This is a genomic window from Salmonella sp. 32020114201800008SM (assembly GCF_017572025.1).
GTDB lineage: Bacteria > Pseudomonadota > Gammaproteobacteria > Enterobacterales > Enterobacteriaceae > Salmonella > Salmonella enterica.
This window is the reverse complement of the sequence record NZ_JAGEQM010000005.1, coordinates 172,202-402,887: the sequence shown is the minus strand read 5'-3', so window position 1 is coordinate 402,887 and position 230,686 is coordinate 172,202. Positions and strand designations below refer to the sequence as shown.

The window sequence follows — 230,686 nt, the reverse complement described above, 5'->3', positions numbered from 1 at the left end:
GCCGCCAGCGGCAGCGGTTTGCGGAAACGCTTTCGCCAGATACGGCGCAAAGCGCGCCAGACGGTCATGGGCGGCGTTTACGTCCTGCTCCGTCAGGCCGACATACGGTAGACCTTGTGCAAGAGAGGTGGCGCCCGGGTTAAACCAGGTGGTTTCTTTGAGGGCGACCAGATCCTCGACCAAAGGATACCGGGCGATGAGCTTTTGTATGTTTTCCATAGTACGTCTCTTTACGATCAGATGATAAAGGAAAGCAGGAATGTGCCAGCCAGTGCAACGACAGATGCGATAAACGTGGCCGTCGTATAGTATTTAAACGTTTCATTCAGCGTAGCGCCGCAATACTGCTTGACCAGCCAGAACAGGGAGTCTGTCACGATCGTGCAGCCAATGGCGCCGGAACCGATGGCAATAGCGATAATCTCCGGGCTGACGTCAGGATAGAGCGGCAGCATTGGCGCAACAATCGCGGTGGCGCCCATCATCGCCACCGTCGCAGAGCCGACCGCCGCGTGCAGAATCAGCGCTACCAGCCATGCCAGCAGAATCGGGTGCATATGCATATTTGAGAGGATCACCGCCAGCGTGTCCGCCAGCCCGCTACTTTTGAGAATGGCGTTGAACGCGCCGCCCGCGCCGATAATCAGCAGGATGTTCGCAATGGCGCCAAAGCCGTTTTCGGTGTGGGTAAGTAGTGTGCCCATACCCATATGCTGGCGCAGACCGAGTATGTAATACGCCACAAAGACAGCGATAAACATTGCGGTGATCGGATTACCGATAAACTCCAGCAGCGTATACAACGTGCCGTCTTTCGCCATATTCAGTTCAGCGACGGTTTTCACCAGCATCAGGCCAATCGGCAGCAGAACGGTAAACAGCGTTGCGCCCAGCGACGGCAGGGTGTTTTCGGCGCGCACTTCAAGATCCGCAAACTCTGTCGGTACGGGCTTGAACGGCAGACGATTACCCAGAAACTTTAAGAACAGCGGGCCGCCGACCAATGAGGCCATCAGTCCGACCAGCAGACCGTAGACAATCACCGAGCCGATATCCGCCCCCAGTTTATTTGCGACAAACAGCGCAGCCGGATGCGGCGGTACCACGCAATGGACGGCCATCAGCGCGGTACACAGCGGAATGGCCAGCTTCAGCAGCGAGGTATGGGTCTTTTTAGCGATAGAAAACGCCAGTGGGATGAGCAACACGACGCCCACTTCCACGAACAACGTGATACCGCAAATCAGCCCCACCAGTACCATGATCACGTCAGCAGAGAGCCAGCGGCAGCGCTGGAGCGTAAGCCCGATGCGTTCCGCCGCGCCGGAAACCTCCATCATTTTGCCGAGGATGGTGCCAAGACCGATAACGGCGGCCAGAAAACCGAGCGTACCGCCTATTCCGTTTTCTATCGCCGTGACCATCTCCAGCGGCCCCATGCCCATCATCGCGCCGACAAAGAAACTGGCGAGCAGTAACGCCAGGAAGGGGTGGAATTTAAACTTCACGATGGTCAATACGATTAACACGATGCTGATCAGCAGCGTGCTCACTACCCAGATTTGAGCGTGCATATCTCACCTACCCTGTGATTAATCTGTTCTTATTGGACAGAAAAACAGCACACCCTGACAAACGATATAATTTGCCATTCACATGATGTAAATTGAATCAACTATGTGATTTCCATCTAATATTGCCTTTATTTTGCGATATGGTTCATTTTGCTTCATCTATGTGCGGATTTTTTCAGCGTGTTTTTTTACACTTCGGGAAATTAAAAGATGACTGAGGTTGCCATGGAACCCCTTCGCGATACCCGAAACCGCTTACTCAACGGTTGGCAGTTATCCAAACTCTATACTTTTGAAGTCGCGGCCAGACACCAGTCCTTTGCTCTGGCGGCAGATGAGCTGTCGTTAAGCCCAAGTGCGGTAAGCCATCGTATCAATCAACTGGAAGCCGAGTTGGGAATCCAGCTATTTGTCCGCTCTCACCGTAAAGTGGAGCTTACCCATGAAGGCAAACGGGTATTCTGGGCGCTGAAATCGTCGCTGGATACGTTGAATCAGGAAATCCTCGATATCAAAAATCAGGAACTGTCCGGCACGCTGACCGTGTATTCACGTCCCTCTATCGCCCAGTGCTGGCTGGTGCCTGCGCTGGGGGACTTTACCCGTCGCTATCCGTCAATTTCTCTCACTATGCTGACCGGCAACGATAACGTTAACCTACAGCGTGCCGGCATTGACCTGGCTATCTATTTTGACGATGCGCCGTCGGCGCAGCTCACGCACCATTTTTTAATGGATGAGGCAATTTTGCCCGTTTGCAGCCCGGATTATGCCCGTCGTTTCGCCTTGCAGGATAACCTGAATAACCTACGGCACTGTACGCTCTTACACGACAGACAGGCGTGGAGTAACGATTCGGGCACCGATGAGTGGCACAGTTGGGCGCAGCATTTTGCGGTAAATTTGCCGGATTCATCCGGCATTGGCTTCGATCGTTCTGATTTAGCGGTGATTGCCGCGATGAACCATATTGGCGTGGCGATGGGACGTAAACGGCTGGTGCAAAAGCGTCTCGACAGCGGTGAACTGATTGCGCCTTTTGGTGACATGAGGCTGAAATGTCATCAGCATTATTATGTCACCACTCTGCCTGGCAGGCAGTGGCCGAAAATCGAGGCATTTATTCGCTGGTTGCAGGAACAGGTGTGAAGATTTATTACGCTTTGCCGCTACACCTGCCGGGAGAGAATATGCTAAATACGTGCTATCACCGTGGTAAAAATTTTAGGGGGCGTCGTGTTTAAACCGCTTATTGCCTCTCTCATGCTGACCAGCGCGGTCGTCTATGCGAAACCGATGCCTTTGACGGCGGCGCGCTATGCGCAGCAGCTTGGCGTTGGGATGGATGTTGACTGGGCGCGAACGGAACGGGGTATCCGCGAGTTTGATCCGCTGGTCGTGCGGGATTTTAAGGCAAAAGGGTTAACGCATGTCCGTATCCGTGTGGCAGGCGCGCCGACGGAAGCGCGCCTCATCCATTTGCGTAAGCTGGTAGAGGCCTGCGAATACTATGGCGTCATACCCATTATTGCCTATCAGGCGGATGCGTATAAAACCGATCCCAGCGCCAGCCATGAAAAGGAGCTGATCAACTGGTGGAGCGTGGTCGCGCGCTATTTTGGTCAGACATCCCCGCTTCTGGGGTTCGATCTCATTTATGAGCCTGCCGACAAACTTAATCATAATATGGCGTCGCTGAATCGCGTATATGACAAAACCATCCGCCTGATTCACGCCATTGACCCACAGCGGATGATTTTCGTTGCCCCCCGCATGCGCGCCGCGCCGGAGGATTTGTCGGCGCTTAAACTGCCGGCGCAAAGCCAGAACTATGTACTGGCGGAGTGGCACATCTTCCCGTGGGGACCCCTGAAAAGCGGCGGTAAATATCCGTGGACGTCAGGCACGGCGGCGGAAAAAGCGGCGATTCGGGCACGGATTAACGCTGCGGTTCGCTGGCAGCATAAGACCGGCCATGCAAGCTGGGTGGGCGGATGGGCGCCGGGAGAGTCGATAAAAATGACGCCGATCGCTTCACAGTTCGCGTTTGCCCGTTTTATGGCCTGCGAGCTGAAAAAAGCGCATATTCCGTATGCGATAAACGCGGACACACAGTTTTATGACGGCGAAGAAGGAGCGTGGCGTCCGGCGCAGGAGCCCCTGCTCAATGCGATGATCGCGCCGGAGTGTGAAACGCCCGGCAAAAAGCCGGGCGAGGGGAATGTTAAACCGTCTGTCCCTGATGCGATATCCGTGACGCCAGCGGCAGCCAGCACGCCAGAATCAGCAATCCCATAAGGGTCATCAGCAATCCCAGACTGCCCTGACCGGTTTGCGGCAGCATTGCCGAAAGCCACGCCAGTACGCCGGAACCAATATTTTGCAGCCCGCCGACCAGCGCGCCAGCGGTGCCTGCGAGGAACGGAAACGGCTCCATCGCGCCGCTGGTGGCCAGTGGAAATAACATCCCGGCGCCGAAGAAAAACAGCGCAGCGGGGATGAGTAGCGTCCAGACGTTCATCACGCCAAACCAGCCGGGAATCCACATCATAAGGCCTGCCAGCAGACAGCAAATAACTGACTGCCACATCAGAGTTGAGAAGCGTTTATTCGGGCGTCCGGCAAACCAGGCGCCGAAGAACGCCGCCGGAATCGGCAGAATAAACAGAATGCTTACCACCATACTGCTGAGACCTAATACTGCCCCCATCAGCACGCCGGAACAGGCTTCAAAGACCGCAATGCCAGCCAGCCCGCCGATTAGCATCAGCAGATAACAGTTAAATGCGCCGTTGCCAAACAGCGTTTTATAGCTGGCGATCAGCCGCGTACGCGGCGCGCCGGCGGGGCGGGTTTCCGGCATCCAGCGCGCCATGCTGAAGGTGACGCCAGCGCAAAGCACCAGCAGGAAAGCGTAACACGCGCGCCAGTTCCACAGGGTGTCCAGCAGACCGCCAATCAGCGGCGCTAACAGCGGGCTGACCAGAATCCCCATATTTAACAGGCTATTGGCGTGACGAAGTTGCGTTCCTTCATACAGATCGCGCGGGAGCGTTCTCGCCATTACTCCGCCAACGCCGGTTCCCATCCCTTGCATGGCGCTGGCGGCAATCAACACCGTCAAACTATGCGTGGTCATGGCGAACAGGGTCGCTACCATAAAAATAGACATGCCGACGAGGATTACGGGGCGGCGCCCAACCCGGTCGGAAAGCGGGCCGTAAAACAGTTGCGAGACGCCGTAGGTCAGGAGGTAAGCAGCCATTACGCTCTGGACGGCGCCTTCCCGGACGTTTAGCGCTTGTGCCATATCGGCGATGGCGGGAATATAAATGGTTTGCGCCATCTGCCCTACGGCCACCAGTAACACCAACATCAACAACAAATTGACGTTTCTCTGCCTTTTCATTTCGCTGATTACTTTTCAAAAAAAGAAAAAATAAGAATAACTTGCTGCGCATTCCCATAAATGCGAGAGGAATCTATCACACCAGAAAAAGAAGGCCAGACAGCAACCAGCAATGGCAGGGGAAGGAACGGCAGGATATGTAAACAAAAGCGGCAACAAATGTTGCCGAGAATGTGTTACGTCTGCAGCTGTTATTGGGCAATCATGACAGACGGAGTAAAATCGCCCCGAGGGCAATCCCGCCCGCCGCCACCAGACGTAGCCCGGCCACTTTCTCTTTAAGCAACAGCCAGGCTATCAGCGCGCCGAATAAAATCGACGTCTCACGCAGCGCGGCGACCACCGCCAGCGGCGCCTGGGTCATGGCCCATAGCGCCAGCCCATAAGATCCCATAGTGCCAATCCCGCCAAAAATGCCTTTTTTCCACTGTTGCGCCAGATAACGCGACGCTTCCCGCCGCCGCGCAATCATCGCCCAGGTTAACAGGCAGGCGCCGTTGAGAAAAAATGACCATAGCGTATAGCCCAGCGCCGTTTCGGAGAGTCTTACGCCGGTCCCGTCCACCAGCGTATATCCGGCAATAAAACAGGCGTTAGTTAATGCCAGCACGACACCACGTTGAGAACTGGCGCGGCCATTACAGGCCATCCCAAGTATCGCCATGCAGATCACTGCGATGCCGACCCAGGCCAGCGACGACAGGCTGTCGCCAAGAAACAGAACGCTAATGAGCGCCACCAGCAGCGGCGCGGTGCCGCGCATAAGAGGATAGGTCTGGCTCATGTCCGAGACCTGATAGGTTTTCGCCACCAGGACGGTATACACCACCTGGAGCGCGGTAGAGGCCGCTAAAAAAGGGATACTGGCGTGAGCTGGCTGCGGCGAGAAGGGCAAAAGGATCAATGCCATGACCGCCGCGGAACCGCTGACGCCGATCGCGGCGTAGAGCTTATCGTTTCCCGCTTTGACAATGGCGTTCCAGCTGGCATGTAGCAGCGCGGCGAACAGCAAAATGCAGAAAACGGAAAGGGTCATAGCGTCAGGCGTCGTTGAGGGTGTCATAAAAACGTAACATACCCGGGAAGCGAAAGACCAGCGGATAAGGTGAAAGGGGAGCGGTTGCCCGCTCCCCTTCGGTGCGGCTTGAATCTGAATTACTTAAGGTATTTCAGAACAGCATCAAGCAGTTGCAGTGCTGCAACAATGAGTTTCAGGATAAGAATGGTGATATCCACTACGCTCATACGCGTCTCCTGTGGTTAAGGAGCACTGCCAGCCGACGTACCTTTCCGCTGCCTGTTGTCAGCTGTTGCGCACGCGATCCCTTTTGCGAGGAATAGTGTGCGTGTTGACATAACACAGTGTGCTCACGAGGGGGTTAAGGCGCTGACGGCACCACCCGTTTCAGCCAGGACTTCGTTGCGCCGGTTTACGATGCGGCCCCCGCATAACACATTGTGTCAAAGACATTATAGTTAAGTACTGTATAAATGAACAGTAATTTATAGACAGAACGGAGCTTCTGATCCATACTCAAATTCATCAAAATTCGCGCCGAAATTGCGCGTTCTGCACAGAACGCGTATACTTCTGCTGTTGACATAACACAGTGTGCTTCGCGGCTACCACCCGCATTACGCTGTAAGAACCTCGCTTCGGCGAGGTTTTTTGTTTTCCGGCATTGTGAAACGCGTGATCATCAATCCCGGCGATTACCGGAGGGCGCTACGCTTATCACGCCTATACTCAAAGCGTGTAAATTCGTAGAAAAATGTGATCGATGACGCATTTTTGTGCAGATGAAAATTTTTCCGTTGTCATGCTGAAAGCGCTGTGCTTGTATAAAACGTGTTAATAACAAACAGACAAGGCCCCTAATGAACCCTTCCATGCTGAACGCGACCCTACTAACAACTGCGCCATCTCGCGCAGTGGTCGTCGTGCGTGTGGTGGTGGTCGTCGGCAATGCGCCGTAGGGTCCGGAACACACACGATTCCAAAACCCCGCCGGCGCAAACCGGGCGGGGTTTTTTGTTTAAGACACCTTCCCGGAACGTCGGCTCAGAATAAAAGGAATGGAGCATGGCAAGTTCGGGCACAACATCTACACCTCAGCGCTTTACGGGCGCGGAATTTATTGTTCATTTTCTGGAGCGCCAGGGGATTCGTATCGTCACCGGCATTCCCGGCGGTTCGATCCTCCCCGTTTACGACGCGTTAAGCCAAAGCACGCAAATCCGTCATATTCTGGCGCGCCATGAACAAGGCGCGGGGTTTATTGCGCAGGGGATGGCGCGGACGGAGGGTAAACCTGCTGTTTGTATGGCCTGTAGCGGGCCGGGCGCGACCAATCTGGTCACGGCTATTGCCGATGCGCGCCTGGATTCCATTCCGTTAATCTGCATTACCGGGCAGGTTCCGGCGTCCATGATCGGTACTGACGCGTTTCAGGAAGTGGATACCTACGGTATCTCTATCCCCATCACCAAGCACAACTATCTGGTCAGAAATATCAATGAGTTGCCTCAGGTGATGAGCGATGCTTTTCGTCTGGCGCAGTCGGGGCGTCCCGGCCCGGTGTGGATAGACGTTCCTAAAGATGTGCAGACGGCGACAATTGAGCTGGATGCGTTACCGTCGCCGGCGGAAAAATCACCCCCGCCGGAGTTTAGCGCGGAGAGTATCCGCGAGGCCGCCGCAATGATTAACGCGGCGAAGCGTCCGGTGCTGTATCTGGGCGGCGGCGTGATCAATGCGCCGACACGCGTGCGCGAACTGGCGGAAAAAGCGCAACTGCCGACGACAATGACCTTAATGGCGCTGGGAATGCTGCCTAAGGCGCATCCGCTGTCGTTAGGAATGCTGGGAATGCACGGCGCGCGCAGTACCAATTTTATTCTGCAAGAGGCCGATTTACTGATTGTTCTGGGCGCGCGTTTTGATGACCGGGCGATTGGCAAAACGGAGCAGTTTTGTCCGAACGCCAAAATCATCCATGTGGATATCGATCGCGCCGAGTTAGGCAAAATTAAGCAGCCGCATGTGGCTATTCAGGCGGATGTCGATGATGTACTGGCACAGTTAATTCCCCATATCGAGGCACAGCCGCGGGAAGCATGGCATCAGTTGGTGGCGGACTTGCAGCAAGAATTCCCTTGCAGTATTCCCCAGGAAAATAACCCGCTTAGTCACTATGGGCTGATTAACGCGGTCGCCGCCTGTGTGGACGACAACGCGATTATTACCACTGACGTAGGTCAGCATCAGATGTGGACCGCGCAGGCTTATCCGCTCAACCGTCCGCGTCAGTGGCTGACTTCCGGCGGGCTGGGCACCATGGGGTTTGGTCTGCCCGCGGCGATTGGCGCGGCGCTGGCGAATCCGGGCAACAAGGTGCTGTGTTTTTCCGGCGACGGTAGTTTGATGATGAATATTCAGGAGATGGCTACCGCCAGTGAAAACCAGTTGGATGTGAAAATCATCCTGATGAATAACGACGCGCTGGGACTGGTACATCAGCAACAGAGTCTGTTCTATAAACAGGGCGTTTTTGCGGCGACCTATCCGGGAAGCATCAACTTTATGCAGATTGCCGCCGGGTTTGGTCTGGACACCTGTGATTTGAATAACGAAGCCGATCCGCAGGCGGCGTTGCAGGCTATCATTCGTCGTCCTGGACCGGCGTTGATCCATGTGCGCATTGATGCAGAAGAAAAAGTGTATCCGATGGTGCCGCCGGGCGCGGCAAATACAGAGATGGTGGGGGAATAAGCCATGCAGAAACAATCACATGATAACGTTATTCTGGAGCTGACCGTTCGCAACCATCCTGGCGTGATGACCCACGTCTGCGGGCTGTTCGCCCGACGCGCTTTCAACGTTGAGGGTATTCTCTGTTTACCGATTCAGGGTAGCGATCAGAGCCGCATCTGGCTTCTGGTCAATGACGATCAGCGACTTGAACAGATGATCAGTCAGATCGATAAACTGGAAGACGTGGCGAAGGTGGTACGAAACCAGTCCGATCCCACCATGTTCAATAAAATTGCCGTCTTTTTTGAGTAAGTTATTCACTTTCCGAATCAGGCGTGATGACTTTGACGGAACCATTCCGACAGTGAACGGCATAATCTGTCGGTAATGGGCGATCGCTAATCAGGACATCAAAGGCAGAAAGCGGACCAATGCTGGCAGGCGCGACCTCATCAAACAGGGCGTGACGCGCCAGCAAAATTTTGCGCAGACCGCGTTCCATCGCTTTACGTTTGGCGGCAAGATCATCCGGGTTAAACCAGCTCACGCCAAAATGTTCATGTACGCCGCTGGCGGAAATAAACACTTTGCGCGGATTGAGCGAATCCAGCGCCGAAGGATTATTGGCATCATAAAAGGCATCGCTCTTGGCCCGATAGGTGCCGCCGCACAGAATCGCCGTGGCATTAGGCTTTTCATTCAGCGCGATAAATACCCGATGCGAGTAGCAAATCCCGGTAAAGGTAATATCATCCGGTATCATGCTGATAACTAATGGCATTTCCGGACCGTTATCAAAAAAAACCAGATCGTTTTCACGCACCAGGCCGGCGGCCAGGATCGCAACGGGAAGGTCGTCCCGATGATGCGTCTTTTTCGCCGGCAGCGGCATATTGGTTGAAGACGCAGGCTTATTTACCATGACGATATAGCCGCCGAGCAGCGTCAGCGGTAAAGGGTCATCATCCTGGCTGAGATCGCGGCGAATGGTCATCACCGAAACTTCCAGCATCCGCGCGGCGTCTTTCAGATGGATTCGATCGGTCTTTTTCAGTAACTCCATCAAGCGTCGGATACGTTCTTTTTGCTTGGTCTCCATTCACCCTCTCCGCAAATCATGTTGTTATGTTCCATCAGTAACATTTATGTGTTTCTGAGAACATTACAGTGTGGCACTACTATACGTCCGGCTGTCAGGAAATAAAAGTGGGTTTATTCGCGTTTTATAACAATAAATAGTTAATTTTCAGTAAATTGTAACAATAAAAATGATTTGGTGCGCGTATGTTCCGCCAGGGATTGTTCACGAAGTAAATGGCAAAATGATCCTCTAATCGCGATCATAGTCACAAATGATACGGAAGTAACATGATAATGTTATTTTAATATCATTGTCGTGTGACGATTTCTGAGAGGGAGTAAAATGGATATCGCGGTTATTGGCTCTAACATGGTGGACCTTATCACCTACACCAACCAGATGCCCAAAGAAGGGGAAACTCTGGAAGCGCCGGCGTTTAAAATCGGCTGCGGCGGAAAAGGGGCGAACCAGGCCGTGGCGGCCGCTAAGCTCAATTCAAAAGTATTGATGTTGACCAAAGTGGGCGACGATATTTTTGCCGACAACACCATTCGTAATCTCGAATCCTGGGGGATCAATACGACGTATGTAGAAAAAGTACCGTGTACCAGCAGCGGCGTAGCGCCGATTTTCGTCAACGCCAACTCCAGCAACAGCATTCTGATCATCAAAGGCGCCAACAAGTTTCTCTCGCCGGAAGATATCGATCGCGCGGCGGAAGATTTAAAAAAATGCCAGCTTATTGTTCTGCAACTGGAAGTTCAGCTTGAAACGGTTTATCACGCAATAGAATTTGGCAAGAAACATGGGATTGAAGTGTTATTAAACCCTGCGCCAGCATTACGGGAATTAGATATGTCTTATGCCTGTAAATGCGATTTCTTTGTACCCAATGAAACCGAGCTGGAAATATTAACCGGTATGCCAGTGGATACCTATGACCATATTCGCGCAGCGGCACGTTCGCTGGTGGATAAAGGGCTGAACAATATTATCGTCACCATGGGTGAGAAAGGCGCGCTGTGGATGACGCGTGACCAGGAAGTCCATGTCCCGGCGTTTAGAGTGAACGCTGTCGATACCAGCGGCGCGGGCGATGCCTTTATCGGCTGTTTCGCGCATTACTACGTCCAGAGCGGGGATGTGGAAGCCGCCATGAAAAAAGCCGTCCTCTTTGCCGCTTTCAGCGTCACCGGGAAAGGCACCCAATCCTCTTATCCAAGCATTGAACAATTTAATGAGTATCTTTCGTTGAACGAATAACAATCACCCTGCACTGTTAAAGGTAGCACTATGAACGATAAAAACATCGTTCAGATGCCCGACGGGTATCTGAATAAGACACCTCTGTTCCAGTTTATTTTGTTATCCTGTTTATTCCCATTATGGGGATGCGCAGCCGCGTTAAATGATATTCTGATTACGCAATTTAAAAGTGTATTTTCGCTGAGCAACTTTGCTTCGGCATTAGTACAAAGCGCCTTTTATGGCGGTTATTTTTTAATTGCTATTCCGGCCTCGCTGGTCATTAAAAAAACCAGTTATAAAGTGGCGATACTTATCGGCCTGACGCTATACATTGTCGGCTGTACGCTCTTTTTCCCGGCGTCGCATATGGCGACCTACACCATGTTCCTCGCGGCGATTTTCGCCATTGCGATTGGCCTGAGTTTCCTGGAAACGGCGGCGAATACCTACAGTTCGATGATCGGGCCGAAAGCCTACGCCACGCTGCGGCTGAATATCAGCCAGACCTTTTATCCGATCGGCGCGGCGGCAGGCATTTTATTGGGTAAATATCTGGTCTTTTCCGAAGGGGAAAGCCTGGAAAAACAGATGGCGGGCATGAATGCCGAGCAAGTCCACAACTTCAAGGTGCTGATGCTGGAAAACACTCTGGAACCCTATAAGTACATGATTATGGTCCTGGTAGTGGTGATGGTACTGTTCCTGCTGACGCGTTTCCCGACCTGTAAAGTCGCGCAAACCGCGAGTCATAAACGCCCCTCGGCGCTGGATACGCTACGCTATCTCGCCAGCAACGCCCGCTTCCGTCGCGGTATTGTGGCGCAGTTCCTGTATGTGGGAATGCAGGTGGCGGTCTGGTCGTTCACTATCCGTCTGGCGCTGGAGTTAGGCGATATCAATGAGCGCGATGCCTCAACCTTTATGGTCTACAGCTTCGCCTGCTTTTTTATCGGCAAGTTTATCGCCAACATTCTGATGACACGCTTTAACCCGGAAAAAGTCCTGATCCTTTACTCTGTGATCGGCGCGCTGTTCCTGGCCTACGTGGCGCTGGCACCCAGCTTTAGCGCGGTATACGTGGCGGTGCTGGTCAGTGTTCTGTTTGGCCCCTGCTGGGCGACCATTTATGCCGGAACGCTCGATACCGTCGATAACGAGCATACCGAAATGGCGGGGGCGGTGATCGTGATGGCGATTGTCGGCGCGGCGGTGGTTCCCGCGATTCAGGGCTACGTGGCGGACATGTTCCACTCGCTACAGCTCTCATTCCTGGTTTCCATGCTGTGCTTTGTTTACGTTGGCATTTACTTCTGGCGCGAAAGCAAAGTGCGCGGCAACCTGGCTGAAGTCGCAGCGTCCTGAGGAGAGCAACCATGACAACACGTATTACATTATGGCGGGAGCTTTTTAGCGAGCAGCCGCGTATCTTGCTGGAAAATGACGATTTTACGGTTACGGCGTTTCGTTACGCCAGCGGCGTGGAAGGACTGAAAATACAAAACAGCCGCGGTCATCTGGTGATTCTGCCCTGGATGGGGCAGATGATTTGGGACGCGCAGTTTGACGGTCATGACCTGACTATGCGCAACATGTTCCGCCAGCCGAAGCCGGCTGCGGAAGTGGTGGCAACGTATGGTTGCTTTGCTTTCCATTCCGGACTATTGGCGAATGGCTGCCCGTCGCCGGAAGATACACATCCGCTGCACGGCGAGATGCCCTGCGCTGCCATGGACGACGCCTGGCTGGAGTTAGAGGGCGACAGTCTGCGCGTGACCGGGCGCTACGAGTATGTGATGGGGTTCGGTCATCATTATCAGGCGCAACCTGCGGTGGTAATGCGTAAATCAAGCGCGCTGTTTGATATTCAGATGACAGTGACTAACCTGGCTTCAGTCGCCATGCCGCTACAGTACATGTGCCACATGAACTATGCCTATGTGCCGAACGCCACGTTCCGCCAGAATATCCCGGATACCGCGCTGAAGCTACGCGAGTCGGTGCCGGCGCATGTCAAACCCACGGCGCAGTGGCTGGCGTTTAATCAACGGCTTTTGCAGGGTGAAGCCTCGCTGGAAACGCTCAACGAGCCTGGCTTTTATGACCCGGAAATCGTCTTCTTCGCCGATGAACTGGACAGATACACGGATACCCCGGAATTCAGTATGATCGCCCCGGATGGCACCACGTTCGTGACACGTTTCGCCAGCGCGGAGCTCAATTACGTGACCCGCTGGATTCTTTATAACGGCGATCAGCAGGTTGCCGCCTTTGCCCTGCCCGCGACCTGTCGGCCTGAAGGTTTTCTCGCGGCGCAGCGAAATGGAACCTTGCTTCAACTGGAACCGCAGCAAACCCGGACGTTCACCGTCACGACAGGCATTGTCTGACCGCTCAAGGCTTGAACAGCCGCGCGCTTATCGTTAAGGTAAGCGCGTTTTTTTTATCCATCAGGACAGAACCCATGATCACCGTTGCCCTTATCGACGACCACCTTATCGTCCGCTCCGGCTTTGCACAGCTACTGGGGCTGGAACCTGATTTGCAGGTGGTCGCCGAATTTGGTTCCGGGCGCGAAGCGTTGGCAGGCTTACCGGGGCGCGGCGTACAGGTATGTATCTGCGATATCTCGATGCCGGATATTTCCGGACTGGAGCTGCTAAGCCAACTGCCAAAAGGGATGGCGACGATCATGCTCTCGGTTCACGATAGCCCGGCGCTGGTGGAACAGGCGTTGAACGCCGGCGCGCGCGGTTTCCTCTCTAAACGCTGTAGTCCGGATGAACTGATCGCCGCGGTGCATACGGTGGCGACGGGCGGCTGCTATTTGACCCCCGATATTGCCGTGAAACTGGCGGCGGGTCGGCAAGATCCGCTGACCAAACGCGAGCGTCAGGTGGCGGAAAAACTCGCCCAGGGTATGGCGGTAAAAGAGATTGCCGCCGAGCTGGGGCTGTCGCCAAAAACGGTGCATGTCCATCGCGCGAATCTGCTGGAAAAATTAGGCGTCAGCAATGACGTTGAACTGGCGCATCGCATGTTTGATGGTTGGTAATGAACACCTTTTTTTCCCGTTTAATCACCGTTGTTGCCTGCTTTTTTATTTTCTCCGCCGCGTGGTTCTGCCTGTGGAGCATCAGCCTGCATCTGGTAGAGCGCCCGGAGCTGGCGGCGCTACTTTTTCCCTTCGGCCTGCGCCTGGGACTTATGCTGCAATGCCCGCGCGGATACTGGCCAGTATTGCTGGGCGCGGAGTGGCTGCTGGTGTACTGGTTGGCGCAGGAAGTTGCGCTGGCCCATCTGCCGCTTTTGATGATCGGTGGTGTGTTGACGCTACTGCCCGTGGCGCTGACTTCGCGTTACCGCCATCAGCGCGACTGGCGCACGTTATTGCTTCAGGGCGCGGCCCTCACCGCCGCGGCGCTACTGCAATCCCTGCCCTGGCTGGGGCAGGGGGAAGCGGCATGGAACGCGCTACTGCTGACCCTCACGGGTGGTCTGACGCTGGCCCCCATCTGCCTGGTTTTCTGGCACTATCTTACCAGCACTACCTGGCTGCCGCTGGGACCATCGCTGGTATCGCAGCCGGTAAACTGGCGCGGGCGGCATCTGATCTGGTATCTGCTGCTGTTTATCGTCAGTCTGTGGCTGCAACTGGGGTTACCTGCTGAACTTTCGCGCTTTACGCCGTTCTGCCTGGCGTTGCCGATTATCGCGCTCGCCTGGCATTATGGCTGGCAGGGCGCGCTCATTGCCACACTGATGAACGCTATCGCGCTGATTGCCAGCCAGACATGGCACGATCATCCCGTCGATTTATTACTTTCGCTGTTGGCGCAAAGCCTGACCGGGCTACTGCTTGGCGCGGGCATTCAGCGCCTGCGCGAGCTGAACCAGTCGTTGCAAAAGGAGCTGGCGCGCAACCATCGGCTGGCGGAGCGTCTTCTGGAGACCGAAGAGAGCGTGCGGCGCGATGTTGCGCGTGAGCTGCACGATGACATCGGACAGACCATCACCGCGATTCGAACCCAGGCGGGCATTGTGCAACGACTGGCGGCGGATAACGGCGGCGTGAAGCAGAGCGGGAAACTTATCGAGCAGCTTTCGCTGGGCGTGTATGACGCCGTGCGTCGCCTGCTGGGGCGCTTGCGCCCGCGCCAGCTAGACGACTTAACGCTGGCGCAGGCCATCCGTTCGCTGCTGCGCGAAATGGAGCTGGAAAGCCGCGGTATTGTCAGTCACCTCGACTGGCGAATTGACGAAACGGCGCTGAGTGAAAGTCAGCGCGTGACGCTGTTTCGCGTCTGTCAGGAAGGGCTGAATAACATCGTAAAACATGCCAATGCCAGCGCGGTGACGCTCCAGGGCTGGCAGCAGGATGAGCGGCTGATGCTGGTGATTGAGGATGACGGCAGCGGCCTGCCGCCGGGCTCTCACCAGCAGGGCTTCGGCCTGACCGGAATGCGCGAACGCGTGTCGGCGCTCGGCGGGACGCTAACCATCTCTTGTACCCACGGTACGCGGGTGAGCGTCTCGTTGCCCCAGCGTTACGTTTAAGGAAGGATAATGCTTTCGTTTTTAAAAGCCCCGGCCAACGCGCCGCTCATCACCGATAAGCACGAGGTTGACGCCCGCTATCGCTACTGGCGGCGGCATATCCTGATCACCATTTGGTTGGGTTACGCGCTGTTCTATTTCACCCGTAAAAGCTTTAACGCCGCCGCGCCGGAAATCCTTGCCAGCGGCATTCTGTCCCGCAGCGATATCGGCCTGCTGGCGACGCTGTTTTACATCACCTACGGGGTGTCGAAATTTGTCTCCGGCATCGTTAGCGATCGCTCTAACGCTCGCTATTTTATGGGCATCGGGCTGATTGCGACCGGCGTAGTGAATATTCTGTTCGGCTTCTCGACCTCGCTGTGGGCCTTTGCTCTGCTATGGGCGCTGAACGCCTTTTTCCAGGGGTTTGGATCGCCGGTTTGCGCCCGTTTGCTGACTGCCTGGTACTCGCGTACCGAGCGCGGCGGCTGGTGGGCGTTATGGAATACCGCGCACAATGTCGGCGGGGCGCTGATCCCTCTCGTCATGGCCGCTGTCGCCCTGCATTATGGCTGGCGCGTCGGGATGATGGTGGCCGGATTGCTTGCCATCGGGGTGGGCATGGTCCTCTGCTGGCGGCTGCGCGACCGTCCGCAGGCGATTGGTTTACCGCCGGTAGGCGACTGGCGGCACGATGCGCTGGAGGTAGCCCAACAGCAAGAGGGCGCGGGGCTAAGTCGCAAAGAAATCCTCGCTAAATATGTGCTGTTGAATCCCTATATCTGGCTGCTTTCGCTGTGTTATGTCTTAGTGTACGTGGTGCGCGCGGCGATCAACGACTGGGGCAACCTGTATATGTCCGAGACGCTGGGCGTAGATTTGGTCACGGCCAACACGGCAGTATCGATGTTTGAGCTGGGTGGATTTATCGGCGCGCTGGTGGCGGGCTGGGGCTCGGACAAACTCTTCAACGGCAACCGCGGACCGATGAATTTAATCTTCGCCGCCGGGATTTTGCTCTCTGTGGGTTCGCTGTGGCTGATGCCGTTCGCCAGCTACGTGATGCAGGCGGCCTGTTTCTTCACCACCGGTTTCTTTGTCTTCGGCCCGCAGATGCTCATTGGCATGGCGGCGGCGGAGTGCTCACATAAAGAGGCGGCGGGCGCGGCCACCGGCTTTGTCGGCCTGTTCGCCTATCTCGGCGCGTCGCTTTCCGGCTGGCCGTTAGCGAAAGTGCTGGAGATCTGGCACTGGACCGGTTTTTTTGCGGTCATCGCCATCGCGGCGGGGATCTCCGCGCTATTGCTGCTGCCATTTCTGAACGCTCAGGCCCCGCGCGAGACCAGCGAAGCGTGATGCACCTCACCTTTTTGCGCTGAATGGGGCAAAACTAAGAAATTTTCCCGGTTTTGCCTGGACGCTGTCGCAGGCCACTTTTCCTGTGGATTTTTACAATGCCTGCCATTCGCAGGTATAAAAATTAGCTCAGGAGTAATCCATGCTGGCCTTCTTAAACCAGGTGCGCAAGCCGACCCTGGATCTGCCGCTCGATGTGCGGCGTAAAATGTGGTTCAAGCCGTTCATGCAGTCCTATCTGGTGGTTTTTATCGGCTACCTGACCATGTACCTGATCCGCAAAAACTTTAACATCGCGCAGAACGACATGATCTCTACCTACGGGTTGAGCATGACCGAGCTGGGGATGATTGGCCTGGGCTTCTCGATCACCTATGGCGTGGGGAAAACGCTGGTTTCCTACTACGCTGACGGTAAAAATACCAAGCAGTTTCTACCGTTTATGTTGATCCTCTCCGCTATCTGTATGCTCGGCTTCAGCGCCAGCATGGGCGCGGGGTCAACCAGTCTGTTTCTGATGATCGCTTTCTATGCCCTGAGCGGTTTCTTCCAGAGTACCGGCGGATCGTGCAGCTACTCGACCATCACCAAATGGACTCCGCGTCGTAAACGCGGCACCTTTCTCGGCTTCTGGAATATCTCCCACAACCTCGGCGGCGCGGGCGCGGCAGGCGTGGCGCTGTTCGGCGCCAACTACCTGTTCGACGGTCACGTCATCGGCATGTTTATCTTCCCGTCGATTATCGCGCTGATTGTTGGCTTTATCGGTCTGCGTTTTGGCAGCGACTCCCCGGAGTCTTACGGTCTGGGTAAAGCTGAAGAACTGTTCGGCGAAGAGATCAGCGAAGAGGATAAAGAGACTGAAGAAAACGAAATGACCAAGTGGCAGATCTTTGTTGAATATGTGTTGAAAAACAAAGTGATCTGGCTGCTGTGCTTCTCCAATATCTTCCTGTATGTGGTACGTATTGGTATCGACCAGTGGTCAACCGTCTACGCCTTCCAGGAACTGAAACTTTCTAAAGAGGTGGCGATTCAGGGCTTTACCCTGTTCGAAGTGGGCGCGCTGGTCGGCACGTTGCTGTGGGGCTGGCTCTCTGACCTGGCGAACGGTCGTCGTGCGCTGGTAGCCTGTGTGGCGCTGGCGTTAATCATCGCCACCCTCGGCGTCTACCAGCATGCCAGCAACCAGTATGTCTATCTGGCCTCGCTGTTCGCGCTCGGTTTCCTGGTGTTTGGGCCGCAGCTATTAATTGGCGTGGCGGCAGTCGGTTTCGTACCGAAAAAAGCCATCGGCGCTGCGGACGGTATCAAAGGAACCTTCGCTTATCTTATCGGCGATAGCTTTGCCAAGCTGGGTCTGGGCATGATTGCCGACGGCACCCCCGTTTTTGGTCTGACCGGCTGGGCGGGCACCTTCGCCGCGCTGGACGCCGCCGCGATCGGCTGTATCTGCCTGATGGCGATGGTCGCCGTGATGGAAGAGCGCAAAATCCGCCGTGAGAAAAAAATTCAGCAAGTTAATATCGCTTAAATGTGTGCATTTGGTAACGTTTTGCCCGGCTTAACGCCGGGCTTTTTTATGCCTTGCGTTCGTCAGACAGGACATCCGGCGTCTGGCGTAAATGAAGACAGGCGTTAATAAATCACATCCTGACAGGCCAGAACGTCGACAGTTATAAATTTACCGTTATGATGGGCATCCTGTTTGGTGACGGATGTGCGCATGATTTGGTTGATTCTGGCCACGTTTGTGGTGGTGTTTATTGTGGGGTTTCGGGTACTGACATCGGATACCCGCCGGGCGATTCGCCGCCTGAGCGAACGTCTGAATATTGATGTAGTGCCGATAGAATCGATGATTGATCAGATGGGTAAAACGGCGGGCGGTGAATTTTTACAGTATCTGCATCGCCCTGATGAGTCGCATTTGCAAAATGCCGCTCAGGTGTTACTGATCTGGCAAATGGTGATTGTCGATGGCGGCGATCAGAATTTGCAGCGGTGGCATCGCTTGCTGCAAAAAGCGCGTTTAGCCGCGCCGATCACCGACACACAGGTACGGCTGGCGCTGGGCTTTTTGCGCGAAATGGAACCCGATATGCAGGAGATCAACGCGTTTCAACTGCGCTATAACGCCTTTTTTCAGCCGGAAGAGGGTGTCCACTGGCTGCATTGATACTCTTCACTATCTCGTTAACAAAAGACGAGATGAATGAGGCTGGCAAGGGCGGAGAGCCACGATTAACGGCCAGATGGCGCGATTCATCGTTAGCCAAATAAAGCGTAGCCGCCATCGTATTTGCTAAGGGTGAACCACAGAAGTAACGCACCGAATAACCGCTAACGACGCCAAAACGTCAGAGACTTGTAGTTCATCATTTCCGTGACATATATCACGGAAATGTGATCTTGTTTTGAACACTAAAACTGTGACTCCTTGCCATACCTCCTGTCTCAAAATTTCTTATCATAAACTCGAAGTTGTACATGATTGTCTATAGACAACTCTAAATGTTTAGGCGCGCACCATGAAAACATTGAGTAAAAGTTCACACATCCCACTGTATCAACAGGTTGTGGAGTGGATAAGGGAAAGTATTTATAGCGGAGAATTAGTTGAGGATGACCGGATACCTTCAGAGTTTCAAATCATGGATATGCTGGAGGTGAGTCGCGGTACCGTTAAAAAAGCGGTTGACCAACTTGTCCGGGAAGGTGTTCTTGTGCAAGTGCAGGGTAAAGGAACTTTCGTAAAGAAGGAAAATGTTGCTTACCCACTGGGTGAAGGTTTGCTCTCCTTTGCTGAAGCCTTAGCCAGCCAGAAGATAAACTTCACAACCAGTGTTATAACCTCCCGACTGGAGCCCGCTAACCGCTTTGTAGCAGAGAAACTGAGTATCAAACCGGGACAAGATGTTTTATTTCTTAAACGCCTTCGTTGTATTGGCGATGAAAAAGTCATGTTGATTGAAAATCGTATCAACATTGATCTCTGCCCCGGTATTATTGATGTAGATTTTACCAGGGAGAATTTATTTTCAGCAATAGAAAGATTATCTGATAAGAAAATAAGTTTTTCTGAAAGCCGTTACGCAGCTAAATTAATTGGTAATGAGCGAGGCCATTATCTTGATATTGGTGAAGACGCACCTGTTTTGCATTTGGAACAGTTGGTATTTTTCTCTAGAGGATTGGCCATTGATTTTGGTAACGTCTGGTTAAAAGGTAATAAATATTATCTTGGCACTATTTTACAGCGCCTGGATGCCTGACTAGCAAAGAGGAATCTATGCAGGATATTCATTTTCGCCGACATTATGTTCGACACCTTCCTAAAGAGGTGAGTCAGAATGACATAATCAAGGCTCTTGCCAGTCCGTTAATTAACGATGGTATGGTTGTATCTGATTTTGCCGATCACGTCATTACGCGAGAACAGAATTTTCCAACGGGTCTACCGGTTGAGCCTGTAGGTGTCGCTATTCCACATACTGATCACAGGTATGTTCGCCAAAACGCCATTAGCGTTGGAATACTGGCAGAACCCGTCAATTTCGAAGATATGGGCGGGGAACCAGATCCCGTACCTGTCAGGGTGGTGTTTATGCTTGCTTTAGGTGAAAGCAATAAGCAGCTCAACGTACTGGGTTGGATTATGGATGTGATCCAGGATGAGGATTTTATGCAGCAGTTACTGGTCATGAATGATGATGAAATTTATCAGTCAATTTACACACGCATATCTGAAAGAGGTGAAGTATGAGTAAAATGATACTATTTGTTTGCGCAACGGGTGTTGCTACTTCCACGGCTGTGGCAGAAAAAGTAATGGAATATTGTAAAGACAATGGGCTTGATGTTAATTATTCCCAAACTAATGTAGCCTCATTGCCAAACAATACCGATGGTGCAGCTTTGGTTGTATCAACAACGAAAGTTCCTTATGAACTGGATATTCCGGTTGTTAGTGGTCTGCCAATCATTACCGGAGTAGGTGAAGATAAAGTTCTTGAAAAAATAGTTTCAATCCTTAAAGGCCAAGCCTGATTTCATAAATAAAAAACAGATAAATTACCCAGGCGCTAACGCGAGGTCTGGTCACATCTGAATAAGAGGTCGGATATGAATGATATAGCACATACTCTCTATACCGTTGTGCAATATGTCCTGGGATTTGGCCCAACGGTTTTATTGCCGCTGGTCCTTTTTTTCCTGGCATTGTTCTTCAAAGTAAAACCCGCTAAAGCACTTCGCTCATCGTTAATTGTCGGAATAGGGTTTGTCGGAATTTATGCCATCTTTGACATACTTACCAGCAACGTAGGCCCGGCTGCACAGGCAATGGTTGAGCGAACTGGTATTAGCCTTCCTGTTGTCGATTTAGGCTGGCCACCATTGGCCGCAATTACCTGGGGCTCACCAATCGCACCCTTTGTCATTCCGCTGACGATGCTGATTAATGTCGCCATGCTGGCCCTGAATAAGACACGTACTGTTGATGTCGACATGTGGAACTACTGGCACTTTGCCCTGGCTGGAACGCTGGTTTACTACAGTACAGGGAGTTTTGTTTTGGGTCTGTCCGCAGCCGCTATTGCCGCGATCGTGGTTCTCAAACTGGCGGACTGGTCTGCGCCATTAGTGGCAAAGTACTTCGGTCTGGAAGGTATTTCACTTCCGACCCTGTCATCTGTCGTCTTCTTTCCGATTGGATTGCTGTTCGATAAAATTATCGACAAGATCCCAGGTGTTAACCGTATTCATATTGATCCGGAAAACGTTCAGAAAAAAATGGGAATCTTCGGCGAGCCTATGATGGTGGGTACTATTCTGGGGGTCTTGTTGGGCATCATTGCCGGATATGACTTTAAACATATCCTGTTGCTGGGGATCAGCATTGGCGGTGTCATGTTCATTCTTCCGCGTATGGTACGAATTTTGATGGAAGGTTTATTACCTCTGTCTGAAGCCATTAAGAAATATTTGAATGCCAAATATCCTGGCCGTGATGATCTCTTTATCGGACTGGATATCGCGGTAGCAGTAGGTAACCCAGCCATTATATCTACAGCACTGATTCTGACACCTATCTCTGTCTTTATTGCATTCCTTCTTCCTGGCAATAAAGTCCTGCCACTCGGAGACCTTGCGAACCTGGCAGTCATGGCTTCCATGATTGTACTGGCATGTCGTGGCAATATTTTCCGGGCTGTGATAACCGCAATTCCTGTTATTGTCGCCGACTTGTGGATTGCGACCAAAATTGCGCCATTTATTACCAGTATGGCTAAGGATGTCAATTTCAAAATGGCTGAGGGGTCAAGTGGTCAGGTATCAAGCTTCCTTGATGGCGGTAACCCCTTCCGTTTCTGGCTGCTTGAAATATTCAACGGAAATATTATTGCTATCGGGCTGATTCCTGTGCTTGCGCTGATTATTTATGGTGTTTTTCGCCTGACAAAAGGAACGGTCTATGCCTGATTACCACGCAGCGCTTGTCATTGACATTGGCACAACTAACTGCAAAGTCAGCTGTTATTCCTGTCATGACGTGTCAGTTCTGGAAGTCCGCAAGTTTCCGACGCCAATAATATCGTCGGACAAAGGCGAGGTAGATTTCGATATCGAAGCGCTGTGGCAGGCACTGCGACTGGTAATGGCTGAACTGGTGGCTTCAGTACCGTTTCCGGTAAAAAATATCAGTATTGCGAGTTTCGGTGAGTCTGGTGTCTTTGTGGATAAGGAGGGCGTCATTCTTACCCCGATGCTGGCCTGGTATGATCGACGTGGTGAATCTTATCTCTCGTCATTAAGCAAGGCAGAGGCTGAAGAACTGTATTCTATAACGGGATTGCCACCTCACAGTAATTACTCAGCATTTAAAATGAGATGGTTGCTTGATAACTACTCCTTGCATGAAAGAAAAGATATCTGCTGGTTACATGCTCCAGAAGTGTTGTTGTGGCGAATGACAGGTGCGAAAAAGACGGAAATATCCCTGGCCAGTAGAACGTTGTGTCTGGACATTGCTCACCGTACCTGGTCTCGTAATGCTGCCGGGATTCTCGGCATACCGTTCGGTGTACTGGCTCCGTTGATAAAGCCGGGTGAAGTGGCCGGATGGATGACGGCAACGCTTAGAGAGGAATTGGGCTTCTCTCATGAGGTAAAAGTCACACTCGCTGGACACGATCATATGGTCGGTGCCCGCGCATTACAGATGCAACCGGGCGATGTGCTGAATTCTACCGGCACGACAGAGGGTATTTTACTGCTGAATACACAGCCAACGCTTGATGTGCAGGCTCGCAGGAATAAGCTGGCAAATGGTTGTTACTCCGATGGTGAATTTTTCACGCTTTTCGCTTCTCTGCCTGTCGGCGGTTATGCGCTTGAATGGGTGAAAAAAACCTTTCGTTTAACTGATAAGGAAATAAGCACAGGCCTGGAAAAAGTCATGGAGCAATACCTCAAACCTTCCTGGTCTGTCGAGCATGTGCCGGTATTTATTCCTCATTTGCGGGGCTCGGGTTCGCCACATAAAAACCGGCACACTCGTGGCCTGCTTTTTGGTCTGACGGATTCACTTCCTCCGGAGTCTCTGCTTGAGAGTGTCTTTATTGGCCTGGCGATGGAGTTTGCACACTGTCACGGGTGCTTTAATATCCCGGCGGGCAGGACAGTAAAAGTCATTGGCCCTGCGGTGAAAAACCCATACTGGCTCCAGTTGAAGGCTGACATCCTCCAGTGTCCAATTGAGGCCATTGCTTTTGATGAAACCGTCTCCCTTGGAGCATTGTTGATAGCCTGTCCGAATGTTGTCCCCCCGACTGTTCCTGTGGCTGAGCGATATTTTCCTGACGCGGTTCGTTCTGCAAAGTTGAAAATATATCAGCAGCAATGGCTGTCATTTTACCAATTTAAACTGCGGCAAGAAGGGGCGCTTATTGGTGAATAACTGTGATAACTCAATAGTTCGATAATTTACTTACACTGCTCACATAAATATCTGGAGTTAATATGCCTTTAGTCAATGGTAGGATCCTGCTCAATTGTATTCAGGAAAAACATGTCCTTGCGGGGGCATTTAATACAACGAACCTGGAGACAACAATTTCCATTCTTAATGCAATAGAACGTTCCGGATTGCCCAATTTTATTCAAATTGCTCCTACTAATGCACAGCTTTCAGGTTACGATTACATTTATGAAATAGTTAAGCGACATGCCGATAAAATGGATATTCCTGTCAGCCTGCATCTGGATCATGGGAAAACTCTGGAAGATGTTAAGCAGGCTGTCCGGGCCGGATTTACCTCAGTAATGATTGATGGCGCGGCGCTACCGTTCGAAGAAAATATTGCATTTACCCGAGAAGCTGTCGATTTCTGTAAATCATTTGGTGTTCCCGTCGAAGCGGAATTAGGCGCTATTCTGGGTAAGGAAGATGATCATGTCAGCGAGGCTGACTGCAAAACTGAACCTGAGAAGGTTCAGCGCTTTGTTGAGGAGACAGGGTGCGACATGCTGGCAGTGTCAATTGGTAATGTACATGGTCTTGAAGATATCCCACGCATTGATATCCCGCTATTACAACGCATCGCGTCTGTCAGTCCGGTACCTTTGGTTATTCATGGAGGTTCTGGTATTGACGCGGATATTCTTCGCAGCTTTGTTAATTACAAAGTAGCCAAAGTGAATATTGCGAGTGATTTGCGCAAAGCCTTTATTACTACTGTTGGTAAGGCTTGGGTAAATAATAACAACGAGGCTAATCTGGCGCGTGTCATGGCGAACGCAAAACAGGCAGTTGAGGATGATGTTTATTCTAAAATTAAGATGATGAATAAACATCACTCAGCATTCCGCAAAGTCTCTTAAGGAAAATATATGATTAGACAAACAGTACGCGTTATGAACAGTACGGGGCTTCATGCGCGGCCAGCCGCTACACTTGCGAAAATTGTCAAAAAATACCAGTCTTCATTAACGCTAGTTAATAATGACAAAGAAATTCCCATTAAAGGAATGATGAGTATTTTGGGGGCTGGCGTAAAGGGAAACACAATGATTGATTTAATTTGTGATGGACAGGATGAACTGGCTTTTATGGATGAATTAAAATCTGCATTTGCTGATGGCTTTGGTGAGTCAGTATAGTGCAATTCCCGTCAAACGGCGCAGGAAGTTGTAGAGGCTTCCTGCACTCATTATCGTATGAATAGCCTTAACAGACCATCGGTAAAACCCTCATACCAGCACCTTTAGCCCGTGTTTTTGGACAACATTAAGTAGTTTCAGTGACATCCCGCTGGGACGCTTGGCGCCGCTTTCCCACTTTTGAACCGTTGATACGCTGGTATTCAGGTACCGAGCGAAAACCGACTGGCTAACGTTGAGTTCTTCTCGTAACGCTTTTATTTCAAGTGGCTGCAGGTCTTTGATGCTGCTTAAGCAGGCCGTGTCAAAACTGCGCATTGTCTCCTGGGGAATGGCATCCACGCTAAATAATCCAGATGCCGCGCTATGAATCGCTTCAAAGGCAGGGCTTTTGAATTTAGTTTTTGCTGACATGGCGCACCTCTACCAGTTCTTTGTTATTAATGAGTGCCGTTATCTGATCTTCGGTCAGGCAAGCATAGTGTTTTGCTAACTCACGGAAACCCGCGAGTTCGCGATAGCGAATGTTGGCCATATCCTGTTTGGCATACAGGAAGGTGTAAAACCAATGTTCGCCTCCCTTTGCCAACACGATTGCGCGATCGCGGTTTTGATTGAGACGTTTTTTATAAACTCCGCCGCCAAGATTATCTGCTTTTCCTTGCAGTACGGCGTTGATGGCCTCGCTTAACTCGTCGTCTTTTATCGTGTGGGACTTCGCTTCTCTGTTAAACCACCTGGTTTTGAAGATTCGCATCAGGTTGACATCCTGTAATCTAAAGTATAGCACCAGGTGATACACTATGTCTTACCTTTTGGTTTTACACGCAGCGAGAGAAGATAATTCTCAACGCTCGACCAGCCTCGCAAAATGCAGCGCAACAATGTCAGTTGCTAAAACGTTAATCAGATCACATTTTGTAATGTTACACTGCGTGGATTTTCCGCACTAAAACGACGCAGGTGACCACAATGAATGAAAATATCGCAGAAAAATTCCGCGCTGATGGGGTTGCCAGGCCTAACTGGTCAGCCGTTTTTGCCGTGGCGTTTTGTGTCGCCTGCCTGATTACCGTTGAGTTTTTGCCCGTTAGTCTGTTGACGCCGATGGCGCAGGATCTGGGGATCTCCGAGGGCGTCGCCGGTCAGTCGGTCACCGTTACGGCGTTTGTCGCGATGTTTTCCAGCCTGTTCATTACCCAGATTATTCAGGCGACCGACAGGCGTTATATCGTTATTCTGTTCGCCGTTTTGCTGACGGCTTCTTGTCTGATGGTCTCCTTTGCCAACAGCTTTACGCTGCTGTTGCTGGGCCGCGCCTGTCTTGGGTTGGCGCTGGGCGGATTCTGGGCGATGTCGGCGTCGCTGACCATGCGACTGGTTCCCGTGCGTACCGTGCCGAAAGCGCTGTCGGTGATTTTTGGCGCGGTTTCCATCGCGTTAGTGATCGCCGCGCCGCTGGGCAGTTTTTTGGGCGGTATTATTGGCTGGCGTAATGTCTTTAACGCCGCTGCGGTGATGGGCGTACTGTGCGTCATCTGGGTGGTGAAATCACTGCCGTCGCTGCCGGGCGAACCTTCTCACCAAAAACAGAATATGTTTAGCCTGTTGCAACGCCCTGGCGTGATGGCCGGGATGATCGCCATCTTTATGTCTTTTGCCGGGCAGTTCGCTTTCTTTACCTATATTCGCCCGGTCTATATGAATCTGGCGGGCTTTGACGTTGATGGTCTGACGCTGGTGTTGCTCAGTTTTGGTATTGCCAGCTTCGTTGGCACTTCTTTCTCCTCCTACGTACTGAAACGTTCGGTAAAACTGGCGCTGGCCGGTGCGCCGCTGCTACTGGCGCTGAGCGCGCTGACGCTCATTGTGTGGGGAAGCGACAAAACCGTGGCGGCGGCAATAGCGATTATCTGGGGACTGGCGTTTGCGCTGGTGCCGGTGGGATGGTCAACGTGGATCACTCGTTCCCTTGCCGATCAGGCGGAAAAAGCCGGTTCCATCCAGGTCGCGGTGATTCAACTGGCAAATACCTGTGGCGCGGCGGTGGGCGGTTATGCGCTCGACAATTTCGGGCTGCTTTCGCCGCTGGCGCTTTCCGGCGGACTGATGCTGTTGACGGCGTTAGTCGTGGCGGCGAAAGTCCGTATTACGCCAATGAGTTGATATTGCTGCCATTTGTAGGCCGGATACGACGTTAGTCGTTATCCGGCAATAATAAATGCTTAATCAAAACCGTTATGCTCTGCGGTGGCGGCAAACCATTCTCCGCTTTTTTTCACCGTGCGCGTTTGGGTGGCTAAATCCAGTTGTACAAAACCATAGCGATTTTTATAGCCGTTCAGCCATGACCAGTTATCGATAAAGGTCCACATGTGGTAGCCAAGACAGTGACAGCCCTCGCTAATGCCTTTATGCAGCCATTTAAGATGCTCAGAGATAAAGTCAATCCGGTAATCATCGTGAATTTGTCCCGCTTGCACAAAACGCTGCTCGTTCTCAACGCCCATCCCGTTTTCGGAGATAAAACAGCGCGGATTGCCGTAATTATCCCGCAGGTTGGTGATGATGTCGTAAATTCCTGGCGCGTAAATTTCCCAGCCGCGGTAAGGGTTCATCTTGCGCCCCGGCATGTCGTAATAGTCAAATAACCACTCCGGCATAAACGGCGCTTGCGGATTCACCGCCGTATCACGGCATTTCACGCGGCGCGGCTGATAATAGTTAATCCCCAGTAAATCGATTTTGCCGTCGGCAATAAGCTGACGGTCGCCTGGCTGACAGGCAGGCAACTGGTCATAGGTTTTCAGCAGCGCCACCAAGTCCGCCGGGTATTCTCCCTTTAATACCGGGTCAAGAAAACTGCGGTTGAATAACAGATCCGCATGATGCGCGGCTTGCACATCGGCGGGATGCTGCGAGCGTGGGTAGGACGGCGTCAGATTCAGTACTATGCCGATTTCACCGTCGTAGCGCCCGGCGCGCCAGGCGCGCACGGCGGTCGAGTGCGCCAGCACGGTATGGTACGCCACGGTGGCCGCACGTTTAAAATCCACCACATTGGGATAGTGGAAGTCGTACAAATAGCCGCCTTCCACCGGCACAATCGGCTCGTTAAAGGTAAACCAGTGCTTCACGCGGTCGCCAAACAAGGTAAAACACGTTTGCGCGTACCGACCAAACGCCTCTACGACGTCGCGATTTTCCCAGCCGCCTTTCTCCTGCATGACCATCGGCATATCAAAATGGAACAGCGTAATAAACGGCGTGATGCCCTGCGCCAGTAGCTCGTCGATGACGTGATTGTAGAAGCTCACCGCTTGTGGATTCACCTCGCCTACGCCGTCTGGAATGAGCCGCGCCCAGCTTAGCGAGGTGCGAAAACTGTTATGTTTTAACTGTTTCAGTAGCGCGATGTCTTGCTTCCAGTGGCGATAGAACGTTGAGGTTTCCGCTGGACCGATGCCCTGATGAAAACGACCCGGCTGGCGCTCGAACCACACATCCCACGTGGTCTGGCTTTTACCGCCATTCAGACTATCCCCTTCGGTTTGCAACGCTGAGCAGGCGCTGCCCCACCAGAAGTTATCGGGAAAACGGTATCGCATTGTCGTACTCCTTGATCGCGTAAATTCGCTCCAGAATACGCGCTTTTAGCGAACAGAAACCGGTTACAGTCCGCATTTTCGCGACCAAAAAGCGGAAAAGCGGTGCTACATCTCCGGGCATTCCACCTTGCCGAGAGCCTGCCAGTAGTTATGCTGATTGTTGCGCTCTATCGCGATCATCGCCTCCCGAATATGCTGTTGGTTCCCCTCGCTCGCCATGATTTTTTTCTCCCAGGCTTCATCGGTTAGCGCGCCTTTGGGCGTACACATTTTGCGCAAATCCTTTAAAATCGTATTTTTTTCATGCGCCGACTGGAGTGAGCTAAACGGAGAGTCGGCATACGTGACGCCCGGTAGCGCGACAAGTGTGGCAATAAGCAGAAGCGTTTTTCGTTTCATAAACGGTATCCTTATCGGTTTGCACTTTTTCAAGAGTAAGTGTAGACCGTGCGACGTTCACTCATCGGGGCGTGCTATCCGTTGGCGTTGAAGTCAGGCAAAAGTGGGAAGGCGGTTTCTCGCTGCGCCTTCACTTTCTTGCGTGGCAGAATAGTGTATGTTCTGACTACTCTTTTATTTCGTAAGCGGTAGTGTAATGAGACGTATTGAGATCGTACTGGGAGAGCTGGAACGGCTGACGCGCGGGCTATGTCTTGCCGATTTGGCGCAGGAGACGGCGTTTACGGCGGAGGCGATAGGTTTCAATCTTGGGCTGGCGCGTAACTCCGTAAGCAAAGATCTCAATCAGTTATGGAATGACGGCCTGGCAATCAAAAGCCGTGGCCGCCCGGTCTATTTTCTGCATCGCCAGGCGCTGGAAACGTTGCTGGGACGACAGCTGGAAGAGTCTGAACGCGAAGTGCGGTCGGTGGCGGATGTGCTGCCGCATGAAGAGCATTATGCGCCCGACGATCCGTTTACCAGCCTGATTGGTTACGATCGCAGCCTGCGCGATGCGGTAGAAAAAGGCCGTGCGGCGGTGCTCTATCCGCACGGTTTACACGTTCTGCTTACCGGGCCGTCCGGCGTCGGTAAAACCTTTTTTGCGGAACTGATGCACCGTTTCGCCTGTGAACAGGCGAGCGGCGCTATCCCGCCGCTGGTCTACTTTAACTGCGCGGAATACGCCCATAACCCGGAACTGCTCTCCTCGCATCTGTTTGGTCATCGGCAGGGGGCGTTTACCGGCGCGAATGAACATAAAACAGGCCTCGTGGAGCAGGCGGACGGTGGTTATCTGCTGCTGGACGAGGTGCACCGTCTGTCTTATGAAGGGCAGGAAAAGCTGTTCTCTATTCTGGATAAAGGCGAGTACCGTCCGCTCGGCGTGAGCAGCCAGCCGCGATCAATTTCGGTACGCCTGATTTGCGCCACTACCGAACCGGTCGGGTCGGCGCTGTTACGTACTTTCCAGCGGCGTATTCAGGTATGCATTGATTTGCCGGGCATTCGCCAGCGCTCCGTTGAAGAACAGATCGAACTGATCGTGGGGTTCTTACAGCGGGAAAGCCGCAAAATAGAACGCACGGTCAGCATTGATAAACCGTTGTTGCTCTGGTTGCTGAATAAACCCCTTGAAGGCAATATCGGTCAGCTAAAAAGCGATATTCAGTTTCTCTGCGCTCAGGCGTGGGCATCGGGAATGACCGAGCATAACGACACGCTACAGCTGGATAAGCGGCTGGCGGAGATGTCGATTAACCCGACGCCGGAACAGCGTCTATTGGTGGATACTCTGTTTGAGGGTAAAGCGCGGCTAAACATAGACGCGCGCACGCTGCCCGCATTGAAGACGTCGCTGGCGACCGGGGCGGAAATTGAAGAGAGCGACCTCTTTTACAGCTTCCTGACGCGCGAGTATGTTAATTTGCGCAACAGTAACGTCCCCCCGGCGGAGACGCTGGCGATCCTGAAAAATAAACTCAGCTCGATTTTTGAATACGGTCTCTACAGCCGCGACAGCGTGGCGCATCCGCCGCGCTATGGCGACCAGATTGAAGAGCGCGTGACGCTGCTGATAGGCTGCGTAGAGCAGGTGTTGGGTTTTTCGCTGCCGGAAAATCTGGTTAACCCACTGCGTAAACACTTCCTGGCGCTGATAGGCTACGTGCAGCGCGGCCTGATCCCGCAGCTTTACTCTTCCAGTTTGATCCTGGATCGCTGCAAAGACGAATATGACAACGCCACGCTGCTGTGTCGGAAAATCAACGAACTGCTGCATATTCAGTGTCCGGCGACGGAAGTGGTCTGGCTATGCCTGTTCCTGAAAGAGTGCCGCCATTATCGTCAGCGCATCGATGCCAGCCCCGACTGCGGGGTCATTTTGATCGCCCACGGCGCGACCACCGCCACCAGTCAGGCGCAATATGTCAACCGCGTGCTGGAGCGCGAGCTGTTCAGCGCCATCGACATGCCGTTTGAACAGTCGGTGCATGACACGCTGGAAACGCTGACCCAAATGATTCAAACCCGCCAATATCGGCGGCTTATCCTGTTGGTGGACATCGGTTCATTAATCCATTTCGGCAGCACCATCAGTAAGTTATTCCAGATAGATGTTTTGCTCATGCCGAATATCACGCTGACCAGTCTACTGGAAGTCGGGCTGGATTTAAGCTATGAAACCAGCGACTTACCACAGTTGACGGCGCTCCTGCAGAGTAAAAATATCCCCTGCCAGCTTTGTACGCCGCAGCAGGAGAACGGCGGCAAAGTGCTGGTCATCTCCTGTATTACCGGCATGGGAACGGCGGAAAAAATCAAAAAGGTGCTGGAGGAGAGCTTTGGCGAACTGATGTCGCAGGACACCAGGATGGTGATCCTTGATTATAACGAGGTACGAAGTCTGGAGCGCGTTCAGCAGGCATTGAATGCCAGCGAGCGGCTGGCGGGGATTGTCGGCACTTTCCAGCCGGGGCTGCCGGATATTCCGTTTATTTCGCTGGAAGAGCTTTTCTCCGAACAAGGGCCGGAACTGGTGTTGAGCCTGTTAACGCCCGATCTGTCCAATGCTGAACGCCGTCTGGAGATGGAGCGCAGCGCCATGCGCTTTATCAGCGCGCTAACGATGGAGAGTATCATCAACCATATTTCCGTGCTTAACCCGCAGCGTATTCTGAAAGAGATGGAGGGCGTTTTTAACCATCTGACGTCTTCGCTTTCCCTGAAACCAAGCCGCCAGGTGACACTGCGCTTCCTGATCCACTGCTGCTGTATGGTAGAGCGTATTGTGATTAACCGAAAACCGTTACAGATGGCGTTGGAAAGTCAGCCGAATCTGGACGCGCGCGCGTTTAGTGTCATCAAATCCGCTTTTCTGCCGATCGAAGATGCCTACGCCATCCGTTTATCAGATGCGGAATATTTTTATATCTACGAACTGCTCTATAGCTAATCCTTTTACTGGCGGGGCTTCGCGCCTCGCCAGACCTTTCTTCTTCCTCGCGTGACACAAATTCTGGCACAACCTTTGCTCTTCTGATGATGCGTTATGCCGGATAGCGGCGTAAACGCCTTATCCGGCCTACCGGGAGTGTCCTGTAGGCCCGGTAAGCGCAGTGCCACCGGGCAATATATGCCGGTGTCCTCATGTAATTGCGCCAGGAGGCCATTTTGACTACCACACAACCGTTGCCCCACATCCTGCTGCTGACGCATGGCGGCTGGGGACAACCGCTTTGCAACAGCCTGCGTATGGTCACGGGCGAAATTAAAGGCGTGACGGAAATCGCGCTAATGCCTGTCGATACGCTGGGCGAGTTTTATCAACGCGTCGAGGCCGTGGTGAAAACGCTGCCGGAAGGCTCGCTGATCCTGACGGATTTTGTCGGCGGCACGACGTCCAACGTCGCGGCGCGGCTAAGCGCCGATTATCCGGTGGCGGTGATTGCCGGATTGAATGCGTCGCTACTGCTGGAGGCGCTGGACAGGCGCGAACAAGGGATGCTAACCGCCTGCGTGGATGAGTTAGTTGAGGCCGGGCGCAGTAGCTGCCTGGATGTGGTCGCCCATGTACGTCAGCTACAACAATCACTCTAAGGAAAACATCATGGCCAATATCGTTTTATGCCGCATCGACAGCCGTCTCATTCATGGGCAGGTTGTCACGAAGTGGGTCGGACAATCTCAGGCGAACCGGATAGCCGTTGTGAGTGATGAACTGGACGCCGATCCGTTTATGAAAAATATCTACCTGATGGCCGCGCCGCCAAATATCAAAGTGGATTGCTTCGGCAACCAGAGTTTTGCCGCCGCATGGAAAGAAAATCAGCTTGGCGACGGTAACGTGCTGGTGCTTTTTCCCTCACTGGCGGCGGTGCAGGACGCCATACAACTGGGCTTTGACGTTACCCGCATTCAGGTTGGCGGTCTCGGCGGCGGGCCAAACCGCAAGGCGGTTTTTCAGAATATTACGCTGGATGAAAAAGACGTCGGCATTCTTAACGACCTGAAAAACCGTGGCGTTCAGGTATTTTTCCAGACCATTCCGGAAGATAAGCCGCAGCCGCTCGACGATATCCTGAAAAAATTCTAACCCTTTAATAGACACAAAATCATTCTGGATGCATCAAGGCGGCAACTGAGTGAATCCCCTGGAGCTTACTAAAGTAAGTGACTGGGGTGAGCGAAGGCAGCCAACAAAGAGGCAGCCTGAAGGATGAAGTGTATAGGATAACACTATGGATACCTTACTCTTTGCAAGCCTGATGGGGTTGTATTACTGGTTTGCCCGTTTACGCCTCGGCTACACCTTCTCCGCGATGCTGTTACAACCGGTGGTGATCGCGGTATTTGTCGGGCTTTTGCTTGGCAACATGCAGACCGCGATGATCATCGGCGCAGGGATGCAGCTCGTTTATTTGGGCGTGACCTCAACGCCGGGCGGCAACGTGCCGTCGGACCCGGCGCTGGCGGCCTGTATCTCCATTCCTATCGCGGTGAAGGCCGGTATGGACCCAAACCTGGCGATCGCGCTGGCAATCCCGTTTGGCGTGATTGGCGTGTTTCTCGATCAGCTTAGGCGCACGCTGAACGCCGCCTGGGTGCATATGGCGGATAAACACGCGGAAACGGCAAACATGGCGGGCATCATGCGTTGCGCCTTTCTTTACCCGGCATTGCTGGGGCTGGTGCTGCGCTTCCCGGTGGTCTTTGCCGCTAACTACTTTGGCCAGGATGTGGTGGAAAGTTTCCTTAAACTGATGCCGCACTGGTTAACCCACTCCTTTGAAATCATGGGCGGCATTCTGCCGGCGCTGGGCTTTGCCATCACCATTATGGTGATCGGTAAAAAGAGCCTGTTGCCGTGGTTTATCGGCGGGTTCTTCGCGGTGTTATACCTCAAGGTCGACATCATGGCGATGGCCATCTTCGGCACCTGTGTCGCCTTCCTGATTAAAGGCCTGGCGAAAAATGAAGGAGCAGCATGATGAACAGTGACGTAATGCAGCATGAACTGGTTGAGCGCGCGCGGGAAAGCGGGGCGCTGACCAAAGCAGATATCACCAAAGCCTGGTTTATCTACTGGCTGGGCGCCGAGGTTTCCAGCTCCTATGAGCGCTTACAAAGCCTGATTTTCTGCGCCTCGATGACGCCGATCATCAAAAAACTTTACCCGCAAAAAGAGGAGCAGGTAGAAGCGCTAAAACGCCACCTTAACTTCTTTAACTCCGAGCAGACCTTCGGCGCGGTGATTCAGGGCATCTCTATTGCCATGGAAGAACAAAAAACGCGCGGCGAGCCGATTAACGACTCGTCTATCACCGGCATTAAAACTGGCCTGATGGGGCCGCTTGCCGGGATGGGCGACTCGATTATCTGGGCGGCGGTGATGCCGCTGTTGATAGCGATCTTTATTCCGTTCGCGGCAAATGGCAGCGCGATGGGTGGTATTATCCCGCTGATTCTCTACCCGGCGATCACCCTGGCGATCAGCTACGGTATGGTCCACAAGGGATATACGCTGGGGCGTGATTCGATTATCGGCCTGCTGCAAGGGGGGCGAATCAAAGAACTGATCTACGGGGCCAACGTGCTGGGTTTGATCATGATGGGCGCGCTTTCCGCCAGCTACGTCAAAATCACCACGCCGTTAAAAATTAGCGCCTTGAAAGGATCTGAAGTGGTGGTTCAGCAGATCCTCGACTCTATCGCGCCGGGCTTACTGCCACTGGCGGCGGTATTCGCCATCTACTTCTATCTGGTAAAAAAAGGGCCGCGCTACACCACTATTTTGCTGTCGATTGTCGCACTGAGCATAGTCTGTTCGTTGTTGGGAGTGCTGTAAATCATGACGCCGAATATCTATCAACAACTGGGGTTGAAAAAGGTCATTAACGCCTGCGGCAAAATGACCATTCTGGGCGTCTCAAGCGTCGCGCCGGAGGTCATGCAGGCCACCGCGCGCGCGGCTTCCGCTTTCGTCGAGATTGATGCGCTGGTGGAAAAAACCGGCGAACTGGTATCGCGCTATACGGGTGCTGAAGATAGCTATATCACCTCGTGCGCCTCGGCGGGTATTGCCATTGCCGTCGCTGCCGCTATCACCCACGGCGATCGGGCGCGCGTCGCCCTGATGCCGGACAGTACCGGTATGGCCAATGAGGTAGTGATGCTGCGCGGGCATAATGTGGACTACGGCGCGCCAGTCACCAGCGCCATTCGTCTTGGCGGCGGGCGCATAGTGGAAGTGGGGTCGAGCAATCTGGCGGCCCGCTGGCAACTGGAAAGCGCCATTAACGAAAAGACCGCCGCGCTACTGTATGTGAAATCACACCATTGCGTACAGAAAGGCATGTTGAGCATTGACGATTTTGTACAGGTGGCGCAGGCCAACCACCTGCCGTTGATTGTCGATGCCGCGGCGGAAGAGGATTTGCGCGGCTGGGTGGCGAGCGGCGCGGATATGGTTATCTATAGCGGCGCGAAAGCCTTTAATGCGCCAACCTCCGGCTTTATTACTGGCAAGAAAACGTGGATTGCCGCCTGCAAAGCGCAGCACCAGGGGATTGCCAGAGCAATGAAAATCGGCAAGGAAAACATGGTTGGGCTGGTGTATGCGCTGGAGAATTACCACCAGGGCCAGACGACCGTGACCGCAGCACAGTTACAGCCGGTCGCGGAAGCGATTTCCGCCATCCATGGACTTTATGCCGATATCGAACAGGATGAGGCCGGGCGTGCAATCTGGCGTATTCGTGTGCGGGTGAACGCATCTGAATTGGGGCTGAACGCGCAGGACGTCGAAGCGCAGTTGCGCGGCGGCGAGATAGCGATTTACGCCCGCAAATATCAGCTTCATCAGGGGGTTTTTAGCCTCGATCCACGCACGGTAGCCGAAGGGGAAATGGCATTGATTGTGGCGCGACTCAGGGAGATTGCAGAACATGCAGCAGATTAATTTTTATCGTCAGCGGGTAGCGATTAACGTGCTGGCAAAGGATATCGCCAACGCGAAGGCTATCTATGAAGCCGCCGAAGGCCATGCGGTCATCGGCGTACTTTCCGCGCAGTTCGCTACGGTAGAAGAGGGCGTGCCGGAGGTGAAACGCTGGATGGCGGAGGTGCCGTCTATCTCAGTGGGTCTGGGCGCAGGCGACCCGGCGCAGTACTACAAAGCGGCGATGATTGCCGCCCATACTCACCCGGCCCATGTCAACCAGACCTTTACCGGCAGCGGCTTCGCGGCGGGCGCGCTGGCGGCGACGGGCGGCGAGCAAACGCATATCAACGCCCTGGTCAGCCCGACGGGAACGCCTGGCGAGGTGGTGATTTCTACCGGCGTCAGCAGCAGCCAGGGAACGCCAGCCCGCGTTTCCTGTGAAGCGGCGGTACGCATGATGCAGGATATGGGCGCACATGCGGCGAAGTTTTTCCCGATGGGCGGCGAAAAGTCGTTACCGGAACTCTATGCGCTGGCGACAACCGCCGCCCGCCACGGCATGACGCTCATCGAGCCGACCGGTGGTATCTCACTGGATAATTTCGGTATTATCCTGCAAACCTGCCTGGAAGCAGGCGTGCCGCGCGTCATGCCGCATGTTTACAGCTCGATTATCGATCCGCAAACCGGCAATACGCGCCCCGAAGACGTCATTCGGTTGATGGAGATAGTCAAAGCGCTGGTGTGAGATTTATCGCCGAAGAGCGCTACGTTTACCGGGCCTACAGATGACGTGTATTTGTAGGCCCGGTTAGCGTTACGCTATCGGGCGATAATGCGTAGCAGGCTGGGCAAAAATGTACGTATTGCAGCCGTCAGTGATTCCCTTTCGAGCCTCCTCGCAGGGTTAAATTTTCCTGAATGCTGTCTGTATTTTTGGCGAGTACAGTGGCGTCATCTTATTCCTCAGGTGACGGATCGCCATGAAAAAAAGCCCCACGTCCACGCCTCATGATGCGGTATTCAAAACGTTTTTACGCCATCCGGATACCGCGCGGGATTTTCTCAATATTCATCTTCCCCATTCGCTAAGAATACGTTGCGATCTGACGACGTTGAAACTGGCGCCGGACAGTTTTATCGAGAAAAATTTACGCGCGTTTTATTCCGATGTCCTTTGGTCGCTAAAAACGTGTGAAGGCGACGGTTATATCTATGTCGTTATAGAGCATCAGAGTACGCCGGACGCGCATATGGCATTCCGGTTAATGCGTTACGCGACTGCCGCGATGCAGCGCCATCTGGATGCTGGCCATAAAACGTTACCGCTGCTGTTTTACCATGGCGCGAAAAGCCCGTATCCCTTTTCGCTGTGCTGGCTGGATGAGTTTGACGATCCTGCACTGGCGCGTCAGCTTTATGCGACGGCATTTCCACTGGTAGACATTACGGTGGTGCCGGATAACGAGATTATGCAGCATCGACGTATCGCGATGCTGGAGCTGGTACAAAAGCATATACGTCAACGCGACCTGATGGGATTGGTCGAGCGCTTAGCGGTACTTCTGATTACGGGAAACGCTAATGACAGTCAGCTAAAAGCGCTGTTTAATTATTTGCTAATACAGCATGGCAGCACGCCTCGTTTTGGCAAGTTTATCCGCGAGGTGGCGCGTCGTGTTCCCCAACACAAGGAGAGATTAATGACGATCGTAGACAGAATACGTGAATCGGGGCGCAGAAAAGGTAAGCGTGAAGGCGTGCAACAAGGCATACAGCAAGGTATACATCAAGGTAAGCAGGAGGAAGCCTTGCGTATTGCGCATACGATGCTGGAACAGGGGATCGAGCGAGAGATGGTGCTGATGATTACCGGGCTTTCTGACGAAGAGATTAAGGCAAAGCGCCATTAAACTTTTCCCTCTTCCGCCCGGTCATCGTGATTATCAACGGCGTTAAGCGGCCCGCGCGCGTCGACGGGAATCGAGGGAGATCAGAATCACTGACGAGAGAATGAGCAGCGTGCCCAGCCAGTCCGGCAAGGTAAAACTAATCCCCAACAGCAGTAGCGACAGCAGGGCGCTGCTTAACGGTTCCGCGCAGCTTAAAATGCTGGCTTTGGGGCCACCAATCAGTTGCGCGCCTTTCAAATACAGGCTGAATGTCAGCGACGTACCGATCACCACCAGGTAGAAAAAGGCCAGAATCAGGCTGCCGCTCACCGCAAAGTGCGTTCCTTCTTTAGCGTAGAAGGGCAGCAGAATAAGGCCGCCAAAGGACATACTCCAGCCGACCACTGGCAGCGTGCCGTATTGGGCGATTAGCCTGGAAGGCCAGGTCGTATAAAAGGCGGCGGCAAATGCGGAGGCGATACCCCAGAACAGCGCGCCTGAAGAGATCGACAGCGATGTTGGATTGCCGTGAGTCACCAGTAAAAAGGTGCCGATAAGCGATGTAAGAATGGCGGTTAAGACCAGAATGCCTGGTCGTGTTCTTCGCGCTAATGCAAACCACGCGACAATAATGGTCGGCGATAAAAATTGCAGCACTGTCGCGGTGGCGGCATTGGATTTTTCAATCGTGAGCAGGAAGGTTAGCTGAACGGTGAGCGCGCCCACCACGGAGAAAATCAGCAGACTCAGGGCATCTTTGCGGTTTTTAAGAATTGAAAATATCTTATCGCCGTGCATAAAGGAGAAGGTCACCAGTATCAGCCCGGCGAATAACAAACGTATCATCGTCAGGAACTGTGACGACATACGGCTTTGCTCCATGATGTACTGCGCGCAAACGCCTGAACTCCCCCACAATACGGCGGCAATCAGGACGTTTAGCATCCCTTTTCTGGTGGAACCCATTTTTTCCTCGTCATGTTGTTTTATTTTTTTACGTGCAGGCATCATAACAGAGCTATCGCCGGTATTAAGCAGGAATTTATTGTTTAATGATTTCAGACGAGCTTGTTATCGACATAATATTGTCATTTTTTTGTCATAAGAAAAAATATCAAACAAACTTAAACAGAACGTCACTAAACCCGCCTTTGCACTTTACGGAACATATTGGCTGACTATAATAAGCGCAAATTCATGCAGGAGTAATATGTTGGACAGTCACTTTTACGTAAATCATCTGGCAAGTTAACGCACGCTATTCCTGCGCTGCTTGCCGAACCGGTGGGCAGCAATCTCCCCTTGTGACGATTGTCATCCCAATAATGTTACAACACGCGCATTGTCGCGAGGTAATCGTCATGTTCATGTTTAAACACGCTTTATTTCCTCCGCCGTTAACACGACGCTAATTGCCTCAGGGCAGAAATTTGTCGTGTGCTAAATATAGCACGTACTTATTCTTCCAGAAAAAATGGAGGAACGTATGTTAATGTTTCCTTATATTTTAAATTTACTGGCCGCTATGCTGTTGGGCGCGCTGATTGGCGCGGAAAGACAATGGCGTCAACGTATGGCGGGATTACGCACTAATGCGCTGGTGGCGACAGGCGCCGCCGTTTTTATTCTGAGCTCCATGACGACATCGCCAGACAGCCCCGGGCGAATTGCGGCGCAGATTGTCTCTGGGATTGGCTTTCTGGGGGCGGGCGTCATCATGCGCGAAGGGATGAATGTGCGCGGGCTGAACACTGCGGCAACGCTATGGTGTTCGGCGGGCATCGGCGTGTTATGCGGCTTAGGGCAGTTCAAAAATGCGCTGGCGGCGACGATCATTATTCTTTGCGCCAATATTTTACTGCGTGAAGCGGCGCAGCGTATAAATCAACTCCCGGTATCCGCCGAGGGAGAAAAACGTTATATCCTGAAAGTAACCTGTAATAAAGAAGATGAAAGCGAGGTTCGTCAGTGGTTACTGAATATCGTAAAAGAGGCCGCGATCTGTTTACAAGGGTTAGGTTCGGTCCCCGCTCAGGAACAGGGCTATAAAGAAATTCGTGCCGAGCTCGTGGGTCATGCTGATTATCGTAAAACGCGAGAACTGATTATATCCAGAATAGGTGATAACGATAATATCACCGCAATTCACTGGAGCATTGATAGTCAATAATAGTTTTTTATTCAATTGCAACATTACGCCAGACGTATAAGGAGGGAATGATGGATATTCCCGAGTCGATAAAATAAAACCAACTCAAAATAGTGAGTAAGCAATAACCTTTTTTATGCATAGATAATTCTCCCGGGGCATTCACCTTGAAATCGTGAGTTTGCTATTCCCCGGGCGTGATATGCAGGAAACACTACACCTTAATTTTGGGGATTCATCATGACTGACATGAACATTGAAAACCGGAAACTCAATCGCCCGGCGTCAGAAAATGATAAGCAGCATAAAAAAGTATTTCCGATCGAAGCGGAAGCTTTTCATAGCCCGGAGGAGACACTGGCGCGGCTGAACAGCCATCGTCAGGGCCTCACGATAGAAGAGGCCAGCGAACGGTTGAAAGTGTATGGGCGCAATGAAGTGGCGCATGAGCAAGTTCCTCCGGCGCTGATTCAGCTTCTGCAGGCATTCAATAACCCGTTTATTTACGTTCTGATGGCACTGGCAGGGGTTAGTTTCATCACGGATTACTGGCTCCCGTTACGCCGTGGCGAAGAGACCGATCTCACTGGCGTGCTGATTATTCTGACGATGGTCAGTTTGAGCGGGTTATTGCGTTTCTGGCAGGAGTTTCGCACTAACAGAGCAGCACAGGCGCTGAAAAAGATGGTTCGCACCACCGCCACGGTGTTGCGTCGTGGGCCGGGCAATATAGGCGCGGTGCAGGAAGAGATTCCCATTGAAGAACTGGTGCCGGGCGATGTGGTTTTTCTGGCCGCAGGCGATCTGGTGCCCGCCGACGTTCGACTGCTGGCGTCGCGCGATCTCTTTATCAGTCAGTCAATTCTTAGTGGTGAATCATTACCCGTAGAAAAATACGATGTTATGGCTGATGTGGCAGGTAAAGACAGCGAGCAATTGCCTGATAAAGATAAAAGCCTGCTAGATTTGGGCAATATCTGTCTGATGGGAACCAATGTAACCAGCGGCAGAGCGCAAGCGGTCGTGGTCGCGACGGGAAGCCGTACCTGGTTCGGCTCGCTGGCGAAATCCATTGTGGGTACGCGTACCCAGACGGCTTTCGATCGCGGAGTCAACAGCGTGAGCTGGCTGTTGATACGCTTTATGCTGATCATGGTGCCGGTTGTCCTGCTGATCAATGGTTTCAGTAAGGGAGACTGGGTAGAGGCTTCGCTGTTCGCGCTGGCAGTTGCGGTGGGGTTGACGCCGGAAATGTTGCCCATGATTGTCAGTTCCAACCTGGCAAAAGGCGCGATTGCGATGTCGCGGCGCAAAGTGATCGTCAAGCGCCTGAACGCTATTCAAAACTTCGGCGCGATGGATGTGCTGTGTACAGATAAAACCGGCACCTTAACCCAGGACAATATTTTTCTGGAGCATCATCTGGATGTGAGCGGTGTAAAAAGCAGCCGGGTATTGATGCTGGCCTGGCTGAATAGTAGCAGCCAGAGCGGCGCCCGGAATGTGATGGATCGCGCCATACTGCGTTTTGGCGAGGGGCGAATCGCACCATCGACAAAAGCGCGCTTCATTAAACGCGATGAACTGCCATTCGACTTTGTACGTCGCCGGGTATCGGTCCTGGTGGAGGATGCGCAGCATGGAGACAGATGTCTGATCTGTAAAGGCGCCGTTGAAGAGATGATGATGGTAGCCACCCATCTTCGCGAAGGCGATCGTGTGGTGGCGCTGACGGAAACACGCCGCGAGCTGCTGCTGGCGAAAACCGAAGATTACAATGCTCAGGGATTCCGTGTATTGCTGATAGCGACACGTAAGCTGGATGGTTCCGGGAACAATCCGACATTAAGTGTGGAGGATGAGACCGAACTTACCATCGAAGGGATGCTCACTTTTCTCGATCCGCCGAAAGAGAGCGCCGGAAAAGCTATTGCCGCGTTGCGGGATAACGGCGTGGCGGTCAAAGTCCTCACCGGCGATAATCCGGTCGTGACGGCGCGTATCTGTCTGGAAGTGGGTATTGATACGCACGATATCCTGACCGGAACCCAGGTTGAGGCGATGTCGGATGCCGAACTGGCGTCTGAAGTGGAGAAACGCGCAGTATTCGCCCGGCTGACGCCGTTACAAAAAACGCGTATTTTGCAAGCGCTACAGAAAAATGGTCATACCGTTGGTTTTCTTGGAGATGGGATCAACGACGCGCCCGCGCTTCGTGATGCGGATGTGGGAATTTCCGTCGATAGCGCCGCCGATATTGCTAAAGAGTCATCAGATATTATTCTGCTGGAAAAAGATCTCATGGTGCTTGAGGAAGGCGTTATCAAAGGGCGGGAAACCTTTGGCAATATCATTAAATATCTGAATATGACCGCCAGCTCTAATTTCGGCAATGTTTTTTCGGTACTGGTAGCCAGCGCGTTTATTCCGTTTCTGCCGATGCTGGCGATTCATCTGTTGATCCAGAATTTGATGTACGATATTTCGCAGTTGTCGTTGCCGTGGGACAAAATGGATAAAGAGTTCCTGCGTAAGCCGCGGAAATGGGACGCGAAAAATATTGGTCGTTTTATGCTATGGATTGGCCCAACGTCTTCTATTTTCGATATCACAACCTTTGCGCTGATGTGGTACGTCTTTGCGGCTAATAACGTAGAGGCGCAGGCGCTCTTTCAGTCCGGCTGGTTTATTGAGGGTCTGCTCTCGCAGACACTGGTCGTGCATATGCTAAGGACGCAGAAAATACCGTTTATCCAAAGTCGGGCGACGTTGCCGGTATTATTGACGACCGGCTTGATTATGGCGATAGGCATTTATATTCCATTCTCACCTCTGGGCGCGATGGTTGGACTGGAGCCGCTGCCGCTGAGCTACTTCCCGTGGTTGGTGGCGACATTATTGAGCTACTGTCTGGTGGCGCAAGGCATGAAACGCTTTTATATCAAACGCTTTGGCCAGTGGTTTTAATGATGTTTGAGGATCGCCCAGATGAATCGCTCACCCGATAAAATCATCGCGCTGATATTTTTACTGATTAGCCTGTTGGTGTTGTGTTTAGCCCTCTGGCAAATCGTTTTCTAACGAGGTGACGCCATGCAAAAAAGAGGGTTGGACAAAATTTTTTATCAGGTTGTCCTGATAGCAATCATCCTGATTTTACTGACTATCTGGATACGATAAGCTGCTGTTGGCGAGCCCCGCTTAAAATAAGAATCGATGTAGTTGTTCTTTTTATGGCGGGGCGCTATTTTCATGGTATCCCACATCAGAAGGGCAATATCATGAATAATCGTCGTGGTTTAACCGCCGTCCTGGCGACGTTGATTACGTTTTCCCTGAGCGCTACGCCTGTGCTGGCGAATCCGGGAAATGGTAATGGCGGCGGACATGGTAATAACGCGGCTAATCAGGGTAATAACGGTAACGGACATAAAGGAAATGCCGGGCAAAAAACGGAACACCGTAAAAATGGCGGTAAACCGGATCACGTCGAGTCGGACATTAGCTATGCTGTCGCCAGGCAACTGGCAGTGAATTTAGGGCTGACGGGTTATCAGTCTTTACCTCCGGGGATTGCGAAAAATCTGGCGAGAGGAAAACCGCTGCCGCCGGGAATCGCTAAAAAAACGGTGCCGGCGTCTATGCTGGGACAATTACCTTATTATCCGGGCTATGAGTGGAAAATCGTTGGGGATAATCTGGTGCTGATCGCGCTCAGTACCGCGGTGGTCACGGCGATTATTAATGGCGTATTTGATTAAGAGCCTATCCCACCAGGCGTTATTGGCGCAGCCAGTTTGGACACGGACAGCGCGCAAAAACCGGAGCGTACACGTAGTACGTGAGGTTTGACTCGCTACGCTCGCCCTTCGGGCCGCCGCAAGCGGCGTTCAAAACGCTAACGCGTTTTGGCGAGCACTGCCCAGGTCCAAAATGGCAAGTAAAATAGCCCCATTAAATGGGGCTATTTAGTCTCTTCAGGGCGTTATTTATGCGCGTTGAGAATCCAGCAGTTCATTATTTTTTACTACTTCCTGCGCTTTGGTATAACTTTCAATCAGTAGCTGATAGGCCGGGAATATTTTGGTATATACATCCGCCCATTCTGCGGCATCTTCCCGATTCCAGGTACGTTGCAGCTCAGAGGCTACCGCCGCGGTATCCATTGGTACTACGCCCGCCTGTACCACGCGGGCCATCGTAATTTCCTGCGCCATTTTACTGTACGTACCGGAGGCATCAATTACCGCAAATACCTTGTACCCTTCCGCGACGGCGCTGATGGCTGGGAAAGCCATGCAGACACTGGTAATAGTACCGGCGATGATCAGCGTTTTACGGCCTGTCGCTTTTACCGCTTGTACAAAATCGGCATTATCCCAGGCATTAATTTCCCCTTTACGCGCGACATATTGCGCGTGGGGAGCATTCGCATGGATTTCCGGAATCAGCGGACCATTTGGTCCCTGTGGTACGGATGCGGTAGTAATGACTGGCATATTGCATAAGGTAGCGATTTTAGCCAGCGCCGCGGCGCGCGCGCGTAATTCCGGCATCGGCATGTCGCCGACGGTCTGAAACAGGCCACTTTGGTGGTCAATCAGCAGCATTACTGCGTCGTTAGCATCAATGGCAGGGCGTTGACCGTTAAAATTCGCGGGTGTAGACATAATTCATTCCTTGTTGTTGCCTTTCACTGATAGTCACTATCAGTGTTAAAGTCATTAATCGCCGGGGCGATTTCCGTTTTTAAGCTGATGACAGTAATCCGTTGCCGATCCTGGATTACCCTGGTGAGTTCTTTCTGAAGGAATATTCATCGGCATCACCTTCAGTCGATTTACTTTCACGCGAATCTGTTATCACAACAATATTCATATTATGAATAAATGTTTCTATTTTACATGTCGGAGAGGATTATTGATTGAAAAAACAGGCTATATCCCTACAAATTGTTTCTGATGGATAGTTTTAAAATTATTTAGTATAAGTTTGAAATATATCAATTAAGAGTTAACTTATTTATATTTAAATAACATAAAGCACAGCTTAAATATTAAGTGGGAAGCGTGCTTTTATTAAGTATGGCTACTGTAACTCTTAATAAATTGGAAACTATCCCTACATAACGAGTGCTGCTTTTTTGGATATTACAAGCCATTATAGAGAACACGTTCAATAAAACCCTGTCTTTCATATGATATAGATTGTCAGGATATATTTTCTCATGATTTATCTATGAGATATTAAAGCGTAGTGGCACAGTAAATTTGGCCACTTGATTAAAGGTGATATTCTCACCTCAATACAAAACAGGAGACTTAACGAACAAGAAAACCAAACGTACTTTCACCCCTGAGTCTGCTATAATGAGAAAAGCGGTGTCTACGCTTACCTGTTAATGTCTTATGCCTCTCGCTCTTCTATATGATCGGTATGTGCAGGGGACAATCCATGTCCTGCTACGCAGCCACAGCATCAGACTATACTCAGTGGTGTCTATTAACCCTCTCCAACTACGTTATGTTTTGGCATGGTAACAATGCGATGTTATGGATAATTAACGATAATATTGAATTTAATCCAGAAATGAATCGCCTGGCGTCATTATCGAGGCCAGATCTCAACATTATTCTGACAACGCCCGCCAGCCGCTGCTTGCGCCTTCTGCTGGAAAACGCCCCCTCCGTCGTCTCACAACAAACATTCTTTCAAAAAGTGTGGGAAGAAGACGGCATGGTGGTGTCGGCAAATACGCTTTATCAGAATATCTCCATTATTCGCCGCGGATTACGTACCGTTGGCGAAAATGAAGATACGCTGATAATCACGGTTCCGCGTAGAGGCTTTCAGATTGAGCCTGGTGTGAGCATCATGACCATCCGCAAAGACTTCGCTCAGGCAATAGAAAAAAAGGGTGAGACGCCACCGCGTATGTCAGGGCGTTGGTTTAAACATTATGTACCTGTACTTTGGATGACCGGGACATTTGCTGTCGGTATTTTGCTTGGCACTATCAGCTGGCAAACCGTTCCCGATAAGGATTTTTACGATCGCTACACGCTGGTTGAAACAACTCAGGGCTGTCATTTTTTCTCGCGGAATGAAGATATCGAAAGCGGCAGCCGCTTTGCAAGCTATAAGTCAATGATTCTAAAAACCGGTATGGATTGTCAGAAATACCCATGGGTCTATTTCCCTTCCAGCAGTCGCACCCCAGCGGTTACGGCATTGATTTGTCAGCAACCTTATAAAACGCGCGGTGATACAGGTTGCGTGACGCTTTTTTTCCGCGGGGTGACACATGGGTAAAAAGGCACTGATGTTAGCCTGCCTGACTCTACTGTTTCTGGGAGTAGGGCTTGGGCATCTTTTTCATTTGTATACGGAAAAGAACCGGGATCCAGAGAAATGTACGGCGCCTGTGATTGTGTTTTATAACAATACTCAGGCTAACCTGACGCTGGACTTTATGTATTCGCTGAAAAAACGCACTGGGGTGGTTTCCATCAGCGGAACATATTACGTCGATAATAAAATGAGCGGCGTGATCCGCCGTGATGTTTCCTATGTATGGAGTGAAAATAAAGACAGCACCCATTTTATATCGACGGATATCAACAAAGTCACGCGTGACGAAACACTGTCCGATGCGGTTATCGAGACGGTTTTACCCGATTTTTATGTCTATCCAGGGAAAAGTATCAGTTACACCATCCTGACTCAGGGCCATCGTGGCTTTATGTTCACCATCGGGAAACGCCCGATATTTTTCTGTACACATTAAGCGGTTTTGGAAGCCGTTCATGAAACCTATCAGCCAAATGAAAGCGTTTCCGGGTAAAAGCCGCTGAAGATCAGCGGCTCTGTTGTTACCTGAATCAAAAACTGTATTTAACCCCCAGTAGGCCTTGGGTATTACTATAGCCTTGGTCACCTACCTGTTGCGCCACGTTACCCCATACGTTCAGGCGCGAGGTAATTTGCCCTTCAATACCCACTTTCAGTTCACCAATATTTTTCGTACCACGCATATCGCTGCTGACATCGTCCATCTTCACGCTGGCAGGCTGCGTATTATGGATCCAGTTCGCCTCCACGAACGGCTGGAACTCTCGAGATTTATTGTCATCAATAGCATTGTGGCCGTTAATATAGGCTTTTACGCCCATGCGGGTTAGCAGATTACCGGCGGTATCATCCTTGACGAGGGTACCATTGGCTTCGCGATTGTCGTCAGCCTGCACGCCCATCCATACCACCTGCGCTTTGGGCTGCAACCAGTAGCTTTGATGCGCGCTTTCACCTAACCTGAAGCTGTAACCGGCTTCAACCGAGGCGGTAATTCCTTTGGATTTATATTTCTCAGCGGCCTGATCCTGACCCATGACCTTGTTATCAAACCAGTTGTACAGCATCCAGGTATCCACATAAGCCCCAGACCGATCGATATTGTTAGCATACCAGGTGCCGTAAAGGCCGACGCTGTAACCGGTGACTTGACCACGGGAATGATAGTCACTCACGGACGACTGCGTGCGGTTCTGGCTGTTGGCATAACCTGCCATTGCACCAATATGCCAACGGTCAAGACCGTCAGTGCTCCACTGTGCCAGATCGCCTCCCAGTTGTAACACATAGCTGTTGATGCGGGTTTTTAGCTGCCCGCTGCCATCGTTGAAGCGAGTATGGGCGCCGACGTTACGCATCCACAGGCTGGTGACCTTCTTCTCACCCGTCAGCATGTCGGTGTACTGGGTTTCACCCAGACGGTCATGGAGACGCGTCATGAACAGCGTATTTGCCGCATAGTTGTTGGCAAGATAGCTGCCCACTTCCGGACGGAACTGATGTTCTGTTATCGGCGGTGTGTCAGATTGCCCTATGTCAGGAATTGTCGGATCAGGGATGACCGGGTCTACTGGCTCAGGGTCTACTGGATCAGGGTCCACCGGATCGGGAATAACAGGGTCAGGGATAACCGGGTCTACTGGATCAGGGTCTACCGGATCGGGAATAACAGGGTCCACCGGATCGGGAATAATTGGTTCGTCCGGCTCAATGTAGCTGGTCAGATACCAGTTTTTACCTTTCTGCACCACGTTGTAGTCATAGGCTCCGGCAACAATACGGCTTGCTTTTTCGAAAGTACCGTTGGAATTGCCAGCAACGTTAACAATTTCAATACCTTCAATGGTTTGCGCCCCGGCTCCTCCAATATTATTTACTGCAACAAATGTGTTGCCTGAAGTATTGCCGAGAACCTGCAGCCTGTCCGTTTCGGAATCATCATCGTTGAGCACAGTATTAAAGACCAGCTTACCGCCGTTGCCTACATAATCTTCATTGATGGTGAGCGTTTGCCATGACTCGCCATCTTCATGGCTGAAGTTAATGGTTGCGCCACTATTCAGCGTCAGGTCAGTGAGCGTTGAGCTGCTGGTCATATTCCAGGTCGCATCGCTCATTTGTACAGAGATAACGCCTGTGCCCGCCGTAGCGCTGGTGATGTACGACGCCCCGTCCCATCGCGAGTTGTCCGTCATATTGAGCTTAATTGTACTGTTCTGCTGCGGTAGCGTACCGCTGGCAGCGGTGGCGCCAGCAGCACGAATATCACCGTCGATGACGAAACGACCTCCTGAAGAACCGTCAACAATGCCGCCAGTCTCCGTGCTGATGGCGTAACTTTCGCTACTGTTATCGCCCGCCATAGTAATAGCCGCACCGCCTGCCAGATTAATGGCGCCTCGGGAGAGGGCGTATAAACCGGCAGGGGCTTTACTATAGGATGCAGCCTTACTGGCGCTGTTAACGCTAATAGTGGCATTCTCTCCCAAATTAACGGTAGCGTTAGTTGCATATACCGCGTGTGCGCTGGCACCGTTCACCGTAATAGTAGCGTTGTTGCCAAGCTCGGTTCTGGAGGAGGATGCTGCGTAAATCCCCGTTGAGGATGCGCCGGAGGTTTCGATGGTTGCATCGTCACCCAGACGAATCAACGAACCGCTTTGTCCGGTACGCAGCCCCTCCGAACTGTCGCCGGTAGTAACAATATGTGCACGATTGCCGACGACAATCGTATTTTTGGCACGTGACGCATCCCGCATGGCGTTAGCTGTAATTCCACGTCCCTGGCTACCTGTTGTTTTGATATACAGATCGTCGCCGACGTAAATATTGGCCGATCCGGTCCAACCCTGGCCCAGTGAGTTATATCCGGCGTTAATACCGTCACCATCCTGACCATCCACGTAGATGTTGGTACGGTCACCGGTAATAATAAATACCGGGTTATCCGGAGTATTTGCGCCGTGAGTACGGATGCCATCGACGTCTCTACCATTATTCGCGGCATTCGCCGACTGCGTCCGAATGGCCAGGTCGTTGCCAAAAATCACGCCCGGACTTCCCGTCCCGCTGTTCTGAATAACCGTGACAGTGTGTTCAAACGCCTCCGCGCCCGGCCCATTAAGCGTGAGGCCATTGCCATAAACCGGGATGGTGCCGGTGTTCCACTGATAAACGTAGTTGGGCATAGTACCGACTTTGGTGAAACCGGTACTGGCCTGAGCGGGAATAATAGCCTGTAATTCCGGCGGCAACTGGCTGACCAGCCCACTGGATGGCAGACTATCAACGTCAACCCAGGCCGCCTGGGAGGGAAATACCATAGAGGCTAACGCTGCTGATACCGCTATGGCGATGAATGAGTAATTTTGGGGAGTTGGCATTCTGCCTCCTGCATTATGGCGTAAAGCGTCTTCCACATCGCAATAATATGGAAATAATAAAAATGGAAACGGATCTATAAAATATTTGATATTATTTTATGAATGCTATGCCCTAGCTTATTTTCAAGCCGCAGCTTATGCACATAAAGTTTCTTAATATCAATATTGTCAATATTTACAATCTGCTGAATACTTATTCCTGATACAAAGCGCTTCAGTAATATAAATTCCGTATAGTTAAGCGTTCGTCCACGTTTACTGTTGGCAAGCCGACCGGTAAACAAGCGGTGCATCTTTTGCTGTTGCACAATATCATCGTCATCGGAATAAATAATTCCTTGTATTTTATTGCTTTTCAAAATCCAGTAATTGGCCAGCGGAGTTAAACTTCTGTCAGAAATCAGGACAATATGCATACCACTGTTTGCCAGACTGTCAGCCCATTGTAAATCGGTAAATCGTCGAAGATTCGGGAAAGAAAAATCAACAAAGATAAAACCGCTGGATAAATGGTTGTGTCTATCAAGCAATAACTTTTCAATAAACCCTTTTTTCAGGAAAGCATTACCATCTGGCCAGATGGAAAATGCCGCATTATGACAGTATTGCACCCGTACTGCGCTGTCAGGGAATAATTGACAGGATAAATCGCAACTAATGCAATGGACAATTTGTGAAGGCTTTCTCATCATCCTGAACGACTCCCGTCGATGTTTCTATTAATATTTCATTGGTAAATAAATGTGTCAATCCAGATAATATACCGTGCTACGGCTGTCAAAAGTCGCGAATTATTGTCAGTGTCATAAACTCCTGGAAAGACCTAAAATACAGCTTTAAGGAATCATGACAGATCCGACAGTCGTAATACATCATTTCGGATTCGTATTTCACTCATTGAGATTTTTATACAGTATCTCCAATATCATAAAAAATCTTAAAACAGCACTATTTGCTAAATCATGAGGGTGATAAATAACGGTTCTCAATACCATCTGTCTGCTGCCTTCGTCACTATCGGGGTGATGTGATGAAATATAAAAGTAATTCCTGTCAACCTGTAATGAATTCTTATTATTAAAACCTAATTTAAGATTTTTTCTTTTATTGCATTGTTATTCAATGACTTAATGGTGAAATTTGTGCTCTCATCAACTTCTTATATACAAATTTAAGACTCTTTTATAGAGACGCATGTAAACTTTAAGGAGGTGTAATGCTAATGCCATGAGAAAATTTTGTAACTTAATGCCGGGAGTTATACCTTGCCAATAAGTTGATCTGACTTAATTCTGATCGTGACAGTCTGAGCAAGTGACAGACTTATTGGTCGAAGCAACTTCAGCTTCTGGCTTCTCTTTTCAATCGCTCATCTGATGAAAACTCTTTCCCGGAGCACATTAGTGAGAAACAGGATGTGGTGAAACCCAATGTCCATAGATATAGTCAGTCACTTCACAAATATCCGCCTCAGGGCAGATATCTTTAACCATTCATCCGGCTTCGGCCAACTTAATTACGGCGATGTTCTGATGCTCAGTGAGACGGGATTTACACATAGAGATTCCTTCGTTAGCAGATCGATGACGTGATCTCTAAATGTGAATAGCACGATTATGTGGAGTAATATGAGCACATGGTATAAGAATGTATACGGATATTTTACTGCTGAAATATAATAATGGGAGGGGTTATGAATAAACAGGACGTATGGGAGAGAAAGGGTATAAAGATAAAATGCTTGCAGTATCTAATAGATAACAATGAAAAATCAGGTAATTGAGAAACTATTCAGTGTTTAGGTTGATGTGATATTAAGTCATTCAGCCGCTACAGCGCATTATCAGGATAATTTCGTCTGGATAAAACGGAGGAGGGAATCGCCACAGGTTTAACAGACACCGCTGAGTCATTTAAGATGACTTAAAGAGAGGAGCCCATGAGCGGTAAATGTTATCCCGAAGCGTTTAAAATTAAAGTGGTAGAACAGATTATTGAGCGCAGCCATTCTGTTTCCAGCGTCGCAACACGTCTTGATATTACTATCCATAGTCTTTACGCTTGGATAAAGCCGCCACATTCACGACGGCATCATGTTGACCTGAATCTGACGGGGCATACAGGCAGTTCTGGCTGGAATCGGGCTGTGTTTATGGTTATCGCAAGATCTGTCTCGATCTGCTGGATATCGGGAACAATGCGGTGTAAACAAAGTCTGGTGGTTGATGCAACGTGTGGAGATAAAGGCTCAGGTCGGATACCGAAGTCCACGGGCGCGTGGCGATTCATTTTATTGAGGTCAGAAGAGGCTAATTGGCGGAAGATCACAGGAGTCGAACCTGCCCGGGACCGCTGGCGGCCCCAACTGGATTTGAAGTCCAGCCGCCTCACCGGAGACGACGATCTTCCGCGCCTCGATTGCTACATGGAGGCGCGCGCATTATAGCTACTTCCTGGCGTTTCCACATCCCCTCCCGTGCTTTTTTAACTTCCCTTTCCTTCTGCCATGATCGGTTTCATATAAACCCCCATAAAATCCATTAGTTACATTTCATCACACTTTTTGACGCTACCCTGATCACAGAAAACAAGAATCGTAATTTGATAACCAAATAACGGAATATTCACGCTCGCAGGGAAGGTTTACAAAAACTGTAACCGGTATCAGTGAGCGTTGTGAGCGTTAAGGATGCGTAATGAAAAGTGAAATTCTCTCCGTTAAGGAGAAGATTGGCTATGGTATGGGCGATGCCGCGAGCCACATCATCTTTGATAACGTCATGTTATATATGATGTTCTTCTATACCGATATTTTCGGCATTCCCGCTGGTTTTGTTGGCACCATGTTTTTACTGGCGCGTGCGCTTGATGCCATCTCCGACCCTTGTATGGGCCTGCTGGCCGACCGCACCCGCTCTCGCTGGGGCAAATTCCGACCCTGGGTGCTGTTTGGCGCGTTGCCGTTTGGTATCGTTTGTGTGCTGGCTTATAGCACGCCGGATCTCAGTCTGAACGGCAAAATGATTTATGCCGCCATCACCTACACGTTGCTCACCCTTCTGTACACTGTGGTCAACATCCCTTACTGCGCGTTGGGGGGGGTAATAACCAATGACCCAACGCAGCGTATCTCCCTGCAATCTTGGCGCTTTGTGCTGGCAACGGCGGGCGGAATGCTCTCTACCGTACTGATGATGCCTCTGGTGAAACTGATTGGCGGCGAGAATAAGGCGCTGGGCTTCCAGGGGGGTATCGCGGCGCTCTCGGTGGTGGCGTTCCTGATGCTGGCGTTCTGTTTCTTTACCACCAAAGAGCGCGTTGAAGCGCCTGCCACCCATACCTCCATGCGTGAAGACCTGCGTGATATCTGGCACAACGACCAGTGGCGCATAGTCGGCCTGCTCACCATCCTGAATATTCTGGCGGTATGCGTGCGCGGCGGGGCGATGATGTATTACGTCACCTGGATATTGGGCAAACCGGGCGTGTTTGTCGCCTTCCTCACCACCTATTGCGTCGGCAACCTGATTGGCTCGGCGCTGGCAAAACCGTTGACCGACTGGAAATGCAAAGTGAGCGTTTTCTGGTGGACCAACGCTTTACTCGCAGTAATCAGCGTGGCGATGTTCTTCGTACCGATGCACGCCACGATCGCTATGTTCGTCTTTATCTTCGTGATTGGCGTATTGCACCAGTTAGTCACGCCTATCCAGTGGGTGATGATGTCTGACACCGTCGACTACGGCGAATGGTGTAACGGCAAACGCCTGACGGGGATCAGTTTTGCCGGCACGTTGTTCGTGCTGAAACTGGGTCTTGCCCTCGGCGGGGCGCTGATTGGCTGGATGCTGGCAGGCGGCGGTTACGACGCGGCGGCGAAAACGCAAAACAGCGCCACGATCAGCATCATCATCGCTCTGTTCACTATCGTCCCGGCCATCTGTTATCTGCTGAGCGCCGCGATCGCTAAACGCTACTACACCCTGAAAAGCCCGTTCCTGAAAACCATTCTGGAACAACTGGCGCAGGGCGCACACCGCAACGAACAAGAATTTACCCATAAAGAATTGCAAAACTAAAGGAACAGACTATGAAAATTAGCGACGGAAACTGGCTGATCCAGCCTGGCCTTAATTTGATTCACCCGGTTCAGGTGTTCGACGTTGAACAGCACGGGAATGAGATGGTGGTCTATGCCGCGCCGCGCGATGTCCGCGAACGAACCTGGCAACTGGATACCCCGTTGTTTACCCTGCGCTTTTTCTCGCCGCAGGAAGGAGTGATAGGTGTACGGATGGAACACTTCCAGGGCGCTTTGGATAACGGCCCACATTATCCGCTCAATGTCTTGCAAGATATCAACGTGAAGATGCAGAACAACGCTGAATTTGCCGAACTCAAGAGCGGCAGCCTGAGCGTGCGCGTCACCAAAGGCGAGCTCTGGTCTCTGGATTTTCTGCGCAACGGTGTACGTATCACCGGTAGTCAGTTGAAAAATAACGGCTATGTGCAGGACACCAATAGCGGGCGCAACTACATGTTCGAGCGTCTGGATCTCGGCGTGGGCGAAACCGTCTACGGGCTGGGCGAGCGCTTTACCGCGCTGGTGCGTAACGGTCAGACGGTGGAGACCTGGAACCGCGACGGCGGCACCAGCACCGAGCAATCGTACAAGAATATCCCGTTCTATATCACCAACCGTGGCTACGGTGTGCTGGTGAATCATCCGCAGTGCGTGTCGTTTGAAATTGGCTCCGAGAAAGTCTCCAAAGTTCAGTTCAGCGTCGAGAGCGAGTATCTGGAATACTTCGTCATCGACGGCCCGACCCCGAAAGACGTGCTGAACCGCTATACCCAATTTACGGGTCGTCCGGCGCTGCCGCCCGCCTGGTCTTTCGGCCTGTGGCTGACCACCTCATTCACCACCAACTACGACGAAGCGACCGTTAACAGCTTTATCGACGGTATGGCCGAGCGCAATCTGCCGCTGCACGTCTTCCACTTCGACTGTTTCTGGATGAAAGCTTTTCAGTGGTGCGATTTTGAATGGGACCCGGTGACTTTCCCCGATCCGAAAGGGATGATTCGCCGCCTGAAAGCGAAAGGGCTGAAAGTCTGCGTGTGGATTAACCCCTACATCGGCCAGAAATCCCCGGTCTTCCAGGAGCTGAAAGAGAAAGGATATTTGCTAAAACGCCCGGACGGCTCCTTGTGGCAGTGGGATAAATGGCAGCCGGGACTGGCGATTTACGACTTCACCAACCCGCAAGCCTGCGAATGGTATGCCGACAAGCTGAAGGGCCTGGTGGAGATGGGAGTGGACTGCTTCAAAACTGACTTCGGCGAACGCATTCCAACGGATGTGCAGTGGTTTGATGGTTCAGATCCACAGAAAATGCACAACCATTATGCCTACATCTACAACGAACTGGTGTGGAACGTGCTGAAAGAGACCGTGGGCGTTGAAGAGGCGGTGCTGTTCGCCCGTTCCGCCTCGGTGGGCGCGCAACAGTTCCCGGTGCACTGGGGCGGCGACTGCTACGCCAACTACGAATCGATGGCGGAAAGCCTGCGCGGCGGGCTGTCCATCGGCCTGTCAGGGTTTGGCTTCTGGAGTCATGATATTGGCGGATTCGAGAATACCGCGCCGGCGCATGTCTACAAGCGTTGGTGCGCATTCGGCTTGCTCTCCAGCCACAGCCGCCTGCACGGTAGCAAATCCTACCGGGTTCCGTGGGCCTATGACGACGAGTCCTGTGACGTGGTGCGCTTCTTCACCGAACAGAAGTGCCGGATGATGCCGTATCTGTATCGGGAAGCGGCGTGTGCCAACGAAGCCGGTACGCCAATGATGCGGGCGATGATGCTGGAGTTCCCGGACGATCCGGCGTGTGATTATCTTGATCGCCAGTACATGCTGGGAGATGCGGTCATGGTAGCGCCGGTATTTAGTGAAGCGGGCGACGTGGAGTTCTACCTGCCAGAAGGCCGCTGGACGCACCTGTGGCGCAACGATGAAGTGCAGGGCAGTCGCTGGCATAAACAGCAGCATGACTTCCTGAGCCTGCCAGTGTATGTGCGTGACAATACACTACTGGCGCTGGGCAACAATAGCCAGAAGCCCGATTACGCCTGGCATGAGGGTACGGCCTTCCAGTTATTCCATCTGGATGACGGCTGCGAAGCGGTCTGCGAAGTCCCTGCTACGGATGGTTCGACAATCTTTACGCTGCAGGCGAAACGCACAGGCAATACCATTACGGTGAGCGGCGAAGGCGAGGCGCGCAACTGGACGCTGTGTCTGCGTAATATTACGCAGATTAGCGGTACCAAATGCGGTTCATATGCGGGAAGTGAACTGGGCGTAGTGGTCACCCCGCAGGGAAATGAAGTGGTAATTACGCTTTAAATCTGAATCGCCGGATGGCGCCGTGAGCTGCGCTTATCCGGCCTACAAATGAGCAAGAACCGTAAGCCCGGTAAGCGCCATCGCCACCGAGCAAGCCCTCAATTACAGCGCTGGCTCCGTTGACGTAACTTCACCGCCGGACACCACGCCCGCTTGCATCGTTTGCGTTATCTGCTGCTTTTGTGCGTTGACCGCGTGTAATTGCCCGTTTACCGTCGGTTTCAACGGCGCATCGGCCTGAATATTGCCGCTGGCCGTGAGCTGAATATTGCCATCGCCAGCAATCGGTAATGCCGGCCAGCCCCACTGCTGTAGCACATCCATTGGTACGCCGCGTCCGTTCAGGCTGATTTGCGTCTGACGCTGCGGCAGTTGCGATACGCTGGCAGTGGCTTCCAGTATCCCTTTTCCAGTAAACGCGCTCAGATCGCTGATGTTGACCGTGCTGGCATTAGCCGTCAACGACAGCGACGGGCGGCGCACGTCCACACGGTTAAAGGTTGCCGCTGCGGCGTTGAGGGTCGCATTGCCGCTCCAGACGCCCCATTGATGATGTTGTACCAGCTCCAGGTTTGCGCCGTAGCCGTCCAGAGCGGTGATTTGCCACGGGAAGGCCGGGTCGATATCGATCACCAGATTGCGGCTGGCGCTGAATTTTTTCAGCGTCAGGCTGTTCAACCAGTCGGGCAACGGCTTCATCCATAACTGCTTCCAGTTTTCCGGCAGCGTATACTCCAGCCCGGCGATAGCGGTATCGTCCAGAATCAGCGCTTTGCTCTCGCGTAACCAGGCGCCGGAGGTTCTGACCATACCGCCTTCCCAGCGGGTGGTGAACTGGCGTAGCGCAACGCCCTGTGGTGAAAATTCGGCGTTCAGGATTGGATCGAGCAAGTGCAGTGAGCCGTAAATAAACTCGCTGGCGTTCATCGATAATTTACCTTCCTGACTTTGCCAGTCTTCTTTGCGCAGAGTCAGATTGCGCAAACTCAGGTCAAGATCGGTGACTGCCCAGCCTGGTCCTTGCAGGCTGGAGTCCGTCACTTCAAGACGACCAATCTGCAAAGATGGAACCGTAGTCAGCGGCGCGAAAAACTCGCTCAGGGATTTATCGCTTTGTAACCGAATATCATTCAGCCGCAGATTTTCAACGACCCAACTACCATCAGCGTTACGTCGGGCGACGCCGGTTAACGCTCCGCGCGCCATATCGGCGCCGACGGTGTTTAACATCACCTGATTATGGTCGATACTGCCTTCAATAAGCACATTAGTGGCGGGAACGTCGTTTAACGTCAGCGAACCGGCGCTCAGTTGGATCTGGGCTTTATTGCCTAATACCCGACCGGCTTCGGGGCGCCAGGGCATAACGCCGCCGTTAACGCGCTGGGCGCTCAACCGCCATTCGCTGCCGGGACTATTGAGCGCCATATTGCGAAGTTGCAGGCGGTCGGCCTCAAACGGGAAAGGGGCGGTTTGCACTGAAATATTCAGCGTGCCGTCCTGTAACAGGATCGTGTCGACATGCAGCGGCGCGGTTAACTGGCGAATGCTCAGACCGATATCTACGGTTTTCGCGACCAGGGTAGCAGGCTGACCATCACGACCAAAGGTCACATTCTCCAGTAAAAGATGGGATGGGGCGGAAAAACGATGATCCATCACGTCGAATGTGAGGTGATAACCGCTGTTCTCTGATACCCAGTTGCTGATGTGATCTGCGCCCCAGCGCGTTTGCAGCAGAAAATAAAAGCCGAAAATCACCACTAAACAGGCGATCAGCACATAGAGAAGCAACCTCCCAATCAATTTCATGGTCTTCCATCCCGTGAAATGCACATAGGGGATTTATGCACGATTTGCGTGCAATCCTCAAGACAGGAATGGTGAAAGAGCGTTACAGCAGCGGCGAATCGTGTCGCCGCCGCAGGGTTTTTACGGTTTTTCCGGCGGGAGAATCAGGTTCAGCACGATAGCCGTGATGCCGCCAGCGGCAATTCCGGATGAGAGCAGATTTTTCACCCATTCCGGCGCGAACTGCAGGATCTGCGGCTGTTGCGAGACGCCAAGACCCACGGCCAGCGACAGGGCGATAATCAGAATCGCGCGGCGGTTCAGCGGCTCACGCGAGACAATACGCACCCCGGAGGCGGCAATGGTGCCGAACATCACCAACGTGGCGCCGCCGAGCACCGGTTCCGGGATATGCTGCACAAAACCGCTTACCGCCGGGAACAGGCCGAGTACAATCAGCATCAGCGCGACAACAAATCCCACATAGCGACTGGCGACGCCGGTCAACTGAATTACGCCGTTGTTCTGACCGAAACAGGAATTCGGGAACGTATTAAATACCGCTGAAACAAATGAGTTCAGGCCGTTAGCCAGTACGCCGCCCTTTAGCCGTTTCATGTACAAGGGGCCGGATACCGGCTGCTCGGAGACATCAGAGGTGGCGGTGATGTCTCCGATGGTCTCCAGCGACGTAATCATAAAGACCAGCATCAACGGCAGTAACAGGTTCCAGTCAATGCCCAGACCATAATACAGCGGGGTCGGCACCATCAGGATGTCCTGCGAGACCGGCGCGTTATTCTCAGGCAACATGCCCATAAACCAGGCCAAAAGATAGCCTGCCGCCATGGCAATAACCAAAGAAGCCACGCGCAGGTAGGGATTACGTTGCCGATTCAGCAGGATGATAATGGCCAGGACGACGCCGGCCAGTAACAGGTTTTTCGGTGCGCCAAAGGTGTTGTCGCTCATGGCGGCATAGCCGCCGCCGATGGAAGTTAGCCCCACCTGAATCAGCGACAGGCCAATAATCATCACCACGACGCCGGAGACTAACGGCGTGATAATCCGGCGCGCCAGATGTAGAATGCGAGAAAGCACCATCTCGGTGCAGCTTGCCAGCATCAGCGTGCCGAACAGCGCCGCCATCATCGTCGGGACGTCCGCGCCGCCGGTTTTCAGCGCGGTACCGCCCATAATCAGCGGGGCGACAAAGTTAAAACTGGTTCCCTGGATGGATAACAGCCCCGATCCTACCGGCCCCCACGCTTTGATTTGAATAATAGAGGCTACGCCGGAGGCGAACAGCGACATGCTGATAATGTGCTGCGTATCCTGCGCCGGTAAACCCAACGCCTGGCAGATTAACAGCGCTGGCGTGATTACCGCGACAAACATGGCCAGCAGATGCTGACAAGCGGCAAAAAGGGTTTGAGGGAGCGGCGGGCGATCTTCAAGACGGTAAATTAATTCGCTGTTTTGCGTCTGCGCAACCGGTTGCGCATCTGCCGGCTCGATGGCGTTAACGGACATCAGGGACATTCTCGTGGTGGAAAAGCGGTGATTTTATCTGACCAGGTGGTAAAAGCAAACGATTGCGAGCGAATATTCTTAATATTTAAAAAAGATAAATGCACCTTTTTATATAACTTTTTGCCTTTTTCTGCTTAAAATCCATGCCGAAGACTCGCAAAGAGCTAAAAAACTGACTCAGGAAATGATTTGTGCGCACATGTCACAGCGCATTACAGGAGCTTTAAATGTTTGAACTCGATACCTTATCGACCCTTGTCGCCGCCACGCTGGTGCTGCTACTGGGTCGCAAGCTGGTCCAGTCTGTCTCCTTACTGAAGAAATATACGATTCCGGAACCGGTAGCAGGGGGGTTACTGGTCGCGGTTGCGCTGCTGGTGCTGAAGAAAAGCGTTGGTTGGGAGGTCAACTTTGATATGACCCTGCGTGATCCGTTGATGCTGGCGTTTTTCGCGACGATCGGCCTTAACGCTAACCTTGCCAGCCTGCGCAAGGGAGGACGCGTTGTTGGCGTCTTCCTGGTCGTCGTGGTCGGATTACTGCTGATGCAGAATGCCATCGGTATCGGCATGGCGAGTCTGCTGGGGCTGGACCCGTTAATGGGGCTGATTGCCGGGTCAATTACGCTGTCCGGCGGACACGGTACCGGCGCGGCGTGGAGTAAACTGTTTGTCGAACGTTATGGTTTTGCCAATGCCACCGAAGTTGCGATGGCATGTGCAACCTTTGGCCTGGTGCTGGGCGGGTTGATTGGCGGCCCGGTAGCGCGTTATCTGGTGAAACACTCCACCACGCCGGATGGAATGCCTGACGATCAGGCCGTGCCGACAGCCTTTGAAAAGCCGGATGTGGGCCGTATGATCACCTCTCTGGTGCTAATCGAAACTATCGCCCTGATTGCTATCTGTCTGACCGTGGGCAAAATCGTAGCGCAGCTACTGGCGGGAACGGTGCTTGAACTGCCGGTCTTCGTTTGTGTGCTATTTGTTGGGGTGATCCTCAGCAATGGCCTGGCGCTGGTGGGTTTTTATCGCGTATTTGAGCGTGCTGTTTCGGTGCTGGGGAACGTGAGTTTGTCACTGTTCCTGGCAATGGCGCTGATGAGCCTGAAGCTGTGGGAACTGGCGTCGCTGGCGCTGCCGATGCTGGCGATTCTGGTGGTACAGACCATCTTCATGGCGCTGTACGCGATCTTCGTCACCTGGCGCATGATGGGGAAAAACTACGATGCGGCGGTGCTGGCGGCGGGTCACTGCGGTTTTGGCCTTGGCGCAACGCCGACCGCCATTGCTAATATGCAGGCGATTACCGACCGTTTTGGCCCCTCGCATATGGCGTTCCTGGTGGTGCCGATGGTCGGCGCGTTCTTTATCGATATCGTCAATGCGTTGGTGATCAAGCTGTACCTGATGTTACCGATTTTCGCGCAATAAGGGTTTGTACGGCGGCATTAAAGCCGCCGTGCTCACTAGGCGTTGGAATAACGTTCGGTTTCCGGCATCCAGCGCTCAATCAGCGCTTGTGCCTGCTGCGGATAACGTTCGTGAATATGACGGGCAATACGCTGAACTTCGGGGATCATGGCTTGATCGCGCAGCAAATCAGCTACTTTAAATTCGGCGTTACCCGTCTGACGCGTGCCCAGTAATTCCCCCGGGCCGCGAATCTCTAAATCTTTTTGTGCAATCACAAAGCCGTCGTTGCTGTCGCGCAATACCTGTAAACGCTTCTGCGCCGTTTTCGACAACGGCGATTTATAGAGCAGCACGCAGTGCGACGCGACCGCGCCACGGCCAACGCGTCCTCTGAGCTGGTGTAACTGCGCCAGGCCCAGTCGCTCCGGGTTTTCAATAATCATCAGGCTGGCGTTAGGAACATCGACCCCCACCTCAATCACCGTAGTGGCGACCAGCAGTTGCAGTTCGCCCTGCTTAAAGGCCTGCATCACCGCCTGTTTTTCGGCGGGCTTCATGCGGCCGTGTACCAGGCCGATATTCAACTCCGGTAACGCCAGCTTGAGCTCCTCCCAGGTGGCTTCCGCCGCCTGCGCTTCCAGCAGGTCAGATTCTTCAATCAGCGTACAGACCCAGTAGGCCTGACGGCCTTCGGTTGTGCAGGCGTTGCGCACACGATCAATGATTTCATGGCGACGGGTATCCGGAATCGCAACGGTAGTGACAGGGGTACGGCCCGGCGGTAGCTCGTCAATCACCGAGGTATCGAGATCGGCGTAGGCAGTCATCGCCAGGGTGCGCGGAATGGGCGTTGCGGTCATAATCAACTGATGCGGATGAAAGCCCTGTTGTTGGCCTTTTTCCCACAATGCCAGCCGCTGGTGGACGCCAAAGCGGTGCTGCTCATCGATAATGACCAGCGCCAGGCCGTTGAACTGCACCTGTTCCTGAAAGATAGCGTGGGTGCCGACAATCATCTGCACCTGACCGCTGGCAATAGCCTCTTGCTGCGCCTGACGCGCTTTACCTTTTTGCTTACCTGCCAGCCAACCCACTTCAACGCCCAACGGTTCGAACCAGTTGCGGAAATTATTTGCGTGCTGTTCAGCCAGCAATTCGGTCGGCGCCATCAGCGCCACCTGCTTACCGTGGGCAATAGCGCGCAAGGCGGCAAGCGCCGCAACCAGCGTTTTCCCTGAGCCGACGTCGCCCTGAACCAGACGCATCATCGGCACATCCAGCGCCATATCACGTTCTATCTCTGCCACCACCCGCGCCTGCGCGCTGGTGGGTTTAAACGGCAACGACGCCAGCAGCTTGTCTTTCAATATGTTGTTGGTACTTAGCGGCTGAGCGTGGTAGCGCTGCGCGCCTGCGCGAAGCGCCAGCATACTGAGGTTATGCGCCAGTAGCTCTTCAAGAATAAGCCGCCGCTGCGCCGGGTGTTTGCCGGTTTCTAAATCGGCGAGTTGGAGCGTCGGCGGCGGGCGATGCAAGGTACGTAGCGCCTCCGGCAGGCTCATCATACCCTGCGCCAGTTCCGGCGGCAGTAGTTCGGCAATGGCGCAGGTGTCGAGCAACTCCAGCGCCTGATCGGTAAGCTTGCGCAGTGTCGCTTGCTTCACGCCCTCGGTGGTCGGATAGACGGGGGTGAGCGTTTCCTGAAGTTCCGGCGTGCTGAGATCGCCCTGCAGGCGATATTCCGGATGGATCATCTCTGCGCCATACTTGCCGCGCTTCGCTTCCCCGTAGGCCAGCACACGTCGTCCCGTCGCCAGGCTGTTTTTCATCGCTGCGTTAAAATTGAAAAAGCGCATGGTAAGAATGCCGGAACCGTCGCTAATCTGGCAGGTCATCATCCGACGACCGCCGAAAGTGATATTGCAGTTCAGCACTTCGCCTTCAACGGTGGCGTAGATGCCAGGCAGCAGTTCGCCAATGGGGTAGAGATGGGTGCGGTCTTCGTAACGCAGAGGGAGGTGGAGCAGGAGGTCCTGCACGGTGTGCAGGCCAATTTTCGCCAGTTTACTGCTTTGCGCTGCGCCGACGCCTGTCAGGGAATTGAGCGGAACAGCGTCTAACAAGCGGCCTGACATGGTGATTACCCTGCCGCCTGCATCGTCGCCCACCAGTCAGCATCGGCGTCTATTTCGCCCTGCTGATTGACGCGAGGATAAGGCAGACCTTTACGTTTAGCGACTTTCGCCAGCACCGGATAACCACCCTCAAACAGCAGGCGCTGCTGTTCATCTTCCGGCAACATGCTATTTTCACGCAGATACATGCCCGCGTTCTGACGCTGGCGCTGGGCTTCATAAAGAATGAGCGCGGAGGCGACGGAAACGTTCAGCGACTGTACCATGCCGATCATCGGAATGATGATGTCCCGATCCGCCAGGGCTAATGCTTCCTGAGTAATACCGGTTTTCTCCTGACCCATCAGAATACAGGTCGGGCGCGTGTAATCAATCTCGCGAAAGTCTACGGCTTTATCAGAAAGATGGGTTGCCAGAATCTGCATTCCCCGTCCTTTCAAATGGGCTACCGCATCGCCAATGGTACGGTGAGTTTTCACCTGTACCCAACTGTTGCTGCCCGCCGCCGCGGAAGCCATGGTGCGCATCCGGCTACCTGGCCAGATAGCATGGACTTCATGGACGCCAACGGCATCTGCGGTACGAATGATTGCAGAAACGTTATGAGGTTTGTGGACTTGCTCCATGCAGACCGTGAGATCAGGCTGACGCCTGGCGAGCATTTCGCATATACGCGCATAACGTTTTGGATTCATAGCGCTAGTTTCGGTTACGGGTGACTTTAATAACGTCTGGCATCACGCGGATTTTGCGCATGATATTCGCCAGATGTACGCGATCGCGTGCGGTAAGGCGAATAAAGGTACTATAGACGCGACCATCTTTCTCTTCAGTATTCAGGCTTTGAATATTGGAGGTGGTGGTATTAATCGCCGCCGTCAGGTTAGCCAGCGCGCCCTGATGGTTAAACATTTCCACCTTGATTTCGGTAATGAATTCCTGCTCCGTCTCTTTGTCCCATTCGACCGCCATAAATTTCTCTGGCTCTTTCTGGTATCCACGGATATTACGGCAGGATTCGTGGTGGATCACCAGTCCTTTACCTGGGCTTACGTGAGCGATGATCGGGTCGCCTGGGATCGGACGACAACACTTCGCAAAGGTGATAAGCACGCCATCCGCGCCTTTAATCGGCAGGTGGCCGTGATTCGATTGCGCAACGGTCGGCACCACGGCTTCGCCTTGCTGCAGATTTTTCGCGACCACTACGCTCATCGCGTTGCCGAGACCGATTTCCGCCAGCAGATCGTCAAGCGTTGCCAGCTTCATACGATCCAATTCGCGCTGAATATTTTCCTGCGGAATTTCCGCCAGCTTACGACTGCCGCCTAAAGCATGGTTAAGCAGACGACGGCCCAGGCTTACGGAGTCATCACGTTTGAGGTTTTTCAGCAACTGACGAATTTTAGCGCGCGCTTTAGAGCTGACGACAAAGTTCAGCCAGGCGGCGTTGGGACGCGCGCCCGGCGCGGTAATAATTTCGACGGTCTGACCGCTGCTAAGCGGCTGCGACAGCGGATAAGGCTGGCGGTCGACACGCGCGCCGACGCAGGCGTGGCCGATGTCGGTATGCACTGCATAGGCAAAATCCACCGGCGTAGCGCCAGCGGGCAGTTCGACAATGCGCCCTTCCGGGGTGAAAACGTAAATCTCATCCGGGAAGAGATCGGATTTTACGCTTTCGATAAATTCAAACGAACTACCGGCGCTCTGTTGTAGCTCCAGCAGGCTCTGCATCCAGCGCTGGGCGCGGATCTGCGCCGTGGTGCTGGTCTCACCGTGTTCTTTATACGCCCAGTGCGCCGCGACCCCCATTTCCGCCATCTGATCCATATCTTCGGTACGGATCTGGACTTCAACAGGAACGCCGTGCGGGCCGATCATCGAGGTGTGCAAAGACTGATAGCCGTTCGCTTTGGGAATGGCTATATAGTCTTTCACGCGTCCCGGACGCGGCTTATAGAGACTGTGCATCTGGCCGAGTACGCGATAGCAGGTATCGGAGTCATGAACGATCACGCGAAACGCGTAAATGTCCATGATCGAGTGAAAACGCTGCTCTTTGAGCACCATTTTGCAGTAGATCGAGTAAAGATGTTTTTCGCGACCGCTAACGCGACACGGAATTCCCGCCTCTTGCAAACGTCCTTCGATTTCAGAGAGGATTTTTTGGATCATCTCTTTACGGTTGCCGCGCGCCGCTTTTACCACTTCTTTGATGACGCGGTAACGATTGGGATACAGCGCTTCAAAGCCCAGCTCTTCCAGCTCGGTTTTGATGTGATGAATACCTAAACGGTGCGCCAGAGGACTGTAGATTTCCAGCGTTTCACGGGCAATACGACGACGTTTATCCGGGCGTAACGAGCCCAGCGTGCGCATGTTATGGGTACGGTCAGCAAGCTTAATGAGAATGACGCGGATATCCTGCACCATCGCCATAATCATTTTGCGAAAGTTTTCGGCCTGCGCCTCTTTCTTATCGCGGAACTTGAGCTTATCAAGTTTCGACACCCCCTCTACCAGCTCGGCAACGCTTTTACCGAAAAGCTGTTCCATGTCCTGATAGGTGGCGGGGGTATCTTCAATCACGTCATGCAGCAGAGCGGCCATCAGCGTTTCGTAGTCGAGTTTCATCTCGGCCAGAATACAGGCCACCGCTACCGGGTGCGTGATATAGGGTTCACCGCTTGAACGTGTCTGGCCCTCGTGAGCGTCACGTGCAACGAGATACGCCTGCCGAAGACGCTTAATCTGGTCTTCCGGCAGGTAGGTTTGAATCAGTTGATTCAGGCTTTCAAACAGATACAAGGGCGACCCGCTTTGTGATTAACGACGACCTTCAGCAATAGCGGTAACGGCTTGTAATTCAGCGGCTTCCTGCTCTTGCTGTTCCTGGCGCTCGCGGACGTCGAGGATCTGGTTGTTAATCAGACCTTCTTCGATTTCGCGCAGCGCGATAACGGTAGTTTTATCGTTTTCTTCCGGTACCAGCGGATCCTTTCCGCCTACCTGCATCTGACGAGCGCGACGCGCGGCGACCAGTACCAGGTCAAAACGGTTACCAATTTTCTCTACAGCGTCCTGAACAGTTACGCGTGCCATACTTAAAATGCTCCACAGGTGAAGAAATGACTGGGCATGATACTGAAAGTGGGTTCAGTCTGCCAACAATTTGCTGATTAAAGCGTCATGACGCTGCTTTTGGCGGCTCATACGCAGACGTTCAGCGCGAATGATGGTTTTCAAGTCGCTTAACGCGGTATCAAAGTCGTCATTCACAATAAGATAATCATATTCGGCGTAATGGCTCATTTCTGCAACCGCTTGCGCCATTCGTTTGGCAATGACTTCTTCGCTATCTTGCCCGCGGCCGCGTAAACGGCGATCCAATTCGATCTTTGATGGCGGCAAAATAAAAATGCTGCGTGCTTGCGGCATCTTTTCGCGAATTTGCTGGGCGCCCTGCCAGTCGATATCCAGAAAAACATCAACGCCGGTTGCCAGCACTTGCTCAATGGTTTCGCGCGAAGTGCCGTAGTAATTGCCAAACACTTCCGCGTGCTCCAGAAACGCCTCCCTGCCAATCATGGTTTTAAACTCATCATGATTTACAAAGAAATAGTGCTCACCGTGCACTTCACCCGGACGCGGCGCGCGCGTGGTATGTGAAACGGAAACCTGAGTGTCATACAACGGTTGGGTTTTTAATAAAGCCTGAATCAGGCTGGATTTACCCGCGCCACTGGGGGCAGAAACAATATAAAGCGTACCTTGAGCCATGAGTATCTTACGTCTGTGATTATCGAAATAGAGCCTTGATACGGGCTTATTATACACATCGCCGTTATGCGACGTAGTCTTTGTCACACTTTTTGCGCCAGATTATTGCATTTTGCGTCCCTTTTTCCGCTTTTATCGCGTCGTTGCAGCAACCCACCAAAAAATCTGGAAAGCGGCTCGGATGATGCATTTTTACCTGTCGGTTTTTATTCACTAAAGCGCTATACCTGCCGGGCAATGTGCGCAGGAGGTCGTGATGAGATTATGGAAAAGTATGGCGTGGGGAATTTTATTGTGGCATTCGCAGAGTGGGGCGCTTTGCCCGGCCTGGCCGCCAGCAAGGGCCGCTGAAGAAATCGCCCGTTTACAGCAACAGCTCGCTGACTGGAATGACATCTACTGGAAACAAGGGGTTAGCGCGGTTGACGATAGTGTGTACGACCAACTCAGCGCAAGGCTGGTTCAGTGGCAACGCTGTGTTGGTCAGGATGTTTCATCTACTCCGGTTTCACCGCCGTTAAACGGTACAACAATGCACCCTGTTGCGCACACGGGCGTACGTAAACTCGCGGACCGACAGGCGAACAGTGGATGCGCGGGCGCAGCGAGCTTTGGGTACAGCCAAAAGTGGATGGCGTAGCGGTAACGCTGGTTTATCAAAACGGTAAACTGACCAGGGCTATCAGCCGGGGTAACGGACTACAAGGCGAGGACTGGACGCCAAAAATTCGCCTGATCCCCTCTATACCGCAGACAACACAAGGCGCGCTTGCTAACGCGGTGTTGCAGGGCGAAATCTTTCTACAGCGCGAGGGACATATCCAGCAACGGATGGGCGGGATGAATGCGCGCTCGAAAGTCGCAGGAATGTTAATGCGCCAGGATAACGCCTCCGCGCTAAATTCGTTGGGTATTTTTATTTGGGCGTGGCCGGACGGTCCGGCAAATATGCCCGAAAGATTAAGCCAACTTGCTAAGGCTGGATTCAGTCTGACGAATAAATATACCCTGGCGGTAAAAGATGCCAGCGAGGTCGAGCGGGCGCGCCAGTCATGGCTGACGTCAGCATTACCCTTTGTAACGGATGGCGTAGTGATACGCATGGCTAAAGAACCTGCGTCACAACACTGGCGACCCGGGCAGGGCGACTGGCTGGCAGCATGGAAATATCCGCCAGTAGCGCAGGTCGCGCAAGTGAGCGCTATTCAGTTCTCGGTGGGGAAAAGCGGCAAAATTACCGTAGTAGCGTCGCTTGTCCCCGTTATATTGGATGATAAGCGGGTTCAGCGGGTCAATATCGGTTCTGTGAAACGTTGGGAAGCGTGGGATATCGCGCCGGGCGATCAGATCCTGGTGAGTCTGGCCGGGCAAGGCATTCCCCGGCTTGATGAGGTCGTCTGGCGGAGTCGTGAGCGGAGTAAGCCTGTACCGCCTGATAGCCATTTCAACTCGCTGACCTGCTTTTACGCGTCGGCAACGTGTCAGGAACAGTTTATCTCCAGGCTGATATGGCTGGGGTCACGGTCGGCGTTGGGTCTGGACGGAATGGGTGAAGCCAGCTGGCGGGCCTTGCATCAGACGCATCGCTTTGAGCATATCTTCTCCTGGCTTACCCTGACGTCAGCGCAAATAGCCAACACGCCAGGCTTTGCTAAAGGAAAAAGCGAGCAGATATGGCGGCAATTTAACCTGGCGCGCCGGCAGCCGTTTACCCGCTGGATCATGGCGATGGATATCCCCTTAACGCAGGCTGCATTACAGGCCAGCGGCGATCGTTCATGGGAGCAGTTATTAATGCGAACAGAGCAACACTGGCGGCAGTTACCAGCGACGGGCGAGCGTCGTGCCGGGAGAGTCATCGACTGGCGGAATAATCTGCAGATCAAAGCGCTGAGCAGATGGCTGGCTGCTCAGCATATTCCCGGATTTGGGTCTTAGTGCCCTTCATGGCGGTAATAAAATACCGGCAGGCCAAGTTTAAGACGTAGCGCTAATAACCTTGCTGTAAAGCCAAACAGTAGCGTAGAGATAACGACGACATCCGGATTCATGACGTAATGTTGCAGCGCAATATAGAGCACCGCCGAGGCGAACGAAATGCCGGCATATAGCTCTTTTTGAAACACCAGTGGAATGCGTTTGCAGAACATATCGCGGAGCACGCCGCCAAAGACGCCAGTAGTGACGGCGGCCACCACGGCGATAATTGGCCCTTCGCCCATATCAAGGGCTATCTGAGCGCCAATAATAGAGAAAACCACCAACCCCAGCGCGTCAAGTACCAGGAAAAGCTTGCGTAAATAGGGCATGACGGGGGCAACAATGGTGGTCAATACAGCGGCAGTCGCCACAATAATGACATATTCGGGATGCTTCACCCAACCCAGCGGATAGTGACCGAGCAGAATGTCGCGAACCGAGCCTCCACCAATGGCGGTGGCGGTAGCAATAATAATTACGCCGAATGTATCCATGCGACGACGACCCGCAGCGAGTGCGCCCGTCATGGCCTCGGCAGTGATGCCAATTAAATAAAGAACGTGCAACAGCATGATTTCCCCCTAATTTACTGGGGGCGAAGATTAACGATTTGTGCGCTGTATCACGATTGAGATTTTCTAAGGCATTACACGATTAATAAATTTTAGTAATGATTTTAAATTTATGATTAATAATTATTTATTATAAATATCAATAAATTGAACATCATTTTTGTGGTTTATTGTATGCGAGGTTTTTCTGTTTTGACTTAGATAATTTAAAAGAACGGCGCCCTGGACGCGCCGCCGGTGAATCATTTCATTATGGCTGCTGTGCGGTAAGTTGTGTGATGAAGCGCTGGCGCGAGCGTTCCACATACTGTTGCAAGCCATTGGAATCAAAGAATGCCTGTGTATCGCCGTTGCGAAGTTGCTGTCGTTTCTCCAGTAGCCCGAAGCGGTCACCTTTGTTGGCAATAAAGATATCAACATGCTGGGCGGCCAGTGTCTTAAAGCTGCTCTGAATATCAGTAACCAGGTCAGGGTAATTTTTGTTGTTAATCAGCAGATAGTCAGGTGTGGCGAGACTATCTGCGTAAATTAGCGTCTTGCCGTTGCGGAGCGTTACGCGCCAGGAAGTTGAGCCGGGTAGATGTCCAGGCGTGAATAGCGCTGTCACGGTTATCCCTCCGAGGCTGATGCTTTCCTGGTTGTGGATAATTTTATCGGTGGTGACGGGCGGGAAGGGGAGCGCATCGCCAAGCGCAAAATCCTCTCGTCCACCCCTCGCCATCTGATCGGCGTTGGGTTGGCTGGCGACCAATTGTGCGCCGCTCCACGCTTTCAAACGTGCCATGCCCCCCGCTTGATCCAGCCGCGCATGGCTGTTCAACAGATAGCGCACGTCTGTGAGGCGGAATCCTGCCGCTTCAATATTCGCTTTAATTTGCGGTGCGCTTTCATCCAACCCCGCATCAATAAGAATATGCCCTGCCGGAGTGGTCAGCAGAATAGAAGAGAGATTTTCCGTGCCGACATACCACACGCCTTCTGTGATTTGAAACGGCTTTATAGGCTTAGCCCACGCTTTAAACAGTGATAACGGAGGCGCGGGTGATAACGGTTGTGAAGGATCTAATGCCGCCATGGCAGGAAGTGCTGATGTTGAAAATATACATACAAAGAATAATGCATAGCGATTCATAATGTTCTCCTGATTGAAGCGCCCGCAGTATACCTGGCAGTAATTTAGCCAGGTTCAATAAGAGAGACGTTTAATGAACTTGCTGCAAATGGATATGAACCTGTTAAAAGTACTGTATGTGCTGCTGGAGACGAGCTCTACGGGGAAAACGGCGCAAAAGCTGGCTTTGTCGCCTTCTGCGGTAAGTCATGCGCTAATGAGATTGCGCGATGCGCTAAACGATCCGTTGTTTCGACGGGAAGGGAACCGCCAGATTCCTACGCCTTATGCGCAGGCGCTGCGTGACAAATTGGCGCCTGTGTTTGTTTCGCTTAATGAGGAGCTGTTTGGCGATAAAGAGAACGGCTCCCGTTGTTTTCGGGTGGTACTTCCTCCCGCATTGAACGCGCTGCTTACGCCCGTTCTCGCAGAGAAAGGTCATCTTCATCAGGCGGTGATCGAGTGCCTTCCTTTTGCCCGCCGACCCTGGCGTGATGAACTGTTGGATAGCTCGGTTGATTTGGTGCTGGCAATTGGCGACCATCAAAAGCAGGTCAGCGCTCTGCATTACGAGCGGGTGGGGACTACGCGTTTGATCGCGGTTTATGGCGCGCCATTGCGTTCACGTCTGGAGAATGCCACAGCGTTGAATTTTGCTGATCTACAGCATTATCAACACATTTACTGTTTGCCGTGGACAAAAGAGAACAACGAACTGGACAGGCAGCAGGCTCGTGCCGGGTTTGAACGTCCGCTGGCGTTTGTTTGTCATGATTACAGTCAACTGGCGCCTGCTGTCCAGTCGGCGCCGCTAATGGCGATTGTACCGCGCCCCTGGTATGAAAATTTATCCGATAAGCGCGGTCTTTTTGTCCTGCCGCTTGCCGGGGAGCAGGCGGAAGGCGCTATTTTTATGCAGTATCGGGCTTCAACGGTAGAGTGGAAGCGACGCCTTATCGACGCTATTCGCCGGAAATTAAAAACGTACTACCGATAAACGCGAGAGCCCGCATAAGGCGGGCTCTGTGACATATTGAGCGCCAGAATTATTCAATATTCTGGATTTGCTCGCGCATTTGCTCGATCAACACTTTTAATTCAATAGCGGAGTTAGTTACATCAGCGTTGATGGATTTGGAGGCCAGGGTGTTCGACTCACGGTTAAATTCTTGCATCATGAAGTCCAGACGGCGACCTACCGCCTCTTTTTTCTTCAGAATGTTGTAAGTCTCTTTGACGTGCGCTTCCAGACGGTCCAGCTCTTCCGCCACATCAATGCGCTGCGCCATCATCACCAGCTCTTGCTCCAGACGGTTGTTTTCCAACTGAACCTGAGCATCTTCCAGCTTCGCGACCAGGCGCTCACGCTGCCATTGCAGGATTTCCGGCATATGCGCGCGGACTTTCGCTACTTCGGCGCTGACGCCTTCCAGACGTTGTTCAATCAGCGCTTTCAGCGCCTGGCCTTCCGTTTCGCGCGCGACGATAAAGTCATCCAGGGTACCGTCCAGCGCGGCTAAAATTTCTGCGGCAATCGCGTCCAGATCCTGCTCTTGCGCCGCCATGACACCTGGCCAGCGCAAAATATCAACCGGATTGATTTCCCCTTCGTCGCTCTGCATTTTGACCCAGTTTGCGGCGCTAACTAATTGTTTCGCGAGCTTTTCATTCAGAATAAGCTCGCCTTGCGCGCTGGCATCGGGTTCAAAACGCAGCATACATTCGACTTTGCCACGCGTCAGGCGTGTACGAATGCGTTCGCGCACGACGGGTTCAAGACTACGGAACTGTTCCGGCAGACGAAAGTAAGTTTCCAGATAACGCTGGTTTACCGAGCGCATTTCCCAGGTCGCGCTACCCCATTCACCCTTGATTTCACGCCGGGCGTAGGCGGTCATACTGCGGATCATAGATGTTCCCGTTTTTAAAGGAGAGATGAGGGGATTATAGCTATCCAGGCCTTGTCAGGATAGGAATAACCATCGGAAGTCCGTATAATGCGCAGCCACATTCGTTTTAAGCCGGAGATCTCAATATGCGTCCAGCAGGCCGTAGCGCTAATCAGGTGCGTCCCGTAACCCTGACCCGTAACTATACAAAACACGCTGAAGGCTCGGTACTGGTCGAATTTGGAGATACCAAAGTGTTGTGCACCGCCTCCATTGAAGAAGGCGTCCCACGTTTTCTGAAAGGACAAGGCCAGGGGTGGATCACCGCAGAGTATGGCATGTTGCCTCGCGCTACCCATACCCGTAATGCGCGTGAAGCAGCAAAGGGTAAGCAGGGCGGCCGTACTATGGAAATTCAGCGTTTGATCGCGCGTGCGCTGCGTGCGGCGGTCGATCTGAAAACGCTCGGCGAATTTACCATTACGCTGGACTGCGATGTAATCCAGGCCGATGGCGGTACGCGTACAGCGTCTATTACCGGCGCCTGCGTGGCGTTGGCGGATGCGCTGAATAAATTGGTTGCCAACGGTAAGCTGAAAACCAATCCGATGAAAGGCATGGTGGCGGCGGTTTCCGTAGGCATCGTTAACGGCGAAGCGATCTGCGATCTGGAATATGTTGAAGATTCCGCCGCAGAAACCGACATGAACGTCGTGATGACTGAAGACGGCCGCATTATTGAAGTACAGGGTACCGCGGAAGGCGAGCCGTTCAGCCATGAAGAACTTCTCACTTTGTTGGCGCTGGCCCGAGGGGGAATTGAATCCATTGTGGCGACGCAGAAGGCGGCGTTAGAAAATTGATTTTAAGGCGACTGAAAAGTCGCCTTTTTTTTGTCCGTAAATTTCGTAAATGATGAAAGTAAGAAAAGGAGCGAATCCATGAAACCGTATCAGCGCCAGTTTATTGAGTTTGCGCTTAACAAGCAGGTACTAAAGTTTGGCGAGTTTACGCTGAAATCCGGGCGCAAAAGCCCCTATTTCTTCAACGCCGGGCTGTTTAATACCGGGCGCGACCTGGCGTTGTTAGGCCGTTTTTATGCCGAAGCGCTGGTGGATTCCGGTATTGAATTTGATCTGCTGTTTGGCCCCGCGTACAAAGGTATTCCGATCGCGACGACGACGGCGGTTGCGCTGGCGGAACATCACGATAAAGACCTGCCGTACTGCTTTAACCGCAAAGAGGCAAAAGATCATGGCGAAGGCGGGAGTCTGGTGGGCAGCGCGCTACAGGGCCGCGTGATGCTGGTGGATGACGTGATTACCGCAGGTACGGCGATTCGCGAGTCGATGGAGATTATTCAGGCGCACGGGGCTACGCTGGCTGGCGTACTGATTTCGCTGGATCGTCAGGAACGTGGCCGCGGCGAGATTTCCGCGATTCAGGAAGTGGAGCGCGACTATGGTTGTAAGGTTATCTCCATCATTACGCTGAAAGACCTGATTGCCTATCTGGAAGAAAAACCTGATATGGCTGAGCATCTGGCGGCTGTGCGAGCATACCGGGAAGAATTTGGCGTGTAAGCGAATTGCCCGGTGGCGCTTTACCGGGCCTATGTTTCTGTCGCCTGGATAAGGCGTGAGCCACTATCCAGTCAGCGTTACTGTAGCTGAGCGGCAATGAGCGGCCAGCGGGCGTCGAAATCGTCCGTTGGGCGGTATTTAAATTCGCTACGCACGAACCGTGAAAGCATCCCTTCACAGAAGGCTAACAGCTGGCTTGCCAGCAGATTTTCATCCGTCGTGTAGCCTTCGCCTTCACGCATTCTTTTTTCTCGTAGCACCTGGCGGAGCTGCGCTTCGATGCGTTCAAAAAGCTGATTAATGCGCCCCTGCAGGCGATCCTGTTCAAACATCAGCGCGTGCCCGGTAAGAATGCGCGTCAGGCCAGGGTTGCGTTCGCCAAAACCCAGAATCAGCAACACAATCAGGCGCAAACGCGTGCTGGTGTTTTTTTCATCTTTTAAAATCAGATTGATACGGGTAATCAGACTATCTTCGATAAACTCAATCAGGCTATCGAACATGCGGGTCTTGCTGGGAAAATGGCGGTATAGCGCCGCTTCGGAAACGCCGACCGAGGCCGCCAGTTTTGCCGTCGTGATGCGTTGGCTTCCATCGCTGGATTCAAGCATCAGCGCCAGTGACTGAAGTATTTCTTCGCGACGATTCCTTTTCGCAGTTTGTTTTTCTGCCATGTTACAAAATACCCCTGAAAATAAGCACTTGCCAGGCGAGCACCCACGCTATAACCGCAAACTCAGCGCTTGCGGCAGTATTATGACGTTATGGGGATGCGTAAAATTTACTTACGGCCAGAATGACCGAAGCCGCCCTCGCCACGTTCGGTGGCGTCAAATGCTTCCACCAGATTAAATTCGGCCTGAACGACCGGAACAAACACCATTTGCGCGATACGTTCGCCCGGTTCAATGGTAAAACTGTCCTGACCACGGTTCCAGATCGAAACCATCAGTTGCCCCTGATAATCGGAATCAATCAGCCCGATCAGGTTGCCCAGCACGATACCATGTTTATGGCCCAGGCCCGAACGCGGCAACATGACTGCCGCCAGTGATGGATCGGCGATATGAATGGCCAGTCCGGTAGGTACCAACGTCGTTGCGCCAGGCGCCAGTTCTACGGCGTCGTCGAGACAGGCGCGCAGGTCAAGCCCGGCAGAACCAGAAGTAGCATAAGTCGGCAGCGGAAACTGCTGACCAACACGCGGGTCCAGAATCTTAACGTCGATTTTTTTCATCATAACGGGTCACGATCTCGTCGAGTAATAATTGGCCCAGGAGTTCTTTTCGCTCAAGCGGTAAGACTTTATCTCCATCCTGCCAGAAAAGGTGTAAAGCGTTTTTATCGCTATTAAATCCCTGATTTGAAAGTGAAACATCATTTGCACAAATCAGGTCAAGGTTCTTACGGGTACGTTTTTGCCGGGCGTATTCTTCCACATTATTCGTTTCCGCGGCAAACCCAACAACGTAGGGGCGATTGTCACTGAGTGCGGCCACCCCGGCGACAATGTCCGGGTTTTTGACCATTTTTATTAGTAATTCATCACCTTGCGCCGCCTGTTTTTTGATTTTTTCACTGGCGATAGTCTCTGCGCGATAGTCAGCCACGGCGGCGCAGCTAATGAAAATGTGCTGCTGTTGAACGGCGGCCTGAACAGCGGCTTCCATGTCCAGCGCGGTTATGACATCAACCCGTTTTACAAAAGGCGGCGTCGGTAACGAAACGGGGCCGGAGACCAGCGTGACATTTGCGCCGCGACGCGCGGCGGCCGCCGCAATAGCGAAGCCCATTTTACCTGAGCTGTGGTTGGAAATATAACGCACCGGGTCGAGCGGTTCGCGCGTCGGGCCTGCCGTAATCATGATATTAAGATGTCGCAGATCGTTGACGGCAGCGAAATGCGCGGCGGCCTTATCAACGATAACTAATGGGTCCAGCATTCGGCCTGGGCCTACGTCGCCGCACGCCTGACTGCCGCTATCCGGCCCCCAAATGAACAGGCCGCGAGAGGCGAGCACCTCCAGATTATGTTGCGTGGCGGCAGCGCGGTACATCTGTTGGTTCATGGCCGGAAGAACGGCCACCGGGGCTGGCGTCGCCAGGCAGATGGTGGAGACTAAATCATTGGCCATACCCGATGCTACACGGGCGATCAGATCGGCGGTCGCGGGGGCAAGAATCACCAGGTCGGCCCATTTCCCCAACTCGATATGCCCCATCGCGGCTTCGGCGGCAGGGTCAAGCAGACTGTCGGATACGGGATAACCCGACACTGCCTGTAAGCTCAGGGGGGTAATAAAGGCTTTTGCCGCCTCGGTCATTGCCACGCGCACGTCAGCGCCGCGCTCACGTAAACGGCGCACCAGTTCCGGCGTTTTATACGCAGCGATACCGCCGCTAACGCCGAGAACAATTTTTTTACCGGCCAGGCTCATCATGTCTTTCCTGTTGGGTGACTTTGAAAGGCGGCTATTTTATCACAATCTCTACGGCGTCGTGTCTTTGCCTGCGCTCCACTTTGCGAGGCGCTACGCAAGAACAAAATCGGGGCGTCGATCTCTCCCAAAGGCTGTGCCACTATGCCGCTTCCTTAAAAAAGGAGGTGCGCGTATGGATACGTTGGACGAATTATTACCGCGTGAAAAAATGCTCAGATCCGGCATTGCTTCCCTCAGCGACGTGGAGTTGCTGGCGCTTTTTTTACGTACCGGCACGCCGGGAAAAGATGTTATGACGTTGGCAAAAGAGATATTGCAGCACTTTGGGTCGCTGTATGGCCTGCTGTCGGCGGACTTTGCGCAGTTTCGTGGCGTAAACGGCATCGGCCTGGCGAAATTCGCGCAGTTGAAAGGCATTGCTGAGCTGGCAAGGCGCTATTACAGCGTGCGCATGAATGAGGAAAGTGCGTTGCTGAGTCCGGAAATGACGCGGGAATTTCTGCAAAGCCAACTGACGGGCGAAGAGCGTGAGATCTTTCTGGTGATCTTCCTCGATGCCCAGCACCGGGTGCTTCAGCACAGCCGCCTGTTTTCCGGCACGCTTAACCACGTAGAGGTGCATCCGCGTGAGATTGTTCGGGAAGCGATTAAACTCAATGCTTCAGCGGTCATTCTGGCGCATAACCACCCTTCAGGCTGCGCAGAGCCAAGTAAAGCAGATAAACTTATCACTGAGCGCGTGATAAAGTGTTGCCAGTTTATGGATATCCGGGTGCTCGATCACCTGATAATTGGGCGCGGAGAGTACGTTTCTTTTGCCGAACGCGGCTGGATTTAAGATTCTTTGCGCGATCCATCGGGATCTTTGTCTGTTCGGGACTTGAGCATATCGCCGGGTCAGCGTATACTACGCCACCTTTGAGAATCTCGGGTTTGGCATTTGGGCCTGGCAATCGAGAGTTCAATAGAACTGCGCGATGACCAGGCTGTAAAGCCTGACGAGGCGCCGATACCCCATACGAAGCTCGAGCTAATTTGATTTTTGGAGAATAGACATGTCCCGAGTCTGCCAAGTTACTGGCAAGCGTCCGGTGACCGGTAACAACCGTTCCCACGCACTGAACGCGACTAAACGCCGTTTCCTGCCTAACCTGCACTCTCACCGTTTCTGGGTTGAGAGCGAGAAGCGTTTTGTCACCCTGCGTGTATCTGCTAAAGGTATGCGTATCATCGATAAAAAAGGCATCGAAACAGTTCTGTCTGAACTGCGTGCCCGTGGCGAAAAGTACTAAGTACTAAGAGGAAATAAATCATGGCTAAAGGTATTCGTGAGAAAATCAAGCTGGTTTCTTCTGCTGGTACTGGTCACTTCTATACCACTACGAAGAACAAACGTACTAAACCGGAAAAACTGGAACTGAAAAAATTCGATCCAGTTGTCCGTCAGCACGTGATCTACAAAGAAGCGAAAATCAAATAATTCTCGCTTTGATGTAACAAAAACCTCGCTTCGGCGGGGTTTTTTGTTTTCTGGCCGTCCCCATATTAATGAGACCTGCCACACAGCCGGAGACGTTATGCCTGAATTACCCGAAGTTGAAACCAGCCGCCGGGGTATTGAACCCCATTTAGTTGGCGCTACTATCCTGCACGCCCATATCCGTAACGGCCGTCTGCGCTGGCCGGTTTCAGATGAAATTTATCGTCTGAGCGATACACCCGTCCTTAGCGTTCAGCGTCGTGCTAAATATCTACTGCTGGAGCTGCCTGACGGCTGGATAATTATTCACCTGGGGATGTCGGGAAGCTTGCGGATACTGCCGGAAGCGCTGCCGGCGGAAAAGCACGACCATGTCGATTTGGTGATGAGCAACGGCAAAATTCTACGTTATACCGATCCTCGCCGCTTTGGCGCCTGGTTATGGACCAAAGAGCTGGAAGGGCATAACGTACTGGCGCATCTGGGACCGGAGCCGCTAAGCGATGAGTTTAATGGCGAATATTTGCAACAGAAATGCGCGAAGAAGAAGACGGCGATTAAACCCTGGCTGATGGATAACAAGCTGGTGGTCGGCGTGGGGAATATCTACGCCAGCGAGTCGCTGTTTGCCGCTGGTATTCACCCTGACCGCCTGGCGTCGTCACTCTCGACAGCGGAGTGCGACCTGCTGGCGCGGGTGATTAAAGCCGTTTTGCTGCGCTCTATTGAACAAGGCGGGACAACGCTGAAGGATTTTCTGCAAAGCGATGGGAAGCCGGGCTATTTTGCCCAGGAGTTGCAGGTGTACGGGCGCAAAGGCGAGCCGTGTCGGGTATGCGGTACGCCGATAGTCGCAACGAAACACGCACAGCGCGCGACGTTCTATTGCCGTCACTGTCAGAAGTAAAATGCCAGGCCCGGCAAGGTAGGAAACTTATTTCAACTTATCCATTAGCGCCTGATGCACATTGTCCGGCAGAAAGTGGGTCACATCGCCCTGATGGCGCGCCACTTCTTTGACCAGCGACGATGAAATAAACGACCACTCTTTGGACGGCATCAGGAAAACGCTTTCCAGTTGCGGCATCAGATGGCGATTCATATGCGCCAACTGCATTTCATATTCAAAATCCGCCACCGCGCGCAGACCACGAATCAGGATATTCGCCTGTCTGTCGCGGGCGAAATTGGCCATCAGGTCGCTAAAGCCTACCACCTCTACGTTACCCAGGTGTGCGGTCGCTTTTTGCGCCAGCGCCACACGTTCGTCCAGGGTGAACATGGGTTTCTTGCCGGGGCTGGCGGCGATAGCCAGAATGACATGGTCGAACATCTGCGTTGCGCGCGTCACAATATCGAGATGACCGTTAGTAATCGGATCAAACGTACCTGGATAAATCGCCCGTTTTTGCATGACAGTCCTCAATGCGTTTTCGGTGGCAGATAAGGTTCCAGCAGTTGCAGCAGACGCTGGAGCGCGCCCTGATTTTGATACAGCACTTCAACTGCGTGACGTCCGTAGAAATTACGATAATCAGCGTCGGTCAGTAAAGAGGAAACTTCTTTTGCCAGCGTAGCCGCATCGGTAATCGTGATAAGTCCGCTCGCCTGATCCAGACGGGCGCAAATATCTTTAAAGTTAAAGGTATGCGGACCCATCAGTACCGGAATCGCATGAGCGGCGGCCTCCAGCGGGTTATGACCGCCGCGTTCAACCAGCGAACCACCAACAAAGGCGAGATCGGCAATGCCATAGAGCAACATTAATTCGCCCATGGTATCGCCTACCACGACCTGGGTGCTGGCGGACGGTACTTCGCCCGAAGAACGAGTGATGTAGCTTAACCCTGCCTGACGCACAAGATTGATAGCATCCGGGAAACGCTCCGGATGGCGGGGCACCAGAATCAGTAATAAATTCGGGAATTGATGTAATAACGCCTGGTGAGCGGCGATAACGATACTCTCTTCGCCATCGTGGGTGCTGGTGGCAATCCAGACCGGACGGTGCGGCGCCCACTGGCGGCGTAGCGTAACGGCTTTAGCCGCCAACTGCGGCGTAACTGAAATATCAAATTTCAGACTGCCGGTGACCGTGACCTGATTGTTCTTCGCGCCCAATGCCACAAAGCGTTCGCCATCTTCTTCGTTTTGCGCGGCAATCAGGGTGATACGGCGCAAGAGCGTACGGACAAACTTGCCAAGCTTCGCATAACCCGCGGCGGAGCGGGCGGAAAGCCGCGCATTAGCGATAACCAGCGGAATATGACGTTTGTGCAGCGCAGCAATCAGATTTGGCCAGAGCTCAGTCTCCATGATCAATACCAGCTTAGGATCAATCTTATTGAGGAAACGATTGAGCGCATCGGGCAAATCATAAGGCAAGTAAACGTGCTGAACATCGTTGCCAAAGGCGGACTGGACGCGCTCCGAGCCGGTCGGCGTCATGGTCGTTACGGTAATAGGCAGATCGGGATAGCGATGACGTAGAGCGCGGACCAATGGGATGGCCGCCAGAGTTTCGCCCACCGAGACGGAATGCAGCATGATTCCGCCCGGTTTCAACGGACGGCGGTAGAATCCGTAGCGTTCACCCCAGCGCTTACGATAGGCCGGCGCTTTACGTCCACGCACCCAAAGCCGTATCCAGATCAGAGGCTGAATAAGGTAGAGAAGAGCGGTGTAAAGCAATTCGAGCATAGTAAATAGCTGACTTATGGATGTGCTGGGGATTCTATGTATTTAGCCTGGGCTTTACCATTACTTTTCCCATTTTTGCGCCAAATTGGCTCAGAAGCGAGGATTCCAGGCGCTGAACCCCATTATTTTTGCATTTTTACGCAATCCATTGAAATTTGCCGCCCTTGTCGCCCCAGACAATGGGAATGACCATTCACAAGAGGGGGATAAATTATTATCTCTTTGAATTTATGATTAAAAAAATGATTGTGTATAAAAATTATTCGTATCGGATTGCTGCGAAAGAAGTGTTACACTAGCGCATCTAAAATGAGTGCGGTATTAGCCATCGGGTTGCTGTGAAGCCTGGGGCGGTAGCGTGCTTTTTTCTGCTTATTTATCCGGACAATTTCAACCAAAGAGTCGCTTGTGGAAAAGCCATTTCGAAGAATTCTGATTATAAAAATGCGTTTTCATGGAGACATGTTACTTACCACCCCTGTCATCAGCACGCTGAAGCAGAATTATCCCGATGCAAAAATCGATGTGCTTCTTTACCAGAACACCATACCGATATTGTCGGAAAATCCGGAGATTAATGCACTCTACGGCATCAGTAACAAAGGCGCAGGAACAAAAGAGAAGATCAAAAACGCGCTATCGCTAATCAAAAAATTGCGTGCTAACTCGTATGATCTGGTCGTCAATCTCACCGATCAGTGGAGCGTGGCGCTTATTGTGCGTTTTTTAAACGCAAAAATAAAAATCTCGCAGGATTTCGGTAATCGTCAGTCTGCTCTATGGAAAAAGAGCTTTACGCATTTAGTACCTTATGCGGGAGAACATGCTGTTGAGCGCACATTATCCGCGCTAAAGCCGTTAGCGCTAAAACAGTATGTCACGGAAACCACCATGAGCTATCGCCCGGAACATTGGGAAAACATGCGACAACAGCTCAAACAACTTGGTGTGACCCGACAATATGTTGTTATTCAGCCTACGGCACGGCAGCTATTTAAGTGCTGGGATAATGATAAATTCTCGCAGGTTATTGATGCCGTGCAGCGCCGCGGTTATCAAGTTGTACTGACGTCAGGCCCGGCCGCAGACGAGATGGCCTGCGTGGATGCTATTGCACGCGGCTGTGAGACAAAACCGGTTACTGGTCTGGCGGGTAAAACTCGCTTTCCTGAATTGGGTGCGTTGATTGACCATGCGGATCTCTTTATCGGCGTTGATTCGGCCCCCGGTCATATTGCCGCAGCAGTCAAAACGCCGGTCATTTGTCTTTTTGGCGCGACGGATCATGTATTCTGGCGTCCCTGGACCGACGACATCATTCAGTTTTGGGCAGGAAATTATCAGCCGATGCCTGAACGGCATGAGCTTGATCGTAATAAAAAATACCTTTCCGTTATTCCGGCTGAAGATGTTATCGCCGCGACGGAAAAAATGCTGCCGCATGAGGCACGCACCATAGATTTGGACAGTCTGCTATGAGAGTTGCCTTTTGCTTATATAAATATTTTCCTTTTGGCGGTCTGCAGCGTGATTTTATGCGCATTGCCCAAACCGTGGCGGCGCGAGGGCATCAGGTTCGTGTTTATACTCAGTCATGGGAAGGGGAATGCCCGGATAACTTTGAATTAATCCGCGTGCCGGTTAAATCCCGGACGAACCACGGTCGTAACGCAGAATATTATGCCTGGGTGCAACACCATTTGCGCGACCACCCTGTCGATCGGGTGGTTGGATTCAATAAGATGCCGGGCCTTGATGTGTATTACGCCGCAGACGTGTGTTACGCCGAAAAAGTCGCACAGGAAAAAGGATTTTTCTATCGCCTGACATCACGCTATCGGCATTATGCTGCTTTTGAACGCGCCACGTTTGAACACGGCAAGCCGACGCAACTATTAATGCTGACGAATAAGCAGATTGCTGACTTCCAAAAACATTATCAGACTGAAGCGGAGCGTTTCCATATTCTTCCTCCGGGGATTTACCCGGACAGAAAATATAGCCAACAGATCCCAAACAGTCGTCAAATTTATCGTCAGAAAAATGGTATCTCAGAACAGCAAAAATTACTGTTGCAAGTAGGGTCTGACTTTACCCGTAAAGGTGTGGATCGCTCTATTGAAGCGCTGGCATCGCTACCCGAATCTTTACGGCAAAATACGGTGCTCTATGTTGTCGGGCAGGATAAGCCGAAGAAGTTTGCAGCACTGGCTGAAAGAAGCGGCGTCGGCACGAATGTGCATTTTTTCTCCGGACGTAATGATATCGCGGAGTTAATGGCGGCAGCCGACCTTTTACTGCATCCAGCCTATCAGGAAGCTGCTGGTATTGTTTTGCTGGAAGCCATTACTGCTGGTTTGCCGGTGCTGACAACCGCGGTGTGCGGTTATGCACATTATATTGTGGATGCAAACTGTGGCGAAGCGATGACTGAACCATTCCGCCAGGATGCGCTAAATGAGGTTTTACTCAAAGCGCTGACACAGCCTTCCTTACGCAACGCCTGGGCTGAAAATGCGCGGTATTATGCTGATACCCAGGATTTATACAGCTTACCGGAGAAGGCCGCGGATATTATTACAGGTGATTTAGATGGTTGAGCTGAAAGCGCCGTTAACCACACTATGGCGCGGTAAAGATGCTTTTGAGGAAGTAAAAACGTTACAGGGCGAAGTGTTCAGAGAGCTGGAGACGCGTCGAACATTGCGGTTTGAGCTGGACGGTAAAAGCTACTTCCTGAAGTGGCATAAAGGTACTTCGCTGAAAGAAATTGTGAAGAACCTGATTTCGTTACGTATGCCTGTTCTGGGCGCTGACAGAGAATGGCACGCCATTCATCGTCTACATGAGCTGGGCGTTGATACGATGCACGGCGTTGGTTTTGGTGAAAAAGGCGTAAACCCGCTAACCAGAACATCATTTATTATCACCGAAGATTTAACGCCCACCATTAGCCTTGAAGACTACTGTGCTGACTGGGCTGTTAATCCACCGGACGCGCAGGTGAAGTGGATGATCATTAAGCGTGTTGCGACTATGGTACGTAAAATGCACGCCGGGGGAATTAACCATCGCGACTGTTATATTTGCCACTTTCTTCTGCATTTACCTTTCACTGGTCGCGAAGAGGATTTAAAAATCTCCGTAATTGACCTGCATCGCGCGCAGATACGCCAGCACGTTCCCCTTCGCTGGCGTGACAAAGATTTAATTGGGCTTTATTTTTCTTCAATGAATATTGGCCTGACTCAGCGAGATATATTCCGGTTTATGCGTGAGTATTTCTCTCTCCCCCTGCGAGAGATTTTGCAAAAAGAATCGGGGTTGATTCATCAGGCAGATGTTAAAGCCGCTCGAATTAAAGAAAGGACAATAAGAAAAAATCTGTAATTATAATAATTATGCACTCAGTGAGTAATTTATGAGTGAGACAAGGATAGACAGAATGTCTAACATTAAAAGTTATATTTCAAACCAAAAAAACATAATTCAACATGATGATTTTTTTGGAAGAAGACTGGACATTGCTCTTTGCTTTGATCATGGTTTTATAATGCCAGCAGGTGTGGCAATATATTCCATTATCGAAAATAATAAAGATATTGACTACGCCTTAAAGCAAAAAGAGAGATGTCAGGTAAAAATTACTCTATAGGGTTATATTACTATTTTTGCTATTTAATATCTAAAGTCTTTAGATTAAGGTTTTAACTCTGGGGTATATATGAAAATAGCTTTTATTGGCGAAGCGGTATCCGGTTTTGGAGGGATGGAAACCGTTATTAGCAACGTTATCCATACGTTTGAAAATAGCTCTCCGAAAATCAACTGTGAAATGTTTTTCTTTTGTCGTAATGACAAAATGGATAAAGCATGGCTAAAAGAGATTAAATATGCGCAATCATTCTCAAATATAAAATTAAGTTTTCTTCGTCGAGCTAAGCATGTTTATAATTTTAGTCAGTGGCTGAAAGAAACGTCACCGGATATTGTGATATGTATTGATATCATCTCATGTCTTTATGCCAATAAAGCACGAAAGAAAAGTGGTAAACAGTTTACTATTTTCTCGTGGCCGCATTTTTCGCTCGACCATAAAAAACATGCAGAATGTATAACGTACGCGGATTATCATCTGGCCATAAGTAGTGGTATTAAAGAACAGATGATGTCACGGGGTATCTCAGCGCAAAATATTAGCGTCGTTTATAATCCTGTCTCTATTAAAACAATCATTGTGCCGCCGCCTGAGCGCGATAAACCCGCTGTATTTCTCTATGTAGGGCGTCTTAAATTTGAAGGACAGAAAAGAGTTAAAGATTTATTTGATGGCTTAACTCGTACGACAGGGGAATGGCAGCTACATATTATTGGTGATGGCTCAGATTTTGAAAAGTGCCAGGCCTATAGTCGGGAGCTTGGTATTGAGCAGCGTGTGATCTGGTATGGTTGGCAAAGCGCGCCGTGGCAAGTCGTACAGCAAAAAATAAAAAATGTCACCGCGTTACTACTTACCTCTGCGTTTGAGGGATTTCCTATGACCCTGCTGGAAGCAATGTCATATGGAATTCCGTGTATTAGTTCTGATTGTATGTCTGGCCCGCGCGATATGATTAAACCCGGTTTGAATGGTGAGCTTTACACTCCGGGTGCTATAGATGATTTTGTAGGACACCTTAATCGCGTTATTTCTGGTGAAGTAAAATATCAGCATGATATTATTCCCGGCACGATTGAGAGATTTTACGATGTGCTATATTTTAAAAATTTTAATAATGCGATATTCTCGAAATTACAAAAGTGATCACTATGAGCAGAAAATATTTTGAAGAAGAAGTCATTCAACAGACTTTAGATTATAACTATGCACAACATAGTGATGCTGATAAATTTAATATAGCTTATGGGATTGATAAAAACTTTCTTTTTGGCTGTGGTGTCTCTATTGCATCGGTTCTCCTTGCTAACCCAGAGAAGGCGTTAGCTTTCCATGTTTTTACCGATTTCTTTGACTCTGAAGACCAGCAGCGATTTGAGGCATTAGCAAAACAGTACGCTACGCAGATTGTTGTTTACCTAATCGACTGTGAGCGCTTAAAATCGCTACCCAGTACCAAAAACTGGACCTATGCAACATACTTTAGATTCATTATCGCCGATTATTTTTCAGATAAAACAGATAGAGTACTTTATCTGGATGCAGATATTGCATGTAAGGGGAGTATTCTGGAACTTATTGATCTTAATTTTGCTGAAAATGAGATTGCGGCTGTCGTTGCTGAAGGCGAGTTGGAATGGTGGACTAAGCGCTCGGTTAGCCTGGCAACGCCTGGGCTGGTTTCTGGCTATTTTAATGCCGGTTTTATTTTAATTAACATACCTCTTTGGACCGCAGAAAATATCTCTAAGAAAGCGATTGAAATGCTAAAAGATCCAGAGGTAGTACAGCGCATAACGCACCTTGATCAGGATGTATTAAATATATTGTTAGTGAATAAAGCGCGTTTTGTTGATAAAAAATTTAATACACAATTTAGTCTTAACTATGAATTAAAAGATTCAGTTATTAATCCAGTCGATGCTGAGACTGTATTTGTTCATTATATCGGACCAACGAAGCCCTGGCATAGTTGGGGGGCTTACCCTGTGTCACAATATTTTTTACAGGCTAAGAGCAACTCACCGTGGTCTCATTGTGCACTTTTAAATCCAGTCACTAGCCATCAGTTACGTTATGCGGCAAAGCATATGTTTAATCAGAAGCATTATACTTCGGGTATAAATTACTATATAGCCTACTTTAAACGTAAACTTCTTGAATAAAACCCATAGGTGATGTAATGGATTCATTTCCTGAGATAGAAATAGCTGAATATAAAGTTTTTGATGAAAGTAATAATAATAATGATGATAACGTATTAAACATTTCTTATGGTGTTGATGAAAACTATCTTGATGGTGTGGGGGTATCAATCGCTTCAGTTGTATTAAACAATAATATCCCGCTCGCTTTTCACATTATTTGTGACTCATACTCTCCGTGTTTTGTAAAATATATAGAGCGTTTAGCCGTACAGCATCACATAAAAATTTCTCTTTATCTTATTAAAGTAGAAAGCCTTGAAGTATTGCCTCAAACTAAAGTATGGTCGAGAGCAATGTATTTTCGTTTATTTGCTTTCGATTATCTCAGCAAGAAGGTAAACACCTTACTTTATTTGGATGCCGATGTTGTATGCAAAGGATCTTTGCAAGATCTTCTACAACTTGATTTGACAGAGAAGATTGCTGCGGTCGTAAAAGATGTTGATTCCATCCAGAATAAGGTAAATGAGAGATTAAGAGCATTTAATTTACAAGGTGGTTATTTTAACTCCGGCGTGGTTTTTGTTAACCTGAAATTATGGAAAGAGAATGCCTTAACTGAAAAGGCATTTTTACTTCTGGCAGGTAAAGAAGCTGACTCTTTTAAATATCCCGATCAGGATGTTTTGAATATTCTCCTACAGGACAAAGTCATTTTTCTACCGCGACCGTATAATACCATTTATACTATCAAAAGTGAGTTGAAAGATAAGTCACATAAAAAATATAGCAATATAATTAATGATAATACTGTTTTAATTCATTATACGGGCGCTACAAAACCATGGCATGCCTGGGCAAATTATCCTTCAGTTATCTATTATAAAAATGCACGACTGAACTCGCCCTGGAAAGATTCTCCTGCAAAAGATGCGCGTACCATAGTCGAATTTAAGAAGCGATATAAACATCTTCTCGTGCAGGGCCATTATTTTAAAGGCCTGCTGGCTGGAAGCGCATATCTTTATCGTAAACTTTTCCACAAATAATTCCCCTCCCTAAATCTCCATTATGATTATTGAAAAAAAGATTAAAAACTATACCGTCTTTGTCAAAAAAGACGGTGAAAAATACATTGGGATATTCAAAGATTTTCTATCTTATAATCATCAGGTTATTAAAGTCTTCCGTAATATAGAAGATACAAAAGTTGTATTGATTAATACAGACTACGGAAAATATATTCTCAAAGTATTTAGCCCAAAAGTAAAAAATACTGAACGCTTTTTTAAATCGTTAGTAAAAGGGGATTACTACGAAAAGCTTTTTCATCAGACAGATCGTGTGCGGCGTGAAGGGTTTACGGCGCTTAATGATTTTTACCTGCTGGCGGAAATTAAAACATTACGCTATGTAAAAACATACGTGATGATAATTGAGTATATTGAAGGTATTGAACTTGTTGATATGCCAGAAATTTCTGACGAGGTGAGAGGGAAAGTCAAACAGTCGATATATTCTCTGCATCAGCATGGTATGGTTTCGGGCGATCCCCATAAAGGTAACTTTATCCTGCAAGGCAATGAGATCAGAATTATTGATTTGTCCGGAAAAAGACCTTCCAGACAACGAAAAGCAAAGGATCGTATTGATTTAGAAAGACATTATGGTATCAAAAATAATGTGAGAGATATCGGATTTTACTTATTGATTTATAAGAAAAAACTCCGAAATTTATTGCGTTGTATTAAGGGTAAGGAAAAACGCTGATCAATGTAGCACGTTTGGTTTAATTTAAGGGGTTGACTGACTTTTATTTGCTGCAGCGTTATGACATAATTGAGAGAATTTGAGATGTAATATTAGTTATTGAATATAACATTTATTTATAGGTTGCATGATAAACATACGAGTTTTTTATGGGCAGCGTTAACTTCATAACTCACGCCGATGTTCTGCAACTTATTGCGAAAAGAACGGCTGAAGATTGTATTATTTTTCTTTCTGGTCCTACGTCCAGAAAGACGCCGCTGTCCTTGTTACGAATGAAAGATGTCATTGCAGTCAATGGTTCTGTTCAATATTTGCTAAACAATAACGTCAAGCCATTTTTGTACCTTCTGACGGATGTTCGCTTCCTCCATCGTCGGCGCGAAGATTTTTATAACTTTAGCCGTAACAGTCAGTTTACTATCGTCAATCTTGATGTGTACGAACAGGCTTCAGTGGATGATCAAAAATATATTGAAGAAAACTGTTTAATTATTCGCTCCTTTTATCGCCGAGAAAAAGGGGGCTTTTTAAAAAAAATTAAATTTAATATCCTCAAGCGGGTTCATAAAGCATTACTTATTTCAGTTCCTCTTTCGAAAAGAGGGCGACTGGCTGGATTTTGCAAGGATATCAGCATCGGGTATTGCTCTTGCCATACTATTGCTTATACCGCTATTCAAGTTGCCTATTCCCTTAAGTATGGTCGTATTATATGTTCTGGGCTTGACTTAACAGGGAGTTGCCCACGTTTCTATGACGAATCTACCAGCCCTATGCCATCTGAGCTTAGTAAAGACTTGTTTAAAATACTGCCATTTTTTACTTTTATGAGAAAAAATGTGAGTGATTTAAATATCTTTAATTTATCAGATGATACTGCAATTCATTACGATGTTATTCCATATATTACAGCCTCGGAACTTGAGGATGAAATATATTACGATAAAATTGTCTAGACACTAGATAAATAATTATTTTGCGTTGCTTCGGCACGCATTTCTTTTTCTATAACATTTCTTTTTCTATAAAGTTAACTATTCTGGATTATAGCTATTATGATTAAAAAAATCATATTTACTGTTACTCCTATATTTTCAATTCCTCCTCGTGGTGCGGCTGCGGTAGAAACCTGGATTTACCAGGTTGCAAAACGACTATCAATACCGAGTGCTATTGCTTGTATAAAGAATGCTGGCTATCCTGAATATAATAAAATAAACGATAACTGTGATATTCATTACATTGGGTTTAGTAAAGTTTATAAGCGTCTTTTTCAGAAATGGACTCGTCTCGACCCACTACCCTATTCCCAGCGTGTCCTTAATATTAGAGATAAAGTGACTACCCAGGAAGATAGCGTCATTGTTATTCATAATAGTATGAAACTGTATCGGCAGATCAGAGAGCGCAATCCAAATGCAAAACTGGTTATGCACATGCATAACGCATTTGAACCAGAACTGCCTGATAATGATGCAAAAATTATCGTGCCCAGTCAGTTTCTTAAAGCGTTTTATGAAGAAAGATTGCCCGCCGCTGCTGTTAGTATTGTGCCTAATGGTTTTTGTGCTGAGACTTATAAAAGAAACCCACAAAATAACCTCCGTCAGCAATTAAATATTGCGGAAGATGCCACCGTTCTCTTATATGCCGGGAGAATTTCGCCTGATAAAGGCATCCTGTTGCTTTTGCAGGCGTTCAAAAAATTACGTACCTTAAAAAGTAATATTAAACTTGTCGTTGTTGGCGACCCTTATGCAAGCCGCAAGGGTGAAAAAGCAGAGTATCAAAAGAAAGTACTGGACGCCGCAAAAGAGATTGGAACTGATTGTATTATGGCTGGGGGGCAATCTCCTGACCAGATGCATAACTTCTATCATATAGCCGATCTGGTTATTGTGCCATCTCAGGTTGAAGAAGCATTTTGCATGGTGGCTGTAGAAGCGATGGCAGCAGGAAAAGCGGTTCTTGCCAGCAAAAAAGGGGGGATTAGCGAATTTGTGTTAGATGGCATAACGGGCTATCACCTCGCAGAACCTATGTCGAGCGACAGTATAATTAATGATATTAACCGTGCGCTTGCTGATAAGGAACGCCACCAGATTGCCGAAAAAGCAAAATCCCTGGTGTTTTCAAAATACAGTTGGGAAAATGTAGCGCAGCGTTTCGAGGAACAAATGAAAAACTGGTTTGATAAGTGATTGAGTCCTGATGATGGAAAACGCGCTGATACCGTAATAAGTATCAGCGCGTTTTTTTATCTATTTCTTAGCGCCAGCAGAAAACCGGTAATGATACCAATTTGAGCAATATCGACCTGTTCAAAATTACCACGAACGATATAAAAACCGACGAAAGATAAAAATAGCAAGAGATGAGCATTGTAGGGACTTATCTCTACTTTCCTGAAGGTAGAGCTGGCTGTTTCCCTGATGATAGCGCCATATAAATAGGCCAGGCTCGCCAGACCCAATATGCCAGCACTAAACCAGATGTACAGAATGGTATTATGCGGACCGATAGATTCTTTAAAGGTCCACGTTGGATAATCGACAACGCGTTTATTATAAACACTATCATAAACATCATTACTATAGCCGTAGCCCTTGATCGGGTTTTCCTGAATCAGTATCCACGCGGTGCCCTGGGTTCCGTTAGTATAACGATATGAGCTATCTGTCTGCTGTAATTTATACAGTAGTCGCTCCTGATCCAGTTTATGGCTTTGCTGAGTGATAACTAAAACGCCAGCAATAACCAGGATAGCAGCGCCAATTCCCATTAGTTTCCACTGGCGGTTCAAAATCGTCCATAAAACGCCCACCACTAAAACTGCCAGCCATGCTCCCCGCGACAAGGTGCCTAACATTAAGAATAAGTAGACGGCGCTCAGCGCAAAGAAAGCGAGTTTGAGCGATGTTTTTCTGAATAGCCAGATATTCAACAATGCCGGGAACAGAAATACCATTGAATCAGATATATGTCGATGGTCATAGTTTGTAAATGGCATCACCCCCCTGGAATAGTCCTGAATATAAAAGACAATTTCTACCAGCGAACGTAATCCTAAACTTGTTAAAAAGGAGAATAGTACTATTTTCGCAACCGTTTCTTTTGTTTCATCTTTTAATAGTACGGGGATTAATAAAGTATATAATAAGAAACCCTCCAGTACCGTATTTTCAAATTCCTTGAAACTTTCTTTCATATCTGGCGATATGAGTATGGAATAAACAAGCATTAATGATAATACTGCTACGCTATAAAATACGCTATTTTTGAAAAGAGGAGAAAAACTTTTCGGTGAGCGTGAGACCTGATAAATCGCGGTGATAACCATAAGTATGATTATCAAATGTTTATAACGCGTAATACCATCCAGAAAATACGTAGCAACAAAAAGAAAAACCAGCGCTTTATTCCAGATCGGCTTCCATTTCTCTTTATTTAACGTTAATGATGTGGTTAGCATCTTTTCTCCACAATAGGTTTGGGATGAGACAGAGTCTCTTTAATGAATCTTTCCAAATACGCTTGTGGCATCTAAATTCGCCAGGTTCTGTTCTGGTGAGCAGCATGCCATTTGGTTCTTCCCATAACCTCCAATTAACCCAGGGTCCGTTGGGCCATATAGCGTAATATTCGGTCTGTCGAGCGCGGCGGTGAGATGGCTCAGGCCGGTATCAACCGATACGACAAATTTTGCGCCAGCCAGCACTCTGGCGACCTCCTCCAGGCTCATGCGTGGTAACACATCCACATAGTCAAAGCCTTCGGCCAGTCGTTTAGCCCGGGCCTCCTCATGAGGCGCGCCCCAGGGAAGTTTTATCCGTAATCCGGTGTTGCCCACCAGGCCGATAAGCTCGCGCCAGTTTGCTTCCGGCCAGTGTTTATCATCGCGGGTTGTGGCATGTAAAAATACCGCATATGGATCGCTAACCGCCTGCTGGCAATGCAGAAAATGTTTTGCGATGGCATAATCGCCCTGCGACTGCGGTTTATCGTATCCCAGGCTTTTGGCGAACAGCTCGCGCGTCCGTTCAACCGCATGTTGTTGCTTTGCGATATGGTGTTTACGGTTATAAAACAGGCTGGCCAGCGGTTCGCGGGCGGTACTCCAGTCCATACCGTGCTTTATCCCATGCGCCAGACGCGTCACCAGCGCCGCGCTTTTTACCAGCCCCTGCGCATCAATCACAGCGTCGTATTGGTATGCGCATACCGCCCGATGAAAGGCTATGCGTTCCGCTTTAATGGGCGCGGAAAACCAGGCCTTGCGCCAACGGCGAATAGCGACGGGAATCACGCGATCGACAGCACTGTGCCAGGACGGAATTTGCGCAAACCCTTCTTCGACAACCCAATCAAATTGAATCCCCGGAATCGCCTGTTGCGCGTCGGTAAGCGCAGGCAGGGTATGTAATACGTCGCCCATCGATGATGTTTTAACGATCAAAACCCGCATTAAACGCCCTCTTCCGACAACAGCGAATGAAGCTCTTCCAGAACCCGCTGCGGCGTGATATCGATCAGGCTCTGGTGATAGCCTTGCGCCGTATCGCCTTTACGCACTTTGTGATAACCCGTAATGAGACGAATCACCCGGGCCTTATGAGACAGCGGCGGCGTGAAATCCGGGCTACTTGGGCCATACAAGGCGACCAGCGGGCGGTCGAGCGCCGCCGCGACGTGCATCAGCCCGGAATCGTTAGTAACGATGGCTTTACAGGCGGCTATCAGAATGACGGCCTGTTCCAGCTGGGTTTCCCCCGCCAGGTTGCGACACCATGCCTGCTGCTCGCTATTCAGCGCCGCCAGGATCTCATTTCCGGCTTCATGGTCTTTTGCCGAGCCAAACAGTACGACCTGATACCCTTCGTTAATGAGCTGCTTTGCCAGTTCGGCGTAGTGATAGTGCGGCCAACGTTTTGCCGGGCCAAATTCCGCGCCGGGGCAAAAGCCGATCAGAGGACGTTCAGAAGATAGTGAAAAGTCGCTGCACATCAGCGACTTTTCACCCTCGCTAACCTGGAGCTGCGGCCAGAGTAGCGGCTGCGGCAGATCTTTCGCCGTGCGCATCACGCCCTTGTCATAAGCCAGCGCCACGTAGCGCTCCACCATCAGCGGCCAAGCGTCCTTATCAAGGACGCGCGCATCGTTCAGCAGGCCATAGCGCATTTCGCCGCGCCAGCCGGTACGGTGCGGGATATTGGCAAAGAAAGGAATCAGCGCCGATTTAAACGAATTTGGCAACACCCAGGCGCGATCGTAGCGCTTCTCTCGCAGGCTATGGCCCAATCTGCGGCGCTCGCCGATTTCCAGCGCGCCGTGGCCCAACGGCATGGGTATCGCCTCGTTAACTTCCGGCATACGCGATAACAACGGACGACACCAGGCTGGCGCCATCACGTCGATTATCGCCTGGGGATAGCGCGCTTTAAGCGTGCGATAGAGACTTTGCGACATCATCATGTCGCCCACCCAGGACGGGCCAATGACCAAAATTTTCATACTTACGCGTCGCGGTTCAGCCAGGCCATATACTCCGTGACGCCTTCGGCGACGGTCTTAAAGGGTTTGTCGTAGCCCGCGTTGCGCAGATTGGTTAAATCCGCCTGCGTAAACGCCTGATAGCGACCTTTCAGCTTATCCGGGAACGGAATGTATTCAATGCTGCCTTTTTTATGGTATGCCAGCGTCGCGTCGGCGACGGCCTGGAAAGATTCCGCACGGCCTGTGCCCAGGTTAAAGATGCCGGACTTGCCGCTTTCCAGGAACCACAGGTTAACGGCGGCCACATCGCCCACGTAAACGAAGTCGCGCTTGAAGTTTTCGCTGCCTTCAAACAGTTTCGGGCTTTCGCCGTTGTTTAACTGTGTATTCAGATGAAATGCCACGCTTGCCATGCTGCCTTTATGGCCTTCACGTGGTCCATAGACGTTGAAATAGCGGAAACCGACAATCTGCGAGTTCGCTTCTGGCAGGATCTGGCGCACATATTCATCAAACAGGAATTTAGAATAGCCGTAAACGTTAAGCGGTTTTTCGTATTCGCGCGATTCGATGAAATCAGACGTGCGACCGCCATAGGTGGCGGCAGAAGAGGCGTAGAGGAACGGGATTTCGCGTTCAAGACAATAGTGCAGGAGCTCTTTGGAGTATTGATAGTTATTATCCATCATATACTTGCCGTCCCACTCGGTGGTGGAAGAGCAGGCGCCTTCATGGAAAATAGCTTCGATATCGCCGAGCTCTTCTCCGGACATAATCTGGATCAGGAAATCTTCCTTATCCATATAGTCAGCAATGTTCAGATCCACCAGGTTTACAAACTTGGTGCCGTCTTTCAGGTTATCCACCACCAGAATATCGGTGATACCTTTATCATTCAGGGCCTTAACGATATTGCTGCCGATAAAGCCCGCGCCGCCGGTAACGATGATCATAACTGTAACCTTTGAATTATGGTGTCAGAGACTGTCTCAGACATGAATGCTCTTATCATAACACTATTCATCCATTCACTGATAACCCGTGAGGATACGCGTGATTTATGCTGCATTTTAAAGAAGTGATGACGCGTCATCTCGTATCAACGTATCGCTTTGGGTAATATGTGCTGAAATTTGCCCAGTCTGGAGAATCGCAATGCGTGGGGATTTTTACAAACAGTTAACCAACGATCTGGAAACCGCTCGGGCGGAAGGATTGTTTAAAGAAGAGCGCATTATTACGTCTGCGCAGCAGGCGGATATCACCGTGGCGGATGGAAGCCACGTTATTAACTTTTGCGCCAATAACTATCTCGGGCTGGCGAATCACCCTGAGCTGATTAATGCCGCAAAAGCGGGCATGGACAGCCACGGTTTCGGTATGGCGTCCGTGCGTTTTATCTGCGGCACCCAGGACAGCCACAAAGCGCTGGAGCAAAAGCTGGCAAGCTTCCTCGGCATGGAAGATGCGATTCTGTATTCCTCCTGTTTCGATGCTAACGGCGGCTTGTTTGAGACGTTGCTGGGCGCGGAAGACGCCATTATCTCCGACGCGCTGAACCACGCGTCTATCATTGACGGCGTGCGTTTGTGTAAAGCGAAGCGCTATCGCTATGCCAACAACGACATGGCAGAGCTGGAAGCGCGGCTGAAAGAGGCGCGTGAGGCCGGCGCGCGTCATGTCCTGATCGCCACCGACGGCGTGTTCTCAATGGATGGCGTCATCGCCAATCTGAAAGGCGTCTGTGATCTGGCCGATAAATACGATGCGCTGGTGATGGTTGATGATTCCCACGCGGTAGGCTTTGTCGGCGAAAACGGTCGTGGTTCCCATGAATACTGCGACGTAATGGGCCGCGTAGATATTATTACCGGTACGCTGGGCAAAGCGTTAGGCGGCGCATCCGGCGGCTATACCGCGGCGCGTAAAGAGGTCGTTGAGTGGTTGCGTCAGCGTTCCCGCCCATATCTGTTCTCCAACTCCCTGGCGCCGGCGATCGTGGCGGCTTCTATTAAAGTGTTAGAGATGGTGGAAGCGGGCGCAGAACTGCGCGATCGCTTGTGGGCGAACGCCCGGCAGTTCCGTGAGCAGATGTCTGCCGCGGGATTTACGCTGGCAGGCGCGGATCACGCCATCATCCCGGTAATGCTGGGAGATGCGGTTGTCGCGCAGAAATTTGCCCGCGAACTGCAAAAAGAGGGCATTTACGTTACCGGTTTCTTCTATCCGGTCGTACCAAAAGGTCAGGCGCGTATTCGTACCCAGATGTCTGCGGCGCATACGCCTGAGCAAATTACGCGTGCGGTAGACGCGTTCACGCGTATTGGTAAACAACTGGGCGTGATTGCCTGAGGATGTAAGATGAAAGCGTTATCCAAACTGAAAGCGGAAGAGGGCATCTGGATGACCGACGTTCCGGAACCGGAAGTCGGCCATAACGATTTGCTGATTAAAATCCGTAAAACAGCCATCTGCGGCACTGACGTTCACATCTATAACTGGGATGACTGGTCGCAAAAAACCATCCCGGTTCCGATGGTCGTGGGGCATGAATATGTCGGCGAAGTGGTCGGCATCGGTCAGGAAGTGAAAGGCTTTAAAATCGGCGATCGCGTCTCCGGCGAAGGTCACATCACCTGTGGTCATTGTCGCAACTGCCGTGGCGGTCGTACTCACCTGTGTCGCAACACCACCGGCGTGGGTGTCAATCGTCCCGGCTGCTTCGCGGAATACCTGGTCATCCCGGCGTTCAATGCGTTTAAAATCCCGGATAACATTTCTGATGATTTAGCCTCTATTTTCGACCCGTTTGGTAATGCGGTGCATACGGCGCTGTCTTTCGATCTGGTCGGCGAAGATGTACTGGTATCGGGGGCGGGGCCAATCGGTGTAATGGCCGCCGCAGTGGCGAAACATGTCGGCGCGCGTCATGTGGTGATTACTGACGTCAATGAATACCGTCTGGAGCTGGCGCGTAAAATGGGCGTCACCCGCGCGGTCAACGTCGCGAAAGAGAGCCTGAACGACGTCATGGCGGAGCTGGGAATGACCGAAGGGTTCGATGTGGGTCTGGAGATGTCCGGCGCGCCGCCGGCGTTTCGTACCATGCTGGACACCATGAATCACGGCGGTCGTATTGCGATGCTGGGGATTCCGCCATCAGATATGTCTATCGACTGGACAAAAGTTATCTTTAAGGGCTTGTTCATTAAAGGTATTTATGGTCGTGAGATGTTCGAAACGTGGTACAAAATGGCGGCGCTGATCCAGTCCGGTCTGGATCTGTCACCGATTATCACCCATCGTTTCTCTATTGATGATTTCCAGAAAGGTTTTGACGCCATGCGTTCAGGCCAGTCAGGAAAAGTTATTCTGAGCTGGGATTAATATGTATAGAGACCCGATAATTTTATCGGGTCTGATATACGTTTCATCGTAAAAGGTTGGTGTCATTCACCAACCTTTTTTGTTAGGGAAAATCTGGAAAGCCGTAAAGAATTGTCATAGACATCAAGCATTCGTAATTGCGCTTTACTCTTATTTTACTCGCTAACGTCACGCTCTACTCTGAGTTTTGTGCTTGCTTTTTACTGTAAAAATTAATTATGGCGGCTTAATAGTTTCTTAATAGAGCCACAGTATAAAGGCAGGGTAAATTAAGGTTTTTCTGGTAATCGTTATGAAAAATAGTAAAACCAAAGTGAGTATCATTATCCCGTTATATAATGCGGGAGCGGATTTTAATGCTTGCATGGCGTCGTTAATCGCGCAAACGTGGTCGGCGCTGGAAATTATTATTGTGAATGATGGATCGACGGATCATTCCGTTGAGATAGCAAAACATTACGCGGAACATTACCCACATGTTCGACTGCTTCATCAGGCCAATGCTGGCGCATCTGTCGCCCGTAATCTTGGCCTGCAAGCGGCGACCGGCGATTATGTCGCCTTTGTCGATGCGGATGACCAGGTCTACCCGAAGATGTATGAAACGCTGATGACTATGGCGCTTAACGATGATCTGGACGTTGCGCAGTGTAATGCGGACTGGTGCGTCCGAAAAACCGGGCACGCCTGGCAATCTATTCCGACCGATCGTCTGCGTTCCACCGGGGTATTAAGCGGACCGGATTGGTTGCGTATGGCGCTGGCCTCGCGGCGCTGGACGCATGTTGTCTGGATGGGCGTTTATCGACGTGCGTTAATTACCGATAACAATATTACTTTCGTTCCCGGACTACATCATCAGGACATATTATGGTCGACGGAAGTTATGTTTAATGCCACGCGCGTACGTTATACCGAACAATCATTATATAAATATTTCCTGCATGATAATTCGGTAAGCCGTTTGCAAAGACAAGGCAATAAAAATCTTAATTATCAGCGGCATTATATTAAAATTACGCGGTTATTAGAAAAGCTCAATCGTGATTATGCCCGGCGTATTCCGATTTACCCGGAGTTTCGCCAGCAAATTACCTGGGAAGCGTTACGCGTTTGTCATGCGGTACGTAAAGAGCCTGATATTTTGACCCGCCAGCGTATGATTGCCGAAATTTTTACTTCTGGCATGTATAGACGGATGATGGCTAACGTCCGCAGCGCGAAAGCGGCTTATCAGACGCTGCTCTGGTCTTTCCGGCTGTGGCAATGGCGCGACAAAACCTTGTCGCACCGTCGTATGGCCCGTAAGGCGCTCAATCTGTCTTAGCGCTCACGTTTTTAGGCGCGGCGATTTTCCCCCAGCCTTGCCACTGATGCTGAAACCAGACAACCACGGAACTTTGCGTAATGCTCTCGCCGATGACGCTGAAAAAGCGCGTAGCGTAGACCGGTTGCAGCGGTTTTTTCGGCTTGCACATCTTCACGCCGCGGAAGGGATTGCGCGGTGCGTCAATTTTCTGCGGCGTTACACCAGGTCGGGACGTATCTACCTGCGGTTCGTTGAGCAGGCTGCCTGGACGTACCAGGGTGATATCCGCCGGCAGGCGATAAACCATCTGTTGCAGCACGCGAACCGTTGCGGGATGCGGATGACCAATCGCGATAGCGGAACCGTTGCGACGGGCCAGTTCGATAGCGCGATTAAACTGACGACGGATATCCGCCTCGTTTTGCGTATCGTCGAGGAACACTTTGCGCTTGATCACTTTCACACCCGTACCGGATGCCGCGCGCATCGCCTGGCTATTGCCAATCGTCATGCTGTCGAGAAAATAGAGATTGTAATGTTCCAGCGCCTGCATAACTTTTTGCATACCGAACAGGCTGGAAGTCATTGCGCTGCCCATGTGGTTATTAAGCCCAACGGCATACGGCACGTTGTTTACCGCCTCGCGGATAATGCGCTCGATCTCATCGCTGCTCATATCTGGTCGCAGCGTATCCTTCTCCAGAGGCTGTTTGCTTAGCGGCGCCATCGGCAGATGGATTAACACCTCATGCCCGCTATTGTGCGCTTTAGTTGCCATTTCGCGCGCATGCGGCGCGTTGGGCAGTACAGCGACGGAGATGTTTGGCGGCAGCGCCAGAACCTGGTTTTCCGTATGCGGGCGATAGCCAAAATCATCAATCACGATGGCGAGCTTGCCAGCGAAAACGGGATGTGCAAACGCCAGCAAAGTGGCCAGCGTGAGAATGGAGCGACGAAACTGAGGCAAAACTTATCTTCCCAACCACGGCTGTGGATTGACGGCCTGACCCTGGCGACGAATTTCGAAATAAAGCGAGGGTCTGCCCTGACCGCCGCTACTGCCCACAAGGGCGATAGGTTGTCCGGCGCGCACCTGCGCGCCTACGCTGACCAGCGCGCTCTGATTATAGCCGTAAAGGCTCATATCGCCTTTACCATGCTCCACGACCACCACCAGGCCATAGCCTTGCAGCCAGTCCGCCAGAATTACCCTGCCGTCGGCGATGGCTTTGACCTCGGTGCCTTCCGACGCGCCGATCACCATCCCCTTCCAACGTAGCTCACCCTGCAGCCGTTCGCCATAGCGATGCAATATCGGGCCGCGTACCGGCCAGTATGCCTGACCGCGAGGCGCGCCCAGACCGCCGGTGCGGGACATTAGCGAACGCTCGCTTTCCGTCGGCTTATAGGTGCTGCCTTTACGCGAGGCTTCCTGCTGCTTATCGCGTACCGCCTGCGCTTCGCGGGCTTCACGCTCCGCTCGCGCTTTGGCCGCCGCTTCCGCCCGCGCGATACTGTTGCGTAGGCGTGATTCGTTGGCGCGCAGTTCGCTTAACTGTTGCTGGCCTTGCTGAATAGACGACTCCAGTCCGGCAAGCGTTTTCTTACGTTCATTACGCGCCTGCTCCAGCTTGGCCTGCTGAGCGCGCTGTTCATACAGCAACGTTTGTTGTTGGCTTTGCTTCTCTTCCAGCTCGGCTTTTTGTGTGGCGACCTGTTCGCGAGTCTGTTTCAGTTCGGCGATAGTCTCCTGGCGCGCCTGGTTCAGATAGCCGAAGTAGGCCTGCAGGCGTTGCCCACGCTGGCTTTCTTCTCCGCTAAGAATAAGCTGAATGCCGGTGTGTTCGCCCTGGCGGAAAGCGGCGTCCAACTGTGCGGCGAGATTACGCTCCTGGCTGGCTTTTTGCTGCTCCAGTTTGGCAATTGAGGCGTTCATCTCATCAATTTGCGCGTTTAACTGATCCAGAGTGCTTTGCGTTTCGCGCAGCTTACGCGCTGCGGCCGAGATGGCCTCTTCCTGGGCTTTAAGTTGTGCCAGGAGGCTGGCGCGCTGCTGCTGCTGCTGGCGTACGTCGCGTTCTTTCGCGGCGATATCGGCCTGAATAGATTTGAGTTGATCGCGGTCATCCGCGTGGGCGGAAAAGGCGCACAACAATACGCCAGCGCTAAGTACGCTGGCGTAGAACAAAGGCCTGACTGAAAACGTTCTTGGTTTCACGGCCTGTTGAATGGTGTTAATCGCCTTTCCCCTCATGGGGAGGGATTATTCCACGATGAACAGCGGCTTACCAGTCATCTCTTGCGGGATTTCCATCCCCATCAGCGACAGCATGGTAGGCGCAATGTCTGAAAGTTTGCCGCCTTCGACCGCCTTCACGTTTTTCTCGCCGACATAAATCAGCGGCACCGGCAGGTTGGTGTGGGCGGTATGCGCCTGACCGGTCGCCGGATCGCGCATCTGCTCCGCGTTGCCGTGGTCCGCGGTAATCAACAGTTGTCCACCAACGGACTCAACCGCTTTTGTTACCTGTTCAATGCAGTTATCCAACGCTTCCACCGCTTTGATGGCGGCTTCCATCACGCCGGTATGACCGACCATATCGCCGTTTGGATAGTTACAAATGATGGTGTCGTACTTACCGCTTTCGATCGCCGCGACCAATTTTTCAGTCAATTCTGCAGAGCTCATTTCCGGTTGCAGGTCATAAGTGGCCACTTTCGGGGAGTTGATCAGAATGCGCTCTTCGCCAGCAAACGGTTCTTCTACGCCGCCGTTAAAGAAAAAGGTTACGTGCGCATATTTTTCCGTTTCGGAAATACGCAGCTGAGTTTTGTCGTTTTTCGCCATCCATTCGCCAAAGGTATTCACCAGCGACGCTGGTGGGTAGGCAACGGCAGTTTTGATGTCGGCAGCGTATTCGGTCAGCATCACGAAGTTCAGATTAACCACTTTCTTACGCGCAAAGCCGTCGAAATCAGCGTTAACGAAAGCGCGGGTAATTTCGCGCGCGCGGTCAGCGCGGAAGTTCATGAAAATCAGCGTGTCGCCGTCTTCCATCGCCGCATCAGCCTGGCCCTCGGCGCGGATAACGGTCGCTTTGACAAACTCATCGTTTTCATCACGAGCGTAAGCGGCCTGCAGGCCAGCCACAGCGGTATCTGCCTGGAATTCGCCCTGCGCCAGGGTCATCAGATCATACGCTTTTTCCACGCGATCCCAACGGTTGTCGCGGTCCATAGCGTAGTAACGACCGACGATAGACGCCACGCGGCCTTTGCCCAGCGCGGCGAATTTGTCTTCGAATTTTTTCAGCGAGGCTTCAGCGCTGCGCGGCGGCGTGTCGCGACCGTCGAGGAAGGCGTGCAGATAGATTTTTTCTGCGCCTCGCTCTGCGGCCAGTTCCACCATCGCCATAATGTGATCTTCGTGGCTGTGGACGCCGCCCGCGGACAGCAGACCCATAATATGAACCGCTTTACCGGCGTTTTTCGCCTGGTCTACCGCATTGGTCAGGACTGGGTTAGCAAAGAAAGTACGCTCTTTAATTTCAACGTCCAGACGCGTCAGGTCCTGATAAACGATGCGACCTGCACCCAGGTTAACGTGGCCCACTTCGGAGTTGCCCATCTGGCGGTCAGGCAGACCCACTTCCAGACCGGATGCGTCGATCAGGGTATGCGGACGTTTTGCCCACAGAGCATCCATCACCGGGGTTTTGGCGTTTAAGATAGCGTTATCCTGCTGTTCTTCACGGTAGCCGTAGCCATCCAGAATCACCAGTACCATAGGTTTTTTAGAAACCGACATTGCGACAACCTCATACTCAATAGACAAAATAATTGCGTAATTTTACTACAGCTGAATCGATAAAATAGCCTCAGAAGATCAAAGAAAGGGATCGCGCTGGCGTGAGAAGGCAAGTAATAGCGTGATTTTTTTTCGTAGCGCCCCGCAAAAATGCATTCCAGTGCACGCTCTGGCTGTATTTGCGCCACTGCGCAGGTATACTCCTTTCCTGGTTTTTTAATCACTACGTCGGGAGTTGTTACCCCCCATGCAAGAAATTATGCAATTTGTTGGCCGTCATCCCATACTGAGTATCGCCTGGATTGCGTTACTGGTGGCGGTTTTATTTACCACGTTCAAAGGTCTGACTTCAAAAGTTAAGGTGATTACACGCGGCGAAGCCACGCGCCTTATCAACAAAGAGGACGCCGTTGTTGTGGATTTACGTCAACGTGACGATTTCTGTAAAGGCCATATCGCTGGCGCGACCAATTTGCTGCCGAGCGAAATCAAAGCCAACAATGTTGGCGAACTGGAAAAGCACAAAGACAAGCCGATTATCGTGGTCGACGGTTCAGGTATGCAGTGCCAGGAATCCGCTAACGCGCTGACAAAAGCCGGCTTTGAAAAGGTCTTTGTGTTGAAAGAAGGCGTAGCAGGCTGGAGCGGCGAGAATCTGCCTCTGGTGCGCGGTAAGTGATTACCCGTCGTTTTCATGACGCAAGGGGAATGACTTGCCCTTGCGTCGACATGAAATCCATCGGGTAAAAAACAGGAGCGAAGTCATGGCCAATATTGAAATCTACACCAAAGCAACCTGTCCGTTTTGCCATCGTGCAAAGGCGCTGTTAAACAGCAAGGGCGTGAGTTTCCAGGAAATTGCGATTGACGGCGACGCCGTGAAGCGTGAAGAGATGATCAAACGTAGTGGCCGAACGACGGTTCCGCAAATTTTTATTGATGCACAGCACATTGGCGGTTGTGACGACTTGTATGCGCTGGATGCGCGTGGTGGACTGGATCCGCTGTTGCGTTAAGGCGTACTCAAGTATTTAAGGACAACACTAAAGGGTTTTACACATGTCAGAACAAAATAACACTGAAATGGCTTTCCAGATCCAACGTATCTATACCAAGGATGTTTCTTTCGAAGCGCCAAACGCACCGCATGTTTTCCAGAAAGATTGGCAGCCAGAGGTTAAACTGGATCTTGATACGGCATCTTCCCAACTGGCGGATGACGTTTATGAAGTTGTGCTGCGTGTTACCGTAACGGCTTCCCTGGGGGAAGAAACCGCGTTCCTGTGCGAAGTTCAGCAGGCCGGTATTTTCTCCATCAGCGGTATTGAAGGTACTCAGATGGCGCATTGCCTGGGCGCATACTGCCCGAACATTCTGTTCCCGTATGCTCGCGAGTGCATCACCAGCCTGGTTTCACGCGGTACGTTCCCGCAACTGAACCTTGCGCCGGTCAATTTTGATGCGCTGTTCATGAACTATTTGCAGCAGCAGGCTGGCGAAGGTACTGAAGAACATCAGGATGCCTGATGAACCAAAGTAATGCGTCAATGACAGTCATCGGTGCCGGCTCGTACGGCACCGCTCTCGCCATCACTCTGGCGAGAAACGGCCACCAGGTTGTCCTGTGGGGCCACGACCCAAAACATATCGCGACCCTGGAGCACGATCGCTGCAACGTCGCGTTCCTTCCCGATGTGCCTTTTCCCGATACGTTACACCTGGAAAGCGACTTAGCAACCGCGCTGGCGGCCAGTCGTAACATTCTGGTGGTGGTGCCAAGCCATGTTTTCAGCGACGTGCTGCGGCAGATTAAACCGCTGATGCGTCCGGATGCGCGTCTGGTATGGGCGACCAAAGGCCTGGAAGCGGAAACGGGGCGCCTGTTGCAGGATGTCGCTCGCGAGGCGTTAGGCGATCAAATCCCGCTGGCGGTGATTTCCGGTCCGACGTTCGCTAAAGAGCTGGCGGCGGGTTTGCCGACGGCAATCTCGCTGGCCTCAACCGATGAGACCTTTGCCGACGATCTCCAGCAACTGTTGCACTGCGGAAAAAGTTTTCGCGTCTATATCAATGCGGATTTTATCGGCGTGCAGCTTGGCGGCGCGGTGAAAAACGTGATTGCGATTGGCGCGGGGATGTCTGACGGCATCGGCTTCGGCGCGAACGCCCGCACGGCGCTAATCACGCGTGGACTGACCGAAATGTCGCGGCTTGGCGCAGCGCTTGGCGCCGATCCCGCCACCTTTATGGGGATGGCGGGTTTAGGCGATCTGGTGCTGACCTGTACCGACAACCAGTCGCGCAACCGTCGTTTTGGCATGATGCTTGGCCAGGGCATGGACGTTAAAGGCGCGCAGGATAAGATTGGCCAGGTGGTCGAAGGCTATCGCAATACGAAAGAAGTTCGTGAATTGGCGCACCGTTTTGGTGTTGAAATGCCAATAACCGAGGAAATTTATCAAGTATTGTATTGCGGAAAAAACGCGCGCGAGGCAGCATTAACGTTATTAGGTCGCGCCCGCAAGGAAGAGCTGAGTCGCCACTAGCCGTAAGGAACTGTTTGCATAAACGACCCAACCCGCACAGAACGGGTTGGTCGTTTTCTGCCCGTCTGGAGTAAGCCATGCCGTGTGAAGAACTGGAAATCGTCTGGAAGAATATTAAAGCTGAAGCCCGCGCTTTAGCTGACTGTGAGCCTATGTTGGCCAGTTTTTATCACGCCACGCTACTCAAGCATGAAAATCTGGGCAGTGCGCTGAGCTATATGCTGGCAAATAAACTGGCTTCGCCCATCATGCCCGCTATCGCTATCCGTGAAGTAGTTGAAGAAGCCTATGCCGCCGACCCGGAAATGATCGCGTCGGCAGCCTGCGATATTCAGGCCGTGCGCACTCGCGATCCGGCGGTGGATAAATACTCCACGCCGCTGTTATATCTGAAAGGCTTTCATGCGCTACAGGCCTACCGCATTGGTCACTGGTTGTGGAATAAAGGTCGCCGCGCGCTGGCTATCTTCCTGCAAAATCAGGTTTCGGTCTCGTTTCAGGTGGATATTCACCCGGCAGCGAAAATTGGCCGTGGGATTATGCTCGACCATGCCACCGGTATTGTGGTGGGGGAGACGGCGGTTATTGAGGATGATGTGTCGATCCTGCAATCCGTCACCCTGGGCGGTACCGGGAAAACGAGCGGCGATCGTCATCCTAAAATCCGCGAAGGCGTGATGATTGGCGCGGGCGCGAAAATTCTCGGCAATATCGAGGTGGGGCGCGGCGCGAAAATTGGCGCAGGCTCCGTCGTTTTACAGCCTGTCCCGCCGCACACTACCGCCGCAGGCGTTCCGGCGCGTATTGTCGGCAAGCCGGGCAGCGATAAGCCGTCGATGGATATGGACCAGCATTTCAACGGGATACACCATACGTTTGAGTATGGCGACGGCATCTGAATTGCGCGGTACAACTAAAAAACGCTGTTCCGATGGAGTGCAATCCCGGAACAGCGGAGCGAAGAATTCGCAATGTGGACAATCAGGCTGCGGATGATGTCAGCGTGATACGATCCAGCGGGCCGACGATAAACAGATATGAAATGAGACCAATAAGTCCCATCGAGCCAACGTATAAAATGGCAAAGTCGAACGACTGAGTATTGGCAAGAATCACGCCGATGACCAGCGGCGTAACGATGCTTGCCATATTGCCGCACATGTTAAATACGCCGCCGGCAATACCCAGAACTTCCTTCGGCGAGGTGTCGCTGAGTACGCACCAGCCCAGGTTACCAAACCCTTTGGCAAAAAAGGCCAGACTCATCGCCGCAATGACCACAAATTCTGAAGAGGTGTAGTTGGCGATCACAATTACGCAAGAGAGCAACATACCGCAGATAACAGGCAGTTTCCGCGCGACGGTAAGGCTATAGCCGCGTTTGAGTAGCCAGTCGGAGAACACGCCGCCGAGCAGGCCGCCAATAAAACCGGCAATGGCTGGAATACTGGCCACAAAACCGACTTTCAGAATCGACATGCCTTTCGCCTGGTACAGGTAGGTCGGGAACCAGGTCAGGAAGAACCAGGTGATAGAGGTGACGCAGAATTGCCCGATGTAAACACCGATCATCATCCGGTTAACACAGACGGTTTTAATCTGCGCGAACGTTATTTTCTGCGGCTCCTTTTTACAGCCCAGAGAGGGCTCGCCACCACCGCTACGAATATAGTCAATTTCCGCTTGATTAACTTTTGGGTGGTGCATCGGATCTTTGACTTTCATTAACCAGAATATACCGAGCATCACGCCAATAGCGCCAATATAATAGAAGACAAAATGCCAGCTTAAATTATGCAGAATGATCGTCATTAGCGGGGTGATAATGCCCAGCGAGATATATTGCGCAGCCTGATAAACTGAAGTAACGAAACCTCGTTCATTATTGGGAAACCATTGTACGCTTAAACGACTGTTCGCCGGAAAGGCAGGCGCTTCAATCGCGCCCATCAGCAGACGTAGAATAACCAGTACAATTAATGGGCTGCCATACAGATAGATCGTTCCCTGAAACATGGTTACTAACGACCAGCCAATCAATGCGCAACCGTAAACCAGTCGTGAACCGTAGCGGTCTAATAGCCAACCGCCGGGTAGTTGCATAATGACATAGGCAATACCAAATGAGGAGAAGGCCAGGCCCATCGCTTCCGGATCAAAACCTAATTCTTTACTCATTATTGGGGCAACTACGGATAGAGTTGCGCGATCCGCATAATTAAATACGGTAGCAAGAAATAAAAATATAAGAATGGTATGACGCACTTTTGTGCGCTTTATTATTGTGTTCATTATCTACTCCTCAGATAAGGGCAGAATGCATCCTGTAAGGTAAGAGAGGCGGGACGGATTCCCGCCAGTCGGGTTAAGGGCGTTTGCCAAATTCACATGTTAATTGTGTCCAGCGGCGCGCTTGTTCACTGAGCGTGAAACCCAGACCATGACGATCGGAAATCCACATGCGGCCATCGCGCAGCTCAAGTTGCTCGTTGAATAATGGGTTCAGCCACTCGAAATGTTCCAGCCACGGCTCCAGGGGATACGCTGCGGAAAGGTGCAGGTGTACTTCCATCGCAAAGTGCGGCGCCAGCTTACGCCCGTGTTTCGCCGCCAGATCCATAATCTTCAGGAACGGAGAGATACCGCCGACACGCGGCGCATCTGGCTGAACGAAATCGCTGGCATTGCCCAGAATCAACTGCTCGTGTTCCCGGAAACTGGTCAGCATTTCCCCGGTGGCGATAGGCGTATCCAGCGCGGCAGCAAGCTGGGCGTGGCCTTCGATGTCGTAAGCATCTAATGGTTCTTCAATCCAGATAAGGTTGAACTGTTCCATTTTACGCCCCATGCGGATAGCCGTTTCGCGATCCCACTGCTGGTTAGCGTCAACCATTAACGGGAACTCATCCCCAAGCGCTTCACGTACTGCGGTTAAGCGGCGAATATCCTCAGCGCAGTTGGGTTGTCCGACTTTCAACTTAATACCGCCAATGCCATTTTCGCGGGAAATCACCACATTTTTCAGCACTTGATCGAGCGGTGTATGCAAGAACCCCCCTGAGGTGTTGTAACACTGAACGGAGTCGCGGTGCGCGCCCAACAGTTTTGCCAGTGGCAGACCGGCACGTTTAGCCTTCATATCCCATAAGGCGATATCGATAGGGGAGATAGCCTGTACCGCCATCCCGCTACGCCCCACCGAGGCTCCGGCCCACAGCAGCTTGGTGTATATTTTGTCGATATCATTGGGGTCTTCGCCCAGTAGATTGTCGGCTATCTCTTTGGCGTGAGCATAAATACCCTGGCCGCCAGCACGTTTGGAGTAGCTAAAACCAACGCCTTCAAAGCCATCGCGACTGCGGATTTCGGCAATGATGATTGCCACTTCGGTCAAAGGTTTCTGGCGACCGGTCAGTACCTTCGCGTCACTCACTGGCGTCGCCAGCGGTAGAAAAGCCAGTGATAGCTTCACCCATTCGATACGATCGCCGGTTTCTGCCGCAGTTCTGGTATTCGCCGCTTTTGCATACGTTACGGCGTCGGAATTCGCGCTTAAAGCCATTTTTTTTCTCCTGATAATCACAAAATGATTGCGCTAACATTTTTATTATTAAGCGAACACAGGATCCAGAAAGTTGATGTTGATTTGAACATTTGATCACATATGTCGTATAAAAAGCAGGATTTATTGCAAAATGGATCACGATCCAAAAATATCTGGGGAAATGCATAATACAAAATGATGGCGCTATCATTTTGTAATGACTGAGCTTGATAAGCTACTGTATTTACGGCCTTTCCTGATGCGAAGCTGGCAATAGCCGCAGGCATGATGAATAATGCGCGGATAAATCAGCCAATCTTTGCAGGGGCATCAGACGTGAAGAGAACCAAATCACCTCGTGCGCCGACGCTGGAAGATGTAGCACGTAGCGCCGGGCTGTCTCCGATGACAGTCAGCCGGGCATTGAATTCGCCACAACTGGTTCGCCCCAAAACGGTTGAGAAAGTCATGCAGGCGGTTCGCGTCACAGGCTACATACCCAACGCGTTAGCCGGTGGTCTGGCGTCGCGACGGAGTAAATTAATCGCTGTCGTCGTGCCGCAAATTAACAACAACATGTTTGTCGATACCATCCAGTCGCTGAGCGATGAACTGGCCCGACGCGGATATCACATATTGCTGTGCGTGGCGGGATATACCGAACAAACGGAAGCGGAATTGGTGGCGACACTGCTTTCCCGCCGCCCCGATGGCGTGGTGCTTACCGGGATCCATCACACGATAGAACTGAAAAAGGTCATCCTGAACGCGGCTATTCCGGTGGTGGAAATTTGGGACTTAACGCCCACGCCGCTTGATATGCTGGTCGGTTTTTCCCATGAAAAAGTCGGGCAGGCGACGGGGGAGTATCTTCTGAGTAAGGGCTATCGTCGTCCCGGCTTGTTGTGGACCGCCGATCGCCGAGCCGCGCAACGTAAGCAGGGGTTATGTAGTGTTCTTCAACGCCACGCTATTCATGCCGTACCGCAGGTGGATGTCCCCCTTCCGGCATCGCTTTCGCTGGGGCGTAGCGGTTTAAGCCAGCTTTTTGACGAAGGGACGTTTGATGTCATTGTTTGCAGTTCTGATACCCTGGCACAGGGGGCGATGATGGAGGCGGAAAGCCGTGGTTTGCGCATCCCGCATGATTTAGCGGTTATTGGTTTTGGCGATCTTGATTTTGCCGCCAGCAATCGACCGTCAATTACTACCGTAAGCGTTGACAGACGCGCCATTGGCCAGCGCGCCGCTACGCTGTTGGCCGATCGTATTGAACAGAAACCGTGCGCAGAAGCTATTGTGGATATTGGCTTTCATTTGATTGAGCGAGAGTCCGCATAAACGGGAACATGCCATCGGGATCGGCCAGGCCGGATCAGGCGTCAGCTGCCATCCGGCATTGAATATATTACGACCGTAATACCGCGCCGGAGTATCCTAACTGGCGCCACGCTTCATACACCACCACCGACACCGCATTCGACAGGTTCATGCTACGGCTATCCGGCATCATCGGAATGCGAATCTTCTGCTCTTTAGGCAACGCATCAAGAATGCTGGCGGGCAGGCCGCGCGTTTCCGGGCCAAACATCAAATAATCGCCATCCTGATAGCTTACGGCGCTATGGGCGGGCGTGCCCTTTGTCGTCAATGCAAACAGGCGCTGCGGGTTTTCGGCGGCGACAAAGGCGGCATAATCGTGATGGCGCTGAACCGCGGCGAATTCGTGATAGTCCAGCCCTGCGCGGCGTAAGCGCTTATCATCCCAGGTAAACCCCATCGGTTCGATGATGTGCAGACGAAAGCCGGTATTGGCGCAAAGACGAATGATGTTGCCGGTATTCGGCGGGATTTCTGGTTCGAAGAGTACGATGTTAAGCATGATGCCCCCTTAAATGCGGGGGGCAGAATAGCAGAAATTTACCGGGCTCTCACGCGCCAGACGTTCAGGCGGCATCGCCTTTGCTCATTGGCGCCAGCGCGGTGGGCAAACTTTTCCCCAGTTCCTGCACCAGTGAATCGCCACTGATTTCGCTAATAGATTTCGCGCCGGTCAGGGTCATGGCGACTTTCATCTCTTTCTCGATCAGGTCCAGCAGGTTGGCGACCCCCGCTTTTCCTGCCGTCGCCAGCGCGTAGAGATAGGCCCGACCCAGCAGTACGGTATCGGCCCCCAACGCAATCATACGCACGACATCCAGCCCGTTACGAATCCCGCTATCCGCCAGAATGGCGATATCGCCTTTCACCGCATCGGCAATGGCGGGCAGGGCGCGGGCGGAAGAGAGCACACCATCGAGCTGGCGGCCGCCGTGATTCGACACCACGATACCGTCAGCGCCGAAACGTACCGCATCGCGGGCATCTTCTGGATCGAGGATCCCTTTGATCACCATTGGGCCGTCCCAGAATTCGCGTATCCACTCCAGATCTTTCCAGGAGATGGACGGATCGAAGTTATTTGCCAGCCAGCCGATATAGTCCTCAAGGCCAGTCGGTTTACCCAGATAGGCGGAAATATTGCCTAAATCATGCGGGCGACCGTTCAGGCCAACATCCCACGCCCATTTAGGGTGCATCACCGCCTGCCAGTAACGGCGCATGGCGGCGTTTGGGCCGCTCATCCCGGAGTGGGCGTCACGGTAGCGCGCGCCCGGCGTTGGCATATCCACGGTAAAGACCAGCGTGGAGCAGCCCGCCGCTTTCGCACGTTCAAGCGCGTTGCGCATAAAGCCCCGGTCACGCAGCACATAAAGCTGGAACCACATCGGGCGCTTAATGGTTGGTGCAACTTCTTCTATCGGACAGACGGAGACGGTGGAAAGGGTGAACGGAATGCCCTTTGCGTCTGCGGCGGCGGCGGCCTGTACTTCGCCGCGACGGGCGTACATGCCGCACAGGCCTACCGGCGCTAATGCCACCGGCATCGACAACGTTTCGTTAAACAGGGTCGTTTCCAGGCTTAAATCGGACATATTTTTCAGCACGCGCTGGCGCAGAGCGACTTGCGACAGGTCTTCCACATTTCGGCGCAGGGTATATTCCGCATACGCGCCGCCGTCGATGTAGTGGAAGAGGAAAGGAGGCAACGTGCGCTGAGCTGCGGCACGATAATCGCTGGCTGCTGAAATAATCATGATTTATTCTCCCTGGTCATCTCATTATGGTCGCCGGGCAGGCGGGTAATACGCGCCTGGCGGGCCTGGTCTTCATCAAATCGTTTAATCGTGGTGTGGACAAAACTGAGGTGCGCCATCATCGCTTTACGCGCGCCCTCGGCGTTACCGTCCAGAATGGCGTCCATCACTGCCTGGTGTTGTTCCGTCAGCTTTGAGAATACGGGCGGAACGAGATACATACGCTGGCGACTCTGTTTGACGGAGGATTGCAGGACGTCGAAGAAACCGCGCATGGTTTGCAACAGCACCACATTGTGCGAGGCTTCCGCGATCGCCAGATGAAAGCGCACGTCGGCCTGGGAGGCGAGATCCGGGTCTTCGCTGAGCGTCGCATCAAAGCAGAGTCTGATTTTCTCTTTGTCGGCAGCGGTGGCACGCATGGCGGCGTGCCAGGCCGTACTGGCTTCAATGGCGTGGCGGGCTTCCAGAATGTCGAAACTGTAGTCCGGATCGTTCGCCATCAGCATTTTCAGCGGTTGCACGATATTCTGTTCAGACCAGGTTTCGTGCTGCCAGCGGACAAATGTCCCGCCGCCGCGACGACTCACCAGCACGCCTTCACTGACCAGCTTCGCCAGCGCTTCGCGTAAAGAGTTGCGTGATACGCCAAGCTGTAGAGCCAACTGGCGCTCGGCGGGCAATTTCATGCCCGCTTCCAGGTTTTGTTCTTCAATCAGCGCCCGCACGCGAGAGGCAATCTCGTCTGACAGGCGTTTTGGCATCACAATCACGGAATCATCCAGGTTAAAACATAGGCCTGAAGCGTAGTGATCACGCCCACCATACAGGTGAAGATCAGGCTGTGTTTGACGGTAAAACGGAACAGATCGGACTCTTTCCCTACCAGTCCCACCGCCGCGCAGGCGATGGCGATAGACTGCGGCGAGATCATCTTCCCGGTTACGCCTCCAGTGGTGTTCGCCGCCACCATCAGCACATCAGAGACGCCGATTTGCTGCGCCGCGGTAGCCTGTAGAGAGGCAAACAGCGCGTTAGATGAGGTGTCGGACCCGGTCAGGAAGACACCCAGCCAGCCGAGGAACGGCGAGAAGAACGTGAAGGCGCTGCCGGTGTGCGCCAGCGCTAACGCCAGCGTGGAGGAAAGCCCGGAATAGTTCGAGATAAACGCGAACGCCAGCACCATGCCGATGGAGTAAATCGGCAACGCCAGCTCTTTCAGCGTGCTGCCAAAGGTCTGGATTGCGGCTGAGGGCTTCATTTTCAGCCAGACGATAGACAACAGCGCGGCAAACAGGATTGCAGTGCCGGTGGCGGAGAACCAGTCAAATTTATACACCGCCGCGTAAGCGGTCGCTTCGTGTACGACCGGCGGCATACGGGCGACCAGTTTGTCGAGATACGGTACCGGAACGTTAATTACCCAGTCATACAGCGCGCCGCCGGGGGCAAACAACGCTTTAAACGGCGGTACGCTCCAGAGAGTGACCGTGGCGGTCAGGAACAGAAACGGCGACCAGGCGCGAACAATTTGCCCTGTCGTATAGCGGGTGCGGGCCAGCGTCTGATCGACCTGCGACGCGCCCATATCGCCGAAGCGGAAGATGCGTACCGGCTGCCAGCGTTTGAGGAACAGCGTCAGACACACCAGAGACACCAGTGAAGAGATAATGTCCGGCAGTTCCGGCCCGATAAAGTTGGAGCTGAGATACTGGGCGATAGCAAACGAGCCGCCAGCGACCATCACCGCAGGCCAGGTTTCTTTCACGCCGCGCCAGCCGTCCATAATCGCCATAATCCAGAACAGGACGATAATGGTCAGGAACGGTAGCTGACGACCGACCATCTGACCGATTTCAAAGCTGTCCAGGCCCGTGACCTGTCCGGCAACCAGAATCGGGATCCCCATCGCGCCAAAGGCGACAGGCGCGGTGTTTACAATCAGGCACAGCCCTGCCGCATACAGCGGATTAAAGCCCAGACCCACCAGCAGCGCGGCGGTTATCGCCACCGGCGCGCCGAAACCCGCCGCGCCTTCAAGGAACGCGCCGAAGCAGAAGCCGACAATCAGCATTTGCAGACGTTGATCGGGGGTAATCGACAGAATTGACGAGCGAATAATGTCAAACTGCCCGGTCTTGACCGAAATTTTATAGACGAAGACCGCGGCGATGATTATCCAGGCAATCGGCCATAGCCCGTAGAAGAAGCCATACACGACCGATGCCAGCGCGTGATCGACCGGCATTTTATAGAACAGCAGCGCAACGGCGAGCGCGATAACCACCGTCCACGAAGCGGCAACGTAGCCTTTCAGCTTGAGTTTAATCAGGGCGAAAAAGAAGAACAGGATTGGGAGCGATGCGATCAGGCTGGAAAGCCAGATATTACCCGCCGGGTCATAGTTTTGTTGCCAGAGGTTCATTGCAGGTCTCCTGAGAACCACACGCATAATGGGATGAATCTTTGCTCATCTCGTTGAAGTCACATTATGTGTAAAAGTGGTCCTGCCAATATTGTTGTGTATGGATAATGACAACAAATAGTTAACCAGATGTTATTTATTGGCAACGGTATTGTAGAGTTAATTCAGTGAAATGTGAGTAGGCTGTGGTAACGGGCTAAAATTGGTAGGGCCAATTGAGGGGGGAGGACAGCAAAGGGAAGTGAAAAGGCAATGGCATTATGCCATTGCCTTTGATGTCGGGAGTGTTGTTACTTCATTACCACTGGAAGCCCGCGCCAATGGCCGCAGAGTAATCGCCCTGGCTGTTGCTGGTTCCTTGCAATTTATACACCCAGCCCCCGCTTTCACTTACCATGGAGACACCAATGGCGACGGCACTTTCACCATTAAACGTACCGCCAGCAATCGAGGTCATGTTGGCGCCCGGGGCGTAGGCTTGTGGCAGACCGGCCATCGCCATCGCTGAAGCGATACCGCCGCTCATCTTGTTTTCTACCCCTTTGATTTTGCTGTTCATTTCACCCATTTTCTGGTCGGTATAGGTGTTTGCTTCTTCGACGCTGCGTTTCAATTGCGCATAGTTAACCGCATCCGTATCATTCACCGCCGCTGAAACATTGCCGATCCGAGTGGTGCCGCCACTCCCGTCTCCCAGGTTGAGCACGCTATAGTTAACCGAGCCATCTGCATTGGTTTCATAACGCACGGAGCCTGCTTCTGAGGCTTTCAGTTGCGCCACATTAACCGCGTCAGTGTTGTTCACCCCTGCGGCAACGTTGGTAATACGGCGTTGTTGAGTAGAAGAGCCGACAGACACAGTATTAGCTTCATCTGCGACGGAATTTGTGCCTAACGCCACGCTGTTTTCAGCGGCAGCAATAGAGCCAGAGCCAATCGCGACGCTGTCCGCACCCTGGGCATTTGCATCTGCGCCATCGGTGTTGGTCTTGAAGTACTTGGTGCTACCGGTAGTGACGATATCGCCAATGCCGTTTTCGATATTGGTGACGCGGGTATCCAGATTCGATACCTGAGTATTCAGGTTAGTAATGCTCTGGGTATTCCTGGAAACCTGCGCGTCCGTTACTTTCAATTGACCAACGTTAACGGCATCGGTATCTGCCGAACCCGCCGCGACGTTAGTGATCTGACGTTGACCGTCTTCACTGCCGACAGAGAACTCACCGACAGAGTTCTGCGGTGTGTCCATGTTGTAGGCGGTGTAGTCAGTCTGTGCGCCGCGAGTGGTCTGAGAACCATTACCCATTGCAATACTGTTTGCATGGTTGGCGCGTGCGTTAGAACCGATAGCAATCCCGTTGATGGCATCAGCCATCACCAGTGTATTCAGACCAATACCAATACCTGCATCAGCATTGACGATGGTCTTCGCACCCATTGCCAGTGAGTCAGTTCCGACAGCCAGTGAATCTTCTTCCGTTGAGTTTGCGTGGTAGTACTTGGTCGGTGTAGTAGTGACCGCACCAATGGCATTTTGTAACTGACGAACTGTTACCGCATCTTGCGCTTCAGAGCCGTCAGCAACGTTGGTAATTTGACGATAGCTTTCTCCATCCGTCCCCAATGACAACGCGCCCAGCAACTTTCTGTCTGTTGTATTGTAGCCAATGACAACGCCATCGCTTGTTGCGCTCGTTTCTCGTATACCGGTTGTAATAGCGCGGTTAGAGGTGGAGCCACTGCCCAAAGCGATACTGCCCTCAATGCTGCTGCTGCTGTTTTGGCCAAGAGCCAGACTGCCAGCGCCAGAGGCGACGGCGTCGTAACCTACTGCCGTTGCGCCGTTACCCGTTGCGTATGCATCCTGGCCTTCAAGCCCGTTATCATTCGTACGGATGTATTTCACGCCGGTACCATTTTCCGTGATATAGGTTTCGCTGGTATCGCCGGCTAGTTGGCTAATAGATTCATTATACTGAGAAATCAGCATGTTAGTTTCATAGAGCTGAGAGCCATTAACGGCGTCAGTACTGTCACTGGCGATTTCACCTGCTGCTACATTGGTTATCTTATTGGTACCGCTGGTACCGTGGCTGGCGCTGAACGCGCCTTCTTCGTCATCCCAGCTCAGTGCATCGGTACCAAGATTAGTGATGGACGTATTGATATCCGCGATAGCAGAAGTGTTTTGATCCACCTTCTGGTTGGTTTCATACAACTGTGAGCCGTTTACCGCGTCTGTACTGTCCTCAGAAAGCGCCCCGGCGGCGACATTGGTTATTTTACTGGTGCTTCCACCGTGGTTTGCGCTGAAAGCGCCGATGTCTTCGTCCCATAACAGAGCGTTATCAGTGAGGCCGGTAATGGACGTATTAATGTCGGAGACAGAAGTATTCAGGTTCTCAATCGCGGTGCTGTTCTGAGTGATGTTAGTGGTATTGGCGGCGATATCGGTCGTGTTCTGATCCACTTTTTCATTGGTTTCGAACAACTGCGATCCGTTAACGGCGTCGGTACTTTCTTCAGACAGCTCTCCGGCAGCAACGTTGGTGATTTTGTTTGTCGTACTACTTCCGTGGCTGGCAGAGAACGAACTCGTTGTCTCATTCCAGCTCAGGTTGTCAGAGCTAAGATTGGTGATGGACGTATTAATATCTGCGATAGCAGAGGTGTTTTGATCCACCTTCTGGTTGGTTTCATACAACTGAGAGCCGTTCACCGCGTCTGTACTGTCTTCAGAAAGGTCCCCGGCGGCGACATTGATGATTTTACTGGCGCTTCCGTTGCGGCTAGCGCTGAATGCGCCAGAGGCTGCATCCCATAGCAGGGCATCGTCAGTGAGCGTGGTGACGGAATTGCTCAGGTTGTTGATGCTGGTGGTGTTGGTGGCAATATCAGTGGTGTTCTGATTGATGCTGTTGGTATTGGTGGTGATATCAGCGGTGTTCTGAGACACATTTTCGTTGGTGGCAAACAACTGGGAGCCGTTAACCGCATCGGTGCTGTCCGCGGCCAGGGTGCCCGCCGCCAGATTGGTGATCTTGCTGGCGCTTCCGCTACGGCTGGCGCTGAATGTGCCAGAAGCTGCATCCCATAACAGGGCATCATCGGTGAGCGTGGTGATGGAATCGCTCAGGTTGTTGATATTGGTGGTGTTGGTGGCAATATCAGTGGTGTTCTGATTGATACTGTTGGTATTGGTGGTGATATCAGCGGTGTTCTGATCCACTTTCTCATTTGTATCAAACAACTGAGAGCCGTTAACGGCGTCGGTGCTGTCAGCGGCCAGGGTACCCGCCGCCAGATTGGTGATTTTGCTGTCGCTTCCGTTGTGCTTAGCGCTGAATGCGCCAGAGGCTGCATCCCAAAGCAGTGCATCATCGGTGAGCGTGGTGACGGAATCGCTCAGGCTGTTGATATTGGTGGTGTTGGTGGCGATATCAGTGGTGTTCTGATTGATGCTGGTGGTGTTGGCAGCGATATCAGTGGTGTTCTGATTGATGCTGTCGGTATTGGCGGTGATATCAGCGGTGTTCTGGTTAATGCTGTCGGTATTGGCGGTGATATCAGCAGTGTTCTGATCCACTTTCTCGTTCGTATCAAACAACTGGGAGCCGTTAACGGCGTCGGTGCTGTCTGCGGCCAGGGTGCCTGCCGCCAGATTGGTGATTTTGCTGGCGTTTCCCGTGTGGCTAGCGCTAAAGGCGCTGGTGCTGTCATCCCACAACAGCGCGTCTTCGGCTAATCCTGCGACAGAGGCCTCTGTGTTAGTGATAGAAGTGTTAAGTGCGCTTAATGCACTGCCTACGTTATTGTAGATGCCTGTGCCTACCTCGTAGAGGGGCGCATTCACTGTACCATCAGAATTAACGGAAGCCCCTCCGCCGAGTCGATCGGCGACGGATTGACTTAAAGAATAAATTTGCGCACCTGTAACGGCATCGGTACTGGTGGAATTGATGTCGCCTTTAGCAACGTAGGTGATCTGCCGCTGAGTGGTGCTGTTACCCACGGCGACGGAATTGTCTTCCTGGGCGATAGAGCCCGAGCCAAGGGCAACTGAGTTGGTGCCTACCGCTTTTGCGCCATTACCAAAAGCAGCGCTGTCGTCGCCGCTCGCAGTAGCTTGATAACCTAATGCAGAGGAAGTTGCTCCGCTCGCGACAGATCTATAACCTAATGCAACCGATTTTGCGCCGCTCGAATTGGCATACACACCCATTGCCATTGAATAACTTCCACTGGCAGAGGATGAGGCGCCCATCGCAATGGCCCGGTCACCGGCAGAAACCGATTTTACGCCAAGCGCTAACGAAGAGTCGCCGGTGGACTGGCTGTATGAACCAATGGCGGTACTCCATTTCCCCATTGCGGAGGCATGATAACCCATTGCGGCGCTTGCGCCATCAACGTTGGTGTAAGTATTGGCTGTGGCATCAGTACCAATTGCAATCCACCCGCTTCCCGTTGTGCCTGATACTGTAACACCGCTGCCGGTATCGTTCCCAGCGTTGGCCAGCGCATCTGCGGCCATAATACTGCTAAGACCGATGAGTGCGGAAACCGCCAGCTTTCTGCGGCCGTTTTTCTTGCCGCGGCTTTTTGCGGTTTCGCTGGTGACAATAAATGTTCCCGTAGCGGCATTCCAGAGGACTTTAAATATTCTGTTCATGAATAAGTGCTTTCCTTTTCTAAAATAGTTGTATCAATGGCTATTATTTTTTTGGCTTCTTTTTCGTATCATTAATAGGTTGTATGCTGTCGAATATGACATTCTCCATGTCAATACCTATTTTTAGATACTTAAGATTATTGGGCGATACGCCTTTTAATGTTAGCGTGACGTTTGTCCATGCTCCCGGTAAGAGTTCGATTGTCGAATCCATTTTCGTGTTGAGCAGGAGTTGTTTCCAGCGAGGCAGATCTTTTGCCTCGGAAGGTTTTTTCGTACCCCATGTCATATTAAACGCAAGGTTTGATACGGGAATGCTGAGTAAGTTAACTAAATCAAGATGAATAACACTTCCATTATCTATTGGCTCAATAGATAGAATACGCCCGGCTAATCCGATATTGCCGTTGTTAATAATAAAATAGTGCGTTTGTGATGGGTCCAGTTCTGTATAGTCGAATAGCCGTTGTTTGCGTTCAACGCGGCCAACGACTTCGGCGATCTTTTGAGTAGTGTTGATAACCGTAGTTTGTTGTTTTTCTAGCAAATTTATCTTTACTTCTTGTTCTTTTTGTTGTTTTTCTAACAGGTTTATCTTTGCTTCTTGTTCTTTTTGTTGTTTTTTCAGTTCTTCAACAAGGTGCTTATCTGCGAAGTAATCACAACCAGACAAAAAAAATGTGAATCCCAAAGCAAGCAGGGGGATAAATTTTCCATTTTTGAACATATAAAATATCCTTGTTAATAATTTATATAATATAAATAGTTAACCTATTATTTATACAGCTAACTCATCATTTTGCGAGCATTGCCAATAGCCATTAACGTATGGTTATAATGAAAACATTCATTGCTTCTATAGGAGTGTGCAAATACCCGACGTTGTTTATCAATTACTCATAACAATGCTTTATAAAAATATAATTATAATATTTATGTATGAGCATTTTTTTTCATGGATGATAATGTTATTTAATTTCGCGGGTCAATTATATTCTGCGGGTTATGAGAAAAGAGGATGAAAAAATTCATTGTATAAATACAAACAGGCACGATAGTGGAATTTTTTATCCTGAAAAAGCAGGGATTGCCGTTAAAAATGAACTTGTATATAAACGATGTAAATACTTCTATGAAAAATTCGGAATATAGCCCGATGCATTCAAGACACCCTCCGTACAACGGGTGTCTTGAGAGCCTGGGATGCGGAAGGTTTAGAACTCGCTCTTCGCGAAACCTGTCATCTCTTTGAGCCCCATTTCCCGGCCCAGCGCCGTCATCGGGTGCACTACGATCAGGCCACGCACGCTTTTCTTCAACTTGCCCATGTCGGCCTGCTCTTTTTTAGTGATCGCGCGGCGAAACGGCAGGTTCATCAGCTTCTGCGCTTCTTTACTCAGTTTCTGGCTGTGTACTTCGCGCAGACGGATAATTTCTGCTTCCAGCGTCTCTTTTTCTTTTTCCAGCTCCGCGTATTTATCGGCGGATTCAACCAGAGAGAGACCTGCCTGCTGGTGGCGAATAGCGTCAAGACGATCGCTCAGGCGTTTAATTTCGTTTTTTTCGACTTCTTTCATGGGATAGCTTCTGATAGAAATGGGATAGATATCCTATAGTATGCGCGCAGTGAGTGATTCTTCACAACTCATGACGTAAAGATAATCAATTACGGCAAGTATTACATCGCTAATTATTTATTTATCTCATTGATAATAAAATATTTTTTTCGAAAGAAAAGATGAAGCGCCTTTTTGCCGACAAGAAAAGCGATTAAGCACATTTTCCTCAATGACAACGCTAAATTGATCCTAAACTCAAATAAGCGACCGCGGGAGTCAGACGCGGGTCCCACATGGAGGATCTATCATGGCAAAAATAGGTGAGAACGTACCACTTCTTATTGATAAAGCCGTCGATTTTATGGCGTCCAGCCAGGCGTTCCGTGAATACCTGAATAAAACGCCGCCGCGTGATTATGTTCCTTCCGAGGTGCCGTCGGAGAGCGCGCCTATTTATTTGCAGCGTCTGGAATATTACCGGCGGCTGTACCGACCAAAAGAAGAAGAAAGGGGTTAACGGCGGGATTTACTTTTGAAAGGCCTTTTTTAAGCTGATTTTAGAAATCAGCTCGGTCAGGGAGAGGACCATCGTCGAACGCACCGCCTGCTGGTAGCGCTGAATTTGCATGGCGTATAGCGCCGCGTCGGACGTATCAAAATGCGGCGGCGGCGGTAGCGCCATGACGCAGTGCAGTTCGCCAAACGGCCCGAGGATTTCATCGTCGGTAAAGGCGTACTCATTGCCGTCGTGATTCAGCTCTTCGCGCAGCGCCATTAACAGCTCCGCATCTTCATATTCGGTGCGGCTGAGTACGCCAAGGCCATAGATAAGTTTCAGACGTACCGAAAGATCGCCCAGCGGCCCGTCGCCGTCCAGCAACGGTTCCACAGCGTATTTCACGGCATAGTCGTCTTTGCGAAACACCTGGAGCACCAGAATATTCACCGCCTCGGTCAGTAACTCGACGGCGGTAATCAGGAAGCTCCGTACGGTTTTGCCAGCATTCAGACGCTCAAGCACACGATTTTCAAAGGCCTGGGTTTGTTCCATTATTGCCTGCATATCTGACAATCTGTTATTTGGGCGCAGGCTAACCTGCGCCGGGTTCTGCGTCATTTGGTCGCGTTATATGCGTTAACCGCCTCCGCCACCACATCGCTATTGGCATCCAGCCCGGAAATTTGCGCCAGCGCGGCCTGCGGGCCTTTTTCGGTAATCAGCGCCGCCAACTCTTGCGCCTGCGGATCTTCATCGCTACGGAAATGCATCGCCGCCGCGATCCCTTTGACCAGATTCACATGCGGCAGACCATATTCCAGGGTGCCAAGCAGCGGTTTGATCAGACGGTCGCCCGCGCTGAGTTTGCGTAGCGGCTGACGGCCTACGCGTTCGACGTCATCTTTCAGATACGGGTTTTCAAAACGACCGAGGATTTTCTGAATGTATGCCGCATGTTTGTCGGCATCAAAACCGTAGCGTTTGATCAGCACCGCGCCGCTTTCTTCCATCGCGCCTTTCACCACTGCGCGGATTTTCTCGTCGAGAATCGCATCGCGAATAGTTTGATGACCCGCCAGTTTTCCGAGGTACGCGGTTATAGCATGACCCGTGTTCAGCGTGAAGAGTTTACGTTCGACAAATGCCATCAGGTTGTCGGTTAACTCCATGCCAGGGATGTTTGGCAGTGTGCCTTTGAACTGAGTTTTATCAACAATCCACTCGCTGAAGGTTTCTACCGTCACTTCCAGCGGATCGTTGGTCGCAGAAGCAGATGGCGGCACAATACGGTCAACGGCGGAATCGACAAAGCCAACGTGCTGTTCAACCCAGGCTTTATCGCCATCCGCCAGCGCGTTCATCACATGACCTTTGAGCTGCGTGGTGCCGCGCACCATATTTTCGCAGGCGATGATATTCAGCGGGGCATCCACGCCCTGCGCCTTACGTTTTGTCAGCCCTTTAGCGATAGCAGGAGCGATACGCTCAAGCACCACCGGGCCCACGGCAGTGGTGATTAAATCAACGTGGGCAATCAGGTCGACAACATCATCGCCGATGCTGCTGACAGCGTTGACGCCGGAAACGGTATCCACCTGCTCATTTTCACCCACAACATGAACCTGATAGCTATGACGGGCATTCAGGGCATCGAGTACGACCTGGTTTACATCCGCAAACGTCAGTTGTATCCCCGCGTCAGCCAGCAGTTTGCCGATAAAGCCACGACCGATATTACCTGCGCCAAAATGTAATGCTTTCATAGTATTAACCTTCATTAATGTTTTTACCCGAGAGGGCTGGGGTGAGGCTTTTCCCTCAACCTAACCCTCTCCACAAGGGAGAGGATATCGCCTTCATATTTCGAACTGCAGATGCGTTGGCTCTCCTCGCTCACCCCAGTCACGTACTTATGTACGCTCCTGGGGATTCACTGCGTTGCCGCCTTCCTGCAGCTCGAACTATTTTGGGGATGCTTAACTGTTAAGCTTTTTTACCTGCCAGCAGTTCCAGAACTTCATCCACGCTGGTGGTGTGCGCCAGACGTTCGATCACGGATTCATCATCCAGCGCGTTGGTCAGGCTGGTAATCACTTGAATGTGCTCATTATTACGTGCGGCGATGCCGATGACCAGACGGGCAATATCGTCTTCTTCTTCACCGAAGCGTACGCCTTCCGGATACTGGCAGAACACCACGCCGGTTTTCAGCACGCGATCTTTAGCTTCCACCGTACCGTGCGGTACTGCGATGGATTCACCGAGGTAAGTCGGCGTCAGCTTTTCGCGGTCCAGCATCGCTTCGACATATTCCGGCTCAACATAGCCGCCTTTCACCAGTTGTTCACCGGCAAAGCGAATCGCCTCTTCTTTGTTAGCGGCTTTACGGCCCAGGAAGATATTCTCCGCACCCAGTTTGAACAGGTTGTTATCACCCTCCTCAAAGCTGTCTTTCAGATGGTCGCGTACTTTCTCTTCATTAGTATTGTGGCGCTGTGCGGCAACCAGACGTTCGGTCAGGCTGGTGTACAGGCCGCTATCCAGGAAGTTGGTCAGCGAAATATGCTGCGCCTGCGGTACCTGACGCATCGCACGTTCGGTCAGGTCGCGGTGAGTAATGACCAGATCCACATCCGGCGGTAGATTGTTAATGGCGCTGTTGGTGACGGAGATCTGGCTCAGGCCCGCATCCTGTACTTTCTTACGCAGTACCCCTGCGCCCATCGCGCTGGAACCCATACCGGCATCGCAAGCCACGATGATTTTACGCACATGGCTCAGGTCGTTGGTGACATCTCCAGCCGCCAGCGGAGAGGCGCCTTTAGATTCCGCTTTCATGTCATGCATACGACGGGTGGCCGCTTCAATGTCATCTTCTTCTTTCACTTTGCTGGTTTTCAGCAGAATTGCAGAAACCACGAAGGAGACCGCCATTGCCGCCACGATGGCAGCGATGTTAGCGAAGTAAGCGCCTTTTGGCGTCATCGCCAGTACCGCCAGAATCGAGCCAGGAGAAGCCGGAGAAACCAGACCGCCGTTCAGGATGGTCAGGGTGAATACGCCAGTCATACCGCCAAGGATAACGGCCAGGATCAGACGTGGGTTCATCAGCACGTACGGGAAGTAAATTTCGTGGATACCGCCCAGGAAGTGGATAATCGCCGCGCCGCCCGCAGACTGTTTAGCGCTGCCGCGACCGAAGAACATGTACGCCAGCAGGACGCCCATCCCCGGACCCGGGTTAGCTTCAATCAGGAAGAAGATGGATTTACCCATCTCATGGGACTGCTGGATACCCAGCGGTGAGAAGATGCCGTGGTTAATCGCGTTATTGAGGAACAGGATTTTCGCCGGTTCAACAAAAATGGACGCCAGCGGCAGCATATCGTGCGCCACCATGAAGTTAACGCCCGCCGCCAGAATTTTGGACAGGACTTCAACCGCCGGACCAATACCGAGGAACGCCAGGATGGCGAGGATCATACCGATGATGCCAGCGGAGAAGTTGTTCACCAGCATCTCAAAACCGGATTTGATCTTACCGTCTACCCAACTGTCGAATTTCTTAATGCAGTAGCCGCCTAATGGACCGGCGATCATCGAGCCGAGGAACATCGGCATATCCGCGCCGACAATAACGCCCATGGTAGTGATAGCGCCCACTACGCCGCCGCGTTCGCCGCCAACCAGACGACCGCCGGTATAACCGATGAGCAGCGGCAGCAGGTAGGTGATCATCGGACCAACCAGTTTCGCCAGCGTTTCGTTAGGCAACCACCCTGTTGGAATAAATAATGCGGTGATAATACCCCACGCGATAAACGCGCCGATATTAGGCATCACCATATTGCTGAGGAATCGACCAAAGCTTTGCACTTTGATCTTAATATCGGATGACATAAAAACACCCCTTCTTATGTTGCTGTCGCGCAGGCTGAAAGCCCGAGGTTTGTTAATGTAGCGGCAGAGGTAGCCGGACCCTGTAGTGTAGATACTGCGCAATCTGGCACTGAATCGTTCAACTGTCCAGTCGACGGTCTTTTATGTGATATTCGTCACGTAAATATAGGGTGTATGGCGTTAGTTAATGTGATTTTAATCACAAAATAACGGTACAAAAAAACATCACAGTGCAATAATTCGCTGCAAATGAGGATTAAATGTGAACTGATTCACATTTTTGGTTTTGCTGTTTGTTGAATTTTTGTGATGTGGATCGCAAATTATTTTCATCTGGATTTGAGCAGATGTGATCTGCGGCAGGTTCTACCCCCGACATTTTTTATTGCAAAACAAAGCAACTTCTCACCAGAAAAAATATTTATTTTGTGGTATGGCGAAAACCCCAAACTGCAGTTATGTTCAAAACATCAGCCAGGGTGCATACGGCTGCCGGCATAAAAAACTCTAATTAGCGTGAATTCGAGGCAGGCATGTTTCTAAATTATTTCGCGTTGGGCGTGCTGATCTTCGTTTTTCTGGTTCTGTTTTACGGAATCATCGCCATTCACGATATTCCCTATAACATGGCTAAAAAACGTAACCATCCCCATGCCGATGCCATCCATACTGCGGGATGGGTGAGCCTGTTCACTCTTCATGTTATTTGGCCGTTCCTGTGGATCTGGGCCACGCTCTACCAGCCTGAAAAGGGATGGGGAATGCAGTCACACATCACACCGACCGGAAAGGAGTCAGACCCTGAGATTGCCGCGCTGGCAGCGCGAATCACCCAGTTGGAAAAAAGACTGGATGGGGAGAAAAAAAACGATAACTCCACCTTTCCGGAGATTTAATCATGGATTTGTTGATAGTCCTGACCTATGTGGCCTTTGCCTGGGCCATTTTTAAAATATTCCGTATTCCGGTAAACCAATGGACGCTTGCTACCGCTGCATTAGGTGGGGTGTTCATTGTTGCGGGATTGATTTTATTAATGAACTATAACCACCCGTATACTTTTACGGCGCAAAAAGCGGTTATTTCAATTCCGGTCACTCCGCAAGTCACAGGAATTGTTAGTGAGGTAACAGATAAAAATAATCAGCTAATTAAAAAAGGTGATGTGCTGTTTAAGCTCGATCCGGTACGGTATCAGGCGCGTGTCGACAGGCTGCAGGCTGATCTGGTTACCGCTACGCACAACATCGACAACCTGAAAGCACAGTTGTCGGAAGCGGTCGCCAATACCACCCGTGTATCTGCTGAACGTGACCGTCTGTATAAAGATTATCAACGCTATTTGAAAGGCAGTCAGGCGAAAGTTAACCCGTTCTCTGAAAGCGATATCGATAATGCTCGGCAAAACTATCTGGCACAGGATGCGCTGGTCAAAGGCTCGGTTGCAGAACAGACGCAGATTCAGAGCCAATTAGACAGTATGGTCAACGGTGAGCAATCTCAGGTTGCGTCCCTACGTGCCCAGCTTGCCGAGGCTAAATACAATCTTGAACAGACGGTAGTTCGTGCCCCCAGCAACGGTTATGCCACGCAGATTTTAATTCGTCCGGGGACTTACGCAGCAGCATTACCTTTGCGTCCGGTAATGGTGTTTATTCCTGAACAAAAACGGCAAATCGTGGCGCAATTCCGCCAGAACTCGCTGCTGCGCCTTAAACCAGGCGATGAAGCGGAAGTGGTGTTTAACGCGCTGCCTGGTCAGATTTTCACCGGCAAGCTGACCAGTATTCTTCCTGTCGTTCCGGGTGGTTCTTATCAGGCGCAGGGCGCATTACAGTCCTTAACGGTGGTGCCGGGTACCGATGGCGTGCTGGCCACGATTGAGCTGGATCCGAATGCCGATGTGGATGCGCTGCCGGACGGTATCTATGCCCAGGTCGCAGTCTATTCCGACCATTTCGCCCACGTGTCGGTAATGCGTAAAGTACTGCTGCGCATGACCAGTTGGATGCATTACCTTTATTTGGATCATTGAGACCGTCATCACCTGCCATTTTCAGTGACCTGAGCCATACTAAGCGGTGCCCCACTATCATTGGGCACCGCTTTTTTGTTGGCAAAAAGGACCCGGCATGAAACTCATTGGCAGCTATACCAGCCCTTTTGTGCGTAAAATTTCGATTCTGTTACTGGAAAAGGGCATCACCTTCGAATTTGTGAATGAACTTCCCTACAACGCGGATAGCGGGGTGGCGCGCTATAACCCGTTAGGTAAAGTACCCGCGTTGGTCACCGATGCGGGCGAGTATTGGTTCGATTCGCCGATCATCGCGGAATATATTGAGCTGCTGGATATCGCGCCAGCGATGCTCCCGCGTGACCCGATGGCAGCGCTTAAAGTTCGCCAGCTTGAAGCGTTGGCTGACGGCATTATGGATGCAGCGTTGGTTTCTGTACGCGAACAGGCGCGCCCGGCGGCGCAACAATCGGAAACGGAACTGTTGCGCCAGCGGGAAAAAATCAACCGCAGCCTGGATATGCTCGAAAGTTATCTGAGCGACGGGACACTAAAAACGGATACGGTCAATCTGGCGACTATCGCGATTGCCTGTGCGGTAGGCTATCTCAACTTCCGCCGGGTCGCGCCCGGCTGGTGTGTTAGCCGCCCCCACCTGGTCAAACTGGTCGAAACGCTTTTTCAACGCGAAAGCTTTGCCCGCACCGAAGCGCCAAAGGCTTGACGCGCATTATGTCCGCCTGAGCAAACTCACGTTACAATCCCCCTTATGTCGATATCCCTCTCCCGCCAGGAGAGGGCCACCAACAGCCAGGCATTTTCATGACAAGCGAAACGCGTACACTCTACAGCCAGCTTCCTGCTATCGATCGCTTATTGCACGATAGCGCTTTTCTTTCTCTGCGCGATCGGTATGGTCATACCCAGGTGGTTGATCTGCTTAGGCGGATGCTTGACGACGCGCGCGACGTCATCCGGAATACGCAAACGCTTCCCGACTGGTACGCAGACTGGGCGCAAGAGGCGAAACTCCGGCTGGAAAATGCGGCGCAAAGCGCGCTGCGCCCGGTGATTAACCTGACGGGGACGGTGCTGCACACCAACCTTGGCCGCGCATTGCAGGCGCAAGAAGCGATTGAGGCGGTAACGCAGGCGATGCGCGCGCCGGTGACGCTGGAATACGATTTGGATGGCGCCGGGCGGGGGCATCGCGACCGGGCACTGGCGACGCTGTTATGCCGTATCACCGGGGCGGAGGACGCCTGTATCGTCAATAACAATGCGGCGGCGGTATTGCTGATGCTGGCGGCGACAGCCAGCGGCAAAGAGGTGGTGGTTTCGCGTGGCGAGCTGGTCGAAATCGGCGGCGCGTTTCGTATTCCGGATGTTATGCGCCAGGCGGGCTGTACGCTGCATGAAGTGGGCACCACCAACCGGACGCACGCGAAAGATTACCGTCAGGCGGTAAATGAAAATACCGGGCTGTTGATGAAGGTGCATACCAGTAATTACAGCATTGAGGGCTTTACCAAAACGGTAGAGGAAGCGGAACTGGCGGAAATCGGGCGAGAGCTGGATATTCCGGTGGTGGCGGATCTGGGCAGCGGTTCGCTGGTGGATTTAAGCCAATATGGCTTACCCAAAGAGCCGATGCCGCAGCAGCTCATTGCCGCAGGCGTCAGCCTGGTAAGCTTCTCCGGCGATAAGTTGTTGGGCGGGCCGCAGGCCGGGATCATCGTCGGCAAAAAAGCGATGATTGCCCAACTGCAAAGCCATCCGCTGAAACGCGCCCTGCGTGCGGATAAAATGACGCTGGCAGCGCTGGAGGCAACGTTACGTCTGTATCTGCACCCGGAAGCGTTGGCGGAGAAATTACCCACGCTGCGTCTGTTAACCCGCAGCGAAGCGTCGATTCGCGAACAAGCGCAGCGGTTACAGGCGCGGCTGGCGGCACGTTACGGCGATGAATTTGCGCTGGAGGTTAAACCCTGCCTGTCGCAAATCGGCAGCGGTTCATTACCGGTAGACCGCCTTCCCAGCGCCGCCATGACCTTTACCCCGCACGACGGGCGCGGTAGTCGGCTGGAGGCGCTGGCGGCCCGCTGGCGCATGCTGCCTGTACCGGTCATTGGCCGAATTTATGATGGCCGTTTATGGCTGGATATGCGCTGTCTTGAAGACGAAAGCCGGTTTATGGAGATGATGCTGAAATGATTATTGCAACTGCCGGACACGTAGACCACGGTAAAACGACGTTGCTCCAGGCGATTACCGGAGTCAATGCCGATCGCCTGCCGGAAGAGAAAAAACGCGGGATGACTATCGATCTGGGCTACGCCTATTGGCCGCAGCCGGATGGTCGTGTGCTGGGCTTTATCGATGTGCCTGGGCATGAAAAATTCCTCTCTAACATGCTGGCGGGCGTAGGCGGTATCGATCACGCTTTGCTGGTGGTCGCCTGTGATGACGGCGTCATGGCGCAAACGCGCGAGCATTTACAGATCCTGCAACTGACGGGTAATCTCCAGCTCACCGTCGCGCTGACCAAAGCCGATCGCGTGGACGAGGCGCGTATCGGTGAAGTACGTGAAGAGGTACTGGCGGCGCTCGACAACTATGGCTTCGCCGATACCGTTTTATTTGTCACCGCCGCCAATGAAGGACGCGGTATTGCAGAACTTCGCGCTCATTTACAGCAGCTTCCTGCACGTTTGCACGCCGCGCAGCATCGCTTCCGCCTGGCTATCGACCGTGCGTTTACGGTGAAAGGGGCGGGACTGGTGGTGACCGGAACGGCGCTGAGCGGAGAGGTAAACGTGGGCGATACGCTATGGTTGACCGGCGTTAATACGCCGATGCGCGTACGAAGTCTACACGCGCAAAATCAGCCCACTGACCATGCGTATGCCGGGCAACGTATTGCGCTCAATATTGCGGGCGATGCGGAGAAGGAGCAGCTTAACCGCGGCGACTGGCTGCTTTCCGATGCGCCGGTGGGGGAGGCTTTTTCCCGGGTGATCGTTTCTCTGACGCTTCATGCGCCGCTTTCCCAATGGCAGCCGCTACATATTCACCATGCCGCCAGCCATGTGACTGGTCGCGTCTCTTTGCTGGAAGGCGGGCTGGCCGAGATGATCTTTGATACCCCGTTGTGGCTGGCCGATAATGACAGACTGGTGCTGCGTGATATTTCCGCACGTGCCACCCTTGCCGGCGCACGCGTGGTGACGCTTAAGGCGCCGCGTCGCGGTAAACGTAAGCCAGATTATTTGCACTGGCTTTCAACGCTTGCCGCCGCGCAGGACGATAGCGCGGCGTTGGCCATTCATCTGGAACGCGGCGCCGTCAACCTGCCGGATTTCGGTTGGGCGCGTCAGCTTAATCCTCTCGGTATGCGTCAGCTTATTGAGCAACATGGTTTTATCCAGGCTGGAGACAATTTGTTAAGCGCGCCCGTCGCCGCCCGCTGGCAGCGTAAGATTCTTGATACGCTGGCGACCTACCACGAACAGCACCGCGATGAACCGGGGCCGGGACGCGAGCGTTTACGCCGCATGGCCCTGCCAATGGAAGATGAAGCGCTGGTCCTGATGCTGATCGAGCGGATGCGCGACGACGGCCTGATTCATAGCCATCACGGTTGGTTGCATCTGCCGGATCATAAAGCAGGATTTAGCGATGAGCAGCAGGCCGTCTGGCAAAAAGTTGAACCGCTATTTGGCGATGAGCCCTGGTGGGTACGCGATCTGGCGAAAGAGACCGGAACGGAAGAACAATTGATGCGGCTGGTGCTGCGGCAGGCGGCACAGCAAGGCATCATTACCGCGATCGTAAAAGATCGGTACTATCGTAACGATCGGATTGTCGCTTTCGCCAATATGATCCGCGAGCTGGATCAAGAGAGAGGATCAACGTGTGCGGCGGATTTTCGCGACAGGCTGAATGTAGGGCGGAAACTGGCCATTCAGATCCTTGAATATTTTGACCGGATTGGATTTACACGACGTCGTGGGAATGATCATTTATTACGTGATGCGTTATTATTTCCGCAAAAAGAATGAAATGGTTAAATTAAATAACAAATGAAGCAATACAATTATTGCGTTGCTTTTTATTTTTCTGGCTTCTTAAAATAGCCAGCGTGAACCTGTTATCAGAATAATTTTGCCCGTATTCTTTGCGCCTTATTCAGGCGACTCACGATGAGATTGTGGAACTTTATCGCACGGCGATGTAACGCCTTTGCCCGGTGGCGCGGACGCTTACCGGGCCTGCGTAGACGATGCAGGCCGGATAAGACGTAACTCGTTAGCTTCGGGCGAGCTTTTGCTGCGCCAGCCAGACGGCGCCCAGCCTGCCCGCCTGATTTCCCAGTTGGCAGGGCTGAATCGGCACCTGGAGCGCCTCCCACATTTCAAACGTTTCAAGATGCCGCGTCAGGAGCGGGTAGAGCTTTTCCTGTTCGCTTATTCCTCCGCCGATCAGCACCACGCCCGGATCAAACATAGAGATCACGCTGTAAACGCCGCGTGACAGATAACGCGCCCAGTCATTGACCGCTTCACGCAGATGAACATCGGTCGCCATTCGTTCGAAGATCACATCCGCAGGCGGCATCTCTTCGGCGGGCAGCGCCAGCGCCTGGCGGCACGACGCCATTAATCCGCTGGTTGACGCGATTTTATGCATACTTTCGCCATTGTTCCCGACCGGCATGACGCCGAATTCACCGGCATGGAAATGTGCGCCGCGATACAGTTCTCGTCCGACGATAATACCGCCGCCAATGCCGGTTCCAATGGTAATACAGACCAGATTGTCATAATGCTGCCCGGCACCTCGCCACATTTCGCCCAGCGCCGCACAGTTCGCGTCGTTCTCCACGACCAGCGGCAGATCGGTCAGCCCGCTGAACAACTCCATCAGGTTGACGTCATCCAGGTAAGCCAGCGCGCCCGCTTTTGCCGCATGACCGTTATGGGGATTAATATGGCCGGGGAAACTAACCCCGATTGCCGCAATGTCATAGTCCTGTTGGCAACGCGCCACCACATCCTGCCATTTGCGGGTAAACGTGGAGGCGTCCTCTGGCGTATCGAATTGATGATGGGTTAATTCTTCGCCGTCACTGTTAATCACGCCATATTTGACGTGAGTTCCTCCCACATCAATACCGATATATTGCTGCATAGTGTTCTCCGTACGTTAAACAGGCACCTGTTTAGTATGGCTAAAACCAGACGGAGAAACGTAAAGGAAAGTAATTCGTGATTGCTGTCGTAAAGCGGGAAATCATTGGCGAAAAATTCACCAGCACCGTCTACCCTTGTGGAGTACCTTTACAATAAGGAGTTGGTCATGACGAACAATCCCCCTTCAACACGTATTCAGCCAGGTGAATACGGGTACCCACTGAAGTTAAAAGCCCGCTATGACAATTTTATTGGTGGTGACTGGGTTGCGCCCGCCGACGGCGAATATTATCAAAACCTGACGCCAGTGACCGGCCAGCCGCTATGTGAAGTCGCTTCCTCCGGTAAAAAAGATATCGATTTAGCGCTCGACGCCGCGCATAAGGCGAAAGATAAGTGGGCGCATACGTCAGTACAAGACCGTGCCGCTATCTTGTTTAAGATCGCCGATCGGATGGAACAAAACCTCGAACTGTTGGCGACAGCGGAAACCTGGGATAACGGTAAACCGATTCGTGAAACCAGCGCCGCCGACGTACCGCTGGCGATCGATCATTTCCGCTATTTCGCCTCCTGTATACGTGCGCAGGAGGGCGGGATTAGCGAAGTTGATAGCGAAACCGTGGCCTACCATTTTCACGAACCGCTTGGCGTCGTGGGACAGATAATCCCGTGGAACTTTCCGCTGCTGATGGCAAGCTGGAAAATGGCGCCAGCGCTGGCGGCAGGTAACTGCGTGGTGCTTAAACCGGCACGCCTGACGCCGCTTTCCGTTTTGCTGTTGATGGAAATCATTGGCGATCTGTTACCGCCGGGCGTCGTCAACGTCGTGAACGGCGCGGGCGGCGAGATCGGCGAATATCTGGCGACCTCGAAACGTATCGCGAAGGTGGCGTTTACCGGTTCGACGGAAGTGGGTCAACAGATCATGCAGTACGCCACGCAGAATATTATTCCGGTAACGCTGGAGTTAGGCGGCAAGTCGCCCAATATCTTCTTCGCCGACGTGATGGATGAGGAAGATGCGTTCTTTGATAAAGCGCTGGAGGGATTTGCCCTGTTTGCCTTTAACCAGGGCGAGGTGTGTACCTGTCCAAGCCGTGCGCTGGTCCAGGAGTCCATCTATGAGCGCTTTATGGAGCGCGCTATTCGCCGGGTAGAGAGCATTCGCAGCGGGAACCCGCTAGATAGCGGTACACAGATGGGGGCGCAGGTCTCCCACGGCCAGCTTGAGACTATCCTCAATTATATCGATATCGGTAAAAAAGAGGGGGCCGATATTCTGACCGGTGGGCGACGCAAGGAACTGGATGGCGAACTTAAAGAGGGCTATTACCTTGAGCCTACTATCCTGTTTGGTAAGAACAATATGCGCGTCTTTCAGGAGGAGATCTTTGGCCCGGTGCTGGCGGTAACCACCTTTAAAACCATGGAGGAGGCGCTGGAAATCGCTAACGATACGCAGTATGGCCTCGGCGCTGGCGTCTGGAGCCGCAACGGCAATCTGGCCTATAAGATGGGGCGCGGCATTCAGGCCGGGCGCGTATGGACCAACTGCTATCACGCCTATCCGGCACATGCGGCGTTCGGCGGCTATAAGCAGTCGGGCATCGGGCGCGAAACGCATAAGATGATGCTGGAACACTACCAGCAAACCAAGTGCCTGCTGGTGAGCTATTCCGATAAGCCGCTGGGGCTGTTCTGACGCAAGAGGTAATGCCCGATGGCGCTGCGCTTATCGGGCCTACCGCATTGATATCAGCCTGGTGGTAATGCCCGATGGCGCTGCGCTTATCGGGCCTACCGCGTTGATATTAGCCTGGTGGTAATGTCTGATGGCACTTCGCTTATCGGGCCTACCGCGTTGATATTAGCCTGGTGGTCATGTCCGATGGCGCTTCGCTTATCAGGCCTACAAAAATTCATCGCAATATACTGATATTGCAAATCTTGTAGGCCGGATAAGGCGCAGCCGCCATCCGGCACAGTATTACCGCTCGTTAACCCAAATCCGCATTTCGCCCTCGCCACGGTTGGCCCAGCTAAACCACGGAATGAACGTTAGCGTCTGCGGCTGGCGCGATGACGGCGCGTTATCGTAGTGCCACAACGCCTGATGCTGCGCATCTGGGGCGCTTTGCTTCTCGCCTTCAGCCTGAATCAGCATCTTATGCGCAAAAATCCCTTTGCCCTCAAAGACCCGGAACTCACTCTCTTTCGGTAGCCACAGATTATGCAGTTCTTCGCCGTTATCGGCCTGCTCAAGGCAATAGACCAGCGGCCCGCGCTGAATGGCGACCTTACCGGCGACGTGACGCGCCAGCGGATTGCCATACACGCGGCGAACCGGCATCGGCAGCGTCAGGGTTATCGTATCGCCCTCCTGCCAGGTCCGACGGATATGCAGATAACCTTTGCGAATATCCTGCTCCACTTCCAGCCCGTTGAGCGTCACTTTTGCCTCAGGGCACCAGTCCGGCAGACGTAGCGCCAGCGTGTGACGTACCGGCTGCACAGAGTCGATGGTGATCTTCACCTGCTCTTGCCACGGGTAGTTCCCGCTGATTCGCAGTTTGAGCGCGCCATTTTCAACGGGTATTTCCATGCTGTTACCCACGTACATATTGATGTACAGCGCATCCGCACGCGGCGTGTAGATGTAGTGACCAAGGGAGGTGAGCACGCGGGCGATATTCGGAGGGCAGCAGGCGCAGCCAAACCAGCGCTGGCGGATGGGCTTAACGTGATCGTAAATATGGTTGAATTTTAACGATTTTGGATGCACTTCCAGCGGGTTGACGTAGAAGAAATGCTTGCCATCCAGCGCCATACCGCCGAGGACGGTGTTGTACAGCGCGCGCTCCATCACGTCGGCGTACTGGCTATCGGCTTCCATTTCCAGCATCCGGCGGGCGAACATCATCAGGCCGATTGAAGCGCAGCTTTCCGCATAGACCGAATCATTCGGTAAATCGTAATCGCTGCTAAAGGCTTCGCCGCTGCTCTGCGAGCCAATCCCGCCGGTGATATACAGCTGACGCTGCGCCATATTTTTCCACAGGCGCAGGCAGTCCTGGCGTTTGCCTTCATCGTTGCTCAGGCGAGCGAGATGCGCCACGCCAGTCATCAGATAGACAAAACGTACCGCGTGGCCAATGGCCGTCTGCTGCTGCGAAATTGGCAGATGCGCCTGGCTGTAGGCTTTGTCTTTGACCATCCACGCCGGGCCGTAGGTATGCCAGTACGAGGTCTGGCCGCGTTTTTCGTACTCTTCGTCGTAGAAGTGCGGTTGGACGCCGCGCTGCCCGATAAAGTAGCTTGCCAGCGCCATATAGCGCGGCTGCTCTGTTACCTCATACAGACGCATCAGCGCCAGCTCAATTTCCGGGTGGCCCGGATAGCCGTGCAGCTGATTTTCGCCAGGGCCGAAAGTGCTGTCGATATGATCGGCCAGGCGACAAACGACGTCTAGCAGCCGACGCTTGCCAGTGGCCTGAAAGAAGGCGACGCCCGCTTCAATCAGGTGCCCGGCGCAATAAAGCTCGTGGCACTCCGCCAGGTTGCTCCAGCGTTCTTGCGGGGCTTTTGCCGTAAAGTACGTATTGAGATAGCCATCGTCACACTGCGCGGCGGCCACCAGTTCAATCACCTCATCGGCGGTTTTCTCAAGCGCTGGATCGGGCTTCTGGCACAGTGACCAGGCAACCGCTTCCAGCCATTTCGCCACGTCGCTGTCCTGAAAGACCATGCCGTAAAAGTCGCCCGTCTGCTGGCCTGCGGCAATGCGGAAATTTTCAATGGCATGGCTGGGTTCAGCCTCTGGAATACGATCGTTTAACGCATCCCACTGGTAAGGAATAACCACATCGCGAACCAGTTGTTGATACTGTCCGAGGAACGGATCGCTGACCGTCAGTTTATGCAGATCGACTTCCAGTACGTTCATTTCGTGCTCCTTAAGGTTGTAGAGGTCATAGATATTCCTCGCTGACGGGGTATTTTATGGCAGTAATTTTTATTTTCGCGTTATGACCTGATTCATTTTGCCCAGATAGCGGTGAGCGACAAGGCGATAAAAGAGTAAAAAAAGATGACGATTCCGACCCGTATTTAAAAATGTGAGATGGATCGAATGAAATGACTATTTTTAGTTAATAATCAAAAGCTAATATGAAATACGGTGCTGAATGAGCGGGAAATGACATATTAATGCTCGAACTATCCATGACATTACCGATTAAAGTCCAAAACGGCGGATTATTTATTTCTCGCGGCATTGGGCGTCATCCTGCCAGGCGTCTGCAATCGTGGGAAATTATATTTGTGGAAAAAGGCTGCCTGAAAATTCAGGAAGAAGAATGTGTTTTCTGTGTCGACGCCGGGGAAAGCCTGTTGCTTTGGCCGCATCGCCGCCATATTGGCGTTGAGGAGTTTCCCGCCGATCTTAAATTTTACTGGCTCCATTTTGAGGTCAAAGCGCCGGACAGCGACCCGCGCTGGCTGACGCATCTTTCCGTGCCGCAGCATACCCAGGTTGCCGATCCGCAGGCGCTGATTACGCTTTTTCGCCAGTTTATGAACGAGCAGGAAAAGCACCAGCGCAGCCCGGCGCTGGAGTTCATCGTGCTGCTGATTTTGCAGCAGCTCACCGTTGACGCCCGGCAGAATGAAAACGCCGAGGCCGCTGGCGTGTCGCTGGCCTGGAAAGTGCAGCAGCTGATTCGAACGCACTATCACCTGCCGCTTTCCAGCTCGGTTCTGGCGAAAGAACTGCATTGCAATGTGGATTATCTGGGACGCGTTTATCGGCGGGTATTTCACCTTACGCTAACGGAAGCCATCCACCGCCAGCGGGTGCGCGAGGCGGAAAAGTTGCTGATTAGCGACGCGCGTTCGTTAAAAGAGGTGGCGGAGCGGTGCGGTTTTAATGACGTTGGTTACTTTCGCCAGATCTTCCGCAAGCACACCGGCCTGACGCCTACCGCCTGGAAGCGGCGCTACAGTAAGGAACACGTTAATTCTTGAGTATAATCTTTGGCCCTCTGACAACGCGGTTGCAAACTGAATGTCCGATGGCGCTTTGCTTATCGGGCCTACAAGAGTTCATCACAACGTATTGATATTGCAAATCTTGTAGGTCGGATAAGGCGCAGCCGCCATCCGACACAGGCTGTGACTGCCGGTATTACTGCCCGTAATAGGCATTCGCGCCGTGTTTACGCAGATAGTGTTTATCGAGCAATTCAGGCTGCATATCCGGTAGCTGCGGGGCCAGCTGGCGCGAGAACAGCCCCATATAGGCGCACTCCTCAAGCACCACGGCGTTGTGGACGGCATCAGCGGCGTTTTTACCCCAGGCAAACGGGCCGTGTGAATGAACCAATACCGCCGGGATTTGCGCCGGATCCAGACCGCGCTCTTCAAAGGTTTGAATAATCACCTCGCCGGTCTGATACTCGTACTCGCCGTTAATTTCCTCAACGGTCATCAGTCGGGTACAGGGGATCGCGCCATAGAAATAGTCGGCGTGGGTGGTGCCCCAGGCGGGCAGATCGAGCCCGGCCTGCGACCAGATCGTCGCATGGCGGGAATGGGTATGAACGATCCCGCCGATCTGCGGATAGCGGCGATAGAGCGCCAGATGGGTCGCGGTATCGGACGACGGTTTTTTGTTGCCTTCAACGACCTTACCGCTGGCGATCTCTACCACCACCATATCGTCGGCGGTCATCACCTCATATTCAACGCCCGAAGGCTTGATGACCATCAGTTTGCGCGTCTCATCGACCGCGCTGACGTTGCCCCAGGTAAAGGTGACCAGCCCGTGCGCCGGGAGGGCCAGGTTGGCCGCCAGCACCTCGGCTTTCAGTTGCTCTAACATGTGAAACCTCCTTCCTGCATCCGTGATTCAATCCAGCGTCGCGCCTGGATAATTTCCAGCACCGGCTCGCTGGCTTTCTCTGTCCACATCTCAATCAGAAATGAACCGCGATAATTCAGCTCATGCAGCGTTTTGAAGATGCCAACAAAATCAACACATCCTTCGCCAAACGGCACGTCGCGGAACTGGCCGGGGCTGTCACCGGTCACCGGCAGCGTGTCTTTCAGGTGGATAGCGGCGATACGGTCGATACCCAGCTTCAGCTCGGCGGTGACGTCGTTCCCCCAGGCGCTGAGGTTGCCGACGTCCGGGTAGACGGTGAACCACGGTGACGAAAGCATCTCGTCCCACTTTTTCCACTTGCTGATGGAGTTCATAAACGCGGTATCCATGATCTCCACCGCCAGCATCACCTGCGCCGCTGCGGCCTGTTCCACCGCCCACGCCAGCCCTTCGGCGAAACGTTGCTGGGTGCCTTCGTCGTGTTCTTCGTAATAGACGTCGTAACCTGCTAGCTGAATGGTGCGGATACCGAGATCGCGCGCCAGGCGAATGGCTTTGGTCATGATTTCACGCGCCCGCTGGCGTACCGCTTCGTCGCGGCTGCCAAAAGGGAATCGACGATGGGCGGAGAGGCACATCGACGGGATGGTGACGCCGCTTTCCAGCATCGCGTTCACCAGCGAAGCGCGTTGGGCCGAGGTCCACTCCAGGCGTGAGAGACGTTCGTCGGTTTCATCCACCGACATCTCAACAAAATCAAAACCGCAGCTTTTTGCCAGCACCAGCCGCTCTGGCCAACTGAGATCTTTCGCCAGTGCTTTCTCGTAAATACCTAATGGATGATTACGCATGCTTTTCTCCCCAAATGGCGTCAATTTGGGCGTGGAATTCGGCGGCGACCTGCGCCGGATGGGCGGCACCTGCCAGCGCACGTCCGGCGATAAATGCCTTAACGTTAATGTCGCGGAACAGCGGCAGATCCGCTGGGGTAATGCCGCCGGTAATCGATAGTTCAAGGCCGATGTCGGACAACGCCTTCATGCGTGCCAGGTCCGCTTCTCCCCACTGTTGCCCGCTGGCCTGCGCATCGCGTCCGCGATGATAAATCGCCTGACGCACGCCGGTGCGATACCAGTCTCGGGCGTCGTCCAGCGTCCAGTTGCCGAACAGCTCCATTTGAATTTCACCGCCGCAGGATTGCGCGACGGCGTGGCCTTTCTCGACGGTCGCGAGCGGCGCGGCGCAGATGATAGTCATCCAGTTGGCGCCAGCGCCAAAAGCCTGCTGCGCCAGGGTTTCACCAGCATCGGCCACTTTCCAGTCGGCGACGATGATTTTTTCCGGGCACTGCGCTCGCAGGGCTTTCACCGCGCTAAGGCCTTCGGTTAAACAAAGGATGGTTCCGGCCTCAACGATATCGACATGATCCTGTAGCAGGGCGACATCGCGTTGGGCTGCTTCCAGACTGGTGTGGTCGAGCGCCAGTTGCAGTAATGGTCGGCTCATAATGCGTGCTCCTTAATACGGGCGTGATAGCCCTGTAGTGCTTCAATCAAATCCTGGTATTGGCGGTATTTGCGCTGGTAGAGGGCGTGCGCGGTCATGTCCGGCAGCAGCGTGCGCACCGGGTGCTGCAGGTCGCGTTGGGCCTCGCGGAAATCGCGATATACGCCGGTGCCGACGCGGGCCGCCAGCGCCGCGCCGAAGCAGCCGGTCTCCTCCACCTGCGGCAGCTCAATGCGTAAACCGCTGACGTCCGCCAGCATCTGCATCCAGACGTCGGAGTGGGCCGGGCCGCCGGTAACGCGCAGGGCGCAAACGTCGGTAAAACGTTCACGCATGCGGTTGAGGTGGGTCATATGGCTGAAGACCACGCCTTCATAAATCGCCTGCAGCAGGTGCGCGCGGGTGTGCAGCGCCTGCATGCCGTAAAAGCCGCAGGTCATCTCCAGTCCGGCATTGCTGCCGTAGAGAAACGGCAGAAAAAAAAGGTCGCTACCGGCTTTCGACAGGCTGGCGACCGCCTGATTGATCTCGTCAAAAGAGAGGTCGCCCCACTGGGCGGTAAACCATTCGAGGTTGCCGGAGGAGGTCGGGCTGGCTTCGTGAACGATATACTGCCCGTCATTGACGTAGCGGCCATAGACGTAAGGGTGGGCCTCATGGTCGCGCAGGCCGTGCGCGATGCCGCTGGTGACGGCCCAGGTGCCCATCACCGCATTGAGCGTTGATTCATCCTCAATACCGGCGCAAAGGGCGGTGGAAACCACGTCAAACAGGCCGCCGACGACGGGGGTGCCCGCCGCCAGACCGGTGATGGCGGCTGCCTGAGCGGTGATCTCCCCGCATATTTCGGCTGAACCCACCACGGGGGGCAGCGCGCTATCGATTTCACTGATGCCCAGCCACTCGGTCAGACGCGGGTCGTACTGGCCCGTCGCCATGTTGTAGAGGTTGGACTCGGAGATGTTGCTCTCCTCACAGCCTTTCACGCCGGTTAAGCACCAGCGCAGATAGTCATGCGTCATCATTACGCAGCCTATCTGCGCGTAGCGCTGCGGCTCATTCTCTTTTACCCAGCGTAAAAGGGAGACCGGATGCCCGGTCCATAGAGTTTGTCGGGTCAGCGGGTAGAGTTTTTGCGGAACCGCTTCTTTTTGCCAGCGCTGGACAATTTCCATGGCGCGACGGTCGGAAGAGAGTATCGCTTTACCTAATGGCCGATCGCTTTTATCTAACAGGAACAGGCCCTTACCCTGAGCGGAAATACCCAGACCGCGGATTTGTGAGCCGCTCACCCCCGTGTGCGCCAGCAGTTTGCTGATGACCGAGGCGCACTGTTGCCACAGCTCGGTCATATCGCGTTCAACCCAGCCTGGCTGCGGGCTTAAAGCGTGCAGCGGCAGGCGTTGCACCGCTACTTCCCGGCCTGCGCCATCGTACAACCCGGCTTTTAGCCAACTCCCACCACAATCTAACCCCAGCCAGTAGTTGCTCATGACTTATTGCACCTCGTCCACGGCTTTCAGGAGGTCAGCGCCCTGCGGGTTGTCTTTCAGGAACATATCGCGCACCTGGCTGCCCAGCGCATCGCTGAAGGCTTTACGGTCGATATCGGTCAGGACTTCAACTCCGGCTTCTTTCATGCCATCGATAATTTTTTGCTGATCTTCGGCGACCAGTTTGCGCTGATAGTCACCCGCTTCTTTAGCGGAACTCAGCAGTGCCTCCTGGAGCTGCGGGCTTAAAGCGTCGAATTTGGCTTTATTGATCACCAGCAGCAGAGGCGAATAGGTGTGATGAGTGAGGGAGAGGTATTTCTGTACCTCATAGAATTTCGCTGACCACACGACGTTGATAGGGTGTTCCTGGGCATCAATCGTACGGGTTTCGAGGCCGGTATAGACTTCGGAGAACGGCATCGGAATAGGGTTCGCGCCGAAGATTTTAAAGGCCGCGATATTCATTGGGCTGTTGTTAGTGCGGATTTTTAAGCCTTTCAAATCGCCCGGCGTTTTTACCGGCGCGCGGGAGTTGGTGACGTCGCGCCAGCCGTTTTCCCAGTAGGCGAGGACTTTTAACCCTTTTGAATCGAGTGATTTTTTCAGTTCATCGCCGACTTTGCCGTCGAGCGTTTTATGCGCATGCGCGGTATCGCGAAACAGGAAGGGGACATCAAGTAAGTTGAATACAGGGGCCAGGCCGGTGAAATTGTTCGAACCGGACATTTCCATATCAATGGTTCCGCCGCGCACCCCGCTGATCATTGCCTGGGCGTTACCTAATGTGCTGTCAGGAAAGAGTTTTAGCGTTAATTCGCCGTTAGTTTTTTCTTTTAATAGTTCGTTAAATTTTTTCGCGGCAATATGTTGGGAGTCAGTTTGCGGTGTTTCATAACCAAAACGTAAAGATTGCGCCGCCAGAGACGACACGCTGAAAACCGTCAGACCAGCTATCAATAATGAACGAGCAATAACGTGTAATTTCATAATATTATCCTTTAATTAATCCATTTAAGCGGTGTGATAATTAGCTCGGGAATAAAAATAAATAAAACCAGCAGCGACATCAGGACGACAACGTAAGGGAATACGCCTCTTACCGCGTCATCAAATTTCAATTTTGCTACCCCGGAAATAACGTTGAGGACGTTGCCAACGGGCGGTGTGATTAATCCAATAGAGCAGTTAATAATGAACATGACGCCGAAATAAATCGGGTCAATATTGGCTTCTTTAACTAATGGCAATAATACAGGGGTAAGAATTAACACCGTTGGCGTCAAATCCATCACCATACCGACGACCATAATTGAGATCATAATGACGATAAATAAGAGTCGCGGAGAGTCGACCAGCGGCTGCAGCAAATCTGACACCATCATGGGTAATTCCGCGATCGTAATCAGCCAGGCGGATACCTGGGCCGCGGCCACCAGAAACATGACGACTGACGTCGTTTTGGCGGCATTGACCAGCACGTGGTAGAGACTGGAAAACGTTAATTCCTGATAGATAACCACGGCGACAAAGAGGGCGTAAAAGGCGGCAACCGCCCCTGCCTCCGTTGGCGTGAAAAGTCCGGAACGGAAGCCGCCGATAATAATCACCGGTAAAAACAGCGCCCAGATACCTGAAACCAATGATTGCCAGATTTCACGCGGTGTTGCTTTAGGCTGAGAAGGGAGATTTAATCGCCCGGCCTGCCACCACCAGGTGAGCATAAGCGCCGCGCCCATCATGATGCCCGGTGCGATCCCGGCCATAAACAGCTTGCTGATCGACAAGCCGCTGGAAACGCCGAAGATAATAAAAGGAATCGAGGGTGGAATAATTGGCGCAATGATCCCGCCGGAAGCGATTAACCCAACGGAGCGGTTGATCGGGTAGTTTGCGGAGCGCATCATCGGCACCAGCAGCGCGGCGACCGCAGCGGTATCTGCTACCGCAGAGCCGGAAAGGCTGGCCATAATCATTGCCGCAATAACGCCCACGTAGCCCAGGCCGCCGGGTTTATGGCCGACCAGCTTCATCGGCAGGTCGACAATTCGCTTTGACAGGCCGCCCGCGTTCATGATTTCACCGGCCAAAACAAAAAAGGGAATAGCCAGCAGGGAGAAACTGTCCGCGCCGTTAACCAGGGTTTGCGCCATAATCTGCACGTCAAACATATCCAGATATGCCATCAGAGCAGCGCCGCAAAGCAGCAGCGACCAGGCGATGGGTAAACCTATCGCGATCCCGCCGAGCAGGCAGCAGAGAAATATCACCACGGCCATGATTAGGCTCCTTGCTGTGGTTGTTGAAAGGAATCGTTACGCGTTATTAAGTGATAAAGCCGACGCAGCTCGATTAACGCGATGGCAACGCTTGTGGGCAGACAGGCGATATACATCAGGCCGATCGGTAAACCGAGGATTGGCGAGTGATCGCTCCAGTCCTGCAACGCTTTTTGCAGGCTGCCCCAGCCTAATGCGAGGCATAACAATAAAATCAGCGAATGTGTCAGCAGCGAGAGTCGACGCTGATTCGCTGGCGAAAGTTTTTCCACCACAAAAGTGACCTGAACGTGAGCGTTATCCATAAATGCAACAATGGCGCCAATAAATGTCAGCCATACAAATAGATAACGTGATAGTTCATCTACCGACAAAATACTGCTCTCAAAACCGTAACGTAAAATAACGTTAATAAATACAATGCAGGAAAGTACGGCAATTAATACCGCAAGTATGCCCTCAAGTACCCGCTTCATAACGACTCCATCAGGTTATAGAAACTTATTTCTTTCGATGCTGAATAGTGGAACTTAATTTCTTATGTTTGGTTTATATTAGGTCGGCGCAACGTTGAGTTGCAGACCGAGAATTAAGGTGATGATGTTTAATTCAGGTTAGCGGCGTGTGGCCTTTTTCATCATGTTAATACCATCGCGTAATATATTTATGCGGTGATTAATATCGGCGCTGGCATTGATTTCCAATAATTTAATACCGGTAAACTGCAACAGTTCGGGAGCTGCGGCGGTAATCTGTTCTTTAACATGTTTCTCCGTCATCAGACTTTGTGGACAGAAAGGTGCAAACGGAGCATGGAGGTCCTGCCATTCGCCGTATTCTCCATCCAGCGTTGTACCGGAGAACATCAGCGCCCCGAGTTTTCCAGCCTGTTTGGCCTGCTGCGTGTGGATCAGCGGTAGAGAGGTATCCCGCCCTTCAATAGCCGAGCGCGCCCAGTTAATGCAGACGCTTATGTCATAGTCGGCAATAGTTTCCAGTACGTTTACCAACGGTAAGAATCCTTTGCGCGGTGCGGGGCCGGTCATCGCGTCGCAGTGTTCAAGCACCAGGTCGCAGGACCAGTCCCAGTTGGCAATCTCTTTTAATGAGCACGCAAAGGCGTTGGTTGCCTGCGCCACGTTCGGATTGCCCGCCAGAGGAGCGGCATGAAGCTCAAGGGCTATGACTTTGCCGGTATTGTTCCCATTGATTTTATTGATCTTCTGATGCAGATGACGATAGTACTCCACGCAGGCTTTACGCTGTTCCTCGTCACTGGACGCTAATCCAAAACCGCCGTTTTCGCTACGGCGGCGCATGGTTTCCATTATCGCGGTGACCACGATTTGCCAGTTCCCTGGTGTATGGCGCAATAACCACTCGTCGCCGAGCGGGTGAAGATGTTCAAGACAAGGCTGCTCCAGCCCCCGGATATCCGGAGTATCAGAGAGTTGCCGCCAGAATTCCGTCTCTTCCTCTTCACTCTTCTGGTGAAATGAGGGTGCACAAGGGTACGCACCGATAATATAACCGGTATTATTTTTCATTTTGTGCTCCAGTAAACTCTATTTTATAAAACGTCTATGGCGACTTTTACGACTATTTTCCGTATCGGCGTAGCAATGCTTTTATTACAACCGGGACGATGAACATCCTGCGGGAAAAACAGGGCATAACTTCCCGGTATCATTTCAATGAATGATTCATGTTCACTGTCGTGATAAAAAATAATATCGCGCTGTTCTAATAATGACTCGCTGATTTGATTATTACCGGTATCAATGGCAACCCCAATTGTCTCTTCGCCCCATGCCAGAAACTGAATATCCAGATAGCGGCGATGGACTTCCGGACGATTTTCAGCAGCATCGCGGGTGGTCATATCGATAATCTGCGCGAAGATATTTTTGCCGTCGATTTCCACTACGCCAGGTTCCAGCGTGCGAAAGTCCGTATTGCGCAGGAAATCGAGCGCCTGCTCTATGACCGACGGTAGCCGGCACGGATTAGGCTGCGCAATATGTCCAAAAATCATGATGTGGCTCCTTACAGCGCCTGAATTTTGGCCCAGACGCTGTCGTCAATGGTGATACCGTGACGGCGGTTGTCATCCAGCAATTTGGTAAATTCGTGGCCGGGCAGCCGAATCGCGACGTTGTCGTCGGCGCGTTCAGCAGTGGTGATGAAATCCATAATCCGCTGCAGTTTGGCATCGCGGGTTGCGCCATCGATCAGCTTATCCACTTCTATGGCGATGAAGATCTGCGAAACGCCATATTCATCGCTGTTTTCCTGGGTCACTTCGGCAACGGAAGAGCCGTTGGAAAGCAGGGTGGCAATCATGTCCAGCACAATCGACAGACCAGATCCTTTCCAGTAACCCATTGGTAAAATGCGGCGATTTTTCTCGATAACGCCCGGTTCTTTGGTCAACTGACCGTTATCGTCGAAACCGCCATCCACCGGCAGTTCGCGGCCCGCCAGACGGTTAACTTCTAACATTCCGTAGGAGAACATCGACATCGACATATCCACCATCGTGATCGGCGTAGACGGGATGGCGACGATCAGCGGATTGGTACCGATACGGCACTCTTTCGCCCCCCACGGCGGCATGACGGCGATGGAGTTGGTCCAGCAAATGCCGATATAGCCTTTTTCCGCCGCCTGCCAGCCGTAGCTGCCGCCGCGCATCCAGTGGTTAGCATTACGTAACGCCACCAGGCCAATACCATGATCGGAAGCCAGCTCGATGGCCCGGTCCATCATCTTTTTCGCCGTCAGGTTGCCGATAGCGCGCTGAGCATCCCACTGTTCGATGGCGCCGAGGCTGGTAACTCGCTGCGGTTTAGCATCAGGAATAATGTCGCCGTTATCCAGTTGCTGGATGAAGCGGGGAAAGCGGTTCACGCCGTGGGAATAGACACCGGACTCAGTGGTGCGAGCGAACATTTCCGCGCAGGCGTCGGCGGTATCTTCCGCAATATTCCGCGACCGCAAGACGCGGTAGAAGGCCCCTTTTAACTCTTCGAAAGCTACTTTCATCCCTGTTCTCCTGGTCGATTGTTAGAAAATTTAGTATGTTTTTTTGTCGATAAATTTCATAATGCGAAATGTAGTTCCAAATATATAGATCAAAAATTGACATGGCAACGCCAGAGAAGGTTTTTAAAAAGGATTAAAATCATCGGCTTATGTTTTTTATGCTGATATCGTGAACTGCAACACACTTTGAGCTACCATCTGATCGCCCAAGAAAGGAGAGAGTTTTCTGATGAGCCAGAACAACGATAAAGAGAAGCCTGCGGGGAGTCAGAGCCTGTTTCGTGGCCTGATGTTGATAGAAATTTTGAGTAACTACCCGAACGGTTGCCCACTGGCGCACCTGTCGGAGCTGGCGGGGTTGAACAAGAGTACCGTCCATCGTTTGTTGCAGGGGCTTCAATCCTGCGGATATGTGACGCCAGCGCCGGCGGCCGGGAGCTACCGTCTGACGACAAAGTTTATTGCCGTCGGCCAAAAAGCCCTGTCATCGCTGAATATCATCCACGTTGCGGCACCGCACCTTGAGGCGCTCAACCTGGCCACCGGCGAGACGGTGAATTTTTCCAGCCGTGAAGATGATCACGCTATCCTGATTTATAAGCTGGAACCGACCACCGGTATGCTGCGCACGCGTGCCTACATTGGCCAGCATATGCCGCTGTACTGCTCGGCGATGGGGAAAATTTATATGGCGTTTGGTCAGCCGGATTATGTGGCGTCTTACTGGGAAAGCCATAAAGATCAGATCCAGCCGCTGACTCGTAATACCATTACCGATTTACCAGCAATGTACGATGAGCTGGCGCAAATTCGTGAAACCAGCATGGCGATGGACCGCGAAGAAAATGAACTGGGCGTCTCCTGTATTGCTGTGCCTGTGTTTGATATTCACCATCGAGTGCCTTACGCCATTTCTATTTCACTGTCGACGTCACGGCTAAAACAGATCGGCGAGAAAAATCTGCTCAAACCGTTGCGTGAAACCGCACAGGCTATCTCTAATGAGCTGGGATTTACCGTTCGCGAATAAGACAGCTCGCCAGGTTTTATCAGGCATCTGACAAAATTTGTCCGTTTGCGTAGTGGGATCAAAGCGGCGGGGAATGGCTCTCTGGCATTCTGGCGTTTTAACGCAGGGGGAGAACAATGAACCGGTTTATTATGGCGGATGCGTCGGCGTGTATCGGGTGTCGTACCTGCGAGGTCGCCTGCGTGGTGTCGCATCAGGAGCAGCAGAATAGCGCGGCGGTGACGACGGCGGACTTTGTGCCGCGTATCCGGGTGATAAAAGAGGATTGCTTCACCACGGCCACGGTCTGCCATCAGTGTGAGGACGCGCCGTGCGCGAATGTCTGCCCGGTACAGGCGATTCGCCGTGATCGGGGGCATATCTTCGTGACGCCATCGCGCTGCATTGGTTGTAAAAGCTGTATGCTGGCTTGCCCGTTTGGTGCGATGACCGTGGTGGCGTCCGCGTCAGGCGCGCAGGCGATTAAATGCGATCTTTGCTGGCATCGGGAAGCGGGGCCGGCGTGCGTGGAAGCCTGCCCGACCAGTGCGTTACAGTGCGTTGACGCAACAAATGTGCAGCGCCAGCGCCTCTATTCTCAACCTTTCTGAACATCGTTCCGGCCTGCATAATGGCCGGAATAACCGTCAGCCTTCACGCCAGGCGCGTTCTATCTCTTCTGCCAGAATTTTTACGCCCGCCTCGATTTTATCCGGTTCAGGCACGTAGTTCATCCGCATACACTGGTGTGTGTGCGGCCAGGGTTTATCCAGTCCGGGAAAGAAATAGTGGCCTGGCACCATCAGCACGCCGCGCGCTTTCAAGCGTTGATAGAGTAACTCGGTGGTAATCGGCAGATCTTTAAACCACAGCCACAAAAATATTGCGCCTTCTGGTTTATGAATCAGGCAGCGCTCTTCGGATAAATAGCGACGAATGATCGCGATCGTCTGTTGAACGCGCTGATAGTAGAAAGGTTTGATAACCGTTTCCGACAGCCGCAGCAGATCGTTACGCTTAATCATTTCGCACATCATCGCCGGGCCCATGCCCCCGGGCGCAAGGCTGATGATGCCGTTCATGTTGGCAATGGCGGTAATCGTCTTATCATTGGCGATGATAATCCCGCAGCGGGAACCGGGCAGCCCCAGCTTCGAGAGGCTCATACACAGGATAATATTGGGGTTCCACAGCGGGCGCGCCTCGCTAAAGATAATGCCCGGAAACGGTACACCGTAAGCGTTATCAATCACCAGTGGGATGTTGTGCTGATTCGCCAGTCTGTCCAGCTTCATCAGCTCTTCGTCGGTGATAACGTTACCGGTTGGGTTGGTCGGGCGCGAGACGCAAATCATCCCCGTTTCTTCGCCGATGTGCAGATGCTCAAAATCGACGTGATACTTAAACTGGCCTTCCGGCAGCAGTTCAATATTCGGGCGCGCCGAAACGAAGAGGTCGTCTTCCAGACCGGAATCTGCATAGCCGATGTATTCCGGCGCAAGCGGGAATAGTACCTTTTTCGTACTGCCGTCGGCGCGACGTCCGGCGAAGAGATTAAATAAGTAGAAAAACGCGCTCTGACTGCCATTTGTCAGCGCAATATTCTGTGGTTCGATATCCCATCCCAGCGTTTCACGTAGCAGTACGGCCAGTGCATTCAGTAGCGCCGTTTTTCCCTGGGGACCGTCATAATTACAAAGCGCATCAGCGGCTTTGCCGCTTTCTACCATCTCTGTCAGTAGCGTCTGGAAATAATCCTGCATTGCAGGGATGTGTGCCGGGTTACCGCCGCCAAGCATGATGGCGCCTGGCGTGCGTAAGCCGTCGTTGAGATCCTCCATCAGGCGGGTAATGCCTGAATGGCGGGTAAATTTATCGCCGAAAAGTGAAAATGTCATAACGGGTGATCTATCGAACTGTCTGTCAAAGTGGATAACCATAACGCTACAAATGGCGGGGCGCAAATGGGGGTCAGGCGGTGGTATTGATGTTTTATGCTACAAATTTTTATCAGGTTAGTTTTTTGTTTTGAAGGGGCTACCGGTACGCGAGGAGACCGGTAGCGCCACGATTAGCGGCGGCCCGCCCAGACGACCATCACCGTATCGTCGCCGTACTGGCGTACAAAACCGTACCCGTGTTTTAGCGTCAGCGTGGTTTGTTGGCCTGCGCCGATGGCGGGATGTCTGGCGCGGAACTGGCTAATACGCTGCCAGTGCGCGACGGCTGCGGCTGACTTTCCGCTCACGTCCTGCCAGTTCATATCTGAACGGGTGCCTTGCAGCGGGTCGGAGCCGGTGGGGCCGAAGGGACGAGCGGATTCATCGCCGTAAAAGATCTGCACCGCGCCCGGCGAAAGCAGCAGCAGTTCCGCCGCCTTATCACCGCCCTCACGGAAAAGGCGCGTATCATGCGAGGAGAGGTAACTTAATACGTTGAAATCCTGCATTTTATCCGCCATCTGCTGCCAGACTGGCCCCATTTCCGCCAGGCAATCGACCGCTTTCGCCGCCTGCTCCTGATAATCAAAATTGATCATCGCGTCGAAACCATAGCGATAATAATCACTTTTCATGACGCCGTGGCCCCACGCTTCGCCAGTCATCCAGAACGGGCTATCATCCAGCGCTTTGTCCGGATTGGCCTGCTTCCATTCATGTAACGCCGCGCTGGCCTGGGTTTTTAGCTGTTGCCAGGCAGGAAGCTCAACATTTTTGGCAGTATCGACCCGGAACCCGTCAATGCCGTAATCATGCACCCACTGGCTTAACCAGTGAGTCAGATAATCCCGTGGCGTATAGCCTTCAATGAACTTTGCTTTAGTACCGGGTTTGTTGGCATAGAACGCGGGTAGGCCGGAAGGCGTGGTAGATTCCGTTTTTATATCCGGCAGGAAGGCCAGCGACAGGGTTAAATCGTCAAATCCCGGACTGTCGTAGTCGCCAATATCGGTACGAATCCACTTTTTCCCCCACCATTTTTCCCAGGCGGCGCTGTCGCTGAAGTTGATGTAGTCGTTAAAGCTGTGCCAGCTTTGTCCGGCGGCGGGTCGCCAGTTTGTCCAGCGATCGCCGAGAATTTTTTGCCGTTCCGCGCCGGATAAATAGAGCGCGCCAAACTGATACTCCTGCATATCCTCCAGCGTAGCGTAACCGGCATGATTCATTACTACGTCAAATAAAATACGGATGCCGCGCTGGTGCGCGCCGTCGACCAGCGCGCGGAGATCGGCTTCGTTGCCCATATTGGCATCCAGCGTCGTCCAGTCCTGAGTGTAATAGCCGTGATAGGCGTAATGAGGAAAATCGCCTTTTGCTCCGCCGCCGACCCAGCCGTGGATCTGTTCAAACGGCGAGCTTATCCACAAGGCGTTCACGCCTAATTGCTGTAGATAGTCCAGTTTACTCGTCAACCCACGCAAATCGCCGCCGTGGAAAGTGCCAATCTCTTGCATACCATCCTTATGGCGACCATAGCTGTGGTCATTGGTTGGATCGCCATTGCGAAAGCGATCCGTAAGCACAAAATAAACGGTGGCGTTGCGCCAGTTAAAAGGCGCTGACGCATGGGTTTCCGCGCATTCCAGCAATAAAAGCCCGTGGCTGTCGGCAGGTTGCAGCGTGATTTGCCCGTTTTGGACGGTATCGGTTTGACCACTGTAATAATCGCGCACTACCGTCCCTTCCGGAAAGGTCTGGCGAACATCCAGCGTGAGCGGCGAACCATCCCAGACGGGACACTGGTAGGCGAGCTGCGCGGTGCGCTCAGGTTCAGTTTTTATCGATAACAACAGGGTCGGCGTACCGGAGCGGGTATCTACCGTTATCGTATAGTCGCCATCTTTAAACAAACGCCATTGCGGTGGCGCGCCTTCGCAGGGTTTTAACGACAACATTTGGTTGAGTTTTATGGCGCCGGAGGGCTGCCAGCACTGCTGGTCAATATGGAGCGTTAACGCGCGTGTACCTTTTGTTAATGCAGCATGGCTGGTAAAGCGCCCGGTTTCCTGCGTCGAGAACGTCGGAAAACCGGGTGAGGTCCATGATGAGGCGATCGCGATACCGGGTATCAGCGTCAGAGCGAAGGCGGCAAGTTTCATCACGCTATCCTTTGTGGGCAATATTCATCAGCTTGCCTGGTTTTTAGGCGAATGAACTCCTCCTCAGCAGAGAGTCGCGCAGGAGGAGGCGCGAGGGTGAGCGACGAGGCGCAAAAAAACGCCTCTATTTGCGATAAGCACCACATTTTATTGGCATTATTGCTGCCTGTTATCGTTAATAGTTGACATAGTTTCGGATTAAGACTATTCCCTGAGGTGCTTTTTAAGCCTATTTTTGCTAGAATTTGGGGTTCAAACCTCAACTTCGTGAAAAATAAAAGGTGTTGGAATGTATCAATCCGACCAGGAGACCTAATGATATTGACTCCCATGCGACGATATGGGGCAATGATTCTTATGTTACTCACCATCGCATTTTCGGGTGAGGTGCTGGCAAAGACGCACGCAACACAAACGAGTCAAAAGTCCCACATAACTGAGACAAGTTATAAACAGGTTAGCAGTAAACAAGAGTATTCTCGCAATAGTGCAAAGAGCAGTTCACTTCCTGATTTGCGAAAATACCCTTCCGGAACCCCCAGAAAAAAAGCGTTTCTCCGGACCGTTATGCCTTACATCACCAGCCAAAATGCCGCGATTACCGCGGACCGTAATTGGCTGATCTCAAAACAGTACCAGAACCGCTGGTCGCCGTCTGAACGCGCGCGTATGAAAGATATCGCGAAGCGCTATAAAGTGAGCTGGTCCGGCAACACGCGTCGTATTCCGTGGAATACGTTGCTGGAGCGCGTCGACATTATCCCAACCAGCATGGTGGCGACGATGGCGGCGGCGGAAAGCGGCTGGGGAACCTCTAAACTGGCGCGTAGCAACAATAACCTGTTCGGCATGAAGTGCACGAAAGGGCGTTGTACCAATACGCCGGGTAAGGTGAAAGGTTACTCGCAATTCGCGTCGGTTGAGGAGTCGGTGAGCGCGTATGTCGCTAACCTGAACACGCATCCGGCTTATTCCTCTTTCCGCAAGTCGCGCGCCCAACTGCGTAAGGCGGATCAGGAAGTCACCGCCACGGCGATGATTCATAAGCTGAAGGGTTACTCTACCCAGGGGTCGCGCTATAACAACTACTTGTTCGCGATGTACCAGGACAACCAGCGTCTGATCGCCGCGCATATGTAATTCTGTGTGCCGGATGGCGCTACGCTATCCGGCTTACAAGGCGTCTGTAGGCTGGATAAACTACAACAACGCTTCACTATGCTGGTCGCGATACTCCTTAGGCGTAGTGACGTACTCCTTTTTAAACACCGAATAGAAATATTGCAGTGACGGGTAGCCGCACATTTGCGAAATTTCGTTTATCGCCAACGTGGTGGAAATCAACAAACTACGCGCTTTTTCCAGCTTTTCGGCGTGGATCAGCGCATGTATCGTCTCGCCAACTTCTTCCTTAAAACGTTTTTCCAGGTTTGAACGTGAAATCCCAACCGCGTCCAGCACTTGCTCGACTTTAATGCCCTTACAGGCATGGTTACGAATAAAGTGCATCGCCTGGATAACCGCCGGATCGGTCAGGGAGCGATAGTCTGTCGAGCGGCGCGCAATGACGCGCACCGGCGGCACCAGAATGCGCTGTAACGGCATCTCTTCGCGCGCCAGCAAACGGTGCAGCAGCTTCGCCGCCTGATAGCCCATTTGCCGCGCCCCCTGCGCGACGGAGGAAAGCGCGACGCGCGACAGATAACGGGTTAACTCTTCGTTATCAATACCGATAACGCAAAGTTTTTCCGGCACCGGAATATGCAGGTGTTCACAGGCCTGCAATACGTGACGGGCGCGGGCATCCGTTACGGCAATGATGCCGGTTTGCGGCGGCAGCGTCTGAAGCCAGTCGGCGAGGCGATTTTGCGCGTGCTGCCAGTTTTCCGGCGCGGTTTCCAGCCCCTGATAGACTACGCCGCGGTATTTTTCCTCGGCGACCAGCTGGCGAAAGGCGTATTCCCGTTCCGCCGCCCAATGTTTGCGGCTGGAGTCGGGCAAACCGTAAAACGCGAAGCGGTTAACGCCTTTTTCTTTTAAATGCAGGAAAGCGCTTTCAACGAGCGCATGATTATCGGTGGCGATGTAATGAACGGCGGGATAATTTTCAGCAAGATGGTAAGAACCGCCGACCCCGACAATGGGTACGTCGACATCGGCCAATAATTGCGCGATATCGTCATCATCGTAATCGGCAATAACGCCGTCGCCTAACCACTCTTTAATGTTATCGATACGGGCACGGAAATCTTCCTCAATAAATATATCCCATTCGGATTGCGAGGCTTGTAAATATTCACCCACCCCCTCCACTACCTGACGGTCATAGGCTTTATTCGCGTTAAATAACAGAGTGATACGGTGACGTTTATCAAACATGAGGATATATCCTGCAAAAGTGAACCTGGACTCATGGATACTATCAAAACGGCTGACATAACGGTCTGGCGAATGATGACAAATTATTTTGCGCCTGAAACGTTATGCGAAATTCATCACAGCAAACGGCGGATGACAATTGTCATTTCTTATCTATATATTACGGTTTTTTGTTTATTTGCCAGGATTCGATCGCGATCGCTTTTTTCTTCTGTGGTTTTCAGCGTTTTTTTGAGAGCCAGAGCACATTTGGGGATTCTCTTAATAGCGGTGTGAAATAACGTAATTGAGCAATAAATCAGGAAATTCCAGTATGACGTTATGTCGTTTACTTGCCGTCTTATCTGATTATGGAGCTCACTATGCAGGCTTATTTTGACCAACTCGATCGTGTTCGCTATGAAGGCCCTCAATCGACTAACCCGCTGGCATTTCGTCATTACAATCCCGACGAGCTGGTTTTAGGTAAACGTATGGAAGATCACCTGCGTTTCGCGGCCTGTTACTGGCATACCTTCTGCTGGAACGGCGCTGATATGTTTGGTGTAGGCGCGTTTAATCGTCCGTGGCAGCAACCGGGCGAAGCGCTGGAGCTGGCGAAACGCAAAGCGGACGTGGCGTTTGAATTTTTCCACAAACTGAATGTGCCTTTTTATTGCTTCCATGACGTGGATGTGTCGCCGGAAGGCGCGTCGTTGAAAGAATATAAAAACAACTTCGCGCAGATGGTGGATGTGCTGGCGGCGAAACAGGAGCAGAGCGGCGTAAAACTGCTGTGGGGAACGGCGAACTGCTTTACCAACCCGCGCTATGGCGCAGGCGCCGCCACTAACCCGGACCCGGAAGTCTTTAGCTGGGCAGCGACGCAAGTGGTTACGGCAATGAACGCCACGCATAAACTGGGCGGCGAAAATTACGTCCTGTGGGGCGGGCGCGAAGGTTATGAAACGTTGCTGAATACCGATCTGCGCCAGGAACGCGAACAGATTGGCCGCTTTATGCAAATGGTGGTCGAGCACAAACATAAAATGGGCTTCCAGGGCACGCTGCTGATTGAACCGAAACCGCAGGAACCGACAAAACATCAGTATGATTATGACGTTGCAACGGTCTATGGCTTCCTCAAACAGTTCGGCCTGGAAAAAGAGATCAAAGTGAACATTGAGGCGAACCACGCGACGCTGGCGGGCCATTCGTTCCACCATGAAATCGCGACCGCTATCGCGCTGGGTATTTTTGGCTCCGTTGACGCCAACCGCGGCGATGCGCAACTGGGCTGGGATACCGATCAGTTCCCGATTAGCGTTGAAGAGAACGCGCTGGTGATGTACGAAATCCTGAAAGCGGGCGGATTCACGACGGGCGGTCTCAACTTCGACGCCAAAGTTCGTCGCCAGAGCACCGATAAATACGATCTGTTCTACGGTCATATCGGCGCGATGGATACGATGGCGTTGTCGCTGAAAATTGCCGCGCGTATGGTTGAAGACGGCGAGCTGGATAAACGCGTGGCGAAGCGCTATGCCGGCTGGAATGGCGAGCTGGGGCAGCAGATTCTGAAAGGACAACTCTCCTTAGGCGAACTGGCGCAGTATGCGGAGCAGCATAATCTGGCGCCAGTACATCAAAGCGGTCATCAGGAGCTGTTAGAAAATCTGGTTAACCGTTATCTGTTTGATAAATAACTCTATCTACCGGGCGACTCCGCGTTAGCCCGGCCTGTAGTCGTGATTAGCCCGGTAAGCGTAGCGCTGCCGGGCGCTTTCAGTAAAGGAACCCACACTATGTATATCGGGATCGATCTTGGTACATCGGGTGTAAAAGCTATCCTGTTGAATGAGCAGGGCGATGTGCTGGCTACGCATACTGAAAAACTGACCGTATCGCGTCCGCATCCCTTATGGTCGGAACAGGAACCAGAGCAGTGGTGGCAGGCGACGGATCGTGCGGTTAAAGGTTTAGGTCGGCAACAGTCGTTAAGTGGCGTCCGGGCGTTGGGCATCGCCGGACAAATGCATGGCGCGACATTACTTGATAGCCGTCAGCAGGTTCTGCGACCAGCGATTTTATGGAATGACGGACGCTGTAGCGAAGAGTGCGCCTGGCTGGAAAAACAGGTGCCGCAGTCGCGAGCGATAACCGGTAATCTGATGATGCCCGGTTTTACCGCGCCCAAATTAGTTTGGGTGCAGCGCCACGAACCGGATATTTTCTACCAGATAGACAAGGTTCTGCTGCCGAAAGATTTTCTGCGGCTGCGAATGACAGGCGTCTTTGCCAGCGATATGTCGGATGCGGCGGGAACGATGTGGCTGGACGTGAAAAAGCGCGACTGGAGCGACGTTATGCTCAACGCCTGTCATTTAACCCGACAGCAGATGCCAGCGTTATTTGAAGGTAGTGACATTACCGGAACGTTGCTGCCAGAGGTCGCCAGCGCATGGGGAATGCCAGCAGTACCTGTGGTGGCAGGCGGCGGCGACAATGCGGCTGGCGCGGTCGGCGTAGGAATGATCGATGCCGGACAGGCGATGCTCTCACTCGGAACATCGGGCGTCTATTTTGCCGTCAGCGACGGCTTTCTGAGCAAACCGGAGAGCGCAGTACACAGTTTTTGCCATGCGCTGCCGGAACGCTGGCATTTAATGTCTGTGATGTTGAGCGCCGCCTCTTGTCTGGACTGGGCGGCTAAACTCACCGGGCAGGAGAACGTCCCGGCGCTGATTGCCGCCGCACAGCAGGCGGATGAGCATGCCGATTCGATCTGGTTTTTGCCGTACCTGTCCGGCGAGCGCACGCCGCACAATAATCCGCAGGCAAAAGGCGTTTTCTTTGGTTTAACCCATCAGCATGGCCCGGCGGAACTGGCGCGGGCGGTACTGGAGGGCGTGGGATATGCTCTGGCGGACGGTATGGATGTGGTTCACGCCTGCGGCGTCAAACCCGCCAGCGTGACGCTTATCGGCGGCGGGGCGCGCAGCGAATACTGGCGTCAGATGCTATCTGATATTAGCGGGCTACAGCTTGATTATCGTACTGGCGGCGATGTAGGGCCAGCGCTGGGCGCGGCGCGTCTGGCGCAAATTGCGGTGAATAAACAGACCCCGCTCGCCGATGTATTGCCGCAGTTGCCGCTGGAGCAGGCGCATTATCCTGATGCGCAGCGTCATGCGGTTTATCAACAACGTCGTGAAACCTTCCGTCGACTTTATCAGCAGCTGTTGCCGTTGATGTCATAAGTCAGAATGCCTTTCGGTTTTGGCCGAAAGGCATTTCCCGTAAATATTAATTCTATTGAATTATATCGAAGTAAGTATGTGTGTTTTCTGATTTTTATATTATTGCTGGGCAGGCGCCTTTTTCATCGCTATTTCTTCGCTTAATGTGTCTCACACAACCACAAGGAGAGTGAGATGGACGATCACGTTGCGCGCAGGAAACGGATATTCGGCCTGGGAATGTTAGTTGTCGGTGCAGTGGTATACCTGGTGGGACTGTGGCCAGGCTGTCATACATTAAGCGAAAAGGGATATTTTTTTGCGGCAATCGTCATGTGTGGTTTTCCAGTCTTAATTCGCCAGGAACACACGGGAAATGGCCGCTTGCTTTCTCGTTGCAAATCTTTGCTGTTGCTTGGCATCGGCATGGTCGCGGTCGGCGTATTTAACCTGGCGCTGGCGGGCGCGCTGAAAATACTGTGTCTGGTGGCGCTGGGGGTCAGTATATATGGAACCGATCTTTACGCTTCCTACAGTGATGATGAATGATGGCCGGAGCCATCATTGTCGTTTAGCTAACCCATTTCCGTTTATCAATACGCTGTAACAGCATGGAAAGTAGCAGGCTTCCTGTCACCGTCGCGGCAAAAACCCACACGATGTCTAACGGCGGCCAACGTTTTAACTCCAGACCATTAGTACGTAGCGCATGGATAATCAGTGCGTGGAAACCATAAATGCCCAACGAGTGGCGGGAGATAAGCCCCAGTCCAGGTAACGTCCGCGCATTCAGCTTATTTTTAACTACCGTGAACAGTGAGACGGCGCAAATAAACACCATGGGACCGCAATACAGATACCAGGTATCGGCAAAATTTCCGCGCCAGCGTAATTCATGCAATGTGCCGCGAGAAATAACAAATACCGCGATGATGAACAGGGCAGCGCAGATAAGCGTCAGCGATGGCTTTTGCGTCTCCATCATGCCAATGGCGCGGCCCAGGATACCGTAGAGAATGTAGTAGAACGTGTCGCCGTTGATATACAGATTGATGGGCAACCATTCAACGCCGCCGATTTTTTGCGGCACAGTATTTGGGTTAGCAATAATACCAATGATCACCATCAGCATCAGGAGCATTTTGCCGCTCACGTTTTTTACCTGGATTAATGGCGATACCAGGTAGATCACCGCAATCGCAAAGAAAAACCACAGGTGGTAAAACACGGGTTTTTGCAGCACATTTTTTAGCGAAAGCTCGACGTTGATCGAAGTAAAAAGTGAAATGTAAGCCAGGGCGACAACGCTGTAAAAGATAAGGCACAGGGCGATACGTAAAAAATGCCGCGGTTGCGCGCAGCGCTCGCCAAAAAAAAGATAGCCTGAAATCATAAAAAACAGGGGAACGCTAACGCGCGAAGCCGAATTCAGGACATTCGCAATATCCCAGTTTAGCGGGCTGACGCTGTGGGCGTTGGTGATGTACCACGTTGTAGTATGGATCATCACTACCATTAAACAGGCGATCCCTCGCAGGTTATCAATCCAGTTAATTTTAGGCTGCATCAGTTCCTCAGCTTCCGTTTCAATAGAGTTCCAGCGCGGTGGCTCACTGGAAAAATCCGACTTTCTACGCTACATCTTGTGATGGCGTAAGGAGATTCGCACAATGTGTCTGCTACCCACAAACCTTAATAATAAGACTGACCAGCAAACCAGACGGTAATAAAAATGATAATGAAGTATTTCTGTTCTGTGATGATAGCCATCGCTCTGGTGGGATGCACAGCGACACCGCCACCGACGCAAAAAGCCCAGCAGAGTAAAGTGAGCCCAACACGCACGCTGGATATGGAAGCATTGTGTAAAGCTCAGGCGGCGCAGCGTTACAATACTGGCGCACAGAAAATTGCTGTTACCGGTTTCGAACAGTTTCAGGGGAGCTATGAGATGCGTGGTAATACTTTCCGTAAAGAGAGTTTTGTCTGCTCTTTTGATGCAGATGGGCAGTTTTTACATCTTTCTATGCGGTAAAAGCCGCGCCTGGTGAGGTGTGATGCCGCGAAATCCGGCAATTTTCGCTAAACAAACCGGTTTCATACTGTATATCTCGCATCCAGCGGGTATACTGGCTCCTTCCTTTAAATCCACACGTATCCAGCACGAAATAATATGCAAAAGTTTGATACCAGGACCTTCCAGGGCTTGATCCTGACCTTACAGGATTACTGGGCTCGCCAGGGCTGCACCATTGTTCAACCATTGGACATGGAAGTCGGCGCGGGAACTTCTCATCCAATGACCTGCCTGCGCGCGCTGGGGCCAGAGCCGATGGCGACTGCCTATGTGCAGCCTTCTCGTCGTCCGACCGATGGCCGCTACGGCGAAAACCCGAACCGCTTACAGCACTACTATCAGTTCCAGGTAGTGATTAAGCCGTCTCCGGACAACATTCAGGAGCTGTATCTCGGTTCTCTGAAAGAGCTGGGTATGGACCCGACCATTCACGATATCCGTTTCGTGGAAGATAACTGGGAGAACCCGACGCTGGGCGCCTGGGGACTCGGCTGGGAAGTGTGGCTGAATGGCATGGAAGTGACGCAGTTCACCTACTTCCAGCAGGTCGGCGGCCTGGAGTGCAAGCCGGTGACCGGTGAAATCACCTACGGTCTGGAACGTCTGGCGATGTATATCCAGGGCGTGGACAGCGTTTACGACCTGGTCTGGAGCGATGGCCCGCTGGGTAAAACCACCTACGGCGACGTGTTCCATCAAAACGAAGTGGAGCAGTCCACCTATAATTTTGAATACGCCGATGTGGATTTCTTATTCACCTGCTTCGAGCAGTATGAAAAAGAAGCCCAGCAGCTGCTGGCGCTGGAAAACCCGCTGCCGCTGCCGGCCTACGAGCGTATTCTGAAAGCCGCCCATAGCTTCAACCTGCTGGATGCGCGTAAAGCTATCTCCGTCACCGAACGTCAGCGCTACATTTTGCGTATTCGCACCCTGACCAAAGCAGTGGCAGAGGCTTATTATGCTTCCCGTGAAGCCCTCGGCTTCCCGATGTGCAACAAAGACAAGTAAGAGGCGGCCATGTCTGAGAAAACTTTTCTGGTGGAAATCGGCACTGAAGAGCTGCCACCAAAAGCACTGCGCAGTTTGGCTGAGTCCTTTGCTGCGAACTTCACTGCGGAGCTGGATAACGCCGGCCTCGCGCACGGTAACGTTGAATGGTTTGCCGCCCCGCGCCGTCTGGCGCTGAAAGTGGCGAATCTTGCTGAATCTCAGCCCGATCGCGAAGTCGAAAAACGTGGTCCGGCGATTGCTCAGGCGTTTGACGCCGAAGGCAAACCGAGCAAAGCGGCAGAAGGCTGGGCGCGCGGCTGCGGGATCACCGTTGATCAGGCCGAGCGTCTGAAGACCGACAAAGGCGAATGGCTGCTGTATCGCGCCCACGTGAAGGGCGAAAGTACCGAAGCGCTGGTGCCGAACATGGTAGCCACCTCGCTGGCAAAACTACCGATCCCGAAACTGATGCGCTGGGGCGCGTCTGACGTCCACTTCGTGCGTCCGGTGCACACCGTGACTCTGCTGCTGGGCGATAAGGTCATTCCGGCGACTATTCTGGGTATTCAGTCTGACCGCGTCATTCGCGGCCACCGCTTTATGGGTGAGCCGGAGTTCACTATCGACAATGCTGACCAGTACCCGCAAATTCTGCTGGAGCGCGGTAAAGTCATTGCCGACTACGAAGCGCGTAAAGCCAAAATCAAAGCGGACGCCGAAGAAGCGGCACGCAAGATTGGCGGTAATGCCGACCTGAGCGAAAGCCTGCTGGAAGAAGTGGCCTCGCTGGTGGAATGGCCGGTGGTATTGACGGCGAAATTCGAAGAGAAATTCCTCGCCGTGCCTGCCGAAGCGCTGGTGTACACCATGAAGGGCGACCAGAAGTATTTCCCGGTTTATGACAACGCGGGCAAGCTGCTGCCGAACTTTATCTTCGTCGCCAACATCGAATCGAAGGATCCGACCCAGATTATCTCCGGTAACGAGAAAGTGGTGCGTCCGCGTCTGGCAGATGCTGAATTCTTCTTCAATACCGACCGTAAAAAACGTCTGGAAGACCATCTGCCGCGTCTACAAACCGTGCTGTTCCAGCAACAGCTGGGCACGCTGCGCGACAAGACCGACCGTATTCAGGCGCTGGCGGGCTGGATTGCCGGTCAGATTGGCGCTGACGTCAACCACGCCACTCGTGCGGGCCTGCTCTCCAAGTGCGACCTGATGACCAACATGGTCTTCGAGTTCACCGACACCCAGGGCGTGATGGGGATGCACTACGCGCGCCATGATGGTGAAGCGGAAGATGTGGCCGTGGCGCTGAACGAACAGTATCAGCCACGCTTTGCCGGTGATGACCTGCCGTCTAACCCGGTGGCCTGCGCGCTGGCGATCGCCGATAAGATGGACACTCTGGCGGGTATCTTCGGTATTGGTCAGCATCCGAAAGGCGACAAAGACCCGTTTGCGCTGCGTCGTGCCGCGCTGGGCGTGCTGCGCATCATCGTTGAGAAGAACCTCGCTCTTGATCTGCAAACGCTGACCGAAGAAGCGGTGCGTCTGTATGGCGACAAGCTGACCAATGCCAACGTAGTCGATGATGTGATCGATTTTATGCTGGGTCGCTTCCGCGCCTGGTATCAGGATGAAGGTTACACCGTCGACACTATCCAGGCGGTACTGGCGCGTCGTCCGACCCGTCCGGCAGATTTTGATGCCCGCATGAAGGCGGTGTCTCATTTCCGCACCCTGGAAGAAGCCTCTGCGCTGGCGGCGGCGAACAAGCGCGTCTCCAACATCCTGGCGAAAGCCACTGAGCCGCTGAACGATATCGTCCACGCCTCCGTACTGAAAGAAGCGGCGGAAATTGAGTTGGCCAGACATCTGGTTGTGCTGCGTGATAAGCTTCAGCCGTACTTTGCCGATGGTCGTTATCAGGAAGCGTTGATTGAGCTGGCTGCTCTGCGCGCTCCGGTGGATGAATTCTTCGAAAATGTCATGGTTAACGCGGAAGAGAAAGATATCCGTATCAACCGCCTGACGCTGTTGTCGAAACTACGCGAACTGTTCCTGCAGGTTGCGGATATTTCGTTACTGCAATAAGCGTTCAGTTAAATAAACAAAAACCTGCTCTCGGGCAGGTTTTTTTATAACATAAATAGTATTAGTTGATTCGCTAATAATTCTGTAACTCATAGACGCGGTTATCTCTATTGATTGGCAAGAATTATTTCAGGAATACATTAACGCTGGCGGTACGGATATTGGCGTTAGAATAGCTGCGGGTGCTTGAGACTGTTTGTCTCAGGTATTCACCAAAAGGCAGACAGAGAAAATCCCCACCTGACTATACCCAAAATAATTCGAGTTGCTTAAAGGCGGCAAGGGAGTGAGTCCCCAGGAGCATAGATAACTATGTGACTGGGGTGAGCGAGCGTAGCCAACACATAAGCAACTTGAAGTATGAAGGGTATATAAATCAAAAGTGCACTGCGCCCATTATTGATCTCTTCAATAACGAAGCGATCTCCTGCAGTATTTCAGAACGTCCAACTATGCCGATGATCGATGACATGCTCATGAAGGCATTTGCCAGACTTGATGCGGGTACCAATCCGGTTCTTCATTCAGATCAGGGCTGGCAATACCGTCATTGATGGTACCAGTATCAGTTACGAGAGTTTGGCATCATCCAAAGTATGTCCCGCAAAGGCAACTGCCTTGATAATGCCTGTGCAGAATGTTTTTTCGGGACTTTAAAATCAGAAAGTTTTTACACCAGTAAATTTAAGGATATTGATGAACTTAAGATAGCTATTGAGGATTACATACGATACTACAATACCCGACGAATTAGCCTTAAATTTAACGGACTCAGCCCGGTTGAATAGCGCCTAAAGAGCTATCCAGGCAGAAATTAACAAGGTCTGTACAGGGATGCTATCAGGAAACCTGAACGTTGGTGGATACGGTCACGCAAATGTCTGCTATGAGCGAGGAACGGACGCCCTATTTCACAAAAATTAGTATTGTTCTACAAGTAACTCTCACAATGAGGTTTTATGAAAATCAGAAGGTTCAGTAATGGGGATGAAATATCGTTATTCAGAGTTTTTTTCTCATCTGTACATACGATCGCATCACACTACTACACACGTGAACAAATTGATGCTTGGGCCCCAGCAGATATCGACCTGGAGCGATGGGCCAATCACATTAAGGAATTACAACCTTTTGTTGTAGAGCTGGATGGTGAAATAGCTGGATATGCAGATGTTCAACCAAATGGATACATTGATCATTTCTTTGTATCAGGAACCTATTCAAGACAGGGGGTAGGGACACTACTGATGAATTGCATTCATGAGGAAGCCAGACAGCGTGGAATTAGTGAACTTACTTCAAATGTAAGTAAGGCTGCGGAAGTGTTCTTTCTACGACACGGCTTTCATATAGTGGAGCGAGGCTTTCCTATTTGCCGTGGAGTGACATTACAAAATGCTCTGATGAGGAAATGTTTGGCGAAATAATAGTCAGCCTGCAGAAAGGCAGCATTGTTCTTTTGCCTTGTTGAACTCAGTAAACCGCTACAATGAGCAATTTCCGCTGCTGGCACAAAGCGAACATCAGTATTCAAAAAATGAAAAACGACGACTTGATGTATACCGTTTGCTATACATGGTGGTTGTGCTATTCTTGTAAAGCAAATGCTATACAAGGGGTGTCTCATGAAATCAGATGTTCAACTTAACCTTAGAGCTAAGGAATCGCAGCGGGCGCTCATTGATGCAGCTGCGGAAATCCTTCACAAGTCACGTACAGATTTCATTCTGGAAACGGCCTGCCAGGCTGCCGAGAAAGTGATCCTTGACCGCCGTGTATTTAACTTTAACGATGAGCAATATGAGGAGTTCATCAATCTGCTTGATGCACCAGTCGCAGATGATCCCGTTATCGAAAAACTGCTGGCAAGGAAACCTCAGTGGGACGTGTAACAGCACCAGAACCTTTGTCCGCTTTTCATCAGGTAGCTGAGTTCGTCAGCGGTGAAGCTGTGCTCGATGACTGGTTGAAGCAAAAGGGCCTCAAAAACCAGGCTCTCGGAGCGGCCAGAACATTTGTGGTGTGCAAGAAAGACACGAAGCAAGTAGCCGGTTTTTACTCTCTGGCCACCGGTAGCGTCAACCATACAGAAGCGACAGGCAACCTTCGGCGTAACATGCCAGATCCCATCCCTGTCATTATACTTGCCCGTCTTGCTGTCGATCTCTCATTCCATGGAAAAGGGCTTGGTGCTGATTTACTTCATGATGCAGTGCTTCGTTGCTATCGGGTTGCCGAGAATATTGGTGTACGTGCAATCATGGTTCATGCACTTACCGAAGAAGCCAAAAATTTCTACATTCACCATGGTTTCAAATCATCACAAACTCAGCAGCGAACATTGTTCCTTAGGCTCCCTCAATAGAATGCAAAGACTGTTATGTTCAAATCGCTATAAGCGATAATTTGATAGAACGTCTAAGGTTAAATTCAGGAAGAATACGACGAACAAAATATTGATGAGACAGGAATCCGCGTGATGCAAGAAAGCAACGGAATGGATAATTCGATTGCGGACAATGTTATTTAGTTATAGCCAGAAACAAAAAAGAGCCCATGTATTAAATGGACTCTTTCGCTGATGCCTCGGTTAATCTGTCCAGGTTTTTGGGGTCAGTACAAAGTGAGCCCACCTCCGCCATTCTTGTGGCGTTATGCATTCTCAAGGCACTCTGTTAATTTTATCTTGTTGGCGCTTTGTAGGCCCGATAACCCATTATGTTATCGGGCATTTTTTTAACGTAATGGTAATTCCGTCAGACAGGTCTGGCTGTCATCACTGGTGGCAATGGCATGTGACGCCGTTTTACCGTTGTAGCTTACTTCGAGCGTCCCTTCCATATTGCGCGGTAGCCAAACACCGATAAATCCGTTTCGATAGCTTTGCATCTCTTTTTGTACGATGACAGCGCCTTTACTGTCTGTCACTTTTACAGTGAACGGTTTATTCGGCATTTCTCCCTGACAGCCGGAAAGGCTGTGGTTAAAACAGGGGTGTGTCCGCCATTCATAGGGCGCAAAAGAGAGATAGAATTTGTCGCCTAACGGCAGCGTATAAATCTGCTCTCCGTCAGATAATTTGAGCTCGGTACTGGTAATCGACGCGGAGTAAGGCAAAGGACGGCTCTGCGGCGTCTGATCAATCGTATCCACGATCTGCTCAACCGTTTTTCCCGCCAGCCCGTGTTGCGCCAGAAAAGCGGGTTCTGCGGATGCCGCAAGCGCGGAGCCGCTGGCGCATAAACCCAGAAGTAATAACCATGATGATTTCGACATAACTTCAATTCCTTGTGAACAATCTCCTTGCTTACTATAGGGGTTCCCCTAAGGGAAAGGTCAAAGGGACACAGGGTAAAGTAATGCAAAGTTATGCTGGGGGAGAGGGGGGAATTGGAATAAAAAAAATCCCCGCCATCAGGCAGGGATTCAAAATTCTGAGCTTTTTAAGCTTACAGGCTGGTTACGTTGCCAGCTGCCGGGCCTTTAGCGCCGCTTTCGATGGTGAAGGAAACTTTCTGACCTTCGTCCAGAGATTTGTAACCATCGTTCTGAATAGCGGAGAAGTGTACGAACACGTCTTTAGAACCGTCATCAGGAGTAATAAAGCCGAAGCCTTTATCAGCGTTGAACCATTTTACGATACCAGTCATTTTACCGGACATAGTGTATTACCTTTTAAAAAATAAGTGTGCCTTTCGGCGTTATGGCGTGCTTTACAGATTTTTTAAGCGTTAAGGAAATGCGCACTACGAGGGGTATCTAATGGATAACTCTTGAAGGGACTTGCCTTACTAAACTGCTTTAATGGTCTGTACGTCAAACCGTTGAGCACATTAACTCATGTAATGGCGGGCGATGCAACTTTTATTTTACTTTATTTCTCCAGGCCAGTAATCGGGCGGGGAAAACGGTCCTTGCGCAGGACCGTTAAAACAGAAAGGGGTAAAAATTACTCCATCAATTGCTTACTTAAGCGTGGGTTCGCCTGTATCAGGCGCATCAATTTAAGCTCTGCTGGCGTGGGTTTTTCGCGTTTCGATTCCCATTCCTGAACCATGGCAACCGTTACGCCCAGCGCTCTGGCGAATTCATCTGTTTTTAGTCCCGTCCCTCTCCGTAACTGTTCAAATTCGGTAAAAGGATTGGGTTTTTGCGTCAGGGTGATCTTTCGCGTTTCATCTTTAAAAACAATTTGTTCCAGGCTGCTCAGCAGCTCAAACATCGGATCTTTATATTCCATTGAGAACTCCTGTAAATCACACAGCGGGATCGTGAAATGCATCGAAGCCTCTTAAGAATAGTCGGGAAACTTGCGGGTGGGGGGCGACGCGCCGCCAGGAAGCGCTATCGATTCGTTTCGATGCCTTACGCTACGCGACTTTTAGGACGCTAACAATTTGATCCAGGAAGGTATATCCGTCTTTCAGAAAATAATTGTAAAGATTAAAAAAATATTACATCCCCCGCTGGAAAGCTTTCTTGCCGCGTTTTTTATCGCAGTGTCAGGTCAAAAATTAACAATAAAATAACAAATTAAGCATTGATGCAGATAAACATAATTTTCCGCTACAAGATCGCGTGGAAAGGGTATCCTGCAAGCCTGACCTGGACTATCCTTGTAAGCCGTCAGGCACGCAGGTGTCGTTGTGCGCATTTTTGGGTGAAAGGAGTATTAACAATGGCGACAGGTAAGTCCTGCTCTCGCTGGTTTGCGCCTGTTGTGGCGTTATTAATGGTGTTTAGCCTGAGCGGGTGTTTTGATAAAGAAGGCGATCAGCGCAAAGCGTTTGTCGATTTCCTGCAGAATACAGCAATGCGTAGCGGAGAGCGTTTACCAACGCTGACGGCCGATCAGAAAAAACAGTTTGGTCCGTTCGTGTCTGATTACGCGATACTGTATGGCTACTCGCAGCAGGTAAACCAGGCGATGGATTCCGGTCTGCGCCCGGTGGTCGATAGCGTTAACGCCATCCGCGTTCCGCAGGATTATATGACGCAACGCGAGCCGCTGCGGCAGGCAAATGGTTCGTTAGGCGTGCTGGCGCAACAGTTGCAGAATGCAAAACTGCAGGCTGATGCCGCGCATGGCGCGTTAAAGCAGGCCGATGACCTGAAACCTGTGTTTGATCAGGTCTACAAAAAAGTAGTCACCGTGCCGGCAGATGCTTTGCAGCCGCTGATCCCGGCGGCGCAGATCTTTACGCAGCAGTTGGTACAAGTGGGCGATTATATTGCGCAACAGGGCGAGCAGGTGAGCTTTGTCGCGAACGGCATTCAGTTCCCGACCTCACAGCAGGCCAGCCAATATAATGCGTTGATTGGGCCGTTAGCCTCGCAGCATCAGGCGTTTAATCAGGCCTGGACGGCGGCGGTAAACGCGACCCAGTAATGACAGTCTGCCCGATAAGCGCAAGCCAGCGCTTATCGGGCCTGTAGCGTTATCCCGCCGCTTGCGGATTGACGCAGTTCTTCTCTATTTTTCCCTGCAGCGCATCAATCAAATTATCCACCGCACAGGCCATCATGTTGTAGCGCGTCTCATGCGTTGCCGAGCCAATATGCGGCACCGCGACGACATTAGACATGTTCAGCAGGGGCGAATCCACAGATAGCGGTTCCTGTTCAAAGACATCCAGACCTGCCGCATATATTTCACCGTTTTGCAGCGCGGCAATCAGCGCGTTTTCATCGACCACCGGGCCGCGTCCGGCATTAATAAAAATGGCGGACGATTTCATTCTGGCAAACTGTGTTGCGCCAAACAGATGTCGCGTTTCTGCCGTTAGCGGCAGGATCACGCAGACAAAATCAGCCTCCTGCAACAACGTATCCAGATTGCAGTAGCGGGCGTTAAACCGGTCTTCCGCCTCCTGATGCCGCCGACGGGCGTGATAGAGAACCGGCATGGTAAACCCAAAGTGCGCTCGCTGCGCCAGCGCCATCCCGATACGCCCCATCCCAACGATACCGAGTGTTTTGTGATGCACATCGACGCCAAACCACGCCGGGCCAATGCTTTCTGTCCATTCACCCGCCTTAACCCGTTCTGCGACGTCCACCACGCGGCGGGCAGTGGCCAGCATCAATGCCATCACCGTATCGGCAACGGTTTCCGTCAAAACGGCAGGCGTGTGCATCAGGACTATTTTGCGGGCAGTAAGGGCGTCCACCTCGACATTATCGTATCCCACCGAGATGGTTGACGCCGCGCGTAGCGCCGGCATTTTTTCCAGCAGCGCGCGGTTAACGGTTTCGCTGGCGCCCAGAAGGCCTTGCGCGCTGGCAAATGCCTGCGCGTGTTGCGCTACCGTTTCCGGATGCAGGTTCGGTACCTGGGTGACGGTAAAATGCGCCTCCAGGCGATGCAGCAAATCATCAGGCAGGGTTTTGTAGAGAATGATGGACGGCTTCATGCGACTCTCCGTAAATCAAAAGGTAAGCGCGGCATGCGCCAACCGGAACAGGCTTATTATTAACCCGCTTAGCAATAATCGACCAGCCGATTTTCCCGTTGTCGGCAGCCGTATCGTGGTAAATGGTGAATGAATACCGAGTAATGCGACGTGTATCCGGTCTGGAGAGGGAATAATGCAGGCCGGGTAAAGCATGCCGCCTTACCCGGTACGGTAGTTTACTGCAATGGACTCAAGGTAATTTCGACGCGGCGGTTTTGCGCCTTACCTTCTGCCGTACTGTTGCTGGCGATCGGGTTCGCCGGACCCATTCCGCTGGTACGGATACGGCTGGCGTCGACGCCCTGGGTGATCAGCGAACTGGCGACGGAGTCAGCACGCTGCTGCGACAGACGCATATTCAGATCGTGGCTACCGGTACTGTCGGTGTAGCCCACCACATTGACGGCGGTCTTGGGATACTCTTTCAGCACCATCGCCACGCCGGTCAGCGTGTTAGCGCCTGCCGGTTTCAGCGTCGCGCTGCTGCTGTCAAAGGTGACATTATTCGGCATATTCAGAATGATATTATCGCCGCTTCGCGTCACGCTAACGCCTGTGCCCCGCATTTTGTCACGCAGTTTCGCTTCCTGTACGTCCATGTAGTAACCCACGCCGCCGCCCAGCGCCGCGCCAGCCGCCGCGCCAATCAGCGCGCCTTTACCGCGATCTTTTTTGGAGGAGGAGAGCGCGCCGATGCCTGCGCCGACCAGCGATCCAATACCCGCGCCAATGCCGGATTTACCTGCTTCGCGTTCGCCGGTGTAAGGGTTTGTTGTGCAGCCAGATACTGCCAGGGCGCCGCTCACGATGGCAGCAATCACAAATACACGTTTTTTCATCTTAAATCCTTATCACTTTTTTATTTTTACCACAGCGACCGTGGCGGTTGATTATGACGTCTGCACATGAAGAAAATTCCAGGGAAAACTCTGAAATTTGTAAGTAACATTGATCGGCAAAATAAATAATCCCAATAATTCAGGAGCGAACCTTGACCCACGCACCATCGCGTCATTCGGTATTGACCGCCGCACACTGGGGGCCAGTCCGCGTTGAAACCGACGGAGAACGCATTTTTGCCTCGTATGGCGAACTCCCGACGGCACACCAGAACTCCCTGCAAACCGTTGTGCATGACCAGGTGCACAGTAAAACGCGGGTTCGCTTCCCGATGGTGCGTAAAGGGTTCCTGGCTTCTCCCGATAAGCCGCAAGGCATACGCGGGCAGGATGAGTTTGTTCGCGTAAGTTGGGATGACGCGCTGGATCTGATCCACGCTCAGCACAAACGTATTCGCGAAAGTTATGGGCCATCGTCCATCTTCGCCGGCTCCTACGGCTGGCGTTCGAACGGCGTATTGCATAAAGCGGCTACGCTATTGCAGCGTTACATGGCGCTGGCGGGAGGGTATACCGGCCATCTTGGCGATTATTCCACCGGCGCGGCGCAGGCTATCATGCCTTATGTGGTGGGTGGCAACGAGGTTTACCAGCAGCAGACTAGCTGGCCGGTGGTGCTGGAACACAGCGAGGTGGTGGTGCTCTGGAGCGCGAACCCGCTGAATACTCTGAAAATTGCCTGGAATGCCTCGGATGAACAGGGGCTCGACTATTTTGCGGCGTTGCGACAAAGCGGCAAGCGCCTGATCTGCATCGATCCGATGCGATCGGAAAGCGTCGACTTTTTTGGCGATAAGATGGAGTGGATCGCCCCACATATGGGCACCGATGTGGCGTTAATGTTGGGGATCGCCCATACGCTGGTGGAAAACGGTTGGCAGGATGAAGCGTTCCTTGCCCGCTGCACAACGGGTTATGACCGCTTCGCCGACTATCTTTTGGGCACGACCGACGGTACGGCCAAAACAGCGGAATGGGCGGCGGAAATTTGCGGCGTTTCTGCGGTGAAAATCCGCGAACTGGCAGAAATATTTCATCATAACACCACCATGTTGATGGCTGGCTGGGGAATGCAGCGTCAGCAGTTCGGCGAGCAAAAGCACTGGATGATCGTTACGCTGGCCGCAATGCTGGGGCAAATTGGTACGCCTGGCGGCGGGTTTGGTTTTTCTTATCATTTTGCTAACGGCGGAAACCCGACGCGCCGCGCCGCCGTGTTAGCCTCGATGCAGGGAAGCATCCCTGGCGGGGTCGATGCGGTAGATAAAATACCGGTGGCGCGTATTGTCGAGGCGCTGGAAAACCCCGGTGGGTTTTACCAACACAATGGGATGGATCGCCGCTTCCCGGATATTCGTTTTATCTGGTGGGCGGGCGGCGCGAACTTTACCCATCATCAGGATACCAACCGTCTGATTCGCGCGTGGCAAAAACCGGAACTGGTCGTTATCTCGGAATGTTTCTGGACGGCCGCCGCGAAACACGCGGATATTGTTCTGCCTGCGACCACCAGCTATGAGCGTAACGATTTAACCATGACCGGCGACTATAGCAATCAGCATTTGGCGCCGATGAAGCAGGTCGTGTCGCCCCGGTGGGAGGCGCGGAATGATTTTGACGTTTTTGCTGAACTGAGCGAACGGTGGGAAGCCGGCGGTTACGCTCGGTTCACCGAAGGAAAAAGCGAGCTGGCGTGGCTGGAGACTTTCTACAATATTGCCGCCCAGCGTGGCGCCAGCCAGGGGGTGACGCTGCCGCCGTTTGCCGCATTCTGGCAGGCTAACCGTTTACTGGAGATGCCGGAAAATCCCGCCAACGCGCAGTTTGTGCGCTTCGCGGATTTTCGCCGCGATCCTGATAACCATCCGCTAAAAACGGCCAGCGGCAAAATCGAAATCTATTCTGCGCGCATTGCCAGCTATGGTTACGCGGATTGTCCCGGTCATCCGATGTGGCTGGTGCCGGATGAGTGGCACGGGAACGCCGATGCGGGGCAGGTTCAGCTACTTTCCGCGCATCCGGCGCACCGTCTGCATAGCCAGCTTAACTACAGTTCGTTACGGGAGCGGTATGCGGTGGCCGGACGCGAACCGGTGACGATTCATCCGCAGGATGCGACAACGCGCGGAATCGTCGATGGCGATACGGTACGCGTCTGGAATCATCGCGGGCAGGTTCTGGCGGGCGCGGTCGTTACCGACGGAATTCGGCCTGGCGTTATCTGTATTCACGAAGGCGCATGGCCGGACCCTGAACCTACCGCAGGCGGCATATGCAAAAACGGCGCGGTAAACGTCCTGACAAAAGATCTTCCCAGTTCCCGGCTGGGGAACGGTTGTGCGGGCAACACCGCGCTGGTCTGGTTTGAGAAATATACCGGCCCGGCGCTACCGCTTACGGCGTTTGATCCGCCTGCCAACTCATAATCCAGGTGGGGTGGGCGGTATCCTCCTGCCAGGCGCTATCTTCAATACGAAAACCAAGCGCATGGTAGAAGTTTACGGCGGATTGATTTTTCTGGTAAACCTCAAGGCTCAGCAGAGGAAAACGTTGCTGGACATATTCCAGAAGCGCTTTGCCAATGCCGTGTCTTAACGCGTCGGGGGCGACAAACAGCGCCCCGACAAAACGGGCTTCCAGTACGCTGACGAAGCCTTTCAGTTGCCCATTTTCCTCCCATACCCAGGTTTGCGCGGCAGGTAAATAGACGTCGCGTACAATTGCTTCGCTCTCGTGCCAGTAACGTTCTTCGATAAAGGGATGGGCATAAATGGTACTTTTCATCCACAGCGCCAGAATAGACGCCATGTCTTCACTCTGGGATTTGCGAATCATGTTTTTCTCCCGGATGGCAAAAACAGCCGGTAATATGGTCGTTGACCAGTCCGCACGCCTGCATAAAGGAGTAACAGATAGTCGTACCGACAAACTTGAAACCGCGTTTTTTCAATGCCTTAGCAAGCGCATCAGACGCAGGTATTGAGGTAGGGATCTCATCCAGGCTGGCCGCCTGGGTGATCTGCGGCTGGCCATCAACGAATGACCAGACAAAATCGGCGAAAGACTCGCCGTTTTGCTCCATCGCAAGCCAGGCGCGGGCGTTACTGATAATGGCCTGAATTTTACCGCGATGTCGTATGATGCCCGTGTTCTGCAGCAGGTGTTCGACATCCTCCTCCTGCATAGCTGCGATGCGTACCGGATCAAACTGATGAAAACAGGCGCGGTAGTTCTCCCTCTTTTTAAGCACGGTGATCCAGGATAAACCGGCCTGTTGACCTTCAAGACAGATCATTTCAAACAGCTTTCTGCTGTCAGTTTCCGGTACGCCCCACTCGTTATCATGATAGGCAATATAAAGGGGGTCCTGGCTGACCCAGTCGCAACGCTGCATAGACTTCCTCGTTATTGTGGTTACCGCGAAAATTTCCTTCAACCCGCCTTGACGGGCCCGCTAAAAGGACAATAGTTAATACAGGGCTGATGCCCGACATCCTTCATTCAATGACAATAATATCGCCGAATTCGGCTCTACTCTGGAGTCGCGTTGATGATTGTAAGAAAACGCCGTGGTCGCCGGACATTGCGTTGTCTGGCGGGCCTTATGGCCTGCTCGTTTTTTATCAATACCACGTATGCCTGGCAACAAGAATATATCTCTGAAGCGGCTCCGGGGCATACGACGGAACGCTATACCTGGGACAGCGATCACCAACCGAATTACAACGACATACTGGCCGAACGTATTCAGTCTACGCAAAATACAGTGGGGCCGGTGCTTAGCCTGGCGGATGAAACCCCGCTTGATGCGACCAGCGGTATCAGTATGGGCTGGAATTTTCCGCTTTCCCGACGCGTGACCACTGGGCCGGTCGCGGCGCTGCATTACGACGGTTCGACGTCATCAATGTATAACGAATATGGCGATAGCGCGACGACATTAGCGTTTACCGATCCGTTATGGCACGCCAGCGTCAGTACGTTAGGCTGGCGGGTAAACTCGCAGTTCGGCGATGTCCGTCCCTGGGCGAAAATCAGCTATAACCAACAGTTTGGGGAGAATATCTGGAAAGCGCAGTCCGGGTTGAGTCGTATGACCGCAGGAAATCAGGCGGGAAACTGGCTGGATGTCACCGTAGGCGCGGACGTGTTACTTAACCCGCACCTGGCGGCGTATGCGGCGTTTTCCCAGGCGGAAAATAGCGCTACGGATAGCGATTATTTGTATACCCTGGGGGTGAGCGCCAGGTTTTAACTTAAAAATTATAATCGAAACGTAGTGATAACAGCTCTTGTGGCGGAAGTAGGGTGCTAACCTTCTGCGTTATCTTTGCGCTGTTAATTATCTCGCTGGCACTTTCCACCACTATTCGCCAGCCGCAGTGGGAGGGGGCTAGCGAAGCGTCTGCGTAACACATGCAACACCAGGCGTACAGCGCACCCATTTGGTGCCCTTTTTTTTATTTAGCACAAATACCTAATCAATTGTAGTTAAAAAAACGTCTAATAAATAAGGAAGACATTTAACTTATTTATGAATAGGAAGAAATAATATATTAATTATATTAATTTATTCTTAATAAAAAATTACATTTATGTACGTTGCATTTGTAACATATTGATTTCTATTGTTTTTAAGATTAACTAACAATTATTTTTATATATACTAATTATAGTATCCAATACCCACCTCTATACACTCCATTTCCTCACAGAATGCAGATAATCCTAAGGATGCGTTCTGTTATCTACCGTCATAAATGGAGTTTTTAATGAAAAAGGTTGTTTTTGCTCTGTCTGCTCTCGCTGTAGTTTCCACTTCTGCTTTCGCTGCTGAATCTGGTGACGGCACCATTAAATTCACCGGTGAAATCGTTGACGCGCCATGCGTCGTTTCTACTGACTCTCAGAACCAGGAAGTTGTGCTGGGTCAGGTTAAGAAAAATATCTTCAAAGCCATTGGCGACAAGTCTTCTTCTAAGCCTTTCCAGATCAAACTGGAAGACTGTGACATCACCTCTAATACCAAAGTTAACGTAAGCTTCAATGGCGTTGGTGATACAGACGATGCGACACTGGTTTCTGTTAACACTGAAGCAGGTGCGGCAACTGGCGTGGGCATCGGTATCTACGACAACGCTAACAAGCTTGTTGAAATGAACACCGGTAAATCCACCACTACGTTGGCTGCTGGTCAGACCGTGCTGTACTACACCGCTAACTACGTTGCAACAAAAGATACTGTAACCACTGGTTACGGTAACGCAGAAGTGGACTTCAACCTGTCCTACGAATAATCGAATTTTCGTTAATACAGACAATCATAATGGCAACGGAAATCCCGTTGCCATTTTTTCCAGCGGAGGCTCAGGAAGAGAATCATGAACCGCTCACGTTTGATATCTTGCACAGCACTGGTGCTGGCGTTGATTGCTCAAAACAGTTTTGCCGGAGGCGTGGCATTAAGCAGCACGCGTGTTATTTATGACGGTAGTAGAAAGGAAGCTTCTCTTACGGTAAATAATAAAAGCACCACGGATGAATTTCTCATTCAGTCATGGATTGATGATGCTAACGGTAATAAAAAGACGCCCTTTATCATCACTCCACCGTTATTTAAATTAAGCCCGACTAAAAATAACGTTTTACGTATTGTTAATACGACGAACACGTTACCCCAGGATCGCGAGTCCGTTTATTGGATTAACGTAAAAGCTATTCCTGCCAAAAGTGAAGACGCGGAAGCTAAAAACGTACTGCAGATCGCCGTACGTACCCGCTTAAAACTGTTCTATCGCCCGGCGGGCCTGAAAGGCAATAGCATGGACGGCTGGAACAAACTGCAGTTCACCAGCGCAGGGGCTAACCAGATCAAAGTGGAAAACCCATCTGCCTTTAACCTGACGTTTAATAAATTTTATGCCAACGGCCGTGATATTGAAAAAACGGGAATGGTTCCGGCAAAAGGCTCATTGAATATTGAACTGCCAGCCGGCACCGGCAAGGTAAGCGAAGTTAAATACAACATTATTAATGACTTTGGCACGGCTGGCGACATGTTGACACAGCGCGTTAACTAACACGTTTTAAAGGATTATTACTATGACATGGACGCATCTTCCTCTGGGCAATAAGACCTCGCGTTTCACGCAGTCTGCGCTTGCGCTGATGATAGCGAGTACGCTCCCCGCGTATGCGGGAACATTTAACCCGCGCTTTCTGGAGGATGTGCCGGGTATTGATCAGCACGTTGACCTTTCAATGTATGAATCCAATAAAGCTGAACACCTGCCAGGTAAATACCGCGTCTCGGTGGTGGTCAACGAAAAAAAAATGGAGTCTCGCACCCTGGAGTTTAAGGCAGCGACAGAGGCGCAGCGCGCAAAAATGGGTGAATCCCTGGTGCCGTGCTTAAGCCGCGTGCAGCTTGAAGATATGGGCGTGCGTATTGATAGCTTCCCGGCGCTGAAAATGGCCCCGCCTGAAGCCTGTGTTGCTTTTGACGACATTATTCCCCAGGCCGCCAGCCATTTCGACTTTGCAGACCAGACCCTGATCATGAGCTTCCCGCAGGCTGCGATGAAGCAGACAGCGCGCGGTACGGTGCCAGAATCGCAGTGGGACGAAGGGGTGAATGCCCTGCTGGTGGATTATAACTTTTCCGGCAGCAACGCCAGCTATGACGCACACGACAGTGAAACCAGCTACAACAGCGACAGCTACTATCTGAATCTGCGCAGCGGTATGAACCTGGGGGCATGGCGGTTACGTAACTATAGCACCTGGACGCGAAACGACGGTAACAACACATGGGATAACATTGGCACATCCTTAAGCCGTGCCATTGTACCGTTGAAATCACAGCTGACGTTGGGGGATACCTCCACTGCCGGTGATATTTTTGACAGCGTTCAGATGCGCGGTGTGCAGTTAACTTCCGACGAAGAGATGCTGCCTGACAGCCAGCGCGGGTTTGCGCCCGTCATCCGGGGTATTGCCAAAAGTAACGCCGAAGTTACCGTTGAGCAGAACAACTACGTTATTTACCGTACGTTTGTTCAGCCGGGTGCGTTTGAAATTAACGACCTGTATCCAACCTCAAACAGCGGCGACCTGACGGTCACCATTAAAGAATCGGACGGCAGTGAGCAGAAGTTCGTTCAGCCGTTCTCCTCGGTGGCGCTCCTCCAGCGTGAAGGCCATCTCAAGTACAGCCTTTCCGCCGGGGAATACCGTGCCGGGAACTATAACAGCGCCGAGCCGAAATTCGGGCAGCTTGATGCCATGTACGGCCTGCCATATGGCTTTACCGTTTACGGTGGTGCGATCTTCTCTGACGACTATTACTCGCTGGCGGGAGGATTAGGTAAAAACTTCGGCTATATCGGCGCGATCTCCATCGATGTAACCCAGGCAAAAAGCAAGCTGGCAAATGAGGATAATTCGGAAGGTCAGTCTTATCGTTTCCTCTACTCCAAGAGCTTTAACAGCGGTACAGATTTCCGTCTGCTGGGTTACAAGTATTCGACCAGCGGCTATTACACCTTCCAGGAAGCGACGGATGTGCGCAGCGATGCGGACAGCTCTTATAGCCAGTACCACAAACGTAGTCAGATTCAGGGCAACGTGACGCAGCAACTGGGCGCCTGGGGCTCGGTCTATTTTAACGTCACGCAGCAGGACTACTGGAACGATGAAGGTAAACAGCGTTCGCTGAATGCCGGTTATAACGGCCGTATTGGCCGCGTGAACTACAGCGTTGCTTACACCTGGACGAAAAGCCCGGAGTGGGATGAGAGCGATCGTTTACTGTCATTCTCCATGTCGATTCCACTGGGACGCGTGTGGAGTAACTACCACCTCACGACCGATCAGCATGGCCGAACCAACCAGCAGTTAGGGGTGAGCGGCACCGCGCTGGAAGACCACAACCTGAACTATAGTGTGCAGGAAGGCTACGGCAGCAACGGCGTGGGTAACAGCGGCAGCGTGAACCTGGATTACCAGGGCGGCGTGGGTAGCGCCAGCCTGGGTTACAACTACAACCGTGACGGCCAGCAGGTGAACTACGGTTTGCGCGGCGGTGTGATAGCCCATAGCGAAGGTATCACTCTTTCTCAACCGCTGGGTGAATCCATGGCCATTATCTCCGCGCCGGGCGCGCGCGGCGCGCACGTGATCAACAACGGTGGTGTGGAAGTGGACTGGATGGGTAATGCGGTCGTGCCTTACCTTACTCCGTACCGTGAAACGGAAGTCTCACTGCGAAGCGACAGTCTGAACAACCAGGTTGACCTGGATACCGCCTCCGTCAACGTAGTGCCGACACGCGGCGCGATTGTTCGTGCCCGCTTCGATACCCGAGTGGGCTATCGCGTGCTGATGAATCTGACGCAGGCCAATGGCAAAGCGGTGCCGTTTGGTGCTACCGCCACGCTGCTGGATACCACAAAAGAGTCCAGCAGCATTGTGGGTGAAGACGGTCAGCTTTATATCAGCGGGATGCCGGAGAAAGGTGCCCTTCAGGTGAACTGGGGTAAAGACCAGGCACAGCAATGCCGCGTGGCGTTTACGCTGCCGGAACAACAGGATAATACCGGCGTGGTGATGGCGAATGCCGTCTGCCGGTAACAGGGAAGGAAACGATTATGTTGAAAAAGTTGATAATGTTTACGGGCCTGTTGGGCGGGTCGGTGCTGTTTTCGGGGCAGGCGCTGGCAGCGGCAGATTTTGGACCATGTACTCCTGAAGGTGGAACACATATCTTCAGTGCCACCATAAATAAAACAGTTTCAGATACGTCAAAGAACACAACGGGTGCGACCTTCGTAGATTTCGATAGCTGGAATTTAGGTGGAACCTATGCGATGTCCTGTGAATGCCCTGATGATACCTCTCTTATAAATGACACCTTATTTAAGGCTGTGGTTCCTCTGGCCTTTGTTACGAATATAGAGAGTCGCTCCTATTACCAGATCAATAATAATATTGCCATTGCGAGCGATGTACTGATTTCGGGGGGACGAGGAGAATACGTTAACACACCGTTTGAGAATGTAGGTAACCTGACAAACAACCGCTCTCAGTGTTCGCAAAATGCAAGTAGTAAAGATGCAATATGGACATCCGGTGGCAAAGGTCACTTATCGCTCTATATTCTCCATCCGTTTGTGGGTGAAAGTATTATACCTAGCACCAAAATAATGGACCTTTTTGTGACAAAGAAACCCAGTGTATATGGCAGTATACCTGCGTCGTCTGTATATATCAGTGGTTCAATTACGGTACCTCAGGGCTGTGAACTCTCCAGCGGCAGCACGCTGGAAATTCCGTTTGGGGAATTTAAGGCCACTGATTTTAAAGATCGCAAAGGACAAGTTGCAAAGAACGCCACGAAATTCACCAAAGAGCTGCAGTTTAAATGCACCAATATTTCCGATGGCGTAAAGATCTTCCTGCGTATTGAGGGAATGCCAAACGCTAATGATTCGAATGCCATCGACATGGGCAACCCGGATATCGGTGCCGTCATTGAGGGCGCTAACGGTAAAATTTTGGTGCCAAATGACGCCAGTGTTAATCAGGAGCTGAGCGTATCGGGTCTTGTTGACGACACGCACCGTACCGCCTCAACGACCATTTCGGCTTACCCCATCAGTACCACCGGCAAATTGCCGGCCGCCGGGGATTTCGAGGGAATTGCCACCATGCGTATTGATGTGGAGTAAGCAGGATGAAAAACCTTCATGCTTTGATGCCGGCGTGTTTACTGCTTACCGCTTCCGCGATGGCGGCACCGTCTAATATCGGTTCTGCTGGTGATATCCACTTTACCATTACTATTAAGGCGGCTACCTGTGAACTGGAAAACGACAGTATCGACGTCAATATGGAGACCGTGGTGCTTCAGCGCCCGGTAAAAGTGGGTAAAGAGCTGAACCAGAAAAACTTTAGCATCGGCTTAAAAGATTGCGCGTATGCCACAAAGGCCAGCGTTACGATGGACGGTTCTCCGGACCCGACTGACCCCTCGCTTTTTGCCCTGGATAGCGGCGGCGCGACGGGCGTGGCGTTAAAAATTAAAACATCTGGTGGGGAGCAACAATACCCCTCCAGTACCGACTCTACGCCTGTCGAACACACTGTCTGGTTTGATGGTACGAACAAGCTGAACTATATCGCCAGCTATGTGCCTGTTAAGCCGGATGCCACCGTTGGCACAGCGAATGCGACGGTGAATTTTAGCGTCACATACGAATAATCACTGAGGGCCAGTTCGCTGGCCCTTTTCCATTTTTAGTGATTTTTTGTAAAAATCTTCTCCGATCACACTCTCCGTTGCCACTTTCCCCTCTGCTTGTGGTCTACTTAACCGTGCTTGTAGACTTTCTTACATCTGCGTTAGCCGCATATTTACCTGTTTGATTACAGAATCGTTGTACAGGTCGTTTTTATCCCGATTCCCAGGGTTTGTTTGCATGAGATACATTAAATCGATGACGCAACAGAAACTTAGTTTCTTGCTTGCGCTCTATATCGGTCTGTTTATGAATTGCGCCGTGTTTTACCGCCGTTTCGGCAGTTATGCACAAGAATTTACCATTTGGAAAGGCCTCTCCGCAGTTGTCGAACTGGGCGCCACGGTGCTGGTCACTTTCTTCTTACTTCGTCTTCTTTCACTGTTTGGCCGACGCGTCTGGCGTGTGCTGGCCACGCTGGTGGTGCTGTTTTCCGCTGGCGCCAGTTATTACATGACCTTCCTGAACGTGGTGATTGGCTACGGCATTATTGCGTCTGTTATGACCACCGATATCGATCTCTCGAAAGAGGTGGTGGGGCTGCACTTTGTATTGTGGCTGATTGCCGTGAGCGTGCTTCCGCTCATCTTTATCTGGAGTAACCACTGTCGCTACACGTTGTTGCGCCAGCTACGTACGCCGGGGCAGCGTTTTCGCAGCGCCGCTGTAGTGGTACTCGCAGGCGTAATGGTGTGGGCGCCTATCCGCCTGCTGGATATACAGCAAAAAAAGGTTGAACGGGCGACAGGCATCGACTTACCAAGCTATGGCGGCGTGGTGGCGAACTCCTATCTGCCTTCAAACTGGTTATCTGCGTTAGGGCTGTATGCCTGGGCGCAGGTAGATGAATCGTCGGACAATAATTCGTTAATAAACCCGGCCAGGAAATTTACCTATGTTGCGCCGAAGGATGGGGATGACACCTACGTCGTTTTCATTATCGGTGAGACGACCCGTTGGGATCACATGGGGATTTTCGGCTACGAGCGTAATACCACGCCGAAGCTGGCGCAGGAAAAAAATCTGGCGGCATTCCGCGGCTATTCCTGCGATACCGCGACGAAGCTTTCTTTACGCTGTATGTTTGTACGGGAAGGTGGGGCGGATAATAACCCGCAGCGTACCTTAAAAGAGCAGAATGTTTTTGCCGTACTCAAACAGCTCGGATTCAGTTCCGATCTGTACGCCATGCAGAGCGAGATGTGGTTCTATAGCAATACCATGGCGGATAATATCTCCTACCGCGAGCAGATCGGCGCCGAGCCGCGTAACCGTGGTAAAACGGTTGATGACATGCTGTTGATTGATGAGATGCAGAACTCGCTTGCCCAGAACCCGCAGGGTAAGCATCTGATTATCCTGCATACTAAGGGGTCGCATTTTAACTATACGCAACGTTATCCGCGCAGCTACGCTCAGTGGAAGCCCGAATGTATTGGGGTCGATAGCGGCTGCACGAAAGCGCAGATGATCAACTCTTACGATAACTCCGTGACCTATGTGGATCACTTTATTACCAGTGTGTTCGATCAGCTACGTGATAAAAAAGCGATTGTGTTCTACGCGGCTGACCACGGCGAGTCGATTAACGAACGTGAACATTTGCACGGTACGCCGCGCAATATGGCGCCGCCGGAGCAATTCCGTGTTCCGATGCTGGTATGGATGTCGGATAAGTATCTTGCCAGTCCGCAACATGCGCAGATGTTCGCTCACCTGAAACAGCAGGCGGAGATCAAAGTGCCGCGTCGTCATGTGGAGCTGTACGATACGATAATGGGCTGCCTGGGGTATACATCGCCGGATGGCGGCATTAACCAGAACAACAACTGGTGCCATATTCCCGATGCGCAGAAAGTCGCCGCGAAGTAGGTTGTCTGCCGACTTTCTCGCCGATTGAATTGTATTTTGCGACTAAGGGATTGACGGGCGTGCGCCTGAGCAGTAAGATGCGCCCGCATTCGGTGATTGGCGCAGCCTGGTAGCGCACTTCGTTCGGGACGAAGGGGTCGGAGGTTCGAATCCTCTATCACCGACCAAATTCAGAAACCCTGCTCAATGAGCAGGGTTTTTTTGTATCTGAAGTCTGACGAGGATGAGAACCTCCGGGGGCAAGAGGTTCGACTCGAGCGAAGCGAGAGAACGTTGCGTCAGCAACGGCCCGCAGGGCGAGCCACGCAGTGGCGAGTCATCCTCTATCACCGACCAAATTCAGAAACCCTGCTCAGCGAGCAGGGTTTTTTGTATCTGAAGCCTGACGAGGATGAGAACCTCCGGGGGCAAGAGGTTCGACTCGAGCGAAGCGAGAGAACGTTGCGCCAGCAACGGCCCGCAGGGCGAGCCACCCTCTATCACCGGCAGGTTGACGCCCGCACGACCAGTTCAGGCATGATCCCGTCGCTGTGGCTGACCTTCTTGCCCGCCAGCAAATCAAATAATAGCGTGATTGCCTGTCGGGCCACCTCATCAAGATGCATATTCACTGCCGTCAGCGGCGGCAGCGATTCGCGCGCGCGGATACCATCATAGCGGGTGACCACGCGCATCCTCTCCGGGATAGCGACTGCCTGTTCCTGAAAAGCGCGTACCGCGCCGCTGGCAAAGGTATCGATCAGCACCAGCACGCCGTCAACGTCGGGATGCGCCTGTAATAGCTGCTGCGCGGCCTGGTAGCCGGCATTTTCACCCTCGCTTTCATTGAGAGAGTAGACGACGGGGTCCTGGCGTCCCGCGCACCAGCGCTGGTAAGCCGCTTCGCTCTCCAGAACTGATGTTCGCCGTGTGTTACCGACAAATAACGCACATTTGCTGGCACCGGAGGCCTCCAGATGCGTTAGCAGAAGTTGTGCTGTTGCCGCCGAGTGCAGCTCCACCCACGGCACAGGCGTGTCGGTCCCCGGCGTGCGGCCAATGGTGACGCAGGGAATGCCCGCTTGCGCCAGCGCCTGGAGCTGCGGGTCGTTCTCCGCCGGCTCAATCAGGATCGCCGCGTCAAAGCTGACGGCATCCAGTGGATTTGCCCCCGGCGGCACCAGAATCAGCGCATGCTGTTTTTCCAGCGCCATCATCGCGGACGTTAACGCCACCTCCATCATAAATCCCAGTCGTGACGCGCCGGAAGCAATCGCCAGCGGCACCGAAGAGAGCAAAGCAATGGTATTGGTTTTGCCGGTTCGCAACTGGCGGGCGCGAATATTCGGCGTGTAGTTGAGCGCAGCAATGGCCTCTTCAATACGCCGTCGCGTCTGCGGCTCGACAAAGCGAGTGTTGTGCAAGGCATTGGATACTGTCCCTGGCGACACACCTGCATAGCGGGCAACATCAATCAACTTTGCGCGTTTTTTATTTTGAACAGCCATCTGCTTCCTGACCTGCGAAAATTTGCGCACAGGGTAGCATATTTACCAGACGGTAACGTTTGCTTTTTTTCAGTGAGGATCGTAAAAAACTCTTCATTAAAACGTTTTAATGGGGTATTTTGGCGCAAATTTATTCCTCAGGAGGCGATGTGGCACACTTAACTCAGGACTCGACTTTTACCCTTGGACGCCGTCCGGCGGGCCTTATCTACGCTGATAATGCGAAGAGCTTTGGCGGCTATACGCTTTTTGCGCCGCAAACCGCCGAAGGGCGGGTTTACCTGGTGGACGAGCAGGGCGAAGTCGCGCATCAGTGGCAGCTTCCGGTTCGCGCCGGGCGTGATGCGGTGCTGCTGCCGAACGGTAATCTGGGTTATAACGGCAGCCACCGCACTTCAGCGAACCTCTATCCGGCGTGGGATCTCTGGCACGGCGGCGACTTCTACGAAGTGACGCCGGATAACGAAATCGTCTGGCATTACGAAGATATTTACCATCACCATGATGCGCAATGGTTGGCGAACGGTAATCTGCTGTATACCGCCGCGTCGCCGTTACCTGCCGATATCGCCGCCCGTGTTACCGGCGGCGACCCGCGCCGCGATGCGCCGGACGGCGTGATTCAGAGCGACGTCGTCAAAGAGGTCAATCGCGACGGTGAAGTGGTCTGGGAGTGGCGTGCCTGGGAGCATTTGAATCCGGAAGATTTCCCGATTCATGATATTTTCGACCGCCGCCACTGGCCGATGATTAACGGCCTGTCCGTCACCCGTGATGGCCTGGTACTGATGAGCCTGCGTACCACTTCCGGCGTCATTGCCGTGGATAAAGAGAGCGGGAAGGTTATCTGGCATGCAGGGCCGGAAGTCGTAGCGCAGCAGCACACGCCGGTTGAGATGGAGAACGGGTCGATTCTGGTTTTCGATAACGGCAACCTGCGTCCCGGCGTCACCTCGCCGCATTCCACGGTGCTGGAGTTCGATCCGCAGACCAAAGCGATTACCTGGCAGTATCGCGATATCTTCCCGCCGGCGTTTTTCTCGCCATATATGGGGAGCGCGCAGCGGCTGGCGAACGGCAACACCTTTATCTGTGAATCGGCGTTTGGTCGCCTGTTTGAAGTCACCCCCGAAGGCGAAACGGTATGGGAATATATCATTCCGTTCTTTAATGAATATCCGGAGCACCTCAGTAAAGGCATTATTCCTGGAAAACAGAACAGCGCCTTCCGTGCGCATCGCTATGCCGCTGATGCCATTAGTTGGTTGAAATAATACAGACCGCCAGCCCGCGCTGGCGGTTATTTTTTTGATGTTTTATGGGAGTTAATCATGCCGCAACCTGGCCTTACTACGCCGGATAACGATGCATTACCCTGGCAAACCACCTTACTTTTGGCGCTTCAGCATGTGCTGGTCGTTGCCGCCACCCCCATTACCTCCGTCTTTCTGATCGCCAAAGCGCTCCACTTTACCGATACGGTGACCGCCTCGGTACTTAGCGCGACCTTTCTGATGTGCGGTCTGGGCGCTATTTTGCAAAGCCTGGGTGTGAAAGGGGTGGGCGCGCGTTTGCCGTTTATTATGGTACCGGGGGGCGCGCCGATTGCGATTTTCGTTGCGATCGCTTTACAGACCAATATCCAGACCGCGATTGGCGCCGTAATTCTGACCTCGCTGTTCTACTTTATCGCGTTGCCGATTTTCCGCCGCTGCCTGCACCATTTTCCCCCTTTTATCATTGGCATCATGCTGCTAATGGTGTCGATTAACCTTATTCGCCTGTACGGCGGATTGATCATTGGCCAGCCAGGGAGCGCCGACTTCGCTCATCCAACCAGTATCATTTTATCGCTGGGGACTATCCTGATAACGCTGATTTTCGCGCTGGCGTTTAGCGGTATTTTGCGCCAGCTGGCGGTGATGTTCGGCCTTTTAGCGGGAACGCTGCTGGGAATGGCGCTGGGCAGCACCGATTTTAGCGGTGTTAGTCACGGGCCGCTGTTTAGTTTCCCACAGCTTTTGCCGTTCGGCTGGCCGATTTTTGATCTCTCCGCCTCGCTGCCGTTACTGATTTACGCGGTCATCTCTATGGCTGAAGCAACCGGGCAAACGATTGCGACCGCGGAAATAGTCAATTCCACGCAAAATGTGCAGCAGGCGATTCCACGTACCATTCGTGGTGATGCGGTAATGTCGCTGCTGGGGGGTATTTTTGGCACCTCCTTAATTATCACCTCCGGCGAAAATATTGGGGTGGTACGCACCACTAATGTGAAATCACGTTTCGTGACTGCGGCTGCCGGAGGATTGTTAATCCTGATTGCCATATTCGCACCGTTGGTACGTCTGGCGACCTGTCTGCCAGGTTCGGTGGTGTGCGGTACGGCGGTGATTGTCTTCAGCATTATCGGGGTTATCGGTATTGATATGATTGCGCGTGAGCCACTGCATACGCCGGGTAAAACCTACGCGCTGGCGATGGGGCTGGCCATGGGAATGCTACCTATACTGGTACCCGGCCTGTATCAGAATTTCCCGGCGGGCGTACAGATGGTCTTTGGCAACGGCATGGCAGCGGGGACGTTGACGGCGATTCTGGTGAACTCGTTGTTTAACTGGAGCGAAAAGCGCACGCAGGCCAGGGTCAAAAGTTAGTTTTTGTGATCGCGGTAGGCCGCACGACGGCCTACTTATTTACAATTTTGTGACATATTCGATGGTGTTTTTCAATGTCCGGATCACTCTTTTTTGCACACGGCTTATGGATAACCTCAGCATTTTCGCCTGTGCGTTTTAGCGTTAGTGGTATTAATCGCTCAGATAATCAACATATCGAAAGAAATTTTTCAATTAATGGCTAATTGTTAATCACTAACTGTTGCAAAATATTAAGTGAATAACTCTGCCTTTCTGCCTGTAGCACAAATTTCCCTGCTGAAAATACCCTTCTGAACTTTTTTTAATCTTTGTTTGTTAATTCTCACCGTTGTTGTAAAAGCTGGTTACCTGTATTGACGTTTTGACATTCTATTGACAGATTGTAGGGAATGAGGGGCATTTTATGGAGAATCCGCACTGCAACTCAGTCGATTATGCGAACGGAATCCCCACCTCTCACTACTGACCTGACCAGGTAAAAAACAAAAAAGGCCGGGCGGTAAAAGCCTTTGCAAAGGGCAAAACAACATACATCACAATTGGAGCAGAAGAATGAGTATTTCCTTGAAGAAGTCAGGGATGCTGAAGCTTGGTTTGAGCCTGGTGGCCATGACCGTTGCAGCAAGCGTGCAGGCCAAAACCCTGGTTTATTGTTCAGAAGGCTCGCCGGAAGGCTTTAACCCACAGCTCTTTACGTCTGGCACCACCTATGATGCCAGTTCCGTACCTATCTATAACCGTCTGGTTGAATTCAAAACCGGCACCACGGAAGTGATCCCGGGTCTTGCTGAGAAGTGGGATATCAGCGAAGACGGTAAAACCTATACGTTCCACCTACGTAAAGGGGTGAAATGGCAATCCAGCAAGGATTTCAAACCCACGCGCGAGCTGAACGCCGATGATGTCGTGTTCTCTTTTGACCGGCAGAAAAACGAGCAGAACCCGTACCATAAAGTGTCTGGCGGCAGCTATGAATACTTTGAAGGCATGGGGCTGCCGGATCTGATTAGCGAAGTGAAGAAGGTAGACGATCACACGGTGCAGTTTGTGCTGACGCGTCCGGAAGCGCCGTTCCTTGCCGATTTAGCCATGGACTTCGCCTCTATTCTTTCCAAAGAATATGCTGACAACATGCTGAAAGCCGGTACGCCGGAAAAAGTGGATCTGAACCCGGTCGGCACTGGCCCGTTCCAACTGGTGCAATATCAGAAAGACTCCCGCATTCTCTACAAAGCCTTTGACGGCTACTGGGGCACGAAGCCGCAGATTGACCGTCTGGTCTTCTCCATCACGCCTGACGCCTCTGTGCGTTACGCCAAACTGCAGAAGAACGAATGTCAGGTGATGCCGTATCCGAACCCGGCGGATATTGCGCGCATGAAAGAAGATAAAAACATCAACCTGATGGAGCAGGCCGGTCTGAACGTGGGTTATCTCTCCTATAACGTGCAGAAAAAACCGCTGGATGATGTCAAAGTTCGCCAGGCGTTGACCTATGCCGTGAATAAAGAGGCCATCATCAAAGCCGTTTATCAGGGCGCGGGCGTTGCGGCGAAAAACCTGATCCCGCCGACAATGTGGGGCTACAACGACGATATTAAAGACTACGGCTACGATCCGGAAAAAGCGAAGGCGCTGCTGAAAGAAGCCGGTCTGGAAAAAGGCTTCACCATCGATCTGTGGGCGATGCCGGTACAGCGTCCCTATAACCCGAATGCGCGTCGTATGGCGGAAATGATCCAGGCGGACTGGGCGAAGATTGGCGTTCAGGCCAAAATTGTCACCTATGAATGGGGCGAATACCTCAAGCGCGCTAAAGATGGCGAGCACCAGACGGTGATGATGGGCTGGACCGGCGATAATGGCGATCCGGATAACTTCTTCGCCACGCTGTTCAGCTGCGATGCCGCCCAGCAAGGCTCCAACTATTCAAAATGGTGCTATAAGCCGTTTGAAGACCTGATTCAGCCTGCGCGTGCGACCGATGACCACAACAAGCGTATTGAACTCTATAAACAGGCCCAGGTTGTGATGCATGACCAGGCGCCAGCGCTGATCATCGCTCACTCCACGGTTTATGAGCCAGTGCGTAAAGAAGTTAAAGGCTATGTGGTTGATCCATTAGGCAAACATCACTTCGAAAACGTCTCTGTCGAATAATTAAAAGAGCGCTGCGCCCCGGTGTTGTGTAGGCCGGATAAGCGCAGCGCCATCCGGCGTAATGCTTTATCCGCGATGCAGTTTGCGTGGGATAAGATTTGTGAGCAATACAGACTCACGGTTCCAGGCCGTGGGTCATGAGAGAGAATTCGGGTTATGTTGCAGTTCATTCTCCGACGTTTGGGACTCGTTATCCCGACGTTTATCGGTATTACCCTTCTCACCTTTGCCTTTGTCCACATGATCCCCGGCGATCCGGTGATGATCATGGCGGGTGAGCGAGGTATTTCCCCTGAGCGTCATGCTCAACTGCTGGCTGAACTCGGTCTTGATAAACCGATGTGGCAGCAGTACCTCCATTATATCTGGGGGGTGATGCATGGCGATTTAGGCATCTCGCTGAAAAGCCGAATCCCCGTGTGGGACGAGTTCGTACCTCGCTTTAAAGCGACGCTGGAACTTGGCGTCTGCGCCATGATTTTTGCCGTCGCCGTGGGGATTCCGGTGGGCGTGCTGGCCGCAGTGAAGCGCGGTTCTATCTTCGATCACACTGCCGTTGGCCTGGCGCTGACCGGTTACTCTATGCCTATCTTCTGGTGGGGCATGATGCTGATCATGCTGGTCTCCGTCCACTGGAACCTGACGCCGGTTTCCGGGCGCGTGAGCGATATGGTGTTCCTTGATGATACCAATCCGTTGACTGGCTTTATGCTGATCGACACCGCTATCTGGGGCGAAGAGGGTAACTTTATTGATGCGCTGGCGCATATGATCCTGCCTGCGATGGTGCTCGGCACAATCCCGCTGGCCGTCATTGTGCGTATGACCCGTTCGTCGATGCTGGAAGTGCTGGGGGAGGATTACATCCGTACCGCACGCGCCAAAGGGTTGACCAGGATGCGCGTCATTATCGTCCATGCTCTGCGTAACGCCATGCTGCCAGTCGTCACCGTGATCGGCCTGCAGGTCGGGACGCTGCTGGCGGGCGCGATTCTGACAGAAACTATCTTCTCGTGGCCCGGTCTGGGGCGCTGGCTGATCGATGCGCTGCAACGCCGCGATTATCCGGTAGTGCAGGGCGGCGTGTTACTGGTAGCGACGATGATTATTCTCGTCAACCTGCTGGTAGACCTGCTGTACGGCGTGGTGAACCCGCGTATTCGGCATAAGAAGTAAGGGGCCATCATGTCACAGGTTACTGAAAATAATGTTAATGCCGCACCGGCGCCCATGACGCCATTGCGGGAGTTTTGGCACTATTTCAAACGCAATAAAGGCGCGGTCGTCGGGCTGGCGTATGTTCTCATCGTGATCCTGATTGCGGTGTTTGCCAACTTTATTGCGCCGTACAACCCGGCAGAGCAGTTCCGCGATGCGCTGCTGGCGCCGCCGGTCTGGCAGGAAGGCGGCAGTTGGGCGCATATTCTGGGAACGGATGATGTTGGTCGCGATGTCCTCTCGCGCCTGATGTATGGCGCGCGTTTGTCGCTGCTGGTCGGCTGTCTGGTGGTCGTCCTGTCGCTGGTAATGGGGATTATTCTCGGCCTGGTCGCGGGCTACTTCGGCGGTCTGGTCGATAACATCATCATGCGCGTGGTCGATATTATGCTGGCCCTGCCGAGCCTGCTGCTGGCGCTGGTGCTGGTGGCGATCTTCGGCCCCTCCATCGGCAACGCTGCGCTGGCGTTGACGTTTGTGGCGCTGCCGCACTATGTCCGCTTAACCCGCGCGGCGGTTCTGGTAGAGGTGAACCGCGATTATGTGACTGCCTCCCGCGTGGCGGGCGCAGGCGCGATGCGTCAGATGTTCGTCAATATTTTCCCGAACTGCCTTGCGCCGCTGATTGTTCAGGCATCGCTCGGTTTCTCTAACGCCATTCTCGATATGGCCGCCCTCGGCTTCCTGGGGATGGGCGCACAGCCGCCAACGCCCGAATGGGGCACCATGCTCTCTGACGTATTGCAGTTCGCGCAAAGCGCCTGGTGGGTCGTGACCTTCCCGGGGCTGGCGATTCTGCTGACGGTACTGGCATTTAACCTGATGGGTGACGGTCTGCGTGACGCGCTCGATCCCAAACTGAAGCAGTAAGAGGTTCGAGATGGCGTTATTAAATGTAGATCAATTATCGGTGCACTTCGGCGACGAAGGGACACCGTTCAAAGCCGTCGACCGCATTAGCTACAGCGTGAAGCAGGGTGAGGTGGTCGGTATTGTCGGCGAGTCTGGTTCCGGCAAATCCGTCAGCTCGCTGGCGATTATGGGGCTTATCGATTACCCAGGCCGCGTGATGGCGGAAAACCTGCTCTTTAACGGACAGGATCTGAAGCGCATTTCCGAGAAGGAACGTCGCAACCTGGTGGGCGCTGAAGTGGCGATGATTTTCCAGGACCCGATGACCAGCCTCAATCCTTGCTATACCGTTGGCTTTCAGATTATGGAAGCCATCAAGGTACATCAGGGCGGGAACAAGAAAACCCGTCGTCATCGAGCGATTGACCTGTTGAACCAGGTGGGTATTCCCGATCCGGCTTCTCGTCTGGATGTCTATCCGCACCAGCTTTCTGGCGGCATGAGTCAGCGCGTGATGATTGCGATGGCAATAGCCTGTCGACCAAAGCTGTTAATTGCCGATGAACCGACCACGGCGCTGGATGTGACCATTCAGGCGCAAATTATTGAGCTGCTGCTGGAGTTGCAGCAAAAAGAGAACATGGCGCTGGTGCTGATTACCCATGACCTGGCGCTGGTGGCGGAAGCGGCGCACAAAATTATCGTCATGTACGCCGGGCAGGTCGTCGAAACCGGCGCTGCGCAGGATATTTTCCGCGCGCCGCGTCATCCCTACACCCAGGCACTGCTACGCGCGTTACCAGAGTTTGCTCAGGACAAAGCGCGTCTGGCGTCGCTGCCGGGCGTGGTGCCGGGGAAATATGACCGACCGACGGGCTGTCTGCTTAACCCGCGCTGCCCCTACGCCACGGGCAGATGCCGTGCGGAAGAACCTGCTCTCAACCAACTGGACGATGGACGTCAGTCAAAATGTCATTACCCACTCGATGATGCCGGGAGGCCCACACTATGAGTACGCATGAGGCCACCTTACAACAGCCGCTGTTGCGGGCTATCGACCTGAAAAAACACTATCCGGTGAAGAAGGGGATCTTTTCTCCGGAACGGCTGGTAAAAGCGCTGGACGGCGTGTCGTTTAATCTCGAACGCGGTAAAACGCTGGCCGTAGTGGGGGAGTCCGGTTGTGGAAAATCCACACTGGGTCGCCTGCTGACGATGATTGAAACGCCAACCGGCGGAGAGCTTTATTACCAGGGGCAGGATCTGCTCAAACACGATCCGCACGCGCAGAAACTGCGGCGGCAGAAAATTCAGATTGTGTTTCAGAACCCCTACGGTTCCCTGAACCCACGCAAGAAAGTGGGGCAAATTCTGGAAGAGCCGTTGCTGATCAATACCAGCCTGAGTAAAGCGCAGCGTCGTGAAAAAGCGCTGGCGATGATGGCGAAGGTGGGGCTGAAAACCGAGCACTACGACCGCTATCCGCATATGTTCTCCGGCGGCCAGCGTCAGCGTATCGCTATCGCCCGCGGTCTGATGCTTGATCCGGACGTAGTGATTGCCGACGAACCGGTCTCCGCGCTCGACGTGTCGGTGCGCGCCCAGGTGCTGAACCTGATGATGGATTTGCAACAGGATATGGGGCTGTCTTATGTCTTTATCTCGCACGACCTGTCGGTGGTGGAACACATCGCCGATGAAGTGATGGTCATGTACTTAGGCCGCTGCGTGGAGAAAGGGACCAAAGAGCAGATTTTTAACAATCCACGTCATCCCTATACCCAGGCGTTGCTCTCCGCCACGCCGCGGCTGAATCCGGATGATCGCCGTGAGCGGATTAAGCTGACCGGCGAGTTGCCGAGTCCGCTGAACCCGCCGCCGGGCTGCGCCTTCAACGCCCGCTGCAGCCGTCGCTTCGGACCCTGTACGCAGTTACAGCCGCAGCTTAAAGAGTACGACGGCCAGTTGGTGGCCTGCTTTGCCGTCGATCAGGATGAAAATCCGCAGAAACCGCTGAGTTAATTGCGTTTTATGCCGGATGGCGGCTGCGCCTTATCAAGCCTACACCGTACCTGTAGGCCTGGTAAGCGTAGCGCCACCGGGCATGGCTCTCCGGTACGACTTAGAGCCTATCCCATTAGGGCTATTTTACTTGCCATTTTGGTCCTGGGCAGTGCTCGCCAAAACGCGTTAGCGTTTTGAACGCCGCTTGCGGCGGCCCGAAGGGCGAGCGTAGCGAGTCAAACCTCACGTACTACGTGTACGCTCCGGTTTTTGCGCGCTGTCCGTGTCCAAACTGGCTGCGCCAATAACGCCTGGTGGGATAGGCTCTTATTCAAGCAATTTTAATAACGGCGACAGGCACAACAATATTCCATATAACAGAATAAGCCAGGTTTTCAGGCCGCGTAATTTTTCCAGTTGCGTTACTTTATAAATCAGGAAAAAGGGAATAATACACGCGACAATGCCATAAAGCGGACTGCCTAACTGGAAAAAGACCAATACTGAGACGCGAAACGAAACCCAAATAACCAGAGTAACCACGATAAAGACACAGATTCCAGATGTCAGTAACAGTGGGTTGACATTTTTGACATCCATAATACGACTCAATACATTCAGTACAATACCTTTAAGCGCTTCGTGAAAACCTAAATAAATACCAAAGAACGCGGTAAGTACGGCAAAAATATTGAGGATGGTAGAGGTAATGTGGATGATATGGCCAGGGATTACCTGAGCTGCCAGCGCAAGGGCGGAAATATTCTGCTCGAACGCTGATACCGCCTCTTCATGGCTAATCGAAAAGGTAAACGAGAACGAGAAAAAGAGAATAATGGCAATCAGCGTAATATAGCTAATGCGATGCGTGCGAATCGCCATCCGGGTGGCCAGCACACGGTCAGGCTCGCGCTTACGATAGGCGATGTTCATTGGGTTTAGCACCTGAATGAAGACCGCAGAAAAGAAGCAAAATGGGATAGTGAGCAGTACGTCGCGAAAGAAAACCGATGCGGCGGGAAAGGCGGAAATATTATCAAGATTCCAGTGTGGGATCATCGCGAAACCGAATATCACAATGATCCCGACTTTTACCACCACCATCGGGCCGGAAATTTTAAATAATAACTTTTCCCCGCCGGAGGCAATCGCCACCAGCACGGCGAAAATCACGACTTTATAGATAATAGACTGCGAAAGATCGGCCTCAGTAAGGCCGAAGGTTTTGATATAGGAGGCGCTATCAAACACCACCGACAGGGAGTAAATAAACACCCCGTGGATAATCATAAGAAAATAGATTACACCGAGAAAAACGCCCCAGTTTTTGCCAAGATAGTGACTGATAATATCCGTATAATCGTCACAGGTTTCGCTTTCAGATAACGTTTTTAGATAAATATCCTGCACAATATAGGTAGCTGGATAGGCGATGATAAAAGCGGTAATAAATACCCAGATCCCCTTGAGACCGATTTGCACTGGCATTAAGACGGTACCGGCGCCGATCGCCATACCGATACACAAGAGCACCCAGCCAAAATCATATTTTGTAAACGGTAATCTCGTTGAAAGCGGTGTGGTCGTAGCGTTACTGTTATTTAATGGTAATGTGTCGTCCTGCATAGAGCCCCCTGCCCAAAATATACGCAGCTCTCTCATAAAGAATGCTGCCTATAACCAGGCTATAGTGCCTTGATACCCGATGCGGCAAACCGGTGACAGCGGTTCGCCGAGCAATCGTCAGAATGCTGCTTTTCTGCTGGCGTGTTCAAGGTCATGAATAATATCGTCGGGATCTTCAGGTCCCGCTGAAAGACGGATAAGTTCGTCGGTAATACCTGCTTTTAGCCATTCCTCTGGCGCAACAGGCGAATATGTCATAGACGCAGGATGCTGAACGAGGGTTTCGGTATCACCGGGACTGGCCGCGAGGAGGCATAATTTACAGAATTGAGCGGCTGACTGCCAGCCTCAGAAATGCTGAATGTATTCTGGCAAATAAAAGTAATCGTCTGCGAAGCGTCACGCAGATTGCACGTTAGCGCCGTGCCGGGACGGGGATTTTGCCGTAATATCAGCAGCAAGCCGGGTTTACCCGGTGAGGCGCAATGTTGCGGGGGTTTGATCCCCGGCGGCATAGGTTGCTGGATAGAGAAAACCCCCGCACGTTGACTGGTATAAACCTGGCAACCTGACGGGGGCTAACTTGAACCTCAACACATCAAGGATAGCCGCGAACGGTTGCCATTGCAACAAGGCGGCTATATGACGCTTACGCAGTTGGGCGTGGCCTTCTGGCACGATCTGGCGGCGCCGATCATTGCTGGCATTATCGCCAGTGTGATCGTCAACTGGCTACGTGACAGGAAGTAACGCGTTTTGAGCGTCTGTCCGCCGTAATGGCAACATGCGCCCGAACCAGGCCGCAGGGGAAACCTTGCGGCCTTTTTCGGTTTACTGCGGGTAAGGCACCCAGTCGCCGCCATTCAGACGAACGTAGGGCTTACCCTGGTACTGAATCACCACCGCATTAGCGTTTTCTGAAACCGGCGCGGTTTGCGGCAGATTGCTGGTCAGCTTGTTCCAGTTCACACTGTCTTCGGTAAAGAGCTTACCGTCCACGGCGCGTACGACCAGTTCGGAAATCGCCAGGTAGCTGCTCGGCTGGTTAATATCAATCGGCGCGCCCTCATGCGGGGCTTTCATGCCAAAAAATTTCACGCCCGCCGGGACGTTGGTGATGGAGGGGCTGGGAATATCGCGCAGGCCTGAGATCTGCATTCTGTCGCCCTTCAGCGCGCCGCCGTGCTCCGGTACGACGACTACCATCACCTTACGCCCGGATTTCTCCAGTTCGGTGAAGAAGGCGTCCAGTTCATCGAACAGTTTCTGCGCGCGGATTTTATAATCCGCCGTTTTGCTGACGCCGGGGAAGTGGTTGCCATCGTGCAGCGGCAGCAGGTTAAAGAAAGTCGCGGAGCGGGAATTGGCTTCACGTTCTTCCCCTGTCAACCAGCGGTTCAGGACCGCCAGATCGTCATATACCGGCGAGCCGTCGAATGACAGCAGGGCGGTTGGCAGGCCGGACTGGTTCATCAGTTCGCTCTGCATACCGCCGTTTTCGCGAACTTCTTTCAGGAAGCCGCCAAATTCACCGTTATGATCCATCATCAGATGCTGAGTAAAGCCCAGTTTCGCCAGATTATCAAACAGATAACATTCGTTATTGGCTGGTTGATAAAGTCGGGTATGCGAAGGTTGACCACAGCTGGCGCGCAGCAGACGAATGGCCGCCGGGCCGCTGTAAGACGTACCGGAATTAAAGTGTTTAAACAAAATGTCAAAGTGCGACCATAGCGGATGTGACATCAAGCCTGCCGCTTCGACATCCGACCAGGAGAGCGAACAAATATTGATGACCAATAGGTCGAACGGCTGCGCATCAGGCGGAAGCTGCGCCGGGAACGTCGTTTTCCGCTTTTCTTCCGCGGCATAGAAGGTGTTCAACCAGGCGTTCAGATTCGCGGTCGTCGGCGGCGCGGTTTGCGCAGGCATATCGCCGATGACCGGCTTATCGCCCGCTGTCGCGACGGTAGCGGCCGCATTACCGCCAGTCGTCGTCACCGTATCGGTTGGCTGGCCTGCTGGCCACAGCGTAAAAACCGGGCCGGTTAATGTCAGGACATTCAGCCATACCATGATGGCGACCACAAACACCGTGACCCGAATCCACTGTGATAAAAAAAGCCAGGCAACCAGCAGTACGAAGATGGCGCCGATCATTTGCCAGTTAATAAAACGGGCGATCAGATCGAGCAGATAACCGGAGCTGAATTCCGCCACCTGCGTCCCCTGGCTCATAATGCTTTGCGGGCCGGGCAGCCAGGTATCGTGCCAGAACAGCGCGAAGCCGACGGGAATGGCAATCCAGTGGCGCAACCGGTGAAGGCGATACTTTGGTATTGGCATGAGCAGAAACGCCATGAATACCAGATTCAGTAAAGGATGAAAATTCAGATAGCCTGCCCACAGCAGGCCAAACTTGACCAGAAAATAGAAGTTCCAGCCGGAAAGACCGCGCCAGTACTGCCAGAGCGGAGAAGGCATTGATGGAGTTTGAGTATGCTGAGTCATTTTTTGTCTGCCTTGACTTTCGTAGCGCGGCGCAGAGTTCCGGCTGGTTTTACATAACGAGGTTTGGCAAATAGCAGCCGGGTCGTATCACTGATACGGCGTAGCGAATGACGCGCCAGATACCCCAGCGGAAAGAAAATCAGCGCGCAAAAAAGAATAATTTGCACGATATCGCTGATGGTCATCATGATGCACGCTCCGCGGTGTCGTCGAGCAATCGCAGGGGTTCAGGAATACGACGCCAGATGCGGCCATCGTGTTCGGCATTTATTACCGGGTCGGCGCGTTTTGCCAGCGGTAGCGGCGTTCCCCACAGTTCCGGCGACAATAAGCGCATCTGCACCAGCTCGGCGCTGATTTGTTTATCTTCGAACCAGACCATACGATTAGAGAAAATATCGCCCGTCGGCAAAGGGAAAATATGGTTTAACGCGGTATCCAGATCGTTGACCCGGCAGAATGATAAAAACAGCACCAGACGGTTGCCGCCGATGGTCATAATATCGCCGGTTCGGTTTGGCCGACATAATGTTAACGCCTGCTCAACCCGAATGCCCGGCACCGGGCGCAGCGCGACCAGAACGCCTTTCCCGTCGGCGGGGAGCAGGGTGTTGCTCATCATCGTATGGATGGCATCGCAGAAGATATCCCACGGCTGAAAACCGCGCAGTTTCAACGGCTGCGTCATTGACAGTAGCGTGGTGATGTCTTCCGGTACGTAACGGCTGAACTGCTGTCCCTGCACGCTTTCAATAAGCGTCAGGCAGCGTGAAAGCGGGGCGTTCCAGGGAATGATCATATTCGCGCCGCAGCCCAGCAGCAGGCGCTCATCGGTGGCGCGCAAACTGGCGATATTTTCGCGCACGACAATTTTCAGCGCGCTTCCCCGCTGGCGCCGCAAAGTATGAATGCGACGAGCAAGCGGCTCGATTTGGTTGTTCTGTGTAAGCGAAAAAATAATTGTCGCGGCCTGCGCCGTGCGCGCGTCGTTGAATAGCGCTTCGTTATTGTCGAAAAGCGTCCAGTGTTCCGAGAGCGGCGGCGCGCCTTCAAGGACGGCGACGTGGCTAAGAATGCGTTTTTCGTCGCTACGCGGCTGAATTGCCGTCTCCTCCTGATGGGATAGCGTCCAGCGTTCGTCCTGCTGACACAGCAATAACTGCTGTCGGGCGCTGACGCCTTTTTCGTTACACCAGAAGGCAATATCGAACAAATGTTGGTCGCCCTGAAAACGTAAACTGGCGAGGCCGAAAAGTGAGCGATACTCGCCCATCAACAACGAGGACTGTTTATCGCTATTATTACAAGGGTTAATAACCAACAATGAACAGTGATGAAAACGAGTCCATTTATTCATTTTTTCCAGCCATTTATGCAGGCTTTCTGACGTTATATTCCGCCACGTGTTATTTGCACAAATAAGAATGAAAAAGTAATGCGTCGGGTTAACAGAACAAAGCAAATCGTGGGGCAAAGAGTATAGCCCTTTTTCTGAATCCGGCATGGTAAATAAGCGGATTTTCTCCGGACCGTGAGATTCATCTAATTTGATTACTTTGCCAGGATCGCCTTCCATGCCGATGACGGCGACATTTGCATTCTCCGTTTGTGACGCAATCGTTTGATTCACCAGGCTGATGGCATCTTGCTGGCGATCGGCGTTAACCCACCAGACGCCGCCGGTTGGCATATGGCGCAGTTCATCCCATAATGATGAGATGCCGAGAGAAAATACGGGGTCCACAGTGTCCCTCATGTCACTATTTTAACTGTTTATCAGTTTACTAGCGAAAGCACAGAAATAAACCTAACATTGAAATTAAAACGCATCAGATTTAGCATGTGAATCAATTTGCCCGGCAGGATGCCCTGTAACTCTGCGCTTTGCATTTTTACACATTATAAACGATGTCACGGAAAGATGAAAAATGCGCGTTCTCCCGTATTGACGACGGGGCGTAATGCTGCCAGTGAGAAATATTTAAAAAGGAGCAACCAGAATGTATAACAATGAACCTGGCGCTCAGTCCGATCCAACGTTGGGCTACACTTTTCAAAATGATTTTCTGGCATTAAGCCAGGCGTTTTCACTACCCGAAATAGATTATACCGATATTTCCCAACGCGAACAGTTGGCGGCGGCGATTAAAAGATGGCCGCTCCTGGCTGAATTTGCGCAACCACATTCATTAAGGAAGCCATGAATGGCGATTCTGGGACTGCAGGGCGTGCGCGGCGGGGTGGGAACCACATCTCTCACCGCAGCACTCGCCTGGGCGTTACAAATCTTAGGGGAAAATGTCCTGGTGATTGACACCAGCCCCGATAACCTGCTGCGCATGTCGTTTAACGTCGACTTCGTCCATCAGGGCGGTTGGGCGCGATCGTTGCTGGACGGTCAGGACTGGCGCGATGCCGGGTTACGTTATACCTCGCAGCTTGATCTACTGCCGTTTGGACAGCTCACCGCGCAAGAGCGGGAAAATCCGCAGGCCTGGCAGGAGACGCTGGGAGAGATCGGATCGGCTATCCAGGCGCTGAAAGCGAGCGGGCGTTATAGCTGGATTTTACTGGACTTGCCCTACGGCGCGTCACCGCTGACAGGGCAGCTGGTGAGCCTCTGCGACCATACGCTGGCGATAGCCCAGGTTGACGCTAACTGCCATATTCGCCTTCATCAGCAGGCGTTGCCTGCCGGAGCGCATATTCTGATCAATGACTTACGCATTGGCAGCCAGTTACAGGACGATCTGTACCAGGTTTGGCTGCAAAGCCAGCGCCGGTTGCTGCCCATTGTGATCCATCGCGATGAGGCGATGGCGGAGTGCATGGCGTCGAAACAACCGTTAGGCGAATATCGCAGCGATTCGTTAGCCGCCGAAGAGGTGTTAACGCTGGCGAACTGGTGCCTGCTGCATGATGCGGGCGACAAAACGTCCGCCGGGAGCCTGCGATGAGCGCCCTTTCCCGGTGGCTGCTTATCCCGCCGGTTAGCGCGCGTTTGAGCGAGCGCTATCAGGGTTACCGCCGCCACGGCGCGTCGCCGTTTAGCGCAGCGCTCGGCTGCCTGTGGACGATTCTGGCGTGGATAGTGTTTCCGCTTGAGCATCCGCGCTGGCAGCGTATTCGCGACGGGCATAAAGCGCTTTATCCGCATATTAACGCCGCCCGCCCGCGCCCGCTGGACCCGGCCCGTTACCTCATTCAGACCCTCTGGCTGGTGATGATCTCGTCGGCTAAAGAACGTCATGAACCGCGCTGGCGGTCATTTGCGCGCCTGAAGGACGTTCGTGGACGTTACCATCAATGGATGGATACCTTACCGGAACGGGTGCGCCAAAAGACAACGCATCTGGAAAAGGAAAAAGAGCTGGGACATCTTAGCAACGGCGCCCGGCGTTTTATTCTGGGCGTTATCGTGACCTTTTCACTGATACTGGCGCTGATCTGTATTACGCAGCCATTTAACCCGCTATCGCAATTTATCTTTCTGCTGTTGCTGTGGGGCGTTGCGCTGTTGGTACGACGTATGCCGGGACGCTTTTCCGCGCTGATGCTCATCGTGCTGTCGTTAACGGTCTCCTGTCGTTATATCTGGTGGCGCTATACCTCGACGCTAAATTGGGACGACCCGGTCAGTCTGGTGTGCGGGCTGATTCTGCTGTTTGCGGAAACCTACGCCTGGATTGTGCTGGTGCTGGGGTACTTCCAGGTGGTGTGGCCGTTAAATCGTCAACCGGTGCCGTTGCCGAAAGAAATGTCGCAGTGGCCGACGGTGGATATTTTTGTACCGACCTATAACGAAGACCTTAACGTGGTCAAAAATACCATTTACGCTTCGCTTGGCATTGACTGGCCGAAGGACAAGCTGAATATCTGGATCCTTGATGACGGCGGGCGTGAATCATTTCGTCATTTTGCCCGACATGTTGGCGTGCATTACATTGCCCGCGCCACGCATGAACACGCCAAAGCCGGCAACATCAACAATGCGCTAAAACACGCGAAAGGCGAGTTTGTGGCGATCTTCGATTGCGACCATGTGCCGACGCGCTCGTTTCTGCAAATGACAATGGGCTGGTTCCTGAAAGAAAAACAGCTGGCGATGATGCAGACGCCGCATCATTTCTTCTCCCCGGACCCGTTTGAGCGCAACCTGGGACGTTTTCGTAAAACGCCTAACGAAGGCACGCTGTTTTACGGACTGGTGCAGGACGGTAACGATATGTGGGACGCCACTTTCTTTTGCGGATCGTGCGCGGTGATTCGCCGTAAGCCGCTGGATGAGATTGGCGGTATCGCCGTTGAGACGGTGACGGAAGATGCGCATACTTCGCTCCGGCTGCACCGGCGAGGTTATACCTCAGCGTATATGCGCATTCCGCAGGCGGCGGGGCTGGCGACGGAAAGCCTGTCGGCGCATATCGGGCAGCGTATTCGTTGGGCGCGGGGCATGGTGCAAATTTTCCGCCTCGATAACCCTCTGTTTGGTAAAGGCTTAAAACTGGCGCAGCGGCTGTGCTACCTCAACGCGATGTTCCATTTCTTGTCCGGCATTCCGCGCCTGATCTTTCTGACCGCGCCGCTGGCTTTTCTGCTGCTGCACGCCTATATCATTTATGCGCCTGCGTTGATGATTGCGCTATTTGTGATACCGCACATGGTCCACGCCAGCCTGACTAACTCGAAGATTCAGGGCAAGTATCGTCACTCTTTCTGGAGTGAAATCTATGAAACGGTACTGGCATGGTATATCGCACCGCCGACTCTGGTCGCGTTGATCAATCCGCACAAAGGGAAATTTAACGTCACGGCGAAAGGCGGGCTGGTGGAAGAGAAGTACGTCGACTGGGTAATCTCGCGTCCGTATATCTTCCTTGTCTTGCTTAACCTGCTCGGCGTGGCGGCGGGCGTATGGCGATACTATTACGGGCCGGAAAATGAAACGCTGACCGTCATCGTTAGCCTGGTGTGGGTCTTCTATAACCTGGTCATTCTCGGCGGCGCGGTTGCGGTTTCGGTAGAGAGTAAACAGGTCAGACGCGCGCATCGGGTCGAGATTGCCATGCCGGGGGCCATCGCCCGCGAAGATGGACATTTGTTCTCCTGTACCGTACATGACTTCTCCGACGGCGGGTTAGGCATCAATATCAACGGTCAGGCGCAAGTGCTGGAAGGGCAGAAAGTGAATCTGTTGCTTAAACGCGGGCAGCAGGAATATGTCTTTCCAACGCAGGTGGTGCGCGTAACGGGCAATGAGGTCGGGCTGCAACTGATGCCGCTCACCACCAAACAACATATTGATTTTGTGCAGTGTACCTTCGCTCGCGCCGATACGTGGGCGCTTTGGCAAGATAGCTTCCCGGAAGATAAACCGCTGGAAAGCTTGCTGGATATTCTGAAGCTGGGCTTCCGCGGATATCGCCACCTCGCGGAATTCGCGCCGCCTTCAGTAAAAGTAATTTTCCGATCGTTGACGGCGTTAATTGCCTGGATTGTATCGTTTATTCCGCGTCGCCCGGAGCGGCAAGCGGCGATACAGCCGTCGGATCGGGTTATGGCTCAGGCTCAACAATGATGATAATGCGATGAAAAGAAAATTGTCCTGGATGTGTGCGGCGGTAATAGGATTAAGCGCGTTTCCTGCTTTCATGACGGCGGCGGCGCCTGCGATGCCGCCATTGATAAATGCTGAACCCACCGAGCCTGCGCCGTCGCCCGCAACTGAGGCGCCCGTCGTGGCACAGACCGCGCCTTCGCGCGAGGTCAAGCTGACCTTTGCGCAAATCGCGCCGCCGCCGGGTAGTATGGCGCTGCGTGGCGTTAACCCTAACGGCGGCATTGAATTTGGTATGCGCAGCGATGAAGTGGCGTCGAAAGCGGTGCTGAATCTGGAATATACGCCCTCGCCGTCGCTCCTGCCGGTTCAGTCGCAGCTCAAGGTTTATCTCAATGATGAACTGATGGGCGTACTGCCGGTGACAAAAGAGCAGTTGGGGAAAAAGACGCTGGCGCAGGTACCTATCAATCCGCTATTTATCACCGATTTTAACCGGGTGCGGCTGGAGTTTGTCGGCCACTATCGCGACGTGTGTGAAAATCCGGCCAGCAGTACTCTGTGGTTAGACATCGGGCGAAATAGCGCCCTGGATCTGACCTATAACATGCTGGCGGTGAATAACGATCTGTCCCACTTCCCGGTGCCGTTTTTCGATCCGCGGGATAACCGTCCGGTGACGTTGCCGATAGTGTTTGCTGACATGCCGGATCTGGCGCAGCAGCAGGCGGCTTCTATTGTCGCGTCCTGGTTTGGCTCGCGGGCGGGCTGGCGCGGTCAGCGCTTCCCGGTGTTGTATAATCACCTGCCGGATCGCAATGCGATCGTGTTCGCCACCAACGATCGACGCCCCGATTTCCTGCGCGATCATCCTGCGGTTAACGCGCCGGTTATCGAGATGATGAGCCATCCGGATAATCCGTATGTGAAGTTGCTGGTCGTGTTTGGCCGTGATGATAAAGACCTGTTGCAAGCGGCAAAAGGTATCGCGCAAGGGAATATTCTCTTCCGTGGTTCCAGCGTGGTGGTCAACGATGTAAAACCGCTGCTGGCGCGCAAACCGTATGATGCGCCGAACTGGGTGCGTACCGATCGCCCGGTCACTTTTGGCGAGCTGAAAACCTATGAAGAGCAGCTCCAGTCGAGTGGGCTGGAGCCGGCGCCCATCAATGTTTCTTTGAATCTGCCGCCGGACCTCTATTTGCTGCGTAGCAACGGTATTGATATGGATCTCAACTACCGTTATACCTCGCCGCCGACCAAAGACAGTTCACGACTGGACATCAGTCTGAATAACCAGTTCCTGCAAGCCTTTAGCCTTAACAGCACGCAGGAAACTAATCGACTCCTGTTGCGCTTGCCGGTACTTCAGGGACTGCTGGATGGTAAAACAGATGTGTCTATTCCGGCGCTCAAACTGGGGGCGATGAACCAACTACGTTTTGACTTCCGCTACATGAATCCGATGCCGGGCGGGTCGGTGGACAACTGTATTACCTTCCAGCCGGTACCGAATCATGTGGTGATAGGGGATGACTCCACTATCGATTTTTCGAAATATTACCACTTTATCGCGATGCCGGATTTACGCGCGTTCGCCAATGCGGGTTTCCCGTTCAGCCGGATGGCCGACTTGTCTGACACGCTGGCGGTGATGCCGAAGACCCCAACCGAAGCGCAAATGGAAACGCTGCTGAATACGGTCGGTGCCATTGGCGGGCAGACCGGTTTCCCGGCAATTAATCTGACCATCACCGATGATAGCGCTCAGATAGCCGACAAAGACGCCGATCTGCTGATTATTGGCGCTATTCCGGGCAAGCTAAAAGATGATAAGCGTATCGATCTGTTGGTGCAGGCGACACAAAGCTGGGTAAAAACCCCGATGCGGCAGACCGCTTTCCCGTCGATTATGCCGGATGAGGCCGATCGCGCGGCGGATGCGCAGTCCACCGTCACCGCCAGCGGCCCGATGGCGGCGGTGGTGGGCTTCCAGTCGCCGTTTAATGATCAGCGCAGCGTGATTGCTCTGCTGGCTGATAGCCCGCGCGGTTACCAGCTACTGAACGACGCCGTGAACGACAGCGGTAAACGCGCCGCGATGTTTGGTTCCGTGGCGGTGATCCGCGAGTCCGGCGTTCACAGTCTGCGCGTTGGCGATATCTATTACGTCGGACATCTGCCGTGGTTTGAGCGGCTGTGGTATGCGCTGGCGAATCACCCGGTGCTGCTGGCGGTACTGGCGGCCCTCAGTGTGGTATTACTGGCGTGGGTATTGTGGCGTCTGCTACGTATTCTCAGTCGCCGTCGTCTCGACCCTGACCATGAGTAACGCATGATGACTATGCTGCGCGGATGGATAACGATGATCGTCATGCTGACGGCAATAAATGCGCAGGCGGCCTGTAGCTGGCCTGCGTGGGAACAGTTCAAGAAAGATTACATTAGCCAGCAGGGACGCGTTATCGATCCGGGCGATGCGCGAAAAATTACCACCTCCGAAGGGCAAAGCTACGCCATGTTCTTTGCCCTGGCGGCGAACGATCGACCGGCGTTCGCGCAACTGTTTAACTGGACGCAAAACAATCTGGCGCAGGGATCGCTGCGTGAACATCTGCCCGCCTGGCTGTGGGGACAAAAAGATCCCGACACCTGGTCGGTGCTGGACAGCAACTCCGCGTCCGACGGCGATATCTGGATGGCATGGTCGCTGCTGGAGGCCGGTCGCCTGTGGAAAGAGACGCGTTATACCGAGGTGGGCACGGCGTTGCTAAAACGCATCGCCCGCGAAGAGGTCGTGAATGTGCCGGGGCTGGGCTCAATGCTGCTACCTGGCAAAATCGGCTTTGCCGAGGCGAATAGCTGGCGTTTTAACCCAAGCTATCTGCCGCCGCAGTTGGCGCAATACTTTAGCCGTTTTGGCGCGCCGTGGTCGACGCTACGGGAAACCAATTTGCGGCTTTTGCTGGAAACCGCGCCGAAAGGTTTCTCGCCGGACTGGGTGCGTTATGAAAGCAAGCAAGGCTGGCAGTTGAAAGCGGAAAAGACGCTGATCAGTAGCTACGATGCGATTCGCGTCTATTTATGGACGGGAATGATGCATGATGGCGATCCGCAAAAAGCGCGTTTACTGGCGCGATTTAAACCGATGGCGACGTTAACGATGAAAAACGGCGTTCCACCGGAGAAAGTGGATGTCGTCAGCGGGAATGCGCAGGGGACGGGGCCGGTCGGGTTTTCCGCCGCTTTACTGCCTTTCCTGCAAAATCGCGACGCCCAGGCCGTGCAGCGACAGCGGGTCGCAGACCATTTTCCTGGCAGCGATGCCTATTACAACTATGTGCTGACTCTCTTTGGACAAGGCTGGGATCAGCACCGTTTTCGCTTCACCGTCAAAGGTGAATTATTACCTGACTGGGGCCAGGAATGCGTAAGTTCACGTTAAGTCTCATGCACGCTTTTTTGCCGGCTGGCGGTCGAAACGCCTTACCTGGCAAAAGGGGCGTTTCTCGGGCATTGTTGGGTTTATCGCTTGGTATGGCGCTAACACCGCTTGCCGGCGCAGCGACCTCCGCGCAGCAACAGTTGCTGGAGCAGGTTCGGCTGGGCGAGGCCACGCACCGTGAGGACTTAGTCCGTCAGTCGCTCTATCGCCTGGAGCTGATCGACCCCAATGATCCACAGGTTATCGCCGCCCGTTTCCGCTATCTGTTGCGCCAGGGGGATAGCGACGGGGCACAGAAGCTACTTGACCGGCTGGCGCAACTGGCGCCGGAGTCGACGGCGTATCAATCTTCCCGCACCGCGATGCTGCTCTCCACGCCACAAGGACGTCAGTCTTTGCAGGAGGCGCGTTTACTGGCGACGACCGGCCATACTGAACAAGCGATCGCCAGCTACGACAAGTTGTTTAAAGGTTATCCGCCGGAGGGCGAACTGGCGGTCGAATACTGGACGACCGTGGCGAAATTGCCCGCCCGCCGTCACGAAGCGATTAACCAGCTACAGAAAATCAATGCCGTCAGTCCGGGTAATAACGCTCTGCAAAATGCGCTGGCGCAACTGTTGTTCGCCAGCGGGCGGCGCGATGAGGGATTTGCGGTGCTAAAACAGATGGCGAAATCCAGTACGGGACGCAGCGCGGCCTCCGCCATCTGGTACCAGCAGATAAAAGATCTCCCGGTGAGCGACGCCAGCGTAAAAGCGTTGCAAGACTATCTGACGCAGTTTAGCGAAGGCGATAGCGTGTCTGCCGCCCGCGCCCAGCTTAGCGAGCAGCAAAAACAGTTAGCCGATCCGGCGTTCCGCGCGCGCTCGCAGGGCATCGCGGCGGTTAATGCCGGAGAAGGCGGTAAGGCCATTGCGCAATTGCAGCAGGCGGTGAGCGCCCGGCAGGACGACAGCGAGGCGGTCGGCGCGCTGGGGCAGGCATACTCACAGCGTGGCGATCGCGCCCGCGCCGTCGCGCAGTTTGAAAAAGCGCTGGCGATGGCGCCGCACAGCAGCAGCCGCGATAAGTGGGAGAGCCTGCTGAAGGTCAATCGCTACTGGCTGTTAATTCAGCAGGGCGACGCGGCCTTAAAAGCGAATAATCTGGCCCAGGCGGAGCGTTTCTATCAGCAGGCGCGAGCGGTGGATAACACCGACAGCTACGCGGTACTGGGGCTGGGGGATGTGGCGATGGCGCGCAAAGATAATGCCGCTGCCGAACGTTATTATCAGCAGACGCTGCGTATGGATAGCGGTAATACCAATGCTGTACGCGGGCTGGCGAATCTTTATCGCCAGCAGTCGCCGCAAAAAGCCGCCGCGTTTATCGCTTCTCTTTCCGCCAGTCAGCGGCGCAGTATCGACGATATCGAACGCAGTCTGGAAAATGACCGTCTGGCGCAGCAGGCGGAAACGCTGGAAAGCGAGGGCAAATGGGCGCAGGCCGCAGAACTGCACCGTCGTCGGCTGGCATTAGATCCGGGGAGCGTGTGGGTGACGTACCGACTGTCACGCGATCGGTGGCAGGCCGGGCAGCACGCCCAGGCCGATGCGCAAATGCGCTCTCTGGCGCAGCAGAAGCCAAACGATCCGGAACAGGTCTATGCTTATGGGCTTTATCTTTCCGGCAGCGATCGGGACCGGGCGGCGCTGGCGCATCTCAATACCCTGCCAACCAGCCAGTGGAACAGCAATATTCAGGAACTGGCGGGCCGATTGCAAAGTAACCAGGTGCTGGAAAGCGCTAACCGCTTGCGCGATAGCGGCAAAGAACGCGAAGCGGAAGCGTTGTTACGTCAGCAGCCGTCCTCTACGCGCATTGCGTTAACGTTGGCGGACTGGGCGCAGCAGCGTGGCGATAATGCGGCGGCCCGCGCCGCTTATGACGCCGTTCTGGCGCGGGAACCGGGTAATGTCGATGCCATGCTGGGGCGGGTAGAAATCGACATCGCACAGGGCGATAACGCCGCGGCGCGCGCTCAACTGGCGGCGCTGCCTGCGTCGCAAATCACCTCTATTAACATGCAGCGCCGCGTCGCGCTGGCGCAGCTCCAGCTTGGCGATATCACGGCGGCGGCGCGGATCTTTAACCGCATTACGCCGCAGGCAAAAGCACAGCCGCCATCAATGGAAAGCGCAATGGTATTGCGTGACGCCGCCGCTTTTCAGGCGCAAACGGGCGAGCCGCAGCGGGCGCTGGAGACCTACAAAGAGGCAATGGTCGCCGCGGCGATTACGCCGGTTCGTCCCCAGGATAACGATACCTTTACCCGCCTGACGCGCAATGATGAAAAAGATGACTGGCTAAAACGCGGCGTGCGTAGCGATGCGGCGGAGTTGTACCGTCAGCAGGATCTCAATGTCACGTTGGCGCACGATTATTGGGGGTCGAGCGGGACTGGCGGTTACTCCAATCTGAAGGCGCATACCACGATGCTTCAGGTGGATGCGCCCTGGTCGGACGGACGGGCGTTCTTTCGTACTGATATGGTGAATATGGATGTTGGCCGCTTCTCTACGGATGCGGATGGAAAATACGATAATAACTGGGGTACCTGTACGCTGGAGAAATGCAGCGGACATCGTAGCCAGGCCGATACGGGCGCGAGCGTGGCGGTCGGCTGGCAGAATGAGACCTGGCGCTGGGATATCGGCACGACGCCGATGGGCTTTAATGTCGTTGATGTGGTCGGCGGCGTCAGCTATAGCGACGATATCGGGCCGTTGGGTTATACCCTGAACGCGCATCGTCGCCCGATCTCCAGCTCACTGCTGGCGTTTGGCGGGCAAAAGGACGCCAGCAGCAATACCGGCACCAAATGGGGCGGCGTGCGGGCCAACGGCGGCGGCGTCAGTCTCAGCTATGATAAAGGCGAAGCAAACGGTGTCTGGGCGTCGCTCAGCGGCGACCAGTTGAGCGGTAAAAATGTGGAAGATAACTGGCGCGTGCGCTGGATGACCGGTTATTACTATAAGGTGATTAACGAGAATAACCGCCGCGTTACCGTCGGGCTGAATAACATGATCTGGCATTACGACAAAGATCTGAGCGGTTATTCACTGGGTCAGGGCGGTTATTATAGCCCGCAGGAATACCTGTCGTTTGCGGTGCCGGTGATGTGGCGGCAGCGTACGGAAAACTGGTCGTGGGAGCTGGGCGGCTCGGTATCCTGGTCGCACTCCCGCAACCGTACCATGCCGCGTTATCCGCTGATGAATTTGATTCCGGCGGATTATCAGGAGGATGCGCGTGACCAGACCAACGGCGGCGGCAGCAGCCAGGGATTTGGCTATACCGCGCGGGCGCTCATTGAACGCCGTGTTACTGCCAACTGGTTTGTGGGTACGGCTGTCGATATTCAGCAGGCGAAAGATTATACCCCCAGTCATCTGCTGCTGTATGTCCGTTATTCCGCGGCGGGCTGGCAGGGGGATATGGATTTACCGCCGCAGCCTCTGGTGCCTTACGCTGACTGGTAATCATTGCGTCAGGCCTACGAATTGACAGGCGTCGTAGGCCTGAGAAGCGCAGCGCCATCAGACGCTATCATTAACCGTTATTCAGAAAAGTCCTTTTCAGATACAGCCTCTCTTAATGCCGCTGCAATCGGGTATACTCAGGCGGCAGTCCGGGATATCCAGGGAGAGTCAATTTGCGCGTCAGCCGCTCGTTAACAATTAAACAGATGGCAATGGTTGCGGCCGTTGTCATGGTGTTTGTTTTTGTCTTTTGCACCGTTTTGTTGTTCCATCTGGTACAGCAGAACCGCTACAACACGGCTACGCAACTGGAAAGCATCGCGCGATCTGTTCGGGAACCTCTTTCTTCCGCGATTTTAAAAGCGGATCTCCCCGGCGCGGAAACCATTCTGGAAAGTATTAAACCTGCGGGCGTGGTGAGTCGCGCCGATGTGGTATTGCCGAATCAGTTCCAGGCGTTGCGTAAGCGCTTCATTCCTGAACGCCCCGTCCCGGTTATGGTGACGCGTCTCTTCGAACTGCCGGTACAAATTTCTTTGCCGGTTTATTCGTTGGAGCGTCCTGCCAATCCGCAACCGCTGGCCTACCTTGTATTGCAGGCGGATTCGTACCGTATGTACAAGTTCGTCATGAGCGCGCTCTCTACGTTAGTGACCATTTACTTACTTTTATCGCTGATCCTGACGGTGGCCATCGCCTGGTGCGTAAACCGCCTGATTGTGCATCCGCTGCGCAAAATCGCCCGCGAGCTGAACGACATTCCGCAGCAGGAGCTGATCGGACATCAGCTGGCGTTGCCGCGTCTGCATCAGGATGATGAAATTGGGATGCTGGTGCGCAGCTATAACCTCAACCAGCAGCTTATGCAGCGTCAACGCGAGGAGCAAACGGACAACGCGATGCGTTTTCCGGTTTCCGAGCTGCCCAATAAAGCCTTTTTAATGGCGCTGCTGGAACAGGTTATCACCCGCCAACAGACCACCGCGCTTATCATCGTGACGTGCGAAACGTTGCGTGACACGGCAGGCGTGCTGCAAGAAACGCAGCGGGAGATTCTATTACTGACGTTGGTTGAGAAGCTGAAGTCGGTGCTGGCGCCGCGCATGGTGCTTACGCAGGTCAGCGGGTATGACTTTGCCATTATCGCCCACGGCGTTAAAGAGCCGTGGCACGCCATCACATTAGGTCAGCAAATACTCACTATCATTAATGAACGACTGCCCATCCAGGGTATTCAATTGCGCCCAAGCTGCAGTATTGGCATTGCGATGTATTATGGCGATCTGACCGCCGAAGAGCTCTATGGTCGCGCCGTCTCCGCCGCCTTTACCGCGCGCCGAAAAGGTAAAAATCAGATCCAGTTCTTTGACCCGGCGCAGATGGAGGCCGCTCAACAGCGCCTTACCGAAGAGAGCGATATCCTTACCGCGCTGGATAACCATCAGTTTGCCATTTGGCTGCAGCCGCAGGTCGAGATGCGCAGCGGCAACGTATTAAGCGCCGAAGCCTTGTTACGTATGCAACAGCCGGACGGTAGCTGGGAATTGCCGGAGGGGCTGATTGAGCGCATTGAATCCTGCGGCCTGATGGTCACGGTGGGCTATTGGGTGCTGGAAGAGTCCTGTCGCCAGCTTGCTGCCTGGCAGGAGCGCGGCGTGACATTGCCGCTCTCCGTCAATCTTTCCGCGTTACAGCTCATGCACCCTGGCATGGTGTCGGAGCTGCTGGAATTGTTAAACCGCTATCGTATTCAACCGGGTACGCTGATTCTTGAGGTCACTGAAAGCCGCCGTATCGACGATCCGCACGCTGCCGTCGCTATCTTACGTCCGTTACGTAATGCTGGCGTGCGTATCGCACTGGATGATTTTGGCATGGGTTACGCGGGGCTGCGCCAGTTACAGCATATGAAGTCGCTACCGGTCGATATCCTTAAAATTGATAAAATGTTTGTCGATGGGTTACCGGATGATCACAGTATGGTGACGGCGATTATTCTGATGGCCCGCAGTCTTAATTTACAATTGATTGCCGAGGGCGTGGAGAACGAGGCGCAACGCGCGTGGCTGGAACAGGCGGGAGTCAACGTCGCGCAAGGCTTCCTGTTTGCTCGGCCCGTTCCCGCGGATATCTTTGAAGAACGGTATCTGTCGCACGAAAATCCTGATTACAAAAGTTAAAAAAGGTCGCGCTTGTGCGAGCCAGCTCAAACTTTTTAACATTTTTGTTTCAATTATGATCCTGGCGCATTTCTGTCATGTTGTGTGGGTGTTATTTTAAGGCCGCAGGTTACTCATAACCTTACAAGACCTGTGGTTTTTACTTCAAGGACACCCTATGAAAACCTCTCTGTTCAAAAGTCTTTATTTTCAGGTCCTGACAGCAATCGCCATTGGTATTCTCCTTGGCCATTACTATCCTGAACTGGGCGCACAAATGAAACCGCTTGGCGACGCGTTCGTTAAGCTCATTAAGATGATCATCGCTCCTGTCATTTTCTGTACTGTCGTGACGGGCATCGCAGGCATGGAAAGCATGAAAGCGGTGGGCCGTACCGGCGCGGTCGCGCTGCTTTACTTTGAAATTGTCAGTACGATTGCGCTGATTATCGGTCTTATCATCGTCAACGTTGTGCAACCTGGCGCCGGGATGAACGTCGATCCGGCAACGCTGGATGCGCAGGCGGTGGCCGTTTATGCCGCACAAGCCAAGGAGCAGGGCATTATTGCCTTCCTGATGGATGTCATACCGGGCAGCGTGATCGGCGCGTTTGCCAGCGGCAACATTCTGCAGGTCTTACTGTTTGCGGTGTTGTTTGGTTTTGCGCTGCACCGTTTGGGCAGCAAAGGCCAGCTCATTTTCAATGTGATTGAGAGTTTTTCGCAGGTCATTTTCGGCATCATCAATATGATCATGCGCCTGGCGCCGATTGGCGCATTCGGCGCGATGGCCTTCACCATCGGTAAATACGGCGTCGGTTCTCTGGTGCAACTGGGGCAGCTCATTATCTGCTTCTATATCACCTGTATTCTCTTCGTGGTGGTGGTGCTGGGGACGATTGCACGGGTAACGGGCTTTAGCATTTTTAAATTTATTCGCTATATCCGGGAAGAATTACTCATTGTGCTCGGCACCTCCTCTTCCGAGTCAGCGTTGCCGCGTATGCTCGATAAGATGGAAAAACTGGGGTGCCGTAAGTCGGTGGTAGGGCTGGTGATCCCGACGGGGTATTCGTTCAACCTCGATGGCACCTCTATCTACCTGACGATGGCGGCGGTGTTTATCGCCCAGGCGACCAACAGCCATATGGATATCTTCCACCAGATAACGCTGCTGGTCGTGCTGCTGCTATCGTCAAAAGGCGCCGCGGGCGTGACCGGAAGCGGCTTTATCGTGCTGGCGGCCACTATCTCCGCCGTGGGACATTTACCGGTTGCGGGACTGGCGTTAATCCTCGGTATCGACCGCTTTATGTCCGAAGCGCGCGCGCTGACTAACCTGGTGGGTAACGGCGTGGCGACGGTGGTGGTTGCCAAATGGGTGAAAGAGTTAGATCACCAAAAGCTGGACGATGTGCTTAATAATCGTGCGCCGGATGGCAAAACGCACGAAATTTCCTCCTAATCTCGCCACTTATGCCCGTAGTCCCTTCCAGGACTGCGGGTGTTTGCGCATAATTGACCCCTGCGCCCAAAGCATACAGCATGATGCTTAGGGATTATTTCACTTCTTCCGTGACATTTTTAGGTTCTCGCGGTCTAACACGAAGTGTTTTTACGTCATATTCAGGCATCCCTGCCGGGGCTGTCTTTTTATTACCAGGATTGTTGATCAGGGGTTCACATGCAGGGCACAAAAATTCGACTCTTAGCGGGCAGTCTGTTGATGTTGGCCTCTGCCGGCTATGTGCAGGCAGATGCGCTCCAGCCCGATCCGGCATGGCAACAGGGGACGCTGGCTAATGGGTTACAGTGGCAAGTGTTGGCTACGCCTCAGCGCCCCAGCGATCGTATTGAAGTTCGTCTCCAGGTTAATACCGGTTCGCTCACCGAAAGTACGCAACAGAGCGGGTTCAGCCATGCGATTCCCCGTATCGCGCTGACGCAAAGCGGTGGTCTGGATGCCGCACAGGCACGTTCTTTATGGCAGCAAGGGTTTGATCCGAAACGTCCCATGCCGCCCGTTATTGTTTCTTATGATTCCACGCTCTATAACCTCAGTTTACCCAATAACCGTAACGATCTGCTGAAAGAAGCGCTGACCTATCTGGCTAACGTCTCCGGTAAATTAACCATTACGCCAGAGACGGTGAATCATGCGTTAAGCAGCGAAGATATGGTTGCGACGTGGCCAGCAGATACTAAAGAGGGCTGGTGGCGTTATCGGCTGAAAGGGTCGGCGTTATTGGGGCACGATCCCGCGGAACCGTTAAAGCAGCCGGTAGACGCAGCCAAAATTCAGGCTTTCTATGAAAAATGGTACACCCCGGATGCCATGACGCTGATTGTTGTCGGCAACATTGATGCGCGCTCTGTCGCCGAGCAGATCAATAAAACGTTCGGTACGCTGAAAGGTAAACGCGAAACGCCCGCCCCGGTGCCGACGCTTTCGCCGCTGCGGGCGGAATCAGTGAGCATTATGACCGATGCGGTGCGCCAGGATCGCCTCTCCATTATGTGGGATACGCCGTGGCAACCGATTCGCGAATCGGCGGCGCTGTTGCGCTACTGGCAGGCGGATCTGGCGCGCGAAGCGCTGTTCTGGCATATCCAGCAAGAGCTTACTAAAAATAACGCGAAAGATATTGGTCTGGGGTTTGACTGCCGGGTTCTGTTTCTGCGCGCGCAGTGCGCCATCAACATTGAATCACCTAATGATAAGCTCAATACCAATTTGAGCCTGGTGGCGAATGAACTGGCGAAAGTACGCGATAAAGGTTTGTCGGAAGAGGAGTTTACTGCGCTGGTGGCGCAGAAAAATCTCGAATTGCAAAAGCTGTTCGCGACCTACGCGCGTACCGATACTGACATTTTGACTGGACAGCGTATGCGCTCGCTGCAGAATCAGGTGGTGGATATCGCGCCGGAGCAGTATCAGAAGCTGCGCCAGAATTTCCTCAACAGCCTGACCGTCGATATGCTCAATCAGAATCTACGTCAGCAGCTATCGCAGGAGATGGCATTAATTTTGCTGCAACCGCAAGGCGAGCCGGAATTTAATATGAAGGCGTTAAAGGCGACGTGGGATGAAATCATGGTCCCGACTACTGCCGCCGCTGTTGAAGCAGATGAGGCGCATCCGGAAGTGACGGAGACACCGGCGGCACAGTAAGCTGCCGCCTGCCGGCCCGGTAAGCGCAGCGCCACCGGGCAAGAGCGAATGACTTACTGCGGCATCGCGTCGTGCGGAATAATGGCCCCACGGTACTGAATCACCGTGCTGGCCGTCAGGTGTCCGCGCTTCGCGGCATCCGTCGCGCTGCCGCCCGTCAAACGAACGGCCAGATAACCGGCGCTGAAGGAGTCGCCTGCGGCAGTGGTGTCTATCACTTTCTCTTTCGGCAGTTTCACTGCCGGAACGTCAATGAGCGCCTCGCCCTGAATCGAGACCAGGCAAGAGTCCGCCCCGCGTTTTACCACCACTTCCTGCACGCCTGCCGCATGGGTGCGGGCAATGACCTCTTCCACCGGTTGCTGACCCCATAGCGCGTCTTCATCGTCCAGTGTCAGGAAAGCGATATCAGTACATTCCAGCATCTTTTGATAGACCTGCTGCGTTTCTTCGCGACTTGTCCATAAACGCGGGCGATAGTTATTATCAAAAATGACTTTCCCGCCGTTGGCCCGGCATTCACGCAATAAAGACAGCAGCTTATCACGGCTGGTCGGGCTTAAAATCGCGAGGCTAATGCCGCTCAGGTAGAGATAATCGAAGGTCGTCAGCGCCTTGCAGATAGCCGCTGACTGCTCGCTCTCCAGCCAGAATTTCGCTGCCGCTTCGTTACGCCAGTAGTAGAAGGTACGCTCGCCAGTGTCATCGGTTTCGATGTAATAGAGGCCTGGCAGGCGATTTTCCATCCGCTGCGTTAGCGAGGTATCCACATTTTCATGCTGCCACGCCTCCAGCATCTGTTGGCTGAAACTGTCGGTACCCAGCGCCGTCACATAGTGAACGGCCAGAGCGGCAGAATCGACCTGACGGGCAATATAAACGGAGGTATTCAGCGTGTCGCCGCCGAAGCCGCGCTGAACATCAGCGCCTTTCTGCGACAGCTCAATCATGCATTCGCCAATCACGGCAATCTTTTTAGACATAGTCGTGAACCTGATCTGTAAAAATTAGCGTTAGTGTGCGCTGTGGATGTTTAGTGGTCAATAATATTAAAACATCGGTCCATTATTTTTTTGAGCAAGTGCGTATTTTTGACAAGTTTCGGGGGCTGTTTTTATTTTGCCAGGGACCGAGGGTAAAGTTCTCTGCCTGAACGCCGATAACCTTTGACGAGTCCGGACAGTCACACTCCCATTAACAGGACAACTGAGATGATAAAGCAGGTTATCCAGCAGCTACGCGTTCCTGATGCAGGTATAGAGAATTTGCAGGAACGGCGCTATTGGCTGCAATGCGAGCGTGCCTATACTTACCAGCCGATATACCAGACGGATGGCCGTCTGATGGCGGTTGAACTTCTCACTGTCGTCACCCATCCTGATAACCCTTCCAGACGTATTGCCCCGGATCGTTATTTCGCGGAGTTAGCGGTTCGACACCGCATTGACGTAGTGAAAGAACAACTTCATCAGCTTGAACAAAAAGCGGATTTTTTCACTCGCCATCACTTATTGGCATCAGTCAATGTTGACGGCCCTACGCTGATTGCCATGCGACGACAGCCGGACATTCTGGCAGCGATGGAGCGCTTACCCTGGCTGCGTTTTGAACTGGTGGAACATATTCGTTTGCCGAAAGACTCCTCTTTCGCCTCGATGTGTGAGTTCGGCCCGCTGTGGCTGGATGATTTTGGTACTGGTATGGCCAATTTTTCAGCGCTGAGCGAAGTGCGTTATGACTACATTAAAGTGGCGCGCGAGCTGTTCGTCATGCTGCGCCAGTCCGCAGAGGGACGCAACCTGTTCACTCTGCTGCTGCAACTGATGAACCGCTACTGCCGCGGCGTTATTGTCGAGGGCGTGGAGACGCTGGAAGAGTGGCGTGATGTGCAGCGTTCGCCCGCCTTTGCCGCCCAGGGCTATTTTCTTTCTCGACCCGTGCCGCTGATATCGCTCGAAGAGGTGATTCTGACCCTGTAACGCCAGACTGTTCTCGTAATACGTGGTATTACGAGGCGCGGTCATCCTCCTTTTTCGTCTGGCTGAACTATCTTTAGGACAGGCAAGGGAAGAAGTGAGGAAATAACACATGACTAAAGCAGGCAAAATAACCGCCGCCATCACAGGGACTTTCTTGTTGTTGATCGCCATAGTGATTTTGTTGATCGCAACATTTGACTGGAACCGCCTCAAACCGACCATCAACCAGAAAGTCTCTACCGAATTGAACCGGCCTTTCGCTATTCGCGGCGATTTAGGCGTGGTGTGGGAACGCCAAAAACAGGAGACCGGCTGGCGAAGCTGGGTACCGTGGCCGCATGTTCACGCGGAAGACGTCATTCTCGGCAATCCGCCGGATATTCCGGAAGTTACGATGGTGCATCTGCCACGCGTTGAGGCGACGCTTGCTCCGCTGGCGCTCCTGACCAAAACCGTCTGGCTGCCGTGGATCAAACTGGTGAAACCCGACGCGCGTCTTATTCGTCTGTCCGAGAAAACCAATAACTGGACCTTTAACCTCGCGCAAGACAAGAATACGGACCCCAATGCTAAACCTTCCGCCTGGTCCTTCCGGCTGGATAATATTCTCTTCGACCAGGGGCGAATCGCGATCGATGATAAGGTCAGTAAAGCGGATATCACTATTCTGGTCGATCCGTTAGGCAAACCGTTGCCGTTCAGCGAAGTGACGGGAACGAAAGGCAAAGCAGACAAATCCACCGTGGGCGACTATGTCTTCGGCCTGAAGGCGCAGGGGCGTTATAACGGGGAACCGTTGACCGGTACGGGGAAAATAGGCGGTATGCTGGCGCTACGCAGCGAAAGTACGCCTTTTCCTGTGCAGGCCGATTTCCGCTCTGGTAATACGCGGGTGGCTTTTAGCGGCGTGGTGAACGAACCGATGAAAATGGGCGGCGTCGATCTGCGGCTTAAATTCTCTGGCGATTCACTGGGCGATTTATATGATTTAACCGGCGTGCTGCTGCCGGATACGCCGCCGTTTGAGACCGATGGGCGATTGGTAGCGAAAATTGACGCCGAAAAGTCATCGGTATTTGATTATCGCGGTTTTAACGGGCGCATTGGCGACAGTGATATCCACGGCTCCCTCACTTATACCACCGGTAAACCGCGCCCTAAACTGGAAGGCGATGTCGAATCGCGCCAGTTACGACTGGCCGATCTTGGGCCGCTGATTGGCGTGGATTCCGGGAAAGACGCTGAGCAGTCGAAACGGTCTGAACAGCGCAAAGGCGAGAAGAATGTTCAGCCGGCGGATAAAGTGTTGCCTTACGATCGCTTTGAAACCGACAAATGGGACGTTATGGACGCCGATGTCCGGTTTAAAGGCCGACGTATTGAACATGGCGGCAGTCTACCGATTAGCGATCTTTCGACCCATATCATCCTGAAAAACGCCGACTTACGTCTACAGCCGCTGAAGTTTGGTCTGGCAGGCGGCAGTATTGTCTCCAACATCCATCTGGAAGGGGATAAAAAACCAATGCAGGGGCGGGCGGATATACAGGCGCGTCGGCTGAAGCTTAAAGAACTGATGCCGGATGTGGAGCTGATGCAGAAAACGCTGGGCGAGCTGAACGGCGATGCGGATATTCGCGGGACGGGCAACTCGGTCGCCGCGCTGCTTGGCAACAGTAACGGCAATCTCAAATTATTGATGAATGATGGATTGATTAGCCGCAACCTGATGGAAATCGTGGGGCTGAACGTCGGCAACTATATTGTCGGGCAGATTTTTGGTGATGACGAAGTGCGGGTTAACTGCGCGGCGGCGAATCTCAATATTGCGAACGGCGTGGCGCGACCGCAAATTTTTGCTTTTGATACAGAAAATGCGTTGATTAACGTGACCGGTACGGCGAGCTTCGCCTCTGAACAGCTCGATTTAACCATTGATCCGGAAAGTAAGGGGATTCGTATTATTACGCTGCGATCGCCGCTGTACGTGCGTGGGACATTTAAAAATCCGCAGGCGGGCGTCAAGCCCGGCCCGCTGATTGCGCGCGGCGCGGTTGCGGCAGCGCTGGCGACGTTGGTAACGCCCGCCGCCGCGCTATTAGCGCTCATTTCGCCCTCTGAGGGCGAAGCCAATCAGTGCCGGACGATTTTAACGCAGATGAAGCAGTAACGTGAAACGTAGCGCCGGATGACGCCATCCGGCGCCCTATTACAACGCCTGATGACGCGTCTCATGGGTTAACAGCAGTGCAATCAGCGTCAGCGCCGCCATTGACGCCAGGTAAACCCCTACCGCCGCCAGCCCGTAGTGGCTTTGCAGCCATGCGGCAATATACGGCGCGACGGAAGCGCCCAGAATCGATGACACATTGTAGGAAAACGATGCGCCGGTATAGCGCACTTCCGTCGGAAATAGCTCCGGCAGCAGCGCTCCCATTGGGCCGAAGGTCAGCCCCATCAGGCTCAGGCCTAACAACAGGAACACGAATACCAGCGCTGGATTGCCTGAACCCAGCAGCGGGGTAAAGGCGAACAACGCGAAGAGAATGATGAGCGTGGTAATGATGACCATGCTTTTCCGACGGCCAAATGCGTCCGCCAGCAGGCCGGCGACGGGCACCATCACGCCGAAACCAATCACCGCCATCATCAGCATCCACAGTATTTCATTGCGCGGCAAGCCAAGCCCCACCGGCGCGGCGGCAGTGCTGTAAGTCATGGAATAGACGGTCATGATATAGAACAGCGTGTAGGTCGCCAGCATAATAAACGTGCCGAGAATGGTTACGCGGACATGCTTCGTCAGCAACGTGCCCAGCGGTATTTTTACCTGTTTTTTCGCTGCGGCGACTTTCGCAAACACCGGCGTTTCATGCAGCGACACGCGCACATACAGGCCGATAATCACCAGCACCGCCGAGAAGATAAACGGCACGCGCCAGCCCCAGCTCATAAACTGCTCGTCGGTCAGCAGCCAGGAGAGCAACAGGAAGGTGCCATTGGCAAAAAAGAAGCCGATCGGCGCGCCCAACTGCGGGAAGGAGCCATACAGCGCGCGTTTGCGCGGCGGCGCATTCTCCGTCGCTAATAACGCTGCGCCGCCCCATTCGCCGCCCAGCCCCAGTCCCTGACCGAAACGCGCCAGCGCCAGCAGCAGCGGCGCGAAAATACCTATCGTCGCGTAGCCCGGTAACAGACCGATAATGACCGTGGAGATCCCCATCGTCAGCAGCGAAGCCACCAGCGTGACTTTGCGGCCTACCCGGTCGCCGAAGTGGCCGAATAGCGCAGAGCCAATCGGACGCGCCACAAACGCGATAGCGAAGGTGGCGAGCGATTGTAGCGTTGCCGCAGTGGGATCGCCCTGGGGGAAGAAGATAAGGGGGAACACGATCACCGCTGCGGTGGCGTAAATATAGAAGTCGAAGAACTCAATCGCGGTGCCGATAAGCGAGGCAATAACGACTTTATTGCGTGAGTTTACCGGAACATGTTCCTGCTCATGGTCGAGTGTTGTGGCGGTTGCTTGCATACTATTTTCTTATTTTTAGCGAACGAATAGCCATATTACGCACAGCAAAAGTTATATTTCAATGTGTAACAAAAGCCAAAAATGGTCAAAAAAAGCGCAAAAAGGGGATAATGTTTAAGCCAGCCATTTTGCGTCTATGAAATGCTTCACATAATTTTAGAATTAGTGGATAAAACTGGTTTCTGGTTAAATAAAAGTTAATTACTGGATTTATATGCTGAAACAATGAGATGAGGCGGAAGGACGTGCCTGATTGTACCGCCGGGTACGCTTTGCTTGCCCGGCCTGGGTCAACACAGCAGTAGGCCGAATGACGACGCCGTGCGTGCCATTCGGCAGCAAGCCGCAGACTAGCGTTGCGTTTTACCCGGCATTCGCGGGTCGTCCTTATATTCGGCGGTGGCTATCCAGGCCGCGCAGAATAACGTCAGGCGGGCAAAAAAGTAGAAGAATGCCATCAGACCGAGTACGGAGCCAAACGCCGCGCCGGAAGGCGATTTCACCAGTGACGGCAGCGTATAAGTCATAATGATTTTAATCACCTCAAAACCGATAGCGGCAATAAATGTGCCGCGAATCAACGCTTTTTTACGGGGACGATGGCGAGGCAGTCGCCAGAAAATCCAGAAAAAAAGTAGATAGTTGGCAAAAATAGAGATGGCCAGACCGATCAAATGCCAGGCCGGTTTTAACCATTCGATGCTGTCGAGATACAAGGCGGAGATGATCATCTGCTGGGCGGAACCGGCGATGGAAGTAATGGACAGCGTAATGATTAAAGCGATTAATAATCCAATCAGCGAGATAAAATCGCGCAGATATTTGAGCCAGATTTTCTCCTGATCCTGCGGCTTGCGCTCCCAGACGTCCCGTGACTGGGCGCGAATCGCTTCCCGCAGGTTGCCCATCCAGTTAACGCCGGAATAGAGCGCGATACCCAGTCCGACCAGCCCTACCGTGGTACGCTGTTGAACCGCCGTATTAATCGTATTTTTAAGCGTGGACGCCAGCGTAGGATCGCTCACATTCATCAATATCTTGCTGAAAATATCTTCCAGTAGATTAGGGTGCGAGGCGAGGATAAAACCTGCCGCGGCAAAGGACACCATCATTATCGGGATCATCGACAGAAACGAAAAGTAGGTGATAGCCGCGCCAAACTGATTACCCAGTCGATCGTTAAAACGTTCGGTCGCGCGAATGAGGTGGGCCACCATTGGTTGACGCTGAATTTTTTGCACCAGGGAGGTGACGGAATGCAACGCCTGATTTGCCTTTTCGTTTTTTTCCGGGGCGTCATGCGGCTGCGTTTCTATTTTTTGTATCGGGTCGTGCTCCAGTTCCTGAATAGGGCGTTTTACGTCATTTTCCTGCGTCATCAGGTCGGTAGTCCTTCATCATTAATAGAATATGTCAGTATAGCTTCTCCCCGGTGGATGCTGAAAATGCGGCTACTCTGCGGCCTCTTTAATGGTTTCAGTCAGCCATACCATAAACAGGTGTACCCGGCGGGAAAGATTACGGCGATGGGGATAATGCAGCGTCACCGGCAGTGGAGCGGCGCGATATTGCGGTAAAATTTCAATGAGCGTTCCGGCGCGTAACGCCTCCCGTACAGCAATGCGCGGCGTCTGAATGATTCCTAATCCTGCCAGACAGGCCGTATGCCAGGTCTCCGTACTGTTTACCGTTAGCATTCCGCCGGTTTTTACCCACTGCATACCGTGGGGAGTTTCAAAGGCAAAACCCGGTGAAGAGACTCCCGGGGTCAATGAATAATGCACCATCGCATGTGAGGCGAGATCGTCAAGGTTTTCTGGATACCCAAAGCGTGCCAGGTATTGTGGGCTGGCGCAGTTCACCCTCCTCAGTTTGCCAAGTGGGCGCGTCAGTATCCCTGGCGCATGTAGCGGCTCTGTGCGCACCACGCAGTCGAAATCTTCCCGTAGTAAATCGACCTGTCGATCGCTACTACAAAGTTCCAGCGCAATGCCGGGATACTGATGCAAAAAAGTGGGCAGGCGCGGCATGATAAGGCTGTTTGCGAGACATGGCGGTATATCTACCCGTATTTTGCCGCTGATACTGGCGGGATCAGGCTGGAAAAGACCCTCCAGTTCATCCAGGTTACTCAACAGATCTTTTGCCCGTTCGTAGTAAACCATTCCGTCCTGAGTAAGCTGTACCCGCCGGGTGGTGCGGTGGAGCAGGCGGATGCCCAGTTGATGTTCTAACGCTTGTATTTGCCGTGAGACGCTGCCTTTGGGAAGGCCGATATCCTCTGCTGCGCGGGAAAAACTTTCCCGTTCCGCCACGCGTACAAACAATTTCATTGCATATATTTTATCCATCATCAGGCTCTATTATTGTTTTTATTGAAACAGTGACGCTGAAGCGGCTGGTTTTATTGATTTTCTAGCATCTAATAAGCCCTTTCGCAATCATTGCTCGCGTGACGAATACGTCTGATCGCGTTGCGCGGCGGATTTATCGCCTTCCGGCCAGGCTTTTTAGCGCCAAAAAGCCGATAAACGGGACGAGGGCGGTAAAACACGCCGATAACAGCGGGTGTAGTGGGGCAGAGAAATGCATGTACATACACGGTATTGTCATTGACCCATCGTCGCGGTTTTCAGGCGGATTGGCTATTTTTTAACAAAATGTGCTACTTTATTTTTTGTAACACATCAGGTGAAAAGCAGATATTTCCTTTGTGACGCGCCAGGCGTACTCTTCATTAAATTAATATTAAAATTAGCCTTGGCTGTTCGCGCTAATAAGATATTCCTTACTTTAAAAGGCTAATTTTAGCGAATTCTGTAATCCCGATGTTGAAGCTGTAAATATTCATAACCTTTCCCTTCCTCAACCAATGACTATCGGTAAAATGGCCTATACCAAATGGCGACTTCTTATTTTACCCTACGGGTAATACCCTTCCTCATCTTGAGACTATTATCTTACCCAGGTGGAGAAAAGTAATGCAGGTAATCATGTTTGACAGGCAGTCAATATTTATTCATGGAATGAAAATCAGTTTGCAGCAGCACATTCCAGGAATAAGTATCCAGAGTGTCGGTCAGGCAGAAGAACTCTGGCAAAAAATAGAAAGCGCGCCGGATGCGCTGGTCATGCTGGATAGCGGCCTGGATGCTGAATTTTGCCGCGAGGTGTTACAAAGAATCGCGCAGCAATTTCCGGAGGTGAAGATTATTATCACGGCGATGGATGGCAGTCAAAAGTGGCTGCATGAAGTCATGCAATTTAACGTTCAGGCCGTGGTGCCACGCGATTCTGATGCCGAAACCTTTGTCCTTGCGCTCAATGCTGTCGCTCGCGGGATGATGTTTTTACCGGGGGATTGGTTAAATTCAACGGAGCTGGAGTCCCGTGATATAAAAGCGTTAAGCGCCCGCCAGCGGGAAATTTTACAGATGCTTGCCGCAGGAGAATCAAATAAACAAATTGGGCGGGCGTTAAATATTAGTACCGGGACGGTTAAAGCGCATCTGGAGTCGCTTTACCGGCGGCTGGATGTAAAAAATCGTACCCAGGCCGCCATGATGTTAAATGAATCGAATTAACGACGTTAAATTCGCAGTCCGCTTATTTTTGGCTGTGAAATATCACCCGTATTGATTAATGATAAAAAACGCTGATGTCCGATGCTGAACATCAGCGCAATAAGCGTTTCGCGTTGAAACCGATCGTTAAGTTCCGGCAAACAATTCTGTAGCAGTATATCGCAGCTATTGAGGTCATCCAGCAAGAATGCCTCCGCCTGGTCGGGCGTAATGAACGTCAGCGTCTCATCCGGCGTCAACATATGCCCGTAACCAATCACCCAGTTACCCTGCCGATCGCGATACTTTTCCAGCGACAGACCCTGCCACTGTTTAATAAACGCGATGCAGGCGGAGCTAAAGCGAGATGAAATGTGCGGCATGGCATCTTTCTCATAAAAAGCGCGATTATAAAGTGTGCTGCACGCGTGGCTAGCGGTCAGACGGCCAAACGCAGGCAGGGAAAAGGTCTATGCCGTTCAGCGTCACGCCGCGTTGACAGAATGAAAAACTGATGTTTTTGGTTAGTAACCGATCTTCTTATAAATTTGCAATCATTAAGATTAAGTCACTGAAATGTGGCTGAATCTGTTATATCTATGAAAAAACATAATTAAAAGAAAACGAAGATCTCGTCGCGGGATCGTCTTTTTAGGGAAGATAATGACGAATAGCGCTTCGCAGGCGACACACGCGCCTTTTGAACATAGCCTGGGGATTATCCGCCAGGCATCAATAGAAATCCTGCTGCTGCTGGGTATTCATACCACCGAGGGAAAAGAGCCCCGGTGGTTCATGGAACAACTTGAGCAGGCGCGTCTTAACCTGGGCGGTTGGGGCGCGGTGGCGAAAAAATTGCGGATAAATGACGCGCAGTTGAGCCAGTTTATGCTGCAACTGCGTCACCTTCAGCAGCATGTTCCCCAGTATGACAGCGGGCAAGAGGTGAGCGAAAATCAACTCCTTGCCGCGTTGCGTTTTGTCACCTCGCTGGAACATCTACGTCAGCAGCAGCCGCTACTGACGTATCAAACTGAGCTGGAAGACCCCGACCAGGAGGCGCATCTTGAGGCGCAACGTCAGCTTCGGGCGATAGAACTGACGTTAAAAGCGCTTATTGCGCGCGCATGGCCGGATCGGGCGTCCCTGAATCACTACCTCAAGCAACATTTCGGCCCGGACCGTTTGCGCCAGTGGTTAAAACAGGGAGAAGATCAACATGCGCTGGAGGGCATGTTGTTTAGCGAACTGGCGCTTATGGTGGTCGATAAAAAATTGTTTGCCCGTCATTACGTCAGAATTTTTAATGACGCCTCAGCGTTAACGCTGTTCGCCGAGTCGCGCACCACTCTGCGTATGTTTCTGGATGATTGCCGCCTCGCGCGAAACGAGGTTATCGCCAGGCAGCCGCTCACCTCAGCGCAGCTTATGCTGCTAAATGTTCAGTATCAGCAAATCGTTCGGCCCATCCAGCGCGCCTATGCCGAAAAACGTACCCGCGTGAATCCCGCTTCGTTTCTGCTGGCGGATGAACGTGAATTGCGCCAGTTCTGGGAAACCGCGCGGCTTAAAGATCGGCAGGCCGGGGGAGATAAGCATGAGATTAGCGAGAGCATAGAACCACCGCGTAAGCGGCCTCCGCGTACGCCTGAAGAGCGTGAGCAACTTATTTCCGGCGCTTTGTGGGGCGGGGTTGGCGTCATGACGCTGGCGATACTGGCGGGCGCGTTCTGGCTATTTAGTTCGTCGTCGCCAGGCTCCGATAACGGGCAAGCTCCCGCAATGGCGCAGGATGAACCGCCGCGCGAGGCGCCTTCCGCGCGGGAAACGCTCAATCATATGGGGATTACCTGGGATGCGTTTACCATGCGGGCGGCGATAGAGCGCAATGATACGCGGGTGACGGCGCTGTTCCTCCAGGGCGGAATGAACTGGCAGCTCGCGTGGACGGAGCAGGCGTTTGCGGCAGGACATACCGAGGTGCTGCAACTGTTGTTGCGTTATCCCGCGCTGATGGATGAGGTCAAACCCTGCCGACGATTTATCACAACGTTAAGTCATGACATGTCGAGCGGCGCGCCGCTGACCGCGATGCATAAAACCTATTTGCAAACGTTTTGCACCGTTCCGGCTGTTGTGACGCGCCAGCAGCACGATACGGAGCAGGCCCGACTGCGCGCTCAGGCCCGGCCCAGCGCAGACAATAAAAAATGGCTGAAAATTCAGTCAGCCATTTATGATGCGATTCACTGAGGCCGGTGCAGGTTAAGGCTCTCCGTAAAGGCCAATCAGGCGGCGCACCACGCCATTGGTCCAGCCGAACCCGTCCTGTAGCGGATACTCGCCCCCGCCGCCTTCGCGGGGCGTACCGCCGGAAATATGGTATTTCTCGATCAGTTTATGGTGCTCCTGATAAAAATGGTTCACCGTTTTTAACCAGTTATGGGCGATTTCATCGCCCAGCATATCGTCGCCATACCGTTTGAAGCCCTGAATCGCCATCCATTGCAGCGGTGCCCAGCCGTTCGGTTTATCCCACTGTTCGCCGGTTTCGTATTCGGTCGCCATAATCCCGCCGGGCGTTAACAGACGGCTGCGTACCACATTTGCCAGACGGTCGGCCTGCTCGTGGTTCGCCATACCGACATACAGCGGCACGATACTGGCGGCGGAAAAGAGCGCCATTTCTTCGCGTCGCCAGTCATAGTCCCGATAACAGCCGTTTTCATCATCCCACAGATAATGGTTCACGGCGGCGCGTCGATCGCTGGCTTTCTGGCGAAATAGTGCCTCGGTGTCACGTTCGCCTTTCAGTGCTGAAATATTGGCGATAGCGCTCTCCAGTTTATACAGAAAAGCGTTCAAATCGATAGGGATAAACTGAGTTGTACGTATGCTGGCAAGCCGGCCCGCATCGCGTAGCCAGCGTGAAGAATAGTCCCAGCCGGACGCCGCCCCGGCGCGCAAATCCCGGTAGACTTCATTGGGCGGACGACCAGAATGTTTTGCAGTTTCGACATCTTCCAGCCAGGACTCGTCGCGCGGCGTGTCGCGATCGTCCCAGTAGCGGTTCAGCAGGGAACCGTCCGGCATCCGCACAACGTGGCGATAAGCCTGGTTGAGCGCCAGCGATTCGGCGCCGTCCATCCAGAAGGCGTATTCCATTTTGAGATGGTCGAGATAACGCCGCGCGCCGCGTACGCCATCTTCTTCGAACAGTTCAACCATCAGGGCGAAAACCGGCGGCTGCGAGCGGCTCAGGTAATAGGTGCGGTTGCCGTTGGGAATATGGCCATAGTTTTCAATCATCCAGGCGAAATTATCCGCCATACATTTAAGTAAGTCTTCGCGCCCGCTTTCCGCCAGACCCAGCATGGTAAAATAAGAGTCCCAATAATAGGTTTCGCTAAAACGGCCTCCCGGCACGATATAGGATTGCGGCAGCGCCAGCAGCGAAGACCACGGAATATGATCCTGCGGTTCGCGCGTCAGTATCGGCCAAAGCTGGTCAATATGTTCTTTGAGCGAGTTTTCGGGGTTAGAGACATACTCGCTGGATAAGGTTTCCGGTAGCCAGAAATGGTTCTCGACGAAGCGGCGTAAGTCAAAATCACGGTGGCGTCTGACCTTACGGTAGCGGATCAGGATATCAAGCGGGTCCATCTTCGGCGCGCAGTCCGGGAACGTTTTACTGTCTGGAAACAGTTTTGTTGACTGTACATGCTCGAACAGTTCGAGATACCGATCGGCAGGGGTCAGGGCGTCAGAGGCGGGAAGCCCCTCGATCATCTCCGGCTCCGGTTCCGCCTCGATCATTTCATCCAGCTTTAACTCGCACGGGTCTGTTTCATAAAGCAGATCGACATCAATAGTCAGATCTTCAGAAGGCGTGGGGTTTAATTTCTGGTTGAGCATAATGACAAGGACCTCCGGCTTGCGTCGTAAAAGATACGGGTGTTGCCCGGCTGTCTATTAAGCGTAGACATTCGCTTCGATACCTGAGTGGCAAAGTGTGCGATAGATCACATTTTGCAATTTGTCTCTCAAGAAAAACAATTTATAACTTACTGAATAGTATTGCGAAAATCCTATTTTCATGACGCCCGCCCCAGACCTAAAATCAGAACATTCGTTTCATAGCGGTATCACTACGTCACCGCATGGCGTGGATTCACAAGCAAAGGTAACGTAAATAGTTATAATACAAGCCATGGCACCATGATAATACAAATGGATACAAATGATCGAGCAACCCGACAGTAAAAGCGCTAAACCGCTTTATAAGCAGCTTGAAGCCGCCTTAAAAGAGGCCATTGCGCGTGGAGAGTATAAACCAGGCCAGCAGATCCCGACGGAAAATGAACTGAGCGCGCGCTGGCAGGTGAGCAGGGTCACGGTCCGTAAGGCGTTGGATGCGCTGACGCGTGAAAATTTGCTGACCCGTGTCTCCGGCAAAGGCACCTTTGTCTCTGGTGAGAAATTTCAGCGCAGTATGACCGGCATCATGAGTTTCAGCGAGTTATGCCAGTCCCAGGGACGTCGCCCGGGGTCACGCACCATCAAATCCGTTTTTGAATCGGTAGACGATGAGACAAAAGCGTTACTGAATATGAACGATGGCGAAAAAGCGGTCGTCATTGAACGTATCCGCTATGCCGACGATGTGGCGGTATCGCTGGAAACCGTACATCTTCCCCCTCGTTTTGCGTTTTTGCTGGACGAAGATCTTAATAATCACTCTTTGTATGAATGCTTACGCGAGAAACACCACTTATGGTTTACCCACTCCCGTAAGATGATCGAACTGGTTTATGCCAGTTTTGAAGTCGCCCATTATCTTGGCGTCAACGAGGGTTATCCGCTGATCCTGATAAAAAGTGAAATGATTGATAACAAAGGAGAACTCTCCTGCGTTTCGCAACAGTTGATTGTCGGCGATAAAATACGGTTTACCGTATGATGTCAGCATTACGCTAACGAAGAGCAGGCTGAATCGGGATCCAGATCGCGGATCCCGATTTTTTTTGCTTTCCATCTTGATCAAATGTCTTTAAATGTCATATAAAAATAATAATACATTATGAGTCATTTATGGCGAATCCTCGCCTGTATCATTGATGGAACCAGAGGAAAGCATGATGGGTATGAAAGAGACAGTTAGCAATATTGTGACCAGCCAGGCAGAGAAAGGAGGCGTTAAACATGTCTATTATGTGGCGTGCGGCGGTTCTTATGCGGCGTTCTATCCGGCGAAAGCATTTTTAGAAAAAGAAGCGAAAGCGTTGACTGTCGGTCTGTATAACAGCGGAGAATTTATTAACAACCCGCCGGTAGCGCTGGGAGAAAATGCCGTTGTGGTTGTCGCCTCCCACAAAGGTAATACGCCAGAGACAATTAAAGCGGCTGAAATCGCCCGTCAGCACGGCGCGCCGGTCATTGGTTTAACCTGGATAATGGATTCACCGTTGGTGGCGCATTGCGACTATGTGGAAACGTACACGTTTGGCGACGGTAAAGATATTGCCGGAGAGAAAACGATGAAAGGCCTGCTGAGTGCGGTCGAACTGCTCCAGCAGACGGAAGGGTATGCGCACTACGACGATTTTCAGGATGGCGTCAGCAAAATCAACCGTATCGTCTGGCGCGCTTGCGAGCAGGTAGCGGAGCGTGCGCAGGCGTTCGCGCAGGAATATAAAGACGATAAAGTCATTTACACCGTCGCCAGCGGCGCGGGCTATGGCGCAGCCTACCTACAGAGCATCTGTATCTTTATGGAAATGCAATGGATACATTCCGCCTGTATTCATAGCGGTGAGTTTTTCCACGGGCCGTTTGAAATTACCGATGCGAATACGCCTTTCTTCTTCCAGTTTTCCGAGGGCAATACGCGGGCGGTGGATGAACGCGCGTTAAACTTCCTGAAAAAATATGGCCGCCGGATTGAAGTTGTCGATGCGAAAGAGCTGGGGCTATCGACCATTAAAACCACGGTTATTGATTACTTTAACCACTCTCTCTTTAATAACGTTTATCCCGTTTACAATCGGGCGTTAGCTGAGGCGCGTCAGCATCCGTTAACGACGCGCCGCTATATGTGGAAAGTGGAATATTAATTACATCAGGATGGATAAAAAAGCAGGGACGCTTTTTATTGTAAAGACAAACAAGGAATAATGATGAGCATCAGCGTATTGGGTATTGGCGACAACGTTGTCGATAAATACCTGCATTCCGGCATTATGTACCCCGGCGGTAATGCATTAAATTTTGCTGTCTATGCAAAATTAGCAGACATCCCCAGCGCGTTTATGGGGGCGTTTGGCAATGACGACGCCGCGCAGCACGTACAGGATGTATTACACCAGCTACAGATAGACATCTCTCACAGCCGCCATTATACCGGCGAAAATGGGTATGCCTGTATCCGTCTCACGCATGGCGATCGGCAATTTGTCGCCAGCAACAAAAACGGCGTATTGCGGGAACATCCTTTTAGCCTGTCTGACGATGATCTTCGCTATATATCACAATTTACCTTAGTCCATTCCAGTATTAACGGCCACCTGGAATCGGAACTGGAGAAAATTAAACAACAAACCGTCTTACTCTCTTTTGATTTTTCCGGGCGCGGTACAGACGACTATTTTGAAAAGGTATGCCCGTGGGTAGATTATGGATTTGTCTCCTGTAGCGGGTTATCGCCAGATGAAATCAAAATAAAACTCAATAAACTTTATCGTTATGGCTGTCGGCATATTATTGCCACCTGCGGGCATGAAAAAGTTTATTATTTTTCCGGCGCGGATTATCTGGAGTGGCAACCTGCTTATATCGAACCTGTCGATACGCTGGGCGCAGGCGACGCCTTCTTAACCGGTTTTTTGCTTTCCATTTTGCAATCGGGTATGGCGGAACCCGATAAAGAAAGCGTGCTACGCGCCATGCGGCAGGGCGGGAAATCGGCGGCGCAGGTGTTATCTCATTACGGCGCATTTGGTTTTGGTAAACCGTTTGCACAATAGGTTACGTCCCTCAATGTAAAGCGACACTCACTCCAGATAACCCAGGAGGAAGTATGTTTTGGACGGAATTATGTTTTATCCTTGTGGCCCTGATGATAGGCGCCAGGATCGGCGGCGTATTTTTAGGGATGGTCGGCGGGTTAGGCGTCGGCGTGATGGTTTTTATTTTTGGCCTGACGCCTTCTACGCCACCGATTGATGTTATTCTGATTATTCTTTCTGTTGTCCTGGCGGCCGCTTCTTTACAGGCCTCCGGCGGGCTGGATTTACTGGTCAAACTGGCGGAAAAAATTCTGCGTCGCCACCCTCGTTACATTACGTTATTAGCGCCGTTTATCTGTTATATCTTCACTTTTATGTCAGGAACGGGGCATGTCGTTTATAGCTTGTTACCGGTTATTTCTGAAGTCGCACGGGATTCTGGTATTCGACCGGAACGTCCTTTATCTATTTCCGTTATCGCATCGCAACAGGCGATCACCGCCAGCCCTATATCTGCCGCCATGGCGGCGATGATTGGTTTAATGGCGCCGTTGGGCGTCTCTATTTCAACCATTATGATGATTTGCGTGCCTGCTACGTTAATCGGTGTAGCGATGGGGGCAATAGCGACCTTTAATAAAGGAAAAGAGTTAAAAGACGATCCGGAATATCAACGTCGGCTTGCTGAAGGGTTAATTAAACCTGCGCAGAAAGAAAGTAAAAATACGGTAGTCACTTCGCGCGCCAAATTGTCGGTGGCGTTATTTCTGACCAGCGCGATCGTTATCGTTCTGTTAGGACTGATTCCGGCGCTGCGGCCCATGGTGGAGACAGCGAAAGGGCTACAACCGCTTTCG

The 230,686-nt window shown here is 52.4% G+C and carries 201 protein-coding genes, 2 tRNA genes, 2 other RNA genes and 5 pseudogenes (2 of these 210 cut by a window edge); 125 read left to right on the top strand and 85 right to left on the bottom strand.

Annotated features, from left to right (window positions below; all coding sequences use genetic code 11):
• Both dsdA and dsdX read right to left on the bottom strand, forming a co-directional pair.
• Positions 1–219 carry the start of a D-serine ammonia-lyase gene (dsdA, locus tag J4613_RS16020; RefSeq protein ID WP_020837877.1) on the bottom strand. It extends 1,104 nt beyond the left edge of the window, so the window shows 219 of its 1,323 coding nt (coding positions 1–219); the start codon lies at positions 217–219; its stop codon lies beyond the left edge, outside the window.
• Positions 220–236: 17 nt separating this feature from the next.
• Complete coding sequence (gene dsdX / locus J4613_RS16015; protein ID WP_000543314.1) at positions 237–1,574, bottom strand: D-serine transporter DsdX; 1,338 nt, start codon at positions 1,572–1,574, stop codon at positions 237–239.
• Between the two features lie 225 nt (positions 1,575–1,799).
• On the opposite strand from dsdX, the gene dsdC reads away from it, so the two are divergent.
• Complete coding sequence (dsdC, locus tag J4613_RS16010) at positions 1,800–2,723, top strand: DNA-binding transcriptional regulator DsdC (RefSeq protein WP_001541637.1); 924 nt, start codon at positions 1,800–1,802, stop codon at positions 2,721–2,723.
• A gap of 63 nt (positions 2,724–2,786) precedes the next feature.
• A complete protein-coding gene (locus J4613_RS16005) occupies positions 2,787–3,872 on the top strand; it encodes a cellulase family glycosylhydrolase (RefSeq protein ID WP_111742183.1) in 1,086 nt (361 codons plus the stop codon).
• Here J4613_RS16005 and emrD read toward each other — a convergent pair.
• The 4 genes and pseudogenes from emrD to J4613_RS15985 all read right to left on the bottom strand — a co-directional run bounded on the left by emrD (position 3,799) and on the right by J4613_RS15985 (position 6,339).
• On the bottom strand, positions 3,799–4,983 hold the full coding sequence (emrD, locus tag J4613_RS16000; RefSeq protein WP_000828737.1) for a multidrug efflux MFS transporter EmrD: 1,185 nt from the start codon (positions 4,981–4,983) through the stop codon (positions 3,799–3,801). The genes J4613_RS16005 and emrD overlap by 74 nt on opposite strands.
• Positions 4,984–5,185: 202 nt before the next feature.
• The gene (locus J4613_RS15995; protein ID WP_001526328.1) at positions 5,186–6,046 is read right to left on the bottom strand and encodes a DMT family transporter; all 861 of its coding nucleotides are present in this window, start codon (positions 6,044–6,046) and stop codon (positions 5,186–5,188) included.
• Positions 6,047–6,138: 92 nt separating this feature from the next.
• Entirely contained in the window at positions 6,139–6,228 is a 90-nt protein-coding gene (gene tisB / locus J4613_RS15990; protein ID WP_000117642.1) for a type I toxin-antitoxin system toxin TisB, read from the bottom strand.
• Positions 6,225–6,339 (bottom strand): annotated as a pseudogene (locus tag J4613_RS15985) (hypothetical protein). The gene tisB and the pseudogene J4613_RS15985 overlap by 4 nt, the downstream one beginning before the upstream one ends.
• 522 nt (positions 6,340–6,861) lie before the next feature.
• Between J4613_RS15985 and ivbL the strand changes: the two are divergent.
• The 3 genes from ivbL to ilvN all read left to right on the top strand — a co-directional run bounded on the left by ivbL (position 6,862) and on the right by ilvN (position 9,049).
• Positions 6,862–6,960, top strand: a complete 99-nt coding sequence (gene ivbL / locus J4613_RS15980; protein ID WP_001541152.1) for an ilvB operon leader peptide IvbL — start codon at positions 6,862–6,864, stop codon at positions 6,958–6,960.
• A 106-nt stretch (positions 6,961–7,066) separates the two neighbouring features.
• The gene (gene ilvB, locus J4613_RS15975) at positions 7,067–8,755 is read left to right on the top strand and encodes an acetolactate synthase large subunit (RefSeq protein WP_000168439.1); all 1,689 of its coding nucleotides are present in this window, start codon (positions 7,067–7,069) and stop codon (positions 8,753–8,755) included.
• Between the two features lie 3 nt (positions 8,756–8,758).
• Entirely contained in the window at positions 8,759–9,049 is a 291-nt protein-coding gene (gene ilvN / locus J4613_RS15970; protein ID WP_001171826.1) for an acetolactate synthase small subunit, read from the top strand.
• Between the two features lies 1 nt (position 9,050).
• Here the strand turns inward: ilvN and J4613_RS15965 are convergent, their stop codons facing one another.
• Positions 9,051–9,836: a DeoR family transcriptional regulator gene (locus J4613_RS15965; RefSeq protein ID WP_000448638.1), complete on the bottom strand. Its 786-nt coding sequence runs from the start codon at positions 9,834–9,836 to the stop codon at positions 9,051–9,053.
• A gap of 324 nt (positions 9,837–10,160) precedes the next feature.
• On the opposite strand from J4613_RS15965, the gene rbsK reads away from it, so the two are divergent.
• The 15 genes from rbsK to J4613_RS15890 all read left to right on the top strand — a co-directional run bounded on the left by rbsK (position 10,161) and on the right by J4613_RS15890 (position 25,121).
• Positions 10,161–11,081 (top strand): ribokinase, encoded by a 921-nt coding sequence (gene rbsK / locus J4613_RS15960; protein ID WP_000350272.1) that lies wholly within the window; start codon positions 10,161–10,163, stop codon positions 11,079–11,081.
• A gap of 30 nt (positions 11,082–11,111) precedes the next feature.
• A complete protein-coding gene (fucP, locus tag J4613_RS15955) occupies positions 11,112–12,428 on the top strand; it encodes an L-fucose:H+ symporter permease (protein ID WP_000998358.1) in 1,317 nt (438 codons plus the stop codon).
• An 11-nt stretch (positions 12,429–12,439) separates the two neighbouring features.
• A complete protein-coding gene (locus J4613_RS15950; protein ID WP_020838459.1) occupies positions 12,440–13,453 on the top strand; it encodes an aldose 1-epimerase family protein in 1,014 nt (337 codons plus the stop codon).
• A gap of 74 nt (positions 13,454–13,527) precedes the next feature.
• Complete coding sequence (uhpA, locus tag J4613_RS15945) at positions 13,528–14,118, top strand: transcriptional regulator UhpA (protein ID WP_000633672.1); 591 nt, start codon at positions 13,528–13,530, stop codon at positions 14,116–14,118.
• Positions 14,118–15,620: a signal transduction histidine-protein kinase/phosphatase UhpB gene (gene uhpB, locus J4613_RS15940; RefSeq protein WP_020838460.1), complete on the top strand. Its 1,503-nt coding sequence runs from the start codon at positions 14,118–14,120 to the stop codon at positions 15,618–15,620. The genes uhpA and uhpB overlap by 1 nt, the downstream gene beginning before the upstream one ends.
• Before the next feature lie 9 nt (positions 15,621–15,629).
• Positions 15,630–16,958: an MFS transporter gene (locus J4613_RS15935; RefSeq protein ID WP_000948164.1), complete on the top strand. Its 1,329-nt coding sequence runs from the start codon at positions 15,630–15,632 to the stop codon at positions 16,956–16,958.
• 142 nt (positions 16,959–17,100) lie between these two features.
• Complete coding sequence (uhpT, locus tag J4613_RS15930; protein ID WP_000879181.1) at positions 17,101–18,492, top strand: hexose-6-phosphate:phosphate antiporter; 1,392 nt, start codon at positions 17,101–17,103, stop codon at positions 18,490–18,492.
• A gap of 192 nt (positions 18,493–18,684) precedes the next feature.
• Entirely contained in the window at positions 18,685–19,137 is a 453-nt protein-coding gene (locus J4613_RS15925; RefSeq protein ID WP_001519640.1) for a DUF1198 domain-containing protein, read from the top strand.
• A 352-nt stretch (positions 19,138–19,489) separates the two neighbouring features.
• Positions 19,490–20,233, top strand: a complete 744-nt coding sequence (locus J4613_RS15920; protein WP_000854956.1) for a GntR family transcriptional regulator — start codon at positions 19,490–19,492, stop codon at positions 20,231–20,233.
• A gap of 17 nt (positions 20,234–20,250) precedes the next feature.
• On the top strand, positions 20,251–20,724 hold the full coding sequence (locus tag J4613_RS15915) for a PTS sugar transporter subunit IIA (protein ID WP_001152237.1): 474 nt from the start codon (positions 20,251–20,253) through the stop codon (positions 20,722–20,724).
• On the top strand, positions 20,721–21,008 hold the full coding sequence (locus J4613_RS15910) for a PTS sugar transporter subunit IIB (RefSeq protein WP_000041396.1): 288 nt from the start codon (positions 20,721–20,723) through the stop codon (positions 21,006–21,008). Before J4613_RS15915 ends, J4613_RS15910 begins: the two co-directional genes overlap by 4 nt.
• A 75-nt stretch (positions 21,009–21,083) precedes the next feature.
• Positions 21,084–22,442 carry a PTS galactitol transporter subunit IIC gene (locus tag J4613_RS15905; protein WP_000997827.1) on the top strand — a complete coding sequence of 453 codons (1,359 nt, stop codon included), beginning with the start codon at positions 21,084–21,086 and terminating at the stop codon, positions 22,440–22,442.
• Positions 22,435–23,919: an FGGY-family carbohydrate kinase gene (locus J4613_RS15900; RefSeq protein ID WP_111742184.1), complete on the top strand. Its 1,485-nt coding sequence runs from the start codon at positions 22,435–22,437 to the stop codon at positions 23,917–23,919. The genes J4613_RS15905 and J4613_RS15900 overlap by 8 nt, the downstream gene beginning before the upstream one ends.
• 62 nt (positions 23,920–23,981) lie before the next feature.
• A complete protein-coding gene (locus J4613_RS15895; protein WP_001131797.1) occupies positions 23,982–24,842 on the top strand; it encodes a class II aldolase in 861 nt (286 codons plus the stop codon).
• A 9-nt stretch (positions 24,843–24,851) separates the two neighbouring features.
• Positions 24,852–25,121 (top strand): HPr family phosphocarrier protein, encoded by a 270-nt coding sequence (locus J4613_RS15890; RefSeq protein ID WP_000621109.1) that lies wholly within the window; start codon positions 24,852–24,854, stop codon positions 25,119–25,121.
• A 90-nt stretch (positions 25,122–25,211) separates the two neighbouring features.
• On the opposite strand, the gene J4613_RS15885 is transcribed toward J4613_RS15890, so the two are convergent.
• Both J4613_RS15885 and J4613_RS15880 read right to left on the bottom strand, forming a co-directional pair.
• Positions 25,212–25,535 (bottom strand): DNA-binding transcriptional regulator, encoded by a 324-nt coding sequence (locus J4613_RS15885; RefSeq protein ID WP_001274842.1) that lies wholly within the window; start codon positions 25,533–25,535, stop codon positions 25,212–25,214.
• Positions 25,519–25,878: a type II toxin-antitoxin system RelE/ParE family toxin gene (locus tag J4613_RS15880; RefSeq protein ID WP_023181075.1), complete on the bottom strand. Its 360-nt coding sequence runs from the start codon at positions 25,876–25,878 to the stop codon at positions 25,519–25,521. The genes J4613_RS15885 and J4613_RS15880 overlap by 17 nt, the downstream gene beginning before the upstream one ends.
• A 215-nt stretch (positions 25,879–26,093) precedes the next feature.
• Here J4613_RS15880 and nepI point away from each other — a divergent pair, with 215 nt between their 5' ends.
• Positions 26,094–27,287 carry a purine ribonucleoside efflux pump NepI gene (gene nepI, locus J4613_RS15875; protein WP_001004804.1) on the top strand — a complete coding sequence of 398 codons (1,194 nt, stop codon included), beginning with the start codon at positions 26,094–26,096 and terminating at the stop codon, positions 27,285–27,287.
• A gap of 59 nt (positions 27,288–27,346) precedes the next feature.
• Here nepI and J4613_RS15870 read toward each other — a convergent pair whose 3' ends face one another.
• Positions 27,347–28,729 (bottom strand): glycoside hydrolase family 1 protein, encoded by a 1,383-nt coding sequence (locus J4613_RS15870; RefSeq protein WP_023261293.1) that lies wholly within the window; start codon positions 28,727–28,729, stop codon positions 27,347–27,349.
• A gap of 105 nt (positions 28,730–28,834) precedes the next feature.
• Entirely contained in the window at positions 28,835–29,128 is a 294-nt protein-coding gene (locus J4613_RS15865; protein WP_000824217.1) for a YicS family protein, read from the bottom strand.
• Positions 29,129–29,324: 196 nt separating this feature from the next.
• Between J4613_RS15865 and dagR the strand changes: the two genes are divergently transcribed.
• From dagR to J4613_RS15825, 8 genes are all read left to right on the top strand, one after another.
• Positions 29,325–32,123, top strand: a complete 2,799-nt coding sequence (gene dagR, locus J4613_RS15860; protein WP_001252665.1) for a transcriptional regulator DagR — start codon at positions 29,325–29,327, stop codon at positions 32,121–32,123.
• Between the two features lie 218 nt (positions 32,124–32,341).
• Positions 32,342–32,767 carry a PTS sugar transporter subunit IIA gene (locus tag J4613_RS15855; RefSeq protein WP_000214106.1) on the top strand — a complete coding sequence of 142 codons (426 nt, stop codon included), beginning with the start codon at positions 32,342–32,344 and terminating at the stop codon, positions 32,765–32,767.
• Positions 32,768–32,777: 10 nt separating this feature from the next.
• Positions 32,778–33,263 (top strand): PTS system mannose/fructose/N-acetylgalactosamine-transporter subunit IIB, encoded by a 486-nt coding sequence (locus J4613_RS15850; protein ID WP_001284295.1) that lies wholly within the window; start codon positions 32,778–32,780, stop codon positions 33,261–33,263.
• Between the two features lie 145 nt (positions 33,264–33,408).
• Entirely contained in the window at positions 33,409–34,158 is a 750-nt protein-coding gene (locus J4613_RS15845; protein ID WP_000380259.1) for a PTS sugar transporter subunit IIC, read from the top strand.
• Positions 34,155–35,015, top strand: a complete 861-nt coding sequence (locus tag J4613_RS15840) for a PTS system mannose/fructose/sorbose family transporter subunit IID (protein WP_001575156.1) — start codon at positions 34,155–34,157, stop codon at positions 35,013–35,015. The genes J4613_RS15845 and J4613_RS15840 overlap by 4 nt, the downstream gene beginning before the upstream one ends.
• A gap of 3 nt (positions 35,016–35,018) precedes the next feature.
• On the top strand, positions 35,019–36,128 hold the full coding sequence (dgaE, locus tag J4613_RS15835; RefSeq protein WP_000188468.1) for a D-glucosaminate-6-phosphate ammonia lyase: 1,110 nt from the start codon (positions 35,019–35,021) through the stop codon (positions 36,126–36,128).
• A complete protein-coding gene (locus J4613_RS15830) occupies positions 36,115–36,858 on the top strand; it encodes a 2-dehydro-3-deoxy-phosphogluconate aldolase (protein WP_001186147.1) in 744 nt (247 codons plus the stop codon). Before dgaE ends, J4613_RS15830 begins: the two co-directional genes overlap by 14 nt.
• 235 nt (positions 36,859–37,093) lie before the next feature.
• Positions 37,094–38,023, top strand: a complete 930-nt coding sequence (locus tag J4613_RS15825; protein ID WP_111742185.1) for an Rpn family recombination-promoting nuclease/putative transposase — start codon at positions 37,094–37,096, stop codon at positions 38,021–38,023.
• A 42-nt stretch (positions 38,024–38,065) separates the two neighbouring features.
• On the opposite strand, the gene J4613_RS15820 is transcribed toward J4613_RS15825, so the two are convergent.
• Positions 38,066–38,968, bottom strand: coding sequence for an EamA family transporter (locus J4613_RS15820; protein WP_000535970.1), 903 nt, complete (start codon positions 38,966–38,968; stop codon positions 38,066–38,068).
• A 508-nt stretch (positions 38,969–39,476) separates the two neighbouring features.
• On the opposite strand from J4613_RS15820, the gene J4613_RS15815 reads away from it, so the two are divergent.
• The 5 genes from J4613_RS15815 to cigR all read left to right on the top strand — a co-directional run bounded on the left by J4613_RS15815 (position 39,477) and on the right by cigR (position 43,912).
• Positions 39,477–40,172 (top strand): MgtC family protein, encoded by a 696-nt coding sequence (locus tag J4613_RS15815; protein WP_000392700.1) that lies wholly within the window; start codon positions 39,477–39,479, stop codon positions 40,170–40,172.
• Positions 40,173–40,391: 219 nt separating this feature from the next.
• Positions 40,392–43,118 (top strand): magnesium-translocating P-type ATPase, encoded by a 2,727-nt coding sequence (gene mgtA, locus J4613_RS15810; RefSeq protein ID WP_000131288.1) that lies wholly within the window; start codon positions 40,392–40,394, stop codon positions 43,116–43,118.
• Between the two features lie 21 nt (positions 43,119–43,139).
• Positions 43,140–43,232 (top strand): protein MgtR, encoded by a 93-nt coding sequence (gene mgtR, locus J4613_RS15805; RefSeq protein WP_001082117.1) that lies wholly within the window; start codon positions 43,140–43,142, stop codon positions 43,230–43,232.
• 12 nt (positions 43,233–43,244) lie between these two features.
• A complete protein-coding gene (mgtU, locus tag J4613_RS22830; RefSeq protein WP_252515021.1) occupies positions 43,245–43,331 on the top strand; it encodes a magnesium transporter protection protein MgtU in 87 nt (28 codons plus the stop codon).
• Positions 43,332–43,432: 101 nt separating this feature from the next.
• On the top strand, positions 43,433–43,912 hold the full coding sequence (gene cigR / locus J4613_RS15800; protein ID WP_001065324.1) for an anti-virulence regulatory inner membrane protein CigR: 480 nt from the start codon (positions 43,433–43,435) through the stop codon (positions 43,910–43,912).
• A 228-nt stretch (positions 43,913–44,140) separates the two neighbouring features.
• On the opposite strand, the gene J4613_RS15795 is transcribed toward cigR, so the two are convergent.
• Complete coding sequence (locus tag J4613_RS15795; RefSeq protein ID WP_000106461.1) at positions 44,141–44,821, bottom strand: isochorismatase family protein; 681 nt, start codon at positions 44,819–44,821, stop codon at positions 44,141–44,143.
• Positions 44,822–45,605: 784 nt separating this feature from the next.
• On the opposite strand from J4613_RS15795, the gene J4613_RS15785 reads away from it, so the two are divergent.
• Together J4613_RS15785 and J4613_RS15780 are read left to right on the top strand one after the other, a co-directional pair.
• On the top strand, positions 45,606–46,463 hold the full coding sequence (locus J4613_RS15785) for a transcriptional regulator (protein ID WP_001278060.1): 858 nt from the start codon (positions 45,606–45,608) through the stop codon (positions 46,461–46,463).
• A 10-nt stretch (positions 46,464–46,473) separates the two neighbouring features.
• Positions 46,474–46,938 (top strand): hypothetical protein, encoded by a 465-nt coding sequence (locus tag J4613_RS15780; RefSeq protein WP_001521985.1) that lies wholly within the window; start codon positions 46,474–46,476, stop codon positions 46,936–46,938.
• Positions 46,939–47,032: 94 nt separating this feature from the next.
• Here J4613_RS15780 and misL read toward each other — a convergent pair whose 3' ends face one another.
• Positions 47,033–49,885, bottom strand: coding sequence for an intestinal colonization autotransporter adhesin MisL (gene misL / locus J4613_RS15775; protein ID WP_111742186.1), 2,853 nt, complete (start codon positions 49,883–49,885; stop codon positions 47,033–47,035).
• Positions 49,886–49,959: 74 nt separating this feature from the next.
• Positions 49,960–50,577: a helix-turn-helix transcriptional regulator gene (locus J4613_RS15770; RefSeq protein WP_000984812.1), complete on the bottom strand. Its 618-nt coding sequence runs from the start codon at positions 50,575–50,577 to the stop codon at positions 49,960–49,962.
• 1,247 nt (positions 50,578–51,824) lie between these two features.
• On the opposite strand from J4613_RS15770, the pseudogene J4613_RS15765 reads away from it, so the two are divergent.
• A pseudogene (locus J4613_RS15765) lies at positions 51,825–52,164 on the top strand (transposase); the annotation flags it as partial.
• Between the two features lie 35 nt (positions 52,165–52,199).
• On the opposite strand, the gene J4613_RS15760 reads toward J4613_RS15765, so the two are convergent.
• Positions 52,200–52,294, bottom strand: a tRNA-Sec gene (locus tag J4613_RS15760).
• A gap of 287 nt (positions 52,295–52,581) precedes the next feature.
• Between J4613_RS15760 and J4613_RS15755 the strand changes: the two genes are divergently transcribed.
• Positions 52,582–53,964: a glycoside-pentoside-hexuronide family transporter gene (locus J4613_RS15755; protein ID WP_000834259.1), complete on the top strand. Its 1,383-nt coding sequence runs from the start codon at positions 52,582–52,584 to the stop codon at positions 53,962–53,964.
• 11 nt (positions 53,965–53,975) lie between these two features.
• On the top strand, positions 53,976–56,294 hold the full coding sequence (gene yicI / locus J4613_RS15750; RefSeq protein ID WP_111742187.1) for an alpha-xylosidase: 2,319 nt from the start codon (positions 53,976–53,978) through the stop codon (positions 56,292–56,294).
• Between the two features lie 102 nt (positions 56,295–56,396).
• Here the strand turns inward: yicI and J4613_RS15745 are convergent, their stop codons facing one another.
• Together J4613_RS15745 and xanP are read right to left on the bottom strand one after the other, a co-directional pair.
• Positions 56,397–58,106, bottom strand: coding sequence for an AsmA family protein (locus J4613_RS15745; protein WP_000766652.1), 1,710 nt, complete (start codon positions 58,104–58,106; stop codon positions 56,397–56,399).
• A 120-nt stretch (positions 58,107–58,226) separates the two neighbouring features.
• Entirely contained in the window at positions 58,227–59,618 is a 1,392-nt protein-coding gene (gene xanP / locus J4613_RS15740) for a xanthine/proton symporter XanP (RefSeq protein WP_000115428.1), read from the bottom strand.
• A 227-nt stretch (positions 59,619–59,845) separates the two neighbouring features.
• Between xanP and gltS the strand changes: the two genes are divergently transcribed.
• Positions 59,846–61,051, top strand: coding sequence for a sodium/glutamate symporter (gltS, locus tag J4613_RS15735; RefSeq protein WP_000462250.1), 1,206 nt, complete (start codon positions 59,846–59,848; stop codon positions 61,049–61,051).
• A 35-nt stretch (positions 61,052–61,086) separates the two neighbouring features.
• Here gltS and recG read toward each other — a convergent pair whose 3' ends face one another.
• From recG to gmk, 5 genes are read right to left on the bottom strand one after another with little or no spacing between them, the layout of a single operon-like run.
• On the bottom strand, positions 61,087–63,168 hold the full coding sequence (recG, locus tag J4613_RS15730; protein WP_000016751.1) for an ATP-dependent DNA helicase RecG: 2,082 nt from the start codon (positions 63,166–63,168) through the stop codon (positions 61,087–61,089).
• A gap of 5 nt (positions 63,169–63,173) precedes the next feature.
• Positions 63,174–63,863, bottom strand: a complete 690-nt coding sequence (gene trmH, locus J4613_RS15725) for a tRNA (guanosine(18)-2'-O)-methyltransferase TrmH (RefSeq protein WP_001068433.1) — start codon at positions 63,861–63,863, stop codon at positions 63,174–63,176.
• Positions 63,864–63,867: 4 nt separating this feature from the next.
• Positions 63,868–65,979 carry a bifunctional GTP diphosphokinase/guanosine-3',5'-bis pyrophosphate 3'-pyrophosphohydrolase gene (spoT, locus tag J4613_RS15720; protein WP_000280481.1) on the bottom strand — a complete coding sequence of 704 codons (2,112 nt, stop codon included), beginning with the start codon at positions 65,977–65,979 and terminating at the stop codon, positions 63,868–63,870.
• Between the two features lie 18 nt (positions 65,980–65,997).
• On the bottom strand, positions 65,998–66,273 hold the full coding sequence (gene rpoZ, locus J4613_RS15715) for a DNA-directed RNA polymerase subunit omega (RefSeq protein WP_000135058.1): 276 nt from the start codon (positions 66,271–66,273) through the stop codon (positions 65,998–66,000).
• A 54-nt stretch (positions 66,274–66,327) separates the two neighbouring features.
• Positions 66,328–66,951, bottom strand: coding sequence for a guanylate kinase (gene gmk / locus J4613_RS15710; RefSeq protein ID WP_000046966.1), 624 nt, complete (start codon positions 66,949–66,951; stop codon positions 66,328–66,330).
• Between the two features lie 256 nt (positions 66,952–67,207).
• On the opposite strand from gmk, the pseudogene ligB reads away from it, so the two are divergent.
• Positions 67,208–68,889 (top strand): annotated as a pseudogene (gene ligB, locus J4613_RS15705) (NAD-dependent DNA ligase LigB).
• Here the strand turns inward: ligB and J4613_RS15700 are convergent.
• Together J4613_RS15700 and J4613_RS15695 are read right to left on the bottom strand one after the other, a co-directional pair.
• The gene (locus J4613_RS15700; RefSeq protein WP_000924334.1) at positions 68,886–69,503 is read right to left on the bottom strand and encodes a trimeric intracellular cation channel family protein; all 618 of its coding nucleotides are present in this window, start codon (positions 69,501–69,503) and stop codon (positions 68,886–68,888) included. The pseudogene ligB and the gene J4613_RS15700 sit on opposite strands and share 4 nt — an antisense overlap.
• A 250-nt stretch (positions 69,504–69,753) precedes the next feature.
• Complete coding sequence (locus J4613_RS15695; RefSeq protein WP_001593937.1) at positions 69,754–70,635, bottom strand: HARLDQ motif MBL-fold protein; 882 nt, start codon at positions 70,633–70,635, stop codon at positions 69,754–69,756.
• 73 nt (positions 70,636–70,708) lie between these two features.
• Between J4613_RS15695 and J4613_RS15690 the strand changes: the two genes are divergently transcribed.
• A complete protein-coding gene (locus J4613_RS15690; RefSeq protein WP_001050870.1) occupies positions 70,709–71,611 on the top strand; it encodes a LysR family transcriptional regulator in 903 nt (300 codons plus the stop codon).
• Between the two features lie 49 nt (positions 71,612–71,660).
• On the opposite strand, the gene J4613_RS15685 is transcribed toward J4613_RS15690, so the two are convergent.
• A complete protein-coding gene (locus tag J4613_RS15685) occupies positions 71,661–72,524 on the bottom strand; it encodes a YicC/YloC family endoribonuclease (RefSeq protein ID WP_000621352.1) in 864 nt (287 codons plus the stop codon).
• Positions 72,525–72,649: 125 nt separating this feature from the next.
• On the opposite strand from J4613_RS15685, the gene rph reads away from it, so the two are divergent.
• Positions 72,650–73,366 carry a ribonuclease PH gene (gene rph / locus J4613_RS15680; RefSeq protein ID WP_001247078.1) on the top strand — a complete coding sequence of 239 codons (717 nt, stop codon included), beginning with the start codon at positions 72,650–72,652 and terminating at the stop codon, positions 73,364–73,366.
• Positions 73,367–73,444: 78 nt separating this feature from the next.
• Positions 73,445–74,086 (top strand): orotate phosphoribosyltransferase, encoded by a 642-nt coding sequence (pyrE, locus tag J4613_RS15675; RefSeq protein ID WP_000806167.1) that lies wholly within the window; start codon positions 73,445–73,447, stop codon positions 74,084–74,086.
• 77 nt (positions 74,087–74,163) lie between these two features.
• On the opposite strand, the gene slmA is transcribed toward pyrE, so the two are convergent.
• The 3 genes from slmA to coaBC all read right to left on the bottom strand — a co-directional run bounded on the left by slmA (position 74,164) and on the right by coaBC (position 76,524).
• Complete coding sequence (gene slmA, locus J4613_RS15670; RefSeq protein ID WP_000818607.1) at positions 74,164–74,760, bottom strand: nucleoid occlusion factor SlmA; 597 nt, start codon at positions 74,758–74,760, stop codon at positions 74,164–74,166.
• 107 nt (positions 74,761–74,867) lie between these two features.
• Positions 74,868–75,326, bottom strand: a complete 459-nt coding sequence (gene dut / locus J4613_RS15665) for a dUTP diphosphatase (RefSeq protein ID WP_024149605.1) — start codon at positions 75,324–75,326, stop codon at positions 74,868–74,870.
• Complete coding sequence (gene coaBC, locus J4613_RS15660) at positions 75,304–76,524, bottom strand: bifunctional phosphopantothenoylcysteine decarboxylase/phosphopantothenate--cysteine ligase CoaBC (RefSeq protein ID WP_020838483.1); 1,221 nt, start codon at positions 76,522–76,524, stop codon at positions 75,304–75,306. Before coaBC ends, dut begins: the two co-directional genes overlap by 23 nt.
• A gap of 175 nt (positions 76,525–76,699) precedes the next feature.
• On the opposite strand from coaBC, the gene radC reads away from it, so the two are divergent.
• The 4 genes from radC (at position 76,700) to mutM (ending at position 78,914) form a co-directional block, all read left to right on the top strand.
• Positions 76,700–77,365 (top strand): DNA repair protein RadC, encoded by a 666-nt coding sequence (gene radC, locus J4613_RS15655; RefSeq protein WP_000380129.1) that lies wholly within the window; start codon positions 76,700–76,702, stop codon positions 77,363–77,365.
• A 217-nt stretch (positions 77,366–77,582) separates the two neighbouring features.
• Positions 77,583–77,819, top strand: coding sequence for a 50S ribosomal protein L28 (gene rpmB / locus J4613_RS15650; protein ID WP_001519051.1), 237 nt, complete (start codon positions 77,583–77,585; stop codon positions 77,817–77,819).
• Between the two features lie 20 nt (positions 77,820–77,839).
• Positions 77,840–78,007 (top strand): 50S ribosomal protein L33, encoded by a 168-nt coding sequence (gene rpmG, locus J4613_RS15645; RefSeq protein ID WP_001051798.1) that lies wholly within the window; start codon positions 77,840–77,842, stop codon positions 78,005–78,007.
• Between the two features lie 97 nt (positions 78,008–78,104).
• Positions 78,105–78,914, top strand: coding sequence for a bifunctional DNA-formamidopyrimidine glycosylase/DNA-(apurinic or apyrimidinic site) lyase (mutM, locus tag J4613_RS15640; protein ID WP_001114507.1), 810 nt, complete (start codon positions 78,105–78,107; stop codon positions 78,912–78,914).
• Positions 78,915–78,941: 27 nt separating this feature from the next.
• Here the strand turns inward: mutM and coaD are convergent, their stop codons facing one another.
• The gene (gene coaD / locus J4613_RS15635) at positions 78,942–79,421 is read right to left on the bottom strand and encodes a pantetheine-phosphate adenylyltransferase (protein WP_001171884.1); all 480 of its coding nucleotides are present in this window, start codon (positions 79,419–79,421) and stop codon (positions 78,942–78,944) included.
• A gap of 8 nt (positions 79,422–79,429) precedes the next feature.
• Positions 79,430–80,707: a lipid IV(A) 3-deoxy-D-manno-octulosonic acid transferase gene (waaA, locus tag J4613_RS15630; RefSeq protein ID WP_000891582.1), complete on the bottom strand. Its 1,278-nt coding sequence runs from the start codon at positions 80,705–80,707 to the stop codon at positions 79,430–79,432.
• A gap of 408 nt (positions 80,708–81,115) precedes the next feature.
• On the opposite strand from waaA, the gene rfaQ reads away from it, so the two are divergent.
• The 10 genes from rfaQ (at position 81,116) to J4613_RS15580 (ending at position 90,486) form a co-directional block, all read left to right on the top strand.
• Complete coding sequence (rfaQ, locus tag J4613_RS15625; RefSeq protein WP_001526672.1) at positions 81,116–82,186, top strand: lipopolysaccharide core heptosyltransferase RfaQ; 1,071 nt, start codon at positions 81,116–81,118, stop codon at positions 82,184–82,186.
• Positions 82,183–83,307 (top strand): glycosyltransferase family 4 protein, encoded by a 1,125-nt coding sequence (locus J4613_RS15620; RefSeq protein ID WP_001261577.1) that lies wholly within the window; start codon positions 82,183–82,185, stop codon positions 83,305–83,307. Before rfaQ ends, J4613_RS15620 begins: the two co-directional genes overlap by 4 nt.
• Positions 83,300–84,097, top strand: a complete 798-nt coding sequence (gene rfaP / locus J4613_RS15615) for a lipopolysaccharide core heptose(I) kinase RfaP (protein WP_000229825.1) — start codon at positions 83,300–83,302, stop codon at positions 84,095–84,097. Before J4613_RS15620 ends, rfaP begins: the two co-directional genes overlap by 8 nt.
• 55 nt (positions 84,098–84,152) lie before the next feature.
• Positions 84,153–84,362, top strand: coding sequence for a hypothetical protein (locus tag J4613_RS15610; RefSeq protein ID WP_000065393.1), 210 nt, complete (start codon positions 84,153–84,155; stop codon positions 84,360–84,362).
• A gap of 69 nt (positions 84,363–84,431) precedes the next feature.
• The gene (waaB, locus tag J4613_RS15605; RefSeq protein ID WP_111742188.1) at positions 84,432–85,511 is read left to right on the top strand and encodes a lipopolysaccharide 1,6-galactosyltransferase; all 1,080 of its coding nucleotides are present in this window, start codon (positions 84,432–84,434) and stop codon (positions 85,509–85,511) included.
• A 5-nt stretch (positions 85,512–85,516) separates the two neighbouring features.
• Complete coding sequence (waaO, locus tag J4613_RS15600) at positions 85,517–86,530, top strand: lipopolysaccharide 3-alpha-galactosyltransferase (protein ID WP_020838486.1); 1,014 nt, start codon at positions 85,517–85,519, stop codon at positions 86,528–86,530.
• A gap of 17 nt (positions 86,531–86,547) precedes the next feature.
• Positions 86,548–87,561, top strand: a complete 1,014-nt coding sequence (gene rfaJ, locus J4613_RS15595; RefSeq protein WP_000376874.1) for a lipopolysaccharide 1,2-glucosyltransferase RfaJ — start codon at positions 86,548–86,550, stop codon at positions 87,559–87,561.
• A 22-nt stretch (positions 87,562–87,583) separates the two neighbouring features.
• Positions 87,584–88,282 (top strand): lipopolysaccharide core heptose(II) kinase RfaY, encoded by a 699-nt coding sequence (rfaY, locus tag J4613_RS15590; protein ID WP_020838487.1) that lies wholly within the window; start codon positions 87,584–87,586, stop codon positions 88,280–88,282.
• Positions 88,283–88,431: 149 nt separating this feature from the next.
• On the top strand, positions 88,432–89,241 hold the full coding sequence (gene waaZ, locus J4613_RS15585) for a 3-deoxy-D-manno-oct-2-ulosonate III transferase WaaZ (protein ID WP_000536019.1): 810 nt from the start codon (positions 88,432–88,434) through the stop codon (positions 89,239–89,241).
• Between the two features lie 99 nt (positions 89,242–89,340).
• Positions 89,341–90,486 carry a lipopolysaccharide N-acetylglucosaminyltransferase gene (locus J4613_RS15580; protein ID WP_000591834.1) on the top strand — a complete coding sequence of 382 codons (1,146 nt, stop codon included), beginning with the start codon at positions 89,341–89,343 and terminating at the stop codon, positions 90,484–90,486.
• 56 nt (positions 90,487–90,542) lie between these two features.
• Here the strand turns inward: J4613_RS15580 and rfaL are convergent, their stop codons facing one another.
• From rfaL to rfaD, 4 genes are read right to left on the bottom strand one after another with little or no spacing between them, the layout of a single operon-like run.
• Entirely contained in the window at positions 90,543–91,757 is a 1,215-nt protein-coding gene (gene rfaL / locus J4613_RS15575; protein WP_111742189.1) for an O-antigen ligase RfaL, read from the bottom strand.
• Between the two features lie 39 nt (positions 91,758–91,796).
• Positions 91,797–92,750, bottom strand: coding sequence for a lipopolysaccharide heptosyltransferase RfaC (gene rfaC, locus J4613_RS15570; RefSeq protein ID WP_001264610.1), 954 nt, complete (start codon positions 92,748–92,750; stop codon positions 91,797–91,799).
• Positions 92,750–93,796, bottom strand: coding sequence for an ADP-heptose--LPS heptosyltransferase RfaF (gene rfaF / locus J4613_RS15565; RefSeq protein ID WP_000699196.1), 1,047 nt, complete (start codon positions 93,794–93,796; stop codon positions 92,750–92,752). The genes rfaC and rfaF overlap by 1 nt, the downstream gene beginning before the upstream one ends.
• Before the next feature lie 2 nt (positions 93,797–93,798).
• Entirely contained in the window at positions 93,799–94,731 is a 933-nt protein-coding gene (rfaD, locus tag J4613_RS15560; protein ID WP_000587771.1) for an ADP-glyceromanno-heptose 6-epimerase, read from the bottom strand.
• A 202-nt stretch (positions 94,732–94,933) separates the two neighbouring features.
• Between rfaD and kbl the strand changes: the two genes are divergently transcribed.
• The 3 genes from kbl (at position 94,934) to J4613_RS15545 (ending at position 98,492) form a co-directional block, all read left to right on the top strand.
• Positions 94,934–96,130, top strand: a complete 1,197-nt coding sequence (gene kbl, locus J4613_RS15555) for a glycine C-acetyltransferase (RefSeq protein WP_001213790.1) — start codon at positions 94,934–94,936, stop codon at positions 96,128–96,130.
• Between the two features lie 9 nt (positions 96,131–96,139).
• Positions 96,140–97,165 carry an L-threonine 3-dehydrogenase gene (gene tdh / locus J4613_RS15550; RefSeq protein ID WP_000645990.1) on the top strand — a complete coding sequence of 342 codons (1,026 nt, stop codon included), beginning with the start codon at positions 96,140–96,142 and terminating at the stop codon, positions 97,163–97,165.
• Between the two features lie 292 nt (positions 97,166–97,457).
• Positions 97,458–98,492 carry a glycosyltransferase gene (locus J4613_RS15545; protein WP_045901935.1) on the top strand — a complete coding sequence of 345 codons (1,035 nt, stop codon included), beginning with the start codon at positions 97,458–97,460 and terminating at the stop codon, positions 98,490–98,492.
• On the opposite strand, the gene J4613_RS15540 is transcribed toward J4613_RS15545, so the two are convergent.
• Genes J4613_RS15540 through gpmM form a run of 3 tightly spaced genes read right to left on the bottom strand, consistent with a single transcriptional unit; the run spans position 98,479 to position 102,282 of the window.
• Positions 98,479–99,441, bottom strand: coding sequence for a divergent polysaccharide deacetylase family protein (locus J4613_RS15540; protein WP_001135519.1), 963 nt, complete (start codon positions 99,439–99,441; stop codon positions 98,479–98,481). The two genes, J4613_RS15545 and J4613_RS15540, sit on opposite strands and share 14 nt — an antisense overlap.
• A gap of 3 nt (positions 99,442–99,444) precedes the next feature.
• A complete protein-coding gene (gene envC / locus J4613_RS15535) occupies positions 99,445–100,704 on the bottom strand; it encodes a murein hydrolase activator EnvC (RefSeq protein WP_058814511.1) in 1,260 nt (419 codons plus the stop codon).
• Between the two features lie 33 nt (positions 100,705–100,737).
• On the bottom strand, positions 100,738–102,282 hold the full coding sequence (gene gpmM / locus J4613_RS15530) for a 2,3-bisphosphoglycerate-independent phosphoglycerate mutase (protein WP_000116579.1): 1,545 nt from the start codon (positions 102,280–102,282) through the stop codon (positions 100,738–100,740).
• A 247-nt stretch (positions 102,283–102,529) separates the two neighbouring features.
• Here gpmM and J4613_RS15525 point away from each other — a divergent pair, with 247 nt between their 5' ends.
• From J4613_RS15525 to cysE, 5 genes are all read left to right on the top strand, one after another.
• Positions 102,530–102,961: a rhodanese-like domain-containing protein gene (locus J4613_RS15525; RefSeq protein WP_111742190.1), complete on the top strand. Its 432-nt coding sequence runs from the start codon at positions 102,530–102,532 to the stop codon at positions 102,959–102,961.
• Positions 102,962–103,046: 85 nt separating this feature from the next.
• Entirely contained in the window at positions 103,047–103,298 is a 252-nt protein-coding gene (gene grxC, locus J4613_RS15520; RefSeq protein WP_001273795.1) for a glutaredoxin 3, read from the top strand.
• Positions 103,299–103,341: 43 nt separating this feature from the next.
• The gene (gene secB / locus J4613_RS15515) at positions 103,342–103,809 is read left to right on the top strand and encodes a protein-export chaperone SecB (RefSeq protein WP_000003370.1); all 468 of its coding nucleotides are present in this window, start codon (positions 103,342–103,344) and stop codon (positions 103,807–103,809) included.
• On the top strand, positions 103,809–104,828 hold the full coding sequence (gene gpsA, locus J4613_RS15510) for an NAD(P)H-dependent glycerol-3-phosphate dehydrogenase (RefSeq protein WP_001076596.1): 1,020 nt from the start codon (positions 103,809–103,811) through the stop codon (positions 104,826–104,828). Before secB ends, gpsA begins: the two co-directional genes overlap by 1 nt.
• A 77-nt stretch (positions 104,829–104,905) precedes the next feature.
• Positions 104,906–105,727, top strand: a complete 822-nt coding sequence (gene cysE, locus J4613_RS15505) for a serine O-acetyltransferase (protein ID WP_001112113.1) — start codon at positions 104,906–104,908, stop codon at positions 105,725–105,727.
• An 82-nt stretch (positions 105,728–105,809) separates the two neighbouring features.
• Here cysE and J4613_RS15500 read toward each other — a convergent pair whose 3' ends face one another.
• Both J4613_RS15500 and J4613_RS15495 read right to left on the bottom strand, forming a co-directional pair.
• Positions 105,810–107,120 carry an MFS transporter gene (locus J4613_RS15500; protein ID WP_001092104.1) on the bottom strand — a complete coding sequence of 437 codons (1,311 nt, stop codon included), beginning with the start codon at positions 107,118–107,120 and terminating at the stop codon, positions 105,810–105,812.
• Positions 107,121–107,193: 73 nt separating this feature from the next.
• Positions 107,194–108,390 carry an L-talarate/galactarate dehydratase gene (locus J4613_RS15495; RefSeq protein ID WP_001218249.1) on the bottom strand — a complete coding sequence of 399 codons (1,197 nt, stop codon included), beginning with the start codon at positions 108,388–108,390 and terminating at the stop codon, positions 107,194–107,196.
• A 318-nt stretch (positions 108,391–108,708) separates the two neighbouring features.
• Here J4613_RS15495 and J4613_RS15490 point away from each other — a divergent pair, with 318 nt between their 5' ends.
• Positions 108,709–109,713 carry a LacI family DNA-binding transcriptional regulator gene (locus J4613_RS15490; RefSeq protein WP_001537635.1) on the top strand — a complete coding sequence of 335 codons (1,005 nt, stop codon included), beginning with the start codon at positions 108,709–108,711 and terminating at the stop codon, positions 109,711–109,713.
• Between the two features lie 67 nt (positions 109,714–109,780).
• Here J4613_RS15490 and trmL read toward each other — a convergent pair whose 3' ends face one another.
• The 7 genes from trmL to J4613_RS15455 form a co-directional block, all read right to left on the bottom strand.
• Positions 109,781–110,254: a tRNA (uridine(34)/cytosine(34)/5-carboxymethylaminomethyluridine(34)-2'-O)-methyltransferase TrmL gene (trmL, locus tag J4613_RS15485; protein WP_000932336.1), complete on the bottom strand. Its 474-nt coding sequence runs from the start codon at positions 110,252–110,254 to the stop codon at positions 109,781–109,783.
• Between the two features lie 64 nt (positions 110,255–110,318).
• Positions 110,319–111,509, bottom strand: coding sequence for an FMN-dependent L-lactate dehydrogenase LldD (lldD, locus tag J4613_RS15480; RefSeq protein ID WP_000586990.1), 1,191 nt, complete (start codon positions 111,507–111,509; stop codon positions 110,319–110,321).
• Positions 111,506–112,282: a transcriptional regulator LldR gene (lldR, locus tag J4613_RS15475; protein ID WP_000636696.1), complete on the bottom strand. Its 777-nt coding sequence runs from the start codon at positions 112,280–112,282 to the stop codon at positions 111,506–111,508. Before lldR ends, lldD begins: the two co-directional genes overlap by 4 nt.
• The gene (gene lldP, locus J4613_RS15470) at positions 112,279–113,934 is read right to left on the bottom strand and encodes an L-lactate permease (RefSeq protein WP_001055305.1); all 1,656 of its coding nucleotides are present in this window, start codon (positions 113,932–113,934) and stop codon (positions 112,279–112,281) included. Before lldP ends, lldR begins: the two co-directional genes overlap by 4 nt.
• A gap of 298 nt (positions 113,935–114,232) precedes the next feature.
• A complete protein-coding gene (gene sadA, locus J4613_RS15465) occupies positions 114,233–118,609 on the bottom strand; it encodes a trimeric autotransporter adhesin SadA (RefSeq protein WP_111742191.1) in 4,377 nt (1,458 codons plus the stop codon).
• A gap of 43 nt (positions 118,610–118,652) precedes the next feature.
• Entirely contained in the window at positions 118,653–119,336 is a 684-nt protein-coding gene (locus J4613_RS15460) for a DUF3251 domain-containing protein (RefSeq protein ID WP_020838520.1), read from the bottom strand.
• A 487-nt stretch (positions 119,337–119,823) separates the two neighbouring features.
• Positions 119,824–120,186: a YibL family ribosome-associated protein gene (locus J4613_RS15455; protein ID WP_000665687.1), complete on the bottom strand. Its 363-nt coding sequence runs from the start codon at positions 120,184–120,186 to the stop codon at positions 119,824–119,826.
• 289 nt (positions 120,187–120,475) lie between these two features.
• On the opposite strand from J4613_RS15455, the gene J4613_RS15450 reads away from it, so the two are divergent.
• Positions 120,476–120,685, top strand: coding sequence for a hypothetical protein (locus J4613_RS15450; RefSeq protein ID WP_001062558.1), 210 nt, complete (start codon positions 120,476–120,478; stop codon positions 120,683–120,685).
• Positions 120,686–120,694: 9 nt separating this feature from the next.
• Here the strand turns inward: J4613_RS15450 and mtlR are convergent, their stop codons facing one another.
• The 3 genes from mtlR to mtlA form a co-directional block, all read right to left on the bottom strand.
• Positions 120,695–121,285 (bottom strand): mannitol operon repressor MtlR, encoded by a 591-nt coding sequence (mtlR, locus tag J4613_RS15445; protein ID WP_000193201.1) that lies wholly within the window; start codon positions 121,283–121,285, stop codon positions 120,695–120,697.
• The gene (mtlD, locus tag J4613_RS15440) at positions 121,282–122,430 is read right to left on the bottom strand and encodes a mannitol-1-phosphate 5-dehydrogenase (RefSeq protein ID WP_111742192.1); all 1,149 of its coding nucleotides are present in this window, start codon (positions 122,428–122,430) and stop codon (positions 121,282–121,284) included. The genes mtlR and mtlD overlap by 4 nt, the downstream gene beginning before the upstream one ends.
• 220 nt (positions 122,431–122,650) lie before the next feature.
• Positions 122,651–124,567 (bottom strand): PTS mannitol transporter subunit IICBA, encoded by a 1,917-nt coding sequence (gene mtlA, locus J4613_RS15435; RefSeq protein WP_000093287.1) that lies wholly within the window; start codon positions 124,565–124,567, stop codon positions 122,651–122,653.
• A gap of 533 nt (positions 124,568–125,100) precedes the next feature.
• Here mtlA and J4613_RS15430 point away from each other — a divergent pair.
• The 5 genes from J4613_RS15430 (at position 125,101) to selB (ending at position 130,645) form a co-directional block, all read left to right on the top strand.
• Positions 125,101–125,463, top strand: coding sequence for a DUF3302 domain-containing protein (locus J4613_RS15430; RefSeq protein WP_000479642.1), 363 nt, complete (start codon positions 125,101–125,103; stop codon positions 125,461–125,463).
• Between the two features lie 2 nt (positions 125,464–125,465).
• Positions 125,466–126,602, top strand: a complete 1,137-nt coding sequence (locus J4613_RS15425; RefSeq protein ID WP_000364909.1) for an HlyD family secretion protein — start codon at positions 125,466–125,468, stop codon at positions 126,600–126,602.
• Between the two features lie 97 nt (positions 126,603–126,699).
• Entirely contained in the window at positions 126,700–127,308 is a 609-nt protein-coding gene (locus tag J4613_RS15420; protein ID WP_000766677.1) for a glutathione S-transferase, read from the top strand.
• Between the two features lie 98 nt (positions 127,309–127,406).
• The gene (gene selA / locus J4613_RS15415) at positions 127,407–128,798 is read left to right on the top strand and encodes an L-seryl-tRNA(Sec) selenium transferase (RefSeq protein ID WP_000200187.1); all 1,392 of its coding nucleotides are present in this window, start codon (positions 127,407–127,409) and stop codon (positions 128,796–128,798) included.
• The gene (gene selB, locus J4613_RS15410) at positions 128,795–130,645 is read left to right on the top strand and encodes a selenocysteine-specific translation elongation factor (protein ID WP_111742193.1); all 1,851 of its coding nucleotides are present in this window, start codon (positions 128,795–128,797) and stop codon (positions 130,643–130,645) included. Before selA ends, selB begins: the two co-directional genes overlap by 4 nt.
• A 247-nt stretch (positions 130,646–130,892) precedes the next feature.
• Here the strand turns inward: selB and J4613_RS15405 are convergent, their stop codons facing one another.
• On the bottom strand, positions 130,893–131,774 hold the full coding sequence (locus J4613_RS15405; RefSeq protein WP_001188269.1) for an ROK family protein: 882 nt from the start codon (positions 131,772–131,774) through the stop codon (positions 130,893–130,895).
• A gap of 168 nt (positions 131,775–131,942) precedes the next feature.
• On the opposite strand from J4613_RS15405, the gene aldB reads away from it, so the two are divergent.
• A complete protein-coding gene (aldB, locus tag J4613_RS15400) occupies positions 131,943–133,481 on the top strand; it encodes an aldehyde dehydrogenase AldB (protein ID WP_000183985.1) in 1,539 nt (512 codons plus the stop codon).
• A gap of 285 nt (positions 133,482–133,766) precedes the next feature.
• On the opposite strand, the gene J4613_RS15395 is transcribed toward aldB, so the two are convergent.
• Positions 133,767–135,722: a glycoside hydrolase family 127 protein gene (locus tag J4613_RS15395; protein WP_023209008.1), complete on the bottom strand. Its 1,956-nt coding sequence runs from the start codon at positions 135,720–135,722 to the stop codon at positions 133,767–133,769.
• Positions 135,723–135,985: 263 nt separating this feature from the next.
• On the opposite strand from J4613_RS15395, the gene J4613_RS15390 reads away from it, so the two are divergent.
• Positions 135,986–136,801: a helix-turn-helix domain-containing protein gene (locus J4613_RS15390; protein ID WP_023209007.1), complete on the top strand. Its 816-nt coding sequence runs from the start codon at positions 135,986–135,988 to the stop codon at positions 136,799–136,801.
• A 160-nt stretch (positions 136,802–136,961) separates the two neighbouring features.
• On the opposite strand, the gene araD is transcribed toward J4613_RS15390, so the two are convergent.
• The 10 genes from araD to yiaK form a co-directional block, all read right to left on the bottom strand.
• A complete protein-coding gene (araD, locus tag J4613_RS15385; protein WP_023204158.1) occupies positions 136,962–137,657 on the bottom strand; it encodes an L-ribulose-5-phosphate 4-epimerase in 696 nt (231 codons plus the stop codon).
• A complete protein-coding gene (locus J4613_RS15380) occupies positions 137,651–138,511 on the bottom strand; it encodes an L-ribulose-5-phosphate 3-epimerase (RefSeq protein WP_111742194.1) in 861 nt (286 codons plus the stop codon). Before J4613_RS15380 ends, araD begins: the two co-directional genes overlap by 7 nt.
• The gene (gene ulaD / locus J4613_RS15375; RefSeq protein WP_000089527.1) at positions 138,504–139,166 is read right to left on the bottom strand and encodes a 3-keto-L-gulonate-6-phosphate decarboxylase UlaD; all 663 of its coding nucleotides are present in this window, start codon (positions 139,164–139,166) and stop codon (positions 138,504–138,506) included. The genes J4613_RS15380 and ulaD overlap by 8 nt, the downstream gene beginning before the upstream one ends.
• On the bottom strand, positions 139,163–140,659 hold the full coding sequence (locus J4613_RS15370; RefSeq protein WP_111742195.1) for an FGGY-family carbohydrate kinase: 1,497 nt from the start codon (positions 140,657–140,659) through the stop codon (positions 139,163–139,165). Before J4613_RS15370 ends, ulaD begins: the two co-directional genes overlap by 4 nt.
• A 3-nt stretch (positions 140,660–140,662) precedes the next feature.
• Positions 140,663–141,649, bottom strand: coding sequence for a 2,3-diketo-L-gulonate TRAP transporter substrate-binding protein YiaO (gene yiaO / locus J4613_RS15365; protein WP_208293658.1), 987 nt, complete (start codon positions 141,647–141,649; stop codon positions 140,663–140,665).
• 11 nt (positions 141,650–141,660) lie between these two features.
• Positions 141,661–142,938 carry a 2,3-diketo-L-gulonate TRAP transporter large permease YiaN gene (yiaN, locus tag J4613_RS15360; RefSeq protein WP_111742196.1) on the bottom strand — a complete coding sequence of 426 codons (1,278 nt, stop codon included), beginning with the start codon at positions 142,936–142,938 and terminating at the stop codon, positions 141,661–141,663.
• Positions 142,939–142,940: 2 nt separating this feature from the next.
• A complete protein-coding gene (yiaM, locus tag J4613_RS15355) occupies positions 142,941–143,414 on the bottom strand; it encodes a 2,3-diketo-L-gulonate TRAP transporter small permease YiaM (protein WP_000832316.1) in 474 nt (157 codons plus the stop codon).
• 138 nt (positions 143,415–143,552) lie between these two features.
• Positions 143,553–144,485 (bottom strand): DUF4862 family protein, encoded by a 933-nt coding sequence (locus tag J4613_RS15350; RefSeq protein WP_111742197.1) that lies wholly within the window; start codon positions 144,483–144,485, stop codon positions 143,553–143,555.
• A gap of 23 nt (positions 144,486–144,508) precedes the next feature.
• On the bottom strand, positions 144,509–144,973 hold the full coding sequence (locus tag J4613_RS15345; protein WP_111742198.1) for a YhcH/YjgK/YiaL family protein: 465 nt from the start codon (positions 144,971–144,973) through the stop codon (positions 144,509–144,511).
• Between the two features lie 11 nt (positions 144,974–144,984).
• Positions 144,985–145,983 (bottom strand): 3-dehydro-L-gulonate 2-dehydrogenase, encoded by a 999-nt coding sequence (gene yiaK, locus J4613_RS15340; protein WP_000861182.1) that lies wholly within the window; start codon positions 145,981–145,983, stop codon positions 144,985–144,987.
• Between the two features lie 229 nt (positions 145,984–146,212).
• Between yiaK and yiaJ the strand changes: the two genes are divergently transcribed.
• Together yiaJ and J4613_RS15330 are read left to right on the top strand one after the other, a co-directional pair.
• Complete coding sequence (gene yiaJ, locus J4613_RS15335; RefSeq protein ID WP_000081338.1) at positions 146,213–147,013, top strand: IclR family transcriptional regulator YiaJ; 801 nt, start codon at positions 146,213–146,215, stop codon at positions 147,011–147,013.
• 116 nt (positions 147,014–147,129) lie between these two features.
• Positions 147,130–147,603, top strand: a complete 474-nt coding sequence (locus J4613_RS15330) for a 4Fe-4S dicluster domain-containing protein (RefSeq protein WP_001078812.1) — start codon at positions 147,130–147,132, stop codon at positions 147,601–147,603.
• Between the two features lie 36 nt (positions 147,604–147,639).
• Here J4613_RS15330 and avtA read toward each other — a convergent pair whose 3' ends face one another.
• Together avtA and J4613_RS15320 are read right to left on the bottom strand one after the other, a co-directional pair.
• On the bottom strand, positions 147,640–148,890 hold the full coding sequence (gene avtA / locus J4613_RS15325; RefSeq protein ID WP_000144384.1) for a valine--pyruvate transaminase: 1,251 nt from the start codon (positions 148,888–148,890) through the stop codon (positions 147,640–147,642).
• Between the two features lie 173 nt (positions 148,891–149,063).
• Complete coding sequence (locus J4613_RS15320) at positions 149,064–151,091, bottom strand: alpha-amylase (protein WP_111742199.1); 2,028 nt, start codon at positions 151,089–151,091, stop codon at positions 149,064–149,066.
• Between the two features lie 315 nt (positions 151,092–151,406).
• Here J4613_RS15320 and J4613_RS15315 point away from each other — a divergent pair, with 315 nt between their 5' ends.
• Positions 151,407–152,231: a protein bax gene (locus J4613_RS15315; protein WP_001575119.1), complete on the top strand. Its 825-nt coding sequence runs from the start codon at positions 151,407–151,409 to the stop codon at positions 152,229–152,231.
• Between the two features lie 60 nt (positions 152,232–152,291).
• Here the strand turns inward: J4613_RS15315 and xylR are convergent, their stop codons facing one another.
• Positions 152,292–153,470 carry a D-xylose utilization transcriptional activator XylR gene (gene xylR, locus J4613_RS15310; protein WP_000459824.1) on the bottom strand — a complete coding sequence of 393 codons (1,179 nt, stop codon included), beginning with the start codon at positions 153,468–153,470 and terminating at the stop codon, positions 152,292–152,294.
• Between the two features lie 362 nt (positions 153,471–153,832).
• Between xylR and xylA the strand changes: the two genes are divergently transcribed.
• The 3 genes from xylA (at position 153,833) to J4613_RS15295 (ending at position 157,237) form a co-directional block, all read left to right on the top strand.
• Complete coding sequence (xylA, locus tag J4613_RS15305; protein WP_001149561.1) at positions 153,833–155,155, top strand: xylose isomerase; 1,323 nt, start codon at positions 153,833–153,835, stop codon at positions 155,153–155,155.
• A gap of 99 nt (positions 155,156–155,254) precedes the next feature.
• On the top strand, positions 155,255–156,709 hold the full coding sequence (xylB, locus tag J4613_RS15300) for a xylulokinase (protein WP_000275326.1): 1,455 nt from the start codon (positions 155,255–155,257) through the stop codon (positions 156,707–156,709).
• Between the two features lie 174 nt (positions 156,710–156,883).
• Positions 156,884–157,237, top strand: a complete 354-nt coding sequence (locus J4613_RS15295; protein WP_000340935.1) for a YiaA/YiaB family protein — start codon at positions 156,884–156,886, stop codon at positions 157,235–157,237.
• A 22-nt stretch (positions 157,238–157,259) separates the two neighbouring features.
• On the opposite strand, the gene J4613_RS15290 is transcribed toward J4613_RS15295, so the two are convergent.
• On the bottom strand, positions 157,260–158,255 hold the full coding sequence (locus J4613_RS15290) for an acyltransferase (RefSeq protein WP_001182577.1): 996 nt from the start codon (positions 158,253–158,255) through the stop codon (positions 157,260–157,262).
• Positions 158,256–158,420: 165 nt separating this feature from the next.
• Between J4613_RS15290 and J4613_RS15285 the strand changes: the two genes are divergently transcribed.
• From J4613_RS15285 to J4613_RS15255, 7 genes and pseudogenes are all read left to right on the top strand, one after another.
• Positions 158,421–158,723 (top strand): YsaB family lipoprotein, encoded by a 303-nt coding sequence (locus tag J4613_RS15285; RefSeq protein WP_000605590.1) that lies wholly within the window; start codon positions 158,421–158,423, stop codon positions 158,721–158,723.
• 138 nt (positions 158,724–158,861) lie between these two features.
• Positions 158,862–159,773: a glycine--tRNA ligase subunit alpha gene (gene glyQ / locus J4613_RS15280; RefSeq protein WP_001168551.1), complete on the top strand. Its 912-nt coding sequence runs from the start codon at positions 158,862–158,864 to the stop codon at positions 159,771–159,773.
• Between the two features lie 9 nt (positions 159,774–159,782).
• Positions 159,783–161,852, top strand: coding sequence for a glycine--tRNA ligase subunit beta (gene glyS, locus J4613_RS15275; RefSeq protein WP_001291736.1), 2,070 nt, complete (start codon positions 159,783–159,785; stop codon positions 161,850–161,852).
• A 389-nt stretch (positions 161,853–162,241) separates the two neighbouring features.
• Positions 162,242–162,640: pseudogene (locus tag J4613_RS22725) on the top strand (IS3 family transposase); the annotation flags it as partial.
• Positions 162,641–162,811: 171 nt separating this feature from the next.
• Complete coding sequence (locus tag J4613_RS15265) at positions 162,812–163,279, top strand: GNAT family N-acetyltransferase (RefSeq protein WP_000702452.1); 468 nt, start codon at positions 162,812–162,814, stop codon at positions 163,277–163,279.
• Positions 163,280–163,456: 177 nt separating this feature from the next.
• Positions 163,457–163,744 (top strand): DUF1778 domain-containing protein, encoded by a 288-nt coding sequence (locus tag J4613_RS15260; protein WP_000965886.1) that lies wholly within the window; start codon positions 163,457–163,459, stop codon positions 163,742–163,744.
• Complete coding sequence (locus J4613_RS15255; RefSeq protein WP_000533909.1) at positions 163,732–164,217, top strand: GNAT family N-acetyltransferase; 486 nt, start codon at positions 163,732–163,734, stop codon at positions 164,215–164,217. Before J4613_RS15260 ends, J4613_RS15255 begins: the two co-directional genes overlap by 13 nt.
• A 371-nt stretch (positions 164,218–164,588) precedes the next feature.
• Here the strand turns inward: J4613_RS15255 and cueP are convergent, their stop codons facing one another.
• The 3 genes from cueP to J4613_RS15240 form a co-directional block, all read right to left on the bottom strand.
• Positions 164,589–165,128, bottom strand: coding sequence for a copper-binding periplasmic metallochaperone CueP (gene cueP / locus J4613_RS15250; RefSeq protein ID WP_058115660.1), 540 nt, complete (start codon positions 165,126–165,128; stop codon positions 164,589–164,591).
• 173 nt (positions 165,129–165,301) lie between these two features.
• Positions 165,302–165,514, bottom strand: coding sequence for an RNA chaperone/antiterminator CspA (gene cspA, locus J4613_RS15245; protein WP_000014594.1), 213 nt, complete (start codon positions 165,512–165,514; stop codon positions 165,302–165,304).
• A gap of 287 nt (positions 165,515–165,801) precedes the next feature.
• The gene (locus J4613_RS15240) at positions 165,802–166,092 is read right to left on the bottom strand and encodes an HTH-type transcriptional regulator (protein ID WP_000455790.1); all 291 of its coding nucleotides are present in this window, start codon (positions 166,090–166,092) and stop codon (positions 165,802–165,804) included.
• Between the two features lie 438 nt (positions 166,093–166,530).
• Here J4613_RS15240 and J4613_RS15235 point away from each other — a divergent pair, with 438 nt between their 5' ends.
• Positions 166,531–167,241 (top strand): DUF3053 domain-containing protein, encoded by a 711-nt coding sequence (locus tag J4613_RS15235; protein ID WP_000190524.1) that lies wholly within the window; start codon positions 166,531–166,533, stop codon positions 167,239–167,241.
• Between the two features lie 49 nt (positions 167,242–167,290).
• Here J4613_RS15235 and ghrB read toward each other — a convergent pair whose 3' ends face one another.
• Positions 167,291–168,265, bottom strand: a complete 975-nt coding sequence (gene ghrB, locus J4613_RS15230; RefSeq protein ID WP_023237420.1) for a glyoxylate/hydroxypyruvate reductase GhrB — start codon at positions 168,263–168,265, stop codon at positions 167,291–167,293.
• A gap of 218 nt (positions 168,266–168,483) precedes the next feature.
• Positions 168,484–169,146, bottom strand: coding sequence for an OmpA family lipoprotein (locus tag J4613_RS15225; RefSeq protein ID WP_000747548.1), 663 nt, complete (start codon positions 169,144–169,146; stop codon positions 168,484–168,486).
• Between the two features lie 152 nt (positions 169,147–169,298).
• On the opposite strand from J4613_RS15225, the gene J4613_RS15220 reads away from it, so the two are divergent.
• Complete coding sequence (locus tag J4613_RS15220; protein WP_000148455.1) at positions 169,299–171,632, top strand: molybdopterin guanine dinucleotide-containing S/N-oxide reductase; 2,334 nt, start codon at positions 169,299–169,301, stop codon at positions 171,630–171,632.
• Here the strand turns inward: J4613_RS15220 and J4613_RS15215 are convergent.
• Positions 171,601–172,041, bottom strand: coding sequence for an N-acetyltransferase (locus J4613_RS15215; protein WP_000619902.1), 441 nt, complete (start codon positions 172,039–172,041; stop codon positions 171,601–171,603). The two genes, J4613_RS15220 and J4613_RS15215, sit on opposite strands and share 32 nt — an antisense overlap.
• Positions 172,019–172,600 (bottom strand): DNA-3-methyladenine glycosylase I, encoded by a 582-nt coding sequence (tag, locus tag J4613_RS15210; protein WP_001188412.1) that lies wholly within the window; start codon positions 172,598–172,600, stop codon positions 172,019–172,021. The genes J4613_RS15215 and tag overlap by 23 nt, the downstream gene beginning before the upstream one ends.
• A 156-nt stretch (positions 172,601–172,756) precedes the next feature.
• Between tag and J4613_RS15205 the strand changes: the two genes are divergently transcribed.
• From J4613_RS15205 to J4613_RS15160, 10 genes are all read left to right on the top strand, one after another.
• Positions 172,757–173,461 carry an autotransporter outer membrane beta-barrel domain-containing protein gene (locus J4613_RS15205; RefSeq protein WP_111742200.1) on the top strand — a complete coding sequence of 235 codons (705 nt, stop codon included), beginning with the start codon at positions 172,757–172,759 and terminating at the stop codon, positions 173,459–173,461.
• Positions 173,462–173,978: 517 nt separating this feature from the next.
• Complete coding sequence (lpfA, locus tag J4613_RS15200) at positions 173,979–174,503, top strand: long polar fimbria major subunit LpfA (RefSeq protein WP_001519917.1); 525 nt, start codon at positions 173,979–173,981, stop codon at positions 174,501–174,503.
• Positions 174,504–174,587: 84 nt separating this feature from the next.
• On the top strand, positions 174,588–175,286 hold the full coding sequence (lpfB, locus tag J4613_RS15195; protein WP_001082123.1) for a long polar fimbrial chaperone LpfB: 699 nt from the start codon (positions 174,588–174,590) through the stop codon (positions 175,284–175,286).
• A gap of 22 nt (positions 175,287–175,308) precedes the next feature.
• A complete protein-coding gene (gene lpfC / locus J4613_RS15190; protein ID WP_111742201.1) occupies positions 175,309–177,837 on the top strand; it encodes an outer membrane usher protein LpfC in 2,529 nt (842 codons plus the stop codon).
• Positions 177,838–177,854: 17 nt separating this feature from the next.
• Positions 177,855–178,934 carry a long polar fimbrial protein LpfD gene (gene lpfD / locus J4613_RS15185; RefSeq protein WP_000914255.1) on the top strand — a complete coding sequence of 360 codons (1,080 nt, stop codon included), beginning with the start codon at positions 177,855–177,857 and terminating at the stop codon, positions 178,932–178,934.
• 5 nt (positions 178,935–178,939) lie between these two features.
• A complete protein-coding gene (lpfE, locus tag J4613_RS15180; RefSeq protein ID WP_000792957.1) occupies positions 178,940–179,467 on the top strand; it encodes a long polar fimbrial protein LpfE in 528 nt (175 codons plus the stop codon).
• A 217-nt stretch (positions 179,468–179,684) separates the two neighbouring features.
• Complete coding sequence (eptB, locus tag J4613_RS15175) at positions 179,685–181,376, top strand: kdo(2)-lipid A phosphoethanolamine 7''-transferase (RefSeq protein ID WP_198871405.1); 1,692 nt, start codon at positions 179,685–179,687, stop codon at positions 181,374–181,376.
• Positions 181,377–181,466: 90 nt separating this feature from the next.
• A tRNA-Pro gene (locus J4613_RS15170) sits at positions 181,467–181,543 on the top strand.
• 35 nt (positions 181,544–181,578) lie between these two features.
• Positions 181,579–181,712: non-coding RNA, RtT sRNA (locus J4613_RS15165), on the top strand.
• 34 nt (positions 181,713–181,746) lie between these two features.
• A non-coding RNA gene (locus J4613_RS15160) (RtT sRNA) lies at positions 181,747–181,865 on the top strand.
• Here the strand turns inward: J4613_RS15160 and J4613_RS15155 are convergent.
• Positions 181,856–182,863: a substrate-binding domain-containing protein gene (locus J4613_RS15155; RefSeq protein WP_111742203.1), complete on the bottom strand. Its 1,008-nt coding sequence runs from the start codon at positions 182,861–182,863 to the stop codon at positions 181,856–181,858. The genes J4613_RS15160 and J4613_RS15155 overlap by 10 nt on opposite strands.
• A gap of 149 nt (positions 182,864–183,012) precedes the next feature.
• Here J4613_RS15155 and J4613_RS15150 point away from each other — a divergent pair, with 149 nt between their 5' ends.
• The 7 genes from J4613_RS15150 (at position 183,013) to dppF (ending at position 191,775) form a co-directional block, all read left to right on the top strand.
• The gene (locus tag J4613_RS15150) at positions 183,013–184,137 is read left to right on the top strand and encodes an aryl-sulfate sulfotransferase (protein ID WP_000940830.1); all 1,125 of its coding nucleotides are present in this window, start codon (positions 183,013–183,015) and stop codon (positions 184,135–184,137) included.
• 57 nt (positions 184,138–184,194) lie between these two features.
• On the top strand, positions 184,195–185,520 hold the full coding sequence (locus tag J4613_RS15145) for a uracil-xanthine permease family protein (protein WP_001136079.1): 1,326 nt from the start codon (positions 184,195–184,197) through the stop codon (positions 185,518–185,520).
• 555 nt (positions 185,521–186,075) lie between these two features.
• Positions 186,076–187,683, top strand: coding sequence for a dipeptide ABC transporter periplasmic-binding protein DppA (gene dppA, locus J4613_RS15140; RefSeq protein ID WP_000028047.1), 1,608 nt, complete (start codon positions 186,076–186,078; stop codon positions 187,681–187,683).
• Positions 187,684–187,839: 156 nt separating this feature from the next.
• A complete protein-coding gene (gene dppB / locus J4613_RS15135; RefSeq protein WP_000938843.1) occupies positions 187,840–188,859 on the top strand; it encodes a dipeptide ABC transporter permease DppB in 1,020 nt (339 codons plus the stop codon).
• A 9-nt stretch (positions 188,860–188,868) separates the two neighbouring features.
• The gene (gene dppC, locus J4613_RS15130) at positions 188,869–189,771 is read left to right on the top strand and encodes a dipeptide ABC transporter permease DppC (protein ID WP_000084690.1); all 903 of its coding nucleotides are present in this window, start codon (positions 188,869–188,871) and stop codon (positions 189,769–189,771) included.
• A gap of 10 nt (positions 189,772–189,781) precedes the next feature.
• Positions 189,782–190,765: a dipeptide ABC transporter ATP-binding protein gene (gene dppD / locus J4613_RS15125; protein WP_111742204.1), complete on the top strand. Its 984-nt coding sequence runs from the start codon at positions 189,782–189,784 to the stop codon at positions 190,763–190,765.
• Positions 190,762–191,775, top strand: a complete 1,014-nt coding sequence (dppF, locus tag J4613_RS15120; RefSeq protein ID WP_000103563.1) for a dipeptide ABC transporter ATP-binding subunit DppF — start codon at positions 190,762–190,764, stop codon at positions 191,773–191,775. The genes dppD and dppF overlap by 4 nt, the downstream gene beginning before the upstream one ends.
• Before the next feature lie 309 nt (positions 191,776–192,084).
• Here dppF and J4613_RS15115 read toward each other — a convergent pair whose 3' ends face one another.
• Positions 192,085–193,383: an aromatic amino acid transport family protein gene (locus J4613_RS15115; protein ID WP_021000882.1), complete on the bottom strand. Its 1,299-nt coding sequence runs from the start codon at positions 193,381–193,383 to the stop codon at positions 192,085–192,087.
• Between the two features lie 117 nt (positions 193,384–193,500).
• A pseudogene (locus J4613_RS22720) lies at positions 193,501–193,653 on the bottom strand (PLP-dependent transferase); the annotation flags it as partial.
• Positions 193,654–194,025: 372 nt separating this feature from the next.
• On the opposite strand from J4613_RS22720, the gene J4613_RS15105 reads away from it, so the two are divergent.
• A complete protein-coding gene (locus tag J4613_RS15105) occupies positions 194,026–194,133 on the top strand; it encodes a type I toxin-antitoxin system toxin Ldr family protein (RefSeq protein WP_001537650.1) in 108 nt (35 codons plus the stop codon).
• 81 nt (positions 194,134–194,214) lie between these two features.
• Here J4613_RS15105 and bcsG read toward each other — a convergent pair whose 3' ends face one another.
• From bcsG to bcsE, 3 genes are read right to left on the bottom strand one after another with little or no spacing between them, the layout of a single operon-like run.
• On the bottom strand, positions 194,215–195,894 hold the full coding sequence (bcsG, locus tag J4613_RS15100; RefSeq protein WP_000192026.1) for a cellulose biosynthesis protein BcsG: 1,680 nt from the start codon (positions 195,892–195,894) through the stop codon (positions 194,215–194,217).
• Complete coding sequence (bcsF, locus tag J4613_RS15095; RefSeq protein WP_000988321.1) at positions 195,891–196,082, bottom strand: cellulose biosynthesis protein BcsF; 192 nt, start codon at positions 196,080–196,082, stop codon at positions 195,891–195,893. The genes bcsG and bcsF overlap by 4 nt, the downstream gene beginning before the upstream one ends.
• On the bottom strand, positions 196,079–197,650 hold the full coding sequence (bcsE, locus tag J4613_RS15090; protein ID WP_001205767.1) for a cellulose biosynthesis c-di-GMP-binding protein BcsE: 1,572 nt from the start codon (positions 197,648–197,650) through the stop codon (positions 196,079–196,081). Before bcsE ends, bcsF begins: the two co-directional genes overlap by 4 nt.
• A 244-nt stretch (positions 197,651–197,894) precedes the next feature.
• Between bcsE and bcsR the strand changes: the two genes are divergently transcribed.
• The 9 genes from bcsR (at position 197,895) to J4613_RS15045 (ending at position 213,751) form a co-directional block, all read left to right on the top strand.
• Positions 197,895–198,098 (top strand): cellulose biosynthesis protein BcsR, encoded by a 204-nt coding sequence (gene bcsR, locus J4613_RS15085; RefSeq protein ID WP_000282616.1) that lies wholly within the window; start codon positions 197,895–197,897, stop codon positions 198,096–198,098.
• Positions 198,099–198,851: a cellulose biosynthesis protein BcsQ gene (gene bcsQ / locus J4613_RS15080; RefSeq protein WP_111742205.1), complete on the top strand. Its 753-nt coding sequence runs from the start codon at positions 198,099–198,101 to the stop codon at positions 198,849–198,851.
• Positions 198,848–201,472, top strand: coding sequence for a UDP-forming cellulose synthase catalytic subunit (bcsA, locus tag J4613_RS15075; protein WP_111742206.1), 2,625 nt, complete (start codon positions 198,848–198,850; stop codon positions 201,470–201,472). The genes bcsQ and bcsA overlap by 4 nt, the downstream gene beginning before the upstream one ends.
• A gap of 10 nt (positions 201,473–201,482) precedes the next feature.
• Entirely contained in the window at positions 201,483–203,783 is a 2,301-nt protein-coding gene (gene bcsB / locus J4613_RS15070; RefSeq protein ID WP_001748888.1) for a cellulose biosynthesis cyclic di-GMP-binding regulatory protein BcsB, read from the top strand.
• Positions 203,784–203,786: 3 nt separating this feature from the next.
• Complete coding sequence (gene bcsZ, locus J4613_RS15065) at positions 203,787–204,896, top strand: cellulose synthase complex periplasmic endoglucanase BcsZ (RefSeq protein ID WP_000988803.1); 1,110 nt, start codon at positions 203,787–203,789, stop codon at positions 204,894–204,896.
• Positions 204,878–208,420, top strand: coding sequence for a cellulose synthase complex outer membrane protein BcsC (gene bcsC, locus J4613_RS15060; protein ID WP_111742207.1), 3,543 nt, complete (start codon positions 204,878–204,880; stop codon positions 208,418–208,420). The genes bcsZ and bcsC overlap by 19 nt, the downstream gene beginning before the upstream one ends.
• A 173-nt stretch (positions 208,421–208,593) precedes the next feature.
• A complete protein-coding gene (hmsP, locus tag J4613_RS15055) occupies positions 208,594–210,600 on the top strand; it encodes a biofilm formation regulator HmsP (RefSeq protein WP_001266363.1) in 2,007 nt (668 codons plus the stop codon).
• Between the two features lie 157 nt (positions 210,601–210,757).
• Positions 210,758–212,044 (top strand): C4-dicarboxylate transporter DctC, encoded by a 1,287-nt coding sequence (gene dctA / locus J4613_RS15050; protein WP_000858228.1) that lies wholly within the window; start codon positions 210,758–210,760, stop codon positions 212,042–212,044.
• 219 nt (positions 212,045–212,263) lie between these two features.
• On the top strand, positions 212,264–213,751 hold the full coding sequence (locus J4613_RS15045; RefSeq protein WP_001163182.1) for a pitrilysin family protein: 1,488 nt from the start codon (positions 212,264–212,266) through the stop codon (positions 213,749–213,751).
• 53 nt (positions 213,752–213,804) lie between these two features.
• On the opposite strand, the gene J4613_RS15040 is transcribed toward J4613_RS15045, so the two are convergent.
• A complete protein-coding gene (locus J4613_RS15040; protein ID WP_111742208.1) occupies positions 213,805–214,734 on the bottom strand; it encodes a sugar kinase in 930 nt (309 codons plus the stop codon).
• 228 nt (positions 214,735–214,962) lie between these two features.
• Here J4613_RS15040 and pdeH point away from each other — a divergent pair, with 228 nt between their 5' ends.
• Together pdeH and J4613_RS15030 are read left to right on the top strand one after the other, a co-directional pair.
• Positions 214,963–215,730 (top strand): cyclic-guanylate-specific phosphodiesterase, encoded by a 768-nt coding sequence (gene pdeH / locus J4613_RS15035; protein ID WP_000595624.1) that lies wholly within the window; start codon positions 214,963–214,965, stop codon positions 215,728–215,730.
• Between the two features lie 109 nt (positions 215,731–215,839).
• Positions 215,840–217,900, top strand: a complete 2,061-nt coding sequence (locus tag J4613_RS15030) for an AsmA family protein (RefSeq protein ID WP_000158680.1) — start codon at positions 215,840–215,842, stop codon at positions 217,898–217,900.
• Between the two features lie 39 nt (positions 217,901–217,939).
• Here the strand turns inward: J4613_RS15030 and J4613_RS15025 are convergent, their stop codons facing one another.
• The 3 genes from J4613_RS15025 to J4613_RS15015 all read right to left on the bottom strand — a co-directional run bounded on the left by J4613_RS15025 (position 217,940) and on the right by J4613_RS15015 (position 221,613).
• Entirely contained in the window at positions 217,940–219,262 is a 1,323-nt protein-coding gene (locus J4613_RS15025) for an MFS transporter (RefSeq protein WP_001148981.1), read from the bottom strand.
• Positions 219,263–219,612: 350 nt separating this feature from the next.
• Positions 219,613–220,641, bottom strand: coding sequence for an inner membrane protein YhjD (yhjD, locus tag J4613_RS15020; RefSeq protein WP_000191230.1), 1,029 nt, complete (start codon positions 220,639–220,641; stop codon positions 219,613–219,615).
• A 72-nt stretch (positions 220,642–220,713) separates the two neighbouring features.
• A complete protein-coding gene (locus J4613_RS15015) occupies positions 220,714–221,613 on the bottom strand; it encodes a LysR family transcriptional regulator (protein WP_000358042.1) in 900 nt (299 codons plus the stop codon).
• A gap of 630 nt (positions 221,614–222,243) precedes the next feature.
• Between J4613_RS15015 and J4613_RS15010 the strand changes: the two genes are divergently transcribed.
• Positions 222,244–222,846, top strand: coding sequence for a response regulator transcription factor (locus tag J4613_RS15010; protein ID WP_001196081.1), 603 nt, complete (start codon positions 222,244–222,246; stop codon positions 222,844–222,846).
• A gap of 5 nt (positions 222,847–222,851) precedes the next feature.
• On the opposite strand, the gene J4613_RS15005 is transcribed toward J4613_RS15010, so the two are convergent.
• On the bottom strand, positions 222,852–223,208 hold the full coding sequence (locus J4613_RS15005) for a lysozyme (RefSeq protein WP_023233986.1): 357 nt from the start codon (positions 223,206–223,208) through the stop codon (positions 222,852–222,854).
• Positions 223,209–223,488: 280 nt separating this feature from the next.
• Between J4613_RS15005 and J4613_RS15000 the strand changes: the two genes are divergently transcribed.
• The gene (locus J4613_RS15000; RefSeq protein ID WP_023233985.1) at positions 223,489–225,078 is read left to right on the top strand and encodes an STY4199 family HEPN domain-containing protein; all 1,590 of its coding nucleotides are present in this window, start codon (positions 223,489–223,491) and stop codon (positions 225,076–225,078) included.
• A gap of 12 nt (positions 225,079–225,090) precedes the next feature.
• Here the strand turns inward: J4613_RS15000 and J4613_RS14995 are convergent, their stop codons facing one another.
• Complete coding sequence (locus J4613_RS14995; protein ID WP_000934257.1) at positions 225,091–226,740, bottom strand: alpha,alpha-trehalase; 1,650 nt, start codon at positions 226,738–226,740, stop codon at positions 225,091–225,093.
• A 325-nt stretch (positions 226,741–227,065) separates the two neighbouring features.
• On the opposite strand from J4613_RS14995, the gene J4613_RS14990 reads away from it, so the two are divergent.
• The 4 genes from J4613_RS14990 to J4613_RS14975 form a co-directional block, all read left to right on the top strand.
• Positions 227,066–227,785, top strand: a complete 720-nt coding sequence (locus J4613_RS14990) for a GntR family transcriptional regulator (protein WP_000572565.1) — start codon at positions 227,066–227,068, stop codon at positions 227,783–227,785.
• Between the two features lie 175 nt (positions 227,786–227,960).
• On the top strand, positions 227,961–228,938 hold the full coding sequence (gene fraB / locus J4613_RS14985) for a 6-phosphofructose-aspartate deglycase (RefSeq protein ID WP_010989080.1): 978 nt from the start codon (positions 227,961–227,963) through the stop codon (positions 228,936–228,938).
• A 63-nt stretch (positions 228,939–229,001) separates the two neighbouring features.
• Complete coding sequence (gene fraD / locus J4613_RS14980; RefSeq protein ID WP_000028435.1) at positions 229,002–229,847, top strand: fructose-aspartate kinase; 846 nt, start codon at positions 229,002–229,004, stop codon at positions 229,845–229,847.
• Positions 229,848–229,900: 53 nt separating this feature from the next.
• Positions 229,901–230,686: the 5' portion of an anaerobic C4-dicarboxylate transporter family protein gene (locus tag J4613_RS14975; RefSeq protein WP_000498935.1), read on the top strand. 534 nt of this gene lie beyond the right edge of the window; the window shows 786 of its 1,320 coding nt (coding positions 1–786); its start codon is at positions 229,901–229,903; its stop codon lies beyond the right edge, outside the window.

Coding starts and splice junctions, on each gene's coding strand:
- dsdX (WP_000543314.1), bottom strand. CDS start 1,574: ATGCACGCTCAAATCTGGGTAGTGAGCACGCTGCTGATCAGCATCGTG.
- dsdC (WP_001541637.1), top strand. CDS start 1,800: ATGGAACCCCTTCGCGATACCCGAAACCGCTTACTCAACGGTTGGCAG.
- emrD (WP_000828737.1), bottom strand. CDS start 4,983: ATGAAAAGGCAGAGAAACGTCAATTTGTTGTTGATGTTGGTGTTACTG.
- J4613_RS15995 (WP_001526328.1), bottom strand. CDS start 6,046: ATGACACCCTCAACGACGCCTGACGCTATGACCCTTTCCGTTTTCTGC.
- tisB (WP_000117642.1), bottom strand. CDS start 6,228: ATGAGCGTAGTGGATATCACCATTCTTATCCTGAAACTCATTGTTGCA.
- ivbL (WP_001541152.1), top strand. CDS start 6,862: ATGAACCCTTCCATGCTGAACGCGACCCTACTAACAACTGCGCCATCT.
- ilvB (WP_000168439.1), top strand. CDS start 7,067: ATGGCAAGTTCGGGCACAACATCTACACCTCAGCGCTTTACGGGCGCG.
- ilvN (WP_001171826.1), top strand. CDS start 8,759: ATGCAGAAACAATCACATGATAACGTTATTCTGGAGCTGACCGTTCGC.
- J4613_RS15965 (WP_000448638.1), bottom strand. CDS start 9,836: ATGGAGACCAAGCAAAAAGAACGTATCCGACGCTTGATGGAGTTACTG.
- rbsK (WP_000350272.1), top strand. CDS start 10,161: ATGGATATCGCGGTTATTGGCTCTAACATGGTGGACCTTATCACCTAC.
- fucP (WP_000998358.1), top strand. CDS start 11,112: ATGAACGATAAAAACATCGTTCAGATGCCCGACGGGTATCTGAATAAG.
- J4613_RS15950 (WP_020838459.1), top strand. CDS start 12,440: ATGACAACACGTATTACATTATGGCGGGAGCTTTTTAGCGAGCAGCCG.
- uhpA (WP_000633672.1), top strand. CDS start 13,528: ATGATCACCGTTGCCCTTATCGACGACCACCTTATCGTCCGCTCCGGC.
- uhpB (WP_020838460.1), top strand. CDS start 14,118: ATGAACACCTTTTTTTCCCGTTTAATCACCGTTGTTGCCTGCTTTTTT.
- J4613_RS15935 (WP_000948164.1), top strand. CDS start 15,630: ATGCTTTCGTTTTTAAAAGCCCCGGCCAACGCGCCGCTCATCACCGAT.
- uhpT (WP_000879181.1), top strand. CDS start 17,101: ATGCTGGCCTTCTTAAACCAGGTGCGCAAGCCGACCCTGGATCTGCCG.
- J4613_RS15925 (WP_001519640.1), top strand. CDS start 18,685: ATGATTTGGTTGATTCTGGCCACGTTTGTGGTGGTGTTTATTGTGGGG.
- J4613_RS15920 (WP_000854956.1), top strand. CDS start 19,490: ATGAAAACATTGAGTAAAAGTTCACACATCCCACTGTATCAACAGGTT.
- J4613_RS15915 (WP_001152237.1), top strand. CDS start 20,251: ATGCAGGATATTCATTTTCGCCGACATTATGTTCGACACCTTCCTAAA.
- J4613_RS15910 (WP_000041396.1), top strand. CDS start 20,721: ATGAGTAAAATGATACTATTTGTTTGCGCAACGGGTGTTGCTACTTCC.
- J4613_RS15905 (WP_000997827.1), top strand. CDS start 21,084: ATGAATGATATAGCACATACTCTCTATACCGTTGTGCAATATGTCCTG.
- J4613_RS15900 (WP_111742184.1), top strand. CDS start 22,435: ATGCCTGATTACCACGCAGCGCTTGTCATTGACATTGGCACAACTAAC.
- J4613_RS15895 (WP_001131797.1), top strand. CDS start 23,982: ATGCCTTTAGTCAATGGTAGGATCCTGCTCAATTGTATTCAGGAAAAA.
- J4613_RS15890 (WP_000621109.1), top strand. CDS start 24,852: ATGATTAGACAAACAGTACGCGTTATGAACAGTACGGGGCTTCATGCG.
- J4613_RS15885 (WP_001274842.1), bottom strand. CDS start 25,535: ATGTCAGCAAAAACTAAATTCAAAAGCCCTGCCTTTGAAGCGATTCAT.
- J4613_RS15880 (WP_023181075.1), bottom strand. CDS start 25,878: ATGCGAATCTTCAAAACCAGGTGGTTTAACAGAGAAGCGAAGTCCCAC.
- nepI (WP_001004804.1), top strand. CDS start 26,094: ATGAATGAAAATATCGCAGAAAAATTCCGCGCTGATGGGGTTGCCAGG.
- J4613_RS15870 (WP_023261293.1), bottom strand. CDS start 28,729: ATGCGATACCGTTTTCCCGATAACTTCTGGTGGGGCAGCGCCTGCTCA.
- J4613_RS15865 (WP_000824217.1), bottom strand. CDS start 29,128: ATGAAACGAAAAACGCTTCTGCTTATTGCCACACTTGTCGCGCTACCG.
- dagR (WP_001252665.1), top strand. CDS start 29,325: ATGAGACGTATTGAGATCGTACTGGGAGAGCTGGAACGGCTGACGCGC.
- J4613_RS15850 (WP_001284295.1), top strand. CDS start 32,778: ATGGCCAATATCGTTTTATGCCGCATCGACAGCCGTCTCATTCATGGG.
- J4613_RS15845 (WP_000380259.1), top strand. CDS start 33,409: ATGGATACCTTACTCTTTGCAAGCCTGATGGGGTTGTATTACTGGTTT.
- J4613_RS15840 (WP_001575156.1), top strand. CDS start 34,155: ATGATGAACAGTGACGTAATGCAGCATGAACTGGTTGAGCGCGCGCGG.
- dgaE (WP_000188468.1), top strand. CDS start 35,019: ATGACGCCGAATATCTATCAACAACTGGGGTTGAAAAAGGTCATTAAC.
- J4613_RS15830 (WP_001186147.1), top strand. CDS start 36,115: ATGCAGCAGATTAATTTTTATCGTCAGCGGGTAGCGATTAACGTGCTG.
- J4613_RS15825 (WP_111742185.1), top strand. CDS start 37,094: ATGAAAAAAAGCCCCACGTCCACGCCTCATGATGCGGTATTCAAAACG.
- J4613_RS15820 (WP_000535970.1), bottom strand. CDS start 38,968: ATGGGTTCCACCAGAAAAGGGATGCTAAACGTCCTGATTGCCGCCGTA.
- J4613_RS15815 (WP_000392700.1), top strand. CDS start 39,477: ATGGAGGAACGTATGTTAATGTTTCCTTATATTTTAAATTTACTGGCC.
- mgtA (WP_000131288.1), top strand. CDS start 40,392: ATGACTGACATGAACATTGAAAACCGGAAACTCAATCGCCCGGCGTCA.
- mgtR (WP_001082117.1), top strand. CDS start 43,140: ATGAATCGCTCACCCGATAAAATCATCGCGCTGATATTTTTACTGATT.
- mgtU (WP_252515021.1), top strand. CDS start 43,245: ATGCAAAAAAGAGGGTTGGACAAAATTTTTTATCAGGTTGTCCTGATA.
- cigR (WP_001065324.1), top strand. CDS start 43,433: ATGAATAATCGTCGTGGTTTAACCGCCGTCCTGGCGACGTTGATTACG.
- J4613_RS15795 (WP_000106461.1), bottom strand. CDS start 44,821: ATGTCTACACCCGCGAATTTTAACGGTCAACGCCCTGCCATTGATGCT.
- J4613_RS15785 (WP_001278060.1), top strand. CDS start 45,606: ATGTCCTGCTACGCAGCCACAGCATCAGACTATACTCAGTGGTGTCTA.
- J4613_RS15780 (WP_001521985.1), top strand. CDS start 46,474: ATGTTAGCCTGCCTGACTCTACTGTTTCTGGGAGTAGGGCTTGGGCAT.
- misL (WP_111742186.1), bottom strand. CDS start 49,885: ATGCCAACTCCCCAAAATTACTCATTCATCGCCATAGCGGTATCAGCA.
- J4613_RS15770 (WP_000984812.1), bottom strand. CDS start 50,577: ATGATGAGAAAGCCTTCACAAATTGTCCATTGCATTAGTTGCGATTTA.
- J4613_RS15755 (WP_000834259.1), top strand. CDS start 52,582: ATGAAAAGTGAAATTCTCTCCGTTAAGGAGAAGATTGGCTATGGTATG.
- yicI (WP_111742187.1), top strand. CDS start 53,976: ATGAAAATTAGCGACGGAAACTGGCTGATCCAGCCTGGCCTTAATTTG.
- J4613_RS15745 (WP_000766652.1), bottom strand. CDS start 58,106: ATGAAATTGATTGGGAGGTTGCTTCTCTATGTGCTGATCGCCTGTTTA.
- xanP (WP_000115428.1), bottom strand. CDS start 59,618: ATGTCCGTTAACGCCATCGAGCCGGCAGATGCGCAACCGGTTGCGCAG.
- gltS (WP_000462250.1), top strand. CDS start 59,846: ATGTTTGAACTCGATACCTTATCGACCCTTGTCGCCGCCACGCTGGTG.
- recG (WP_000016751.1), bottom strand. CDS start 63,168: ATGTCAGGCCGCTTGTTAGACGCTGTTCCGCTCAATTCCCTGACAGGC.
- trmH (WP_001068433.1), bottom strand. CDS start 63,863: ATGAATCCAAAACGTTATGCGCGTATATGCGAAATGCTCGCCAGGCGT.
- rpoZ (WP_000135058.1), bottom strand. CDS start 66,273: ATGGCACGCGTAACTGTTCAGGACGCTGTAGAGAAAATTGGTAACCGT.
- gmk (WP_000046966.1), bottom strand. CDS start 66,951: ATGGCTCAAGGTACGCTTTATATTGTTTCTGCCCCCAGTGGCGCGGGT.
- J4613_RS15700 (WP_000924334.1), bottom strand. CDS start 69,503: ATGCTGTTGCACGTTCTTTATTTAATTGGCATCACTGCCGAGGCCATG.
- J4613_RS15695 (WP_001593937.1), bottom strand. CDS start 70,635: ATGAATCGCTATGCATTATTCTTTGTATGTATATTTTCAACATCAGCA.
- J4613_RS15690 (WP_001050870.1), top strand. CDS start 70,709: ATGAACTTGCTGCAAATGGATATGAACCTGTTAAAAGTACTGTATGTG.
- J4613_RS15685 (WP_000621352.1), bottom strand. CDS start 72,524: ATGATCCGCAGTATGACCGCCTACGCCCGGCGTGAAATCAAGGGTGAA.
- rph (WP_001247078.1), top strand. CDS start 72,650: ATGCGTCCAGCAGGCCGTAGCGCTAATCAGGTGCGTCCCGTAACCCTG.
- pyrE (WP_000806167.1), top strand. CDS start 73,445: ATGAAACCGTATCAGCGCCAGTTTATTGAGTTTGCGCTTAACAAGCAG.
- slmA (WP_000818607.1), bottom strand. CDS start 74,760: ATGGCAGAAAAACAAACTGCGAAAAGGAATCGTCGCGAAGAAATACTT.
- dut (WP_024149605.1), bottom strand. CDS start 75,326: ATGATGAAAAAAATCGACGTTAAGATTCTGGACCCGCGTGTTGGTCAG.
- coaBC (WP_020838483.1), bottom strand. CDS start 76,524: ATGAGCCTGGCCGGTAAAAAAATTGTTCTCGGCGTTAGCGGCGGTATC.
- radC (WP_000380129.1), top strand. CDS start 76,700: ATGGATACGTTGGACGAATTATTACCGCGTGAAAAAATGCTCAGATCC.
- rpmB (WP_001519051.1), top strand. CDS start 77,583: ATGTCCCGAGTCTGCCAAGTTACTGGCAAGCGTCCGGTGACCGGTAAC.
- rpmG (WP_001051798.1), top strand. CDS start 77,840: ATGGCTAAAGGTATTCGTGAGAAAATCAAGCTGGTTTCTTCTGCTGGT.
- mutM (WP_001114507.1), top strand. CDS start 78,105: ATGCCTGAATTACCCGAAGTTGAAACCAGCCGCCGGGGTATTGAACCC.
- coaD (WP_001171884.1), bottom strand. CDS start 79,421: ATGCAAAAACGGGCGATTTATCCAGGTACGTTTGATCCGATTACTAAC.
- waaA (WP_000891582.1), bottom strand. CDS start 80,707: ATGCTCGAATTGCTTTACACCGCTCTTCTCTACCTTATTCAGCCTCTG.
- J4613_RS15620 (WP_001261577.1), top strand. CDS start 82,183: ATGAGAGTTGCCTTTTGCTTATATAAATATTTTCCTTTTGGCGGTCTG.
- rfaP (WP_000229825.1), top strand. CDS start 83,300: ATGGTTGAGCTGAAAGCGCCGTTAACCACACTATGGCGCGGTAAAGAT.
- J4613_RS15610 (WP_000065393.1), top strand. CDS start 84,153: ATGTCTAACATTAAAAGTTATATTTCAAACCAAAAAAACATAATTCAA.
- waaB (WP_111742188.1), top strand. CDS start 84,432: ATGAAAATAGCTTTTATTGGCGAAGCGGTATCCGGTTTTGGAGGGATG.
- waaO (WP_020838486.1), top strand. CDS start 85,517: ATGAGCAGAAAATATTTTGAAGAAGAAGTCATTCAACAGACTTTAGAT.
- rfaJ (WP_000376874.1), top strand. CDS start 86,548: ATGGATTCATTTCCTGAGATAGAAATAGCTGAATATAAAGTTTTTGAT.
- rfaY (WP_020838487.1), top strand. CDS start 87,584: ATGATTATTGAAAAAAAGATTAAAAACTATACCGTCTTTGTCAAAAAA.
- waaZ (WP_000536019.1), top strand. CDS start 88,432: ATGGGCAGCGTTAACTTCATAACTCACGCCGATGTTCTGCAACTTATT.
- J4613_RS15580 (WP_000591834.1), top strand. CDS start 89,341: ATGATTAAAAAAATCATATTTACTGTTACTCCTATATTTTCAATTCCT.
- rfaL (WP_111742189.1), bottom strand. CDS start 91,757: ATGCTAACCACATCATTAACGTTAAATAAAGAGAAATGGAAGCCGATC.
- rfaC (WP_001264610.1), bottom strand. CDS start 92,750: ATGCGGGTTTTGATCGTTAAAACATCATCGATGGGCGACGTATTACAT.
- rfaF (WP_000699196.1), bottom strand. CDS start 93,796: ATGAAAATTTTGGTCATTGGCCCGTCCTGGGTGGGCGACATGATGATG.
- rfaD (WP_000587771.1), bottom strand. CDS start 94,731: ATGATCATCGTTACCGGCGGCGCGGGCTTTATCGGCAGCAATATCGTT.
- kbl (WP_001213790.1), top strand. CDS start 94,934: ATGCGTGGGGATTTTTACAAACAGTTAACCAACGATCTGGAAACCGCT.
- tdh (WP_000645990.1), top strand. CDS start 96,140: ATGAAAGCGTTATCCAAACTGAAAGCGGAAGAGGGCATCTGGATGACC.
- J4613_RS15545 (WP_045901935.1), top strand. CDS start 97,458: ATGAAAAATAGTAAAACCAAAGTGAGTATCATTATCCCGTTATATAAT.
- gpmM (WP_000116579.1), bottom strand. CDS start 102,282: ATGTCGGTTTCTAAAAAACCTATGGTACTGGTGATTCTGGATGGCTAC.
- J4613_RS15525 (WP_111742190.1), top strand. CDS start 102,530: ATGCAAGAAATTATGCAATTTGTTGGCCGTCATCCCATACTGAGTATC.
- grxC (WP_001273795.1), top strand. CDS start 103,047: ATGGCCAATATTGAAATCTACACCAAAGCAACCTGTCCGTTTTGCCAT.
- secB (WP_000003370.1), top strand. CDS start 103,342: ATGTCAGAACAAAATAACACTGAAATGGCTTTCCAGATCCAACGTATC.
- gpsA (WP_001076596.1), top strand. CDS start 103,809: ATGAACCAAAGTAATGCGTCAATGACAGTCATCGGTGCCGGCTCGTAC.
- cysE (WP_001112113.1), top strand. CDS start 104,906: ATGCCGTGTGAAGAACTGGAAATCGTCTGGAAGAATATTAAAGCTGAA.
- J4613_RS15500 (WP_001092104.1), bottom strand. CDS start 107,120: ATGAACACAATAATAAAGCGCACAAAAGTGCGTCATACCATTCTTATA.
- J4613_RS15495 (WP_001218249.1), bottom strand. CDS start 108,390: ATGGCTTTAAGCGCGAATTCCGACGCCGTAACGTATGCAAAAGCGGCG.
- trmL (WP_000932336.1), bottom strand. CDS start 110,254: ATGCTTAACATCGTACTCTTCGAACCAGAAATCCCGCCGAATACCGGC.
- lldD (WP_000586990.1), bottom strand. CDS start 111,509: ATGATTATTTCAGCAGCCAGCGATTATCGTGCCGCAGCTCAGCGCACG.
- lldP (WP_001055305.1), bottom strand. CDS start 113,934: ATGAACCTCTGGCAACAAAACTATGACCCGGCGGGTAATATCTGGCTT.
- sadA (WP_111742191.1), bottom strand. CDS start 118,609: ATGAACAGAATATTTAAAGTCCTCTGGAATGCCGCTACGGGAACATTT.
- J4613_RS15460 (WP_020838520.1), bottom strand. CDS start 119,336: ATGTTCAAAAATGGAAAATTTATCCCCCTGCTTGCTTTGGGATTCACA.
- J4613_RS15455 (WP_000665687.1), bottom strand. CDS start 120,186: ATGAAAGAAGTCGAAAAAAACGAAATTAAACGCCTGAGCGATCGTCTT.
- J4613_RS15450 (WP_001062558.1), top strand. CDS start 120,476: ATGGCAAAAATAGGTGAGAACGTACCACTTCTTATTGATAAAGCCGTC.
- mtlR (WP_000193201.1), bottom strand. CDS start 121,285: ATGACGCAGAACCCGGCGCAGGTTAGCCTGCGCCCAAATAACAGATTG.
- mtlD (WP_111742192.1), bottom strand. CDS start 122,430: ATGAAAGCATTACATTTTGGCGCAGGTAATATCGGTCGTGGCTTTATC.
- mtlA (WP_000093287.1), bottom strand. CDS start 124,567: ATGTCATCCGATATTAAGATCAAAGTGCAAAGCTTTGGTCGATTCCTC.
- J4613_RS15430 (WP_000479642.1), top strand. CDS start 125,101: ATGTTTCTAAATTATTTCGCGTTGGGCGTGCTGATCTTCGTTTTTCTG.
- J4613_RS15425 (WP_000364909.1), top strand. CDS start 125,466: ATGGATTTGTTGATAGTCCTGACCTATGTGGCCTTTGCCTGGGCCATT.
- J4613_RS15420 (WP_000766677.1), top strand. CDS start 126,700: ATGAAACTCATTGGCAGCTATACCAGCCCTTTTGTGCGTAAAATTTCG.
- selA (WP_000200187.1), top strand. CDS start 127,407: ATGACAAGCGAAACGCGTACACTCTACAGCCAGCTTCCTGCTATCGAT.
- selB (WP_111742193.1), top strand. CDS start 128,795: ATGATTATTGCAACTGCCGGACACGTAGACCACGGTAAAACGACGTTG.
- J4613_RS15405 (WP_001188269.1), bottom strand. CDS start 131,774: ATGCAGCAATATATCGGTATTGATGTGGGAGGAACTCACGTCAAATAT.
- aldB (WP_000183985.1), top strand. CDS start 131,943: ATGACGAACAATCCCCCTTCAACACGTATTCAGCCAGGTGAATACGGG.
- J4613_RS15395 (WP_023209008.1), bottom strand. CDS start 135,722: ATGAACGTACTGGAAGTCGATCTGCATAAACTGACGGTCAGCGATCCG.
- J4613_RS15390 (WP_023209007.1), top strand. CDS start 135,986: ATGCTCGAACTATCCATGACATTACCGATTAAAGTCCAAAACGGCGGA.
- araD (WP_023204158.1), bottom strand. CDS start 137,657: ATGTTAGAGCAACTGAAAGCCGAGGTGCTGGCGGCCAACCTGGCCCTC.
- J4613_RS15380 (WP_111742194.1), bottom strand. CDS start 138,511: ATGCGTAATCATCCATTAGGTATTTACGAGAAAGCACTGGCGAAAGAT.
- ulaD (WP_000089527.1), bottom strand. CDS start 139,166: ATGAGCCGACCATTACTGCAACTGGCGCTCGACCACACCAGTCTGGAA.
- J4613_RS15370 (WP_111742195.1), bottom strand. CDS start 140,659: ATGAGCAACTACTGGCTGGGGTTAGATTGTGGTGGGAGTTGGCTAAAA.
- yiaO (WP_208293658.1), bottom strand. CDS start 141,649: ATGAAATTACACGTTATTGCTCGTTCATTATTGATAGCTGGTCTGACG.
- yiaN (WP_111742196.1), bottom strand. CDS start 142,938: ATGGCCGTGGTGATATTTCTCTGCTGCCTGCTCGGCGGGATCGCGATA.
- yiaM (WP_000832316.1), bottom strand. CDS start 143,414: ATGAAGCGGGTACTTGAGGGCATACTTGCGGTATTAATTGCCGTACTT.
- J4613_RS15350 (WP_111742197.1), bottom strand. CDS start 144,485: ATGAAAAATAATACCGGTTATATTATCGGTGCGTACCCTTGTGCACCC.
- J4613_RS15345 (WP_111742198.1), bottom strand. CDS start 144,973: ATGATTTTTGGACATATTGCGCAGCCTAATCCGTGCCGGCTACCGTCG.
- yiaK (WP_000861182.1), bottom strand. CDS start 145,983: ATGAAAGTAGCTTTCGAAGAGTTAAAAGGGGCCTTCTACCGCGTCTTG.
- yiaJ (WP_000081338.1), top strand. CDS start 146,213: ATGAGCCAGAACAACGATAAAGAGAAGCCTGCGGGGAGTCAGAGCCTG.
- J4613_RS15330 (WP_001078812.1), top strand. CDS start 147,130: ATGAACCGGTTTATTATGGCGGATGCGTCGGCGTGTATCGGGTGTCGT.
- avtA (WP_000144384.1), bottom strand. CDS start 148,890: ATGACATTTTCACTTTTCGGCGATAAATTTACCCGCCATTCAGGCATT.
- J4613_RS15320 (WP_111742199.1), bottom strand. CDS start 151,091: ATGAAACTTGCCGCCTTCGCTCTGACGCTGATACCCGGTATCGCGATC.
- J4613_RS15315 (WP_001575119.1), top strand. CDS start 151,407: ATGATATTGACTCCCATGCGACGATATGGGGCAATGATTCTTATGTTA.
- xylR (WP_000459824.1), bottom strand. CDS start 153,470: ATGTTTGATAAACGTCACCGTATCACTCTGTTATTTAACGCGAATAAA.
- xylA (WP_001149561.1), top strand. CDS start 153,833: ATGCAGGCTTATTTTGACCAACTCGATCGTGTTCGCTATGAAGGCCCT.
- xylB (WP_000275326.1), top strand. CDS start 155,255: ATGTATATCGGGATCGATCTTGGTACATCGGGTGTAAAAGCTATCCTG.
- J4613_RS15295 (WP_000340935.1), top strand. CDS start 156,884: ATGGACGATCACGTTGCGCGCAGGAAACGGATATTCGGCCTGGGAATG.
- J4613_RS15290 (WP_001182577.1), bottom strand. CDS start 158,255: ATGCAGCCTAAAATTAACTGGATTGATAACCTGCGAGGGATCGCCTGT.
- J4613_RS15285 (WP_000605590.1), top strand. CDS start 158,421: ATGATAATGAAGTATTTCTGTTCTGTGATGATAGCCATCGCTCTGGTG.
- glyQ (WP_001168551.1), top strand. CDS start 158,862: ATGCAAAAGTTTGATACCAGGACCTTCCAGGGCTTGATCCTGACCTTA.
- glyS (WP_001291736.1), top strand. CDS start 159,783: ATGTCTGAGAAAACTTTTCTGGTGGAAATCGGCACTGAAGAGCTGCCA.
- J4613_RS15265 (WP_000702452.1), top strand. CDS start 162,812: ATGAAAATCAGAAGGTTCAGTAATGGGGATGAAATATCGTTATTCAGA.
- J4613_RS15260 (WP_000965886.1), top strand. CDS start 163,457: ATGCTATACAAGGGGTGTCTCATGAAATCAGATGTTCAACTTAACCTT.
- cueP (WP_058115660.1), bottom strand. CDS start 165,128: ATGTCGAAATCATCATGGTTATTACTTCTGGGTTTATGCGCCAGCGGC.
- cspA (WP_000014594.1), bottom strand. CDS start 165,514: ATGTCCGGTAAAATGACTGGTATCGTAAAATGGTTCAACGCTGATAAA.
- J4613_RS15240 (WP_000455790.1), bottom strand. CDS start 166,092: ATGGAATATAAAGATCCGATGTTTGAGCTGCTGAGCAGCCTGGAACAA.
- J4613_RS15235 (WP_000190524.1), top strand. CDS start 166,531: ATGGCGACAGGTAAGTCCTGCTCTCGCTGGTTTGCGCCTGTTGTGGCG.
- ghrB (WP_023237420.1), bottom strand. CDS start 168,265: ATGAAGCCGTCCATCATTCTCTACAAAACCCTGCCTGATGATTTGCTG.
- J4613_RS15225 (WP_000747548.1), bottom strand. CDS start 169,146: ATGAAAAAACGTGTATTTGTGATTGCTGCCATCGTGAGCGGCGCCCTG.
- J4613_RS15215 (WP_000619902.1), bottom strand. CDS start 172,041: ATGATTCGCAAATCCCAGAGTGAAGACATGGCGTCTATTCTGGCGCTG.
- tag (WP_001188412.1), bottom strand. CDS start 172,600: ATGCAGCGTTGCGACTGGGTCAGCCAGGACCCCCTTTATATTGCCTAT.
- J4613_RS15205 (WP_111742200.1), top strand. CDS start 172,757: ATGATTGTAAGAAAACGCCGTGGTCGCCGGACATTGCGTTGTCTGGCG.
- lpfA (WP_001519917.1), top strand. CDS start 173,979: ATGAAAAAGGTTGTTTTTGCTCTGTCTGCTCTCGCTGTAGTTTCCACT.
- lpfB (WP_001082123.1), top strand. CDS start 174,588: ATGAACCGCTCACGTTTGATATCTTGCACAGCACTGGTGCTGGCGTTG.
- lpfC (WP_111742201.1), top strand. CDS start 175,309: ATGACATGGACGCATCTTCCTCTGGGCAATAAGACCTCGCGTTTCACG.
- lpfD (WP_000914255.1), top strand. CDS start 177,855: ATGTTGAAAAAGTTGATAATGTTTACGGGCCTGTTGGGCGGGTCGGTG.
- lpfE (WP_000792957.1), top strand. CDS start 178,940: ATGAAAAACCTTCATGCTTTGATGCCGGCGTGTTTACTGCTTACCGCT.
- eptB (WP_198871405.1), top strand. CDS start 179,685: ATGAGATACATTAAATCGATGACGCAACAGAAACTTAGTTTCTTGCTT.
- J4613_RS15155 (WP_111742203.1), bottom strand. CDS start 182,863: ATGGCTGTTCAAAATAAAAAACGCGCAAAGTTGATTGATGTTGCCCGC.
- J4613_RS15145 (WP_001136079.1), top strand. CDS start 184,195: ATGCCGCAACCTGGCCTTACTACGCCGGATAACGATGCATTACCCTGG.
- dppA (WP_000028047.1), top strand. CDS start 186,076: ATGAGTATTTCCTTGAAGAAGTCAGGGATGCTGAAGCTTGGTTTGAGC.
- dppB (WP_000938843.1), top strand. CDS start 187,840: ATGTTGCAGTTCATTCTCCGACGTTTGGGACTCGTTATCCCGACGTTT.
- dppC (WP_000084690.1), top strand. CDS start 188,869: ATGTCACAGGTTACTGAAAATAATGTTAATGCCGCACCGGCGCCCATG.
- dppD (WP_111742204.1), top strand. CDS start 189,782: ATGGCGTTATTAAATGTAGATCAATTATCGGTGCACTTCGGCGACGAA.
- dppF (WP_000103563.1), top strand. CDS start 190,762: ATGAGTACGCATGAGGCCACCTTACAACAGCCGCTGTTGCGGGCTATC.
- J4613_RS15115 (WP_021000882.1), bottom strand. CDS start 193,383: ATGCAGGACGACACATTACCATTAAATAACAGTAACGCTACGACCACA.
- J4613_RS15105 (WP_001537650.1), top strand. CDS start 194,026: ATGACGCTTACGCAGTTGGGCGTGGCCTTCTGGCACGATCTGGCGGCG.
- bcsG (WP_000192026.1), bottom strand. CDS start 195,894: ATGACTCAGCATACTCAAACTCCATCAATGCCTTCTCCGCTCTGGCAG.
- bcsF (WP_000988321.1), bottom strand. CDS start 196,082: ATGATGACCATCAGCGATATCGTGCAAATTATTCTTTTTTGCGCGCTG.
- bcsE (WP_001205767.1), bottom strand. CDS start 197,650: ATGAGGGACACTGTGGACCCCGTATTTTCTCTCGGCATCTCATCATTA.
- bcsR (WP_000282616.1), top strand. CDS start 197,895: ATGTATAACAATGAACCTGGCGCTCAGTCCGATCCAACGTTGGGCTAC.
- bcsQ (WP_111742205.1), top strand. CDS start 198,099: ATGGCGATTCTGGGACTGCAGGGCGTGCGCGGCGGGGTGGGAACCACA.
- bcsA (WP_111742206.1), top strand. CDS start 198,848: ATGAGCGCCCTTTCCCGGTGGCTGCTTATCCCGCCGGTTAGCGCGCGT.
- bcsB (WP_001748888.1), top strand. CDS start 201,483: ATGAAAAGAAAATTGTCCTGGATGTGTGCGGCGGTAATAGGATTAAGC.
- bcsZ (WP_000988803.1), top strand. CDS start 203,787: ATGATGACTATGCTGCGCGGATGGATAACGATGATCGTCATGCTGACG.
- bcsC (WP_111742207.1), top strand. CDS start 204,878: ATGCGTAAGTTCACGTTAAGTCTCATGCACGCTTTTTTGCCGGCTGGC.
- dctA (WP_000858228.1), top strand. CDS start 210,758: ATGAAAACCTCTCTGTTCAAAAGTCTTTATTTTCAGGTCCTGACAGCA.
- J4613_RS15045 (WP_001163182.1), top strand. CDS start 212,264: ATGCAGGGCACAAAAATTCGACTCTTAGCGGGCAGTCTGTTGATGTTG.
- J4613_RS15040 (WP_111742208.1), bottom strand. CDS start 214,734: ATGTCTAAAAAGATTGCCGTGATTGGCGAATGCATGATTGAGCTGTCG.
- pdeH (WP_000595624.1), top strand. CDS start 214,963: ATGATAAAGCAGGTTATCCAGCAGCTACGCGTTCCTGATGCAGGTATA.
- J4613_RS15030 (WP_000158680.1), top strand. CDS start 215,840: ATGACTAAAGCAGGCAAAATAACCGCCGCCATCACAGGGACTTTCTTG.
- J4613_RS15025 (WP_001148981.1), bottom strand. CDS start 219,262: ATGCAAGCAACCGCCACAACACTCGACCATGAGCAGGAACATGTTCCG.
- yhjD (WP_000191230.1), bottom strand. CDS start 220,641: ATGACGCAGGAAAATGACGTAAAACGCCCTATTCAGGAACTGGAGCAC.
- J4613_RS15015 (WP_000358042.1), bottom strand. CDS start 221,613: ATGGATAAAATATATGCAATGAAATTGTTTGTACGCGTGGCGGAACGG.
- J4613_RS15010 (WP_001196081.1), top strand. CDS start 222,244: ATGCAGGTAATCATGTTTGACAGGCAGTCAATATTTATTCATGGAATG.
- J4613_RS15005 (WP_023233986.1), bottom strand. CDS start 223,208: ATGCCGCACATTTCATCTCGCTTTAGCTCCGCCTGCATCGCGTTTATT.
- J4613_RS15000 (WP_023233985.1), top strand. CDS start 223,489: ATGACGAATAGCGCTTCGCAGGCGACACACGCGCCTTTTGAACATAGC.
- J4613_RS14995 (WP_000934257.1), bottom strand. CDS start 226,740: ATGCTCAACCAGAAATTAAACCCCACGCCTTCTGAAGATCTGACTATT.
- J4613_RS14990 (WP_000572565.1), top strand. CDS start 227,066: ATGATCGAGCAACCCGACAGTAAAAGCGCTAAACCGCTTTATAAGCAG.
- fraB (WP_010989080.1), top strand. CDS start 227,961: ATGATGGGTATGAAAGAGACAGTTAGCAATATTGTGACCAGCCAGGCA.
- fraD (WP_000028435.1), top strand. CDS start 229,002: ATGAGCATCAGCGTATTGGGTATTGGCGACAACGTTGTCGATAAATAC.